This is a genomic window from Arthrobacter sp. P2b, assembly GCF_900168295.1.
Lineage (GTDB): Bacteria > Actinomycetota > Actinomycetes > Actinomycetales > Micrococcaceae > Arthrobacter.
Genome location: NZ_FVZL01000004.1, coordinates 57,672 through 283,643, shown reverse-complemented (window position 1 = coordinate 283,643; position 225,972 = coordinate 57,672). Strand labels below are relative to the sequence as shown.

Annotated in this window: 215 protein-coding genes, 1 tRNA gene and 2 pseudogenes (2 of these 218 running past the window's edge); 138 read left to right on the top strand and 80 right to left on the bottom strand. The window is 66.7% G+C overall.

Annotation, left to right across the window (positions count from 1 at the left end; translation table 11 throughout):
* The 6 genes in view from B5520_RS10310 to B5520_RS10285 are tightly spaced (at most 20 nt apart) and all read left to right on the top strand, a layout consistent with a single transcriptional unit that may run on beyond the window.
* On the top strand, window positions 1–198 hold the 3' end of the coding sequence (locus tag B5520_RS10310) for a C-glycoside deglycosidase beta subunit domain-containing protein (RefSeq protein WP_079596967.1). Its footprint begins 198 nt before the window's first position; only the last 198 of its 396 coding nucleotides appear in the window; its start codon lies off the left edge, out of view; the stop codon is at window positions 196–198.
* Window positions 195–1,298, top strand: coding sequence for a sugar phosphate isomerase/epimerase family protein (locus B5520_RS10305; RefSeq protein ID WP_079596966.1), 1,104 nt, complete (start codon window positions 195–197; stop codon window positions 1,296–1,298). Before B5520_RS10310 ends, B5520_RS10305 begins: the two co-directional genes overlap by 4 nt.
* Before the next feature lie 20 nt (window positions 1,299–1,318).
* Window positions 1,319–2,377 carry a sugar phosphate isomerase/epimerase family protein gene (locus B5520_RS10300; protein ID WP_079596965.1) on the top strand — a complete coding sequence of 353 codons (1,059 nt, stop codon included), beginning with the start codon at window positions 1,319–1,321 and terminating at the stop codon, window positions 2,375–2,377.
* Window positions 2,378–2,385: 8 nt separating this feature from the next.
* On the top strand, window positions 2,386–2,784 hold the full coding sequence (locus B5520_RS10295) for a C-glycoside deglycosidase beta subunit domain-containing protein (RefSeq protein ID WP_079596964.1): 399 nt from the start codon (window positions 2,386–2,388) through the stop codon (window positions 2,782–2,784).
* Between the two features lie 17 nt (window positions 2,785–2,801).
* Window positions 2,802–3,968: a Gfo/Idh/MocA family protein gene (locus tag B5520_RS10290; protein WP_079597019.1), complete on the top strand. Its 1,167-nt coding sequence runs from the start codon at window positions 2,802–2,804 to the stop codon at window positions 3,966–3,968.
* A 12-nt stretch (window positions 3,969–3,980) separates the two neighbouring features.
* A complete protein-coding gene (locus B5520_RS10285; protein ID WP_079596963.1) occupies window positions 3,981–4,985 on the top strand; it encodes a sugar phosphate isomerase/epimerase family protein in 1,005 nt (334 codons plus the stop codon).
* Between the two features lie 296 nt (window positions 4,986–5,281).
* Here B5520_RS10285 and B5520_RS10280 read toward each other — a convergent pair whose 3' ends face one another.
* Window positions 5,282–6,313, bottom strand: a complete 1,032-nt coding sequence (locus B5520_RS10280) for a restriction endonuclease subunit R (RefSeq protein ID WP_079596962.1) — start codon at window positions 6,311–6,313, stop codon at window positions 5,282–5,284.
* Between the two features lie 68 nt (window positions 6,314–6,381).
* Between B5520_RS10280 and B5520_RS10275 the strand changes: the two genes are divergently transcribed.
* A complete protein-coding gene (locus B5520_RS10275) occupies window positions 6,382–6,798 on the top strand; it encodes a C-glycoside deglycosidase beta subunit domain-containing protein (protein WP_079597018.1) in 417 nt (138 codons plus the stop codon).
* 41 nt (window positions 6,799–6,839) lie between these two features.
* Here the strand turns inward: B5520_RS10275 and B5520_RS10270 are convergent, their stop codons facing one another.
* Window positions 6,840–8,102 (bottom strand): ROK family protein, encoded by a 1,263-nt coding sequence (locus tag B5520_RS10270; protein ID WP_079596961.1) that lies wholly within the window; start codon window positions 8,100–8,102, stop codon window positions 6,840–6,842.
* A 106-nt stretch (window positions 8,103–8,208) separates the two neighbouring features.
* On the opposite strand from B5520_RS10270, the gene B5520_RS10265 reads away from it, so the two are divergent.
* From B5520_RS10265 to B5520_RS10230, 8 genes are all read left to right on the top strand, one after another.
* Entirely contained in the window at window positions 8,209–9,249 is a 1,041-nt protein-coding gene (locus B5520_RS10265; protein ID WP_079596960.1) for a Gfo/Idh/MocA family protein, read from the top strand.
* On the top strand, window positions 9,246–10,034 hold the full coding sequence (locus B5520_RS10260) for a hypothetical protein (RefSeq protein WP_079596959.1): 789 nt from the start codon (window positions 9,246–9,248) through the stop codon (window positions 10,032–10,034). Before B5520_RS10265 ends, B5520_RS10260 begins: the two co-directional genes overlap by 4 nt.
* 187 nt (window positions 10,035–10,221) lie before the next feature.
* Window positions 10,222–11,703, top strand: a complete 1,482-nt coding sequence (locus B5520_RS10255; RefSeq protein WP_254865539.1) for an MFS transporter — start codon at window positions 10,222–10,224, stop codon at window positions 11,701–11,703.
* A 16-nt stretch (window positions 11,704–11,719) separates the two neighbouring features.
* Window positions 11,720–13,288 carry a GMC oxidoreductase gene (locus tag B5520_RS10250; RefSeq protein ID WP_079596957.1) on the top strand — a complete coding sequence of 523 codons (1,569 nt, stop codon included), beginning with the start codon at window positions 11,720–11,722 and terminating at the stop codon, window positions 13,286–13,288.
* Between the two features lie 193 nt (window positions 13,289–13,481).
* Window positions 13,482–14,702 carry an MFS transporter gene (locus B5520_RS10245; protein ID WP_079596956.1) on the top strand — a complete coding sequence of 407 codons (1,221 nt, stop codon included), beginning with the start codon at window positions 13,482–13,484 and terminating at the stop codon, window positions 14,700–14,702.
* Window positions 14,703–14,751: 49 nt separating this feature from the next.
* On the top strand, window positions 14,752–15,720 hold the full coding sequence (locus B5520_RS10240; RefSeq protein ID WP_079596955.1) for a LysR family transcriptional regulator: 969 nt from the start codon (window positions 14,752–14,754) through the stop codon (window positions 15,718–15,720).
* Window positions 15,721–15,773: 53 nt separating this feature from the next.
* The gene (locus tag B5520_RS10235) at window positions 15,774–16,337 is read left to right on the top strand and encodes a DoxX family protein (protein ID WP_079596954.1); all 564 of its coding nucleotides are present in this window, start codon (window positions 15,774–15,776) and stop codon (window positions 16,335–16,337) included.
* A 112-nt stretch (window positions 16,338–16,449) separates the two neighbouring features.
* Window positions 16,450–17,232 carry an SDR family NAD(P)-dependent oxidoreductase gene (locus B5520_RS10230; protein ID WP_079596953.1) on the top strand — a complete coding sequence of 261 codons (783 nt, stop codon included), beginning with the start codon at window positions 16,450–16,452 and terminating at the stop codon, window positions 17,230–17,232.
* Window positions 17,233–17,321: 89 nt separating this feature from the next.
* Here the strand turns inward: B5520_RS10230 and B5520_RS10225 are convergent, their stop codons facing one another.
* The 8 genes from B5520_RS10225 to B5520_RS10190 form a co-directional block, all read right to left on the bottom strand.
* Complete coding sequence (locus B5520_RS10225) at window positions 17,322–18,098, bottom strand: SDR family NAD(P)-dependent oxidoreductase (protein ID WP_079596952.1); 777 nt, start codon at window positions 18,096–18,098, stop codon at window positions 17,322–17,324.
* 1 nt (window position 18,099) lies between these two features.
* Complete coding sequence (locus B5520_RS10220) at window positions 18,100–19,098, bottom strand: fumarylacetoacetate hydrolase family protein (RefSeq protein WP_079596951.1); 999 nt, start codon at window positions 19,096–19,098, stop codon at window positions 18,100–18,102.
* A gap of 11 nt (window positions 19,099–19,109) precedes the next feature.
* A complete protein-coding gene (locus B5520_RS10215; protein ID WP_079596950.1) occupies window positions 19,110–20,189 on the bottom strand; it encodes an amidohydrolase family protein in 1,080 nt (359 codons plus the stop codon).
* Window positions 20,186–21,310 carry an FAD-dependent oxidoreductase gene (locus B5520_RS10210; RefSeq protein ID WP_079596949.1) on the bottom strand — a complete coding sequence of 375 codons (1,125 nt, stop codon included), beginning with the start codon at window positions 21,308–21,310 and terminating at the stop codon, window positions 20,186–20,188. Before B5520_RS10210 ends, B5520_RS10215 begins: the two co-directional genes overlap by 4 nt.
* A 63-nt stretch (window positions 21,311–21,373) precedes the next feature.
* Entirely contained in the window at window positions 21,374–22,411 is a 1,038-nt protein-coding gene (locus B5520_RS10205; RefSeq protein WP_079596948.1) for a cyclase family protein, read from the bottom strand.
* Window positions 22,408–23,367, bottom strand: coding sequence for a fumarylacetoacetate hydrolase family protein (locus B5520_RS10200; RefSeq protein WP_079596947.1), 960 nt, complete (start codon window positions 23,365–23,367; stop codon window positions 22,408–22,410). Before B5520_RS10200 ends, B5520_RS10205 begins: the two co-directional genes overlap by 4 nt.
* Before the next feature lie 6 nt (window positions 23,368–23,373).
* Entirely contained in the window at window positions 23,374–24,393 is a 1,020-nt protein-coding gene (locus B5520_RS10195; RefSeq protein WP_079596946.1) for a VOC family protein, read from the bottom strand.
* 237 nt (window positions 24,394–24,630) lie between these two features.
* Window positions 24,631–25,809 (bottom strand): ABC transporter substrate-binding protein, encoded by a 1,179-nt coding sequence (locus B5520_RS10190; RefSeq protein ID WP_079596945.1) that lies wholly within the window; start codon window positions 25,807–25,809, stop codon window positions 24,631–24,633.
* A gap of 260 nt (window positions 25,810–26,069) precedes the next feature.
* Between B5520_RS10190 and B5520_RS10185 the strand changes: the two genes are divergently transcribed.
* The 6 genes from B5520_RS10185 to B5520_RS10160 all read left to right on the top strand — a co-directional run bounded on the left by B5520_RS10185 (window position 26,070) and on the right by B5520_RS10160 (window position 34,156).
* Entirely contained in the window at window positions 26,070–26,654 is a 585-nt protein-coding gene (locus B5520_RS10185) for a TetR/AcrR family transcriptional regulator (protein WP_079596944.1), read from the top strand.
* 414 nt (window positions 26,655–27,068) lie between these two features.
* Window positions 27,069–28,781: a choline dehydrogenase gene (gene betA / locus B5520_RS10180; protein ID WP_079596943.1), complete on the top strand. Its 1,713-nt coding sequence runs from the start codon at window positions 27,069–27,071 to the stop codon at window positions 28,779–28,781.
* Between the two features lie 31 nt (window positions 28,782–28,812).
* Window positions 28,813–30,366, top strand: coding sequence for an aldehyde dehydrogenase family protein (locus B5520_RS10175; protein ID WP_079596942.1), 1,554 nt, complete (start codon window positions 28,813–28,815; stop codon window positions 30,364–30,366).
* A 119-nt stretch (window positions 30,367–30,485) separates the two neighbouring features.
* Window positions 30,486–32,087: an APC family permease gene (locus B5520_RS10170; protein WP_079596941.1), complete on the top strand. Its 1,602-nt coding sequence runs from the start codon at window positions 30,486–30,488 to the stop codon at window positions 32,085–32,087.
* Between the two features lie 196 nt (window positions 32,088–32,283).
* A complete protein-coding gene (locus tag B5520_RS10165) occupies window positions 32,284–33,243 on the top strand; it encodes a lipid kinase (RefSeq protein WP_079596940.1) in 960 nt (319 codons plus the stop codon).
* Between the two features lie 76 nt (window positions 33,244–33,319).
* Complete coding sequence (locus B5520_RS10160) at window positions 33,320–34,156, top strand: alpha/beta fold hydrolase (RefSeq protein ID WP_079596939.1); 837 nt, start codon at window positions 33,320–33,322, stop codon at window positions 34,154–34,156.
* Between the two features lie 40 nt (window positions 34,157–34,196).
* Here B5520_RS10160 and B5520_RS10155 read toward each other — a convergent pair whose 3' ends face one another.
* Together B5520_RS10155 and B5520_RS10150 are read right to left on the bottom strand one after the other, a co-directional pair.
* On the bottom strand, window positions 34,197–35,495 hold the full coding sequence (locus tag B5520_RS10155) for a Y-family DNA polymerase (RefSeq protein ID WP_176156833.1): 1,299 nt from the start codon (window positions 35,493–35,495) through the stop codon (window positions 34,197–34,199).
* Window positions 35,496–35,533: 38 nt separating this feature from the next.
* Complete coding sequence (locus tag B5520_RS10150) at window positions 35,534–35,965, bottom strand: LexA family protein (RefSeq protein ID WP_079596938.1); 432 nt, start codon at window positions 35,963–35,965, stop codon at window positions 35,534–35,536.
* 116 nt (window positions 35,966–36,081) lie between these two features.
* Between B5520_RS10150 and B5520_RS10145 the strand changes: the two genes are divergently transcribed.
* From B5520_RS10145 to B5520_RS10135, 3 genes are all read left to right on the top strand, one after another.
* Window positions 36,082–36,900: a Cof-type HAD-IIB family hydrolase gene (locus B5520_RS10145; protein ID WP_079596937.1), complete on the top strand. Its 819-nt coding sequence runs from the start codon at window positions 36,082–36,084 to the stop codon at window positions 36,898–36,900.
* 105 nt (window positions 36,901–37,005) lie between these two features.
* The gene (locus tag B5520_RS10140) at window positions 37,006–37,254 is read left to right on the top strand and encodes a hypothetical protein (RefSeq protein WP_079596936.1); all 249 of its coding nucleotides are present in this window, start codon (window positions 37,006–37,008) and stop codon (window positions 37,252–37,254) included.
* A 69-nt stretch (window positions 37,255–37,323) separates the two neighbouring features.
* The gene (locus B5520_RS10135; protein ID WP_254865538.1) at window positions 37,324–38,136 is read left to right on the top strand and encodes a glycerophosphodiester phosphodiesterase; all 813 of its coding nucleotides are present in this window, start codon (window positions 37,324–37,326) and stop codon (window positions 38,134–38,136) included.
* A 20-nt stretch (window positions 38,137–38,156) separates the two neighbouring features.
* Here the strand turns inward: B5520_RS10135 and B5520_RS10130 are convergent, their stop codons facing one another.
* Window positions 38,157–38,615: a hypothetical protein gene (locus tag B5520_RS10130; RefSeq protein WP_079596935.1), complete on the bottom strand. Its 459-nt coding sequence runs from the start codon at window positions 38,613–38,615 to the stop codon at window positions 38,157–38,159.
* Window positions 38,616–38,750: 135 nt separating this feature from the next.
* Between B5520_RS10130 and B5520_RS10125 the strand changes: the two genes are divergently transcribed.
* On the top strand, window positions 38,751–38,984 hold the full coding sequence (locus B5520_RS10125; RefSeq protein WP_079597015.1) for a DUF6480 family protein: 234 nt from the start codon (window positions 38,751–38,753) through the stop codon (window positions 38,982–38,984).
* Window positions 38,985–39,076: 92 nt separating this feature from the next.
* On the opposite strand, the gene B5520_RS10120 is transcribed toward B5520_RS10125, so the two are convergent.
* From B5520_RS10120 to B5520_RS10110, 3 genes are all read right to left on the bottom strand, one after another.
* Window positions 39,077–40,141 (bottom strand): EAL domain-containing protein, encoded by a 1,065-nt coding sequence (locus B5520_RS10120; RefSeq protein WP_079596934.1) that lies wholly within the window; start codon window positions 40,139–40,141, stop codon window positions 39,077–39,079.
* A gap of 173 nt (window positions 40,142–40,314) precedes the next feature.
* Complete coding sequence (locus tag B5520_RS10115) at window positions 40,315–41,853, bottom strand: putative bifunctional diguanylate cyclase/phosphodiesterase (protein ID WP_079596933.1); 1,539 nt, start codon at window positions 41,851–41,853, stop codon at window positions 40,315–40,317.
* 17 nt (window positions 41,854–41,870) lie between these two features.
* Window positions 41,871–43,544, bottom strand: coding sequence for an ATP-binding protein (locus B5520_RS10110; protein ID WP_254865537.1), 1,674 nt, complete (start codon window positions 43,542–43,544; stop codon window positions 41,871–41,873).
* Between the two features lie 112 nt (window positions 43,545–43,656).
* On the opposite strand from B5520_RS10110, the gene B5520_RS10105 reads away from it, so the two are divergent.
* The 6 genes from B5520_RS10105 to B5520_RS10080 all read left to right on the top strand — a co-directional run bounded on the left by B5520_RS10105 (window position 43,657) and on the right by B5520_RS10080 (window position 48,119).
* Complete coding sequence (locus tag B5520_RS10105; RefSeq protein WP_079596931.1) at window positions 43,657–44,037, top strand: STAS/SEC14 domain-containing protein; 381 nt, start codon at window positions 43,657–43,659, stop codon at window positions 44,035–44,037.
* Window positions 44,038–44,192: 155 nt separating this feature from the next.
* Window positions 44,193–44,948 (top strand): class I SAM-dependent methyltransferase, encoded by a 756-nt coding sequence (locus B5520_RS10100; RefSeq protein WP_176156834.1) that lies wholly within the window; start codon window positions 44,193–44,195, stop codon window positions 44,946–44,948.
* A gap of 133 nt (window positions 44,949–45,081) precedes the next feature.
* The gene (locus B5520_RS10095) at window positions 45,082–45,531 is read left to right on the top strand and encodes a hypothetical protein (protein WP_217700324.1); all 450 of its coding nucleotides are present in this window, start codon (window positions 45,082–45,084) and stop codon (window positions 45,529–45,531) included.
* Between the two features lie 91 nt (window positions 45,532–45,622).
* A complete protein-coding gene (locus tag B5520_RS10090; protein WP_079596929.1) occupies window positions 45,623–46,039 on the top strand; it encodes a hypothetical protein in 417 nt (138 codons plus the stop codon).
* A gap of 63 nt (window positions 46,040–46,102) precedes the next feature.
* Complete coding sequence (locus tag B5520_RS10085; RefSeq protein ID WP_079596928.1) at window positions 46,103–46,912, top strand: SDR family oxidoreductase; 810 nt, start codon at window positions 46,103–46,105, stop codon at window positions 46,910–46,912.
* A gap of 82 nt (window positions 46,913–46,994) precedes the next feature.
* Window positions 46,995–48,119 carry a glycerate kinase gene (locus tag B5520_RS10080; RefSeq protein WP_079597014.1) on the top strand — a complete coding sequence of 375 codons (1,125 nt, stop codon included), beginning with the start codon at window positions 46,995–46,997 and terminating at the stop codon, window positions 48,117–48,119.
* 64 nt (window positions 48,120–48,183) lie between these two features.
* Here B5520_RS10080 and B5520_RS10075 read toward each other — a convergent pair whose 3' ends face one another.
* From B5520_RS10075 to B5520_RS10060, 4 genes are read right to left on the bottom strand one after another with little or no spacing between them, the layout of a single operon-like run.
* Window positions 48,184–48,927: an MBL fold metallo-hydrolase gene (locus B5520_RS10075; protein ID WP_079596927.1), complete on the bottom strand. Its 744-nt coding sequence runs from the start codon at window positions 48,925–48,927 to the stop codon at window positions 48,184–48,186.
* Between the two features lie 6 nt (window positions 48,928–48,933).
* Entirely contained in the window at window positions 48,934–49,287 is a 354-nt protein-coding gene (locus tag B5520_RS10070; RefSeq protein WP_079596926.1) for a LuxR family transcriptional regulator, read from the bottom strand.
* 24 nt (window positions 49,288–49,311) lie between these two features.
* Entirely contained in the window at window positions 49,312–49,974 is a 663-nt protein-coding gene (locus B5520_RS10065; RefSeq protein ID WP_079596925.1) for a DUF6766 family protein, read from the bottom strand.
* A gap of 2 nt (window positions 49,975–49,976) precedes the next feature.
* Window positions 49,977–50,495, bottom strand: a complete 519-nt coding sequence (locus tag B5520_RS10060) for a DUF6328 family protein (RefSeq protein ID WP_079596924.1) — start codon at window positions 50,493–50,495, stop codon at window positions 49,977–49,979.
* A gap of 208 nt (window positions 50,496–50,703) precedes the next feature.
* Between B5520_RS10060 and B5520_RS10055 the strand changes: the two genes are divergently transcribed.
* The 3 genes from B5520_RS10055 to B5520_RS10045 all read left to right on the top strand — a co-directional run bounded on the left by B5520_RS10055 (window position 50,704) and on the right by B5520_RS10045 (window position 53,038).
* Entirely contained in the window at window positions 50,704–51,603 is a 900-nt protein-coding gene (locus tag B5520_RS10055) for an SDR family oxidoreductase (protein WP_079596923.1), read from the top strand.
* 50 nt (window positions 51,604–51,653) lie between these two features.
* Window positions 51,654–52,016, top strand: a complete 363-nt coding sequence (locus tag B5520_RS10050) for a hypothetical protein (protein ID WP_079596922.1) — start codon at window positions 51,654–51,656, stop codon at window positions 52,014–52,016.
* 152 nt (window positions 52,017–52,168) lie between these two features.
* Window positions 52,169–53,038, top strand: a complete 870-nt coding sequence (locus B5520_RS10045) for a glycosyltransferase (protein WP_079596921.1) — start codon at window positions 52,169–52,171, stop codon at window positions 53,036–53,038.
* A gap of 13 nt (window positions 53,039–53,051) precedes the next feature.
* Here the strand turns inward: B5520_RS10045 and B5520_RS10040 are convergent.
* The 5 genes and pseudogenes from B5520_RS10040 to B5520_RS10020 all read right to left on the bottom strand — a co-directional run bounded on the left by B5520_RS10040 (window position 53,052) and on the right by B5520_RS10020 (window position 58,013).
* Window positions 53,052–53,941: pseudogene (locus tag B5520_RS10040) on the bottom strand (Gfo/Idh/MocA family protein).
* Window position 53,942: 1 nt separating this feature from the next.
* A complete protein-coding gene (locus tag B5520_RS10035; RefSeq protein WP_079596920.1) occupies window positions 53,943–54,944 on the bottom strand; it encodes a sugar phosphate isomerase/epimerase family protein in 1,002 nt (333 codons plus the stop codon).
* 1 nt (window position 54,945) lies between these two features.
* A complete protein-coding gene (locus B5520_RS10030) occupies window positions 54,946–56,124 on the bottom strand; it encodes a Gfo/Idh/MocA family protein (RefSeq protein ID WP_079596919.1) in 1,179 nt (392 codons plus the stop codon).
* Window positions 56,125–56,136: 12 nt separating this feature from the next.
* Entirely contained in the window at window positions 56,137–57,255 is a 1,119-nt protein-coding gene (locus tag B5520_RS10025) for a Gfo/Idh/MocA family protein (protein ID WP_079596918.1), read from the bottom strand.
* Window positions 57,252–58,013, bottom strand: coding sequence for a sugar phosphate isomerase/epimerase family protein (locus B5520_RS10020; RefSeq protein ID WP_079596917.1), 762 nt, complete (start codon window positions 58,011–58,013; stop codon window positions 57,252–57,254). The genes B5520_RS10025 and B5520_RS10020 overlap by 4 nt, the downstream gene beginning before the upstream one ends.
* A gap of 137 nt (window positions 58,014–58,150) precedes the next feature.
* Here B5520_RS10020 and B5520_RS10015 point away from each other — a divergent pair, with 137 nt between their 5' ends.
* On the top strand, window positions 58,151–59,368 hold the full coding sequence (locus tag B5520_RS10015) for an ROK family transcriptional regulator (protein ID WP_079596916.1): 1,218 nt from the start codon (window positions 58,151–58,153) through the stop codon (window positions 59,366–59,368).
* A gap of 57 nt (window positions 59,369–59,425) precedes the next feature.
* On the opposite strand, the gene B5520_RS10010 is transcribed toward B5520_RS10015, so the two are convergent.
* The 7 genes from B5520_RS10010 to purU form a co-directional block, all read right to left on the bottom strand.
* Window positions 59,426–61,444: a BCCT family transporter gene (locus B5520_RS10010; protein ID WP_079596915.1), complete on the bottom strand. Its 2,019-nt coding sequence runs from the start codon at window positions 61,442–61,444 to the stop codon at window positions 59,426–59,428.
* 307 nt (window positions 61,445–61,751) lie between these two features.
* Entirely contained in the window at window positions 61,752–62,633 is an 882-nt protein-coding gene (gene fdhD, locus B5520_RS10005) for a formate dehydrogenase accessory sulfurtransferase FdhD (protein WP_079596914.1), read from the bottom strand.
* A complete protein-coding gene (locus tag B5520_RS10000; protein WP_079596913.1) occupies window positions 62,621–63,955 on the bottom strand; it encodes a molybdopterin molybdotransferase MoeA in 1,335 nt (444 codons plus the stop codon). The genes fdhD and B5520_RS10000 overlap by 13 nt, the downstream gene beginning before the upstream one ends.
* Before the next feature lie 145 nt (window positions 63,956–64,100).
* Window positions 64,101–64,997 (bottom strand): bifunctional 5,10-methylenetetrahydrofolate dehydrogenase/5,10-methenyltetrahydrofolate cyclohydrolase, encoded by an 897-nt coding sequence (locus B5520_RS09995; RefSeq protein ID WP_079596912.1) that lies wholly within the window; start codon window positions 64,995–64,997, stop codon window positions 64,101–64,103.
* Window positions 64,994–65,620, bottom strand: coding sequence for a cyclodeaminase/cyclohydrolase family protein (locus tag B5520_RS09990; RefSeq protein ID WP_079596911.1), 627 nt, complete (start codon window positions 65,618–65,620; stop codon window positions 64,994–64,996). The genes B5520_RS09995 and B5520_RS09990 overlap by 4 nt, the downstream gene beginning before the upstream one ends.
* A gap of 3 nt (window positions 65,621–65,623) precedes the next feature.
* Entirely contained in the window at window positions 65,624–68,116 is a 2,493-nt protein-coding gene (locus tag B5520_RS09985; RefSeq protein WP_079596910.1) for a GcvT family protein, read from the bottom strand.
* Between the two features lie 53 nt (window positions 68,117–68,169).
* A complete protein-coding gene (gene purU / locus B5520_RS09980; RefSeq protein WP_079596909.1) occupies window positions 68,170–69,075 on the bottom strand; it encodes a formyltetrahydrofolate deformylase in 906 nt (301 codons plus the stop codon).
* A 123-nt stretch (window positions 69,076–69,198) separates the two neighbouring features.
* Here purU and B5520_RS09975 point away from each other — a divergent pair, with 123 nt between their 5' ends.
* The 4 genes from B5520_RS09975 to B5520_RS09960 all read left to right on the top strand — a co-directional run bounded on the left by B5520_RS09975 (window position 69,199) and on the right by B5520_RS09960 (window position 72,253).
* Window positions 69,199–69,879, top strand: a complete 681-nt coding sequence (locus B5520_RS09975) for a GntR family transcriptional regulator (protein WP_079596908.1) — start codon at window positions 69,199–69,201, stop codon at window positions 69,877–69,879.
* Between the two features lie 152 nt (window positions 69,880–70,031).
* Window positions 70,032–70,307 carry a hypothetical protein gene (locus tag B5520_RS09970; protein WP_254865536.1) on the top strand — a complete coding sequence of 92 codons (276 nt, stop codon included), beginning with the start codon at window positions 70,032–70,034 and terminating at the stop codon, window positions 70,305–70,307.
* Between the two features lie 102 nt (window positions 70,308–70,409).
* Entirely contained in the window at window positions 70,410–71,333 is a 924-nt protein-coding gene (locus tag B5520_RS09965) for a GAF domain-containing protein (protein ID WP_079596907.1), read from the top strand.
* Window positions 71,330–72,253 carry an SGNH/GDSL hydrolase family protein gene (locus tag B5520_RS09960; RefSeq protein ID WP_079596906.1) on the top strand — a complete coding sequence of 308 codons (924 nt, stop codon included), beginning with the start codon at window positions 71,330–71,332 and terminating at the stop codon, window positions 72,251–72,253. Before B5520_RS09965 ends, B5520_RS09960 begins: the two co-directional genes overlap by 4 nt.
* A 34-nt stretch (window positions 72,254–72,287) precedes the next feature.
* On the opposite strand, the gene B5520_RS09955 is transcribed toward B5520_RS09960, so the two are convergent.
* Window positions 72,288–73,640: a uracil-xanthine permease family protein gene (locus tag B5520_RS09955; RefSeq protein ID WP_079596905.1), complete on the bottom strand. Its 1,353-nt coding sequence runs from the start codon at window positions 73,638–73,640 to the stop codon at window positions 72,288–72,290.
* A 187-nt stretch (window positions 73,641–73,827) separates the two neighbouring features.
* On the opposite strand from B5520_RS09955, the pseudogene B5520_RS09950 reads away from it, so the two are divergent.
* Both B5520_RS09950 and B5520_RS09945 read left to right on the top strand, forming a co-directional pair.
* Window positions 73,828–74,434 (top strand): annotated as a pseudogene (locus B5520_RS09950) (malonic semialdehyde reductase).
* Window positions 74,435–74,567: 133 nt separating this feature from the next.
* Window positions 74,568–75,092 carry a 2'-5' RNA ligase family protein gene (locus B5520_RS09945; RefSeq protein ID WP_079596904.1) on the top strand — a complete coding sequence of 175 codons (525 nt, stop codon included), beginning with the start codon at window positions 74,568–74,570 and terminating at the stop codon, window positions 75,090–75,092.
* Here B5520_RS09945 and pgm read toward each other — a convergent pair.
* Window positions 75,082–76,734 (bottom strand): phosphoglucomutase (alpha-D-glucose-1,6-bisphosphate-dependent), encoded by a 1,653-nt coding sequence (gene pgm / locus B5520_RS09940; protein WP_079596903.1) that lies wholly within the window; start codon window positions 76,732–76,734, stop codon window positions 75,082–75,084. The genes B5520_RS09945 and pgm overlap by 11 nt on opposite strands.
* Before the next feature lie 251 nt (window positions 76,735–76,985).
* Between pgm and B5520_RS09935 the strand changes: the two genes are divergently transcribed.
* Window positions 76,986–77,909, top strand: coding sequence for an NERD domain-containing protein (locus tag B5520_RS09935; RefSeq protein WP_079596902.1), 924 nt, complete (start codon window positions 76,986–76,988; stop codon window positions 77,907–77,909).
* On the opposite strand, the gene B5520_RS09930 is transcribed toward B5520_RS09935, so the two are convergent.
* Complete coding sequence (locus B5520_RS09930; protein ID WP_079596901.1) at window positions 77,869–78,828, bottom strand: LysR family transcriptional regulator ArgP; 960 nt, start codon at window positions 78,826–78,828, stop codon at window positions 77,869–77,871. The two genes, B5520_RS09935 and B5520_RS09930, sit on opposite strands and share 41 nt — an antisense overlap.
* A 69-nt stretch (window positions 78,829–78,897) precedes the next feature.
* Here B5520_RS09930 and B5520_RS09925 point away from each other — a divergent pair, with 69 nt between their 5' ends.
* Entirely contained in the window at window positions 78,898–79,494 is a 597-nt protein-coding gene (locus B5520_RS09925; protein WP_079596900.1) for a LysE/ArgO family amino acid transporter, read from the top strand.
* Window positions 79,495–79,551: 57 nt separating this feature from the next.
* Window positions 79,552–80,100 carry a DUF4190 domain-containing protein gene (locus B5520_RS23045; RefSeq protein ID WP_079596899.1) on the top strand — a complete coding sequence of 183 codons (549 nt, stop codon included), beginning with the start codon at window positions 79,552–79,554 and terminating at the stop codon, window positions 80,098–80,100.
* A 73-nt stretch (window positions 80,101–80,173) separates the two neighbouring features.
* On the opposite strand, the gene B5520_RS09915 is transcribed toward B5520_RS23045, so the two are convergent.
* A complete protein-coding gene (locus B5520_RS09915; protein WP_079596898.1) occupies window positions 80,174–81,625 on the bottom strand; it encodes a purine-cytosine permease family protein in 1,452 nt (483 codons plus the stop codon).
* 210 nt (window positions 81,626–81,835) lie between these two features.
* Window positions 81,836–82,534, bottom strand: coding sequence for a FadR/GntR family transcriptional regulator (locus B5520_RS09910; protein ID WP_079596897.1), 699 nt, complete (start codon window positions 82,532–82,534; stop codon window positions 81,836–81,838).
* 134 nt (window positions 82,535–82,668) lie between these two features.
* Between B5520_RS09910 and B5520_RS09905 the strand changes: the two genes are divergently transcribed.
* The 3 genes from B5520_RS09905 to B5520_RS09895 all read left to right on the top strand — a co-directional run bounded on the left by B5520_RS09905 (window position 82,669) and on the right by B5520_RS09895 (window position 86,854).
* On the top strand, window positions 82,669–84,033 hold the full coding sequence (locus B5520_RS09905) for an SLC13 family permease (RefSeq protein WP_079596896.1): 1,365 nt from the start codon (window positions 82,669–82,671) through the stop codon (window positions 84,031–84,033).
* Window positions 84,034–84,099: 66 nt separating this feature from the next.
* Window positions 84,100–85,326 carry a CaiB/BaiF CoA transferase family protein gene (locus tag B5520_RS09900; protein WP_079596895.1) on the top strand — a complete coding sequence of 409 codons (1,227 nt, stop codon included), beginning with the start codon at window positions 84,100–84,102 and terminating at the stop codon, window positions 85,324–85,326.
* A gap of 1 nt (window position 85,327) precedes the next feature.
* Window positions 85,328–86,854 (top strand): carboxyl transferase domain-containing protein, encoded by a 1,527-nt coding sequence (locus tag B5520_RS09895; protein ID WP_079596894.1) that lies wholly within the window; start codon window positions 85,328–85,330, stop codon window positions 86,852–86,854.
* Between the two features lie 41 nt (window positions 86,855–86,895).
* On the opposite strand, the gene B5520_RS22740 is transcribed toward B5520_RS09895, so the two are convergent.
* From B5520_RS22740 to B5520_RS09865, 6 genes are all read right to left on the bottom strand, one after another.
* On the bottom strand, window positions 86,896–87,318 hold the full coding sequence (locus B5520_RS22740; RefSeq protein WP_176156832.1) for a lipopolysaccharide assembly protein LapA domain-containing protein: 423 nt from the start codon (window positions 87,316–87,318) through the stop codon (window positions 86,896–86,898).
* Window positions 87,319–87,399: 81 nt separating this feature from the next.
* Window positions 87,400–87,759, bottom strand: a complete 360-nt coding sequence (locus B5520_RS09885; RefSeq protein ID WP_079596893.1) for a hypothetical protein — start codon at window positions 87,757–87,759, stop codon at window positions 87,400–87,402.
* 190 nt (window positions 87,760–87,949) lie between these two features.
* The gene (locus tag B5520_RS09880) at window positions 87,950–88,165 is read right to left on the bottom strand and encodes a hypothetical protein (RefSeq protein ID WP_079596892.1); all 216 of its coding nucleotides are present in this window, start codon (window positions 88,163–88,165) and stop codon (window positions 87,950–87,952) included.
* 148 nt (window positions 88,166–88,313) lie between these two features.
* Window positions 88,314–88,541 carry a hypothetical protein gene (locus tag B5520_RS09875; protein ID WP_079596891.1) on the bottom strand — a complete coding sequence of 76 codons (228 nt, stop codon included), beginning with the start codon at window positions 88,539–88,541 and terminating at the stop codon, window positions 88,314–88,316.
* A gap of 124 nt (window positions 88,542–88,665) precedes the next feature.
* Entirely contained in the window at window positions 88,666–90,072 is a 1,407-nt protein-coding gene (locus tag B5520_RS09870) for an amidase (RefSeq protein WP_079596890.1), read from the bottom strand.
* Window positions 90,065–90,796: a Type 1 glutamine amidotransferase-like domain-containing protein gene (locus B5520_RS09865; RefSeq protein ID WP_079596889.1), complete on the bottom strand. Its 732-nt coding sequence runs from the start codon at window positions 90,794–90,796 to the stop codon at window positions 90,065–90,067. Before B5520_RS09865 ends, B5520_RS09870 begins: the two co-directional genes overlap by 8 nt.
* Before the next feature lie 110 nt (window positions 90,797–90,906).
* Here B5520_RS09865 and B5520_RS09860 point away from each other — a divergent pair, with 110 nt between their 5' ends.
* The 3 genes from B5520_RS09860 to B5520_RS09850 all read left to right on the top strand — a co-directional run bounded on the left by B5520_RS09860 (window position 90,907) and on the right by B5520_RS09850 (window position 92,514).
* Window positions 90,907–91,233, top strand: a complete 327-nt coding sequence (locus B5520_RS09860) for a rhodanese-like domain-containing protein (protein ID WP_079596888.1) — start codon at window positions 90,907–90,909, stop codon at window positions 91,231–91,233.
* Window positions 91,233–92,213: a prephenate dehydratase gene (gene pheA, locus B5520_RS09855; RefSeq protein WP_079596887.1), complete on the top strand. Its 981-nt coding sequence runs from the start codon at window positions 91,233–91,235 to the stop codon at window positions 92,211–92,213. The genes B5520_RS09860 and pheA overlap by 1 nt, the downstream gene beginning before the upstream one ends.
* Window positions 92,214–92,307: 94 nt before the next feature.
* On the top strand, window positions 92,308–92,514 hold the full coding sequence (locus B5520_RS09850; protein WP_079596886.1) for a hypothetical protein: 207 nt from the start codon (window positions 92,308–92,310) through the stop codon (window positions 92,512–92,514).
* A gap of 50 nt (window positions 92,515–92,564) precedes the next feature.
* Here the strand turns inward: B5520_RS09850 and B5520_RS09845 are convergent, their stop codons facing one another.
* The gene (locus B5520_RS09845; protein ID WP_079596885.1) at window positions 92,565–93,620 is read right to left on the bottom strand and encodes a diacylglycerol/lipid kinase family protein; all 1,056 of its coding nucleotides are present in this window, start codon (window positions 93,618–93,620) and stop codon (window positions 92,565–92,567) included.
* A gap of 90 nt (window positions 93,621–93,710) precedes the next feature.
* On the opposite strand from B5520_RS09845, the gene serS reads away from it, so the two are divergent.
* The 5 genes from serS to B5520_RS09820 all read left to right on the top strand — a co-directional run bounded on the left by serS (window position 93,711) and on the right by B5520_RS09820 (window position 98,283).
* Window positions 93,711–94,991, top strand: coding sequence for a serine--tRNA ligase (gene serS, locus B5520_RS09840; protein WP_079596884.1), 1,281 nt, complete (start codon window positions 93,711–93,713; stop codon window positions 94,989–94,991).
* Window positions 94,992–95,966: 975 nt separating this feature from the next.
* Window positions 95,967–96,182 carry a hypothetical protein gene (locus B5520_RS23040; protein WP_254865535.1) on the top strand — a complete coding sequence of 72 codons (216 nt, stop codon included), beginning with the start codon at window positions 95,967–95,969 and terminating at the stop codon, window positions 96,180–96,182.
* A 176-nt stretch (window positions 96,183–96,358) separates the two neighbouring features.
* Window positions 96,359–97,219 (top strand): Cof-type HAD-IIB family hydrolase, encoded by an 861-nt coding sequence (locus tag B5520_RS09830; protein ID WP_079596883.1) that lies wholly within the window; start codon window positions 96,359–96,361, stop codon window positions 97,217–97,219.
* Between the two features lie 18 nt (window positions 97,220–97,237).
* Complete coding sequence (locus tag B5520_RS09825; RefSeq protein WP_254865534.1) at window positions 97,238–97,693, top strand: hypothetical protein; 456 nt, start codon at window positions 97,238–97,240, stop codon at window positions 97,691–97,693.
* A gap of 5 nt (window positions 97,694–97,698) precedes the next feature.
* A complete protein-coding gene (locus tag B5520_RS09820) occupies window positions 97,699–98,283 on the top strand; it encodes a histidine phosphatase family protein (RefSeq protein WP_079596882.1) in 585 nt (194 codons plus the stop codon).
* 43 nt (window positions 98,284–98,326) lie between these two features.
* On the opposite strand, the gene B5520_RS09815 is transcribed toward B5520_RS09820, so the two are convergent.
* On the bottom strand, window positions 98,327–98,995 hold the full coding sequence (locus B5520_RS09815; protein WP_079596881.1) for a GntR family transcriptional regulator: 669 nt from the start codon (window positions 98,993–98,995) through the stop codon (window positions 98,327–98,329).
* Between the two features lie 45 nt (window positions 98,996–99,040).
* Here B5520_RS09815 and acnA point away from each other — a divergent pair, with 45 nt between their 5' ends.
* Window positions 99,041–101,674: an aconitate hydratase AcnA gene (gene acnA, locus B5520_RS09810; protein ID WP_254865533.1), complete on the top strand. Its 2,634-nt coding sequence runs from the start codon at window positions 99,041–99,043 to the stop codon at window positions 101,672–101,674.
* Here acnA and B5520_RS09805 read toward each other — a convergent pair.
* Window positions 101,671–102,270: a hypothetical protein gene (locus tag B5520_RS09805; protein ID WP_079596880.1), complete on the bottom strand. Its 600-nt coding sequence runs from the start codon at window positions 102,268–102,270 to the stop codon at window positions 101,671–101,673. The two genes, acnA and B5520_RS09805, sit on opposite strands and share 4 nt — an antisense overlap.
* A gap of 167 nt (window positions 102,271–102,437) precedes the next feature.
* Between B5520_RS09805 and B5520_RS09800 the strand changes: the two genes are divergently transcribed.
* On the top strand, window positions 102,438–104,819 hold the full coding sequence (locus B5520_RS09800; RefSeq protein WP_079596879.1) for a phosphoketolase family protein: 2,382 nt from the start codon (window positions 102,438–102,440) through the stop codon (window positions 104,817–104,819).
* A 15-nt stretch (window positions 104,820–104,834) separates the two neighbouring features.
* Here B5520_RS09800 and B5520_RS09795 read toward each other — a convergent pair whose 3' ends face one another.
* A complete protein-coding gene (locus B5520_RS09795; protein WP_079596878.1) occupies window positions 104,835–105,581 on the bottom strand; it encodes a DUF429 domain-containing protein in 747 nt (248 codons plus the stop codon).
* A 125-nt stretch (window positions 105,582–105,706) separates the two neighbouring features.
* Between B5520_RS09795 and B5520_RS09790 the strand changes: the two genes are divergently transcribed.
* On the top strand, window positions 105,707–106,546 hold the full coding sequence (locus B5520_RS09790) for an alpha/beta fold hydrolase (protein WP_079596877.1): 840 nt from the start codon (window positions 105,707–105,709) through the stop codon (window positions 106,544–106,546).
* On the opposite strand, the gene B5520_RS09785 is transcribed toward B5520_RS09790, so the two are convergent.
* Window positions 106,477–107,889: a carboxylesterase family protein gene (locus B5520_RS09785; RefSeq protein ID WP_079596876.1), complete on the bottom strand. Its 1,413-nt coding sequence runs from the start codon at window positions 107,887–107,889 to the stop codon at window positions 106,477–106,479. The two genes, B5520_RS09790 and B5520_RS09785, sit on opposite strands and share 70 nt — an antisense overlap.
* A gap of 160 nt (window positions 107,890–108,049) precedes the next feature.
* Window positions 108,050–108,538, bottom strand: a complete 489-nt coding sequence (locus tag B5520_RS09780) for an inorganic diphosphatase (protein ID WP_079596875.1) — start codon at window positions 108,536–108,538, stop codon at window positions 108,050–108,052.
* A gap of 155 nt (window positions 108,539–108,693) precedes the next feature.
* Here B5520_RS09780 and dacB point away from each other — a divergent pair, with 155 nt between their 5' ends.
* The 15 genes from dacB (at window position 108,694) to B5520_RS09705 (ending at window position 123,480) form a co-directional block, all read left to right on the top strand.
* Window positions 108,694–110,196, top strand: coding sequence for a D-alanyl-D-alanine carboxypeptidase/D-alanyl-D-alanine endopeptidase (gene dacB, locus B5520_RS09775; RefSeq protein WP_079597010.1), 1,503 nt, complete (start codon window positions 108,694–108,696; stop codon window positions 110,194–110,196).
* Between the two features lie 80 nt (window positions 110,197–110,276).
* Window positions 110,277–111,410 carry a zinc-dependent metalloprotease gene (locus tag B5520_RS09770; RefSeq protein ID WP_079596874.1) on the top strand — a complete coding sequence of 378 codons (1,134 nt, stop codon included), beginning with the start codon at window positions 110,277–110,279 and terminating at the stop codon, window positions 111,408–111,410.
* Window positions 111,411–111,506: 96 nt separating this feature from the next.
* Complete coding sequence (gene tilS, locus B5520_RS09765) at window positions 111,507–112,565, top strand: tRNA lysidine(34) synthetase TilS (RefSeq protein WP_079597009.1); 1,059 nt, start codon at window positions 111,507–111,509, stop codon at window positions 112,563–112,565.
* A 30-nt stretch (window positions 112,566–112,595) separates the two neighbouring features.
* Window positions 112,596–113,147 (top strand): hypoxanthine phosphoribosyltransferase, encoded by a 552-nt coding sequence (hpt, locus tag B5520_RS09760; protein ID WP_041651844.1) that lies wholly within the window; start codon window positions 112,596–112,598, stop codon window positions 113,145–113,147.
* A 20-nt stretch (window positions 113,148–113,167) separates the two neighbouring features.
* A complete protein-coding gene (locus B5520_RS09755) occupies window positions 113,168–114,235 on the top strand; it encodes a LacI family DNA-binding transcriptional regulator (protein ID WP_079596873.1) in 1,068 nt (355 codons plus the stop codon).
* Between the two features lie 176 nt (window positions 114,236–114,411).
* Window positions 114,412–116,475, top strand: a complete 2,064-nt coding sequence (gene ftsH, locus B5520_RS09750) for an ATP-dependent zinc metalloprotease FtsH (RefSeq protein WP_079596872.1) — start codon at window positions 114,412–114,414, stop codon at window positions 116,473–116,475.
* Between the two features lie 9 nt (window positions 116,476–116,484).
* Window positions 116,485–117,129: a GTP cyclohydrolase I FolE gene (gene folE / locus B5520_RS09745; RefSeq protein ID WP_079596871.1), complete on the top strand. Its 645-nt coding sequence runs from the start codon at window positions 116,485–116,487 to the stop codon at window positions 117,127–117,129.
* A gap of 10 nt (window positions 117,130–117,139) precedes the next feature.
* Window positions 117,140–118,060, top strand: a complete 921-nt coding sequence (gene folP, locus B5520_RS09740; RefSeq protein WP_079596870.1) for a dihydropteroate synthase — start codon at window positions 117,140–117,142, stop codon at window positions 118,058–118,060.
* 13 nt (window positions 118,061–118,073) lie between these two features.
* Complete coding sequence (folB, locus tag B5520_RS09735; RefSeq protein ID WP_079596869.1) at window positions 118,074–118,484, top strand: dihydroneopterin aldolase; 411 nt, start codon at window positions 118,074–118,076, stop codon at window positions 118,482–118,484.
* Window positions 118,481–119,026 (top strand): 2-amino-4-hydroxy-6-hydroxymethyldihydropteridine diphosphokinase, encoded by a 546-nt coding sequence (folK, locus tag B5520_RS09730; RefSeq protein WP_079596868.1) that lies wholly within the window; start codon window positions 118,481–118,483, stop codon window positions 119,024–119,026. The genes folB and folK overlap by 4 nt, the downstream gene beginning before the upstream one ends.
* A complete protein-coding gene (locus B5520_RS09725; RefSeq protein ID WP_079596867.1) occupies window positions 119,023–119,571 on the top strand; it encodes a DUF3180 domain-containing protein in 549 nt (182 codons plus the stop codon). The genes folK and B5520_RS09725 overlap by 4 nt, the downstream gene beginning before the upstream one ends.
* Entirely contained in the window at window positions 119,552–120,064 is a 513-nt protein-coding gene (locus B5520_RS09720; RefSeq protein WP_079596866.1) for a PH domain-containing protein, read from the top strand. The genes B5520_RS09725 and B5520_RS09720 overlap by 20 nt, the downstream gene beginning before the upstream one ends.
* Before the next feature lie 47 nt (window positions 120,065–120,111).
* The gene (locus tag B5520_RS09715; RefSeq protein WP_104443471.1) at window positions 120,112–121,674 is read left to right on the top strand and encodes a PH domain-containing protein; all 1,563 of its coding nucleotides are present in this window, start codon (window positions 120,112–120,114) and stop codon (window positions 121,672–121,674) included.
* On the top strand, window positions 121,667–122,560 hold the full coding sequence (locus tag B5520_RS09710; RefSeq protein ID WP_079596864.1) for a Rossmann-like and DUF2520 domain-containing protein: 894 nt from the start codon (window positions 121,667–121,669) through the stop codon (window positions 122,558–122,560). The genes B5520_RS09715 and B5520_RS09710 overlap by 8 nt, the downstream gene beginning before the upstream one ends.
* 2 nt (window positions 122,561–122,562) lie before the next feature.
* Window positions 122,563–123,480 (top strand): 4-phosphopantoate--beta-alanine ligase, encoded by a 918-nt coding sequence (locus B5520_RS09705; protein ID WP_079596863.1) that lies wholly within the window; start codon window positions 122,563–122,565, stop codon window positions 123,478–123,480.
* A gap of 10 nt (window positions 123,481–123,490) precedes the next feature.
* Here B5520_RS09705 and B5520_RS09700 read toward each other — a convergent pair whose 3' ends face one another.
* Window positions 123,491–123,757 (bottom strand): hypothetical protein, encoded by a 267-nt coding sequence (locus B5520_RS09700; RefSeq protein WP_079596862.1) that lies wholly within the window; start codon window positions 123,755–123,757, stop codon window positions 123,491–123,493.
* A gap of 185 nt (window positions 123,758–123,942) precedes the next feature.
* On the opposite strand from B5520_RS09700, the gene B5520_RS09695 reads away from it, so the two are divergent.
* A complete protein-coding gene (locus tag B5520_RS09695; RefSeq protein WP_254865542.1) occupies window positions 123,943–124,506 on the top strand; it encodes a TetR/AcrR family transcriptional regulator in 564 nt (187 codons plus the stop codon).
* Window positions 124,507–124,575: 69 nt separating this feature from the next.
* Here B5520_RS09695 and B5520_RS09690 read toward each other — a convergent pair whose 3' ends face one another.
* Entirely contained in the window at window positions 124,576–126,453 is a 1,878-nt protein-coding gene (locus B5520_RS09690) for an HNH endonuclease signature motif containing protein (RefSeq protein WP_079596860.1), read from the bottom strand.
* A gap of 236 nt (window positions 126,454–126,689) precedes the next feature.
* Here B5520_RS09690 and B5520_RS09685 point away from each other — a divergent pair, with 236 nt between their 5' ends.
* A complete protein-coding gene (locus B5520_RS09685; RefSeq protein WP_079596859.1) occupies window positions 126,690–127,256 on the top strand; it encodes a type 1 glutamine amidotransferase domain-containing protein in 567 nt (188 codons plus the stop codon).
* Window positions 127,257–127,384: 128 nt separating this feature from the next.
* A complete protein-coding gene (locus tag B5520_RS09680; RefSeq protein ID WP_104443468.1) occupies window positions 127,385–128,860 on the top strand; it encodes a DHA2 family efflux MFS transporter permease subunit in 1,476 nt (491 codons plus the stop codon).
* A 69-nt stretch (window positions 128,861–128,929) separates the two neighbouring features.
* Here B5520_RS09680 and B5520_RS09675 read toward each other — a convergent pair whose 3' ends face one another.
* The gene (locus B5520_RS09675; protein WP_079596857.1) at window positions 128,930–129,766 is read right to left on the bottom strand and encodes an alpha/beta fold hydrolase; all 837 of its coding nucleotides are present in this window, start codon (window positions 129,764–129,766) and stop codon (window positions 128,930–128,932) included.
* A 71-nt stretch (window positions 129,767–129,837) separates the two neighbouring features.
* Window positions 129,838–130,509, bottom strand: coding sequence for a TetR/AcrR family transcriptional regulator (locus tag B5520_RS09670; protein ID WP_079596856.1), 672 nt, complete (start codon window positions 130,507–130,509; stop codon window positions 129,838–129,840).
* A 226-nt stretch (window positions 130,510–130,735) separates the two neighbouring features.
* Here B5520_RS09670 and B5520_RS09665 point away from each other — a divergent pair, with 226 nt between their 5' ends.
* From B5520_RS09665 to atzF, 5 genes are read left to right on the top strand one after another with little or no spacing between them, the layout of a single operon-like run.
* Complete coding sequence (locus B5520_RS09665) at window positions 130,736–132,238, top strand: amino acid permease (RefSeq protein WP_079596855.1); 1,503 nt, start codon at window positions 130,736–130,738, stop codon at window positions 132,236–132,238.
* A gap of 54 nt (window positions 132,239–132,292) precedes the next feature.
* On the top strand, window positions 132,293–133,168 hold the full coding sequence (locus tag B5520_RS09660) for an urea amidolyase associated protein UAAP1 (protein ID WP_079596854.1): 876 nt from the start codon (window positions 132,293–132,295) through the stop codon (window positions 133,166–133,168).
* Window positions 133,165–133,842 (top strand): urea amidolyase associated protein UAAP2, encoded by a 678-nt coding sequence (locus B5520_RS09655; protein ID WP_079596853.1) that lies wholly within the window; start codon window positions 133,165–133,167, stop codon window positions 133,840–133,842. Before B5520_RS09660 ends, B5520_RS09655 begins: the two co-directional genes overlap by 4 nt.
* The gene (gene uca / locus B5520_RS09650; RefSeq protein ID WP_079596852.1) at window positions 133,839–137,594 is read left to right on the top strand and encodes an urea carboxylase; all 3,756 of its coding nucleotides are present in this window, start codon (window positions 133,839–133,841) and stop codon (window positions 137,592–137,594) included. The genes B5520_RS09655 and uca overlap by 4 nt, the downstream gene beginning before the upstream one ends.
* Window positions 137,591–139,375: an allophanate hydrolase gene (gene atzF / locus B5520_RS09645; protein ID WP_079596851.1), complete on the top strand. Its 1,785-nt coding sequence runs from the start codon at window positions 137,591–137,593 to the stop codon at window positions 139,373–139,375. The genes uca and atzF overlap by 4 nt, the downstream gene beginning before the upstream one ends.
* Here the strand turns inward: atzF and B5520_RS09640 are convergent.
* Complete coding sequence (locus B5520_RS09640) at window positions 139,323–140,219, bottom strand: alpha/beta fold hydrolase (RefSeq protein WP_079597008.1); 897 nt, start codon at window positions 140,217–140,219, stop codon at window positions 139,323–139,325. The two genes, atzF and B5520_RS09640, sit on opposite strands and share 53 nt — an antisense overlap.
* A gap of 69 nt (window positions 140,220–140,288) precedes the next feature.
* On the opposite strand from B5520_RS09640, the gene lysS reads away from it, so the two are divergent.
* The 5 genes from lysS to B5520_RS09615 all read left to right on the top strand — a co-directional run bounded on the left by lysS (window position 140,289) and on the right by B5520_RS09615 (window position 147,894).
* Complete coding sequence (gene lysS / locus B5520_RS09635; RefSeq protein ID WP_079596850.1) at window positions 140,289–141,827, top strand: lysine--tRNA ligase; 1,539 nt, start codon at window positions 140,289–140,291, stop codon at window positions 141,825–141,827.
* 2 nt (window positions 141,828–141,829) lie between these two features.
* Window positions 141,830–142,021, top strand: a complete 192-nt coding sequence (locus B5520_RS09630) for a hypothetical protein (protein ID WP_079596849.1) — start codon at window positions 141,830–141,832, stop codon at window positions 142,019–142,021.
* A gap of 139 nt (window positions 142,022–142,160) precedes the next feature.
* On the top strand, window positions 142,161–142,496 hold the full coding sequence (locus tag B5520_RS09625; RefSeq protein WP_079596848.1) for a histone-like nucleoid-structuring protein Lsr2: 336 nt from the start codon (window positions 142,161–142,163) through the stop codon (window positions 142,494–142,496).
* Window positions 142,497–142,853: 357 nt separating this feature from the next.
* Complete coding sequence (locus B5520_RS09620) at window positions 142,854–145,346, top strand: ATP-dependent Clp protease ATP-binding subunit (RefSeq protein ID WP_079596847.1); 2,493 nt, start codon at window positions 142,854–142,856, stop codon at window positions 145,344–145,346.
* A gap of 430 nt (window positions 145,347–145,776) precedes the next feature.
* Window positions 145,777–147,894 (top strand): S9 family peptidase, encoded by a 2,118-nt coding sequence (locus B5520_RS09615; RefSeq protein ID WP_079596846.1) that lies wholly within the window; start codon window positions 145,777–145,779, stop codon window positions 147,892–147,894.
* A 236-nt stretch (window positions 147,895–148,130) separates the two neighbouring features.
* On the opposite strand, the gene B5520_RS09610 is transcribed toward B5520_RS09615, so the two are convergent.
* Window positions 148,131–149,606, bottom strand: coding sequence for an amino acid permease (locus tag B5520_RS09610; protein WP_079596845.1), 1,476 nt, complete (start codon window positions 149,604–149,606; stop codon window positions 148,131–148,133).
* Between the two features lie 258 nt (window positions 149,607–149,864).
* Between B5520_RS09610 and B5520_RS09605 the strand changes: the two genes are divergently transcribed.
* From B5520_RS09605 to B5520_RS22735, 6 genes are all read left to right on the top strand, one after another.
* On the top strand, window positions 149,865–150,374 hold the full coding sequence (locus tag B5520_RS09605) for an amino-acid N-acetyltransferase (RefSeq protein ID WP_079596844.1): 510 nt from the start codon (window positions 149,865–149,867) through the stop codon (window positions 150,372–150,374).
* A gap of 161 nt (window positions 150,375–150,535) precedes the next feature.
* Window positions 150,536–151,951 carry an FAD-binding oxidoreductase gene (locus B5520_RS09600; RefSeq protein WP_079596843.1) on the top strand — a complete coding sequence of 472 codons (1,416 nt, stop codon included), beginning with the start codon at window positions 150,536–150,538 and terminating at the stop codon, window positions 151,949–151,951.
* A gap of 207 nt (window positions 151,952–152,158) precedes the next feature.
* Complete coding sequence (gene dhaK / locus B5520_RS09595) at window positions 152,159–153,160, top strand: dihydroxyacetone kinase subunit DhaK (RefSeq protein ID WP_079596842.1); 1,002 nt, start codon at window positions 152,159–152,161, stop codon at window positions 153,158–153,160.
* A gap of 2 nt (window positions 153,161–153,162) precedes the next feature.
* Window positions 153,163–153,795, top strand: coding sequence for a dihydroxyacetone kinase subunit DhaL (gene dhaL / locus B5520_RS09590; protein ID WP_079596841.1), 633 nt, complete (start codon window positions 153,163–153,165; stop codon window positions 153,793–153,795).
* Window positions 153,792–154,487, top strand: coding sequence for a dihydroxyacetone kinase phosphoryl donor subunit DhaM (dhaM, locus tag B5520_RS09585; RefSeq protein ID WP_079596840.1), 696 nt, complete (start codon window positions 153,792–153,794; stop codon window positions 154,485–154,487). Before dhaL ends, dhaM begins: the two co-directional genes overlap by 4 nt.
* 80 nt (window positions 154,488–154,567) lie before the next feature.
* Window positions 154,568–154,738 carry a hypothetical protein gene (locus tag B5520_RS22735; RefSeq protein ID WP_176156831.1) on the top strand — a complete coding sequence of 57 codons (171 nt, stop codon included), beginning with the start codon at window positions 154,568–154,570 and terminating at the stop codon, window positions 154,736–154,738.
* A gap of 16 nt (window positions 154,739–154,754) precedes the next feature.
* Here the strand turns inward: B5520_RS22735 and B5520_RS09580 are convergent, their stop codons facing one another.
* The 3 genes from B5520_RS09580 to B5520_RS09570 form a co-directional block, all read right to left on the bottom strand.
* Window positions 154,755–155,246 carry a hypothetical protein gene (locus B5520_RS09580; protein WP_079596839.1) on the bottom strand — a complete coding sequence of 164 codons (492 nt, stop codon included), beginning with the start codon at window positions 155,244–155,246 and terminating at the stop codon, window positions 154,755–154,757.
* Window positions 155,247–155,355: 109 nt separating this feature from the next.
* Entirely contained in the window at window positions 155,356–155,787 is a 432-nt protein-coding gene (locus tag B5520_RS09575) for a DUF3592 domain-containing protein (RefSeq protein WP_079596838.1), read from the bottom strand.
* 72 nt (window positions 155,788–155,859) lie between these two features.
* Window positions 155,860–156,678, bottom strand: coding sequence for an A/G-specific adenine glycosylase (locus B5520_RS09570; protein ID WP_254865541.1), 819 nt, complete (start codon window positions 156,676–156,678; stop codon window positions 155,860–155,862).
* Window positions 156,679–156,961: 283 nt separating this feature from the next.
* On the opposite strand from B5520_RS09570, the gene B5520_RS09565 reads away from it, so the two are divergent.
* Window positions 156,962–157,648 (top strand): hypothetical protein, encoded by a 687-nt coding sequence (locus B5520_RS09565; protein ID WP_079596837.1) that lies wholly within the window; start codon window positions 156,962–156,964, stop codon window positions 157,646–157,648.
* A gap of 25 nt (window positions 157,649–157,673) precedes the next feature.
* Here B5520_RS09565 and disA read toward each other — a convergent pair whose 3' ends face one another.
* Window positions 157,674–158,750 carry a DNA integrity scanning diadenylate cyclase DisA gene (gene disA / locus B5520_RS09560; RefSeq protein ID WP_079596836.1) on the bottom strand — a complete coding sequence of 359 codons (1,077 nt, stop codon included), beginning with the start codon at window positions 158,748–158,750 and terminating at the stop codon, window positions 157,674–157,676.
* A 400-nt stretch (window positions 158,751–159,150) separates the two neighbouring features.
* On the opposite strand from disA, the gene B5520_RS09555 reads away from it, so the two are divergent.
* Window positions 159,151–160,173 (top strand): DUF808 domain-containing protein, encoded by a 1,023-nt coding sequence (locus B5520_RS09555; protein WP_079596835.1) that lies wholly within the window; start codon window positions 159,151–159,153, stop codon window positions 160,171–160,173.
* Between the two features lie 27 nt (window positions 160,174–160,200).
* On the opposite strand, the gene B5520_RS09550 is transcribed toward B5520_RS09555, so the two are convergent.
* On the bottom strand, window positions 160,201–160,707 hold the full coding sequence (locus B5520_RS09550; protein WP_079596834.1) for a 2'-5' RNA ligase family protein: 507 nt from the start codon (window positions 160,705–160,707) through the stop codon (window positions 160,201–160,203).
* Window positions 160,708–160,748: 41 nt separating this feature from the next.
* Complete coding sequence (locus B5520_RS09545) at window positions 160,749–160,985, bottom strand: hypothetical protein (protein WP_079596833.1); 237 nt, start codon at window positions 160,983–160,985, stop codon at window positions 160,749–160,751.
* A gap of 302 nt (window positions 160,986–161,287) precedes the next feature.
* On the opposite strand from B5520_RS09545, the gene B5520_RS09540 reads away from it, so the two are divergent.
* The 6 genes from B5520_RS09540 to B5520_RS09515 all read left to right on the top strand — a co-directional run bounded on the left by B5520_RS09540 (window position 161,288) and on the right by B5520_RS09515 (window position 169,220).
* Window positions 161,288–162,901 carry a peptide chain release factor 3 gene (locus tag B5520_RS09540; RefSeq protein WP_079596832.1) on the top strand — a complete coding sequence of 538 codons (1,614 nt, stop codon included), beginning with the start codon at window positions 161,288–161,290 and terminating at the stop codon, window positions 162,899–162,901.
* 6 nt (window positions 162,902–162,907) lie between these two features.
* Window positions 162,908–164,137: a beta-ketoacyl-[acyl-carrier-protein] synthase family protein gene (locus B5520_RS09535; protein WP_079596831.1), complete on the top strand. Its 1,230-nt coding sequence runs from the start codon at window positions 162,908–162,910 to the stop codon at window positions 164,135–164,137.
* A 158-nt stretch (window positions 164,138–164,295) separates the two neighbouring features.
* Entirely contained in the window at window positions 164,296–165,054 is a 759-nt protein-coding gene (locus tag B5520_RS09530) for a LamB/YcsF family protein (RefSeq protein WP_079596830.1), read from the top strand.
* Complete coding sequence (locus B5520_RS09525; protein ID WP_079596829.1) at window positions 165,051–166,730, top strand: 5-oxoprolinase subunit B/C family protein; 1,680 nt, start codon at window positions 165,051–165,053, stop codon at window positions 166,728–166,730. Before B5520_RS09530 ends, B5520_RS09525 begins: the two co-directional genes overlap by 4 nt.
* On the top strand, window positions 166,727–168,460 hold the full coding sequence (locus B5520_RS09520) for an acetyl/propionyl/methylcrotonyl-CoA carboxylase subunit alpha (protein ID WP_079596828.1): 1,734 nt from the start codon (window positions 166,727–166,729) through the stop codon (window positions 168,458–168,460). Before B5520_RS09525 ends, B5520_RS09520 begins: the two co-directional genes overlap by 4 nt.
* A gap of 46 nt (window positions 168,461–168,506) precedes the next feature.
* On the top strand, window positions 168,507–169,220 hold the full coding sequence (locus B5520_RS09515) for a GntR family transcriptional regulator (protein ID WP_079596827.1): 714 nt from the start codon (window positions 168,507–168,509) through the stop codon (window positions 169,218–169,220).
* A gap of 24 nt (window positions 169,221–169,244) precedes the next feature.
* Here the strand turns inward: B5520_RS09515 and B5520_RS09510 are convergent, their stop codons facing one another.
* The 6 genes from B5520_RS09510 to B5520_RS09485 all read right to left on the bottom strand — a co-directional run bounded on the left by B5520_RS09510 (window position 169,245) and on the right by B5520_RS09485 (window position 176,665).
* Window positions 169,245–170,069, bottom strand: coding sequence for a putative hydro-lyase (locus B5520_RS09510; RefSeq protein ID WP_079596826.1), 825 nt, complete (start codon window positions 170,067–170,069; stop codon window positions 169,245–169,247).
* A gap of 215 nt (window positions 170,070–170,284) precedes the next feature.
* Window positions 170,285–171,634 (bottom strand): MFS transporter, encoded by a 1,350-nt coding sequence (locus B5520_RS09505; protein WP_079596825.1) that lies wholly within the window; start codon window positions 171,632–171,634, stop codon window positions 170,285–170,287.
* Between the two features lie 124 nt (window positions 171,635–171,758).
* Complete coding sequence (locus B5520_RS09500; RefSeq protein WP_079596824.1) at window positions 171,759–173,087, bottom strand: enolase C-terminal domain-like protein; 1,329 nt, start codon at window positions 173,085–173,087, stop codon at window positions 171,759–171,761.
* Window positions 173,084–174,700: an aldehyde dehydrogenase (NADP(+)) gene (locus B5520_RS09495; RefSeq protein ID WP_079596823.1), complete on the bottom strand. Its 1,617-nt coding sequence runs from the start codon at window positions 174,698–174,700 to the stop codon at window positions 173,084–173,086. The genes B5520_RS09500 and B5520_RS09495 overlap by 4 nt, the downstream gene beginning before the upstream one ends.
* A 32-nt stretch (window positions 174,701–174,732) precedes the next feature.
* A complete protein-coding gene (gene kdgD / locus B5520_RS09490) occupies window positions 174,733–175,647 on the bottom strand; it encodes a 5-dehydro-4-deoxyglucarate dehydratase (protein WP_079596822.1) in 915 nt (304 codons plus the stop codon).
* A gap of 133 nt (window positions 175,648–175,780) precedes the next feature.
* Window positions 175,781–176,665, bottom strand: a complete 885-nt coding sequence (locus B5520_RS09485) for a LysR family transcriptional regulator (RefSeq protein WP_079596821.1) — start codon at window positions 176,663–176,665, stop codon at window positions 175,781–175,783.
* Window positions 176,666–176,806: 141 nt separating this feature from the next.
* Between B5520_RS09485 and B5520_RS09480 the strand changes: the two genes are divergently transcribed.
* Genes B5520_RS09480 through B5520_RS09460 form a run of 5 tightly spaced genes read left to right on the top strand, consistent with a single transcriptional unit; the run spans window position 176,807 to window position 180,650 of the window.
* A complete protein-coding gene (locus tag B5520_RS09480; RefSeq protein WP_079596820.1) occupies window positions 176,807–177,808 on the top strand; it encodes a Bug family tripartite tricarboxylate transporter substrate binding protein in 1,002 nt (333 codons plus the stop codon).
* Window positions 177,809–177,852: 44 nt separating this feature from the next.
* Window positions 177,853–178,407, top strand: a complete 555-nt coding sequence (locus B5520_RS09475; protein WP_079596819.1) for a tripartite tricarboxylate transporter TctB family protein — start codon at window positions 177,853–177,855, stop codon at window positions 178,405–178,407.
* Window positions 178,408–178,416: 9 nt separating this feature from the next.
* Window positions 178,417–179,949, top strand: coding sequence for a tripartite tricarboxylate transporter permease (locus B5520_RS09470; RefSeq protein WP_079596818.1), 1,533 nt, complete (start codon window positions 178,417–178,419; stop codon window positions 179,947–179,949).
* Window positions 179,946–180,350: a universal stress protein gene (locus tag B5520_RS09465; RefSeq protein ID WP_079596817.1), complete on the top strand. Its 405-nt coding sequence runs from the start codon at window positions 179,946–179,948 to the stop codon at window positions 180,348–180,350. The genes B5520_RS09470 and B5520_RS09465 overlap by 4 nt, the downstream gene beginning before the upstream one ends.
* Before the next feature lie 24 nt (window positions 180,351–180,374).
* Window positions 180,375–180,650: a hypothetical protein gene (locus tag B5520_RS09460; protein WP_079596816.1), complete on the top strand. Its 276-nt coding sequence runs from the start codon at window positions 180,375–180,377 to the stop codon at window positions 180,648–180,650.
* 137 nt (window positions 180,651–180,787) lie between these two features.
* Here B5520_RS09460 and B5520_RS09455 read toward each other — a convergent pair whose 3' ends face one another.
* Window positions 180,788–181,309: an NUDIX domain-containing protein gene (locus B5520_RS09455; protein WP_079596815.1), complete on the bottom strand. Its 522-nt coding sequence runs from the start codon at window positions 181,307–181,309 to the stop codon at window positions 180,788–180,790.
* Window positions 181,310–181,427: 118 nt separating this feature from the next.
* Here B5520_RS09455 and B5520_RS09450 point away from each other — a divergent pair, with 118 nt between their 5' ends.
* The gene (locus B5520_RS09450; RefSeq protein ID WP_079596814.1) at window positions 181,428–181,697 is read left to right on the top strand and encodes a hypothetical protein; all 270 of its coding nucleotides are present in this window, start codon (window positions 181,428–181,430) and stop codon (window positions 181,695–181,697) included.
* A 30-nt stretch (window positions 181,698–181,727) separates the two neighbouring features.
* Here B5520_RS09450 and radA read toward each other — a convergent pair whose 3' ends face one another.
* Window positions 181,728–183,101 (bottom strand): DNA repair protein RadA, encoded by a 1,374-nt coding sequence (gene radA, locus B5520_RS09445; protein WP_079596813.1) that lies wholly within the window; start codon window positions 183,099–183,101, stop codon window positions 181,728–181,730.
* 215 nt (window positions 183,102–183,316) lie between these two features.
* On the opposite strand from radA, the gene B5520_RS09440 reads away from it, so the two are divergent.
* The 6 genes from B5520_RS09440 (at window position 183,317) to B5520_RS09415 (ending at window position 190,210) form a co-directional block, all read left to right on the top strand.
* Window positions 183,317–184,633: an ABC transporter substrate-binding protein gene (locus B5520_RS09440; RefSeq protein WP_079596812.1), complete on the top strand. Its 1,317-nt coding sequence runs from the start codon at window positions 183,317–183,319 to the stop codon at window positions 184,631–184,633.
* A gap of 57 nt (window positions 184,634–184,690) precedes the next feature.
* On the top strand, window positions 184,691–185,695 hold the full coding sequence (locus tag B5520_RS09435; protein ID WP_079596811.1) for a carbohydrate ABC transporter permease: 1,005 nt from the start codon (window positions 184,691–184,693) through the stop codon (window positions 185,693–185,695).
* Complete coding sequence (locus B5520_RS09430) at window positions 185,692–186,609, top strand: carbohydrate ABC transporter permease (RefSeq protein WP_079596810.1); 918 nt, start codon at window positions 185,692–185,694, stop codon at window positions 186,607–186,609. Before B5520_RS09435 ends, B5520_RS09430 begins: the two co-directional genes overlap by 4 nt.
* Window positions 186,609–188,051 (top strand): GH1 family beta-glucosidase, encoded by a 1,443-nt coding sequence (locus tag B5520_RS09425; protein ID WP_079596809.1) that lies wholly within the window; start codon window positions 186,609–186,611, stop codon window positions 188,049–188,051. The genes B5520_RS09430 and B5520_RS09425 overlap by 1 nt, the downstream gene beginning before the upstream one ends.
* A 63-nt stretch (window positions 188,052–188,114) precedes the next feature.
* On the top strand, window positions 188,115–189,131 hold the full coding sequence (locus B5520_RS09420) for a LacI family DNA-binding transcriptional regulator (RefSeq protein ID WP_104443466.1): 1,017 nt from the start codon (window positions 188,115–188,117) through the stop codon (window positions 189,129–189,131).
* Window positions 189,131–190,210, top strand: coding sequence for a Gfo/Idh/MocA family protein (locus tag B5520_RS09415; RefSeq protein WP_079596807.1), 1,080 nt, complete (start codon window positions 189,131–189,133; stop codon window positions 190,208–190,210). The genes B5520_RS09420 and B5520_RS09415 overlap by 1 nt, the downstream gene beginning before the upstream one ends.
* Here B5520_RS09415 and B5520_RS09410 read toward each other — a convergent pair.
* The gene (locus B5520_RS09410; RefSeq protein ID WP_079596806.1) at window positions 190,207–191,334 is read right to left on the bottom strand and encodes an FUSC family protein; all 1,128 of its coding nucleotides are present in this window, start codon (window positions 191,332–191,334) and stop codon (window positions 190,207–190,209) included. The genes B5520_RS09415 and B5520_RS09410 overlap by 4 nt on opposite strands.
* Window positions 191,335–191,588: 254 nt before the next feature.
* On the opposite strand from B5520_RS09410, the gene pstS reads away from it, so the two are divergent.
* The 4 genes from pstS (at window position 191,589) to pstB (ending at window position 195,715) form a co-directional block, all read left to right on the top strand.
* A complete protein-coding gene (gene pstS / locus B5520_RS09405; RefSeq protein WP_079596805.1) occupies window positions 191,589–192,710 on the top strand; it encodes a phosphate ABC transporter substrate-binding protein PstS in 1,122 nt (373 codons plus the stop codon).
* A 105-nt stretch (window positions 192,711–192,815) separates the two neighbouring features.
* Window positions 192,816–193,748 (top strand): phosphate ABC transporter permease subunit PstC, encoded by a 933-nt coding sequence (gene pstC, locus B5520_RS09400; protein ID WP_079596804.1) that lies wholly within the window; start codon window positions 192,816–192,818, stop codon window positions 193,746–193,748.
* Window positions 193,749–194,861, top strand: coding sequence for a phosphate ABC transporter permease PstA (pstA, locus tag B5520_RS09395; RefSeq protein ID WP_079596803.1), 1,113 nt, complete (start codon window positions 193,749–193,751; stop codon window positions 194,859–194,861). It abuts the gene before it with no gap.
* A gap of 74 nt (window positions 194,862–194,935) precedes the next feature.
* Window positions 194,936–195,715, top strand: a complete 780-nt coding sequence (pstB, locus tag B5520_RS09390) for a phosphate ABC transporter ATP-binding protein PstB (protein WP_079596802.1) — start codon at window positions 194,936–194,938, stop codon at window positions 195,713–195,715.
* A gap of 85 nt (window positions 195,716–195,800) precedes the next feature.
* Here the strand turns inward: pstB and B5520_RS09385 are convergent, their stop codons facing one another.
* The 4 genes from B5520_RS09385 to B5520_RS09370 form a co-directional block, all read right to left on the bottom strand.
* The gene (locus B5520_RS09385) at window positions 195,801–196,202 is read right to left on the bottom strand and encodes a hypothetical protein (protein ID WP_079596801.1); all 402 of its coding nucleotides are present in this window, start codon (window positions 196,200–196,202) and stop codon (window positions 195,801–195,803) included.
* Between the two features lie 165 nt (window positions 196,203–196,367).
* Entirely contained in the window at window positions 196,368–197,381 is a 1,014-nt protein-coding gene (locus B5520_RS09380) for an inorganic phosphate transporter (RefSeq protein ID WP_079596800.1), read from the bottom strand.
* A 1-nt stretch (window position 197,382) separates the two neighbouring features.
* Window positions 197,383–198,000 carry a DUF47 domain-containing protein gene (locus tag B5520_RS09375; RefSeq protein ID WP_079596799.1) on the bottom strand — a complete coding sequence of 206 codons (618 nt, stop codon included), beginning with the start codon at window positions 197,998–198,000 and terminating at the stop codon, window positions 197,383–197,385.
* A gap of 303 nt (window positions 198,001–198,303) precedes the next feature.
* Window positions 198,304–198,963 (bottom strand): hypothetical protein, encoded by a 660-nt coding sequence (locus B5520_RS09370; protein WP_079596798.1) that lies wholly within the window; start codon window positions 198,961–198,963, stop codon window positions 198,304–198,306.
* Window positions 198,964–199,140: 177 nt separating this feature from the next.
* Here B5520_RS09370 and B5520_RS09365 point away from each other — a divergent pair.
* A tRNA-Lys gene (locus B5520_RS09365) sits at window positions 199,141–199,213 on the top strand.
* A gap of 413 nt (window positions 199,214–199,626) precedes the next feature.
* Here the strand turns inward: B5520_RS09365 and B5520_RS09360 are convergent.
* Window positions 199,627–200,337 (bottom strand): DUF4397 domain-containing protein, encoded by a 711-nt coding sequence (locus tag B5520_RS09360; RefSeq protein WP_079596797.1) that lies wholly within the window; start codon window positions 200,335–200,337, stop codon window positions 199,627–199,629.
* 135 nt (window positions 200,338–200,472) lie between these two features.
* Window positions 200,473–201,078, bottom strand: coding sequence for a M23 family metallopeptidase (locus B5520_RS09355; protein ID WP_079596796.1), 606 nt, complete (start codon window positions 201,076–201,078; stop codon window positions 200,473–200,475).
* A gap of 131 nt (window positions 201,079–201,209) precedes the next feature.
* On the opposite strand from B5520_RS09355, the gene B5520_RS09350 reads away from it, so the two are divergent.
* The 5 genes from B5520_RS09350 to B5520_RS09330 all read left to right on the top strand — a co-directional run bounded on the left by B5520_RS09350 (window position 201,210) and on the right by B5520_RS09330 (window position 205,579).
* On the top strand, window positions 201,210–202,232 hold the full coding sequence (locus B5520_RS09350; RefSeq protein WP_079596795.1) for a LacI family DNA-binding transcriptional regulator: 1,023 nt from the start codon (window positions 201,210–201,212) through the stop codon (window positions 202,230–202,232).
* A gap of 133 nt (window positions 202,233–202,365) precedes the next feature.
* On the top strand, window positions 202,366–203,202 hold the full coding sequence (locus B5520_RS09345) for a DUF4397 domain-containing protein (RefSeq protein WP_079596794.1): 837 nt from the start codon (window positions 202,366–202,368) through the stop codon (window positions 203,200–203,202).
* 127 nt (window positions 203,203–203,329) lie between these two features.
* Window positions 203,330–204,073 carry a class F sortase gene (locus tag B5520_RS09340; protein ID WP_079596793.1) on the top strand — a complete coding sequence of 248 codons (744 nt, stop codon included), beginning with the start codon at window positions 203,330–203,332 and terminating at the stop codon, window positions 204,071–204,073.
* A gap of 50 nt (window positions 204,074–204,123) precedes the next feature.
* Window positions 204,124–204,702, top strand: a complete 579-nt coding sequence (locus B5520_RS09335) for an RNA polymerase sigma factor (RefSeq protein ID WP_079597006.1) — start codon at window positions 204,124–204,126, stop codon at window positions 204,700–204,702.
* Window positions 204,689–205,579, top strand: coding sequence for an anti-sigma factor (locus B5520_RS09330; RefSeq protein ID WP_079596792.1), 891 nt, complete (start codon window positions 204,689–204,691; stop codon window positions 205,577–205,579). The genes B5520_RS09335 and B5520_RS09330 overlap by 14 nt, the downstream gene beginning before the upstream one ends.
* A 58-nt stretch (window positions 205,580–205,637) precedes the next feature.
* Here B5520_RS09330 and B5520_RS22395 read toward each other — a convergent pair whose 3' ends face one another.
* Window positions 205,638–206,123 (bottom strand): hypothetical protein, encoded by a 486-nt coding sequence (locus B5520_RS22395; RefSeq protein ID WP_104443465.1) that lies wholly within the window; start codon window positions 206,121–206,123, stop codon window positions 205,638–205,640.
* A 183-nt stretch (window positions 206,124–206,306) separates the two neighbouring features.
* Between B5520_RS22395 and araB the strand changes: the two genes are divergently transcribed.
* The 3 genes from araB to araA all read left to right on the top strand — a co-directional run bounded on the left by araB (window position 206,307) and on the right by araA (window position 210,328).
* Window positions 206,307–208,049 carry a ribulokinase gene (araB, locus tag B5520_RS09320; protein ID WP_079596790.1) on the top strand — a complete coding sequence of 581 codons (1,743 nt, stop codon included), beginning with the start codon at window positions 206,307–206,309 and terminating at the stop codon, window positions 208,047–208,049.
* Entirely contained in the window at window positions 208,046–208,741 is a 696-nt protein-coding gene (locus B5520_RS09315; RefSeq protein ID WP_079596789.1) for an L-ribulose-5-phosphate 4-epimerase, read from the top strand. Before araB ends, B5520_RS09315 begins: the two co-directional genes overlap by 4 nt.
* Window positions 208,742–208,807: 66 nt before the next feature.
* Complete coding sequence (gene araA / locus B5520_RS09310) at window positions 208,808–210,328, top strand: L-arabinose isomerase (protein ID WP_079596788.1); 1,521 nt, start codon at window positions 208,808–208,810, stop codon at window positions 210,326–210,328.
* Window positions 210,329–210,417: 89 nt separating this feature from the next.
* Here araA and B5520_RS09305 read toward each other — a convergent pair whose 3' ends face one another.
* Window positions 210,418–211,326, bottom strand: a complete 909-nt coding sequence (locus tag B5520_RS09305; RefSeq protein ID WP_079596787.1) for a GAF and ANTAR domain-containing protein — start codon at window positions 211,324–211,326, stop codon at window positions 210,418–210,420.
* 393 nt (window positions 211,327–211,719) lie between these two features.
* On the opposite strand from B5520_RS09305, the gene B5520_RS09300 reads away from it, so the two are divergent.
* The 13 genes from B5520_RS09300 (at window position 211,720) to B5520_RS09240 (ending at window position 223,971) form a co-directional block, all read left to right on the top strand.
* The gene (locus B5520_RS09300) at window positions 211,720–213,210 is read left to right on the top strand and encodes an arabinosylfuranosidase ArfA (protein WP_104443469.1); all 1,491 of its coding nucleotides are present in this window, start codon (window positions 211,720–211,722) and stop codon (window positions 213,208–213,210) included.
* Window positions 213,211–213,292: 82 nt separating this feature from the next.
* Window positions 213,293–213,883 (top strand): HhH-GPD-type base excision DNA repair protein, encoded by a 591-nt coding sequence (locus B5520_RS09295; protein ID WP_079596785.1) that lies wholly within the window; start codon window positions 213,293–213,295, stop codon window positions 213,881–213,883.
* Between the two features lie 134 nt (window positions 213,884–214,017).
* A complete protein-coding gene (locus B5520_RS09290) occupies window positions 214,018–215,022 on the top strand; it encodes a LacI family DNA-binding transcriptional regulator (RefSeq protein WP_079596784.1) in 1,005 nt (334 codons plus the stop codon).
* Window positions 215,023–215,100: 78 nt separating this feature from the next.
* On the top strand, window positions 215,101–215,658 hold the full coding sequence (locus tag B5520_RS09285) for a cysteine hydrolase family protein (RefSeq protein ID WP_079596783.1): 558 nt from the start codon (window positions 215,101–215,103) through the stop codon (window positions 215,656–215,658).
* Window positions 215,659–215,775: 117 nt separating this feature from the next.
* Entirely contained in the window at window positions 215,776–216,078 is a 303-nt protein-coding gene (locus B5520_RS09280; RefSeq protein ID WP_079596782.1) for an urease subunit gamma, read from the top strand.
* An 11-nt stretch (window positions 216,079–216,089) separates the two neighbouring features.
* Entirely contained in the window at window positions 216,090–216,419 is a 330-nt protein-coding gene (locus B5520_RS09275; protein WP_079596781.1) for an urease subunit beta, read from the top strand.
* A complete protein-coding gene (gene ureC, locus B5520_RS09270) occupies window positions 216,416–218,173 on the top strand; it encodes an urease subunit alpha (RefSeq protein WP_079596780.1) in 1,758 nt (585 codons plus the stop codon). Before B5520_RS09275 ends, ureC begins: the two co-directional genes overlap by 4 nt.
* A 15-nt stretch (window positions 218,174–218,188) precedes the next feature.
* The gene (gene ureE, locus B5520_RS09265) at window positions 218,189–218,674 is read left to right on the top strand and encodes an urease accessory protein UreE (protein WP_079596779.1); all 486 of its coding nucleotides are present in this window, start codon (window positions 218,189–218,191) and stop codon (window positions 218,672–218,674) included.
* 129 nt (window positions 218,675–218,803) lie between these two features.
* Window positions 218,804–219,472: an urease accessory protein UreF gene (locus B5520_RS09260; RefSeq protein WP_079596778.1), complete on the top strand. Its 669-nt coding sequence runs from the start codon at window positions 218,804–218,806 to the stop codon at window positions 219,470–219,472.
* 27 nt (window positions 219,473–219,499) lie between these two features.
* Entirely contained in the window at window positions 219,500–220,117 is a 618-nt protein-coding gene (ureG, locus tag B5520_RS09255; RefSeq protein WP_079596777.1) for an urease accessory protein UreG, read from the top strand.
* A 134-nt stretch (window positions 220,118–220,251) separates the two neighbouring features.
* A complete protein-coding gene (locus B5520_RS09250; protein WP_079596776.1) occupies window positions 220,252–221,091 on the top strand; it encodes an urease accessory protein UreD in 840 nt (279 codons plus the stop codon).
* Window positions 221,091–222,185: a HoxN/HupN/NixA family nickel/cobalt transporter gene (locus tag B5520_RS09245; RefSeq protein ID WP_079596775.1), complete on the top strand. Its 1,095-nt coding sequence runs from the start codon at window positions 221,091–221,093 to the stop codon at window positions 222,183–222,185. The genes B5520_RS09250 and B5520_RS09245 overlap by 1 nt, the downstream gene beginning before the upstream one ends.
* Window positions 222,186–222,486: 301 nt before the next feature.
* A complete protein-coding gene (locus B5520_RS09240) occupies window positions 222,487–223,971 on the top strand; it encodes an MFS transporter (RefSeq protein ID WP_254865532.1) in 1,485 nt (494 codons plus the stop codon).
* Between the two features lie 5 nt (window positions 223,972–223,976).
* Here the strand turns inward: B5520_RS09240 and B5520_RS09235 are convergent, their stop codons facing one another.
* Together B5520_RS09235 and treS are read right to left on the bottom strand one after the other, a co-directional pair.
* Window positions 223,977–224,429 (bottom strand): DapH/DapD/GlmU-related protein, encoded by a 453-nt coding sequence (locus B5520_RS09235; protein WP_079596773.1) that lies wholly within the window; start codon window positions 224,427–224,429, stop codon window positions 223,977–223,979.
* A gap of 89 nt (window positions 224,430–224,518) precedes the next feature.
* Window positions 224,519–225,972, bottom strand: the 3' portion of a protein-coding gene (gene treS / locus B5520_RS09230) for a maltose alpha-D-glucosyltransferase (protein WP_079596772.1). 841 nt of this gene lie beyond the right edge of the window; only the last 1,454 of its 2,295 coding nucleotides appear in the window; the start codon falls outside the window, past its right edge; its stop codon occupies window positions 224,519–224,521.

The window sequence follows — 225,972 nt, the reverse complement described above, 5'->3', positions numbered from 1 at the left end:
CTCGTGGATGAGACCGGCGAATGGTGGTACCCGCTGGATTCGGCCATCCTCTCCGGCGACCTTCCCGTCCAGGATGCCGATGGAGAGCACGAGGTCCGGGTGGACCTGAAGCTCTACATCCCGTACATCATCACCGACCACGGCGTGCTGCACATCGAAGAGCACGACACCAAGACCATGAAGGTGGCATCGCGATGACCAGCCTCGGAACGCCGATCCAGGGCGTCACCCTTTACAGCTTCACCCGCGCCTTCCACGCGCGGCAGTACGACCTCGATGGCCTGATCCGCAAGGTAGCGGCCGAGGGTTTTGGTCCGGGGCTTGAGGTCATTGGATTCTCCAGCCTCCGGGGCTTCCCGGACCGCATCGACGACGCTTTCGTGGGCCAGTTCCGCGACCTGGTGGCTGAGGTGGACCTGGTCCCCACGTCCCTCGCGGTCAACGTTGACACCGGCATCCGCCGGGACCGGCTGATGAACCACGACGAACTGGTCGAATACATGCGCAAGCAGATCGAGGTGGCGGCCAGGCTCGGCTTCCCGATTGCCCGCGTGCAGATCTCGCTGACACCCGACGCCATGGAAAGCCTGCTGCCGGTCGCCGAAAAGTACGGCGTTACCCTGGCACTCGAAGTCCACGCTGACCAGCACGGCGCCCACGAGCGGGTCCTTGCCCTCCGCGACCGCTACGAAAAGCTCGATTCCCCGCTGCTGGGCTTCACCGCCGACTGGGGTGCCACCGTCACCGGCTTTGCCCCCTCCCTGCTGGAGGCCTACCGCCGCCGTGGTGCATCCGAGGACCTGCTCCGGCAGGTTGTTGAGCTGTGGAACGGCTTCTACGCAGAAGGTCCGCCCAACACCCAGAAGGTCCATGGTGAGCGCTTCGGTGCCTTCATCGCCCTGGCCGCCCGCAACGGCCGGCCGGATCTGGGGATCGACTTCGGCATCAACGGAACGGGGCTGTTCGGTCCCGCACCGCTGGACACCTGGCTGGAAATCATGCCGTGGGTCCGCCACGTGCACGGCAAGTTCTTCGGCATCGACGAAAACGGCGAGGAGCCGTCGGTTCCGGTGCGCGGCCTGGTCCGCCAGCTCGTGGAAAACGGCTACACCGGTGCCATTTCCAGCGAATACGAAGGCTGGCACTGGAACAACTGGCAGGACCCGTTCGACATCATCCGCGCCGAGCAGGCCGTCCAGCGCTCTGCCGCGGCTGACGCCGGCTCGGCCATGATCACCGACGCCGCAGAAGCGCGCCGCATCCTCAGCAGCCACCTCGCCCAGCCCGTCCGCGGCTGACAACGAAGGAAACAACACACATGTCAGAAGGCATCGCAGGCTCGGGCATCGAGCTTGGCATCACCCTCTATTCACTCACCTCCGAGTTCGCCGCCGGGCTCTACACGCCGGAGACGCTCATCAAGGCCGTCGCCGATGAAGGTCTCGGCCCCGGCGTCGAGTTCAACATCGCCCAGATGCTGCGCACCTACCCCGATGTGGACGAGGACTTTGTCCGCTTGTGGCGGGACAGCATGGACCGCTACGGCCTGACCCCCAGCGCCGTGGGCACCAACCTGGACATGGGCCGCCGCAAGGACCGGGACATGACGCCGGACGAGGAGTACGACTTCTTCGCCAGGCAGCTCAAGACCGCCAACACGCTGGGCTTCAACAAGATCGTCATCCGGTCCGCCGGCAAGGAACTGCTCCGCCGGCTGCTTCCGCTGGCCGAGAAGTACGACCAGAAGCTCGGCTACGAGATCCACGCGCCCCAGGGCCCGAACGATCCCAAGATCCTGCAGATCCGCGAGATGTATGAGGAGCTCGGCAGCGACCGGTTGGGCTTCACGGCAGACTTCAGTTCCACCATGCACAGCCTGTCGCCCACGCTGTTCCGCACCCTGACCCAGATGGGCCTGCCCGAGGAGCACTTTGCGGTCATGCAGGACATCTGGCGCAAGCCGCTGCCGATGCAGGAGCGGAACCAGGAGTTCGAGGACTACCTGCGCGACAACAACTTCGATCCCGCCCGGCTGGGCCCCTTCACCCGGTTGGCGTTCAACATGCACGGACTGGTTCCGCCGGAGGAATGGCTGGACATCATGCCGCAGATGTTCCACGTGCACGCGAAGTTCTACGACATCGACGAGAACGGCAACGAGCCAGCCATGGACATCCCGCGCATCGTGCGCCAGTTCGTCAAGGGCGGCTACAAAGGATTCCTCTCCAGCGAATGGGAAGGCCACGCCTTCGCCGACCTGGGCGAATCGGACCCCATTGACCTGGTGAAGAAGCAGCACGCGCTGATGCGCCGCGCCATCGAAGAATCCGTTGATGCAACTGTTTCCAACCCGGCCCTCGTCGAGACTGCGAAGTAAGGAAAGCCATGGCAACCCACAACTCCCTGTTCCAGGACGCCGACGTCCGCAGGCACCCCGAGGGCATTACGGTGTCCGTGCAACTGCCCTGGTACCGCAGCCTCTGGCTGTCCGCCGTGGACGATGTTGCGGCCACCGTCAACGGCGTGGCGATCCCCAAGGAAGCCCTCCGCTTCGAACTCCAGGGAAAGTCCTACTCCATCGCGGAACTTCCCGAACAGTGGGAAACCCTGTGGTTCGTCGCCGATAAGCCCGATGTGATCATCCCGCTGGACCGCATCCCCGACGCCGGCGAGGAAATCGACGTCGAAGTCATCCTTACCCTCCGCCTGCTCTACATGCAGATCGCACCCATGCGCTACGTCGGAAACCGGGTGGCGGTTGAGCGCAAGGTAGTGCTGGCGTGAACACCCTGCGCGTGGCCATGATCGGCTACGGCTTTATGGGTGCCGCCCACTCCCAGGGCTGGCGCACGGCCCCACGCGTGTTTGATCTGCCGGCGGAGCCGGAAATGACCGTTATTGTAGGCCGGAAAGCCGACGCGGTGGCTGCGGCGGCCCACAAGTGGGGCTGGGCTGAGTCAGCCACAGACTGGCGCGAGGTGGTCGCGCGGGACGATATCGACGTCGTCGACATTGTCACCCCGGGTGATTCCCACGCAGAGATTGCGATCGCCGCGCTAGAAGCGGGCAAGCACGTGCTCTGCGAGAAGCCGCTGGCCAACACGGTGGCCGAAGCCGAGGCGATGGCCGAAGCGGCGGAGCGGGCGGCCGCAAAGGGCATCCGGGCGATGGTGGGTTTCACCTACCGCCGCGTCCCGGCCGTCACCTTCCTGCGCAACCTGATCGCTGAGGGTGCTGTGGGGACGGTCAACCAGGTGCGTGCCTCGTACCGGCAGGACTGGCTCGTTGATCCTGACATGCCGCTGGCCTGGCGCCTGCAGAAGGAGCACGCCGGTTCCGGCGCGCTGGGGGACATCGGGGCACACGCCATCGACCTGGCCCAGTTCGTCACCGGGCTGAACCTGGAGAAGGTGTCCGGCACCATCGACACCATCGTCAAGGAGCGCCCCCTGCTCGATTCCGGCAGCGGGCTTTCCGGCACTGCCGGCGTGGGCATGGGCAAGGTGACCGTGGACGATATCGCCATCTTCACCGGCCGCTTCGAATCCGGGGCCCTGGCGTCGTTCGAGGCTTCGCGCTTCGCCACAGGACGGAAGAACGCGCTGCAGATCGAGGTCTCGGGGGACAAGGGCGCCCTTGCCTTCGACCTGGAGGATCTCAACAGTGTCCAGTTCTACAACCGCACGGCGCCCAGTGACCGCCAGGGCTTCCGAAAGATCCTGGTCACCGAAGCGGAGCATCCCTACGTCTCCGGGTGGTGGCCTGCCGGTCACATGCTCGGCTACGAGCACGGATTCTCGCACCAGGTCATGGACCTCGTGGAGGGCATTGTGGCCGGCACGGACCCGCACCCGACATTCGCTGACGGGCTGAGGGTGCAGCGGGTGCTCGACGCCGTCGAACGAAGTTCCGACAATGATTCAGCCTGGACCCGTGTTGCCGCTGACGTTCCGGCGCAGGTCCGGTAGGAGGGGAAATACATGGCACGACCTATCACTCTGTTCACCGGCCAATGGGCCGACCTGCCATTCGAGGAGGTGGCACGGCTCGCAGGCGAGTGGGGCTACTACGGGCTTGAAATCGCTTGCTGGGGTGACCACCTGGACCCTTGGCGCTGGGACGACGACGCCTACGTGCAGGGCAAGCTGGACATCCTCGAACGCCACGGCCTGAAGGTATGGACCATTGCCAACCACCTTAAGGGCCAGGCTGTCTGCGACGACCCCATCGACGAACGGCACCGCGGCATCCTGCCGGACGCCGTATGGGGCGACGGCGATCCTGAAGGAGTGCGCCGCCGCGCCGCCGAGGAACTGAAGAACACCGCGCGGCTCGCCGCGAAACTGGGCGTGAAGACGGTAACCGGGTTTACGGGCTCGTCCATCTGGAAGTACGTGGCCATGTTCCCGCCCGCCTCCGAAAAGATGGTCGACGCCGGCTACCAGGACTTCGCCGACCGGTGGAACCCCATCCTCGATGTCTTCGACGAAGTCGGTGTCCGCTTTGCCCATGAGGTGCACCCGTCCGAGATCGCGTACGACTACTGGACCACGCAGCGGGCGCTGGAGGCGATCGGGCACCGCGAGGCCTTCGGGCTGAACTGGGACCCGAGCCACATGGTGTGGCAGGACATCGACCCCGTCGGGTTCCTCTGGGACTTCAAGGACCGGATCTACCACGTGCACTGCAAGGACACGAAGAAGCGGCTCAGCAACGGGCGCAACGGGCGGCTGTCATCCCACCTGGCATGGGCTGATCCGCGCCGCGGCTGGGACTTCATCTCCACTGGCCACGGCGACGTGCCCTGGGAGGACGCGTTCCGGATGCTGAACTCCATCGGCTACCGCGGCCCGCTGTCCGTGGAGTGGGAGGACGCCGGCATGGACCGCCTGGACGGCGCCCCCGAGGCACTGGCTTTTGTGCTGAGGCTCTCCAGCTACGAGCCCTCCGCGGCAGCTTTCGACGCCGCCTTCAGCACGAAATAGGTAAAAGCAAATGGACCGGTCCTGGACATCCAGGACCGGTTCTTTGTGTGCCAGCCACCGACCCGCCATCAGCTCCTGCAACAAATCCGGAAACCCTCTATCAGCTCCTGCAACAAATCCGGGAACCCTCTATCAGCTCCTGCAAGGAATCGGGGAACCCTCTATCAGCTCCTGCAAGGAAAGCGGCGGGAGGTGATGGAGCGTTGCCGGGAAAGCCGCGGGAGGTGATGGAGCGTTGCCAAAAAAGCGGCAGGAAGTGATGGAGCGTTTTCCTTCAACCCGGGAATCCGGATTCTTCAGCTACCGAGCAGGGTTTCGACGGGCTCAACCGCCGATGGGAAAGGTTCGACCAGTGCTGCTTCCGCCAGCGCCAGGTGCCGCCGGGTGATCTCCGTGGGGTCATCCTGCAGCCACTCGTGGCCGCCCCACTCGCTGGTCAGCGTGCCGCTGAAGCCGTTACGGCGCAGGAGGGCGCCCAGGTCCCGCAGCGGCTGCGAAACCCGCCCGCCGTCGTCGTCCAGGTCCCAGAACTTCAGGTGGAAGGCGCCCACCAGGGGCAGGATGCCCTGCAGGTCGGCAGCGTCACTGCGGCCAAATCGGATGATCAGGTTCATAAAGAGGGTGTGCATCCGCGGCGGCACGTTCCCTGAACGGAGCAGGGCGGTGACGGCGTCGTGGGTGGCGGGATCCCGCCAGTCATTCTGCAGGCGCGCCAGCAGATCCAGGGAAACACCGCCCTGCCGCAGCTCCTCGAGGTAGGTGACCGGAAGGGCCGGCATCAGCATGCTGATGTCCACGAGCACCCGGACGTGGTCATCACCGAGCGCGGCGATCGCCTCCAGGGCAGGTTCGACGGCGGGGCTTCCGGGAGCCTGCTGCCCCTGTATTTCCTCGTACAGCACCAGGTCGAGCTCGTGCAGGAGAGGCTGGAACCGCGTGAGGAGTTCCGTCCCTGCCTGCCCGATCGGGAGCCGGACTCCGCGGGCTCCAACACGGTGCGCGGCATGGATCTGGGGGACCAGGAAATCCAGGCGCTGCTGCAGGGAGCGGCGGTCCGTGGGCGACGTGAAGTCGTCCAGGCTGGCCCCAACGATGCTGATAGATGCGCCCTTTGCCGCCAGGGCTTCCCGCAGGCCGTCCACCTCGTCGTTCTGCGGAGCGGGGAAGGACCTCCACACCAGCCCGGGCTCGAGCTCTACTGTCTTCACCACCGAGTCCGCTATGCCGGTGACGATGTCCTGGGCCGTCCGCCGGGCAGCGATGATGCCCGGCGTCCAGTTGAAGGAGCTGGCGCAGAACGTCCAGCCGCTTGGAATTTCAGAAGCCATAGGGCGTCTTCCCCTTTATGCTTGTTAATGACAAACTTATGTCAGATTCAGGATAAAGGATGGAAGCCATGTTGGAAACCGCTTTGCGCGAAGATGCGCTGACCGCCACTCCGGGAGGCTTTGAGCTCCGCCTTGGCCTGCCGTGGATCCGTTCAATGCCACTGTCCAGCGTTGCCGGCCTGTCCGTGGACGTCGACGGCGGTCCGCTGGCGCCGGGGGAGTTGGCGGTGATGCTCGGGTCCCGCGCCGTACACCCTGATGCGCTGCAGGCAGAGTCCGGCTGGTGGTTCGTCCAGGACAGGCTCGTCCTGGCAGGCCGGCGTAAACTTCCGCGCGGGCCGCACACCGTTGCCGTCGACTTCCGGCTGATGGTGCCCTACCTGCAGGCACGTCCCGGCTCGCCGCTGGTCCTGCCATTCCATTTGGACGCCCGCCTGGAACTTGACGGGGCGCCGGTCCCCAGCGTGTCCCGCGACGTGGCCTGAGGAGGGGTCCTTCCGGGGCGGAACCTCAAGGCGGCGGAACGTTAAGCGGAGAGGGCAACCCGTTCCGGCGACGGCCGTCCGTCCGCGAACCAGCGCGGGAAGGTGATATCGAACAGTTGCTCCCGGGCCAGTTCGGCTCCTCCCCGGAGCGGTTCGCGCTCATCGTTGACGGAGAGGGTGATGGTGAGGTCCCGGGTGGCCAGCGGCAGTGACAGTTCGTAGACGCGTTGGCGCACTTCGGCAAGGAAAACCTCGCCGGCCGAACCCATGGCACCGCCGATGACAATAACCCCGGGGTTGAACATGTTCACCAGCGCCGAGATAGTCTCGCCCGCCACGCGCGCCGACTTCTGGACGAGGGTGATGGCCAGGGAGTCGCCCGCCTGGGCTGCAAGGGTGATCTCCTCGAGGGAAAGCCTTCCCTTCTTCGCCAGCGCGGCAAGGGAAGTGCTCACGCCTTCCTTGATGGCCTCTTCTGCGTCCCGGACCAGTGCCCAGCCGCCGGCAACGGCTTCCAGACAGCCGGTCTTGCCGCAGCGGCATTGGACATCGGAGTCGGAAACCCGGACATGGCCGATGTCGCCTGCCGCGCCGTTGGCACCGCGGTGGATCCTGCCCTTGGACAGCAGGCCGGCTCCGATGCCCGAGCCGATCTTGCAGTAGATGAGGTCCGCGAGTGAGTCGCGCCGGCGGGCGCGTTCGCCGAGGGCAAGCAGGTTGGAGTCGTTATCCACCCACACGGGCGCGGTGAACCGTTCCTCAAAGGGCGTGCGGACGTCGAAGCCGTTCCAGCCGGGCATGATGGGAGGTGCCACAGGCTGGCCCGAGGCGAAATCCACTGGTCCGGGGAGGCCCACCACGACACCCCAGACCGGCACGGCGGGGTGCTGCCCGAGCACTTTTTCCACGAGGGCCATGACGGCCTCGATGGTTTTCTCCGGACCCTGCGCGATGTCCCAGGTGCGGTGCGTGTGTTCCAGGATGTCGCCGTCGAGCGCGGCTACGCCAACCCTGATATGAGCCGCCCCAAGGGCGCAGATCACGATGTGTCCCTGCTCTGCGCGAAAGCGGAGGGTCCGGGGTGCGCGGCCGCCGGACGAGGCTCCGAAGTCGCCCTCGCCGAGGAAGCCCATCGAGATGGCCTGATCGACGCGTTGACTGACAACGCCCCTGCCGAGCCCGGTAACCTTGCCGATTTCGGGCCGCGTGGTGGCCTCGCCCGTTCGCACCAGGTTGACGATCCGCAGGAGGCTCGTCACTTCATCCGTCTGTGCTCCAAAGCGGAGGGTGGAGTCTGTGGTCATGCCAACAATTCTCACATAGATCGGCCGACTAAGGTGCGGTTAAGCACGACTATAGCCAGAAGCGTCCTTACTTATGAATAATAGAGACAAAAGTGAGGAGGCAACGATGCCTTGGAACGTGGGGATACTGGGAGCCGGGCCCGGCGTTGCCGCCCTGCATCTGCCGGTGCTGGGACGCCTGGGGGACCTGTACAAGGTGGTCCATATTGCCGACGCGGGGAGCGGCCGCGCGCAGGTACTTGCGGAAAGGCTCGGCGCACGCTGGTCGGAGGGGGAGGCGGACCTCCTCGCCGATCCGGCGGTGGATGTGGTGGCCGTCTGCAGCCCGCCCGCTGAACATGCCCGCCAGATCCTCGGCGCGGTGGCCGCCGGCAAGCGAGCCATCTTCTGCGAGAAGCCGTTGGCCACCAGCAGGCAGGAAGCCGATGACGTCATTGCTGCATGCCGGGCCGCGGGCACACTCCTGCTGGTGGGAACGAACCACTTGTTTGATGCTGCCTGGGGGCGCGCAAAACACCATCTTGTCGCCTTGGAGGGCCGGGTGCAGGCCATCTCCGTGACCCTGGCGCTGCCTCCGAACGACAGGTACCACCGGCTCGTGGCCGAGGGCGGTTCCCTGCAGGCTGCCCGGCGGGGGCGCCCCGACCTTGGCAACCCCACGGTGGCGGCAGATGTCCTGCGGCAGCTTCTGACCGGGCTCGCGATCCATGATCTTCCTGCCGTGCGGGACATCGCGCCCGGCATCGATGACATTCTCTACGCCAGGATCGTTGCGCCCATCGGCTACCAGGTGGGCTACCGGGCCGGCGGAGTCCTGGTCCAACTGGCACTCACCATGCTGCCTGAAGGGCCGGATGCCCTCTGGCGGATGAACATCGCCACCACCCATGACCGCATCGAGGTGGACTTTCCGCCCGCCTTCGTCCATGCCGGAAGCGCTGCCGTCCGGGTGCGCAGCGTGGACGGGCAGTGGACGGAGTACCCGCGCGATGAGGAAGACGGCTATGTGGCCGAGTGGCGCCTGCTTGCCTCGCTCCTGGAAGGTGATGCCCCCGTGGAGTACGACGAACTGCTGGCGGACTCGCTGTTTGCCTTCGGGCTGGCCGACGCTGCGGCAGCCAAAGTCCTGGCAGGGGTGACGCAATGAGCCGGGATGGCGCATTCGGCGTCGTCACCGCCTTGCCGGCCTACACCGCCGCTGTTGCCGAGCTTCCCGTCAGTGCTGCACTCGCGGAGGACATGCGGGGTGCGGTGGTGGTGGTGCCTGGAGTGGGGGATTGGTGGCAGGGCATGCTGGCCGCCCGGGCCGCGGGAGCGTCGGCGGTGGTGCTTGCCGACCCGGCAATGCTCCAGCAGGATGCTCTTGCCTCCCAAGCGTGGCCGCGTGACATTCCGGTGATCATTGAGCGGCCCCGCCTGCGTCCCGATGCTGCAGCCGATGCGGTCCGGGCACGCCGGGGCAGTCCGGCCCGCCTGGTCACCGTTGAATGTGCCGCTCCGGTTGCCGGCCTGGACGGCGCCATCCTCGATGGCTTCGGCTGGGCCCGGTGCCTTGCCGGGACACCCCTGGCGCTGAGCGCGGGAATGTCCACACCGCAGGGCAGGATGGCGTTGCTGGATTCGGAGGGTGCCGGTTCTGCCCCCGCCACCGTTCTGGGGACTCCTGTCGGTGGACCTCATGAAGGAGGCCTGCTCCACGTGCTGGCCCTTGGCGAGGTGCGCACTGAAGTGACCGTGGACCAGCCTGCCGGGCTGACCCGGGTGGAGACCTTCACGGGGGAAGGGGCGCTGCGGGCACCTGAGCGTTACGAATCATCAGCACGCCTGGCGCTTCGCCGGGCTCTCGACGCCTGCCTGTCGGGTAATGAGGAAGCTGACCTGGATGAGCTGCTCCAGGACATGGCCCTGGCATGGGCACTGCGCCATGCTTAGGAGCACCGCCATTCGTCCATGCTTTATTCCTGCACTCTTATGTTGTTTTACGACTAAAGTCGGGTATCATGGAAGTGGCGCCGGGGTTCCTGCCGGACCCGTTCTCCGGCGTGATGGTGCGCCGGAGGCACACCACGTCGCGTCGACGGCCCGATCGTTCGGGTAGATCACTATGCCACTTTCGCCTTTGAGACTCCGTCTCCTTGTAATCTCCCTGCTCACGGTCTCCTTCCTCGGGGCCCTGGACCACACAGTGGTATCCACCTCGCTGGCCACCATCGCCGGTGAGCTGGGCGCGCTGAAGCTGATGAGCTGGGTTGTGGTGGGATACACCCTCGCCAGCACCGTGCTGCTGCCGGTTCTCGGCAAGCTCGGTGATGTCCTGGGCGCCCGGCGGATCTTTATCGGCTCGCTGGTGATGTTCCTCGCCGCCTCCCTGGCCTGCGGTTTCGCGACAGACATGGCGTGGCTCATCGCCGCGCGTGTCCTGCAGGGGATGAGCTCCGCCGGCCTGCAGCTGATGTCCCAGACCATCATTGCCAGGGTCACCACACAGCGTGAACGCCCCCACTACATGGCCATCATCGGCGCGGCCTTCCCCATCGCCATCCTGGTGGGGCCGGTGCTTGGCGGCGCCATCACTGACTACTGGGGCTGGCAGTGGGTTTTCTGGATCAATATCCCCGTTGGTGCGGCGGCCCTGGCCCTTGCGCTGATTGCTGTGCCGCACCTGGAACCAGGCCCTGCGCCCCGGCACTTTGACGTTGCCGGGGCGACAGTTTTCACTGCCTCGCTGGTGGCCCTTGTACTCGCAGTCACCTGGGCTGCGGAACGCAGCGCAGGCCTTGCCACAGCTGCTGCACTCACGGTCAGCATCCTGGGCTTTGTGGCGTTCTTCTTTATCGAGCGCCGCGCCCCCGAGCCCATCTTGCCGCTTCACTTCTTTGCCAACCGGACCATTGCGGCGGGCACCGCGCTCTCGGCGATTATCGGCGTCGGGCTCTTCTCCATCACTGCCTACCTCCCCACGTACGTCCAGATGGCCTACCGGACCACGGCCACCGTGTCCGGCCTCGTTCCCATCGCCACCGTGTTCGGCATGCTGATCAGCAACCTGCTCACCGGATGGCTGGCCAGCCGGACCGGCCGGTACCGGATCTTCCCGATCCTGGGAACCTCGCTGGGAGCCGCCGGGCTGTTCGCGATGGCCCTGCTGCCTGCGGGGCTTCCGCTGTGGGTTCCCATGGTGGTGATGGGTGTGGTGGGCATTGGCACCGGTGCCTTCATGAGCCTGATCGTCGCCGTGGTCCAGGGAGCCGTGCCGGCAAGCCAGACCGGCACCATCACCGCAACCGTCAACCTGGTGCGCCAGGTGGGATCAACAGTGGCGACGGCGATCATCGGCGGCGTCATCGGCTTCGGCGTGGCCGCCCTCCTGCCGGCAGGCCTCGACGCTTCAACCCTGACCCCGCAGCTGGTCCACGGGGCCGCGCCGGACGTCCAGGCCAATGTGGCGCAGATCTACAGCTCGGTCTTCACCCCGGTCTTCATCGCCCTGGCGGCCGCCTATGTGGTGGGAATCGCCGCGGCTGTCCTGCTTCCGCAGGGCCGCCTCTCCGACGAACCCGTTCCCGCCGCCCCCTCACCTTCCGAATCCCTTTCGGCCTGATTTCAAAGGAGACATCATGTCCAACCCCACCATTGCCATCGTCGGCAGCGGGCCCATCGGCTCCACCTACGCCCGGCTGCTCGTGGAGCAGGTCCCGAACGCCCGGGTCATCATGTTCGAAGCCGGGCCGCAACTCACCAAAGTCCCGGGCGAGAGCGTCCGCAACGTCCCGGATGCCGCCGAAAAGGCCCGTGCCCGGGAAATGTCCCAGGGGCCGCAGGCCGGCGCGTACCGGGAATCGCTCGGCATCCCGGCCGGAACCGTCACCGAGGGCATGTTCACCGCCCGCCAGGGCACCCACCTGCTGGACTTCGGGGGCGCCGGCTCCGCCCATGCCCCATCCTTCCCGGCAGCGGCTGCGGCCACCAACGTCGGCGGCCAGGGTGCGCACTGGACCTGCGCGACGCCGTCGCCCGCCTTCAGCGAAAAGATCCCCTTCATCGCGGACGACGAATGGGACGGGCTGATTGAGGACGCCAAGCAGTTGCTGCACGTCCACAGCGCCGCCTTCGCCGATTCCAAAGTCGGCGAGGCCATCCGGTCCCTCCTCGATGAAGAGTTCGGTGCGGAGTTGCCGGAAGGCTATGGGGTGGGCACCCTTCCCGTGGCCGGGGATCCGCAGCCTGACGGGTCCATGCGCTGGGCGGGTGCTGACGTCGTCCTCGGCCCGCTCGTAGACAGGGACAGTCCGCTCTCGAAACAGTTCGAACTCCGCGACCTCACCCTGGTCCGCCGGGTGGAACTGGACGGGCAACGGGTCACCGGGGTCACCGTCCAGGACCTGCGGACGGGGGACACGTCATTCGTGGCAGCGGACATGGTTGTGGTTGCCGCCGATGCCTTCCGCTCCCCGCAGCTCCTGTGGGCCTCCGGGATCCGGCCGAAAGCCTTGGGCCACTACCTCACCGAACATCCGGTGGTCATCTCCACAGTTGCCCTGGATGCCGACAAGATGGGGCGGTTCGCCACCGAGGCGGACCTCGACGCCGAACTCGCCCGGCGTGCGCTGAACCCGGTTGATCCCGTTGCCGCGGTCAACCGCATCCCGTTCTCCGAGCCGGAGCACCCCTTCTCCGTCCAGGTCATGTACTCGGAGACCACGCCCTTCCCGATGGAGCCGGGAACACCTAATTCACAGAACCCGTGGGGCTACGTCAACATGGGCTACGGCATGCGCAAGCACCCCCGGTATGAAGATGCGGTCACCTTCGACGACAACGAGCCGGACTACCGGGGATTCCCCAACATGACCATCGAATACGAGCTCACCGAGCGGGAAAATGTGGAGATTGCCCAGGCCACAGAGCGGCTGCGCCGTGCCGGGAAGGCCCTTGGCGTCTTTGTTGCCGAGCCGCGCCTGATGCCCAACGGTTCGAGCCTCCACTACCAGGGCACCATGCGGATGGGCGCCATCGACGACGGCACTTCAGTGGCAGATCCGTGGTCCCGGGTGTGGGGCTACAGGAACCTGGTGGTGGGCGGCAATGCGCTGATTCCAACGGCTACGGCGATGAACCCCACCCTGATGAGCGTGGCGATCGCGGTCCGGGGCGCACGGAAGGTGGCAGAAGAACTGGGGGCCTGATCTGTCTGGAGGCTCCCGCGGGGAAGCAGTCGCACGGGCGCAGCTTCGTCCTGCCATCCGTTCCGTGGATATCAGCTATCCCAAATCCATGATTCCCCGATAGTCCAACGGTTGCCACAGTGAGGGAAGTCACTCTTCAGCGCCTGAACCGCGCTGATCCCTCCGTGACCATCAAGAGGCTAAGGAAAATTCAATGGAGAATATTCAGCTCACGGACACCGGGACCAGGAATGAGGCCTCGGACACCTCAGCGCCGCGCACGGCAGGGCGGCTGCAGGCAACCCTCCTGGTTGCCGGCAGCTGCATGCCGGTGCTCGGCGCCGTCCTTTTGGCGCCCATCCTCCCCACCCTGAACCAGGCGTTCGCGGACACCCCCGGCGTTGCCATCCTGGTACCGCTGACCCTCACGCTGCCCGCACTGTTCGTGGCACTCTTCTCACCGCTTGCCGGCTACCTTGCCGACAGGGTGGGCCGCAAGCAGCTGCTGGTCTTCGCCATGCTGGCCTACGCCGCGTTCGGGACCGCGCCGCTGTGGCTGGACACGCTCGAGTCCATCGCACTGTCCAGGGTGGGCGTCGGAATTGCGGAAGCGGCCATCATGACCTGCTGCACCACGCTCATCACCGACTACTACGCGGGCGAACAGCGGAACAAATACCTCGGCCTGCAGACCATGGTCAGCGCGCTCGCGGCCACCGCGTTCTTTGCCCTCGGCGGCGCCCTGGGCAGCATCAGCTGGCGGACGCCGTTCTGGCTCTACGCGGTCAGCGCCGTGATCGTCATCCCCATGGTCTTCAAGCTGTGGGAGCCGGCAAAGAGCCAGCGCACGACGGCGGAAAGGACGCCGGTGCCATGGCGGCAGATCGGTGCCCCGGCCGCAGTGACGCTGTTCGGCGGCATCGTGTTCTACGCACTCATCGTCCACCTGCCGTACGTCATCACGGGACTGGGCGTGGGCGACGCAGCCCTCATTGGACTCGCAGCGGCCATCGCGTCCCTGGCCACCGCGGCAGGCGCCATCTCCTTCCGCTTCCTCGCGAAGCTCGGCACGCGGAACCTGCTGGCGCTCGCCTTCGGGCTGGCCGCCGTCGGACTTTCCCTGGTCTCCGTCGCGGGGACCGTGCCGCTGGCCATCGCGGGGGCGGTGGTTGCCAGCGCGGGAACCGGAGTGCTGCTGCCCACCCTTCTGACCTGGGCCGTCAACGGCCTTGAATTCCAGCAGCGCGGGCGTGGCACCGGCATCTGGACCGGAACACTGTTCATCGGCCAGTTCCTGACGCCCATCGTCCTTGGCGCCGCCGCGGCGGCAACCGGCAGCCTCAGCCTTGCCCTGGGCGGATTGGGAATCGCGTGCGCGGTGGCACTCCTGGCTGTCCTGGTCCGGGGACCCCGGATGGCGCCCGCCACCCATTAGAAGCCCGGTATCGCAAAGGCCGCACTGCGGGCATGGATAACCTGTGGGTATGAAGAACCTGGACCTGAACCTGCTGCCCCACCTGCAGGTCCTGCTTGAACTGCGGAACATCTCCCGGGCAGCGGAGCGGCTCCAGCTCAGCCAGCCCGCCACCAGTGCTGCGATGGCCCGGCTCCGGCGCCACTTCGACGACGAACTCCTGGTGCGGAACGGCCGCACCTACGACCTCACGCCCTTTGCGCAGTCCCTGGTCCCGCTGGTTGATGAAGCCATGCTTCACATCCAGCGGGCCACACGCGTGCGGTCCGGTTTCGACGCCGCCTCCAGTGAGCGGGAGTTCGTCATCGCCGCCTCGGATTATGCGGCGGCGCTGATCGTGGGTCCGCTGCGTGGCATCCTGCGCCAGGAAGCCCCGGGCGTGTCAGTGGACTTCGTGCCCACCGCCGGTTCCGGGATCCAGGGCCAGATGGCCGACTATTCGAAGATCGACCTGCTCGTGGGGCCCACCGGGTACCACATGCAGGGTGCCAGCAAGCAGGTGTTCCGTGACAGCTTCGTGGCCATTGCCGACGCCGGCAATCTCCTGCTCCAGCAGTCCCGCGTGACCCTCGAAGACCTGACCGCGGTGCCGCACGCCGTCGGCTATTTCGGCGAAGGAATCAGCACCCCGGCAGACAAGCTGTTCGAGTCGCGGGGCATCCAGCGCCGCGTGGCCGCCGTGGTGGCCGGGTTCCTGTCCCTGCCGCTCCTGGTCGAAGGGACGGACCTGGTGGCCATGGTCCCGCGGATGCTGGCGGCCCGGGCCCAGCGCGGCGCGGACATCGTTGTGCTGGAGTTCTCGGAAGGCACCGAAGCTTCCCTGGTGGAGGCCATGTATTGGCACCCGTCCCAGGCGGAGGATCCGGCGAGCGTGTGGCTGCGGTCCGTGGTCCAGCGCTCCTGCGCCCGGCTTCACGAGCTCTTCCCCGTTAGCGCCCACCCCGTGACTGTCCAGGCGCGGGAGGCAGCGCAGACGTAGAATCGTGCTCACACCGAGCCGGGCAGCGACTCAGCAACCCTAGGAGGACTGTTATGCGCAATGTAACCACCAGCCCTGAGGCGGCCGCCGCCGCCCAGACCCTGTTCCGCGTTGGTCTCGGAGGGGTGCTCATCGCGCACGGATCCCAAAAACTTTTCGGCTGGTTCGGTGGGGGAGGCGTTGAAGGCACCAGCAAGGGCATGCATGCCATGGGGTTCCGCCCGGCAAAACCCAGCGCCGTCCTCGCGGGCGTCGGTGAAGCAGGAGCGGGACTCGCCTTGGCCCTGGGCCTGGCCACCCCTGCCGCCGGCGCCGCTGCTGCCACCACCATGGGCGTAGCAGCCAGCGTCCACGCCCCGAACGGTTTCTTCGCCCAAGAGGGCGGCCTCGAATATCCCGCGGTGCTGGGCCTGGCAGCAGCGGCGTTCACCATTGGCGGCTCAGGTCCCTTCTCCCTGGATGCACTCACCGGCCATGTCCTGGACCGGCCCTGGATGCGGATCACCGCTTTGGCCGCCATCCCCACCGCCATCGCCGTCCAGGTTTCCCGGCGGCGCAAAGCCCTCGCCGCAGACGCTGCAGCCCCTGGCGCAGGCACCGCCGCCGAAGCAGGATGAACCTGTCCCTGTGACTATCCACGCGGCAGATACCACCTAGACCCAAAGGACCGTTCCCCGGCCAGCCCATCCCTGCGAAAGTCGAAGAAACACGCTTTCGGAAGGACCCTTTATGCCTGTCTCCAGCCAGCGCCTGGCCGGCAAGACCGCCGTCATCACCGGAACGGCCAGCGGCCAGGGCAGGGCGGCGGCGCTCGCCTTCGCCCGGGCAGGAGCGGTGGTGGTGGGCTGCGACATGGACGACGACGGCGCCGCGGCCACGGTTGCGTCGGTCACCGCCGCCGGGGGCCGGATGAGCAGCAGCCGGGTGGATCTCACGGATGAGGCCGCAGTGGCCGGGTGGGCCTCGGATGTCGCCGCGGAACACGGCCCGGTCCATATTCTCTATGCCAACGCCGCCGTCACGCGGTTTGCCCCGGTGGAGCAGCTCACTTTTGCCGACTGGAAATGGAACGTGGAGCACGAGATGGACGTGGTGTTCCTGCCGGTCAAGTACTTCTGGCCGCAGCTTATCCAGGCCGTAAACAGTGCAATTGTCCTGGTGGGCTCCACGGCGGGGGTGACCGGCTCCATGACCAACGGCCGGCTGGCCCACACCGCCACAAAGGGCGCCGTGGTGGCCATGACCAAACAGCTCGCGGCCGAGGGCGCTCCGCATGGACTGCGCGTCAACGCCGTCAGCCCGGGCATGATCCGCACGGGGGCCACCGAGGGCAACCTGCTGGCACCGGACCATCCCATGCGGACCATTGCGGGCAGCATCCCGATGGGGCGGATCGGGTCGCCGGAAGAAGTCGCCAACTGCGCGCTGTTCCTGGCATCGGATGAGGCCTCGTATGTGACCGGCGCAAACCTGATGGTCGACGGCGGCTGGTCGGCCGTGCTGCCCGGCTAAGTTTCTGCGGTGGCCCCCAACTAGGTAGCGCGATGTGTCGTTTTGGGCCCGCAGAACGACACTTAGCGCTACCTAGTTGGGATACGGGGCTAGCGCAGGGCGTCGGAGATGGATTTGGCGCCGCCGTGGCCTGACTGGCCGCCGTCCACCGGGATCTCGGCGCCCGTCACGAAGGATGAGAGCGGGCTGACGAGGAAGAGCACGACGCCGGCCACCTCCTCCACGCTTCCGGAACGTCCCAGCGGGGTTTCCGCCAAGGTGGCCTGCCGGAACTCCGGCTTGGCGCCCGCCGTCATGGGAGTCTCTATAAAACCGGGGTGGACGGTGTTGACGCGGATCCCGCGAGGCCCGAGTTCCATGGCCGCCACCTGGGAGAGCCCGCGCAGCGCCCACTTGCTCGCGGTGTACGCCACCGGATAATGGGCGGTCAGCCCGGCGACCGAGCCCACATTGACGATCGATGCGCCGCTGCCCATCAGCGGGGACAGGGCCTGGATTCCCAACAGGATGCCGGCCACGTTCACTTCGTAAACCTTCTGCAGATCCGCCACAAAGGCATCCAGGAGCCTGCTGCGCTGGGTGATCCCGGCATTGTTGACCAGCCCGTCCACCTGCCAGCCCTGCGACCGGATCCATGATGCGAGGCCGGACCAACCGGCCTCGTCACTGACGTCCAGCCGCCGGTATATCAGCTCACCGCCCGAAGCGGGAGACACGTCCGCCAGCCCGGCCGGGGCGTCGGCTGCGAGGTCCGTGGCGATGACCCGGGCCCCCGCCTCCGCCAGCAGCCGTGCTTCCGCCGCGCCCTGCCCCTGGCCTGCGCCGGTGACCACCACGGTCCGCCCTTCAAGCTGGAGCGAAACCACCCTAGACGCCGGAAGGAGCCGCAGCGGCAACCCGGTTGCGGGGCCTCGGGCGGGCTGCCACACGGGTCACGGCCTCGCGCCTGGCGCCCACCGTGTTCTCGATGGTGCCGATCCCTTCCACCGTCATCCTCACCACGTCGCCGGTTGCCAGGGGCGGGGGCGTCTTGGAACCGTTGCGTCCCCACAGCTCGGCGAGGCAGCCGCTGCCGCAGGTGCCGGAGCCCAGGACGTCGCCGGGCCGCACCACCGAGTCCTGTGAGGCGTAGGCCACGAGCTCGGCGAAGGGCCAGCCCATGTTGGAGAGCAGGTCCTGGCCGATGGGCTCGCCATTGACTTCGACGGCCATGGAGATGGGCAGGAAGCCCTCGGCGTCGTGCCGGTCCTCGAACTCGTCCGCCGTGACAATCCACGGGCCCAGCGTGTTGGCGAAGTCCTTGCCCTTGCAGGGGCCGAGGCTGACCTTCATCTCCCGCCGCTGCAGGTCCCGCGCGGACCAGTCGTTGAGGATGGTGTAGCCGAAGATGTGCCGGTGCGCCTCCGCGGCGGTCAGGTTCCTGCCATCGCTCCCGGGGACGCGTCCGACGACGGCGGCGACTTCCGTTTCAAAGTCCAGGTCCGTGCAGCCCGCCGGAATACCGATCACCTCGCCCGTGCCGGTCACCGTGTGCGGGTTGGTGAAATAGAACGTGGGCGCCTCATACCATTCGGGCACCACACCGGCCACGCCGTCGATGCTCTTCCGCACGCCTTCGACATGCTCCTCGAACGCCACGAAGTCCCGGATGGTGGCGGGCACCAGCGGGGCGAGCAGCTGCACCGCCGTAAGCGGAACGGCAGGGGCCGATCCGATAACCTCCCCGGCAACGCGCAGGGTTTCATCCAGTCCGGCGTCCAACAGCGTCTGGACGCCCTGGCCGGCGGGCAGCGCGTAGCAGTGTCCGCCGTCCACAAAGCCGGACTGCGTGCCGCCGTCGTAATTCCAGCGTGCGATCTTGACCATGAGGGTGTTCCTTAAGCAGTGGGTCGGGCGGACAGGGCGGCCGCTGCCATGATCCCGAGGTTGCGTGCGTTGCCGCCCAAAACCTGGGCCTCGCCTTCCGACGGCAGGCCGGCAGCCTGGACCTCGTCCACGGGAAGGTCAGAGCCCATGTCGAACGGGTAGTCCGAGCCCAGCAGCACCTGCTCCGGGCCCGTGGCGGCGACGAGCGCCCGGAGTTCCGCGGCGCTGTGGACCAGGGAATCGAAGTACAGCTTTTTCAGATAGGACGACGGCGGCTGGGCGCAGCCGTGTGCCTCGGGCCGGACCTTCCACGCGTGGTCGGAGCGGCCAAGTTTCGTGGGCAGGTAACCGCCGCCGTGCGCCGCCAGCACTTTCAAATCCGGGTGCCGGTCCAGGACGCCGCTGAAGATCAGGTGGGACAGTGCCACCGCGTTTTCTGCGGGTTGGGACACCGTGTTGGCGAGGTAGAAGCGGTCCAGCCGTTCATCCAGCGAGCAGCCGAACGGGTGCAGGAACACCAGGGCGCCCAGCTCCTCGGCCCGGCTCCAGAACGGTTCCAGGCGGGGATCGGAGAGTTCGACGGTGCTGCGTTCCGGATCGTCCGGCGTGGCGGCGAACGATCCGATTTCGACGCCGAGCAGTCCGCACTCCAGCACCGCATGTTCCAGGGCTTCCACCATCAGGGCGGGGTGCTGGAGCGGGACCAGGCCCAGCCCATTGAGCCGCGCCGGGGCACGGTCAACGAACTCCCGCACGGCCTGGTTGGCTGTCTTTGCCACTTTCAGGGCAAGTTCTTCGCCGGCGAAGTAGTAGAAGTGCGACGGCGACGGCGAGACCAGCTGCACGTCCACGCCCTGGGCATCCATGTCCGCGAGCCGGCGGTCCAGGTCCGTCAGCTGCGGCCAGCGCTCCTTGATCATCCGGCCCGAAGCGGCCATCGATTCCGGTCCGTTGCGCTGCACCTCCAAAGCCTGCTGGGCGCCGAAGCCCACTGGGTCCGCCTCGGCCACCAGCTGCTGCAGGGCCGGAAGCAGGATATGCGCGTGGACGTCAACAGTGGGGGTTCCCGACTCGGGCGTGCGCGTGCTCATGCGGGTTCCTTCACCAGGCTGGAGATTGAATGCATGAGGCCGGGCACATTGGCATCCCGGACGCCGTCGAGCATCCACTGGCCCAACTGGACGGACGCGTCGACAACTGCCTTTGCCCGGTCCAGGCGGCGGTCAGTGAACTCTTTCCAGAGCGTCTCCGTAACGTCGTCGGCACTGATAAGCAGCTCGGCCAGCACAGCCGCATCCTCCATCGCCATCGCAGCACCCTGCGCAATCGTGGGCGGGCAGCTGTGCGCGGCGTCGCCGATGACGACGCTGCGGCCGCGGTTCCAGGGCCCGTCCACCAGATGCGTGGTGAACCAGGTGTAGTTGATGCGGGCACTGTGGTCCAGGTTGGCGCGGATCTCGTTCCAGGGGCCGCCGTAGGCCGCGGCGAGTTCGGCCATGACGCGGGGGCCGTCCTCGTGTTTGCGCTCCTGTGCCTTCTCCACGAGGTAGGCGTAGATGGTGTCAGGGCCGGTGGGGCAGTAGCCGGCGATGAAGCAGGGTCCGCCGTAGGTCAGGTCCGTCCGGACCACCTCTTCGGGGCGCTCCACGAAGGCGCGCCAGATGCCCATGCCCGTGGGCTGGGGTTCAACCTCGATGCCGATGGCCTTGCGGACGGCAGAGTGCAGTCCATCGGCGCCGATGAGGAGGTCGTAGGTGGCGCTGCGGCCGTCGTCGGTGCTCACGGTGACGGACCCGCCGTCGTCCGTTATGCCGGTGACCGTCTTGCCGTAGCTAATCCGGGCGCCCGCCCGCTCTGCCCGTTCGCGGAGGATGGCGGTGAGGTCGGGGCGGTACATGCCCATCGTGGCGGGGAGGTCTTCGCCGCCGGTGCGGATGTCGTCAAGGACTGCGATGACGGTGCCGGCCGGGTCCGGGGCGCGCAGGCCCAGGGTGCTGAAGCCGTAGCCCTTCGCCTCGACCTGCTCCCAGACGCCGAGTTGGCGGAGGATCCGCAGGGCGTTGCCCTGCAGGGTGATGCCGGATCCAAGGGTCTGCGGTGCTTCCGCCTTCTCGAGGATTTCCACCTGGATTCCGGCGTCGGCCAGGAGGATGGCTGCGGTCAGTCCCGCGGCTCCGGCCCCGACGATTCCGACGTTCTGTACTGCTGCCATCGCTGACTCCTTTGTATTGACGGCGTTACTGCTGGTGGTTTTGTTGCTGTTTTAACTGAAAAGCTACCGGACGGCGATCGGGTTGACGGGCGATCCCACAGCTCCGGTGATGGGCAGCGGGGCTGCGGTCAGCAGGAAGTCGTACCTGCCGTCTGCTGCGCACGCTTCCGCCAGTCCGTCCGGGTCCCACATCTCGCCCAGGAACAGCCCCAGGTTGGGAATGGCGATCTGGTGCAGGGGCTGGAAGGCGGCGTCGAACTCGTTGGGACGGACCTCGAAGCCCCACGTGTCGGTGGCGATTCCGGCGATTTCGGAGCGGTGCAGCCAGGGCGCCGTGGTGAAGGACAGCCCCGGGGCCGACCCGCCCGCGTAGTCACCCCAGCCGTCGCGGCGGACCCGGGTGTACTGCCCGGTGCGGATCACCACGATGTCGCCCCGGCCCACCTTTGAGCTGGGGCCCTGCAGTGCGATGGTGCGCTCCAGATGCTCCGGGGTGATCGCGAAACCGTCGGGCAGTTCGCCGTCGTTCCTGCCCAGGTCCGGTCCGAGCGCACGGCCAACGTCCAGCAGCACGCCGCGGGTGACGATCTTGGCCGCGGCGGTTTCGATTCCCGTTACCAGGTCGCCTTCGGACGTCACCACGTCGCCGGCGGCGCGGCCGTTCCAGGCCTTGCCCTGGTCAAAGATGTGGCCCAGGCCGTCCCACTGGGTGGAGCACTGCAGCGGCATGGCGATCACGTCGTCCGCTCCGCCGAAGCCGTGCGGGAAGCCCTGGTTGCCGCGTTCGGCGTCCACCCCGGTGTCCGTCATGGTGTGGACGGGGTTGGTGCGGCGGCGCCAGCCCTTCTGCGGGCCGTTGGTGTCGAACGGCTGGGACAGCGAGAACGCCTCACCGGACTTCACCAGTGCCGCGGCCTCGACGCGCTTGCCGGCGTCGATGAAGTTCAGCGTCCCCAGGACGTCATCTTCACCCCAGCGGCCCCAGTTGTTGTGGGCCGCGGCCATGGCGCGGATGCTGCCGAGCGGGTCTTCACGCCGGATCACCGGGGAATCGGTGGATTCCCCGGTGGCGGCGGTTGGTGCTGTGTCCTGGGTGGTCACTGGACACCTTCATTTGTGGTTTCGTCCTTGCAGTGGATGAGCTGGGTGCCCAGTCCGGTGATGGTGCCTTCCATAACGTCGCCGTCCTGCAGCAGCCGGCCCCAGTGCTGGCCGTTGCCGGCGGGGCTTCCGGTGAGCACCAGGTCGCCGGGGCGCAGCGGCATGATCTGGGAGGCTTCGCTGACGAGCTTGGCAACGCCGAAGATCATGTCCTGGGTGGACTCGTCCTGCATGGCCTTGCCGTTGAGTTTCAGGGTCACCTGGACGTCCTGCGGGTCGCCAAAGAACTTGGCGGGCACCAGCAGCGGTCCGGTGGGCAGGAAGCCGGGGGCGTTCTTGGCGCGGTACCAGTCCGAGCCGATGGCCGGCATGTCCTTGCGGAAGACGTATTCACGGGTGGTGATGTCGTTGACCATGGTGTAGCCGAACACGTAGTCCAGGGCTTCCTCGGGGGTGACGCGGAACGCAGTCCTGCCGATGACTGCCGCCAGCTCCAGCTCCCAGTCGTGGGACTTGGAGTAGGCAGGCAGGGTGAGGTCGTCCGTGGCGGACGCGATCGCCGTCGGGAGGCCGATGAAGAAGTACGGCGTGCCCTGGCCTGCCCGCTTGTCCATCATGGCGGCGGTCTTGGCGCGGACTTCCTCTTCGTCTTCGCCCGGTTCGCGGTGCGCGGCGGCGAGGTCGATCACGTGCTTGCGGTAGTTCGCTCCGGTCTGCAGGACCTGGGCCGGCTCGACCGGGGCGAGGACCTCGACGTCGGCCAGCGCCAGGCCGGTGTCCTCGCCGGCGGAGGCGGCGAGGCTGTCCAGCTGGGCTTCGGTGGTGTCCCAGTGCTCGATCAGGGAGTTGATGTCCCCGTCCAGTGGCAGGACCCGGTCTTTAACCAGGAGGCCGGCGCGGGCCTTGCTGTCGCCGGCTTCCTGGAAGCGGATCAGGGCATATGTTGCTTCAGGCATATCTTTCTAGCCCCGGCCCTGCTTGGCGTAGGGGTTGAGCAGGGCTTCCTTCATCTCGGGGGAGGCGCCTTCTTCGGTGGCGGTGAAGCCTTCGGCCGGGGGGAAGGATTCGGTCATGGAGTGCGGCATGGCGCCGTTCTTGTAGAAGTTGTTGGAGCCCAGCGACGGCTTCCAGGTGTTGGCGTCCCAGTCCGGGACGTAGTTGCGGTAGCCGCCGGAGTTCAGTTCGACGCGGAGGCCGGACGGGTCGCGGAAGTAGAGGAAGTTCTGCTCGCCCACGCCGTGGATGGAGGGGCCGTATTCCATGGGGGTGCCGTTTTCCATCATGACGTCCGCGGTGCGGAGCAGGTCCTCGGTGGCGTCCACCCAGAAGGCGATGTGGTTGACGCGTCCGGCGCGGCTGGAGGTGTCCAGGACGACGCCCAGGTCGTGGGACTTTTCGTTGGTGGTGAGGACGGAGAAGACGGTGATGGGTGCTTCGTCCAGGTCAACGAAGGCCATGACGCGGAAGCCGAGGGCCTCGTTGTACCACTTGGCGAAGCCGCGGACATCGGAGGATGCCACCGTGACGTGGTCCAGGAAGCGGGGTGCGGCGGCGTGGCTGCTGCGGCGTTCCGGCCGGTCCGGGTAGGTGGACTCGAAACCCGGCTCGGCGACGAACTTCTCCACTTCATAGAAGAGGCGCATGTGGTGGCCGTAGGGCCCGGTGAACTCGTAAGCCTTGCCGAAGCCGTGGCCGCCGGGCGTCCAGGTTCCCTGCACGCCGGTCGCTTCGATGCGCTCGGCTGCGGCTTCCAGGGCCGCCTGGGAGTTGGTGCGCCAGGCCATCCGGCCCAGGGACGCTTCCGGTCCTTCCGTGATGACCAGGCTGTAGCGGTAGTAGTCGCCCCAGCAGCGCAAGTAGACGTTGCCGTCCACGCGGTCGATGATGCGCATGCCGAACTTTTCCTCGTAGAACCGTGCCGAGGCTTCGACGTCCGGGGTGGTGATCTCGAGGTGGGCAAGATGGGAGAGCGGAGTTTCCACGTTGAAGTCCTTCTGGTTACTGGCTGCGGTCGGTTTGGTGCAGGTCCTGTAACTACTGTGAGGGACTTCATATATTTGGAGAAGCGGGAGTTTTCAATAGCAACTATCCGTTGCGCTGATACCTCAAAGCCAACGCTCTCTCACTTGATGCGCGTTAACGGCCGGCGCTCTCTCACTTTCCTCAGGAAAGTGAGAGAGCGCCGGCCAAAATAATGCGAAAGGTGAGAGAGCGTTGGGTTATTCCTTGCCGAGCCCCGCCGCGGAGGTCTTCTCAGCCGTTACGCCGTTGAGTGCGGTGAGGTCGAAGATGCCGTTGATGTCGGCCTGCTTGGTGGTTCCTGCGGCGACGCCGTCGGCCAGGAGCTTTTCGTAGGTTCCGGCCAGCGGGTCCACGGTGAACACGATGTTCTTCAGGGAGCGGTCGATCACGTCCGCCTTCAGCTCGGCGCCGGCCGCTTCCTTCAGCGCCGCGTTGATGACGCTGGCCTTTTCAGCGTCGGCAGCCTTGTTCAGCCACTCGACCGACTTCACATGGCCTTTGAGGAGGGCCTTGACGGTGTCCGGGTGTTCGGCGGCGAACTTCTGGTTCACGATCAGGATGGTGGTGGGGAACTCGCCGGGCTTGCCGGACAGCGATCCGTCCCACAGGTCCTTTTCGTCCACCAGGACCTTGGCGCCGGCGGTCAGCACAAGACGCGAGGCCCAGGGCTCAGGCAGCCACGCGCCGTCGAGCTTTCCGTCCTGGAACAGTTTCAGGGTCTGGGCGTTTTCGGTGGGGTTGATGGCTACGTCACCGCTGCCGTCCACATTGGTCTTGTAGCCCTGGGATGCCAGCCACGCGCGGAGCGCAACGTCCTGCGTGCCGCCCAGCTGGGGGGAGGCGAGGGTCCTGCCCGCCAGGTCTGCGGGCGAGTTGATCTCGGGCTTGACCACAAGCTGGGCGCCACCAGCCGCGGCGCCGGCAATGATGTGCACCGATTCGCCGGCGCTCTTGACGTAGGAGTTGATGGCCGGGTTCGGGCCGATGTAGGTGGCGTCGATGGCACCGGCATTCAGTGCCTCGATGGCGGCCGGGCCGGCGTTGAACACCTGCGTGCTGAGCTTCGTGTCGCCAAGTTCCCTTGCAATGTAGCCCTGGCTGACGCCCACCAGGGCCGGGGCGTGGGTGACGTTGCCGAAGTAGCCCAGCTTCAGCTCGGCGGCGGGGTTGCCGGCCGATGCGCTCTGCTCCGCTGCCGCGGTGCTGTTGTTGCTGTTCACCGCGGAGGCGACGGCGGCACCGCCGCCGATGAGGGCCAGGATGCCGGCGGCGATGCCGATCTTCAGGCCGAGGGGACGCTTGGGTGCCGACTGGCCGGCAACAATGCGGGTGGAGCTTTCCTGGTTCTGCGGACTCTTGTCCTGGGGAGTAGTCATCGGGAAATTCCTTTGCTGGGGCGGATGCTGAGTTGAGATTACGGAGCGGCCGGCAGCGCCACAATCATTCGTGTAGCAGGGGTTCACGGGGCGACGCGAACGCTCAACGCGGCGTAGCGGCGCGTCAAGAAACGTCGCGGAACGTCTTTTTCGGTCTGTTGGCTGATGGGTGGGCGTCGCCTCGAGGTTGAGATGTCACTGACGCCGTTCCGACCCTGCTGCGGGATGCGCCGCCACGGTATTGCCCATAGTCTGGCCAGGTGGATACCAGCACCGTGAACTCCGGCGAACAGGTTGACAGGCAGTCCCGCATTCTCGAAGCGGCACTGGCCCTGCTGTCGCGCCACGGCATCTCAGGCGTCAATATGCGCGCGGTGGCCCGGGAAGCGGGGGTCGCCCTCGGGCTGGTGAACTACTACTACGAAGACAAGTCGAGCCTGATCCGCGCGGCCCTGCACCGGATCGACCAGCATGACCTGATGTTGGTCACGCCCGACCCGGACTCGCCGCCGGACGAGCAGCTGAAGAAGGCCCTCCAGCGCGTCGCGGGCCCGGAGTTGCTGACCACACAATATCTGTCCCTGCGGCTCCATTTATGGGCGCTGGCACAGGCCCATGAAGACTTCGCAGCCATCAACGCGGCAGCGTTTGAGCGCTACCTCCAGGGGCTCGCGACGTTGATCGGCAATGCCAGGCCCGGGCTTTCCAATGACGAATGCAGGGAGCGGGCCGCAGACATCGTCGTGGTGCAAAACGGGATGTGGCTCACCGCGCTCCTTGGCGTTGACAAGGATTCCATCCGCCGGAGCATCGCGCGGACCGAAGAAATCGCCTTCGCCGCTTAGCGGCCCGCTTTACCCTCTTTCGCGGATCGAAGCCGTCTGCACTTCCATCGCTGCGCCCTGCCGCTGCGGTTCCGCGTTCATGACAGCCGCCCGTCATATTCGATGCCCAGGGACGGCGTTTCGCCTTCATTTCACCCCGCGATGTTTCGTCGGCGTTAAATCTTGAACGTTTGTCCAGTCGGACTATTGAACACTTGTTCAATGTGGATTACTGTGCATGAGTATGACGTACACCACAGCTCATGGATTTCCGGCACCGCGTTGATTCAGCGCTGATTCATCAGCGGTCCGCATCCACCACTTCAGGGATTTCCAACGCTTATCCGGGGCATCGCCGTGTATCGCCGGCTCCCGGAAGAAGGACCACCAGCCCTCAGCGGCTGGCCTGCACCAGGTAGAAAGAGAGTTTCCAGCATGACAAAAACCCACTACGACTATGTCATCGTCGGCGGAGGAAGCGCGGGTTCCGTGCTCGCCAACCGCTTGAGCGAAGGGGGCAACAGCAGCGTCCTGGTTCTTGAGGCCGGACGCAGCGACTACCCCTGGGACCTGTTCATCCAGATGCCTGCCGCGCTGACCTTTCCCAGCGGCAACCCGCTGTATGACTGGCGCTACGAATCCGACCCGGAACCCTTCATGGGCGGCCGCCGCGTAGCACACGCCCGCGGCAAGGTCCTGGGCGGCTCCAGCTCCATCAACGGCATGATCTTCCAGCGCGGCAACCCCCTCGATTACGAGCGCTGGGGCGCCGACGCCGGCATGGATACCTGGGATTTCGCGCACTGCCTGCCCTACTTCAACAAAATGGAAAACGCCCTGGCAGCGGACCCGGATGACGAACTGCGCGGCCACGACGGCCCGCTGGTCCTGGAACGCGGTCCGGCCACCAACCCGCTCTTCCAAGCGTTCTTCAAAGCCGCCCAGGAAGCCGGCTACCCCCTGACCGACGACGTCAACGGCTACCGCCAGGAAGGCTTCGCGGCCTTCGACCGCAACGTCCACAAGGGCCAGCGCCTCTCCGCCTCCCGGGCCCACATCCGCCCCAATACACGCCGCCCGAACCTCACCGTCCTGACCCGGGCGATGGTCACCAAAGTCAACTTCAAGGGCACAGTGGCCACCGGCGTCACCTACCGCCGCAACGGCCAGACCCACGTGGTCAACGCCGGCGAGGTCATCCTGTCCGGCGGCGCCATCAACACCCCGCAGCTGCTGCAGCTCTCCGGCGTGGGCGAAGCTGGGCACCTGAACTCCCTGGGCATCAACCCCGTGGTCAACCTTCCCGGCGTCGGCGAGAACCTGCAGGACCACCTGGAGGTCTACATCCAGCACGCCTGCACCCAGCCGGTGTCCATGCAGCCGGCCCTGGACGTCTGGCGCATGCCGTGGATCGGCATGCAGTGGCTCTTCGGCCGCAAGGGCCCGGCCGCTACCAACCACTTCGAAGGCGGCGGCTTCGTCCGCTCCAACGAGGACGTCGCGTACCCGAACCTGATGTTCCACTTCCTCCCTGTTGCCGTCCGCTACGACGGCCAGAAGGCGGACGCCAAGCACGGCTACCAGGTGCACATCGGCCCCATGTACTCCGACGCCCGCGGCACCCTCAAGATCAAGTCCACCGACCCCACGGTGCATCCATCCATGGTGTTCAACTACCTCTCCACGGACCAGGACCGCCGTGAATGGGTCGAGGCCGTCCACGTGGCCCGCGACATCCTGGGCCAGTCCGCCATGGGGCCCTTCAACGGCGGCGAGCTCTCACCCGGCCGGGCCGTGCAGACCGACGCCGAGATCCTGGACTGGGTGGCCCGCGACGCGGAAACCGCCCTGCACCCCTCCTGCACCGCCAAGATGGGGCCGGAGTCCGATCCGATGGCAGTGGTGAACCCGCTCGACATGTCCGTCCACGGAACACAGGGCCTCCGGGTTGTGGACGCCTCGGCCATGCCGTACGTGACCAACGGCAACATCTACGCCCCCGTCATGATGCTCGCCGAGAAGGCAGCCGACCTGATCGCCGGGAAGGCCCCGCTGGCGCCGCAGCATGCCGAGTTCTACCGGCACGGCATCAGCCCGCTGGAGCGTAACGGCACCGCCGCTGCAGCTGCCCCTGCGGCAAAGGCATAGGCATGATTGATGGACTGGAAAAGGAGAAACGATGACCGCCACCGCTGAGCAGGTCCGCGACGCCGGACAAGCGCCGGACGCCATCAAGGGCTTGTACATTGACGGTGCCTGGCACCAGGCGTCCGACGGCGGGACAACCGTTGTGCGCTGCCCGGCGGACGGGCGCGAAGTGGCGGTAGTCGCCTCATCCACCGTAGAGGACGCGGAGCGGGCAATCGCCAGTGCCCGGGCCGCGTTCGACGGCGGTGCGTGGCGCCGGCTGACCGACATTGAACGCGGCGAGGTCCTGCTTCGCGTCGCCGCGCTGCTCGAGCGGGACAAGGCGGCGTACGCCCGGGCCGAAGCACTGGACACAGGCAAGCGCCTCGTCGAGGCCGAATACGACATTGACGACATTGCCTCCTGCTTCCGTTACTACGGCAAGATAGCGGGCCTCGACGCCGGGCGGGTCATCGATACGGGCCGGCCGAACGCCATCAGCCGCGTGGTCTACGAACCGCTCGGCGTCTGCGCCCTCATCGCACCCTGGAACTACCCGCTCCTGCAGGCGGCCTGGAAAGTGGCGCCGGCACTCGTTGCGGGAAATTCCTTCGTGCTCAAGCCCAGCGAGCTCACACCGTCCACGTCCATCCTGCTCATGGAGACCCTGGCAGAGGCCGGTGTTCCGGCCGGTGTCGCGAACCTGGTCACGGGATCCGGGTCGCGGGTGGGCCCGCTCCTCAGCTCCGACCCGCGCGTGGACCTCGTCTCCCTGACGGGGAGCCTGGCCACGGGCCAGACCATCATGGCGGCGGCCGCGGAGACCGTGAAGCGGGTCGCCTTCGAGCTCGGCGGGAAGAACCCCAATGTCGTCTTCGCTGACGCCGACTGGGACGCCGCCGTCGACAATGCCCTGACCGCCGTGTTCCTGCACTCCGGGCAGGTCTGCTCGGCAGGGGCGCGCCTCGTGGTCGAGGAGACCATTGCGGAGCGCTTCGTGGCCGAGGTGGTGGAACGCGCCCAAAAGATCCGGATGGGCGGGCCTTTTGACCCCAGCGCGGAAACGGGTCCGCTGATTTCGGCCAGGCACCGCGACCAGGTCCACGCTTACGTCCAGGCCGGCATCGCGGAAGGCGCGGAGCTTTTGTGCGGCGGCTACATTCCCGACGACGGGCCCCTTGCGGACGGGTTCTTCTACCCGCCCACGGTGCTTGGCAACTGCCGCTCCGGCATGAGTGTGCTGCGGGAAGAGTCATTCGGCCCGGTGCTGACCATCGAGACGTTCCGGACCGAGGAGGAGGCCGTTGCCATCGCCAACGACACCGAGTACGGCCTGGCCGGTGCGGTGTGGACGTCCGACGCGTCGAAAGCACAGCGCGTTGCGGGCGCCCTGCGGCACGGAACAGTATGGATCAATGATTACCACCCGTACGTCCCGCAGGCGGAGTGGGGCGGTTTTGGGAAGTCCGGCATCGGCCGTGAACTTGGCAGCGCCGGCCTCAACGAATACCGCGAGGCAAAACATATCTGGCAGAACATCCAGCCCGCGCCCAGCGGCTGGTTTGGCTCACCTGCCGATGACGCCGGGGTGGGGGCCGCCGGCTAGCACCAGCATTTGGGGGACATGGCCGGGCGCCGCAGGCGCGGCGCCCGGCCGCCGATATAACCCGTGTCCAATGGCGGCCATGGGTCATCACCATCGTGCTTTTCCACTTAGGAGTTCAGATGTTCGAACCCAGCAAGAGTACTGATTCAAGCGGCATGGACGAGTTCGGCTATGCCCAGACCCTGGACCGCAGCATCGGCAAATTCGCCAGTTTTGCGGCGGGAGTCAGCTACATTTCCATCCTCACCGGCGTGTTCCAGCTGTTCTACTTTGGTTTTTCCATGGCCGGCCCCGCCTACGCGTGGTCCTGGCCCATCGTTTTCGCCGGCCAGCTCATGGTGGCGCTCTGCTTCGCCGAGCTCGCCGGACGGTATCCGGTGGCCGGTTCGGTCTACAACTGGGCCAAGCGGCTCTCGTCAGGGACGTTCGCCTGGCTGGCGGGCTGGCTGCTGCTCATCTCCTCGATCGTGGCGCTCGGAGCCGTGGCCCTTGCACTGCAGCTCACCCTGCCCCAGATCTGGTCCGGTTTCCAGATCATCGGCGACGGCACCGGCACCTACGATTTCGCCCTCAACGGGGTGCTGCTCGCCAGCATCATGATCTCCATCTCAACGCTCATCAACGCCTTCGGCGTGAAGCTGATGACCAAGATCAACAGCATCGGCGTCTTCGTGGAGCTCGCCGCCGCCGTGCTCCTCATCCTGGCCCTTGGCTGGCATGTGGTGCGGGGGCCGGAAGTCCTTTTCAGCACCGAAGGCTACGGCATGGACCACGACCTTGGCTTCTTCGGGGTGTTCCTCATCGGGGCCATGGCCTCCGGTTACGTGATGTATGGCTTTGACACGGCCAGTTCCCTCGGCGAGGAGACGAAGGACCCGAAAAAGACCGCACCCAAGGCCATCCTCCGTGCCATCACGGCGTCCTTCATCCTCGGCGGCCTGATTCTCCTTGGCGGACTCCTGGCCGCGCCCGACCTCAGCGACCCGAAGCTGGGCGCTGCCGACGGCGGCCTGCAGTACATCGTGCTCTCCGTCCTGGGAGGCCCCTTCGGCAAGGCGTTCCTGGTGTGCATCGTGGTGGCCGTGATCGTCTGCACCCTCGCCGTTCACGCCGCCGCCATCCGCATGATGTTCGCCATGGCCAGGGACAACAACCTGCCCTTCAGCCGCCAGCTCAGCAAGGTGCACCCTGAGCGGAAGACGCCCACGGTGGCGGCGATCGTCATCGGACTCATCGCCATCATTCCGCTGATCGTCAACGTCTCCCAGCCCGCCATCTTCACCATCCTTTCCAGCATCAGCATCGTCCTGATCTACCTGTCCTACCTGCTGGTCACCGTTCCGCTGCTCCGCAAGCGGTTCCAGAAAAAGTGGCCGCTCGCGGATGACGGCACCGAGCCGGGCTTCAGCCTGGGCAAGTGGGGGCTGCCCGTGAACATCCTCGCGGTCCTGTGGGGCGGCGCCATGACGCTGAACCTCATCTGGCCCCGCCCGGAGATCTACAACTCGGTGCCCCCGTTTGAGTGGTACCTGCAGTGGGGCGGAGTGATCTTCGTTGCCACCGTTGCCGGCGGCGGAGCCCTGCTGTACCGCCTGAAAATCAGGCACCAGACGGGTGTCCTGGCTGAACACGCCGCAACCGCCCACCCGGCTGCGGATGCCAGCGGGCCGGATGCTCCAGCTGCGCCCCAGCTGGTGTCAGCACCCGTTTCCAACCCGTAGCCCTTATCAACCCGTAGCCTTACCCACCCTTGGCATCGTCCAACCCCGGACGCGCTGCCAGTCCTGACGGGCGTCCCTTTGCTAAACCTGCGAAGGGATGCCCGTCAGTGTTGGTTTTGGCCGGTTCCGGGGAAACCGCCCCGCTGCTGGCCGTCCCGCGGGGACTTCCCAAGGTAATCCACCTACCATTGCCCACATGAAGGTTGCCCGAGAGGCCCGCTCTGCTGCCGTGGTGATCAACGCCGGATCACGCCGGGGGGCGGCTGCCAGGGAGCTGGCGGTGCATGCCCTGCAAAAAGCGGGCGTGCCGGTCTCCGCCGTGCACCACGTCCACTCGGGGGCCGAACTGGCCGGGACACTCGACCGGGTGGTTGCGGACGGTCATGACCTGGTTGTGGTGGGCGGCGGTGACGGGACGGTTTCCTACGCCGCCGGCAGGGTTGCCGGCACGGGTGTCGTGCTGGGTGTTCTTCCGCTGGGCACCGCCAACGACCTCGCACGCACGCTGGAGATCCCGAACAATCTGGCGGAGGCATGTGCTGCGGTGGCAGGCGGGAAGGTGGTGGACATCGACCTCGGCAGGGCAAATGGGCAGCCCTTCCTCAACGTCGCTTCCGCCGGCCTGTCCGTGCGGGTTACCGAGGCTCTCACCCCCGGACTGAAGCGGCGTCTCGGGCCGCTGGCGTACGGCATTGCCACCCTGCGTTCGTATACCCGGCACGAACCGTTCTCCGCCCGTCTTGAGTTCCCGGAGGGGGACCACGAGCCGATGCAGCTCGAGGGCCTGCTCCAGGTGGCCGGGGGCAACGGCAGGCACTACGGCGGCGGCAACACGGTCTCGCCGACGGCGGGAATCGACGACCACATCCTTGACATCTATGCAATCCTGGCAGCGCCGTTCCGTGAGCACGTCAAGATTGCACGGCTGCTCAGGAACGGAAGCTTTATCGAACATGACCGGGTGTACCACCTGACCACGCGGCGGGTCCGCCTGGTCACCGAGCCGCCCATGCCCGTGAACCTCGACGGCGAAATCGCGGCCGTCACGCCCACGGACTTCACCATCCAGCGGAACGCCGTCCACGTCATCGTGCCGCAGGCCAGCAACAGCGCAATGTTCGACGGGCCGCACACGCCGGGGGCCCCGTCCGCCTGAGGAATGAGCACTGGTGGGCGCGTGCACACGGTGCAAGGATGGCACGACCAGGCGCAGGGCCCGAGGAGGTTCGAAGATGACCGATACAACGCCGGCCCAGCCCGCAACCGGTTATGCGCCGGTCAACGGGCTCCGGATGTATTACGAGCTGCATGGCGACGGCGGCACCCCGCTGCTGCTCCTGCACGGCGGGCTGTTCGACATTGAGCAGCAGTTCGGTGCACTGATCCCGGGCCTGTCGGCCGGGCGCCTGGTGATCGCCGCCGACTTCCAGGGGCACGGGCACACCAACGACATCGACCGGCCACTGGCCACGCACCACCTGGCCTCCGATGTCATCGGGCTTCTCGAGCACCTCGCCGTCGGCAAGGTCGATGTCTTCGGATTCAGCGTCGGAGGTGCGGTGGCGCTGCACCTCGCGATCAAGCACCCGGAACTTGTGCGCAAGCTCATCGTGTCGTCGGTATCGTTCCGGCCGGAGGGCGACCGCGGCGGCAACTCCGAAGCTGTGGCGGAGATGACGGTGGACATGATCGCGGGAACTCCAATGGAGGAACACTACCTTGCCGTGTCTCCGCATCCGGACCGCGAGCACCTGCAGGGCCTGCTGGACAAGCTGGCACACTACGGCGAGGGCGAGCCTGGCTGGAGCGACGACGACATCCGCGGAATCCAGGCGCCGACGCTCTTCACGGTGGGCGACTGCGACATGGTCAAGCTCGACCACGCAGTGAAATTCCTCCAACTGCGCGGAGGAGACGTGAACGGCGACTTCGAGGGTGTGCCCGCGTCGCAGCTCGCGGTCTTCCCCGGCACCACGCACTTCTTCGGGCTCGCACGGACCGACCTGGTGCGCGAGGTTGTGACCACGTTCCTCGATGCGCCGCCGCCATCCGGCTGGGCGGACCGGTGAAGGAGCCACTGTAGTTCCTCCACTGCTGCGGCACCGCGGATCAGGCGGCTTTGACCAGGGGGAGCTCGTCCCAGTGGGTGGTGTACCGCGGTGACTGCATGTCGCGCTTCATGGTCCAGTCCAACCCGGTCTTGATGCCGGCCTGCCCCAGCCCGATGGAGCCGCGGCCAAAGCGCCGGCTCACGTCTTCGAGGAGCGGGCCGATGGCCCGTTCTTCATGCCGGTTCTCAAACGGTTCCAGCGGCGACTGGTTGCCGGTGGGCCGCAGGTCGGTGAGCATGATCCCCGCTTTGGCGTACTGCAGGCCGTCGCGGATGCTGGGCAGCAGCGCATGCGCGGCCCGGGTCAGCAGGAGCGGATCCGCCGTCGGCATCGGGAGGGAAACGCAGACGGACGGATAGGCCTGCTCCTGCTGGCGGAAAGGAGATGTGGCGGCGAACGCTGTGAGGACCTTTGCCTGCAGCCCGTGTTTCGAGAGCCTGGCACTGGCCTGCTGGCCGTAGATGCCCAGCACCTGCCGCAGTCCCGCTGCGGTGGTGACCGGCTTGGCGAAGGAGCGGGAGAAGATCAGCTGGTCCCGGCCGATGCGCTCTTCCTCCATGGGAATGCAGGGAGTGCCCCGCAGCTCCAGGACGGTGCGCATCAGGACCACGGAGAACTTGTCCCGGATCACCACGGGATCGGCGCGGACCAGGTCCAGGACCGTGAAGATGCCCATCACGTTCAGGCGCCGGGTGAGCCTGCCGGCGATGCCCCAGATCTCGTCCACGGACAGCCGCCCCATCAGGGACTCCCGCTGCGGCCAGGGGACACTGTCCCAGTGGCATACCCCGCCGAACGCCGCGTTGTTCTTGGCCCACTTGTTGCACAGCTTGGCCAGCGTCTTGGTGGGGGCAATCCCCACACAGACGGGTACGCCGACGTGGCGGCGGACGGCGTCCTTGATGTTCCGGCCAAGGGCCAGCAGCTGCTCCGGGTCGCCTTTGACGCCCAGGAAGGCCTCGTCAATGCTGTAGACCTCCATCCACGCGGAGTGCCTGCCGAGCAGCTCCATGACCCGGGCGCTGATGTCCCCGTAGAGTTCGTAATTGCTCGATTTGGCCACCAGGCCCCACTCCTTGGCCCGCGGCGCGAGCTTGAACCAGGGCTCACCGGTCGCGATGCCGAGCGCCTTCGCCTCGGGGGACCGCGTCACCGCGCATCCGTCGTTGTTGGACAGCACCACCAGCGGCCGGCCCTCCAGGGAGGGATCGAACGCCCGCTCGGCCGAGGCGTAGAAGCAGTTCACGTCGACATGGGCGATCTGCGGCATCCGGCGCATCAGGACGGGCTTAGTCATGGCCCTGCTCCGGCATGCCGAACCCGGGCACATACCCTTCACACATGATGGAGGCACCTCGTGGCCACGCCCCAGATGGTGAGCTCGGACAGGGCAGGGACCTTGATGTCCGGGTACTTCGGATTCTCCGCCTGGAGCACCACGCCGGTTGGGGTGATGCGCAGGCGCTTGACGGTCAACTCGCCGTCCAGCACCGCAATCACCACGGAACCGTCCCTGGGCTCAAGGGCCCGGTTGACGATCAGCTCGTCTCCGTGGCTGATCCCGGCGCCTTCCATGGAGTCCCCGGTCACCCGCACCACGAACGTGCTGGTGATGTCCTTGATCAGGTGCGCGTTCAGGTCGATCCGGCCGTCGAAGTAGTCCTGCGCGGGCGACGGAAAGCCCGCCGCCACTGCGACCGGAGAGATCAGCACCGAGAACAACGAGACGCCCGCATCTATCACGCGGGGACCGACAATAACGCCCACAACACACCCTTATTCGAAAATATGTTCGATTCATTCAGTGTAGCGCCGGCCGCCGACAATCGACCCCCCTCCCGGCGAAAGGGAACCCCTCCCCGCATCCCACGTAGACTGGCAGGATGCGGTTGGTAGCGAGCGACATTGACGGAACGATCCTCGGACACGACGGAAAAATCAGTGACCGCACCGTCCGCGCCTTCCACGCCTGCCGGGACGCCGGCGTCGAACTCGTTTTTGTGACCGGCCGCCCGCCGCGCTGGCTGCACCCGCTGCAGGACCAGCTCGGGCACACCGGTCGCGTGATCTGCTCCAACGGCGCCGTGGTCTGGGACCTCGAAGCCGACCGGCTGGTCTCCGCCCGCACCCTCGCCCTCGACGCCGTCCTGGAACTGCGCCGCATCATCAAGCAGCTGCGCCCTGCCGCCCTGTTCGCGGCGGAAACGCTCACGGGCTTCCACCTCGAGCCCGGCTTCATCGAGAACGAATCCAGTGAGCTGCTGTCCGAGTTCACCCCCGCGCCGCTCGCCGACACGCTTGCTGCCGATGATTCCGTAGTGAAGTTCCTCGCCATCGTGCGCGAAGGCACGCCGGACGATTTCCTCGCGGAGGTGCGCCCCGCCGTCGCGCATCTTGCCGCCGCCACCCACTCCTCCCCGGGCGTCCCGATGCTCGAACTGTCCTTGCCAGGCGTCAACAAGGCGGTCACGCTGGCCGAGTACGCCCGGGCGCTGGGCATCGACGCCTCCGAGGTGGTGGCGTTCGGCGACATGCCGAACGACATCGAGATGCTCCGCTGGGCCGGCCACGGCTATGCCATGGCCAGCGGACACCCGGAGGCCATCGAGGCCGCCGGCCAGCGCGCGCCGCATTTTGACGACGACGGCGTGGCCCAGGTCCTGGAGGCACGGCTCGCTTCGCTCGGCGCACGCCAGGCCTGATTCCCGCCGTCGTATTCTCAGCTGCCGCTCACCTCGCGTTCATCTTTGCTCCGTAGCGTGGAGCCCGGAGAGCAGACTCCTCTCCTGCTGGACTAAGGGGTAAAGATGGCAAAGAACGTCAAGCACGAAACCGCCGAAGCACCGCTGCGCAGGGCAACGCCCGCTCCGCACTGGAAAAAGCTCCGGCAGGGTGACCGCGTCCGCGTCCTGCTCTCGCCGGGCTTCGAGACCGGCGGCCTGGTGGACGCCATCACCCCTGACAACACGGTGGTGTGGATCAATCTCGACGGCGGCCGCGGGCGCACGCTGCTGCACTGCGGCGACGGCATCGAAATCCTTCCCCACGAGGACTAGCGGGAACAGGCGCCGCCGCCGCGCTTGGGGCAAGCTGCTGCCGGCAGGGCACTCGGGTACGCTCGCACTGTGAGCCTGCCGTTCTTCGCCAACCCGGACGCCGCCGGGAACCAGCTGCCCATTGCGATGGCACACCGCGGGTTTTCCATGGACGGCCTGGAGAATTCCATGCCCGCCTTCCGTGCCGCCGCAAGCCTTGGCTACCGGTACGTGGAAACTGACGTGCACACCACCTCCGACGGCGTGCTGCTCCTCTTCCATGACGACACGCTGGACCGGGTCACCGACGGCAGGGGCAAGGTTTCGGATCTTCCCGCCGCTGAGATTGCGAAGTTCCGGATCGGCGGCCGCGAGCCCATCCCTACTTTCGACGGGCTGGTGGCCGGGCTGCCCGGTGTCCGGCTCAACCTGGACGTCAAGGACTGGAACTCGGTGCAGAGTACCGCGGCCGCCATCGAACGCCACCACGTGCATGACCGGGTGCTGGTGACAAGCTTCTCGGACCGGCGACGGCGGGCGGTGCTGAAGCTGCTCAGCCGTCCGGTGGCCGCCTCCGCCGGCGTTGTGTCCAGCGGCCTCTTCACCCTGCTGGGCCCGGTGCTTCCCGGCCGGGTGTTCCGCTGGCTGATGCGCCGGATCCTGCGCGACGTGCAGGCGCTGCAGGTTCCGGTACGCCGGGGGATCATCAGGGTGGTGACGCCGGGCTCCGTCCGGCGCGCGCATGCCCTGGGGCTGGTGGTCCACGTCTGGACCATCAACAACCCCACCGAGATGCGCCGCCTCCTGCAGATGGGCGTCGACGGGATCGTCACCGACCGCGCCGATCTGCTCAAGGAGGTCCTCACGGAAAAAGGCGGGTGGCCGCCGGGGCCAGCCGCCTGATCCGCCGTGCGTGCCTGGTTCTAACCCCGGCCGGTGCTGGTGGACGGGTCCTGGTCGCCTTCGGTCGGGTCGGCCCGCAACTCGTCCGGGTTGCTGTCCGGCAGTCCGCCCTTTACGCCGCTGGGACCTCCGCTGCCTGCCGCCCCGGCCCCGCCAGTAGGCGCAGACGCATCTCCTGCCAGGCCGTCGTCGCCCGTTCCACGCCCTGCTTCCGCCCTGTCATTGTTGGTTTCGTCTATATCCCCGCCGAAGGGACTTTCGGAAACCGGCCCGGGTGCGGCGCCGGTCTTGAGCCCCGGGGCCTTCTGTTTTTCGGCCTCCATGGCGTTGGAGCCTTCGCTGATGGAGGAGTGGACCTCCATGTCGTCATTGGGGTCCGTGGGGTCGGGAACATTCAGCTTTTCCGTGGGCTTGGATGTTCCCGCCAGATCCTCCATGGCGTTCTCTGCTGCCTTGCCGATGCTGTCGCCGATTCCCATGACTGCTCCTCCTGACATCGTGTGCCGGGCGCCCCAGCGGCCGCCCTGCTCTTCCCTTCCAGAATTATCAGCATGCTTACAATTAGTCCAGAGCTGGGGCAAAGAACCGCGGCCGGGCAGGAAAGGACACGCATGATGAGCAGCTACCATCCGGAAAATGATCCCGCGAACCCTGATCAGCCGGGCAAGGAACGGACCGCAGGCCACGCGGGCACCGGTACCGGCGGAGGCGAGAATTCGGCCCGCACCCCGAACCCCGATCCCGCCGAAGGCAACATCACGGGCCTGGAGCCCGGCGGGGGAGTGCCTCCCGGGGAGACGCCGCCGGCCGAGGACCAGATGAGCGGGGACCAGGGCCACGACGAGTAAGGCGCGCGAACACAAACCAACGGCTGAGGGGCGGGCACAAGTGCCCGCCCCTCAGCCGTTGGTTGTAAACGTCCCGCTGGCGCCGGTCCGCGCTAGGGGGAATCGGTGGGCTGTGAATCCCGGCCGGACTGCTCGGTGCCGACCAGCTGCCGGTTGAGGCCGTCCACGTCAAGGCGGGTGTTCCAGGACGCCCAGTCCTGCGGCCGGACCGAGGGCCGGCCCAGGAGGTAGCCCTGGCCGGCGTCAATCCCGAGTTCGGTGAGGACCTTCAGTTCGCCGACCGTTTCGATGCCTTCCGCAACCAGGGTGGTGCCGATCTGCCGCGTGAAGTCCACCAGGCAGGCAGCCAGGGCACGCTGGATGCCGTCGCTGTCCACCTCGCCGATCACGTCACGGCCCACTTTGAGGAAATCGGGCCGCAGGTGCACCATGCGGCTCAGGGCGCCGGCACCCGAATGGGTGTCGTCAACCGCAATCCGCAGGCCCTTGTCGCGCAGGGGAGTGACCGCGGCAATAAACTGCGCGTACTGCTCATCCGCGATGGTTTCGGTTAATTCGAGCACCACGCGGCTGACGGGAAGGTCGATGTGCTCGAACAACTCGGGCAGCCGCGGATCGAGGCATGACGTGGGCGAAATGTTCAGGGACACAAAAAGATGCGGCGGAAGGTCCTTGGCGGCCGCTGCGGCGGATCCCAGTGCCGAGAATTCGAGGTTGGCGCCCAGGCCGACTGCCCTTGCCTCTGCGAACCACAGTTCCGCGGCAGCGCCGTCGTCACTGACAAAGCGTGAGAGTGCTTCCACGCCCACCACGTTTTTCCCCGCCAGCCCGTAAATGGGCTGGAAAGCCGTCATCAGCATCTGGCTTTCGAGCAGGGCGCTGATGCGCGACATGCTGCGGATGGCGTCGATGTGTTCGGCAAGCTTTGGCGGAATGGCCCGGGGCGTCAGGCGCATCTCCCGGGCGCTTTCCAGGGTTTCCACCGTATTGGCTTCGCTGCGCCGCGTTTCCAGCAGGTATTCCAGCAGCGCCCGTTCCGGCACGCCCGGGTTCTCGTCGAGGCTGTTGCTAAGGCGCTGACGGACGGCGGCTCCGGACGGATCGGTATCCGCCAACACCGCGGCAATAATTCCCCATGCCTGTACACGAACCGACATTAGCTACGCCCCCCAGTTGACGAAGTAATGACCCAGTGGCCCATTAATGTTCAATTTCTAAACGCCTTTTAAGGTCAGGTGTTTCTGTTATTCCCTGTTTTCGCGGCGACGAAAACCAGACACCGCACGATGATCGTATATCGGCGTGAACAAAAGCGCAGTACTTTTCGCCCCTAAGGGTTAGCGCTTTCCGCCCGGTCTGCCAGCAGCAAGGGGATCTGTTCAGGCGGGACCGGCCTGCTGAAGTAGTACCCCTGGGCGCTGAGGCAGCCGAGCCCGCGCAAAATCTCTGCCTGCTCCGCTGTTTCCACGCCCTCCCACACGGCCTCCAGCCCGCATGCCCGGACCAGTTGCAGGACGGCGGCCACCAGCTCAGGCTGCCCCGGGTCGGTGCCCAGCCCGCTGATCAGCGATCGGTCCACCTTGACCCGGTCCACGGGAAGCCGGCGGAGGTAACTGATGGAGGAGTACCCGGTCCCGAAGTCATCGATTTCGATGCCCACCCCCAGGCCGCGGAGGCCTCCCAGCGAATAGCGGTCCAGCTCGTTGCCTTTGACGATGGCCACTTCCGTCAGTTCCAGGACCACCTGCTCCGGCCGTACGCCGGTTTCCTTCAGGACGTTCCGGACGTCTTCGATGAACTGCAGGCTCTGCAGGTCCGTCGCGGAGATGTTGATGCGCACGGAGAACCGGCTGTCCACCAGGGAGTCGTCGATCCAGTCGCGGAGCTGGTGCACTGCCGCCCGGAGCACCCAGAGCCCCAGTTCGGAGATCAGCCCGGCTTCCTCGGCAAGGGGAATGAACTCATCGGGCATGATGAACCCGCGGGTGGGGTGGTTCCACCGGACCAGCGCCTCCACGCCTTCGATCCTGCCGGTGGCGAGCTCCACCACGGGCTGGTAGTGGAGCATCAGGCCGTCGGTTTTGATCGCGGCGCGCAGGTCGTCCACCAGCTGGCTGCGGAGCCTGCGCATCAGCAGGAGCGCCGGCTCGAAACGGTGCAGCCGGTTCTGCCCTTCCGCCTTGGAGGCGTACATGGCAACGTCGGCCTCCATCAGCATGTCCTCCGGGGCCTGGCCGGCGCTGCCAACGCTCAGCCCCATGCTGGCGCCGCAGCGCACGCTGCGGCCCGGGATCTCGATGGGCCGCTTGAGGGCCGCCAGGATGCGGTGTCCCACGATGACTGCCTGGTCCGGTGACGCCTCCGGCATAACGATGGCGAATTCGTCCCCGCCCAGGCGGGCGACGACGTCGGTGGTGGAGCGTACCGCGCTGCGGATCCGTTCCCCCACAGTGATGAGGACCTGGTCGCCGGCCGTGTGGCCCATGCTGTCGTTGATGGATTTGAAGGCATCCAAATCCATCAGCAGGATGGCGGGGCCCTCGCCCGTTGCGCTGCCGGCGTCGAGCGCTGTCCGCAAAGCCTCGATCAGGGCCGAGCGGTTGGCAAGGCCGGTGAGCGGGTCCTGCATGGCCATCTTCTGCATTTCGAGGTGGGCCTCGTGCAGGAGCTGGGTCCGCACCTGGACGCGCTGCTCAAGCTCTTCGTAGATAATCTGCAGGTCTTCGGCCAGCAGGTTGGTGCCCATGATGATGGCATCCAGCTCGTCGCGGGCATCAGAGACCTCGATCCGGGAACTGAGGTCTCCCGATGCCAGCCGCACAATGCCTTCCAGCAGGTGGGAGAGGCGGGGATCGTCATCCGCAAACATCGAAAGTCCTCCTCCCGCTAGTTGGACCGGGACCGGTCGGCATCCAGGGGGAGGCTGACCGTAACGGTGGTGCCCGCGCCAAGCGTGGAGGCCACATCGATGTGTCCCCCATGGCGGGCCACGATGTCCTTGGTGATGGCCAGTCCCAGGCCCGTGCCCGGGATAGCTCCGGACATGGCATTGGAAGCACGGTAGAACCGGGTGAAGACATGGTCGATTTCCTCGCTGGAAATGCCGATGCCCGTGTCCGCGACGCTCACGGTGGCCCACCGGGTGCCGTCCTCCGCCGCATGCGATTCGCTGCCCACCTCGATCCGTCCGCCGCTGGGGGTGAACTTGATGGCGTTGGACACCAGGTTGGTGAACACCTGCTGCAGCTGCACCTCATCGGCGAGGATTTCCGGGTCTTCCGGGACCGGGTCCACGGCGATGGTCACGTTCTGCAGCTTCGCCAGCGGCCGGAGCGCTGCCGCCACCAGGTCCAGGGTCTGGCCCAGGCGCACCGGAGTGAGGTGCATCAGGCTGTCATCAAGGCCGTTGCGCGACACACTCAGCATGTCCTCGATGAGGGTCCGGAGCCGCTCGGTGTTCCGGACCACGATGTCCAGCATCTGGTGGACTTCGGCGGAGACGGGCTGCTCCGTGCTCTCCTGGATCATGTCCAGGTAGGCCATGATGGACGTCAGCGGCGTGCGCAGTTCATGGTTGACCGTGGCCAGGAAGTCCGTCTTGGCCTTGTCCAGCTGCTGGAGCTGCTTGACCACCTGCTGCTGGCTGCTGATCAGGTGGCTTTGGATCAGTCCGTGCGCGGCGTTGCCGGCAACGTGCTGGATGAGTCCCAGTTCAGCACGCGACCATGTCCGGGGCCGGTCAACACTGGCGATCCAGATGATGCCCAGCGACGAGCTTCCTTCGCCCATGGGGATGGCCAGCGTCGAGGCAGCGTTGGCAATGCCCGACGCCGGCGCCTCGCCTGCCGCCGCGTGCCCGCCTTTGCCATGCATGGCCCCGTCAGTCCCGGCGGTTCCCGGTTCGGCGTCGTCCGTCTCGGCGCCGTCCGAGGACAGGGTCTCTGCCCCGGCCCACAGGAGGTCGGCCGTCCGGCGTGCTTCCTCCTCGTCCGGAAGCGCATCGGCCGGGAGCGGCTCCAGTCCCGGCCTGCTCCAGGCGGCCGTGATCGGGGGGACCCGATGGTCCTCAAAGGTGGCCAGGCAGACATGGTCGGCCTTGAACGTCCGGCCGAATCCTGCAACCACGTGGTCCGCGATTTCCTGCGGATCGTTCGTTGCCCGCACAGCGGCGGACACCTGCCGGAGCTGCCCGCGCAGCGCCTCGGCCTCCTGCCGCGAGGCATTGCGGCGGGACACCAGATCGATGAGCGCCGTAGCGCGGTGGACCAGTTCCCGGGGCGACGGCGGTTTGGCGATGCAGTCGTGGATGCCCGGAGGGCGGACAGTGCATTCGGCGATGTTATCGAGGTCCACCATGACCAGGACCGGCACTTCCGACTCGGCGGCGGGCAGCAGCGGGGCGTCCACCACGATGACAGCGGGTGGGCAGCCGTCCAGCAGGGCAGCCAGCCCGGCGGCGTCCGTGGTGGAGTGGACGGTATATCCGGCATCCCGGAGAGCGGCGGCGTTCAGCGCCAGCCGCCCGGCGTTGGCGTCCGCCACCACCGCGCTGCGGGGCATGCGCAAGTCACACGGCAAATCAGCTGCCACAATGCTCACTTTCCTCCCAGTTGAGTACATTGTAGGGGGATGCGGGGCGGGCGGCTCCATAGATATTCACTGGGAGGACAAAGTGACGCACCAGCCGGAAGAACGCGAAAAGGCCCACCTCACCCTTGAGGGCGGCGTCCTGCACCTGCGCTGGCCGCGCGGTGCGGCCATCAGCGAGGCTGATGCAGAGAATGCCATGAGCAGGGTGAACGAACTCTGCGGAGAGAGCCGGCATCCGATGCTGGTGGACATGGCCACAACCGAAAAGGTCAGCAGGGGCGCCCGCGCCGTCTTTGGCCGCCCCTGCCAGGCTTCACGCATTGCACTGCTGGGTGCCTCGCCGGTGGACAAAGTGATGGCCAACTTCATCCTGGGCATCAACAAACTGCCGTGTCCCACCCGCTTCTTCACATCCCGGGAGGAAGCCATGGCCTGGCTGAAGCTGGAGGGTGCGGCGGCCTGACCCGGCGTTCTGCGGACCGGCGGGGGAGAGGCCCATCCGCGAAACCCCGTGCCGCGCCCGCGGGCAACAGCTCCGGGACATATATTGGAGCGGTGTCCTCCCCCTCAAAGTCCTCCCCAGCGAAATCGGTGGCATCCGCCCTGCAGAAGTACCTGATGATCCCCAAGCTTGTCCGGCTGTCGCGCTCTGCGCCGAAGGACCGGCCGCTGGCCTGGGACACCTACTGGGCCGGCATCAGGGCCACCGGGGCGGCCGGTGAGGTCCTATGGGATTCCGGAACCGACCAGGAATTCCTCAGCTACAAGGAAGTCCTCCTCCGCCACCTGGACCCGGAGCTTCCCGTCGTTGACATCGGCTGCGGGCACGGCAGCTTCAGCAGGGCCCTGGCCGGACTTTTCCCCGAGGTCATCGGCGTGGACGTGTCCGCGCACGCGGTGAACCGGGCCGAGGACGAATCCGCTGAATTCCGCAACGTCCGGTTCCAGGTCAGGGACATGACGGCGCCGGGCGCAGAGAAAGACCTCCCGCGGGAGGCCAACGTGTTCATCCGGGGCGTTCTCCATGTCCTGGGCGCGGCAGACCAGGCGGCCCTCGCGGAAAACCTGCGACTGCTGGTTGGGCAGCGCGGGAGCGTATTCCTTGCGGAGACCAACTTCCAGGGAAATCCGGTGGAGTACGTGTCCCATTTGGGCGCCACATCCCGCAGCATTCCTGCTCCACTCGAACGGGCCATCCGCGGCCTGCCGATGCCCGGCCGTTTCGGCCCGGAGGAGCGCTCCCGGGCACTGCCCCCCACCGCCTGGCAACTCGTGGAGGACGGACCCGTGGCCATCGAAACGAATCCCGCAACCGGCATCAGCGGGCAGGGTCGCGTTCCCGGATATTACGCGGTGCTGCGCCCCCGGACCTAGCGGCCCGCGCCCGGCAGTGGCGCCATTGCGGGAAGCCGCAGAAAGCCGCCAAACCCCTTGACACAAGGGCCAATCCGGAGGCTACATAGTAAGTAGCCTTACTAGTTAGGACCTTGGGGAAAGGATGGCCGCCATGGCACAGGACAAGGGAAACAACGCCCGCGATTCCGGCGCGGGCACGGATGAAGAGGACCTGGGCCCCGGCCCGGACGGCGGAAAGATCCGGCGTGGGCCGGACTCCTCCAAATCCCTCAAGTACTCACAGGAAGTCACCTCGCCGGAGGACGAGCCGGAGCGTGAGGGACGCAGCCTCGCCACCACCCACCACGAAGTCATCAGGCAGTGGGCGGAGGAGCGCGACGGCGTTCCCGCCACGGTGGAAGGCACCGAACACGGAGACCACCTCGGAGTGCTGAGAATCGATTTTGGCGGCGAAAACGACAAGCTTCGCCACATCAGCTGGGAGGAATGGTTTGAAACCTTCGACTCCCGGGGACTGAACTTCATCTATCAGGAACAGCGCAGCGACGGGCAGCAATCCAACTTCTTCCGGCTGGAAAATCCCAACCGCGAAGACGCCTAAGCCGCACCCGCGCCCCCATCGTTTCGGCAGCACCGGAGTTGCATCCGGCGCCACTTCGGCGACCGCGGACGCAAGACCCACAGGAACAACAATGCGCAAACTCATACCGTCAGGCTCCCTTCGCAGGATGCTGCTGCCGCCCACGTATGGACGCCACGTCACGGACTCGAATGAATTCACCGTCTTGTCGGTGGAAATCTGGGCCACCGGGCTGGTGGTCAATATCCAGATGGCGTCCGAGGGCGGGCCGCAACCCCGGATTATCCTCCAGGACCACTTTGGAACCGAGTACTCACTGCGGGACTCCGCGGTCCTGGGCTCCCGGAACCTTCAGGTCTTCACCCCCTCGGTGCCGCCCGGCACCCGGAGCCTGACCGTGAGGTCGGCGGACGACCCGGAAGCGCGGCCGGTGGTCACCTTCGCCGTCCCGCTGATGGCCGTTCCCGAGGAACCGGCCACAGCACACGGCGGCTACCCGCCGGAGGCGGAACTTCGCCGTCCCGCCTGACCGCCGCGACCAGTTCGACCCAAGATGATCCACGCACCCTGACCCACCCGAAAGGCTGCCTCGATGCAGGACACCAGCAACTTCACGCCCGCCACCGCCATCGTCACCGCATCCGATTCCGGCATCGGCAAGGCCACCGCAGTGGCCCTGGCCCGCGCCGGACTGGATGTTGGTGTCACCTGGCATTCCGACAAAGCCGGGGCCGAAGGCACTGCGGAGGAGATCCGTGCTCTGGGCCGCAAGGCGGTGATCCGGCAACTGGACACCACGGAGCTCCGGACGGCAGGCGCCGTGATCGACGAACTCGCTGACGAGCTCGGCGGCGTGGACGTCTTCGTCAATAACGCAGGCACCGGCGAGAGCACCAAATTCCTGGACATGGACATCGACCGCTGGATGCAGACACTCGACACCAACCTCAACGGCGCGTTTGTCTGCCTGCAGGCAGCAGCCCGCCGCATGGTCCACGCCGGCCGGGGCGGAAGGCTGATCGCCGTCACCAGCGTCCACGAGTTCCAGCCCCGGGTGGGATCCTCCGCCTATGACGCGTCCAAACATGGGCTTGCCGGCCTTATGAAGACGCTGGCCCTGGAACTGGCTGAGCACGGAATCACTGCAAACACCGTGGCCCCCGGCGAGATTGCCACTCCCATGACCGGCCAGGAGGACGAGGACCCCACCAAGAAGGACCGCCCGGGCGTGCCCCTGGGCCGGCCAGGTGACGCCCGGGAGATTGCCGCCGTGATCGCCTTCCTGGCGTCACCTGCCTCCAGCTACGTGAACGGAGCGTCCTGGCCCGTGGACGGCGGCATGCTCCAGATGGGCCCGCAGGCAGGCTCGCACATCACCAGCCACGAGTGGCGCGAAGGCTGAGGTTTCCACTCAACAGCAGGGGTTTGTCCGCATGCCGGATCTGGCAAGCGCTTTCCCGCGCGGTGCTGGCATGATGGAGCGCATGCGCATCCTCATTGCTCCGGATAAGTTCAAGGGCTCCCTAACGGCAGCCGAAGCCGCCGCCGCGATCGCTGAAGGCGCCCTGCGCGTTTACCCCGACGCCGTGGCCACCCAGTTCCCCATCGCCGACGGCGGCGAGGGCACCCTTGAAGCGGCCGTCGCCGCCGGCTACGAGGAACGGCTCAACGCCGTGGTGGGCCCGATTCTGGCACCCCTCGGCGCCGCCTGGGCCATCCGCAAGGGCAGCGATGGCAAGGTCACCGCCGTCATCGAAACTGCCCAGGCATCGGGCCTCGCCAGCATGGAACCCACGCCGGAGAACGCCCTGCGGGCCCACAGCTACGGTTGCGGACAGCTCATCGCGGCCGCCCTGGAAGCAGGTGCTACGGAAATCGTGCTGGGCCTGGGCGGATCAGCAATGACCGACGGCGGCAGCGGAGCCCTGCGCGCCCTCGGCCTGAAGCCACTGGACTCCGCCGGCAACGTGGTGCCCTTGGGCGGCGGATCCCTCGCCGACGTCGTCACGCTGGACACCACCGGCCTGGACCCCCGGCTCGCGGCAACCACCTTCCGGATCGCTGTTGACGTCCGCAACCCGCTCTACGGACCGTCCGGCGCCGCGCACGTCTTTTCCCCGCAAAAGGGCGCGGACCAGGACGCCGTGGAACAGCTCGACGCCGGCCTCCGCAACTGGGCATCCGTCCTGCGGGAAGCCACGGGCCGGGACGTGAACGTCCCCGGCGCCGGCGCCGCTGGCGGCTTCCCGGCGTCGTTCCTTGCCTTTACGGGCGCCACGCTGGAAGGCGGCTTCGCGCTGGTAGCCGGACTCACCGGCCTGGCACAGCAACTGGGCGGCGCGGATTTGGTGATTACCGGCGAAGGGTCCATGGATTCCCAGTCGCTCACCGGCAAGGCGCCCATTGCGCTCGCCGACGCCGCCCGCGAGCGGGGCATACCGGTCATCGTTGTGGCCGGCCGGATCCTGGTGACACCCGAAGACCTCGCCCGGCACGGTGTGGTGGCTGCGGCACAGTTGCTGGACGTGGCGTCGAGCCCGCAGGATGCTGTTGCCAATGCCGGAAAGTACCTGGCCTGGGCAACGAGCCAGGTACTCGAAGGGGCCTAAAGCCCCTGGGCATTACCGGAAAAGACGGCCTCAATACGCCCCGACTGTCAGTGGGCCCCGACCGTCAGTGCGCCCCGACCGTGAGTGCATGGCTCACTGCCGCGCCGGCGCCCTGCGTCCAGGGCTCCCCGTGGCCTGAAAGCACGGTTGCGGCACCCGTGGCGGCTATCGCCTCCAGGGACGCCAGGGCCTGCTTCGTGTCCTTGGTCGCCGCGGAGGCAACGATCTGCGGCCCCGCCTTGCCCGTGTAGGGGTCCAGGGTCACCAGGGCGTCGCCGCTCAGGACGGCGTCGCGGTCCGCGAGATGCAGGATGCAGTGCCCGTCGGTGTGGCCAGGAGTGTGGACAACCGTGGGCCGTCCCGGCACCGGCAAGGCGGCGCCGGTAGGCAGTGGCCGGGTGCTTGACACTCCCTTGACGGCCAGCGCTCCGGCTGCCGCCATCCTCCCCAGCAGCGGCACTGACCGCGGGTGGCTCAGAGGATAGAGGAACCGGTTGCGCTGGGGCTTGTAGCTGTATGGATGGGCAGCCAGGTGCGCGTCCCGGGGATGGACCAGCACCGGCACGTTCCACTCCCGCCGTGCCCGCAACGCAAATCCCACATGGTCGAAGTGCCCGTGGGTGAGGACCAGGGCCTTGATATCCTCCGGCCGCCGGCCGCGGGCCTCCAGGAGTTCCAGCAGCATGGACCACATGCTCGGCAGCCCGGCGTCCACCAGGGTCAGCCCGTCCTGGTCCTCCACCAGATAGCAGTTGACGTGGGCATGCGTGATGAGGTGGATGCCGTCGGCCACGTTTGGAGTAATCATGCGCCCTCAGCCCACGATGGTGGTGTTCCGGCGGCGCCGCCAGATCAGTACCACAATGATTGTTACCAGGGCGATTGCGCCGATCACCCAGGGAGCGAAGTCCAGCCGGGTGGACTCATTTTGCGCGGACTCGCCCGTCCCGGGGTTCGCAGGTCCGCTGGAGGCGGTATCTCCGGGAGACGGCGTGGGAGTGTTGCCTGCCGGCGCCCACACCCCTCCGGAAGTCCCCGCCGCCGCCTGGACAGCTGCGTCGCCGGCGGCGACCGCCGGATGTTGTGCGGCTGAGGCCGGTGCCACCGAAAGTGCCGGCGCAGCCAGGAGCAGGAGGGCCAGAAGGACGGATTTCACAACAGTTCGCATGGATTCCTTTCGACAGGAACCGGCTCAGGCGCCGGTTTCGTAATGGGGTTCGGCCACAGGCTTGGACTCCGGGGAGCCCTTTTCCCGGAGGTAGACGGACGCGCCCACCAGGACGGCGATGGCCAGGAACTCGCTCTGCCAGTTCTGGAAAGACTCGAACCAGAAGCGGCTGGTCCCCACGTACTGCAGGAACGTGACTGTGGGCTGGCCGTGGCTTTGCTGCTCCTCGTTGTACGCCGCAGTGCCGCCCAGGGCGTGCGCCGTGAAGGAGGCCAAAAACAGCACAAACAGCAGGATGGACAGCGAGTGCTCGTAGAACTTCAATGCGGCACCGCCGCGCTTGACCGGCCACGGCGTTGCCTTCTTGATGGCGGCCTCGCGGGGATCCTCGTCCTGCGGGGCTTCCTTGCCCATCGGTTTGGATTCCGACGATCCCTTCTGGAACAGGAAAACCGTCAGCACCACGTACAGGGCCATCTGCAGGAACTCCGATTCCCAGTTCTCAAAGGTGGCCTCGACAAACTCCCCGGTGCCCATGAACTGCAGGACTGAAACCCCGGGTTCGCCGTGTGCCTGCTGCTCTTCGCTGTACGACGCTGCTCCGGAGAGGATCATCCCTCCGAAAAAGATCAGGAACAGGGCTGCGTTCGCCAGCAGCAGCCCGTGTTCCTTGGCCCATTTGCGCATTGTCACTCCTTGTTTGCCCTGGCCGTCATTCCTGCGGCGGCGCGCTTGTTAAGGTGCAGTGGGACATAGACCAGCAGGACCACCATCACGGCCAGCAGTGCCGCGCCGGCCGTCAGCCCGGCCGAGCGGCCCGCGGTGACGTCGAAAACCAGGGCTGCAGTGCCGGCGCTGAGCAGCGCGATGCCGGCCAGGGTGATCTTGGCGATCGTGTCGCCGCTGGACACCAGGGTTTCCTTGAGGCGCTTCCGGAAAAGCCTCCGGTGCACACTGACCGGCAGGAGGATCAACGCCGTGGTCAGTGCGGCGATCACCACGTTGGTCAGGTACAGGTTCACCTGGAAGTCATCCAGGTCTTCAAACCGTTCCTGGAAGGGCAGGGTCAGGAGGAAGCCTGCCAGGATCTGGACGCCCATCTGCAGCACGCGCATCTCCTGGAGCAGTTCCGCCCAGTTGCGGTCCAGTTGCTCCTCGCGGGTTTCGTTCCGCCCGGTTCTGCCGGTGTAATCCTCCACCTCGGACATCGCTGCTCCTTCCTTGGCCTGGCCGGCCCTGTTTCCCTTTCTACTCTTCACATACCCAGAAACAAGGCCGATCTTGCGCCGGTATCAACATTTGATAAGTTTACTGATTATCGGCACCGAACGGGTGGACTTTGTTCCGCCGGCCGGGATAGCGTCGAAGGGCCGGCGGCAGGGCTCTTCGAAAACCGACACAGCGAGTAGGTGGACTATGAGCGGCACAGACAAGCAGACGGACCAGCCAAAGGACCCCCGGGGCGGCTACCACGCAGGCCCCTTCCCCGAGCAGGAACAGAAGCAGCCGGGCCTCACCGCGCCCATGGATCCCAAACCTGACCACGGAGAACTCAGCTACGAGGGACACGGGAAGCTGGAGGGCAAGGCGGCACTCATCACCGGCGGCGATTCCGGCATCGGCAAGGCGGCGGCCATCGCATTTGCCCGTGAGGGAGCCGACGTAGCCATCTCCTACCTTCCCGAGGAGGAAGACGACGCCCAGGACACTGCGGACTGGATCCGGAAGGCGGGGCGCCGCGTCCTCCTGTTCGCCGGGGACGGGCGTGAAGAGGACTTCAGCACCCGGATCGTCGAGGAAACCGTGGCCGGATTCGGCCGCCTGGACGTGGTGGTGCTGAACGCTGCCTACCAGAAGAACCGCGAAAGCCTGGAGACCCTTCCCACGGAGGAGTTCGACCGGGTTTTCAAGACCAACCTGTACTCCCTGCTCTGGACCGCACGGGCGGCGGTCCCGCACCTCAAACCGGGCGCCTCGATCATCACCACGGCATCCATCCAGGCCTTCAATCCCTCGCCGGGCCTCATCGATTACGCCATGACCAAGGCCGCGCAGGTGGCGTTCACCAAGGCACTCGCGCAGGAACTGGGGTCCAAGGGGATCCGCGTCAACGCGGTGGCCCCCGGCCCCATCTGGACGCCGCTGATCCCCGCCACCGAATGGCCGGACAAGCTCCCGAAGTTTGGCCAGGATACGCCGCTGGAACGTGCCGGCCAGCCTGCTGAGCTCGCCGCGGCGTACGTTCTGCTGGCCTCCGAAGACGGGTCCTACATTTCCGGCGCGGTGCTGCCCGTGACGGGCGGCAAGGGGCTCTAAGCAGCCGGATTCTACACACCAGTTTCATCCCATCGCACACAGGAGGAACCATGACGCAGGAAAACCAGCACGCCGAGCCGGAAAAGGACCCGGGCGGCTACGGCACTCCGACGGCTGAGCAGGAGCTTGGCGGCAACCAGGGCGCAAGCCAGGGCGGCACCACATCGGGTGCCGGCGGGGCTGACACCAACGAACCGCAGTCCGGCGTCGGGGAGGAACAGGTTCCGCGTGACATGGACCTTCCCTCCGGCGAGGCTGAGATCAACGAGTTCAACGACGATTCCCAGGGCTCCGCGCCGGTCTCCTCCGAGCCCGGGCAGGAAGCCACCGGCATTCCGGACGGCAGCGGCAACGACCTCCCGCAGGAAAAGTCGCCCAAAGACAGCGGCGGCGAGAGCTTCGACGCCGGATAAGCGGTCCTGATCCGCTGAAGGCCCCCGCCACGGCTCCATACCGGGACGGGGGCCTTCGCCGTGTCCGGCATACATGGCTCCCAGCGGGGTACGGACCATGCGAAACCAATTCGCCAGTTGCCGGCCCTTTCCCGCCGGTGCCAGGAGGAACTGTGAGCAGGAGACCATCAGGACAGTGGGCGCGGCCGGCTGAGAGGCCGGAACGGGTTGCAGTGGACGTTCTTGTACCCACCTGCGACCGGCCGGCGGAACTCGCCGTCACCCTCGCGGGACTTGCCGGACAAACCGACCCGGCCTTCGCCGTCGTCGTCAGCGACCAGTCCACGGACGGGCCCGGCTGGGAGCACCCCGCCGCTGCCGCCATGGTGCGGGTCCTGGAAGCCCAGGGGCGGCCGGTCAGGCTCCTTCGCCACCTGCCGCGGCGCGGGCTGGCGGAACACCGCCAGTTCCTGCTGGAGCAGTCCACGGCGGACCAGTGCCTCTTCCTTGACGACGACATCTGGCTGGAGCCGGGTGCTGTGGAATTGCTCAGCCGCGCGCTCCACGAGCTTGGGTGCGGCTTTGTAGGGATGGCCCCGCAGGGTCTGTCCTACCTGGACGACCGGCGGCCCGGGCAGACCGCGAACTTCGAAGCGTGGGAGGGCGGGGTGATGCCGGAGCGCATCCGCCCGGGGGACCCCGCGTTCGAGCGCTGGCCGCTCCACAGCGCCGCCAACCTTAGCCACCTCAGCGCCGACCTGTCCCTTGAGCCGGGACAATGGGTGCCCTACCGGGTGGCGTGGCTGGGCGGGTGCGTGATGTACCGGCGCGAAGCCCTGAACGACGCCGGTGGGTTTACCTTCTGGCCGGACCTGCCGCCGGATCACGCGGGGGAGGACGTCATGGCCCAGTGGCAGGTCATGGAACGCTTCGGCGGGGCCGGCATCCTGCCCTCCGGGGCAGTCCACCTGGAATCGCCCACCACCGTGACGGACCGGCGCGTGGAAGCCTACGAGGTGGTCCTGAACCGCGGTCCCGCCTAAGGCGGGCCGGCCGCTAAAGCCGTTCGTCGGCGTCGTACGCCAGGCCGATCTGGCGGCGGATTCCGTCCAAGGCAGCCATCACGGCCACGCTCTCAGCCGGCGGCAGCACGGTCCCTCCGGTGAGCCCTTCGCTGACGAGCCGCTCCAGCCGCCCGTGCCGATCACCACTGCCCGGTTGGGTCCGGCGGCATCAAGTTCACAGTCGAGGATGGCCTGCTGTCCCTGCGCATACTCGAAAACCGCTGCCGTCTGGCGGTCCACGCCCGTCGCCGTCATGGCAGCGCTGGCCAGGATGATTTCCGGTGCGCCAAACACATCAAACGCGAACGAGACGGGGTAGATGCCAAGGTCCAGCAACGCGCCGCCACCCAGGGCAGGATCGTTAAGCCGGTGGGCCGGGTCCTTGGGGAGGTCCTGGTTATGGCTGGCGATGACCTTCCTGACCTCGCCGATGGTGCCCTCCCTGATGATCTCGCGGAGGCGGACCATGTGCGGGAGGAACCTGGTCCACATGGCCTCCAGGGCCACCAGTCCCTTAGCCTCCGCGAGCTCCACGATGTCCTGCGCTTCGCGGGCATTGATGGTGAAGGCCTTCTCCACCAGCACGTGCTTGCCCGCGTTCAGGGCAAGCAGTGCGTTGGCGTGGTGGAACACGTGGGGCGTGGCAACGTACACCACATCCACCTCGGGATCGGCGGCGAGCTCCTCGTAGCTGCCGTGCGCGTTGGCAATGCCGAACCGGGCGCTGAACGCCTGGCTGGATTCCAGGCTCCGGGAGCCGACGGCCTGGACGGTGAACCCGTTGTCCAGCAGGTCCTGGGCCTGCAGCGCGGCGATAAAGCCTGTGCCGAGGATGCCCCAACGGAGTTGTCCGTCGGAGGTGCCGTTGCTGTGGCGGGGCATGTCAGTCCTTGCTGCTGAAGGCGGCGTCGAACGAAGCGGTGGAAACAGGGAAATCGTACTTCTTCAGCGCAGCAAGGGCTTCGGGCGCGCCGTGGAGGCGGTCCATGCCGGCGTCTTCCCATTCGACGCTGATGGGTCCGTTGTAGCCGATGGCCGCGAGGGCGCGGAAGGAGGCTTCCCAGGGGACGTCACCGCGTCCGGCGGAGACGAAGTCCCAGCCGCGGCGGGGGTCGCCCCAGGGCAGGTGGGAGCCCATGACGGTATTGCGGCCGGTCTGGCGGATCTTGGTGTCCTTGCAGTCCACGTGGTAGATCCGGTCTTTGAAGTCCCAGATGAAGGAGACGGGGTCGATGCCCTGCCACATCATGTGGGACGGGTCCCAGTTCAGGCCGAACGCTTCGCGGTGGCCGATGGCTTCGAGGGTGCGGACGGTGGTCCAGTAGTCGTAGGCGATTTCGGAGGGGTGGACTTCGTGGGCGAAGCGGACGCCGCATTCGTCGAAGACGTCCAGGATGGGGTTCCAGCGGTCGGCGAAGTCCTGGTAGCCGGCGTCGATGACCTTTTCGGGCACGGGCGGGAACATGGCGACGTACTGCCAGATGGAGGAGCCGGTGAAGCCGACGACGGTGTCCACGCCCAGTGCCTTGGCGAGCCGGGCGGTGTGTTTCATTTCCTCGGCGGCGCGCTGGCGGACGCCTTCGGGGTCGCCGTCGCCCCAGACCTTGGACCGGACGATGCCCTGGTGCCGGAAGTCGATGGGGTCATCGCAGACGGCCTGGCCGGTGAGGTGGTTGGAGATGGCCCAGACCTTGAGGTTGTACTTCTCCAGGATCGCCAGCTTGGACTCGACGTAGCCGGGTTCGTCCCAGCGCCAGGCGTCCAGGTGGTCGCCGGAGACGGCGATCTCCAGTCCGTCGTAGCCCCAGCCGGAGGCCAGCTTGGCGACTTCCTCGAAGGGCAGGTCGGCCCACTGGCCGGTGAAAAGGGTGAACGGGCGGGGCATGTCAGGCTCCTTCGGTGGAAAGCGGTGCGTGGACGGGTGTGGCGGCGCTTTTGTTGCCGGCGGATTCCTCGACGGCGTTCAGGATGTACTGCACGTTCAGTCCTTCTTCGAACGACGGCGACGGCTGGGTTCCGTCCTGCACGGCCAGCAGGAAGTCGCGGATTTGGTGGGTGAAGGTGTGTTCCCAGCCGATGATGTGGCCCTGCGGCCACCACGCATCAAGGTACGGGTGGTCCGGTTCGCTGACGAGGATACGCCGGACGCCCTGCTCCCGGGCGGGCGCGGTGGCGTCCAGGAAGCCGAGTTCGTTGAGATTTTCCAGGTCGAAGAGGATGCTGCCCTTATCGCCGTAGACCTCAATCTGGAGGGAGTTCTTCCGCCCGGTGGCCACCCGGGAGGCCTCCACCGAGGCGATGGCTCCGGAGGCGAGGGACAGTGTTGCCCAGGCGGCGTCGTCGACCGTTACGTCCTCCGGTCCGTTGGTGCCCGGGCGGCGGTCCACGAAGGTGTGGAGCCGGCCGCTGACCTCGGTGACCTGGTCGCCCAGGAGGTAGAGGACCTGGTCGATGGCGTGTGAGGCGATGTCGCCGAGGGCGCCCGAGCCTGCTGTTTCTTTTCGCAGCCGCCAGGTCATGGGGGCCTGGTCATCGGCAAGCCAGTCCTGCAGGTAGGCGGCGCGGACGTGCCGCACCGTGCCCACTCGGCCCTCGGAAATCAGTTCCTTTGCGAGGGCAAGTGCGGGGACCCGGCGGTAGTTGAAGCCAATCATCGACTGGACGCCGCGGGCCCGGGCCTTTGCCGCCGCGGCAGTCATGAGTTCAGCTTCGGCCAGGGTGTTGGCCAGGGGTTTTTCGACGAGGACGTGCTTGCCGGCCTCGAGGGCGGCGACGGCGATCTCGGCGTGCATCCAGCCCGGTGCGCAGATATCCACGATGTGGATGTCGTCGCGGGTGATGACGGAGCGCCAGTCGGTGGCGGACTCAGCCCAGCCGTACTTGGCTGCCGCCTGTGCCACCTGCCCGGCATCACGCCCCACGAGTACTTTCTGCTCGAAGGCCGGAACGTCGAAGAAGCTGGCCACGTTCCGCCACGCGTTGGAGTGGGCCTTGCCCATAAAGGCGTAGCCGATGGCGGCAACGCCGAGGGAACGGGCGCCGCTGCTTTGTGTCTGCTGTGTCATGGTCGGGGTTTCCTAGAGGGTAGCGGTTTCGGGTGCCCAGTCCTCGGGGAGGGCTGCGGAGGCCGGAGCGGAACTTTCCACGTTGATGAAGGTGCCGGCATCGATGGATTCGGAAATGGAAACCATGCTGTCCAGGACGTGGTACGCAAGGTCCCCGGTGGCGCGGTGCGGGACACCTGCCCGGATGGACCGGGCCATGTCCAGCACGCCCATGCCCCGGCCGTTCGCGGGGCCGGTGGCCGGGATGGTGGTCCAGTCCTCGTCTCCGGCCCGCCACAGCTTGATGTCGCCGTCGAAGTAATTGGGGTCCGGCAGGGAAATGGTGGCCTCGGTGCCGGTGATCTCCACAAAGCCCACCCGTGCGCGGGGGGATTCGAAGGAGAACACGCTGTGGGAGGAAGCCCCGCTGTCGAACTGCGCCATCGCTGAGACGTGGGTGGGTACGTCAACCGTGAATTCCTCGCCGGCTTTGGGTCCGGAACCGATGACGCGAATTTCCTTGGCTTTGGACCCGACGGCGGCCACCTTGCGGATGGAGCCGAATGCCTGGATCAGGGTGGTGAGGTAGTAGGGCCCCATGTCGAACAGCGGGCCGGCGCCATGCTGGAACAGGAACGCCGGGTTGGGGTGCCAGGACTCCGGGCCGGGGGTCTGGAACGTGGTCATCGCGGTCAGCGGCGTCCCGATGTCGCCGCGATGGATCAGGCGCAGGGCCGTCTGCAGCCCGGCGCCAAGGAAGGTGTCCGGGGCGCAGCCGAGGCGGATGCCCGCGGCGTCGGCGGTCTTGAGCAGGCCGAGCCCGGATTCCCGGTCCAGGCTGAACGGCTTCTCCGTCCAGACGTGCTTGCCGGCGTTTACGGCGGCCGTGGCCACCTCAACGTGCGCGGCCGGGACGGTCAGGTTGACGATGATCTCCACGTCCGGGTGGTGCAGTGCCTTGTCCACGCCGCCCCATTCCGGGATGCCGTACTCCTTGGCGCGGGCCTCGGCCGCCTCTTCGAACATGTCGGCGATGACGTGGACTTTGAGGTCGGGGAACACTGTGAGGTTGTCCAGGTACTGCTTGCTGATGTTGCCGGCGCCGATGACGCCGACGCCTACCGGGCCTTTGCGTGTGGAAAGGGGACTCATGCGGTTGCTCCTTCCGCAGGGTTGCCGGCGGTGTTGCTGTTCAGGAAGGCCAGGCTTTGGGCGATGCCGTCGAAGATGTCGCCGGCATAGTCGTCGAATTCCACCACGCCTGTCTCCAGGGACTTCGCCGCTGCGATGACGTCCAGGACCGGGACCTTGCCTTGCCCTGCGGGCTGCTGCGCCTTGGTGTCCGTGGTCAGGGGGCCGTCCTTGATATGGATGAGCTTCACCCGGTCACCCAGCCTGGCAAGGATGTCCACGGCGTCATGGCCGCCGACAGCCACCCAGTACGTGTCCACCTCCAGGACCACCTCCGGATCCAGCAGGCCTGCGAAGTATTCCAGGGCGGTGCGGCCTTCAATGGTGGACTCCAGCTCCCACTGATGGTTGTGGTAGCCCACACGGATCCCGTATTCGGCGCCCTTTTTGGCTGCTGCGTTGAGCCTGGCCGCCGTGGCCTGGATGTCCTCCGCATTCTGCCAGTGATCGGCAGGGATGAAGGGCTCGATGACGGTGGCAATGCCGAGTCCTTTGGCCGCGGCGAAAATTTCGTCCTGGTCCTGGCTGAGCAGCGGAGCGTGGCCGGAAGGTGCGGCCAGGCCGTTTTCCCTCAGCGCGGCGCCCAGCTCCCTGGCGGTGGCCACAAAGTTGTAGGGCTCCACCTGCGTGAAGCCGATCTCCGCTACCTTCCTGATGGTTCCGGGCAGGTCGTCCTCGATGGCGTTGCGCAGGGTGTAGAGCTGGACTGAATACGGCATGGTTCTCCTGGCTTCTTCGGCATGTGGCAGTGTCCCGCCGGCAGTTTGTCTTAGTGCAAAGCTAGAAGGACTTTTGCCGAAGGTCAAGCAAAAGTTGTGCGCGTGACAGAAGTAAGTGGGCGTGCTATCAATTTCGTATGACCAAAACCGCCGGACGATTTGCTCCGCCTGACATCCAGGGGCTGCAGGGGCGTGCCGGGGATCTCTTCCAACTCCTGCGTGACGGCCGGGCACGGACGCGCGCCGAACTTGCCATCACTACCGGGCTGGCCCGTTCCACCGTTGCCTCACGCATCGATGCCCTCATCAGCTCCGGCCTGGTTGGGCCCGCGGGGGAGGCAAGCTCCAGTGGCGGCAGGCCGCCGTCGCGTTTTGCCTTCAACCCGGCCGCGCGCGTTGTGCTGGCCGTCGACGTCGGGGCCACCCACGCGGTGGTGGCCGTCACGGACCTTGCCGGCAGCATTGTGGCGGAGTGCCGGCTGGAGCAGGAAGTGGCTGACGGGCCGGAAGCCGTGTTGGGCCGGATCCTTGCCCTTGCACAAGAGCTGCTCGCCGAGGCCGGCCGCCCGCTCAAGGACCTTGCCGGAGTGGGCATCGGCCTGCCCGGCCCGGTTGAACACGACACGGGGCGGCCCGTTAAGCCGCCCATCATGCCGGGGTGGGACGGATTCGACGTGGTCCCGTATGTCCAGCGCTCGCTGCCGGTCCCTGTCCTGGTGGACAACGACGTCAACATCATGGCCCTCGGGGAGCGGACCGCCTACTGGCCCGAGCACAGCAACTTCCTGTTCATCAAGGTCGCCACGGGCGTTGGCGCGGGCATCATCAGCAGCGGACAGCTGCAACGCGGGGCAAACGGGACGGCCGGTGACCTGGGCCATGTCCGCGTGCCGCGGGGCGATGACGTCCTGTGCCGCTGCGGCAACTACGGCTGCCTCGAAGCGCTCGCGTCCGGGCCCGCCGTCGCCCGGCAGCTCCAGGCGCAGGGCCTGGATGCGGCAACGGGCGCCGACGTGCTTCGGCTTGTCCGGGAGGGGCGCCCGCAGGCCGTCCAGGCGCTGCGCCAGGCGGGGCGCGATGTGGGCGACGTCCTAGCCGCCGCCGTCAACCTGCTCAATCCGTCCATGGTCATCATCGGCGGCAGCATCGGGGAGGCGGGGGAGCACCTTGTGGCCGGGATCCGCGAGGTGGTGTACCGCCGCTCGCTGCCGCTGGCCACGGCACACCTGCGGATCGGCATCTCGATGGCGGGGCCCCGCGCGGCAATCCTCGGGGCCAGCCAGATGGTCACCCAGCACGTCTTGTCACCCGATGTCGTCGAGGCAACACTCGCCGGAAGCGCTATTGCCGGCTAAGCTCCCGGCACAAAAAACTGGCCCTGGTGATGGGATCACCAGGGCCAGTACGTAAAGCTATTTCCTGTCGGTCTCCGGACCGGAGCTGACTGCAGAGCTGCCGCCGGAGCTTCCCCCGGAGCAGGACTCGGGGTCAGGGCAGGTCTCCGCGCATTCGTGCTTGGTGACCAGGTCGAACTGGACCCCGCGGTGCTGCTCGACGCCGGTGCGGATGGCCCGCTCCACCACCGACGTGGCCAGGCGGCGGCGCAGCGAGAGCGGATCCCGGCGCAGGTCCTTGGCCAGGGCGAAGCAAAGCAGCAGCATCACGACGACGAACGGCAGCGCCGCAACGATGGTGATCCGCTGCAGGCCCGACAACGCTTCGGAAGGTTCGTCACCGCCGGCCAGGAGCATAACTGCCGCCACTGCACCCGTCAGCGTTCCCCAGAAGATGACCAGGCCGCGCTTCGGCTCCGAGGAGCCGTTGGAGCTCAACGAGGACATAACCAACGATGCCGAGTCCGCGCCGGTGATGAAGAAGATGGCAACCAGTACCATGGCCAGGACCACGACGGCGGCGATCAGCCAGGCCGGCAGGGGCAGGTTCTTGACCAGGTTGAACAGGGCGCCGTCGAAATCAATGCTGGCAGTTCCGTCGGTGACCGTCATCAGGCCCGGCAGGTTTGCCTTGTCGGCGTCCTGCTGGATCTTGAAGGCAGTACCGCCGAAGATGCCGAACCAGATGACGCTCACGATGCTCGGGACCAGCAGGACGCCGGTCACGAACTGCCGGATGGTCCGGCCGCGGCTGATGCGGGCAATGAACATCCCTACGAAGGGCGTCCAGGAAATCCACCATGCCCAGTAGAAGATGGTCCAGCCTGACATCCAGGTACGGAGCGCTTCGTCACCCACAGCCTCGGTGCGGGAGGACATCTCTGCCAGGTCACGGGCGTAGTCTCCCACCGCCGACGGGATGAGGTTGAGGATGAACAGGGTGGGCCCGGCAATGAAGACGATCAAAGCAAGGATGACGGCCAGGACCATGTTGGTGTTGGACAGCCACTGGATGCCGCGGCTGATGCCGGATACGGCCGAGGCGACGAAGCACGCCGTCAGGATGGCGACGATGGCCACCAGGACGGGAGTCCCAATTTCACCCACGTAGCCGTTGGAGGTAAGGCCGCTTCCGATCTGCAGTGCACCGAGGCCCAGTGATGCGGCCGTGCCGAAAAGCGTGGCGAAGATGGCGAGGATGTTGATGAACTTCCCCACCGGGCCTTCCACCGTCCTGATGCCGAACAGCGAGGTGAAGGCAGCCGAGATCAGCTGCTTGCGGCCCAGCCGGTAGGTGCCGTACGCCATGGCAATACCCACCACTGCGTACATGGCCCAGGGGTGGAGGGTCCAGTGGAAGATGGACGTGGCCATCGCTGTCTGGATGGCGTCCGGCGTGCGGCCGTCCACGGTGCCGGGCGGGGGAGTGATGAAGTGGTACAGGGGCTCTGCGACACCGTAGAACATCAGGCCGATGCCCATGCCGGCGGCGAACATCATCGACACCCAGGACACGGTCCGGAACTCGGGCTTTTCGCCGTCCTTGCCCAGCGGGATGTTTCCGAACTTGCCCAGGGCCAGCCACAGGACAAAAACTACGAAGAGGGAGGCCAGCACCATAAAGAGCCAGCCCGTGTACTCCATTACCCAGTCGAGGGCTGCGGTGGAGGTTGTGGAAAGGCTTTCCTTGCCAACGAACCCCCAGACCACGAAGGCCAGGGCGAGGACGCCCGTGATGCCGAACGTGGTCTTGTCGAGGATGAGCTTGCGGTTGCGGCGTTCGGAGACTGCCTGCTCGGTCTTGCTCTGGCGCAGCTCCTCGAGGATCTGCTCGTATTCTTCTGTCTCCGGAAGGATGGCGGTCTCGCTTTCGGCCGGGGCAGTTTCTGCCGGCGGCGTGCCGGCTGCGGCAGCTCCGGCTGCCGGGACGGTGCTGTCCTTCACGTCCGGGTTCGGCCTGACAGGGGCTTCCAGTGGATCGCTGTCCACGGGAAGGCCGTTCGGTTTGGGGGATGATATTTCGCTGTTGATAGCCATGAGCGGGTTCCTTTGCTCGGCGAGTCACGGGCAGGCATTGATGCATGCCCTTGGGGCGATAGTCCGGGCGGAAGGTTGGGGTCCACGCCCGATTCGCTGACTGTGGTGTCGCACCTCTTTAGGTTCAGGGTTCTTATTCACATAGGAAGGGCCGGGAAGCCCTGGGGGAGGTGTTCCGCAAGAATCAACAGAATTCGCGCTAAGCAACAGAGTGCGCTAGACCACATTCAAAGTCAAGGTTTTTCTGAAGGCGCTCCGTAACTCTTGACACGTTAAATGTCCGAAACACGCTGTTGCACCACGTGATTCATGTTGCGCATGACGCCGCCTCCGCCGCCACCCTGCCGGGACGTCCGATCCGTTCCCGGCCGGCATAAACATTGAGGCTGTGCCCCCTGCTGAATCCCACCAGGGTCACCCCGGTCTCGGCAGCAAGGTCCGCGGCAAGGCTGGAAGGCGCGCTGACGGCAGCCAGGACCGGGATTCCCGCCAGGGCGGCCTTCTGGACCAGCTCAAACGAGGCGCGGCCCGAGACCTGCAGGACGGTGCCCCGCAGCGGGAGCAGCCCCTCCCGCAGCGCCCAGCCCACTACTTTGTCCACCGCATTGTGGCGGCCCACGTCCTCGCGCAGGCACAGCAGCTCAGGGTCATCCCCGTCCATCCTGAACAGGCCCGCTGCATGGACGCCGCCGGTCTTGTCGAAGACGGCCTGGGCCTCCCGCAACCTTTCCGGCAACCCGGCCAGGAGGTCCACGGGAACCCGCAGCCCGTCCCCGGAGGGGTCGAAGTGCAGGGTCTTGCGGACGGCGTCGATGGATTCGGTCCCGCAGATGCCACAGGAGCTTGATGTGTAGACGTGCCGCATGGTGTCCGGAATGGCCGCGCCAGGTCCCAGCTGGGCATCCACCACGTTGAAGGTCTGTACATCCCCGTTCCTGCCGGCGCAGAAGCGCAGCGACACCAGGTCTGACTGGTGGCGGATGACGCCTTCCGAGACGAGGAAACCGGCCACGAGGTCAAAGTCGTCGCCGGGAGTCCTCATGGTGACGGCAAAGGACCGTCCGGCCAGCCGGATTTCCAGGGGCTCCTCGGCGGCGAGGACATCCTCCTTGAACCGGACGGGGAACTCGGTGGCTGATCCATCCAGGTGGAAACGGTGGATCTTCCGGCGCTGGGTCATACGGGCCATGGCGTGTATCCCTGACTGTTCGTGGAATCTATGGTCTCACCTGGCTGTGTCCAGGGAAGAGGGAGGACGGGGACAGGTTCGCCTGACTGAACACCGCATGGGGGAACGGCCATAACGCCGTCCGCCCATGCCAGGCCGCGCATCATGCCCGGCCCCGTGTGTTGGAGCGGAAACGCCAGCCCGGAAAGGAATCTGCAGGGGATGAGCCGGGTGCGTCCCGCGTCCGGTTCGATGTCACTGCCGGACAGCACCTGGTCCAGCGGCCGCAGCTGCCGGTTTCCGAGGGCAGCCAGCAGCGGTGCACCGATGGTCAGGAGCGCCATCATGGCCGCCAGGGGATTTCCGGGCAGTCCGACGACGAAGCGGCCGTCCGGGAGTCCGGCCAGCACGGCGGGGTGGCCGGGGCGCATGGCGATCCCGTCAAGCAGCAGTTCGCCGCCCAGCGCGGCTATGGCCGCGCGGAAGTGGTCCGTCCCGGACTTGCCGGTCCCGCCTGTTGTGATGATGACGTCGGGCCGTTCACCGGCCGGCGCGGCACAGTCCGCCAGGGCGGCGAGCCACTCGCTGAACGAGTCGCCGATCCTCACGGGAGGGCCGGCAGTACCTCCGAGCTGCCCGACGACCGTGCCCAGCTGCGGGCCAAAGGTGTCCCTGACCTGTCCCGGTGCAGGAACGCCGTGCGTCACCACTTCCGCCCCCGTCAGTACGACGGCGACTGCGGGCCGGGCGCGGACCGGGACTTCGTCGTGGCCTGCTACGGCCGCCAGGGCGAGCTGCGCAGGGTTGAGGACAGTACCGGCTGGCAGCAGCACGTTCCCTGCCCTTGCCTCCTCACCGGCCGGACGTATGTGCTGGCCGGGATGCGGCTCGCCCTGGCGCGCATCGGGACGCAGCGTGAGAACGTGCCTGCCTGCGGCGTCCGTGGATACCTGGCCGCTTTCCTTGCGCAGGACGGCGCCGGCGCCGTCCGGTACCAGTCCCCCGGTGGCAATGGCGCGTGCCCGGTTCGGTAAGAGCACCTGGTCCGCCGGCAGCGTTGCGTGCTGCGGTGAAGGGTTGTCCTCCGGAAGAAGCCACGGGCCCGGGCCGTTCACGGCCCAGCCGTCCATGGCTGATGATGCATAGTGCGGAAGGTCCTGCAGTGCAGTGACATCCCGGGTGAGGACACGGCCGGCTGCGTCAGCCAGGGGCAGGCTCGCCGGCGGGAGCGGCCTGGCGCAGTCGAAGGCCAACTGCCGGGCTTCAACCCAGGTGGGAGACCCGTTACGGACAACCGCTGCGCGGGAATCAGAAGCTTGGAATACGAGTTCCTCGGTGAGCATCGTTGCTCCCTCTCATTGCGCTGAATATCGGCGGGGACGGAAATGGCCCCGTTTCCGAAAGTGGTGCTTCGATGAGGAATACCTCCCCAGGTTTTAGGCCCACCGAAGCACCATTTACGGAAACGGGACCATCAGGTCCATGTGTTCAGCCGGCCGCCTGGAGGACGCCGGATTCGGCAATCAGCGACCCTGACTGGTTCCGGGCTGCTTCCACCGTGTGCAGGAGCAGCAGGGCCGTGGTCACCGATCCGACACCGCCGGGGACGGGGGTCAGCGCAGCCGCGACGCCGCGGACGCTGTTCCCGTCCACATCGCCCACCAGCGAACCGTCGGCAAGGACGTTCGTGCCGACGTCGACCACTACCGTCTTCGCGGAAACGTCACCGCCCGTCAGCAGGCCTGTCCGTCCGGCGGCCACCACCACGATGTCCGCCTCCCTGGTGTAGGTCCCGAGCGGACCCGACCTGGAATGGCAGACCGTGACCGCCGCGTCGCGTTCCAGCAGCAACAGGGACAGCGGCTTTCCCACCACCGCGGACCGGCCAACAACCACGGCGTTCCGGCCCGCCACCGGGACGGCGTAGTGGTCAAGGATTTCCACGACCGCCCGGGCGGTGGCCGGTGCGAACGCGGGCTGGCCCACGGCCAGCCTGCCGAGGCTCAGCGGATTGGCTCCGTCAATGTCCTTCTCCGGCGCGATGAGCCCCACCAGGGCGTCCGCGCGCACCCCCGCGGGAAGCGGCGTTTGCAGGATGATGCCGTTCACGGATGGCTCGGCGGCCAGGTCCCGCAGGACACTGGCCAGCACCTGCTCGGTGGCGTCATGGCCCAGGTCGAGGACCCGGCAACCAATGCCGGCGCGTTCTGCTGCGCGCTCAATGGAGCGCACGTACCAGCGCGTCGATTCGTCATCGGTGGCCATCACCACCGCGAGGACGGGACGCACGCCGTGCTGTTCCAGGGTCCGGGCCTCGTCCTGCGTCCTTTCACGGATGATCCCGGCGAGGGACGTTCCCGACAACGTTGCGGTTTCAGTGCTCAACGAAGGATCCTTTCACGTACGCGTGCCGCAAGGGCGTCGGCTGCCATGACCACTTTGTCCTCCAGGCCGTCCGTCCGCTGGGCCAGCCCGGCGCGTGCCCCGGGGTCCTTGATGGCCACCACGTTGATGTCGATATTCACCCGTGCGGTGGTTGCGGCTGCGCGGGCGGCGTCGGCGGCGGCCGCGACGTCGCTGATGACGTTCGCGTTCGCGACGTCAAACAGTTCCGTTGCAAGCTCCACGACGGCACCGGCAACAGTGACGAGGTGCGCCGGTGTCTGTGCCGCCTGGACGAGCGCGGCGTCAATGGTGGCGGCGCGCGCGGCCTTGAGTTCGTCCGTCGTCGCGGGGAGCTTGTAGGCGTCGATCACAGCCTGGAAGGCCTGCTCATCGGCGTCGGCCAGGCCCACTGCCTCATTGACCAGATCGTCCGCGGCCTGGGTGATCCGCTGCACCAGGGCGGCGTGCTGCTCGTACTTGCCGCCTGTGGTGTAGCGGGCCACCATAGCCACCAGGGCTGCACCCTGGGCGGCGTGCAGCGCGGCTGCCGCGCCGCCGCCCGGGGTGGGCTGCCGTGAGGCCAGCCGGGTGAGGTAGCTGCCGATCGTCTCTTCGCTGATCATGGCTTAGCCGCGGAGCCGGGTCATGGTGGGGTCGTACAGCGGATCCTGGGTGACGGTGGCAACAATGCGCCGTCCGAAGTACTCAATTTCCACCGAGTCGCCCACTGACACAGCGCTTGGGAGGTAGGCGTAGGCGATCGGTTTGCGCACGGTGTAGCCGTACGCGGCGCTCGTCACGTAGCCGACGGCCTGGTCCTTGTAGAACACAGGTTCCTTGCCCAGCACGATGGACCGGCCGTCGTCGACCGTGAGGCACCGCAGGCGCCGGGCGGAGTTCTCCTCCGTGCGGCCTTCCAGGGCTGCCTTTCCGACGAAGTTGTCCTTGGCCATCTTGACGGCGAATCCCAGGCCTGCTTCGAGGGGGTCGTGTTCGGTGGTCATGTCGGTGCCCCAGGAACGGTAGCCCTTTTCCAGGCGGAGGGAGCTGAAGGCTGCCCGGCCGGCTGCAATTATGCCGAAGGGCTGGCCTGCTTTCCACAGCGCGTCCCAGAGGCGCTGGCCGTTGTCCGCGCTGGTGTAGAGCTCCCAGCCCAGTTCGCCAACGTAGGACAGGCGCATGGCCGTGACCGGCACACCGCCGATGACCACATTCTTGGACCGGAAGTATTTCAGCCCGTCGTTGGAGAAGTCGTCGCTGCTGACCGCACCCACCACCTCGCGTGCGAGCGGGCCCCAGAGGCCGATGCAGCAGGTGCCGCCGGTGGTGTCGCGGACCTGGACCCAGTCGCTGGCCGTGCCGTTTTCGGTCTGGTGCCGGGCTGCCCGCTCGAAGTAGGCGGTGTCGATGTTGCCGTTGGCGCCGAGCTGGAAGGTGTCTTCACTCAGGCGGGCCACGGTGATGTCACTGCGGATGCCGCCTGCGTGGTCCAGCAGAAGGGTGTAGGTGACGGCGCCGGGCTTCTTGGACATGTCCGCGGTGGTCAGTTCCTGCAGCAGCTTCTGGGCTCCGGGGCCGGAAACCTCAAGGCGCTTGAGGGGGGTCATGTCGTACATGGCGACGGCGGTACGGGTCTTCCACGCTTCGGCTGCGGCGATGGGGGAGCTGAACATTCCGGACCAGGCATCCCTGGCGGGCGGCTGCCAGTCGGCGGGCATCTCCTTGAGGAGGTCTGCGTTGGCTTCGAACCAGTAGGGACGCTCCCATCCGGCGCCCTCCAGGAAGAACCCGCCCAGCTGCTTGTGCCGGGCATGGAAGGGGCTGACCCGCAGGTTGCGGGGGGAGAGCTTGGGCTGCAGCGGGTGGAGGACGTCGTAGATTTCCACGAAGTTCTGCTGCGAGGTCTCGCTGACGTATTCGGGGGTGAGCTGCACGTCTTCGAACCGGTGGATGTCGCAGTCGCCCAGGTCGATGCGGGACTTGCCCTCCACGAGGAGTTCGGCCACGGCGCGGGCGATGCCTGCGGAGTGCGTAACCCACACGGCCTCGGCAACGAAGAAGCCGTCCAGTTCCTTGGATTCGCCCACCAACGAACCGCCGTCGGGGGTGAAGGAGAAGATGCCGTTGAAGCCATCCTCGATTTCGCTTTCCCGCAGTGCCGGCAGGATCTGCTTGCTTGCTTCCCACGCGGGCAGGAAGTCCTCCAGCGTGAAGTCCAGGCGTGAGGGCATGTTGTGCTCGCTGATCTCATTCGGCTTGAGGCTTCCAAGCTCGTCGAGGTCCACGGGCATGGGGCGGTGGGCGTAGGAGCCGATGCCGTACCGGTCACCGTGTTCGCGGTAGTAGAGGTCCTGGTCCTGGTGGCGCAGGATGGGCAGCTGGGCGCCGTTCGGCAGTTCGTTCTTGCCCTTCTGGGCGGGTACGGGGGTGGTCTTGACGTACTGGTGTGCCAGCGGGAGGAGCGGAACGGACATCCCGATCAACTCGCCCACCTTGGCGCCCCAGAAGCCGGCGCAGGAAACCACGATGTCCGCAGGGATCACGCCGTCGGAGGTCTCGACGCCGGTCACGCGGCGGTTTGCCTGCTCGATACCGGTCACCTCGGTGTTGCCGATGTACTTCACGCCGGCGGCTTCGGTGCGCTTGATCAGCAACTGCACGGCACGGGCTGCAAGTGCCAGGCCATCGGTGGGGACGTGGAGGCCACCCAGGATGTCTTCCTCATTGATCAGCGGGTAGAGCTCCTTGCACTCCTCACGGGAGAGGATCCTGCCGTCGATGCCCCACGATTGTGCATACCCGAGCTTGCGCTTAAGGTCGGCAAGGCGCGTCTCCGTGGTGGCGACTTCCAGGCCGCCCACCTGGTTGAAGCAGCTGACGCCGTCCTCGGTCAGGGACAGCAGCTTTTCCACCGTGTACTTGGCGAACAGTGCCATGGACTTGGACGGGTTGGTCTGGAAGACCAGGCCGGGGGCGTGGGAGGTTGACCCGCCCGGCATGTTGAGCGGGCCCTGGTCCAGGACCGTGATGTTGTTCCAGCCCCTGGTGACGAGCTCATCGGCGAGGTTGGTGCCGACGATGCCGGCTCCGATGATGACAATGCGTGGCGACGATTCCATGTGGTTGCTCCTGCTGCTGTTCGTGTCTAAGTCTGTTGATGGGGCGCGGCCCGTTACCGGAACACGACCGTGCTGGACTCATCCAGCAGCACGCGGTGTTGGCAGTGCCATCGCACAGCCCGGGACAGCGCGAGTGCTTCCGCATCCTGCCCCACCGTGGACAATGCCGACGGACCATAGCTGTGGTCCACGCGGATCACTTCCTGCTCGATGATGGGTCCCTCATCCAGGTCTGCGGTGACGTAGTGGGCGGTGGCGCCCACCAGCTTGACGCCGCGGTCATAGGCCTGGTGGTAGGGGCGGGCGCCCTTGAAGCCAGGGAGGAAGGAGTGGTGGATGTTGATGGCACGGCCTTCCAGTGACCGGCACAGGTCGTTGGAAAGCACCTGCATGTACCGGGCCAGGACCACCAGGTCCACGTTGTACTCCTCCACCAGGTCCAGGAGCCGGCGCTCGGCGTCGGCCTTGGTGTCTGCCGTCACGGGGATGTGAATGAACGGCAGGCCGGCTGCTTCCGCCATGGCGCGGTGGGTCTCGTGGTTGGAAACCACCAGGACCAGGTCACCGCCCAGGGTGCCGCCGCGCCAGCGGAAGATGAGGTCGTTCAGGCAGTGGCCGAACTTGGACACCATCACCAGGACGCGCTGCTGGGTCTGGTCATGGAAGCTGAATTTCATGTCGAAACGGTCGGCGATGGAACGGAACTCTTCTTCGAGCATGTCCGGGGTGTAATCGGGGGAACCTGAGAACGCGGTGCGCAGGTGCAGGGTCTCACGCAGGCTGTCGTCGAACTGCTGGTGTTCGTCGATGTTGAAGCCCCGCTCGAACAGGAAGGTAGTCACGGCCTGGACGATCCCGGCGCGCTCGCGGCACGACAGTGTGAGTACGAATTTCTGCGCCTGCTCCTGGACCGGTTGCGCAAGTACAGCAGCTGATGACTCTGTTTGCATGAGGGTCATGTCCCCTCCTCCTTCAAAGATATATCCCTGTGTATCGGACTGATATATTAGGTTGGAGATCAGCGTATACTGGTCCATGAGTGAGGTCAATAGTCATTTCTGGCCCGAGGAAGGGGTCCTAGCGTGGCGTTTGAAACTTTGGCGGTAGCTGACGATGTCAGCAGGAAGTCCCTTGCGGATGTGGCCTATGAGAGCATCCGCGACCGGCTCCTGATGCTGGACATCAAGCCCGGTGAACTCCTCAATGACGACTCTCTTGCCAAAGCCCTTGGCGTGGGCCGCACGCCCATCCGGGAAGCCCTGAAGCGGCTGGAGCTGGACCGCCTGGTGGTCACCTACCCGCGGCGCGGCACATTCGCCACTCGCGTGGACGTCACGGATCTTTCGTTCATCTCGGAAATACGCGCCCAGCTTGAGCCCCTTGCGGCCTCGCGTGCTGCGCGGGTGGCAACTGAAGCCGTCCGGGCACAGCTGCGGGCCATCCTCAAAGATGTTGAGGCCTTTGATGCCGGCGCCGCCTCGGTGACTGAAACGCTGAGGCTGGACGCCCGCGTGCACCAGGGCATCTACGCGGCAGCAGCGAATCCCCACCTTGAGGACATCCTCATCCGCTATGACAACCTGGCCACCAGGATCTGGTGCATGGTCATCGACCGTCTTCCGGATCTTTCCCTCCATGTGCACGAACACCTCGACCTGCTCCGCGCCGTCATCGAGGGTGACGAGGCCAGGGCTGCCGACCTGGCGCGGGTGCACGTGAGCGGATTCGAACACGCGGTCCGGGAGGCGCTTTTCAGCGCCTAAGTTTTGACCCGGTGCGCTATGGGTGCCGGGGCCTCATTGACAGGAAATGTGACCTGCAACATACTTGAGCTGACTTTTGATATATCAATGAAATATCAGCTCGTATGGTGCCCAGGATGACGAAGCCTGGCGCCCGGACGGTGGAGGAACATATGAAACCAGGCGCATCCGCAGACACGGTTTCCGCAGGCGGCAGCCTCACCAGGACGAAGAAGGGCACGTCCGGCAGCCAGAACGGACGTGGAATGCGCGGTGACTGGGCGCGCTTGACCGGCCACACCGTTGAAGTGTGGCTGCTGGGCGAGCACGTCATGACCGGGGTGGTTGACCAGGCCTCGGAAGACGATTCGGTCCTGTGGATAGCCGGTGCGGGCATCAGTACGCGCCGGCTCTTCGACAAGTCCACCGGCTACCAAGTGTGGGCCTGAGGCAGCCAAAGTCCCGCCGGGCTCCCGCCAACGTGGCTGGGGGACGTATTCTTAGAACAAGGTTTTGCAGTAGGCCGAAGCGCTTCAAGCAAGGCATGGAGTATGGCCGCTGAACCCTCGGGGCAGGTTGGCTGGGGACCTCTTCCAATGCCACCGGAGCCGGTATTCGACAGCAAGGACGTCGAGACCTACCTCTGGGAAGTCACCCGTGACTTCATGACGGACATCAAGGGTGAAAGCCGCGGCATCAGCTGGGCGGCCACCCTCTTCCGCCTGGGTAAGGCGCACACGCTTGCCGCCAGTACCGACCAGGCGCGCGAGGCGGACCGGGAGCAGTGCTCCTTTGCGGACGGCCCGGTCATGGAGGCGCTGCGGACGGGCGAATTCGTCCTGCTCTCCGACCTCAGCCGGGACAGGCGCTGGCCGGGGTACTCCAGTGCGGCCGCGGGCCACGGCGTCCAGTCGCTCCTGTCCGCGCCCATCGTCTCCGAAGGCGGGGCGAGCGCGGCCATCAACCTTTACGGCTCCGAGCCCCACACGTTCACCAGCGACGACCTCCTGCGGAGCCGCAACTACGTGCAGCAGGTGGCCCGCGCCCTGCGCGTGGTGGTCAGGGTGGCCGAGCGGGCGGAAGCGACGGCGGGAATCGCCGTGGTGCAGAGCTCGCTGGTGCTGGTGGACCTGGCCGTGCGCAGCCTGATGAACGAGTACGGCCTCAGCCGGGAGGGTGCCCTCCGGTTCCTGCAGACGCAGGCGCTGCACCATGAACTGGACCTGCGGGACGCCGCCTTGAACGTGGTGGTGCCTGGAGCGGCAGCGGGAATGGGCGGGCCGGCAATGGACCTGCCCTTGGCAGACCGGCCTGCCGCAGAGCCTCCACAGCCGCAGCAGGACATACCCGACGGCGCGGCGGACTGGCGCCTGCCTGCGCCGGCCGAGCTGGATCAACAGCCACAGATGCCACCTGGGGCGGGGGCCGCAAAGAAGCAGCGCCCGCCGTCGCGTCCACGAAGGAGGACGGCATGACGACCGAAGAGCAGGACCTGCGGGCCGGCACCGGGGCGGGGGAACGGCACCCCTGGCGCCGCTTCGTGGTGATCGGCGATTCCTATACCGAGGGCGTGGGAGACCCTGAACCGCGCAGCCAGGGCGGCCTCCGGGGCTGGGCGGACCGGGTGGCGGAGGAGTTGAGCGACGGGCAGCCGGACTTTGCGTACGCCAACCTTGCCGTGCGGGGCATGCTGCTGGGGCAGATCCTGGACCGCCAGCTGGCTCCTGCGCTGGCCCTGAAGCCGGACCTGATTGGCATGTCCGGGGGTGGAAACGACGTGATCTTCCGGCTCGGCGATCCGGACAAGCTCGCGGAAAAGATGGATGAGGCGGTGGGCCTGGTGACCGGAACCGGCGCCACAGTCCTCCTTTTCGCGGGGCCGGACTGGGGTGATATTCCCGTGTTCAGCCAGATCCGCGGAAGGGTGGCTATTTACAACGAGCACCTTCACAGGATTGGCCTGCGGCACCACGCCATCATGGTGGACCTGTGGTGCCTGCCGGAGCTGCAGGACGGCAGGATGTGGGACCGGGACCGGCTGCACCTTTCGCCGCTGGGCCACCATGCCGTAGCGGTGGCCACACTCAACGCGCTGGGTGTTCCGCACACCCTCAAGCCCCTCCAGCCCCGGCCGCTGCCGGTCCAGGGCTGGACCCAGGCCCGGGCGGAGGACCTGATCTGGGCGCGGCAGTATTTCCTTCCCTGGGTGCTGCGGCGCCTGCACCCCCGTCCCGACGATGATTCCCTGGTGGCGAAGCGCCCACAGCCGGGACCCATCTTCGGCCTGGGACGCCCGGGACCGTTCCCCCCGGGGCACCCGGCCGGGCGCAGCGCCGCGAAGGGCGCCGCCGTCGAACGCGACGTGGAAGGGGAGGAATCGGACGAGGTGGCCTGAGCGGGGTCGCCCCGCAGCCTGCAGGTGTAAGCGCCTAGCGCTTCTTCGGCGCCCGCTTGGTGGCGTCGTTGGCCGCGGCCTTGGCTGCCGGCGGCAGGCCTGCCTGTTCGGACTCCGGCTCGGCCACGGTGCCCCGGGCCTTCGCGATGGCCTTCATTCCGTGGTAGATCACCAATGCCGCGGCCGAGCCCAAAGCGATGCCGGTAAAGGTCAGCTCGCCGATGGTCCAGGTGTAGTCAGCGATGCCGATAATCAGGGCCACGGCTGCCGTGGTCAGGTTCACGGGGTTCGAAAAGTTCACCTTGTTCTGGACCCAGATCTTCACGCCCAGGATGCCGATCATGCCGTACAGCATGGTGGCGGCGCCGCCCAGGACGCCCGGCGGGACGGTGGCGATGAGTTCGCCGAACTTGGGGGAGAAGCTCAGCAGGATGGCGAAGATGCCCGCCACCCAGTAGGCCGCCGTCGAGTAGACCTTGGTGGCGGCCATAACGCCGATGTTTTCAGCGTAGGTGGTTGTTCCCGAGCCGCCGCCGAAGCCGGCGAGGACGGTTGCGGCGCCGTCGGCCATCAGCGCACGTCCGGAGACGCCGTCGAGGTTCTGCCCTGTCATGGCGGCCACTGACTTCACGTGGCCAATGTTCTCGGCCACCAGCACCAGGACCACCGGCACGAACAGGCCAAGGACGCCGATGTGGAACTCGGGGGTCTGGAACTGCGGAAGGCCCACCCAGGCGGCGGCCTCCATCTTGTCGTAGCTGACCTCGCCGCGGAGCATGGCCACGAGGTATCCGACCACCACGCCCACCAGGATGCTGAGCCGGCCCAGGATCCCGCGGAAGAGGACGCTGACCAGGATGATGGTGGCGAGGGTGACGACGGCGGTGACGGGCGCGGCGTCGAAGTTCTGCTTGGCGGCGGGGGCAAGGTTAAGGCCGATGAGCGCCACGATGGCGCCGGTGACGATGGGCGGCATGAGGCGGTTGATCCAGCCTGCGCCGAACTTCTGCACGATGGCGCCCACGAGGGCCAGCGCCGCGCCGGCGAGCACCACTCCGCCCAGGGCGCCGGGCACGCCGAACTGCTGCTGGGACGCCATGATGGGGGCGATGAACGCGAAGCTGGAGCCGAGGTAGCTGGGCACGCGGCCCTTGGTGATCACCAGGAACAGCAGCGTGCCGATGCCGGAGAAGAACAGGGTGGTGGCCGGCGGCATTCCGGTGATGATGGGGACCAGGAATGTTGCGCCGAACATGGCCACCACGTGCTGCATGCCCACGCCGATGGTCAGCGGCCAGGCCAGCCGCTCGTCAGGCGCCACCACGTGGCCGGGCTTGATGGATTTGCCGGTGCCGTGCAGCTTCCACTTGATTCCGAGCATGCTCATGGGCTGGGCCTTTCACAGGGGGTTGCCGCCGATGGCGAAGATGAACTGCCACCAGAATACCGCCCGGCAAGGCTGTGCCGAAGGTCACGTACCGTCACGGGAAGAGGGCGGGAGAACTTGAAGTTGCAACTATGGACAGCAGAGAGGCCACTCCGGCAGGCGGGGCGGCGCAGCGAAAGGTATGCCAATGACCATTGCACATGAAGAAGCGGTTATCGATCCGGCCGCCGTCGACGCCATTTTCGCCCAGGCCCGCACCGCCAACTCCTTCCAGGGGGAAGTGACCCGAAGAGCAGGCCCAGGCCATCTACGAACTCACCAAGTTCGGCCCCACCGCCTTCAACTCCCAGCCGCTGCGCGTCACCTACGTCCGCTCCGATGAGGCCCGCGCCAAGCTCGTGGACGCCCTGATGCCCGGCAACCGCGCCAAGACCGCGTCCGCCCCGCTGGTGGCCATCCTCAGCTACGACACCGACTGGGCCGGCCAGTGGGACAACTTCCTCCCCGGCTACAACGCCCCCAAGGCCATGTACGACGCCAACCCTGAGCTCGCCGCGGCCACGGGCAACAACAACGCCCACCTGCAGGCCGGCTACTTCATCCTGGCGGTCCGCTCGCTCGGCTTCGCGGCCGGCCCCATGACCGGCGCGGACTTCGGTGCCATCGACGAGGCCTTCTTCCCGGCCGGCGACCAGAAGAGCTTCCTGGTGGTCAACATCGGCCAGCCTGCCGAGGACGCCTGGGGCGAAGCCAAGCCCAAGTTCGCTTACGAGGACGTCGTCCGCACCGTCTAACCCCCCCCCAGGCGGTGGTTGAGCCTGTCGAAACCCCGAATGCTCTATCACTTATGGTCCTTCCGGCCGCCCGGAAAGGACCATAAGTGATAGAGCATCGGTGGTTAAGGAGTGGGAAACTGTGCCTATGCCGATGCGGAACCTCATCTTCGTGGCGTTCGTCGAGCCGGTGGCTGAAGGCCAGGTGTTCCTGCGGTCCGCGTGGCCGCTGCACATTACTTTGGTGAGGTTCGACGTCGGCTCTCCGGACAGTGCCGACGCCATCGTCCGCCTGGCAGAACAGGCCGGCCCGCACGCATCCGAGGCCCTCGGTGCCGGCCTGACAGTGGGGGAGGACGCGGCCTTCGGCAGGAACGGAACCGTGCCCGTCAGCCTGGTGGACCCGCACCCCGCCCTCCAGGCACTGCACGAGCAGCTCGTCCATGCGGTCACGGACCTGGGCGCCACCATCCTGACCCCGCGCCACACGCTCTCCGGCTACCGCCCGCACGTCTCCCACCACGGCGCTGCAGGAGCGGGAGTAAAGCGCCTTCACCCCGGAGACGCCGTCGTGCTTGACCGGATCGCCTTGGTGGACATGGCGCCGGATGGTGACCACACCATCCGGCGCGTGCTCCGGCTGTGGAGCCGGGAACCGGACGCCGGCTCTAGGCGATGACGCCGTCCACCAGCGCCTTGGCCTCGGCCTGGACCTGCTTGAGGTGCTCCTCGCCCTTGAAGGACTCTGCGTAGATCTTGTACACGTCCTCGGTGCCGGACGGGCGCGCCGCGAACCAGGCGTTCTCGGTGACCACCTTGAGCCCGCCGATGGACGCGCCGTTGCCGGGTGCCTCGGTGAGCTTGGCGGTGATGGCCTCGCCGGCCAGTTGAGTGGCGGTAACGTCCGACGGCGACAGCTTGCCGAGTGCCGCCTTCTGCTCACGGGTGGCTGCTGCATCAATGCGTGCGTAAACGGGGGCGCCGAACTGGTCGGTCAGGCCCTTGTACAGCTGTGAAGGGGACTTGCCCGTCACAGCCGTGATCTCCGAGGCGAGCAGGGCCAGCAGGATGCCGTCCTTGTCCGTGGTCCACACGCTGCCGTCCTTCTTGTTGAAGGAGGCGCCGGCAGATTCCTCGCCGCCAAAGGCACCCTCGCCGGAGAGCAGCCCGGGCACGAACCACTTGAAGCCGACCGGCACCTCCACGAGCTTGCGCCCCAGGCTTTCGGCCACGCGGTCGATGATCGAGGAGGACACCAGGGTCTTGCCCACCACCGAGGCGGGGTTCCAGCCGCTGCGGTTCCGGTAGAGGTAGTCAATGGCGACGGCGAGGTAGTGGTTCGGGTTCATCAGCCCGCCGTCGGGGGTGACGATGCCGTGGCGGTCCGCATCCGCATCGTTGCCGGTGGCCACATCGAAGGCAGAACCGCCGTCGGACATCCGCTTGATCAGGGACGCCATGGCCGCGGGCGATGAGCAGTCCATCCGGATCTTTTCGTCCCAGTCCAGGGTCATGAACGCCCACTGCGGGTCCACCGTGGGGTTCACCACGGTGAGGTTCAGGTGGTGGCGTTCGCCGATCTCGCCCCAGTAGTCCACCGCTGCGCCGCCCATGGGGTCGGCCCCGATCCGTACGCCGGCGTCGCGGATGGCGTCCAGGTTCAGGACGGAGGGAAGGTCGTCCACGTAGCTGCTGAGGAAATCGAACTTGCCGGTGGTGTCCGCGGCCAGCGCATCGGCCAGTTGGACGCGCTTCACGCCGCGCAGGTCGTTTTCGAGCAATTCGTTGGCGCGGTTGGCGATCCAGCCGGTGGCGTCGGAATCGGCGGGTCCGCCGTGCGGGGGGTTGTACTTGAAGCCGCCGTCAGCCGGCGGGTTGTGGCTGGGAGTGACCACGATGCCGTCCGCCTGCGGAGCTCCGGGTCCGGCGTTGCGGTTATAGGTGAGGATCGCGTGGCTCAGGGCCGGGGTGGGGGTGTAGCCGTGGCGGGCATCGATGAGGACCTGGACGCCGTTGGCGGCAAGCACCTCCAGTGCGGAGTTCTGTGCCGGCTCGCTCAGCGCGTGCGTGTCCTTGGCCAGGAACAGCGGCCCGGTAACGCCCTGCGCCGCCCGGTATTCAACGATGGCCTGGGTGATGGCGACGATGTGTTTCTCGTTGAAGGATGCCTTGAGGCTGGAGCCGCGGTGGCCCGAGGTACCGAACACCACCCGCTGGCCTGGATCACCCAGGTCCGGGGTGAGGTCGTAATACGCGTCAAGGAGCGCAGTGATGTCAACAAGGTCCTGGGGTTGGGCAACTGTACCCGCGCGGCTAGCCATGGCACCAGCATGCCAGAACCTCGCGGCAGTCAAAACGAACCCGCCGGAATCCGGGCACCTGTGACGGCGCCGCGTCATGAACCGGTGGGACGTTAACCAAGTAGCCAACCTGAGTACAGGCCCCGCAAAGTACTTATATACCGGGGCCTGCCGGCACTGTTACGTTCGAAAAAACCGGGAAAAACATCCGTAAGCAATGGACGACGGCGGCCTGCCGCCCTCGTCCCTCCGGCAGGGAAGCAGGGACGGCCATGGGGGCAGGAGACGGAGCAGCCGAGCAGTCCAGGCTGGCCGCTGAGAGGGTTGCCAGGCTCAAGCGCCGGCTCGACCAGGCCGAGCATGCCACAAAGGCGTGGGATGCAGGGGCCGCGGGCGGACAGGTGGTGGCGGACAAGCTGAGCGAGCTGGTTCCGCGCGGCTGGTATGTGCTGCACGACGTGCACTGGCCCGGGCGCCCCAAAGCAAATCTTGACCACGTCCTGGTTGGGCCTGGCGGGGTTGTGGTGGTGGACGCAAAAAACTGGACCGGCGAAGTGCGCGTTGCCTCCGGGGTGCTGTGGCAGGGGCGCTACGCCCGCACCCAGGCGGTGGAAGGCGCGCTGGCCCAGTGCGCCGCGGTGGCCTCGGTGGTTGACCCGCCGCATCGCAGGCTGGTCCGCCCCCTCATCTGCATGGCCGCGCAGCCGGACCTCTTCGGCATCACCAGCTCCGACGTCGCGGTCGCGGGATCCCAGCGTTTGGTGGGGGCCATCGAGTCGTTGCCGCCCGTTCTGGACCAGCAGGCCGTGGTGGGACTGTACGAGCATCTGGGCCAGGAGCTCACGCATGAGCAGGAGCCGGGGATCACGGCCTTCCGGAACGTCCGGCCAGGAACCGTGGTCCACCCAACAGGGGCCCTGCCGCCACGTGGGCCGGCGGGCAAGGGCGCTGATACTGAACAGGCATCGGCTCAGGACTCCGTTTCCCAAGGTGGCCCCGCGGCGGGCAAGCACACCACGAACAGGAGCGGGAGCTCTGCCCGGCATCCGGCGGGCCGCCACCTTAAGGCAGCCGGGGTGCGGCAGGGCCGGAACGTTAAGGCCCACCAGCATGCGGGAGCCGGTGCGGGACGCCTCGCGCTGCTCGCCGCGTTCGTCATTTTCGCCGTTTATATCCTGCCGTACTGGGGGTACTAGCCCCGCGGCCGGCACGTGACCGCGGCTGTTCCGTGCCAAGCCGGGAGCGGGCCGGAACCAGCAGTTTGCTGCTGGCCTGCCGGACGGTGGCCGTGAGGCGGTTGAGTCCTTCGGAGTCCAGGGTCCAGGACTGCCAGTAGAGGGCTACGTCCTCGTGGCTGTCCTCCAGGCGGACCAGGGACCCATCGGCGATCTCTCCGGTGAGCTGCAGCTCCGGGATCATTCCCCACCCCAGTCCGGCCCGGGCGGCGGCGAGGAATCCTTCCGAGGACGGAACGGTGTGCGTGGGCGGAGGCTGCTGGATACCTTTGGCATCGAGCAGCTGGCGCTGGAGGGTGTCCTTGGCGTTGAACTTCAGCACGGGCATCGCCGCCCAGTCCGGGCCCTCCGGAGTGGTGAACCGGCCATGCAGTCCGGCGGCGGCCACCGGGATGTAGCGCATATGCCCCAGCAGCTCTACCCGGCAGCCGCTCACCGGAACGGGATCCGAGGTTACTGCGCCCATCACTTCCCCTTCCCGCAGGAGCTGGCTGCTGTATCCCTGGTCCTCGACATGGAGGTCGATGGTGGTGTCATCCCATTCGGCGGCCTCTGCCAAAACCGGAACGAACCAGGTGGCCAGCGAATCCGCATTGACGGCCAATGGCAGGTGGGTCCGGGACGACCCGCCGCTGCCCAGGGCGTTCGATGCCTCCGCCTCGAGCACCTGCACCTGGCGGGCCATGCGGAGCAAAAGCATGCCGGCGTCAGTGGCCGTGCACGGCACCCGGCGGTGCACCAGGACCTGGCCCGCCGAGGCTTCCAGGGCCTTGATCCGCTGGCTCACGGCGGACGGGGTGATCCGCAGCGCGTCCGCTGCAGCCTCGAAAGTCCCCTCGTCAACCACTGCGGTCAGTGCCTTCAGGCGCTCGAAGTTCATGAAGAAATTCTAATGGAACAGAAGAATCTGTTTTTTGTCTTCATCATACGGTCCCTTTAGCGTCGAAGCATGTGGACTATAGGGATAACGGGACTTCTGACCGGCCTCGCGCTGATCGTGGCGATCGGGGCGCAGAACGCCTTTGTGCTCCGCCAGGGAATCCGGCGGGAACATGTGGGTGCGGTCGTGGCCGTGTGCATGGCGGGCGATGCATTGCTGATTCTTGGCGGCACTGCCGGCATCGGTGCCCTGGTCACCCGTTTTCCGGAGGCCCTGGAGGTGCTGCGCTGGGGCGGGGCTGCCTACCTGCTGTGGTTTGCGGTCCGGTCCTTCATGGCGGCGTTGAAGCCCTCGTCGCTGACCGAGCAGCCTCCGCGATCGAAGCACTCGGTGGTTGCCACTGCGGTCGCCTTGACCTTCCTGAACCCCCACGTCTACCTGGATACGGTGGTGCTGCTGGGCAGCCTGGCCAACCAGCAGGGCTCCGGTACGCGGTGGATCTTCGCAGGCGGCGCCGTCACCGGCAGTGTGCTCTGGTTCTCCGCCCTGGGGTATGGGGCGCGGAGGCTGGCGGGGGTCCTCGGCAGCCCGCGGACCTGGCGCTGGGTGGACCTGGCCATCGGGGTGTTGATGCTGGTGCTCGCCATCAGGCTTGTAGTGCACTGACGGGTTCCGGAGGACGGTTCGGCGGTAGGCTGGGAATCAAAATCCTAGGGGGAAACCTTGACTGACCAGCCTGCCCGGCGCCCTGAATATCCGGGGCCTGACTACCCGGGCGCAGACCCGCAACCCAACGTGCCGCCGTCGGGCTATGAACCGCCCCGCTTCGTGCCGCCTTACGGCTCGGATCATCAGAACCAGGGTGCGAGCCAGTACCCGGGCAGCCAGTACCCCGGCAATCAATACCCTGAAAATCACTACGGTGGCGACCAGCACGGCGGGAATCCGTACGGACGGCCGGCCGGCGCTTATCCGCAACCGGCTCCGTACGGACAGCCCGCCTATTACGGGATGCCGGCCGAGCCAAAAACATTGAGCATCGCCAGCATGGTGTGCGGCATCGCCTCCGTGATCATGGGCTGGCTGCTCCTGCCGCAGATCGCGGCGATCGTCACGGGCCACATGGCGCTCAAGCGGGAGCCGTCCGGCAAGGGCATGTCCATCACCGGCCTGGTCCTGGGCTATCTGTGCCTGCTTGGCTACGGCGCCTTTTGGCTGCTGCTCATTATCGGTCTGGCATACGCCGGCACCACGTCGACGGGCACCTTCTAACCCCCGGATGCGCTATCACGTCTGGTCCCTAAGACACGGTTTTAGGGACCAGAGGTGATAGGGCATCCGGCTTTTAGGCTTTGCCCGCGGCTGCCAGCGGAACCCTGTCCTCCGCCGGAGCGGGCGGGTAGATGGACTCCGCGGGCGCCCGGTTGGTGGCCTTGGCCCAGGGGTAGTAGATGGCGAGGGTGACCACGATCCCCACCAGCCAGGAGATGTCCGCGCCGCCCAGCAACTTGGTGACGGGACCGGTGTACAGCGCCTGCGCCAGGAACGGGATCTGGATTACGACGCCGACTCCATACGAGACCAGCGCAGCCGCGTTCCAGCGGCCGTACCGTCCGTCCGGGTTGTACAGCGCCGGGATGTCCAGGCGGTCGCGGGAGATCTTGTAGTAGTCCACGAGGTTGATCACCGACCAGGGCGTGAACACCATCAGCAGCAGCAGGACGAAGTTCTTGAAGAGGTTCAGGAAATCCTTGCTGGCGAAGAGCGCGATGAGGACGCTGGCGCTGATCACCGCAACAATGAACACAATCCGCAGTGTTTTGGACACCGAGTCGCGGCGGTTGACGGCGGTGCTGATGGTGACGCCGCACATGAAGGCCCCGTACGCGTTGAGGCAGTTGACCGTGAGTTTGCCGGTGACGATCATCAGGTAGATGAAGACGGCGATCAGCCCGCCGCCGGCAAGGTCGCCCATGTAGCCCACCTGGTTTTTCAGGAAGTCACCGCCCAGCTTGGCTGCGGAGAGGCCGCCGGCGATCGCGCCCAGGGTCATGGCCCACTGCGCGCCGCCCACCGATCCGGCGAAAGTGTACCAAAAGGTCTTCCGCTCCGACGTGCTGGCCGGCAGGTAGCGGGAGTAGTCGGCGACGTAGGGGCCGAAGGTCAGCTGCCAGCCGGCGCCGAGGGCGATCGCGGTCAGGAACGTGGGCCACTCGAAGCCCTTGACCATCATCACCTGCGTCACGTCGAACTTCGTGAAGACCGCCACCGTCAGGTACAGGAACCCGGCCAGCCCCACTACGGTGGCGATCCGGCCCAGGGCATGGATGTACTTGTAGCCGAGGATGGCCAGCAGGGCGGTGGCGGCGCCGAAGATCAGGATTCCGACGGCGGGCGCCTCCACCCCGAGCATCAGGTTGATCGCCTGGCCTGAAAGGACGGTGCCCGTCGACGCGAATCCGATGTACATCAGGATGACCAGCACCAGCGGGATCACCGCCCCGTAGACGCCGAACTGCGCACGGCTGGAAATCATCTGCGGAAGGCCCAGCCTGGGGCCCTGCGCCGAGTGCAGGGCCATCACCGCACCGCCCACCACGTTGCCCACCAGCAGGCCGACTATTGCCCAGAACGCGTCCGCGCCAAACACTACTGCCAGCGCGCCGTCCACGATGGCAGTGATCTGCGCATTGGCGCCAAACCAGAGCGTGAACTGCCCACGCGGGCTGCCGTGGCGCTCGCCGGGCGGAATCATTTCGATTGAACGTGCCTCTACGGCTGTACTTCCTGCGGCCATGGCCAAAACTCCTTGGGTGATAAAACGTGGGTTCCATCACACTGGGTTTGCGGCCCGATAAGAACAGGACATTGCCCCCGGCTGTCCGGTGCTCCAGACAGCCCGGCGTGTCGGCGCAAAATTCCCCTCCGGATGGGCTATTCCCCCGTGCGTTCCAGGGGGACATGACCTTTTGGCGGGGAGTTGTGCTCTCGCCTCGAGGGACGCCGTCTAGCGGAGCAGCTCCACATCCGAAACGAGGTCGATGTGGGCCAGCATGGCCTCTGCTGCCCCTTCCGCATCCTGCGCCCGGATGGCATCGGCGATCTTGCGGTGCGAGGCAAGGGACTGCTCGGGCCGGCCCGGCTGGCCCAGCGATTCCATGCGTGTTTCGAGGATCATCTCCGCGATAAACGCCATGAGCTGGGCCAGCACCGAGGAATGGGCCGCAGCCGTGATGGCCTGATGGAAGAGTTCGTCGCCATGGGTGCCGCGGTCGCCGTCGCTGATCTCCCTGGCCATGACGTCCAGGGCCTCGTCGATCGCCTTCAAGTCGTCGTCGGTGCGGCGGGCCGCTGCGAGCGCAGCCAGTTTGACCTCCAGGGTGCTGCGCGCCTCCACGATCTCCGGCAGCCGGCTCCGGTGCTCACGCAATCCTTTGATGACGGATGCAACGCTCGGACGGCGCGCAAGGACCGCGCCCGTGCCGTGCTGCACATCGATAACGCCCAGGACCTCAAGGGCCACCAGGGCCTGGGCCAGGGTGGCGCGGGACACCCCAAGCCGCTCGGCGAGGTCCCGCTCGGCAGGCAGGAGGTCGCCCGGCCCCAGCTGGGCTGACTCGATATAGGCAAGGATCTGCTCCACCAGCTGTTCGTACAGCCGCGGACGCGTCACCCGCTCCAGTCCAAGCCGTGATGTCTTCTCCACAAAGCCCTCGCTCCGTCGTCGTTCCTTCAAGAGTACAGGGGGCAGCTATTGACAGATAGACTCACTGTCTAGGAGGCTAGTCCAGTGAGCCAGTTACTCACGTCACATTTTTCTTCCCCAATGGAGGACCAACGATGTCCGCTCCTGTCTTGTCGATCATCATCCTGGCGGCGATGTTCCTGCTTGCCACCGTCCTGCCCCTGAACATGGGCGCACTCGCCTTCGTTGGCGCCTTCCTGCTCGGCACCGTGGTGCTGGGCATGTCCACCAACGACATCCTGGCCAACTTCCCCGGCGGCCTCTTCCTGACCATCGTGGGCGTCACGTACCTGTTCGCCATTGCCCAGAACAACGGAACCATCGACCTCCTGGTGCGCGGTGCCGTCAAGCTCGTGGGAAGCCGGGTGGCCCTGATTCCCTGGGTGATGTTCGCCATCACCGCAGTCATCACCGCCGTTGGCGCGCTGTCTCCCGCCGCCGTCGCAATCATTGCCCCCATCGCCCTCAGCTTCGCCGGGAAGTACAAGATCAGCCCATTGCTGATGGGCATGATGGTCATCCACGGCGCCCAGGCCGGCGGCTTCTCGCCCATCGCCGTGTACGGCGTCACCGTAAACGGCATCCTGGCCAAAACCGACCTGGCCTTCAGCCCCACCGCGCTGTTCCTGTCCAGCCTGGTCTTCAACATCATCATCGCCCTGGTGCTCTTTGTGGTCCTGGGCGGGCGGGCACTCCTGTCCTCCAAGATGAGCCACTTCGTGGAACAGGCCGCCGAAGCGCGGATGGCCGTCAGCGTCGGAGCCAAGGCCGGCGACGTTGCCTTCAAGGGCTTCGGCTCCGGCATGTACGGCCCCCGCGACCCGGCAGGCGACGGCGTGGCCGCCACCAAGGAACGGTCCCAGCGGATCCCGCAGCTGGTGACCATCGGCGGCCTGATCGCCCTGGCCGTCGTCGCCCTCGGGTTCAAGGTTGACGTCGGGTTTGTCTCCATCACCATCGCCATCGTGCTGGCCCTGGTCTCTCCCGCCGCCCAGAAGGGTGCAATCAACAAGATCAGCTGGTCCACGGTGCTGCTGATCTGCGGCATGCTGACATTCGTCGGGGTGCTGGAGGAAGCCGGAACCATCGAGTTCGTCTCCAACGGCGTGGCCGGCATGGGCATGCCCCTCCTCGCGGCCCTCCTCATCTGCTACATCGGTGCCGTGGTCTCCGCCTTCGCCTCCTCCACCGCAATCCTGGCCGCACTTATCCCGCTCGCGGTGCCGTTCCTGTCCACCGGTGAAATTGGTGCCGTCGGCGTGATCTGCGCCCTGGCAGTTGCCGCCACCATCGTGGACGTCTCGCCCTTCTCCACCAACGGCGCCCTGGTCCTGGCCAACGCGCCCGAGGGCGTGGACAAGGACCGGTTCTACAAGCAGATCCTCGGCTACAGCGGCATCGTGATCGTGGCCGGCCCCGCCCTGGCCTGGCTGGCGCTCGTGGTCCCCGGTTGGTTGTAGCCGCCCCAAGCCCCCTCACCGGCCGGCTTCACGGCCCCATCGCATCTTCAGAAAAGGAACCAGCACATGAGCAGAGCTGACAACCCCCAAGGCCCCCTGGCCGGGCACACGGTCGTTGACCTGAGCCGGGCGCTGGCCGGACCGCATGCCGGCATGATGCTGGCTGATTTGGGCGCCCGCGTCATCAAGGTGGAGAACCCCGGAACCGGTGACGACACCCGCGGCTGGGGTCCGCCCTTCGTAGGACCCGAGGACGACCTGCAGTCCACCTATTTCATGTCCTGCAACCGGAACAAGGAATCCATCAGCCTGGACCTCAAGAGCGGGGACGGCCAGGCCGTGCTGCGCGGGCTCCTGAAGCGGGCTGATGTGGTGATCGAGAACTTCCGCCCCGGCGTCATGGACCGGCTGGGCTTCTCGACCGCGGCCATGCACGAACTCAACCCGCGGCTGGTGATCCTGTCCATCACGGGGTTCGGCCACGACGGTCCCGAGTCGCAGCGCAGCGGGTACGACCAGATCCTCCAGGGGGAGGCGGGCCTGATGTCCCTCACCGGGTCCGGTCCGGACGATCCGCAGCGCGTGGGCGTCCCCATTGCCGACCTGCTGGCCGGGATGAACGGGGCGTTCGGGGTACTGGCGGCGCTGGTTGAACGCGACCGGACCGGCCACGGCCAGGTGGTGCGCACCTCGTTGTTGGCATCCCTGATCGGGGTCCACGCCTTCCAGGGCACCCGCACCACCGTGGCCGGGGAAGTGCCGCAGGCGCAGGGCAACCACCACCCGTCCATCGCCCCCTATGGCCTGTTCGCCTGCAAGGACGGCAGCGTCCAGATCAGCGTCGGCAGCGAAAAGCTGTGGGCCTCCTTCGCGGCCGCCTTCGGCCTGGACCCCGCCGCCCCCGGCTTTGCCAGCAACGCCGAAAGGGTGCGGAACCGCGCCGGGGTGATTGCCGCCGTCGAACGCGTCTTTGCCGGCTACGGCGCCGCGGAACTGCTGCAAAAGCTTAACGACGCCGGGATCCCGGCCGGCAAGGTCCGCTCGCTGGACGAGGTGTACGCCTGGGAGCAGGTGGCGTCCCAGGGCCTGGTGGTGGACGTCGACCACCCGCTGCTCGGCAAAGTCAGCCTGCCCGGCCCCCCGCTGCGGTTCTTCGCCCCCGGCGACACCGCGGAAACCACCGTCACCGAGCATGCGGCCCCGCCGCTGCTGGACGCCGACGGCGAATCCATCCGGCAGTGGCTGGGCCTTGTCCCTGCCGATGCAACTGCCGCCACCGCCGGGGTGAAATAGCATGCCCACGACCGAAAAGGTGCGGCACCTCAGCGCCGCGGAACTGCTGGACATTGTGGTGGACGAGGGCTCCTTCATCTCCTGGGACACACCGGCGCAGGAGCCGGCGCTGTCCGACGACTACGCCCGGGACCTGGCCAAGGCGAGGGAACGCAGCGGCACCGACGAATCCGTCATCACCGGCGCCGGCCTCATCCGCGGCCGTCGTGTGGCGGTCATCGTCAGTGAATTCTCCTTCCTCGCGGGATCCATCGGCCACGCGGCAGCGGAACGGATCGTGGCTGCCGTGGAGCGTGCCACCGCCGAAGGGCTGCCGTTGCTGGCCGGGCCCGCGTCCGGCGGCACGCGCATGCAGGAGGGGACCCTCGCGTTCCTGTCCATGGTCAAGATCACCGGCGCGGTCCGGGCGCACCGGCAGGCAGGCCTTCCCTACCTGGTCTACCTCCGCCACCCCACCACCGGCGGGGTGATGGCCTCCTGGGGATCTTTGGGGCACATCAACGTGGCCGAGCCCGGCGCACTGCTGGGCTTTCTGGGCCCTAGGGTCTATGAGGCACTGCACGGGGAAACGTTCCCGGACAACGTGCAGGTGGCCGAGAACCTGTTCAACAAGGGGCTGATCGACGGCGTGGTGGAACCCGGCCACCTGGCCGACCTGGTGGGCAGGGCGCTGGATATCCTGACGCCCCGCCAGGACCAGTCCTCCCAGCCGGCTGACCAGCCTGCCGCACCTGCCACCCTGGCCGTCCGGCCCGCCCCCGTGGACGCCTGGACGTCGATCGAAATCTCCCGCCGGCCCCGGCGGCCCGACCTGCGCCAGCTCCTCAAATACGGTGCCACCGACGCCCTGCCGCTGAACGGAACCGGGCAAGGGGAGAAGGACCCCGGGCTACTGCTGGCCCTGGCCCGCTTCGGCAGCCAGTCCTGCATCGTCCTGGGGCACGCCCGCCCGCTGCGGAAGGACGCTGCCGGGATGGGGCCAGGCTCCCTGCGGGAGGCGCGGCGCGGCATGAAACTCGCGGAGGAACTTCGGCTGCCGCTGCTCACGGTCATCGACACGGCAGGCGCGGCCCTCTCACAGGAAGCAGAAGAAGGCGGGCTTGCAGGCGAAATCGCACGCTCGCTGCACGAGCTGATCGGCCTGGAATCGCCGTCGGTCTCGGTGCTGCTCGGCCAGGGGGCCGGGGGAGGGGCGCTGGCGCTGCTGCCCGCCGACAGGACCATCGCCGCCCAGCACAGCTGGCTGTCCCCGCTGCCTCCCGAGGGCGCCAGCGCGATTGTCCACCGGACCACGGCCTTTGCCCCTGCCATGGCCCAGGCACAGGGCGTGAACGTTGCGTCGCTGTACGCCCACGGCCTGGTGGACCACATCGTGGATGAACGCGACGACGCCTCCCTGGAGCCGCGAGAATTCTGTGAGCGGATGGCGCGCGCGATTGAATACGAGCTGGGGTCGGTTGCGGGAATCGCAGTGCCCGAGCTGGTGGCATCGCGGGCTGGGAAGTACCGCAACCTCGGGAGCTTCTGAGCCTGCGGTGGCTTTCCGCTCTTGTGATGCTTCGGGGCGCTCTACCTTCGCTGCGTTGCCCGCGCCCGGCGGGCATTGGCGCGGAGCTGGAGGATGCGCGCGCCGCCTGCCGCCGCCACCAGGACCCCGCCGGTCACGCTGGCGATAAACAGTGCCATGCCCAGTGGCAAGCTTCCTTCGAAGCCCAGGAACCTGACCAGCACGAGGTCCTGGTTCTGCAGGATGAAGATAATCAGCAGGATCAGGAGCGCAAGGGCCGCTACCACCGCGGCCCACACCACGCCGGCGCGGGTCACCTTGGGTTCGCCGGCACCTGCCGGGGCGGGCGGGGTTGTGGCAGGTGATGAGTCTGCGGGGCGCGCGGCGGGTACCCCCGGCGTTCCGGTCCGGTCGGCCGGCGGCGTTCCATTGTCGCGCGGCTCCATCGGTCCGTCAGTCCCCGGCGTGTACTGTCCAGCACTCATTCACGTCCCCTTCCAGGATGATAAGCATGCTTATAATGCCACCTTAGCGGGGAGGTTTCGGCTGGCACAACGCCGCGCCTGCTAACTGCCGGCGATTCGTTGCGCGTGCTCGAGCTCTGCCGTGGTCAGTTCGGCAGCTTTGGTCCCCACCAGCGTCCAGCGGGACAGGATGCCGTCCGGGCTGGGCTGCGATCCTTTGGCAAGCGCAGCGTCAATACGACGCCGGACCTCGGCTTCCTGCCGTGGATCGGCCGCGAAGACGGTCCGCAGCCTCACGGACTGTCCGTCCTGTTGGACGGCAATGTAGTGGGCGGCGAGCGGGCACGGCGGGGGGTGCTCCCAGCTGCCGCACAGGGCTACGGTGATCGCAGCTCCGGGCGCCGCTGAGTCGGCGGCGGGGTCCAGCCGGAGGGTGGCTTCGTGTACGTAGAAACCGGGCATGCGTCCATTCTCCGGCAAGAGGCGGCCCGGCGGCGGAAGGCTCCGTCTGGCCAAGCCCTGCCTGGCCAAGTCCGGACGCAACGGAAGGGCCCCTTGGGGAGGCCCTCCCGAGACTTCGGCACTGTATCAAACCGGCACTGTGCCGGACCGGCATTTCGTCAGACCGGCACTGTGTTCAACCGGCACTGTGTCAGACCCTTTCCTTGCTCCGTTCACCGGAGGGGGTGCTGGGCCGTGGCGTCCTGCGCCAGTTAGGGAAGGCCCAGAACGTGTAGTCCTGTGCCTTGACTTCCTGCTCCGGAGTTTCCGCCGGAGTTTCCGCCGGGGTTTCCTGCTTGGCTTCAGGCTGGCGGTGGGTTTCCTTCTTAACGCCCCACCCGAAGTCCTTGCTGGATGAATAGCACATCGCAGACCTCCTTATCGTGACTGCCCCTTAATCGTCCTCCCGATGTGCCCAAGAGTCGACACCCTGCAGGCAATCCGGCACTACCCGGTGCCGCACCCTTGCTGTCCAGGCTGCGAGGCTGCTGCGCTGCCGGGCCCCCGGGCCACGGTTATTGGGCCGTGGCGGCGACCGTCTCGGCCTCTTCGGGCCCGTGGAAATCGCAGGGGCCAAGGTGGCGGAGGGGGCGGAGGCAGGTCCTGCCGGTGGGAAGGTGCACCATTGCGCAGCGGCCGGTTTTTGCCAGGTCTTCCCGGACCGTGGCATTGCTCAGGTCCGGCCGGAATTCTTCACCCACGCCGGCTTGTCCAGTGGCAGCACTCGGGAATTCAGCGTTCATGATGGGCAACTCCTCGTTGAGCTTTGGCCAGGTGGAGGATGCGGAAAGGCGCTGATAAGAGTCTGCTCCCGCCAGGTTACGGGAGGGTTAAAGGGGCGTTAGGCGCAGGTCAACTACCGTCCCGCTAGAATCCCAGCTGGTGGGCCACCCGCAGCAGGAGGGCCTCCGAGCCCATCGGTCCCACCAGCTGGATCCCCATGGGGAGCCCGCTGCCCGCCGCATTGCCCGTCCAGTGCACCGGAACGGTGATCGCGGGAAGGCCGCAGACGTTGACCATGGATGACCACGGCGCGTATTCGCACTGTTTCCGGTAGTCGCCGTCGGCATCCCCCGGCCACTGCGTTGCAGGCCAGCGTTCATCGCCGTGTGCCGTCCCGGTGAACCAGCCCACCGGGCGTGGGGTCTGTGCCAGTGCAGGCATCAGGAGCAGGTCCCACTGTGCATATTGCGTCACGGTGTCCTGCTGGAACTGCCGCAGGAACGCGAGCGCTTCCGCCAGTTTGGCCGGGCTGCGCTGCTGGGCGCGCCGGCGGAAGGTGCGGGTCAGCGGGGCCAGCAGCGCTTCCCGCTGGGGGCTGATCCTGGCGGCGCCCACGCCGGCGGTCCAGGCCGTGGTGAAGGCGTCCGGGTACCGGTTGTCGTAGCGGATGCTTGCCTCGGTGACGCTGTGCCCTGCGTGCTCCAGCAGCTTCTCCCCGGCCTCAAGCGCCTCCAGCGCTTCCGGCTCCGCGGTGAACGGGAACGTTCCGGACCACGGGCTGTCCAGCGTAACGCCGATCCGCAGCCGCGGGGGCTCCTGCGCCAGCGCATCCAAAAACGCGGCGCCCGGGACCAGGGCATCCATCATGAGCGCGGCGTCGGCGGCGCTCCGGGCCAGCGGGCCCGCCACCACCAGCCTGGCGGGGTCGCCCTGGCTTTCCCCGGCAGGCACCAGGCCCCGGCCCGGCTTCAACCCGACCAGTCCGCAGGCGGCCGCCGGAATCCGGACTGAACCGCCGCCGTCGGTGCCCGGGGCGAAGGGAAGCAGGTTGGCCGCCACCGCTGCCGCACTCCCGCCCGAGGAGCCGCCGGAGCTCCTGCTCAAAGCATGGGGATTGCGCGACGGCGGTGCGATGCGGTTTTCGCTGTAGGCCGTCAGGCCGAATTCGGGAACCTGGGTCTTTCCCAGGGAGATCGCACCAGCCTCCTTCAGGTGCGCCACCAGCGGGGCGTCCGCGGGCGCCGGCTTGTGGTCCAGGGCAGCGCTGCCGTGGGTGGTCACCACCCCGGCCACATCCGTGAGGTCCTTGAAGGCCAGCGGCATGCCGTGCAGGACGGGCAGTGCGCTGGCGGGTGTCTGGGAACGCCGGGCATCTGCCGCCAGAGCCTGCCGCAGGGCGTGTTCCGCTGTGACGGTGACGAATGCGCCCAGCAGCGGATTATGCTGCTCCACCCTTGCCAGGAAGTGGGCGGTGGCGTCCTTTGCAGAGACTTCCCCTGAATGCAGGGCGTCCCTCAGCGCGACGGCCGACAGCTCGTGAAGCTCAGCCAAGGTACCGCGGCTCCACCATCTCCTCGAGCACGTCCCCGCCTTCTCCGCGGGTGACCCTGTACGCGCCCTTGCCCCGGACCTCGGACACAGCCTCCACAAGTGACGTGCCGCGGTAAACCAGCCCCACGCCGTCGTCCGTGCAATGCGTTTCCCCAAGGGTTCCGTCCGCAACGAGCCGGTGGACCAGGGGCCGCCGGCGCGCTTCCGAATCGTAGTGCACGCCGTTGGAGTACGGCAGCAGCGCCAGGCCATTGCCCACGGCGCGCAGTTCCGGACCGAAAGAATCAGTGGTGCCGCCCTGGAACCAGCAGATGGAGCCTGCGGACACTCCAGCCAGGACCACTCCCTCCTGCCAAGCGGTGCGCAGGATGCTATCCAGCCCGTGGGCGCGCCACACCGCCAGGAGGTTCACCACCGAACCGCCGCTGACCCAGACCACGTCCTGCTCCAGGAGATGCGCTGCCGGGTCCGGGTGGTTGGGCATGGTGAACAGGTTCAGGTGGCTGAACTGGATCCCAGCGAGGCGCGCTGCCTCATCCAGCTCCGCGTTGAACGCGCGCTGGTCGCCGCCGGCTGTGCCGAGGTGGGTCACTCTTGGGGCGCGCCCGCTGACGCCGGATAGTTCCACGGCGTGATGCAGGAGCAGGTCAAACTCCAGCCGCGTCCGGGCGCCTGGCTTGAGGCCGCCCGAGGTGGCCAGGATGGTGGGCTGCTCTGCGGGCACGCGTCCTCCTCAGGGTTTCCTAGAAGCCTAACTTGCCTGGCTGCCGGACCCGCCCGCGGTGGAAGCACTAGGCTTAACGGTGCATCCGATCCGCCACGACAGGACTTCCCATGAGTGATTTCGATACCGTTCCCGTCCAGGACATCCCTTCCCACGCCGTAATTGTGGACGTGCGGGAGGACTACGAATGGGTGGCCGGGCACGCCGAAGATGCCGTCCACATTCCGATGGACCAGGTCCCGGCGCGCCTGGACGAACTTGATCCGGACGAGGACCTCTACATCATCTGCCGCACCGGGGGCCGCTCCTTCCGCGTCGCGCAGTGGCTCAACGGCCAGGGATATACCGCGATCAACGTGGCCGGCGGCATGGACCAGTGGCTGGAGCTGGGCAAGCCGCTGGTCTCGGACAACGGTCTCAAGCCGATCGTCCTCTGATGCCCGGCTCCGCCGTCACCTACGCCTTCCTGGGCCCCGAGGGAACCTTTACCGAAGCCGCCCTGATGCAGGTGCCGGACGCTGCCCAGGCCACCCGCATCCCGGCGTCGAACGTCAACGCGGCCCTGGACCTGGTCCGGGACGGTGCGGCTGACGCGGCAATGGTCCCCATCGAGAACTCCGTGGAGGGCGGCGTCACCGCCACTCTCGACGCGATCGCCAACGGGCAGGAACTGCGGATCATCCGGGAGGTCCTGGTTCCCATCAGCTTCGTCCTGGCGGCCCGGCCCGGTGTGGAGTTGGCAGACGTGCGGAGGGTGTCCACCCACGGGCATGCCTGGGCACAATGCCGGCTGTGGATGGACAGAAATATTCCCGTTGCGGAATACGTTCCAGGATCCTCCACCGCCGCGTCGGCCATGGGCCTGCTGGATGAAGACTGCCACTACGACGCCGCCATCTGCGCGCCGCTCGTGGCCCGGGAGCAGCCCGGTCTCTCCGTTATCGCGGAGAACATCGGCGACAACCCAGGCGCGGTGACGCGCTTCATCCTGGTAAGCCGCCCGGGCAGGCTGCCGGAACGGACAGGCGCGGACAAGACCACCGTGGTGGTTCCACTCCCGGAGGACCGGCCGGGCGCCCTCATGGAAATCCTCGACCAGTTCGCCAGCCGCGGCGTGAACCTGAGCCGCATCGAATCACGCCCCACCGGACAGTACCTCGGCCACTACTTTTTCAGCATCGACGCCGACGGCCATGCGGGCGATGCGCGCGTGGCGGATGCATTAGCCGGCCTTCACCGGATCAGCCCCAATACCCGCTTCCTGGGCTCATATCCCCGGGCGGACATGCAGGAAACAGCGGTGGAAGCCTACACGTCCGATGAGGCCTTTGCGGCGGCAAAGTCCTGGGTGGCATCCATCCTGCAGCCCGGGTCTTCACCGGCAGAAAACGTTTCCGCCGCTTCGCCCACAGCGTAGGTAAATGCCGTCGCGGGTACTTCCGGGGCTGTGGACAAGTGCGTATGCTTACTTGATCCACATGGGGGATGGCCCCTAACGAAGGGAGCGGGTCATGACTACCAGCAGCACAGACAACGATGGCCAGGGGATGATCGTCAACCCCCGGCCCACTGCCGACAACCAGGACTGGGACGGCGACGACGCAGACCGTGCTGACCGCCTGCGCTTCGAAGAGGAACAGGCAATGATCCGTGAGCAGTCCGAAGCCCGCGCTGCCGCCAAGGCCGCAGCCCAGGCTGCGAAGGAAGCCCACGCCTGACAGGCTCCGTGCTCTGCCAGCCGCCCCTTATCGAACAACGCCAGCCCGTCCTAAACCTGACTTCTCACCCGAACCAGCAGCGACCGGGGATCCACTTGGACTGTCAGCCGGGTGGCCTCGCCTGACGTGTCGCCATCGAGCTGTGTGGGCATCGGTTCAGGGCATTTGATGACGATCCTGCCGGACCGGTACACAGTCATGATGGGCAGCTTGCCGCTGTGCTTGAACAGGATCTTGACGTACATCAGCAGCCAGCCCAGGGCGCTGCGCGGGCTCATCACCACCACGTCCAGCATGCCGTCGTCGATCATGGCCTGCGGGATGAAGTCGATGCCGCCGGGCACCAGGCCGCAGTTGGCGAAAAGGACGCTGCGGATGTTCCGGGCCTGTTCGGGGCTGCCGTCCAGCGAGATGGAGATCTTCTTCCGCCGGCCGGGAAGGTGCCGCATTCCGGCCTCGGTGTAGGCGAGCCAGCCCACGGCTTTTTTCAGGCCGGCGTTTGTATCTGCCAGCACCTCGGCGTCCATGCCGATGCCGGCGATGACCAGGAAAACATGCTCGGAGGAGTGCCCGGTACGGGAGTTCTCGATCGCCATCCGGGCGGTATCAATAAAACGCTGCCGGCCGAAGAGCGCCGTCTGGACGTTGGCGTGCAGGTCGTTGACGTCCAGGTCCACGTTCCGCGCCAGCAGGTTGCCGGTCCCCAACGGAATCAGGCCCATGGCCACGCCCGTGTGGGCAAGGGACTCGGCCACCACCCGCACGGTACCGTCGCCGCCGCCCACCAGGACGACGTCGGGCTTGTGCGCCAGCGCGGCCTGCACCTGGCCGAAGCCGGGGTCCTCGGCAGTGGTTTCAAAAAAGACGGGCTCATCCCAGCCCGCCGTGACGCAGGCCCGCTGGATGTCTGCCCTCGCCTCACCGGAGCGCGTCTTGATGGGGTTCAGGATCACGGCGACGCGCTGCTGGCTGAGTCCCGACTCGTGCGCGTCCCCGCCCACCGCGCTGCGGATATGCAGGGCCTTGAGCTTGCGCACGCCCCACCAGCTGGAGATGGCGAAGGCAAGCGCCACCGCAATCAGCAGGTAGAGAATCAGGTCGCTCATGGTGCTTCAACAGTAGCCCGGCGGCGGATGCCGATCCGGCACGCCCGGGGCCCGCCCGTCGTCGTGCGAGGTATTGGATACCCTTATGGGGTGATCGACGTAAAAGACCTCAGCGAAAACCCGGACAAGTTCCGTGCCAGCCAGCGCGCCCGCGGCGCGGACGAATCAGTGGTGGACGCGATCATTTCCGCGGATTCCGCCCGCCGGGCAGCGCTGATCCGCTTCGAAAACCTCCGGGCCGAGCAGAACGCTTTCGGCAAAAAGGTGGCGCAGGCCAAGGGCGAGGAGAAGCAGGCACTGCTCGCCGAGGTCAAGGAGCTGGCCAACTCGGTCAAGGCGGCGTCCGCCGAAGCCGACGCAGCGCAGACCAAGCAGGAAGAGCTGCTGCGCACCATCCCGAACCTCATCGAGGACGGTGTTCCCGAGGGCGGCGAGGACGACTATGTAGTGGTCAAGACCGTGGGCACTCCGCGTGAGTTCCCCGACTTTGAGCCGAAGGACCACCTGGAAATCGGCGAGCTGATCGGCGCCATCGACATGGAGCGCGGCGCCAAGGTGTCCGGCGCCCGCTTCTACTTCCTCCGCGGCGTGGGGGCCCGGCTGGAGATGGCCCTGCTGCAGATGGCGATGGACCAGGCCATCGAGGCCGGCTTTATCCCGATGATCACCCCCACCCTGGTGCGTCCGGAAACCATGCAGGGTACCGGCTTCGATGTAAAGCACGACGCCGAAATCTACCGTCTCGCCGAAGACGACCTTTACCTGGTGGGCACCTCCGAGGTGGCACTTGCCGGGTACCACGCCGACGAAATCCTCGACTTCTCCAAGGGTCCCATCCGGTACGCCGGCCAGAGCTCCTGCTACCGGCGTGAAGCCGGCTCGCACGGCAAGGACACCCGCGGCATCATCCGTGTGCACCAGTTCAACAAGGTGGAGATGTTCATCTACACCACCGTTGAAGAGGCCGCCGCCGAGCACCAGCGCCTGCTGGCCTGGGAAGAGGAAATGCTGGCCAAGTGCGAGCTGCCGTACCGCGTGATCGACACCGCCGCCGGCGACCTCGGCACCTCCGCCGCCCGGAAGTACGACTGCGAGGCATGGGTTCCCACCCAGGGCGCCTACCGCGAGCTGACGTCCACCTCGAACTGCACCACGTTCCAGGCCCGCCGGCTGAACATCCGTGAGCGTGCGGTGAACTCGGAGGGCGTGGCCAAGGGCACCCGCGCCGTGGCCACCCTGAACGGCACCCTTGCCACCACCCGCTGGATCGTGGCGCTCCTTGAGCACCACCAGAACGCCGACGGCTCCGTGAACGTGCCCAAGGCCCTGCAGAAGTACCTGGGCGGCCTCGAGGTCCTCCCGGTCCTGTAGTTTTCCCTGGCCGGCTCTCCTAAGCTTGTTCGCGAATCCGGACCTTGAAGGCTCGGATTCGCGAACTGGCTTGGGACCGGACGGGGGAGGGGTCCGGGCAGCCCTCCCGCGCCACGCTTTGTCCACATAGGCGCCGGCCCATGCTGACTCCGCAGTCCCTTCCAGCCAGCCTTGTGGCATGGAGATTCTGCCCGGGCTCATCGATTCCGCCGCCATCGTGAGGACCCACGGGTCCACCGACGCTATTCACCGCGAATTCCGGGCGGGAAGGCTGGTCCGGATTCGCCGCGGTTTCTACGTCCGCACCGTGGACTGGCTACGTGCCCGGCCGTCTGAGCGTTTTGCCTGGTCGACGGCGGCAGTGGCCAGGTCGGTCAAGGACGCTGTTTTGTGCGGGGAAACCGCAGCCGTGGCCATCGGATTGCCCACGTTGAGGACACCTCCATGCGTGGAGCTGGCAACCACGCTATCCGGCCGGAGCGGAGTAAGGCGGTCTCCCCTCATGGTTCTGGGCGAGGACGACGCAGCGCGGCAGGTCCGGGCAAAACGCTCGTATCCCTTGCGATACTGCCTGAAGCCCGGCATAAAACCCGAGGCCCATGGTGAGTTCCGGTGCACCAGCCCCGTCCAGACGATCCTCGACCTCATGGTCACCGGGAAACTCAGCGAGGCTTTGGTCGTAGCAGACGGACTGGCTGCACGACTGCACCGGCAAGGCATGCTATCCGCCGGCTCCGACTTGTTGGCAGTAAGCGAGATCGTGGACGGCATTTCAGCCCACCCCCATGCCTCCGCACAGCGCAGGGCGGCTCGGGTGGCTGCCCTGGCCAGTCCCTTGGCGGAATCAGTCGGGGAGTCCTACAGCCGTGCCGCCTTTGAGCTCCTGGGGTTTGATCAACCTGTGCTCCAGCACGTTTCCATGACCGGGACGGCTTTATCGGCAGGGTGGACTGCTGGTGGCCGCAACAGCGCGTTGTGGGTGAATTCGATGGGAAGGCGAAGTACCTTGAGGCGGCCGTCCGTGGTGACACGTCGGCGGAGGAGGCTGTGTACCGTGAAAAGCTTCGTGAGGACCGGATCCGGGGGCTCGGCCTCGGCTTCGTGCGGTGGGGTTGGGCGGATGTGGAAAACCCGGAACGGCTGAGGCGCAAGCTTCTGGCGGTTGGCTTGCGCCCACATGTCAGAAGCTAGTCCGCGGATCCGGACCGTGAATGCTCGGTTTCGCGAACAAGCTTAGGACCAGACGCGCGGCGCGCTCAGCGTGGGCCGGGAAAACGGAACCGCCGGCACGGGATGTTCACTTTCGGTTCAATAACTCTGTGGCGCGCGTCCTAGCGTCCTTCAGGGACGTCTGGTTCACTATGTGAATGACAACGCTGACTGAAACCTCAGTCGCCGGCAACGATGACCGGCGAGAGAACGAAAACGACAACAATGGCCTGAAGCTGATGGTCGCCCTGGACGTCGACGGCACGCTCGTAGACCACGACGGCCACATGTCACCGGGCGTGCGGGAAGCCGCACAGGCTGTGGTGGCCGCCGGGCATGAGGTCATGATCGCCACCGGCCGGTCGCTCAACGCCACGCTTCCCGTCATCGAGAACATCGGGATTGAGCGCGGGTACGCGGTGTGCTGCAACGGCGGCGTGACACTGCGGCTGCACCCCGAATTGGACAACGGCTACGAGGTCCTCCACAAGGCCACCTTTGATCCTGCCCCCGCGCTCCGGGCCCTTCGAGAGAGGCTGCCCGCCGCAAAGTACGCGCTGGAGGATGAGGATGGCAACTTCCTCTCCACCGAGCGCTTCCAGGACCCGAGCTTCGGGGTCGAGGCCGTGGGCGTCGACTTCCACACCATGCTTGAGGCCACGGCCGTCCGCGTGGTGGTGTTCAGCACCGAAAACACCCCCGAGGAGTTCAACGAGGCGATTGAGCATGTGGGCCTCGCCGGCGTCACGTACTCGGTGGGCTGGACCGCGTGGCTGGACATCGCTGCAGCCGGCGTCACCAAGGCCAGTGCGCTGGAAAACCTCCGCCTCCAGCTGGGCATCGACCCCGACCGGACGGTGGCCATCGGCGACGGCCGCAACGACATCGAGATGCTCGGATGGGCGGGGCGGGGAGTGGCCATGGGCCAGGCTCCGGAGGAAGTGATCGCCGCCGCGGACGAAGTTACCCACTCAGTGTTCGACGACGGCGCCGCCCACGTGCTCCGCAGTCTGCTGTAGCGCGGGACCAGGGTCCGCATGGCGTGGGTCCAGCTGGCAGCGATTGCTGCCTGCGTGGTTTTGGCCGGCTTGGCTGTCTTCCAGGCCGCCCTTATTGCCGGTGCCCCGCTTGGCAGGCTCGCCTGGGGAGGGCAACATGACGTGCTGCCGGCCAGATTGCGGATCGGCAGCGCCGTTTCCATCGTCCTCTATGCGCTTTTCGGGTATGCGGCGCTGGGCAGGGCCGGTACGGTACCGCCCTTGGGCGGCGAGTCCGCCGCAGCCGTCATCATCTGGGTGCTGACCGGGTACTTCGCGCTCGGCGTCGTCATGAACGCCATCTCCAGTAGCAAGCCGGAGCGCCTGGTCATGACGGACGCCCGTCGCGCTTGTCCTGGCCGTGCTTTACCTGGTCCTGGCCCTCAGCTGATGCGCCGGCGCGGACAGCGCAACAGACTCCGGTTCCAGAGCCCCGCTGCAGTCAAGGCAGAATAGAAGGCATGACCCTTACGACGTTCGCCCTCGTCCGCCACGGCCAGACCGACTGGAATGCCGAGCGCCGGCTGCAGGGATCAACTGATATCCCGCTGAACGACGTCGGCCGCGGCCAGGCGCGTGACGCCGTCGCCGTCCTTGCCCCGTACGAATGGGACGCGATCGTCTCCTCGCCGTTGAGCCGGGCGGCCGAAACCGCAGACCTGATTGCCGAAGGGCTCGGGCTGGAGGTGGTGCGCCGGGTTCCGGAACTCACCGAGCGCAGCTTCGGGCCGGCGGAAGGGATGCAGGCGGGACCCGAACTGGACGCGCTGCGCGTCCCCGGCGGTTTCCAGGGCGCCGAGAGCGAGGACGAGGCAGCCGAGCGGGGACTCGCTGCGTTGGAGGCGCTGGCCGAGGAGTTCCGTGGCCAACGGCTCCTGGTGGTTACGCACGGCACCCTGCTCCGCGTGAGCCTGAGCCGCGCCATCGGCCGCACGCTGACGAGTGTGGACAACGCCGTCCTTAACCTGGCGCACCACCACGCCATCGAAGGCTGGCAGCTCGAATACTTCAACGGCGAACCTGTTCTGGCTGCCACCCAGGGCTGAGTCGGACGCAGGGTTGATCCGACCCCCCGCTGATCCGGCGGGATCAGTCCGTGCTCAACACGGTGATTGCCCGGCGGCCCAGGCTGCCCACAATGTGCCGGTGCATGATGTCCCGGGCGCGGGCGGCGTCGCCGGAAATGACGGCTTCGGCAATCTGGTGATGTTCTTCCTGGACCCGGAGCCGGTCCTTTTCTGACTCCTCCTGACCCCTCAGGCCCACCTGCCGGTAGCGGTCTGCCTTGTCCCACAGACCCTCCAGGATGCCTGTCAGCAGCGGATTGTGGGATGCGGTGTAGATGGCGCGGTGAAAATCGCGGTGGGCTGTCATCGCCGCAAGATCGGATGCATCCCGAAGCGGGACCAGTTGCGCCAGTGCGGCTTGGATATCGTCAATGTCCGACGGCGTCCGGCTCTCCGCGGCGAGGCCCGCCGCCAGGGGGTCGAGGTTCTCACGGATGAGGTAGAGGTCCCTGGCTTCATCCGCGGTCAGGGCGGCCACCCGCGCGTCTGAGTGTGACTTCAGTTCCACCAGTCCCTCGGCCGCGAGGCGGCGGAGGGCTTCCCGCAAAGGGGTGGTGCTCACGCCTATTTCCTGGGCCAGCTTCGACTGGCTCAACACGGAGCCCTCCTTAATTTCCCCCGTGAGGATGCGGCGCCGCAGTTCCTCGTAGGCGTAGGCGTTCTTGGTGAGTATCGGTGGCGGGACAGGCAAGGGTGAACTCCTCAGACGGGCTAGGTTATAAGCTATAGTCTACCCGTGACGTCAGCCCAGAACTCCGGCCCCTTCACCCAAGTGCGCGTGAACGGCGAGGTGCTCCGGATGACCGACACTGAAGGCGCTTTCGGCCCGGACTACGGCAGGTTGCCCGTCGTCCTGCGGCTGCTTGCTGAGAACGTCCAGCGGAACATGCGCGGTGACGAGCGTGCGGAAGCAGTGGGCGCCCTCCGCCGCTGGCTGGACGCCGGAAGCAGTACCGCCGAAATCGACTTCCTGCCCATCCGCGTGCTGATGCATGACACCACCAGTACGCCGGCGCTGGTGGACATCGCGGCCATGCGGGATACCTTGGCCGAGCACGGGCAGGACCCGATGGCCCTGAATCCGCTGCTGCGGGTGGACGTCTCGATCGACCATTCGCTGGCCGTGGAAGAGTACGGGCGCCCCGATGCGGCAGCCCGGAACCTCAGGCACGAGATCCGCCGGAACCGGGAACGCTACCAGTTCCTCAAATGGGCATCGAAGGCGATGAATGATGTGCACATCAACCCGCCGGGCACCGGGATCATGCACACCATCAACCTCGAGCAGCTGGCCACTGTGGTGACCACGATTGAGAAAGATGGCGTCGGGTGGGCGGTTCCGGACATGATGGTGGGCACCGACAGCCACACCCCCATGATCAACGGCCTGGGCGTCCTGGGCTGGGGCGTCGGCGGGCTGGAAGCGCAGACCGTAATGTTCGGCATGCCCGCCACCCTGCGCATCCCGGACGTTGTCGGGGTCCGGCTCACCGGGGAGCTGAGGACCGGCACCCTGGCCACCGATCTCGCCTTGACCATCACCCACCGTCTCCGGGAAGTGGGCGTCACGGGCGAGTTCGTCGAATTCTTCGGGCCCGGCGTCTCCACCCTGACGGTGGGGGAGCGGGCCGTCGTCGCGAACATGGCGCCCGAGTATGGTGCCACCACAGGCTACTTCCCCATCGACGACATGACCCTGGACTACCTCAGAGGCACCGGCCGTCCGGCAGAGCACATCCGGCTGGTTGAGGCGTACGCCCGGCAGGCAGGTATTTGGTTCGATCCGCAGGCTACCCCGGTGTACACGCGGGTCGTCGATATCGATCTCTCCACCATTGACATGCACGCTGCCGGGCCGCGGCGGCCCCAGGACCTCCTGCCCGTGGGCGGTATACGCGAAGCCCTGCAGCAGGAGAGCGGGCCCGCCGGCCCGGGCGCCGGGCCGCTTCCGGACTTCCCGGTAGCCCTTGCCGCGATCACCAGCTGCACCAATACCTCGGATCCGCGCCTGCTGATCGCCGCCGGGCTGCTGGCCCGCAATGCCCGCCGAAGGGGCCTGGCAGTCCCGGACTGGGTCAAGACATCCCTGGCTCCTGGGTCTCCGGCGGCCGCCACTTACTTAAGGCGCGCCGGTCTCGTCGATGACCTTGCGTCCGTGGGCTTCGACATCGTGGGCTTTGGCTGCACCACCTGCATCGGCAATCCAGGACCGCTCACCCCTGCCGTCACCACAGCCCAGAAAGAGGGCACCAGTGAGCCGGTGGCCATCCTGTCCGGAAACCGCAATTTTCCCGGCCGAGTACACCCCGACGTGGAACTCGGCTTCATCATGTCCCCGCCGCTGGTGGTGGCGTTCGCCCTGGCCGGCGATGCGAAGCGCGACCTCAGCACCGAACCCGTGCAGCATGCGCCAGACGGAACACCCGTCTACTTGGGCGACCTGTGGCCCACCCGCGAACAGATCGATGCGCTGGTGGTGGCGGCCAACCATCCCGGCGATTTCCGCCGGGACTTCCTGGCCGCAAGCCAGGATCCGCAGTGGCAGCGGGTCGAGGCTCCCGACGGCGCCCGCTACCCTTGGGAGGAAACGTCCACCATCCTGCGCCGGCCGCCCTTCGCGGCGCTTTCCGAGGGAAGCCTCCTGGGGCAGTACACGGCCCACCCGCTGCTGGTCCTGGGCGATGACATCACCACGGACCACATCTCGCCGGCAAGTGCCATCCCGCCCGCCAGCGGCGTGGCGGACTTCCTCGTGGACCGGGGCGAGGACAGGGCCGACCTGAACGTTTTCGCCTCCCGCCGCGGCAACTGGGAAGTCATGGTCCGCGGCGCCTTCCACAACAAGTCCGTCAGGAACTTCCTGCACCCGGAAGCTCCGGTAGGCCAGACCATCCACGCGCCCTCCGGGGACAGCATGCCCATCTGGGACGCGGCGCAGCGCTACCGGGCCGGGGGCGAATCCTTGGTCCTGGTGGCCGGCGAGCGGTACGGCATGGGGTCCTCGCGGGACTGGGCCGCCAAGGCCCAGCGGCTGCTCGGCGTCCGCGCAGTCATCGCCGCCGGCTTTGAACGGATCCACCGCTCCAACCTCATCGGCATGGGCATCCTTCCGATCGTGATGCCGGCCGGCATGAGGGGCAGCCTTCTCAGCCTCAAACCCGGTGACCGGATCACGCTGGACGCCGCCGAAGAACGGATCAGCCCCCGCGCGGGCATCCCGGCCACAATTGTCCGCGCGGACGGGACTGAAGAAGCCTTCACAGCCGCCGCGGCCGTGGAAACCCGGCTCGAATGTGAACTGCTGGCCGTGGGCGGCGTCATCCCCATGATCCTCCGCAGGACACTGCAAAGCACCGGGGTTACGCCTTAGCGCACCTCGAGGATCAAGCCGAGCAGCCTGGCTGCCGCGGGACGGGCGGCGTGTTCCTCGTTCCACTGCGCCCGCGCCACCGCTTTGCTGACGGCCTGGGTGGTGATGCCCAGCTCCTGCGCCACGGCTTTCTGCTGCCCGCGCACGCCGGGCGTCAGCAGGTCCAGGACGCGCCACTCCGCCTCGGACCGGTCGCGGACAATATGCCCCAGGAGCCGCAGCACGGCCTCGGCGTCATGGGCAATATCCGCCAGCGGCCCTTCGACGGCCACCGGAACCCGCTCTTTGCTGCTGCGCAGCCGGTCCACTGCACGCCGGGCATAGACCAGGCCGTGCCCGGAGGCATCCTTGATCTGGTTGGGAAGCGGCTCGCTGACAGGGCCAACGCCGATCCCCACGTACCAGGAACCGCTGCGCAGCGCGATCAACGCGGCATCCACCGCCTGGTTCGGAGAGTCAACAATGCCCTGGACTTCATCCTCCACCGAGCGGTCGAAGTCCAGGCGCGCGGGGATGTGCCGCAGGTCCTTGAGTAACTGCGGTACCCGGTCCCCATCGCGCCGGACGGCCGTTTGATTGATTGTCAGCGTGAACATTCTGGGTACACACTACCCGGAAGCAGGAATCAGGGAATCTCGTATTACGGCTGGTCAAACGGGAGATGGTGGCAGCAAAGCATGGGCAGAGGTTGCCTCAGCCCGGCCCATCTGTTGCGATGGAGGGACGGCCGCTGACGGGCGGCGCACCCGACGTGAGGATGGTTATGGCCGGCAGCATGGGGCAGGAAGAACTCGAACTCGTCGACCGCTGGTGGCGGGCAGCCAACTACCTTTCGGTGGGCCAGATCTACCTCCGAGCCAACCCCCTGCTGCGCGAACCGCTCAAGGCAGAGCACACCAAGTCCCGCCTGCTGGGCCACTGGGGGACCACCCCGGGGCTGAACTTCGTCTACGCCCACCTGAACCGCGTCATCCGCCGCGACTCCACCGAGATGCTCTTCGTGGCCGGTCCCGGCCATGGCGGCCCCGCCGTCGTCGCCAATGCCTGGCTGGAAGGCACCTACTCGGAGATCTATGCCCACGTGGGCAACGACGAAGCGGGCCTGGCCGAGCTCTTCCGCCAGTTCTCCTACCCCGGCGGAATCCCCAGCCATGCCGCCCCGGAAAGCCCCGGCTCCATCAGCGAGGGCGGCGAACTCGGGTACTCCCTGGCGCACGCCTACGGATCAGTGTTCGACAACCCCCAGCTGGTCACCGCCGTCGTCATTGGCGACGGCGAGGCGGAGACCGGACCGCTGGCCGCCAGCTGGCACTCCCACAACTTCCTGGACCCCGCGGCCGACGGCGCCGTGCTGCCCATCCTGCACCTCAACGGCTACAAGATTGCCAACCCCACGGTCCTTGCGCGGATGCCCGAACAGCAGCTGGAACACCTGCTGCGCGGCTACGGCCACGAGCCGTACTTCGTCACGGTGGACGATCCGGCTGCCACGGAAAAGGCGCACCGGGACTTCGCGGAGGCGCTGGACCGGTGCCTCGCGGACATCCGTGCCATCCAGGACGTGCACCGGTCACCCTCGGCCGATCCGGACGCAGGGGAAGACGGCGCGCCGCGCTGGCCCATGATCGTCCTGCGCTCGCCGAAGGGCTGGACCGGGCCGCGCTACGTGGACGGGCTGCAGGTGGAGGGCACGTGGCGCAGCCACCAGGTCCCGCTCTCCGAGGTCCGCACCAACAGTGGGCACCTGGGCCAGCTTGAGGAGTGGCTGCAGTCCTACCGGCCGGAAGAACTGTTCGACGGCGACGGCCGGCTCCGGCCCGACGTCGCCGAGGGTGCCCCCACGGGGGCCTTCCGGATGAGCGCCACGCCGCACGCGAACGGCGGCCTGCTCCGGCGCGCCCTGAAGCTGCCCGCCTACCGGGACCACGCCGTCGAGGTTGCCCAGCCGGGAACCGAACGGGTCAGCCCCATGATCACGCTGGGCTCCTGGATGCGGGACGTCATCTCGCTGAACAAGGAAACCTTCCGGCTTTTCGGCCCCGACGAGACGGCGTCCAACCGGCTGCAGAACGTCTACGAGGTCACCGACAAGGTGTGGCAGTACCGGATTGACGACGTCGACGAGCACCTTGGGCGGTCCGGCAGGGTCATGGAGGTGCTGAGCGAGCACCTGTGCCAGGGCTGGCTGGAAGGCTACCTCCTCACCGGCCGGCACGGCGTCTTCAGCTGCTACGAGGCCTTCATCCACATTGTCGATTCCATGTTCAACCAGCACGCCAAGTGGCTGAAGGTGCACCGCACCCTGCCGTGGCGCCAGCCCGTGGCTTCGCTGAACTACCTGCTGTCCTCGCACGTGTGGCAGCAGGACCACAACGGGTTCTCACACCAGGATCCCGGGTTCATCGACCATGCCGTGAACAAGAAGGCGGAGGTCATCCGGGTGTACCTGCCGCCGGACGCCAACACGCTGCTGTCCGTGATGGAGCACTGCCTGGAGTCCACGGACTACGTCAACATCGTGGTCAGCGGGAAGCAGCCTTCACCCACCTGGCTGGGGCCGGCGGACGCCGCGAACCACTGCCGGCGCGGGCTGGGGATCTGGACCTTCGCCGGGTCCGAGGTGCCCGGCGAGGAGCCCGACGTCGTGCTGGCCTGCGCCGGCGACGTACCCACCGTGGAGACCGTGGCCGCCGCGGAACTCCTGCGGGAAGGTGCGCCGGGGCTGAAAGTCCGGGTGGTCAACGTGGTGGACCTGATGAGGCTGCAGGACGAAAGCGAGCACCCGCACGGACTCCCGGCCCGCGACTTTGACGGGATCTTCACAAGGGACAAGCCGATCATCTTCGCCTACCACGGCTATCCCGCCCTGATCCACCGGCTGGCCTACCGGCGCAGCAACCAGGAAGGCCTGCACGTGCGCGGCTACAAGGAAGAGGGCACCACCACCACGCCCTTCGACATGGCCATGCTGAACGGCATCGACCGCTTCCAGCTGGCCATCGACGCCATCGACCGCGTGCCGGGGCTGGCTGAGAAGCACTCGCTCCTGCGGCAGGACCTCCAGGACCGCCGCATGCGGGCCTTTGACCACACCCGGACGGACGGCGAGGACCCGGAGGGGATCCGGAACTGGCAGCTTTCCTAGCGGAGCAGCGCCGTCCTATTCGACCAGCGCGTCGAGTCCCGCGGAGGGCAGGTGGATCCAGCCCTCCGTGCGGGCGGCGGCCGCGTGGGCCCGGTCCGGCACCAGGGTCAGCCGGCGGGCCACCGCGCGGGCGGTAAGGGAAGCGACGACGGCGTCAAACAGGTCGTCCGATCCGGCCAGTTTGTTCCCGTACCCGGCCAGGTCCAGCCACGGCGCCTGCGCCGTGAGGCTGTCAAGCAGGAGGCCAAGGCGTTCTGTCTCGGCGCGGCCCTTGTAGCCGCGCCCGTTGAGCCCCCAGACTTTCAGCGACGCGGCCGGGTAGACCTCAGCCAGTTGGCCTGAGCCGTCGCGGGCCTGGGGCCCGTGCAGCGCGGCGATTTTTGCTTGGATGACCGCGCACCGCATGGCCGGATGCGCAAGCCGGTCTGCCGAGACGCTGAGCGGGATCAGGCCTGTCTGTCCCGTCACGAACCGGTCCGTGTCGCGGTATGCCAACAGCCGCCGGCCCGCTATCCCGTCATGCTCCAGAACAGGCGCCGGGTCGAGGGCGAGGTGTCCGGTGAGGAAGGGAATGAGTGCGTCTGGCCACCCCACAGGACAATCTACGCCGGTCATGTCCGTGGCGCCGAACAGCTCCACGATCTCCTGGTCGTCCACGTCCAGGGACAGGTGCACCAGCCGTGCAGAACCCGGGAGCCATTCGATGACCGCCGCCGCGGTCTTCTTCGTGGCGGCTGCCAGATCCACTCCGAGCGTTTTCACGTGACCAGACTCTACCTCCGGGAACCCCGCTGCCGCAGTGGACGCCGGATGACGCCCCGTCCCGGTTCTGAAAGGCTGGTGCCTGGTGGGCCATCCGGCTGACCGGGCCCGAAAGGATCATCTTCATGCCATGGCTTGATGTACTCGGCAACGACATCCACTACACGGACTCAGGCAAGGGCCAGCCGGTGGTGCTCCTGCACGGCCACGCCTCGGCGGCCGCCTGCTGGGAGCCGATCATCCGCGAACTCGAGCAGGACTTCCGGGTCCTGTCCTACGACACCTACGACCATGGCTGGTCCTCGAACTCCCCGCGGCAGGGCCCGCTGGTTGACCGGGCCGCAGAGCTTGAACACTTTCTGGGCTCCCTCGGCCTGGAAAACCCTGTCATCGTGGGGCAATCCATGGGCGGCATGACCACGCTCCGCTGGGCCGTGCGAAACCCTGGCGGTGCCGCTGCCCTGGTGGTCTGCGGCATGGGCTGGCCGCTGGTGGTGCCGCCTCCGGGACACCCCGGCCAGCCGGAGAAGTTCGAGGTCTTCAGCTCGCTTGATGCAGACGAACGGATCTGGCTGGGCGTGGGAAACTCCTTCACCGAGCAGTGGATCGCGGAAAACCCGCTCGACTACGCCCGCTACATCCGGGTCCGGTCCACCGCTGCCGCCATAGAAGCGGCACGCCACCCGCGGAGCCTGGAACAGAGCCAGGGCGAGTTCCTCAGCGCCGACCCGCAGGACGTGGACTCGTTCCAGCGGGGACTGGAATCCATCTCCAGCCCGCTGGCGCTGCTGATCGGGGATGAGGAAAGGCCGCGCATCCGCCGCGGGGCAGAGCATGTTGCCGCTACGGTGCCCGGTGCGCGCCTCGTGGTCGTCCAGGACGCCGGACACAACGCCTACTTCCAGCGCCAGGACATCCTGGTGGAAACCATCCGCAGCACGGCTGCCAGCACACGGGGCCGCTGACGCGGGTGGGGTGGCCTGCGCTCCGACCTGTAGGTGAGTACGCCCGGAATCCCGCCCTCCGAACCAAGGTCTTCACCCAGGGCAAAGCCCGCCCAGAGCGCCCGCAGCTGCCGGCCCACAGCGTTTACGTCCTCCCAGCCGGCGCCGGCGATCAGCCCCACCCCGTCCCACGTGCTCCGGTTGCCAAAAAGCAGCGGGAGGTCAATGGTGTGGGCGGCGCCGAAGATGTTGCCGGGGGCGTGCCAGTGCAGGATGTAGCGGTGCGCATTCCCGCCCGCCCGGGTGTGCCGGCGGGCGAACTTCCGCGCAGCCCAGCCGTAGACGGTCTCGGTGACCACCCAGTTGATGGCCCGCAGCGCCGCATCACCCACCACCGGCACCGTGCCGAGCCTGCTGAGGTGCGGGCTGCGGGGCAGGAACAGCCGGGCTTCCTCGGACGTGTGCCCGATCAGCACCTCGATCCCGGGAGCTGAGCGGTTCCAGGCCTCCTCGATTCCGGCTTCCTCCGGCAGCGGTTCATGCCCGTACTGGGTCCCGAACGGCATGGCAGCCAGCATCCCGAACCTGCGGGCCACCTGGGCCACGTGGTTCTCCCGTTCCACCACGTCCATGGCCGGAGTTTCCCCGGTGACGGCCTCCGCGGCGATCCCCATGGCATGGTTCATTTTGGCCCGGCCGCGTGCAATGCCCAGCGGTGCGCTCTGGATGATGGCACGCTGGAAGAGCTGCGGCGCTTCCGGGGTGGCCATCAGGTGGGCGATGGCGTCACCGCCGGCGGACTGCCCAAATGCGGTGACCCGGCCGGGGTCACCGCCAAACGCTGCGATGTTGCGTCGGACCCACCGGAACGCCTCGAGCTGGTCCAGCAGTCCCAGGTTCCCGGGCCGGCCCGTGCGCGTGGCCAGGAACCCGAACAGTCCCAGCCGGTAGGTCACCGAAACCACCACCACCCGGTTCTCGGCCACCAGGACTGCGGGATCGAAGATGGCGAGGTCGCCGGACCCGGTGGTGTAGGACCCGCCATGGATCCACACCATGACGGGCAGCCGTTCATCCGGGGACACGTCGGCAGGCATGGTGATGGACAGGTTCTGGCAGTCTTCGCTGCCGGGGAGCTCGCCGTACCGGGTGCCCAGGACGTCGTCGAGGAACGGGACTGGCCCCTGCGGGCAGGCCGGTGCGGGCGAGGTGGCAGCAAAAGGCTGGCTCCAGTCCGGCACCGGGACGGGCGGCTGGAACCGGGCGGCCGTGGCATAGGGAATGCCGGTGGCGCGGAGGACATCCCCGTCCCGCCACCCGGTGACGGGTCCGCAGGGCGGGCTGAAAACAGGTGCGGAGTTCACCGAACCCACCTTAAACCACAACCCTTAAGCAACAACGCGGAGTCACTTCCGGCCCAAATCCGGCGGCGGATTGGGCGCGGAGTGACCCCGCGTCGATGGCTGGGCCCACGCCGTCAGGGTTCCCTGACCGAGCGAAGCGAGGTGAGGGAGACGGTGGGGACTAGTGGCCGGTGGGTACGTAACGCTTGATGGAGGCTTCCAGTTCGGCTTCGGCGGCGGCGCGGTCGCCCCAGCCCTCGGCCTTGACCCACTTGCCCGGCTCCAGGTCCTTGTAGCGGGTGAAGAAGTGCTCGATTTCCTTGATCAGGAAGTCGTTGACGTCGCTGACTTCCTGGATGTGGTCGAAGCGGGCGTCAACCGGGACGCAGAGGATCTTGGCGTCTCCGCCGCCGTCGTCCGTCATGTTGAAGACGCCGATGGGACGGGACTCCACGATGACGCCCGGGTGCAGGTCGAAGTCCTGCAGGAGCACCAGTGCATCCAAGGGGTCGCCGTCTTCGCCGAGGGTGTTTTCGAAGTACCCGTAGTGCGTGGGGTACTGCATGGAGGTGAAGAGGACGCGGTCCAGGCGGACGCGGCCGGTCTCGTGGTCAACTTCGTACTTGACGCGTGATCCCTTGGGGATCTCGATGGTCACGTCATGCTTCATGGAATGCTCCTCGGCAATTGCAGGGGGTGCGCGGCACATCTGACGGGCCCACAAAAAGGAGTGTCCGTGCCGCCGACTACTATTGAGGATATAGCGAGAGGCCCTGGAATCAGGAACTTGTGGGGATATTTCAGGACTTGAGGACCGGCACCAGCATGACCAAAACAACCGTCACGGACGCGTGGACTGACCGCGTCCGGCGGGCTGCGGACAGCGGGCTGGCAGCCGTGAAGAGCTCTTGGCCTGCCGTCCTGCTCACTGCGCTCCTGGTTGCCCTCGCCGTCCCGGCGGCCCTGCTGGTGGCCCCCGGGTTCCTCGGACCCGAGCCCCCTGCCCCCGCACCGCCGGCTCCCGAATGGCAGCAGGTTCCGGCCACACTGTCAGCCCCGGAGGGGCTTGCCCAGCTGGACGCCTCCGCGGACATGCCGTCGCCGGAGGCGGTCACCGCTCGGCTGGACCCGGTGTTGAAGACCGACGGCGGCGGTACTTTCACGGGGCTGGTCCAGGATGCGGTGACCGGCCAGGTTCTCTTTGACCGGGGCGGCTCCGAAAGCCGCGTGCCGGCGTCGAACCTGAAACTGTTGACCGCGGTCGCCGCGTTGCGCTCATTGGGCCCGGACCGCCGGTTCAGCACCACCGTGACCGCCGGCCCCACAGCCGATCAGGTGGTCCTGAAGGGCGGCGGCGACGTCCTGCTCGGCTCCGGTGAATCGGCCGCTGAAAAGGTGATGGGCCACGGCGGCCTGGCCACGCTGGCGGCCCTGACGGTAGAAGCGCTGCAGGCTGCCGGAACATTGGGGGAGATCAAGGTCCTGGTGGACGATTCCCTCTTCACTGGCCCCGCCCTTAATCCGGCATGGCAGGCCGGGGATGTGGCTGCCGGTGAGGTGGCCCCGCTCTACCCGCTGGCGCTGCATTCGGCACGCTTCGATCCTGCCGTCACTGCCGGGCCGCGCCCGCAGGATTCCGCCATCACGGCAGCGGAGGAATTCGCCGCCCGGCTGCGTCAGGCAGGTGCCGCGGCGGGGCTGACCGTGGCCGCCGCCGTCGAACGTGCACCCGCGCCCGCCGGTCAAACTGCCGCCCCGCCGGTCCTGGCGGAAGTGCAGTCGGCCACCGTCGCGGAGCAGGTTGACCTGATGCTGCAGGTCTCCGACAACTACCTGGCCGAGGCTTTGGGCCGGATGGCTGCCGTGGCAGCCGGCCTGCCGGGCAGTAACGACGGCGCCACGGCGGCTGTCCGCGCGCAGCTTGCAGAGGCCGGAATCCCCTCGGACTCCATGCAACTTGTGGATGTCTGCGGGCTGGCCATGGGCAACCAGGTCTCGGCCCGCCAGTTCGCCGAGGTGGTCCGCGCCATCACGTCCGGCACGGACAGCAGGCTCCGCGAGGCGCTGGACGGTTTTCCCGTTGCCGGCCTGACAGGCACCCTGGACGCGAGATACGGGGAGGAATCGACGGCGGGCGGCGCCGGGCTGGTGCGCGCCAAGACCGGAACCTTGAACACGGTGCTGGCGCTGAGCGGTTACGTGGTGGATGCGGACGGGCGGCTCCTGGTGTTTTCCTTCATCGGAAACGGTCTCACCCCGGGTGCCGCGGGCAACAGGGTGGCCCTGGACCAGGCCGCAACAGCCCTCGCCGCCTGCGGCTGCCGCTAGCTGCGTGGTTGCCGCCGCCGTGGTTCGCCGGTGAGCGAACTTAAGGACGATCCCCGGCCTGCTGTGTTCTGATGGGACTTATGGAGTCCACTGCAGGTGAGTCGTCAGCACAAACGTTGTCCAATCCGGCCCAGGCCCTGATCAACTGGGACCTTGCCGCGTCCACCGCGGCACGGCTGGCTCCTGCCGGGCCTGATTTGGGCCATGCCGCAATCGGCGAGGCAGTGGACAGCCTGCGCCGGCTCGCGGACGCCTCGGTGGAGCACGTCCACGAAATCAGCGGGCTGGAAGCTGCCAGGGATCTCCGCGACTCCAACGTGCTGGTGGTGGACCGTGCCTCGTGGGCCAAGGCCAACACCCAGAGCTTCGCCGTGATGCTGAAGCCCGCGATGGAAAAGATGCTGGAAAACCGCCGCGGCTCCCTCAGCCCGGCAGCTGCCAGCGTCAGCGGCGCCATCACCGGCAGCCAGCTGGGCGCCGTCCTGGCGTTCCTGTCCAGCAAGGTCCTTGGCCAGTACGATCCCTTCGCCGCGCTGGCCGAGGGCTCCAACGCGCCCGCCGGGGGCAGGCTCCTGCTCGTGGCCCCGAACATCATCTCCGTGGAACGCGAACTGAACGTCGCGCCCGAGGACTTCCGCCTGTGGGTGTGCCTGCACGAACAGACCCACCGGGTGCAGTTCGCCGCCGCGCCCTGGTTGCGCCACCACATGCTGCAGCAGATCGACGACCTGAGCGGACACCTGCTGGGCAATGTCGATTCGCTGATGGAGCGGGCAACCGCCGCAGCCCGCTCGCTCAAGGACCGCTCCGCCACCGGAAACACTCCCGGCCGCGGCGCCATCCTGGACCTGCTGCAGGACCCGGAGGAAAAGGCTGCCATCTCGCACCTCACCGCCGTCATGAGCCTGCTGGAGGGCCACGCCAACGTGGTGATGGACGGTGTGGATGCCAGCATCGTCCCGTCCGTCAAGACCATCCGGCAGCGGTTCAACGACCGCGGCAAGGACCGCGGCGTGATCGAGAAGTTCATCCGCAGCCTCCTTGGACTGGACGCCAAGATGCGCCAGTACTCTGACGGCGCCCGGTTCGTCCGCGCCGTGGTGGACGTTGCGGGAATGGACGGCTTCAACAGGGTCTGGGAGTCCGCTGATCACCTGCCCACCGAACCGGAGATCCACGACGCCAAGCTGTGGCTGAACCGGATGGGCCTGTAATTGCCTGACGTTCCCCGCGTTTCCCTTCCTTCCCCGGCCGGCAGCGGCCGGCGGCGGCCCGGGAGGCTGGCGCCCGTCGTCGGCACCGCGCGGAAAATGGTCCAGAATGCACTCGCCGAGGCCGGCTATCCGCATCACGTCCTGGTGGCCTGCAGCGGTGGGCCGGACTCCCTGGCGCTCGCCGCCGTCGCGGCCTACTTCGCACGGCGCGGCCATGTTGATGGCCACCCGGTAACGGTCGGCGCCGTGGTGGTGGACCACCAGCTGCAGGAAGGCTCCGGCCAGGTGGCCGCGCACACCGCGGAGGTGCTGCAGAACTTCGGGCTGGCCCCCGTGGAGATCCGGACCGTGACCGTGGCAGGCACCGGCATGGGCCCTGAAGCCGCGGCCCGGGACGCCCGGCATGAAGCGCTGGAAGCGGCTGCGGCCGGCCAGGGCGCGGAGGCGATTTTGCTCGGACACACCCTGGACGACCAGGCTGAACAGGTGCTGCTGGGCCTGGCCCGGGGCTCCGGTACCCGTTCGCTGGCCGGAATGCGGCCCGCCCGGGGTATCCTGCTGCGGCCGTTCCTGGGGCTTCGCCGGGCGGACACGGAAGAGATCTGCGAGGTGGAGGAGCTGGACCCCTGGCACGATCCCACCAACACGGACCCGTCCTTCGCCCGGTCGCGCACCCGCACCGAAGTCCTCCCGCACCTGGAGGAAAAACTGGGGCCCGGCGTCGCCGAATCCCTTGCCCGGACGGCGTCCATTCTCCAGCTGGACGCCGACTACCTCGAGGATGTGGCGGAAGCCACCTTCGCCTCCCTGGCCGAACGGAACGGGCCGGAAGTCAGCCTTCCGGAGGAGGCGTTGCGCGCCCTGGCCCCCGCCATCAGGTTCCGCGTGATCGCCAAGGCCGCGGCCGACGTCGGCGGGCAGCAGCCCAGCTACAAGCGCCTTTTGGCGGCGGAGGCGCTGCTGAGGAGGCAGGGCTCCGCGGGCCCCGTTGAACTTCCGGGCGGGGTGAGCGCCTACCGGCTGTCCCTCGCGCAGCTCGACGCGTCGCCCGCCGCCGGCCGGCCTGCCGGCTCGGATAACCCCGGCTCCGTTCCCCGTGAAGGGCCGCGCTGTGGGAAGCTAGTGTTCCGGCCTCAAAAACCGCCCACAAAATAGTCGCACCCCGCATCTACACAGGAGCCATTGGTGGATTCAAACGACGTCCAGGCAGACCTCAAGCACGTTCTCTACACCAAGGAACAGATCCAGCAGCGGATCACCGAACTCGCTGCCCAGATCGACAAGGACTATGAAGGCCGCGAGATCCTCATTGTCGGTGTGCTCAAGGGTGCCGTAATGGTCATGGCGGACCTGGCCCGTGCGCTGCACAGCCACATTTCCATGGACTGGATGGCTGTTTCCTCCTACGGCTCCGGCACCCAGTCCTCCGGGGTGGTCCGCATCCTGAAGGACCTGGACACGGACCTGATGGGCAAGGACGTGCTGATCGTCGAGGACATCATCGACTCCGGCCTCACGCTCTCCTGGCTGAAGACCAACCTGGAATCCCGCGGCACCGCGTCGGTGGAAATCTGCACCGCCTTCCGCAAGCCCACGGCCGCCAAGGTGGAGATCGACGTCAAGTACGTCGGTTACGACATTCCCAACGAGTTCGTTGTTGGCTACGGCCTGGACTACGCCGAGAAGTACCGCAACCTGGACTTTGTGGGCACCCTCGCGCCGCACGTCTACGAGTAAGCCACCTTCCGCGCCCTCTGATGCGCGCCGTTGAAAGGGAAGGCCGGCTGAACAGGAACATCGGCATCAAGGATGTGGCATTGGCGGCAGGGGTGTCCGCCACCACCGTGTCGCACGTCCTGAACGACGTTTCCTACGCGCGGATCAGCCCGGAAACCCGCGGCAAGGTGAAGGCCGCGGCCCTGGAGCTGGGCTACGGTCCCAACCGCGTGGCGCAGGCCCTGCGCAGCCGTCGCACGGGGGTGCTCGGGCTGGTCAGCGAGGACGTCGCCACCACCCCGCACGCCGGCCGGATCATCCTCGGCGCGGATGAGGCCGCCCGTGCCCGCGGCTACACCCTGATGGTCATCAACACCGCGGGATCGGCGAGCCGGGCGTCCCGGGAACGCGACGTCGAGGCCGTACTGGAACGCCAGGTGGACGGGATCCTCTACGCCACCATGTACCACCGGTACCTTGAGGCACCCGCCAACCTCGCCAGGGTGCCAGCGGTCCTTGTGGATGCCGTGACCGCGGACGGCGGTTTTCCGGCTGTTGTGCCGGACGAGCACGGCGGCGCCACGGCTGCAGTCGATGCCCTTCTCGCCGCCGGCCACACGCGCATCGGGTTCATTAACAACACGGAGGACGTGCCCTCCACCTCGCAGCGGCTCCGCGGTTTCCGGGAGGCCCTGACCCGGGCAGGCCTCGACGGCGAAGCCGCCCCTGTTGTGGCGGCTTCGTCCGCTGCCGCCGGGGGATATACGGCAGCCGGCCGGATCCTCAGCGGTGGCAACCCGCCGTCGGGCCTTTTTTGCTACAACGACCGCATGGCCATGGGGGCGTACCGCGCGGCAGCCGAGCTGGGGCTGTCCGTCCCGGGTGATCTCTCGATCATCGGATTCGACGACCAGGCACTGATTGCCGGCAGCCTCCACCCCGGGCTGACCACCGTGGGGCTGCCCCACTACGAAATGGGCGCCTGGGCCGTGAACCACCTGATCGACACCCTCGAAGGCAGAACCGGCGGTGATGACCCCGACGCCGGAACCACCACCCTGGAGTGTCCGCTGGTCATCCGGGAGTCCGTTGCGCCGCCGCGGCAGTAGGACCACCGCACAGGCCCCACCCCTCCGTGTAGCTACGCCCACAGGGAACTTTTGCTTTCCATCATGCGTGATCTACTCCGGACGGTGTATAGCTAGAAGCTGACGCAGCACCATCACGCGCGCAAACTACTCGCCGTGCAGCACTACCAGAAGGGACGGGGCCAGCCCCCGAACAGATGAAAGCTAAGAACTTTTTCAAGGGCCCGGGCATCTGGATCGTCGTTGTGGTCGGTCTGCTCCTTGTGGCTTTTGCAACGCTGGCTCCCGGCGGTGCGGCACGGATTGACACCGATAAGGGCCTCGAACTACTCTCCGGCAACCAGGTGGAGCAGGCGAAGATCTTCGATGGTGAAAACCGTGTTGACCTGACGCTGAAGGAAAACCTGAACCTGGAAGGGCAGGACAAGGGCAAGAGCGTCCAGTTCTACTTTGTGGACGCCCGCGCCGAGGACATCGTCAGGGCTGTCACCGCCTCTGACCTCAGCGGCGGCTACACGGACCAGCCCATCGAGAGCAACTGGTTCTCCGGCCTCCTCTCCCTCCTGATTCCCGTCATCCTGCTCGGCGCGCTGTTCTGGTTCCTGATGACCCGGATGCAGGGCGGCGGCTCCAAGATCATGCAGTTCGGCAAGTCCAAGGCCAAGATGGTCAGCAAGGACATGCCGCAGGTGACCTTCGCCGACGTCGCCGGTTCTGACGAAGCAGTGGAGGAACTCCAGGAAATCAAGGAATTCCTGCAGGAACCGGCCAAGTTCCAGGCCGTTGGCGCCAAGATCCCCAAGGGCGTGCTGCTCTACGGCCCGCCAGGCACCGGTAAGACCCTCCTGGCCCGCGCTGTCGCGGGTGAGGCCGGCGTTCCCTTCTTCTCCATCTCCGGTTCCGACTTCGTGGAAATGTTCGTCGGTGTGGGTGCCTCCCGTGTCCGCGACCTCTTCGAACAGGCCAAGGCGAACTCCCCGGCCATCATCTTCGTGGACGAAATCGACGCCGTCGGCCGCCACCGCGGCGCCGGCATCGGCGGCGGCAACGACGAACGCGAACAGACCCTCAACCAGCTGCTGGTTGAAATGGACGGCTTCGACGTCAAGACCAACGTCATCCTCATCGCCGCCACCAACCGCCCCGACGTGCTGGACCCCGCACTGCTGCGCCCGGGCCGCTTCGACCGCCAGATCGGCGTGGAAGCGCCGGACCTGATCGGCCGCGACCAGATCCTGCAGGTGCACTCCAAGGGCAAGCCGATGGCGCCCGGCGTGGACCTGAAGGCCGTGGCCAAGAAGACTCCCGGCTACACCGGCGCCGACCTTGCCAACGTCCTCAACGAGGCCGCACTGCTCACGGCCCGCTCCAACGCCAACCTCATTGACGACCGCGCCCTGGACGAGGCCATCGACCGCGTCATGGCCGGCCCGCAGAAGCGCAGCCGCGTCATGAAGGAACACGAGCGCAAGATCACCGCCTACCACGAAGGCGGCCACGCGCTCGTGGCGGCAGCCCTGCGCAACTCCGCGCCCGTCACCAAGATCACCATCCTTCCCCGCGGCCGTGCCCTGGGCTACACCATGGTGGTTCCGGACAACGACAAGTACTCCGTGACCCGCAACGAACTCCTGGACCAGATGGCCTACGCCATGGGCGGCCGCGTGGCCGAAGAAATCGTGTTCCACGATCCGTCCACCGGCGCTTCGAACGACATCGAAAAGGCCACCGGAACCGCCCGCAAGATGGTCACCGAGTACGGCATGAGCGAGCGGGTGGGCGCTGTCCGGCTCGGCCAGGGCGGCGGCGAGCCGTTCCTTGGCCGCGATGCCGGCCACGAGCGCAACTACTCCGACCAGATCGCCTACGTGGTGGACGAGGAAGTGCGCCGCCTCATCGACCAGGCCCATGACGAGGCCTACGCCATCCTCACCGAGAACCGCGAGGTCCTGGACCGGCTGGCGCTCGAACTCCTGGAACGCGAAACCTTGAACCAGGCCGAGATCGCCGACATCTTCCGCGACATCCGCAAGCGCGACTTCCGCGAGGTATGGCTGTCCAAGGAGACCCGCCCCGTCCAGATGGCCGGCCCCGTGGAAAGCCGCCAGGAGAGGGCCGAGCGCGAGGCGCAGGAAGAAGCCAAGCAGGCCCGTTTGGACGAGCCGCTGGACGCCAACCCTCCGCATCCGCAGGGCGTTACGGAAGACGCACCGTTTCAGGGCGGCGTCCCCGAATCGGGGCCGGACACCCTTCGCGGCTAAGCTTTCTCTGTGACTCACTTCGACGACGACGACGTTCCCGCCTCCGCCGGATACCCGGCGGAGGACGGATCCTCCCACTCCAAGCACCAGAAAGTGGACCGGCCCCGGATCGAGGCGGCCGTCCGGGAGATCCTTCTCGCCATCGGTGAAGACCCGGACCGCGGCGGCCTGGTGGACACCCCCAAACGGGTGGCCAAAGCCTACGCCGAGGTTTTTGCCGGGCTGCACCATGACCCCGCGGATGTCCTGTCCACCACGTTCGACCTTGACCATGAGGAACTGGTCCTGGTCAAGGACATCCCCTTCTACTCCACGTGCGAGCACCACCTGGTGCCGTTCCACGGCATGGCCCACGTCGGCTACATCCCCTCGCATGAGGGCAAGGTCACCGGGCTGAGCAAGCTGGCCCGGCTTGTGGACATCTATGCCCGCCGCCCGCAGGTGCAGGAGCGGCTCACCACTGAGATCGTTGAGGCGCTGGTCCGCTACCTCAAGCCGCGGGGCGCCATCGTCGTTGTTGAATGCGAACACATGTGCATGTCAATGCGCGGTATCCGCAAGCCCGGAGCGAAGACCGTCACCAGTGCGGTCCGCGGGCAGCTTCATGACCCGGCCACCCGCGCCGAAGCCATGAGCCTCATCCTCGGAAGGTAACAAACAGACCATGGACTCACTCGCTGCAGCCCCGGGAACCGGGCCCGCAACTTCGCCGCTGCCCATCCTGCGCAAACCGCGGCCGGCCGCCCGTTTCGAAGACCTGCCCACCGACCGCACCCTGGTCATGGGAATCCTGAACGTCACCCCTGATTCCTTCAGCGACGGCGGCAAGCACGCCACGTCCGACACCGCCATCGCCGCCGGCCTGCGCATGTTCTACGCCGGTGCGGACATCATCGACGTCGGGGGAGAGTCCACCCGGCCCGGCGCCGAAGACGTCAGCCCCGAAGAAGAACAGCGCCGCGTCATCCCCGTTATTGAGGCGCTAGTCAAGGCCGGTGCGCTGGTCAGCATCGACACTACCCATGCCGCCACCGCCGCGGCCGCTGTGGAAGCCGGGGCCGCCATCATCAACGACATCTCCGGCCTCAGCATCGAACCGGAAATGGCAGAGCTTGTGGCTGCGTCCAAGGTTCCGTACATCCTGACCCACCGCCGCGGCGACGCCCGCACCATGAATTCCCTTGCCGAGTACACGGACGTGGCAGGGGACGTAGTGGCTGAACTGGCCGGCGTGCGGGACAAGCTCTATGCCGCCGGCGTCAGCCAGGACCAGATCATCATCGATCCGGGCCTGGGCTTCGCGAAGAACGATGCCCAGAACTGGGAACTCCTGCAGAACCTGGACCAGCTGCACAGCCTGGGACATAAGGTCCTGGTGGGTGCGTCCCGCAAGCGGTTCCTTGGAACCCTGCTCACCGTGGCCGGCAAGTCCGCGTCCCCGGAGGAGCGCGACGGCGCTACCGCCGCAATCACCGCCGTCAGTGCCTACCGCGGCGCTTGGGCCGTCCGCGTGCACGACGTCGGCTCCAGCCTGGACGCCGTCAAGGTTGCCGCCCGCATGGCCGCAGTACCCAAAACTCAGTAGGGCCGGGGGACCCATGGACAAAATTACGCTGACCGGTGTGACTGCCGTCGGCCATCACGGAGTGTTTGATTTTGAACGCCGCGAGGGCCAGCCTTTTGTTGTGGACGCAGTGCTTTACCTGGATTTCGCCGCGGCGGCGGAGTCCGATGACGTCCGCGACACCGCGCACTACGGCGAGGTGGCCCAGCGTATTACCGAATGGGTCTCGGGCGAGCCGCTGAACCTGATCGAAGCCCTGGCCGTCCGGATCGCGGACAGCCTGCTGGCCGAATTCCGGCTCCACGCCGTGGAGATCACCGTGCACAAACCGCAGGCGCCCATCGAGGTTCCCTTCGGCGACGTGGCCGTCACCGTCCACCGCGGGAATCCGGTCCCCGGGAATCCCGTCCGCCAGGAGTCAACCTTCAATGGGGGGACACCGTGAATGCCGGTTATGCCAGAGTAGTGCTGGCTCTTGGCAGCAACCTGGGGGAACGGAACGACACCCTCTCCGAGGCGGTCGCAGATCTTGTCGACCCGCCGGAGGTGCGCCTCCTGGCGGTGTCCCCGGTGGTCCAGACCAAGGCGCTGGGCGGCCCGGCAGGCCAGCCCGACTTCCTGAACATGGTCATCACCGCGGAAACCAGCCTGGCTCCGCTGGAACTGCTGGCACATTGCCAGGCGGTGGAGAACAAGCACCACCGTGTCCGCGAGGTGCACTGGGGGCCGCGGACGCTCGACGTCGACGTCATCACCTACGGCGACCTACGCAGCGACGACCCCGTGCTGACCCTGCCTCATCCGCGCGCCGCCGAACGCGCCTTTGTGCTGTACCCGTGGTCGCTGATCGAACCCGCGGCAACCCTGAACGGTGAACGCATCAGCGCGCTGGCCGCCAGGGCGGCGGACTACGGCGATCTTGCCCCGTTCGACGGCTTCGGCGACTTCGATGGCATGCCCACTGCCGGGGCGGTGGAAGAACGATGAAGCCCATCAACCCGCTGCGCCTCATGCTGATCGGCATCATTTTGGCAGTCGCGGGCTGGGCGGCCACCGTGGTGACCAGCCGGTACAGCATGGCCACTCCCGTGCTGCCCGCTACGGCGCTGGCCACGATGGGCGTCATCGTCGCCATCACCCTGATCCTGGGCATCCGGGTCCTGAGGTGGCGCAACAGCATTACGAACGCCAACGCCAAAAAGAAGACGGTGCTCGATCCCCTGCTGGCAGCCCGGACCCTGGTCCTGGCCCAGGCGTGCGCCTACGCCGGAACCGTGCTGCTGGGCTGGCACGTGGGCATCTTCCTGGACCAGCTGCGGATCTGGAGCCTGCGCAGCGACCAGGGCATCACCTGGCTGGCCCTGGCCATGGCCGGCGGGGGACTAGTGATGATCGTGGTTGGCCTCCTGGTGGAGCGCTTCTGCAAGATTCCCCCGGAGGACGGCGACACCAAGGGTGTTGACGGCAAGCCCGGGCGCCAGGTCCGTGGCGAAGCCGCGGGGGAAGGCGAATATGCATACCGAGGCGATTGATCCGCCGGGCATCGCCTGGCAGCGCGTCTCGCCCAAGTACATCACCGTCCGGCTGGTGGAGTGGGCCGTGGGCAACCTCGTCGCGGTACTGCTGCTCTCCCTGCCATTGCTCTTTGTCCTCCTTGGCGTATGGCGCTGGCCGCCGCTGTGGCTGGCCGTCGCCCTTCCCGCGGCGATGCTGGTGCTGGCCCTCTGGCGCCTCGTGCTGATCCCGCGCCAGGTCCGGGCCATCGGCTATGCCGAGCGCGACGACGACCTCCTGGTCAGGACCGGGATCTTCTTCCAGCGCACCATGGCCGTTCCCTACGGCAGGATGCAGTACGTGGACATCGGCGTGGGCCCGGTGGAACGCGGGCTGGGTTTGTGCACGCTCAAGCTGCACACTGCCGCGCCGGGCACCAATGCCAAGATCCCGGGCCTGCCCGCCGCCGAAGGCGCGCGGCTCCGCGAACAGCTGGCGGCGCGCGGCGAAGCCAGGCTGGCAGGACTGTGACCGCTGACAGGCAGGTCCCCGGTACGGGGGCGCCGGGCAGTTCGCCGCTGCCCGCCGGACCGGCTGCCGCAGACAGTGCCGCGCCCGACGACGGGTGGCTGCGTGTGCACCCGGCGTCGCCTTTTGTCCGCGGCTGGGTAGCGCTGGCCGCCATCGGCTTCTTCTTTGGCCGCGATATTTTTGAGCGGATGCTGCAGGGCCGGCCCGTGTTCACGGACGAGCTGGCAGGCCGGGCGCCGTGGCTGCTGGCGGGCGGTGCGGCCATGCTGCTGATCGCCGTCCTGGGCTTCGTCCTGACCTGGTACTTCACCAAGTACCAGGTGTCCGGCGGCTACGTCCGGGTCAACACCGGCTTCCTCTTCCGGCAGCAACGGCAGGCGCGGCTGGACCGGGTCCAGGCTATCGACATCGTCCAGCCCCTGCTGGCGCGCATCTTCGGCCTGGCCGAACTCAAGTTCGAGGTTGCTGACGCCGGGGAGTCGGCCGTGCGGCTGGCCTACCTGAAGATGGATGACGCCCGGCAGCTCCGCGCCACCATCCTGGCCCGGGCCGCCGGGGTGAGCACCGGCGTCGAGGGCCCTGGCGAGGCCGCGCCCGAGGCGCCGGAATACCCGGTCCTGTCGGTGCCGCCGTCGCGCCTTGTCGGTTCGTTGCTGCTGAGCGAACAAAGCTTTTTCGTGGCGGTGGGCGGTGTGGCCTCCGTGGTTCTTTCCGCCGTCACCGACAACCAGAGCTTCTACTTTTATCTGATTCCAGCCGCGCTGGGCCTCGCCGCCAGCTACTGGACCCTTTTCAACAAGGGCTACAACTTCACGGCCGCCATTTCGCCGGACGGCATCAGGCTGCGGTACGGGCTGCTGGACACGCAGGCGCAGACGTTGCCGCCCGGCCGGATCCAGGCACTCAAGATTGCCCAGCCGCCCCTGTGGCGTCCGTTCGGCTGGTACCGGATGCAGGTCAACGTGGCCGGCTACGGCCTGGTGGAGAACGCCGGAGAGGGCACCTCCCGCACCACCCTGCTGCCCGTCGGCAAGCTCGAGGACGCCATGAACATGCTCGCCCTGGTGCTGCCGGATCCAGGCACTGCCCAGCCTGCCGCCGTTTTTGGTGCCGGGCTCACCGGCTTGGATTCGGACGGCGGATTCGTCACCACGCCGCGCCGGGCGCGGATACTTGCCCCGCTGGGATGGCGCCGGAACGGGTTTGCCGCGACGGACACCGCCCTCCTAATCCGCTCCGGCCGCTGGTGGCGGGAGCTCGTGGTGGTTCCGCACCAGCGAACGCAATCCATGGCACTGCACCAGGGGCCGCTGGCACGGCGGTTCAGGGTTGCCGACCTGGTGCTTCACACCACCGCCGGCCCTGTCGCGCCGCGGCTGACCCAGGCCGGCGTGGACGAGGCGCGGGCCCTCTTCAACGAACAGTCGGCACGCGCCCGGCTGGCCAGGAAACGGCAAACAACGGAACAGTGGCTGCGGCAGGTAGCGGTCCCGGTGGTTGAGCCCGCCGAAACCAGGCCCGCGCCGGTGGTTGAGCCGTCCTCGGTGGTTGAGCCTGTCGAAACCCGGGCGCCGCATGCCCCAACCCAGGAAGGCCCGCAGCATGGCTAAACCCGGACGCCTCGGCGTCGGAATCATTGGCGCCGGGAAAGTGGGCGCGGTCCTCGGCGCCGCCCTGCGCGCGGCGGAACACGCCGTCGTAGGTGTCTCAGCGGTGTCCGACGCGAGCCGTGAACGGGCCGAAACGCTGCTCCCCGGCGTCCCCATCCTTGAGGTGCAGGACATCGTGGAGCGGGCGGAACTTGTGCTGCTCGCGGTGCCGGACGACGCCCTGCCGGACCTGGTGGAGGGTCTGGCCAAGCTCGGCGCCTGGCAGCCAGGCCAACTGGTGGCCCACACCTCGGGCAGGTTCGGGGTGGGTGTCCTGCATCCGGTGCGGGCTGCAGGCGCTGTCCCGTTGGCGCTGCACCCGGCCATGACGTTCACCGGGATGAGCCTTGACCTGACGCGCCTGCTGGATTGCACCTTCGGTGTCACGGCCGACGCCGCCATGCTTCCCATCGCGCAGGCGCTGGTGGTGGAGATGGGCGCGGAGCCCGTAGCCATCGCCGAAGCGGACAGGACGCTGTACCACGCGGCCCTGGCGCACGGGTCCAACCACCTGGTCACCCTGGTGGCGCAGGCCTCGCAACTGTTGGCTGAGGTGGGCGTTGACCTGCCCGGGCGCATGCTGGGTCCGCTGCTGCGCGCAACCTTGGAGAACGCTCTGGCCTCCGGGGAATCCGCCCTCACCGGCCCTGTGGCGCGCGGTGATGTGGGAACAGTGCAGGCGCATGCGGAGGCGCTGCGGGAGTTCGACGGCGGCGGGCAAGGTGACGTGTTGGCGGCTTACCTCGCGATGGCTCGCGCCACAGCCCTGCGCGCCGAGGGGCGCGGCCTGCTGAAAGCTGACCAGCTGGAGGGGCTGCGCAAGGCCCTCGAACCGAGGGAGGACTGATCATGCCCATCAAACTCGTCACGACGGTTGGCGATCTGCACGCCGAAAGCGCACGTCTGCTGACTTCCAGGCAGGGTGCTTCCCAGGGCCTGGTGCCCACCATGGGTGCACTCCACGAAGGCCATGCCGCATTGGCGCGCACCGCCGTCGAACAGAACGACGTGGTGGTGGCCAGCATCTTCGTCAACCCCCTGCAGTTCGGCGACGCCGTGGACCTCGACCGGTACCCGCGCACGCTGGAGGCAGACCTGGCGCTGCTGGAAGCCGAGGGCGTGGACCTTGCGTTCGCGCCGTCGGTGGAGGAGGTGTACCCGGGGGGTGAGCCGCTGGTGCGCGTAACGTCCGGCCGGCTGGGGGAGAAGTGGGAGGGCGCTTCCCGTCCCGGGCACTTTGACGGTGCCCTGACGGTGGTGGCCAAACTGCTGCATTACGGCATGCCCGCCGCGGGGCTGGCCGGGGGTGGTTCGGATGGTTCAGGCCTTCCCGCCTACCGTGCGTACTTTGGCCAGAAGGATGCCCAGCAGCTGGCGCTGGTGCGGCGCATGGTGGCGGACCTGAATTTTCCGGTGGAGATCGTGGGGGTTGCCACGGTCCGTTCCGCGGAGGGCCTGGCCCTGTCCAGCCGCAACCGCTTCCTGTCGGACGAAGAGCGGGAGGCCGCGCTGGTGCTGTCCAGGGCCCTCCGGCTGCTTGAGGAGCGGGCTGCCGCACGGGAGCCGCTGGATCTTGAGTCAGCCGTCCGCTTGGTGGAGTCCCAGCCCCTGGTGGCGCTGGACTACTTCGACGTGGTGGATCCGGCCACGCTCGAGCCGCTGGCCGAAAACTGCCGCGAAACGCCGTTCCGGGGCGAGGGGCTGGCGCTTATCGCCGCCAAGGTGGGGCCGGTGCGGCTGATCGACAACGCGCCGCTGAATTCATGACCGGCCTTTGTTATAGTCCCGGGACGTCCCGGTTGGTCATCAGCTGTTCCAGGAGCGCCCGTTCGGGCCGGCCCGGGTTTTTGGCCACGCAGCGGCGGAGCCTTGCACGGGAGAGCTCTTCGGCGGGTTCATTGCTGCGGAGGATTTCGTCGATGATTTCCTGGGCTTGCCAGCGGAGGGACTGGATGGCGAACTCGCGGATTTCGGCAGGCGTGTCACCGGCCATCCAAGGGTCGGGGTCCGAAGGTACGCTTTGGAACAACCGCTCTGCTGACATCGGGGCCTCCTTGCACCAATCCGAAGCGGCCGGTTTATGGCCTCCACGGTGTCCTAAGCACTGCGCATAGGAAAAACATTACAGCGGGAAAGACCGGTCTGTCTTCCCCGCGATAGACTGAAAGTGCGATGAATCCTGAGTCAGAGTTTTCAGCGTCCCCCGTGTCTCCTCCGGCGGTGGCGGCAATGACTCCTGCCGGTTCTGCGGAACGCATCATGGCAGTCGCATACGAGCTTTTTTCGCGGCGCGGTGTCCGCGACGTCGGCGTCAACGAACTGATCGAACGGTCCGGAGTGGCCAAGGCAACCTTTTACCGGCACTTCCCCTCGAAGGACTCATTGGTTCTGGCATTCCTTGAGCAGCGTGACAAGCAGTGGACCGTCAACGCGATTGTTTCGGAGGCCCGGCGCCGCGGAAACACCCCTGCCGAGCAGTTGCTGGCCATCTTCGACGTCTTTGGTGATTGGTTCCTCCGGGAGGACTTCGAAGCCTGTTCCTTCATCAACATCCTGCTGGAGATGGGGCCCGCCCACCCGCTGGGGCAGGCGAGCATTGATTACCTGGCCAAAATCAGGGGGCATGTGCAGGTCCTGGCGGAAGAGGCCGGACTGGTGCGCCCCGAGGAGTTCGCCCGTTCATGGCACATCCTCATGAAGGGGTCCATCATCTCCGCTACTGAAGGCGACATGCAGGCCAACAGGCGTGCGCAGCAGATGGCTGGCTGGCTGATCGAGCACCACCAGCCGTAGTTCCTGACTCACTGTCCACGTCCCGCGCTGGACATGTCCTCAGCCGTCGTTGAGTGTCCTCGGGCGTGGTCAGGTCTGGAGCAGGGCCCACCCGCTCAGGGCCCAGTCCTTGTCCGGGTCCTGCGGGAGGACGAACGGCATGGCATAAAAGTCGTTCCACACGGGCTCATCCCATATGGGGGAGTCGGGCGGGATGTCGTCAGGGTCGATGAGGTTTTCGCCTGCTGGTTCTTCGCAGGGTGGCTCGAAGTAGGACGGGGCCGAATCCAGCCATTCCTGTGGTGGCCACCCGTCGGCGGTTGAGGGGTCCGGCTCGCCTGCTTCTTGGGGATGCCGCAGGGCACTCCGCGACTGATCCTGCAGCTTGTCGGGCCCGATGGGTGGTTCCCAGTCAGGTTGTTCGCTTTGATATTTGCGGCCGGTGGGTGAGGTCCAGCCGGGCGGCTCGTTTTTGGTGGCCGGTGTGGGGGTCCAGGCGCTGTTGTGCTTGAGCCGGTGGTGCTTGGGGCAGAGCTGTGCCAGGTTGCTGATTCCGGTGGTTCCGCCGTGCTGCCATGCTGCGAGGTGGTCAGTGTCGTTGTCCAGGGTGTGGTTGTTGCAGCCGGGGAAGGTGCATCTGCCATCTCTGAGGCGGAGTGCCTGTTTCATGGCTTTCGTGAGCCGGTAGCTGGTGCGGCCGATCTCCAGAGGCGTTCCGTCCCGCGGGTCCACCAGGACCCGGTAGAAGGAGGTTGCCCCGTCCGCGACCAGTTCCCGTGCCATCGAGGCCGGGATGGGCCCGTGGCCATCGAGCATGGCCGGTTCATCGGTGAGGCCGAGTAGGGCGAACACCGGGACGGTGATCAGCACGTCCGTCCGAGGGGCCGGTACTTTTCCGGCGAGGGGGCCAGCGGGTGCTGTGGTGTCTGGATTGCCGCTCGCGAAGATGCGCCCGTTGGTTGGGTAATGGCCGGTGTCTGGGATGCCCAGGTCCGCGGTTGTTTCCTCCGAACCGACGAGCGTGGCGAGCCCGATGAAGGCCTCGGGGAGCTGTTCATCAATGCCAGCCTGGTCCTGGCTGCGGGTGTGGGGTTGGCCGCTGCCTGCTGTGTCCGCGCCAGCCAAGGCGGTGCGCGTGAGGAGGCGGTGGGCCAGGACGTCGGCGCGTCGTTGGGGCAGGGTGCGGGTTTCGTGGGGTCCCTGGAGGCCACGTGCCATGGCGGTGGTGCTGTTCCAGATCGCTGACGCGGAGTCGGCGGGCAGGTACGCGGAGATCCATGCCATCCCGTTGCGGTCCGGGCAGTGCTCCACCCGCCGGTCGGCGACGCTCTTGGCGTGCCGCTTCTCGAGGGATTCGGGGTGATGCCGCTCCCGCCAGGTGCGCACCTTGTGCCGGAACCGTGACGGCACCAGTTCCCCGGGCGCGGCCCCGCGCGCCCGATGAGGCGTATCCGAATCGAAGAAATGTGCCACCAGCGCGGCGGCAGCGGCCCGGTCCAGGTCCGCGGTCTCGTCGGCGATGATCCGCGCGTGCAGCCAGGACACGTTCCCGGCAGCCAGCGCATTCATGGCCGGCGGCAGCGCGCACAACTGCCGGGACTGGCGGACGAACGCCCCGGCGGCCCCCGAACCGATGGTCAGGACAGCGGCGATCTCCTCCACGACGGACATCTCAGCAAAAACCCGGTCCTGCAGGGAAGCAGTGGGCGGGATCACCGCCTCCTGCAGTTCAAGGGCCGCGGCGGCGTCCCGCGCCTTAATCGCCGCGACCTGCGCCTCCAGCCGGGAAACGAGGCCCATCCGTTTCAGCCGGACCTCATACTGCCGTTCCAGCACATCAACCCCGGCGCTCCCGTCAACGACGGTGGCCGCCTTCATACCTTCTTCTTCAAGGAACAGCGCGTTGACGGCAGCCATAGTGGAAAAAACACCCTCCAATGGTGCTGCTATCACTTTGCTGTTTCCCATATCTAAATCATCGTGGGAGGGTACGACATTCTTTGGTACGTTGCCCAGTCAGGGCGAGATGGCGCGTCAAGCCAGCCTGCCGCCGTCGTAAATCCTCAAAGCGCGCCACCCAATAGTCAGCTTGCTTATTACTTTCACCTTTCCTAGGCTGGAAACCGTCAGGCAAACAACTCTCGAAGCGGTAGTCCGCGCCCTGAAGCAGACGCGCTGCACACCGCTTCACACGAGGAGGAAAAATGTCAGAACACAGCATCACAGGCAAGAAGGTCGCATTCCTGCTGACAGACGGTGTGGAGCAGGTTGAGCTGACCAGCCCCTGGCAGGCGGTAAAGGAAGCCGGCGGCGTGCCCACCCTCGTGGCCCCCAAAGCCGGCAAGCTGCAGGGCTACAACGGCACGGAAAAGGGCGACACCTTCGACGTCGACCTCACCGTCGCAGAAGCCAACGCCTCCGACTACGACGCGCTGGTCCTGCCCGGCGGCGTCGTCAACGCGGACCACCTCCGCGTGGACAAAGACGCGCAGGGCTTCACGCGAAGCTTCTTCGAACAGCACAAACCGGTCGCCTCGATCTGCCACGGACCGTGGCTGCTCATCGAGGCCGGCGTGGTGCGGGGCCGCAATGTCACGTCCTACCACACGCTCGAAACGGACCTCAGGAACGCCGGCGCCAACTGGACGGATCAGGAAGTAGTGGTTGACCAGGGCCTGGTGACCAGCCGGAACCCGGACGATCTTCCCGCGTTCAACAGCAAGCTGGTAGAGGAAATCGCCGAAGGCGAGCACGCAGGCCAGATCGCCTGACACCTGTTGTTCCCTCAGGGTTTGAAAAAAGATCCCGCGCGGAGGAATTACTCCAGCCGGTAGAGTGTTGCCATCTGCAGCGGCCATGTTCGCGCACCACACTCATTACTCTCCCTGAGGGAACACTCATGTCTACCGAAGTCTCTCCGCCCGCCAACGGCCAGTCCGTCAACACCGAAGGAATCAAGCCCGCCGCGCCGGAGAAGATGTCCCGCGAGTCCGTCACCATCATCACCACCCTGTTGGTGGCGACTTTTGTGGTGATCCTCAACGAGACCATCATGAACGTCGCCCTCCAGCGGCTCATGGTGGACCTCCAGGTGGACGCACCCACGGTCCAGTGGCTTTCCACCGGCTTCATGCTGACCATGGCAGTGGTCATTCCCACCACCGGCTTCATCCTCCAGAGCCTGTCCACCCGTGCCGTCTTCATGTTGGCCATGGGGCTCTTCGCCGGCGGCACCGCACTGGCCGCCGTGGCTCCCGGATTCGAGATCCTGCTGCTGGCCCGCATCATCCAGGCGGGCGGCACGGCCATCATGCTACCGCTGTTGATGACCACCATCCTCACGCTGGTCCCGATCGCCAAGCGCGGGGCCGTGATGGGCAACGTCAGCATCGCCATCTCGGTGGCCCCGGCCATGGGACCCACCGTTTCAGGCCTGATCCTGGAGCACTTCACCTGGCGGTTCATGTTCGTGTTCGTCCTGCCCGTCGCCCTCGCGGCGCTGGCCATCGGTGCGAAGTACCTCACCAACGTGGGCGAAGCGGAGAAGACCAAACTCGACTTCGCGTCCGTACTCCTCACCGTCCCCGCGTTCGGTGGCCTGGTCTACGGCCTGAGCCAGATCGGCGGCGGCCACGGCGGCCAAGCGGGTCCGGGCACCACCGCGATTGCTGCCCTGGTTATCGGCGTGGCCAGCCTCGCCGTGTTCGTCCTCCGCCAGCTCAGGCTGCAGAAGGCCAGCGCCCCGCTGCTGGACCTCCGCGCGTTCAACTTCCGCATGTTTACCGTCTCGGTCCTGCTGATGGTGGTGGCCATGATGGCCCTGTTCGGCGGCGTGATCCTGCTGCCGCTCTACCTCCAGGAAGTCCGCGGCCTGGGCTCCCTCGAAACCGGGCTGGCACTGCTCCCCGGCGGACTGGCCATGGGCCTCCTGGGCCCGGTCATCGGCCGGCTGTTCGACAAGGTGGGCCCGCTGCCCCTCACCGTCACCGGGTCCATCCTGATGGTCGTGACTCTTTGGCAGTTTTCAATGCTCGACGCCGGCACGGAAGTCTGGTGGATCGTCACCTTGCACGTGGGGCTGAGTTTCGGCCTGGCGCTGCTCTTCACTCCGGCGTTCACCACCGGCCTGAACCCGCTCCCGCCGCACCTGTACTCGCACGGTTCAGCGATCATGAGCACCACGCAGCAGGTTGCCGGCGCCGCCGGCACGGCGCTGCTCGTGTCCATCTTCGCCGTGGTGTCCGCGGCGTCGGGACTCGTCGCCGGGATGAGCGCCGCCTTCATGACGGCAACAGTCATCGCCTTCGCCGCCGTCGTCCTTTCCGCGATGATGCGCAAAACCGAAGGTGCCGGCGCGGGCCACGGCGGGCACTGATCCCAACTGGGTAGCACTAACTGTCGTTTTGAGCCCTCAAAACGACAGTTAGTGCTACTTACATGGGGGTCAGCCGGCGTAGAAGTCGCTGAGTTCCTTGATCAGCACGTCCGGGGCCTTGATGGCGCCGTCGTGCCCGAAGCCGGGGAGGATGGTGTAGCTGGAGCCGGAGAGGACGTCATGGATCTGCCCGCAGGCCACACCGAAGTAGGCCGGGCTCTTTTCGCCCACCACGATCAGCGTTTCGAGCGGAAGCGCCAGGAACGGCTCGGCCGGCATGTCCGCGGCGATGATCGCCTTGATCTCCCGGACGCCGGTCCGCATCAGCTCCCTCTGCTGCTTGCCCTCTGACGTGCCGGCGGTCAGCTTGTTGGCGAGGGTCAGCATGGACAGCGGCATCCGGGACGAGAACGGTCCACCTTCCTCGAGCCCGCGCTGGATCACGGCGAGGGCCCGGTCGTCATCGCCAGCGGCAGCCGCGGCCTCATATTCGGCGATCCACTCCGCCTTTACGCTGTGGTTCACGGATACCGCGGGGTCGTACACGGCCAGCCGCTCAACCGGCAGCGTCCGAGCCGCGTGCAGTGCCACCGCGCCGCCGAAGCTATGGCCGAACACGTCCGTGCTGGACGTGTGTTTCATGACCGTGTCCAAATCGCGGATATCCACATCCAGCGTGTAGTCCTCCGGCTGGGGGGACGACGATCCGCGGCCGCGGCGGTTGAACGTGTGGACGGGCCGGCCCAGGGCGGCGCTCAGCTTTTGCGCGAACTTGGTGTAATCCGCTGCCGTCACCATGGATGGCGGGACGATCACCACGCCGGAGCCGGCGGAAGCCATATCCGTGCCGGTGGAGAAGAGCTCCAGAGTGCCGCCGTCGGGGGTCCTGATGTTCTCACGCGTCATGTTCCGAGCCTAGCTGAGCAACCTGAGCGCGGGCACCATGGACACTGCCGGCTGAAGGATCCGGAGGGGATCTAGGCGAGGCGCGAGATGAGCGCGGCGCTTTCCGCCCGGATGGCGGGCAGTTCTCCGGCCAGCCCGCAGAGGATCAGTCCCGCATCCGCGGCCTCCAGTGGAGATTCCGGGGTGGCCATGCCGTCCACGCGGAGGCTGATCAGGGATTCGACCAGGCGGAACGTGAAATCGCCGCCGCTGGCTTCCGGGTGCCCGTCGCCGCGGGAAGGGGACAGGCCGGCGCCGAGTCGCCCGTACAGGCCGCGCAGCTCCTGCCGGTCCGCGAGGAACCGGGCAAAGCGTGCGGTGCGGACTTCGGGCAGGTGGTAGAGGATTCCGAGGTTCCAGCGGGCGCTGCAGAGCTGGGTGCCGTCGTAAAGCGCGACGGCGTGAAGCCGGCTTCCGGCGGCAGCTTCACCTGTGGTGTCGGCTGCGACGGCCCGCGCGAACTTCAAGCCGCCGCTCACTGTTCCCTCCAGCAGGTCCTCGAGGATGTCGTCCTTCGTCTTGAAGTGGTGGTAGAGCGAGGACTGCCGGATTCCCACGGCGTCCGCGATGGACCGGGTGGAGGTGCTGGCGAAGCCGTGGGTGGTGAAAAGTTCGGCGGCCGCATCGAGGATTTCGTCGCGGGCGGTGGCCCCCGGGCGGGAGGGCTGTTGGTGGCGAGGGCGTCCCGGTCCGGCTGAAGTCACCGCATCATTCTTGCATTCCCGTCCGGCCCGAAAACCGCGGAACGGCAATGTGAGGGGACGGAAATGAACCCGAAACAAGATGTCTATGTGCCTTTTACAGAGGTGAAACTGTTTGGGGACATGGCGCTGGAAAACTATCAATTGACCGGTAATCAGCAGCCTTCGGCCGAGCGCTGCGCTGCCGGGAGGTTTTATCCCCCCTGCCATTCCAGCCCCGGAGATTCCGATGACATCAACCGTTCTCCCCACCGTCCACCAGGACGATGCGGACCTGACGTCCCTTGGCTATGAGCCCACCCTTCACCGAAAGCTCGGCCGCTACGCTTCCTTTGCCGCCGGCTTCTCCTTCGTTTCGATCCTGACCACCATCTTCCAGCTTTTCGCGTTCGGCTACTCGTTCGCTGGGCCTGCGTTCTTTTGGACCTGGCCGGTTGTCCTGGTGGGCCAGCTCCTGGTGGCCCTGAACTTCGCCGAACTGGCCGCCCGCTACCCCTTGTCCGGCGCCGTGTACCAGTGGGCCCGGCGCGTGGGCGGTGAAAGTGTCGGCTGGTTCGCGGGCTGGTTCATGGCCATCGCCCAGGTGGTCACTGCCGCGGCCGCCGCCATCGCCCTGCAGGTGGTGCTGCCCCAGCTCTGGGACGGCTTCCAGATTGTGGGCGGCGATCCCGCCCTCAACACGGTCAGCGGTGCCGCCAACGCGGTGGTCCTCGGGGCCGTGCTCCTGGTGGCCACCACCATCATCAACTCGCTGGGCGTCAAGCTCATGGCGCACGTGAACTCCGTCGGTGTCACGTGCGAGATCGTCGGCGTCGTGGCCGTGATCCTCGCGCTGATCAGCGCTGCCCAGCGCGGTCCGGACGTCGTCGCGGACACCACGGTGCTGCAAAACTCAGAGCTCGGCGCAGTGGGAGCCTTCCTGGTTTCCGGTCTGATGGCCGCCTACGTCATGGTGGGCTTCAACTCCGCCGGCGAACTGTCCGAAGAGACCAAGGACCCGCGGCGCACCGCACCCCGCACCATCCTCTCCGCGCTGCTGATCTCCGGCATCGGCGGCGCACTGATGATCATCACCGCCCTGATGGCTGCACCCAGCCTCGACGACGGCCGGCTCGCCACCGAAGGTCTTCCCTACGTCCTCACCGCCGTGCTGGGCACGTTCTGGGGCAAGGTCCTGCTGGTGGACGTGGCCATCGCCATCTTCGTCTGCACCCTGGCGATCCAGACCGCCGGTTCCCGCCTCGTGTTCTCGATGGCTAGGGACGGGAAACTCCCCGCCTCCGCGCTGCTCTCCTCCGTCCACCCCACCCGGGGCACGCCCATGTGGCCATCCATCGTCATCGGCGCACTGGCCGTGGGTGTGCTGGCCATCAACGTTGGCAACGCCGCCCTGTTCACCACCTTGTGCAGCGTGTGCATCGTGATGGTCTACCTTGCCTACCTCCTGGTCACCGTGCCGCAGCTGGTGAACCGCCTCCGCGGCGACTGGAACCGGGTGGGGCAGACCATGCCCGCGGGCCTCTTCTCGCTCGGCCGCTGGGGGCTGCCCGTCAACATCCTCGCCGTCCTCTACGGCGCCGTGATGGTGGTCAACCTTGCCTGGCCCCGGCCCGAGGTCTACGACCCCTCCGGCGAGAACGGGAACCTCCTCTACTCGGCGCCGCTGATGGTGACGGCGGTCCTGCTCCTGGGCCTCTGGGTCCGCCGCCGGAACCTGGCAGCCAGCGCATAACAACCGCCAAGCAACCAAGCCTTAGAACCCAAGCCTTAGAACAACAGGACTGACATGACACAGACCATCGAAACACCAGCAACCGGCACAGCCACCACCGCCGGCGCCCGTGCCCACGCCCGGGAACAGCACGACCGGACCGCGGACACCATGCGCTTCGTACCGGCCGCTTCCGCCCCCGCGCGCTTCACTGAGGAACTGCCCGACGGCGTTTTCCCCACTTGGGTCGAGTCCCTGGCCTTCGGCCGGTACACCACCATGACGCTTGCCCGCGGCACCCGCGTCCGGCTCACGGACACCGCCGGTGATGCCTGCGTGCACACCCTCCTGTACCGGGCCGGGGCCCTTCACGAACGCCTCAACACCGCGGACACCGTCAAGGTCCCGTGGCAGGCCTACCCCGGGACGGGCCACCCGCTGCTGTCCGACGCCGGCCGCCTGATGGCAACCATCGTGGCTGACACCTCATCCCGCCACGATGCCCTGACCGGCGCCACCACACTCAGCGGAAACACCGAGCGATACGGTGCCGGAACGGCCCACAGCGCGTCCCCGGCAGCCCGCGAACTCCTCACTCTCGGAGCCCTCAAAACCGGGCTCGGCCCCCGCGACGTGGCACCGTCGCTGACACTCTTCAAGGGCATCAACGTGGACCCCGCCGGCACCATCACGTTCACCGGAAGTGCCGGTCCGGGCGCCGCCGTCGAATTCCTGCTCCAGATGGACGCGGTGCTGGTGCTCGCCAACACCGCCCACCCCCTGGATCCCCGCGAAGGCTTCACCGGAACCGCCGTCGACGTCGTCGCCTGGCATGCGCCGCAGGACCTCGCCGCGCTCGAGGCGGGCACTCTCGCCGGCCCCCTGGCGCCCGAACACCTGCAGGCACTCCGCAACACCGAACACGACCTCACCGCAAGGAACGCCCGATGAACACCGCCATTGACACCAAACCCATCCCGGCCGCGGGCGAAACCGCCCTGGTGCCCGGCGCCGTGGTCCTCGACGAATTCGTGGAAGCCAGAGGCCCCTGGTCAGCGGTAGTGGCAGCCGGCGACGTGCTGACCATCGTGGACCTGGAAGGCAACCAGGCCGTGGACTGCCTGCTGTACGCCGCTGAAGACACGTCCGTCCGCTACTCGGCGCCCGTCACCATCGCCCGGCAGCAGTCGATCGTCCTGACCACGGCTTCGGTGCTTCGCGCAGACACCGGAGCTCCGCTGATGACCGTGGTGGCAGACGAAGTGGGCGTGCACGACACCATAGGCGGGGCCTGCTCGCAGGAATCCAATACCCTCCGCTACGGCCAGCACACCCGCGAACAGCACGCCTGCGTTGAAAACTTCCTCATCGAAGGCTCCCGCTGGGGCCTGGGAAAGCGGGACCTGGTGTCCAACATCAACTGGTTCATGAACGTTCCCGTGGACCCGGACGGTGCCCTGGGCATCGTTGATGGACTGTCGGCCCCCGGCAAGCGTGTGGCGCTGCGGGCCGAGGTGGACACCCTGGTCCTCGTCTCCAACTGCCCGCAGGTCAACAACCCCTGCAACGGCTTCAACCCCACCCCAGTCCGCATGATCGTCACCCGGCCGGAGGCAGCGCTGTGAATACTTTCGACACCCTGCTGATCGCCAACCGCGGCGAAATCGCCTGCCGCATCATCGAATCAGCCAAGAAACTCGGCTTGCGGACCGTCGCCGTATTCTCCGAAGCGGACCGCGGCGCCCGCCACGTCCGCCTGGCAGACGAAGCGGTGCTCCTCGGCCCGGCGCCTGCCAAGGAGTCCTACCTCCGGGTGGATGCGCTCCTGGCAGCGGCGAAGTCCACCGGGGCAGGAGCGATCCACCCCGGATACGGGTTCCTGTCCGAGGACGCCGCTTTCGCCGAAGCCGTGGAAGCAGCAGGACTGGTCTTTGTTGGCCCCACCTCGGAACAGCTGCGCATCTTCGGCACCAAGCACACGGCACGCGACGCCGCCCGCGCCGCCGGCGTCCCCATGATCGCCGGATCCGGACTGCTGGCGGACGTGGCTGAGGCTGTAGAGGCAAGTGCCGCCATCGGCTTCCCCCTGATGCTCAAGGCCACCGGCGGCGGTGGCGGCATCGGCATGACGGTCTGCCGCACCGAGGCCGAACTGGTGGAGAGCTTCCCCCGGGTTGCCCGCCTGGCCGGGGCCAGCTTCGGCACCGCGGGCGTCTTCGCGGAACGCTACGTCGAAAACGCCCGGCACATCGAAGTCCAGGTTTTCGGCGATGGTGAGGGCCGGGTGGTCAGCCTCGGCGACCGCGACTGCTCCCTGCAGCGCCGCCACCAGAAGGTTCTTGAGGAAGCGCCGGCCCCCGACCTGCCCGAGGAGCTGCGCGAAGAACTGCACCGCAGCTCCCGCGCACTGTGCGCCTCGCTCAACTACCGCTCCGCAGGAACGGTCGAGTTCGTCTACGACTCCTCCCGCCGCGAAGCGTCCTTCCTGGAGGTCAATGCCCGGCTCCAGGTGGAGCACCCCGTCACCGAGGCCGTCACCGGGGTGGACCTCGTGGAGTGGATGCTCCGGCTGGCGCAGGGCGGCGCGGAAGCCCAGGGCGTACTCGCCGGCATCCCGGACAGCCTGCCCGTTTCCGGCAATGCGGTGGAGGCACGCGTGTACGCCGAGGATCCGGCCCGCGGCTTCCAGCCCAGCGCCGGAACCGTCACCAACGCCGTATACCCCGCTGCGGAGGATGTCCGCGTGGACGCCTGGGTGGAAACCGGCACCGAGGTGTCCACCAACTACGATCCCCTCCTGGGAAAAATCATCACCTCGGCAGCAACGCGGGCTGAGGCCTTCGACCGGCTGGCCGCAGCACTCGCCGGAATCCGGATCGACGGCATCGAAACCAACCTTGGAATGCTCCGCGCCGTGGCGGGACTGGACGTGGTCCGCAGCGTCGAGCACTCCACCAGCACCCTGGACTCCGTGGGCGATCCGGAACCCCGGATCACCGTGGACCGCCCCGGCCTGCAGACCAGCGTGCAGGACTGGCCCGGCAGGACCGGCCTGTGGCAGATCGGCGTCCCGCCGAGCGGCCCCATGGATGACCTGTCCTTCCGGATCGGCAACACCGCGCTCGGCAACCCCGAAGGCGCCCCCGGCCTGGAATTCACCATGACCGGGCCCAGCCTGACCTTCACCCACGCCACCACCCTCTGCGTCACCGGCGCCGAGGTAACAGTGACGGTTGACGGGACGGAGGTTCCAGCATGGGCGCCGGTGACAGTGCCCGCAGGCGGCACGCTCGACGTCGGCACCGCAGCAGGGCACGGGCTGCGGGGGTACATCCTGTTCCAGGGCGGCCTGGACATTCCGGAGTACCTTGGCAGCGCCTCCACCTTCACGCTCGGGCAGTTCGGCGGACACGCCGGACGCGTCCTCCGCGCCGGCGACGTCCTCCGCACCGTGAAGCCGGCCGCCGCCGGAGAACCCGAGACGCTCGCCGTCCCGCTCGACAGCCGGCCCGCCCTGACCTCAACCTGGGAACTCGCCGTGGCCGAAGGCCCGCACGGCGCCCCGGAATTCTTCCAGCGCGAAGACATCGAGGAACTGTACGCCGCCGAGTACGAGGTGCACTTCAACTCCGCCCGCACCGGCGTCCGGCTGACCGGTCCCAAACCCCGCTGGGCAAGGACCGACGGCGGCGAGGCCGGCCTGCACCCGTCCAACATCCACGACACCGCCTACTCCGTGGGCGCCCTCGACTTCACCGGCGACACCCCCATCCTGCTCGGCCCGGACGGCCCCAGTCTGGGCGGTTTCGTCTGCCCCGTCACCGTGGTGACGGCCGACCGCTGGAAGCTCGGCCAGCTCCGCCCGGGGGACAAGGTCCGATTCGTTCCCATCGAAGTCAGCCAGGCACCGTCCGCCGGGGACCTCGGGCCCGGCCGGCAATTGGTTTTGCCGGGTGACGCCGGCTGGTCGGCAGAGCTGTCAGGCAACCTGTCAGCGCACCTGCCAACAAAGACTGCAGCAGCGCCGGCAGGCAGGCGCGCCGGGCGGGGAGACGGCGACGACGGCGTGCTTGGCCGGGTGCCTGAAGGCGCCGGACGGCCGGCAGTCACCTACCGCCGCTCCGGCGATGACAACCTGCTCGTGGAATACGGCGAGATGGTCCTGGACCTGGGGCTGCGTGCCAGGGTGCACGCCCTGCACCAGCACCTCGAACAGCTCCGCGTGCCCGGAATTGTGGACCTCACCCCCGGCATCCGCTCCCTCCAGATCAAGGTGGACCCGTCGGTCCTGGCCACCAAGCGGCTGCTGGGCCTCGTCCAGGAGGTTGAGGCGGCACTGCCCCCGAGCTCCGAACTGGTAGTTCCCAGCCGCACCGTCCGGCTGCCGCTGTCCTGGGACGATCCGGCAACGAGGGAAGCCATTCAGCGCTACATGGCAGGCGTCCGTGATGACGCCCCCTGGTGCCCCTGGAATATCGAGTTCATCCGCCGGATCAACGGACTGGACTCCGTCAACGACGTCTTCGACACCGTCTTCAATGCCGAATACCTGGTCCTGGGCCTCGGGGATGTCTACCTCGGCGCCCCGGTGGCCACGCCGCTGGATCCGCGGCACCGGCTGGTAACCACCAAGTACAACCCGGCCCGCACCTGGACGCCGGAGAACGCGGTGGGGATCGGCGGGGCCTACATGTGCATTTACGGCATGGAAGGGCCGGGCGGCTACCAGTTCGTCGGCCGCACCACCCAGGTGTGGTCGCGCTACGCGGATTCGGCTCCCTTTGAGGCGGGCTCACCCTGGCTGCTGCGGTTCTTCGACCGGATCTCGTGGTACCCGGTCAGCCCAGAGGAACTCCTTGACCTGCGTGCCGACATGGCCGCCGGCAGGGGCCGCGGCGTCGAAATCGAGGAGGGCACCTTCTCCCTGGCCGAGCATGAGCTGTTCCTTGAGGAAAACCGTGAGTCCATCGCGGCATTCCGCGAGACGCAGGGCGCGGCTTTTGCGGTGGAACGGCAGGCATGGGCCGACGCCGGCGAGTTCGACCGCGCGGAGGCGCTGGCCGCCGTCGTGGCCCCCGCGGCAGACGACATAGTGGTTCCCGACGGCGGTTCCCTTGTGTCCGCGCCGTTTGCTGCGAGCGTCTGGAAGGTTGATGTTGCAGTGGGGGACCGGGTTACCAAGGGCCAGCCGCTGGTTTCCCTCGAGGCCATGAAGATGGAAACGGTGCTGGAAGCGCCCTGCGACGGCGTGGTGCTGCGCGTCCTGCCGGCCGCCGGTTCACAGGTGGTGGCGGGCGAGGCCGTGGTGGTCCTCGGCAGCGATGACGTGGAGCCTGCGGACGTGGATGCCCCGGAACTGGAAGAGGCAGCAGTATGAGCAACCCCGCCACCGGTACGGCCACAGCGCGGGTCAAGGCGGCGCTCGCCGCCGTCGAAGCAGTGGACCGCCCCGAAATCTGGATCACCCTCCGCGGTGAGGCTGATTTGCTGGCCGAGGCAGCTGGCATCGACGCGGCTGTAGCGGGCGGCGCCGACCTGCCGCTCGCCGGGCTCCTGCTGGCCGTCAAGAACAACGTGGACGTGGCGGGCATCCCCACGACGGCGGCGTGCCCCGGCTTCGCCTACCTGCCGGAGAAGGACGCCGACGCGGTGGCCCGGCTCCGGGCCGCCGGCGCACTGGTCCTCGGTGCCACCAACCTGGACCAGTTCGCCACCGGGCTCGTCGGCGCACGCAGCCCGTATGGTGCTGTCCGGGACTCCCGCCGCCCGGAGTTCATCTCCGGCGGCTCCAGCTCCGGCTCCGCCGTGGCAGTGGCGCTGGGCCTGGTGGACATCGCCATCGGAACGGACACTGCAGGATCAGGCCGGGTGCCGGCGGGGCTGCAAGGGATCGTGGGAATCAAGCCGACGCTGCACGTTGTGTCCACCACCGGCGTAGTGCCTGCCTGCCGGTCGTGGGACGCCGTCACCATCTTTGCCCGCCAGCTGTCCACGGCGGAGCTTGCGATGGGGGTGATGGCCGGCAGCGCGCGGACCTGGCCCAGCGATATCCGGCTGGCAGCACCGGCGAGGCCGAGCGTGGCCTACCCCGCCAGCCTGCCCGCCCTTCCAGACTCCTGGGCAGCAGAGTTCGGACGCCAGGTGGACCGGCTCCGCGACTCGGGCGTGGACGTCCGGCCCATCGAATTCGACGCCTTCCTGGACGCGGCGCGGCTGCTGTACGACGGAGCCCTGGTGGCCGAGCGCCATGCCGCCGTGGGCAGCTACATCGAAACGGCCGACGCCGGCACGGACGGGCAGGCGGGCATCGACCCCACGGTGGGTGGAATCGTCCGGGCGGCCGGCACGTTGCCTGCCCACCGCTACGTTGCGGACACCGCCAAACTGGAAGAACTGAAACGCAAGGCGATGGCAGGGCTGGAAGGCTTCGACGCCCTGCTGGTGCCCACGGCGCCGTTCCACCCCACGCTGGACGAGGTGGCCGCCAACCCTGTGGGCGTCAACTCCCTTATGGGCACCTACACGAACTTCTGCAACCTGTTCGACCTCTGCGCGGTGGCCGTCCCGGCAGGCGTGGTGGACAATTCCCAGTTCGGTCTGACAGTGGTGGGCCGGACCTTTGACGACGCAGTCGCCGCTGACATCGCCCGCAGGATCGAAACAACCCCCGCCGCGCCGGAACTCTTTGCTGCCGGCGCAGTACCGGCAGTGACGGCGGCAGCCGGCCAGCCGTCGTCGTCCGTTCCGTGGCCGGTGGCCGCCGGTGCTGTGGCGGTCCCGCTGGTTGTGGTCGGTGCACACCGGAAGGGCCAGCCGCTGGCTCCGCAGCTGGAGGAACTCGGGGCGGTCTGGGACGGTCCCGTCCGGACGGCCGCCCGCTACCGCATGGTGTCCCTGGACACCGTGCCGCCGAAGCCGGGCGTCTACCGGTCCGACGACGGCGCGGAGCTCGTGGGTGAACGGTGGCTTCTGTCGCCTGCGGGGCTGGGCTCGTTCCTGGCGTCCCTTCCCGAGCCCATGCTGCTCGGATCCGTGCAGCTCTCCGACGGGTCAACCGCTGTCGGGTTCGCCTGCGACGCCGTGGCCGCCGCCGGCGGCGAGGACATCACGCGCTTTGGTGACTGGCTGGCGGACCGGAAGGAGCTCGTGAGCCCTTGAAATACTCCGAGATATCGGTGACGAGTTCATTGACGGCCGCGGGGATGGAGCCGTGGAAGCCCTTGGGGGAGAGCTCATAGGTGCTGCCGGGGACGGCGGCGTGCAGCCGCTCTGCCGTGACCTTGTAGTAGCTGGGGCTCTTGCCGCCGGCCATGAAATGGGTCGAGGCGGGCAGCACGCTGAAGTCCCTGGCATGGTCGGCCTCGTTGTAGGCGGCGCGCAGCTCGCCCACTCCGCTGGGCATGACGTCCCGGAACATCCTGTTGATTTTGGTGTTCGAGACCAGCGCCATCAGCCCGGCCAGGACAGGCTCGGGAATCCTTGCCAGGGCGGTGCCGGGGCTGGTGGCCTTCTTCATGTGCGCCAGTGCGTGGCCCACCTTGCCGTTGTTGACGGCGTCCTCGAACCCGTCCAGCCAGGCGGTGTCGATGCTGCCGTCGATGTTCACCGCGGCGTCGTACACCGCGAGCTTGTCCGGCACGTAGGAGGTTCCGGTGAACTCCTGGACGGCGTTCAGGGCAACCGCCCCGCCCAGGCTGTGGCCCAGGATGTTCCGGGCACCCGTGGCATCCAGGACAGCCCGCACGTCGGCGATCTCGGTGGCCATCGAGTAGTCGGCGGGCTGCTCCGACGAGCTGCCGCGGCCCCGGCGGTCATACACGTCCACCGCCCAGCCGTCGCCCAGGCCCTTCGCCAGCGCCACCGAAAACGGCCGGTAGATCAGTGCGGTCAGGAACGCTCCGCCGATCAGCACCACGCGGCGTTCGCCCGGGGCATCAACGGTGCCGTAACTGTATAAGGCCAGCCGGCCGCCGTCGTGCGTTGCAATGACCTGTTCTTTCACCACCCCATCGTAGGCGGGAGCCGGGGGAGCAGTTGCGAAGCCGGGCCAGCCCAACTCCCGGTAAACTTGATGACTGTGACTTCCCAAAACACCCCCGCCCCCAAGAACGCCCCAGAGCCCCTCGACGCCAGCGAGCAGATGCGGATCCGCATGGAGAAGCGCGCCAAGCTGATTGAGCGCGGCTCGGAGGCGTACCCGGTGGGCGTGGAACGGACCCACTCCCTCGCCGAAATCCGTGAAAAGTACGCCCACCTCGAGGCGGACGACACCACGGGCGACATTGTGGGCGTCACCGGCCGCGTGGTCTTCGTCCGCAACACCGGCAAGCTGTGCTTCGCCACGCTCCAGGAGGGCGGCACGGACGGCAAGGGGACCCGGCTGCAGGCCATGCTCAGCCTCGCCAACATCGGCGAGGAAGCGCTCGCCGACTGGAAAGCCCTGGTGGACCTCGGCGACCATGTGTTCATCAAGGGCGAGGTGATTTCCTCCCGCCGCGGCGAACTGTCCATCATGGCCGAATCCTGGACCATGGCCTCCAAGGCCCTCCGTCCGCTGCCGGTGCTGCATGCCGAGCTGAACGAGGAAACCCGCGTCCGCCAGCGCTACGTGGACCTGATGGTCCGCGACGAAGCCCGCGAAATGGTCTACACGCGTGCCGCCATCACCCGGTCCATCCGCGAAACGCTATTCCGCCACAACTATGTCGAGGTGGAAACGCCCATCCTGAACCTAGTCCACGGCGGTGCCCTGGCACGGCCGTTCGAGACCCACATGAACGCCTTCGACCAGAAGATGACCCTGCGCATCGCCACCGAGCTGTACCTCAAGCGTGCCGTGGTGGGCGGCATCGACCGCGTCTACGACATGGGCCGTGTGTTCCGCAACGAGGGCGTGGACTCCACCCACAGCCCCGAATTCACCACCCTGGAGTGCTACGAGGCGTGGGCGGACCAGTTCGTTATGGCTAAACGCATCAAGGAGATGATCCTCGACGCCGCAGACGCCGTGGGTGCGGGCCGCACTATCCAGACGGACGCCGGGGAGATCAACCTCGACGGCGAGTGGGCCTGGCTGGCGGTCTACCCCGGGCTGTCCGACGCCGTTGGGCAGGAAGTCACGCCGGACACTCCGCTTGAGGTGCTTCGCGGAATCGCGGAGAAGCACGACGTCAAGGTCGATCCCAAGTGGGACGCTGAAAAGCTGGTGGTGGAACTCTTCGGCGAAATCGTGGAGCCCACCCTGCTGAACCCCACCTTCGTCTACGACTACCCGCCCTCCGCGCAGCCGCTGGCCCGCCCGCACCGCGAGGACGGCCGGCTCATCGAGGCCTGGGACCTGATCATCGGCGGCATGGAGCGCGGCACCGCCTTCTCGGAGCTGATCGACCCCGTCATCCAGCGCGAACGGCTCACCGAGCAGTCACGCCATGCCGCGGCCGGCGACGACGAGGCCATGCAGCTGGACGAGGACTTCCTGCGCGCGCTTGAGTACGGCGCCCCGCCCATGGGCGGCATCGGCCTCGGAATCGACCGCCTGGTGATGCTCTTCACCGGTGCGGGTATCCGGGAAACCATCCTCTTCCCCCTGCTGAAGCCCGAAGGGCACTGATCATGGAATACGTGGCAGTCCTCCTGCCCTCGCTGGTGGTGGGCCTCATCTTCTGGTTCGCCATGAGGGCAATCTTCAATGCGGACAAGTCCGAGCGCCAGGCGGAGGCCCGGGCCCAGGCTGAAGCGGATGCCCGCGCCGCGCAGGTCTCCGACGCGCAGCCGGCGGACCGTCCGGACCCCGAATCAAAATAGATAAAAAACCCCTAATCTCCTGCCTTTATCCCCAAGGAACCATTAGGCGCTTTGACGCGTTGCCATAAAAAGAGTCATACTTTTAAAGGAAACATCCTGCTTTTCTGAAAACCGACCCTTTCCAAGAGGAAGACCTTTAATGGCACAGAAAGTAAACATCATCCTCGTTGATGATCTGGATGGGGGATCCGCAGACGAGAATGTAAAGTTTGGCCTCGACGGGGCCAACTACGAGATTGACCTCTCGGCGGCCAATGCCGCTGAACTCCGGTCTTCGCTTGAGCGGTTTATTGCCGCAGCGCGAAAGGCTTCCGGTGGCCGCGCCGCCACCCGCACCAAGGCTGCTCCTTCCGGGGGCCGCAGCCACGATTCAGCACAGATTCGCCAATGGGCGCGGGATAACGGCTACACCGTTAACAGCCGCGGCCGAATTCAGGCCGAAATCCAGGAAGCCTACCAAAAGGCAAATTCCTAGCCGCAGGCCCGGTGCCCGTATTAAGCCCTGCTTCCCCTAACCGGGAAGCAGGGCTTTTTCGGTTCCGGAAACGCTAAAAACCAAGGCGGCCCGCCGTCGTCGTAATTAATCCAAACTTTTGGGGTGGCGGGGTTAGCTGCTCCTCTTTCCTTCATGCAGGGATCAACCCACCAGTTCCGTCGTCAAAGGGGCCCTGGCACGCACAGCAGCCAGTCCGTGAGGCCAGCCTGTACGCGGCAGGGAAGGGTCCTGCCGATATTCCCGCAACCCCTCCGGTTTCCCCTGTGGCGAACACGCTCCACAAGTCCGGGCCCGCCACGTAGCATCAAAGTACGTCGTAGCTAGGAGTGTGGCGAAATGTTTGAGCGATTTACGGACCGTGCCCGTCGCGTAGTTGTGCTTGCCCAAGAAGAGGCACGCATGCTGAACCACAATTACATCGGTACCGAACACATCCTCTTGGGTCTGATCCATGAGGGTGAGGGCGTTGCCGCCAAAGCTCTTGAGTCCTTGAGCATTTCGCTCGACGGCGTTCGCGAGCAGGTGCAGGAGATCATCGGACAGGGCCAGCAGGCGCCGTCCGGCCACATCCCCTTCACCCCCCGTGCCAAGAAGGTACTGGAGCTCTCGCTGCGCGAGGCACTCCAGCTGGGCCACAACTACATCGGCACGGAGCACATCCTGCTCGGCCTCATCCGTGAGGGTGAAGGTGTTGCCGCGCAGGTGCTGGTCAAGCTTGGCGCCGACCTGAACAGGGTCCGCCAGCAGGTCATCCAGCTGCTTTCGGGCTACCAGGGCAAGGAGACCACCGGTGCAGGCGTTGGTTCGGGCCAGCCCGAAGGCGCCCCTGCCGGTTCCGTTGTCCTGGACCAGTTCGGCCGCAACCTGACCCAGGCTGCCCGCGAGAACAAGCTGGACCCGGTCATCGGACGCGAGCAGGAGATGGAACGCGTCATGCAGGTCCTCTCCCGCCGCACCAAGAACAACCCGGTCCTCATTGGCGAGCCCGGCGTCGGCAAGACCGCCGTGGTCGAAGGCCTGGCCCAGGCCATTGTTCGCGGCGACGTACCGGAAACCATCAAGGACAAGCAGCTCTACACGCTGGACCTTGGCTCCCTGGTGGCCGGCTCCCGTTACCGTGGTGACTTCGAAGAGCGCCTGAAGAAGGTCCTCAAGGAGATCCGCACCCGCGGCGACATCATCCTCTTCATTGACGAGATCCACACGCTCGTCGGTGCCGGTGCCGCCGAAGGCGCCATCGATGCTGCATCCATCCTGAAGCCCATGCTGGCCCGCGGTGAGCTGCAGACCATCGGTGCCACCACGCTGGACGAGTACCGCAAGCACATCGAGAAGGACGCCGCCCTGGAGCGCCGCTTCCAGCCGATCCAGGTCAAGGAACCCTCCGTGGCACACGCCATCGAGATCCTGAAGGGCCTGCGTGACCGCTACGAGGCGCACCACCGCGTCACCATCACCGACGGCGCCCTGGCCTCCGCTGCCAGCCTCGCCGAGCGCTACATCTCGGACCGGTTCCTGCCGGACAAGGCGATCGACCTGATCGACGAGGCAGGCGCACGGCTGCGCATCCGCCGCATGACCGCTCCGCCGGAGCTGAAGGCCATGGACGAGCGCATCGCCAAGCTGAAGATGGAGAAGGAGTCCGCGATTGACGCGCAGGACTTCGAAGGTGCCGCTGCGCTCCGCGACAAAGAGCAGAAGATGATCTCCGAGCGCTCGGAGAAGGAGCGCCACTGGAAGTCCGGTGGCATGGACGACATCTCCGAGGTGGATGAGGATCTCATCGCCGAGGTGCTGGCCAACTCCACCGGCATCCCCGTGTTCAAGCTGACCGAGGAAGAGTCCTCGCGCCTGCTGAAGATGGAAGACGAACTGCACAAGCGCGTGGTCGGCCAGAACGAGGCCATCAAGGCCCTGTCCCAGGCCATCCGCCGCACCCGTGCAGGGCTCAAGGACCCCAAGCGTCCCGGCGGCTCGTTCATCTTTGCCGGCCCCACCGGCGTCGGCAAGACCGAGCTGGCCAAGGCACTCGCGGAGTTCCTGTTCGGTGAAGAGGACGCCCTCATCACGCTGGACATGTCCGAATACTCGGAGAAGCACACCGTCTCGCGGCTCTTCGGTGCCCCTCCGGGCTACGTGGGCTACGAGGAAGGCGGCCAGCTGACCGAGAAGGTCCGCCGCCGTCCGTTCTCCGTGGTGCTGTTCGACGAAGTTGAGAAGGCCCACGCGGACCTCTTCAACTCGCTGCTGCAGATCCTGGAAGACGGCCGCCTGACCGACTCCCAGGGCCGCGTGGTGGACTTCAAGAACACCGTGATCATCATGACCACCAACCTGGGTACCCGGGACATCTCCAAGAGCGTCGCCACCGGCTTCCAGTCGGGCACCGACACGCAGACCGGCTACAACCGCATGCGTGCCCGTGTGACGGAGGAGCTCAAGCAGCACTTCCGCCCCGAGTTCCTGAACCGTGTTGATGACGTTGTGGTGTTCCCGCAGCTGACCCAGGACGAGATCATCGAGATCGTGGACCTGTTCGTCACCCGCCTGGAGAAGCGCCTCAAGGACAAGGACATGGGCATCGAGCTCACGCCCGCGGCCAAGGTGCTCCTCGCAACCCGGGGCTACGATCCCGCCATGGGTGCCCGGCCGCTGCGCCGCACCATCCAGCGCGAGATCGAGGACCAGCTCTCCGAGAAGATCCTGTTCGGCGAGATCCACGCCGGCGACATCGTCGTAGTGGACGTGGAAGGCGACGGCGACGACGCCAAGTTCACGTTCGCCGGCAACGCCAAGCCGCGCATCCCGGAAATCGCCCCGAGCGTCTAAAGCATCACCGTAAGGCCCCGCCAGCTCCCAGAGCAGGCGGGGCCTTCCGCTTTTAACCCGCACCACCCAAAGGTTGAGTCCGGTGCGTGGCTGGGGCGTGTTCCCTCGGTTGGCTTCGGTGCCGGCCATCAGAGATTTCCCGGCGCCTGCTCGTTCCTCGCTTTGACGGCGCCTACATAAATCCCTGATGCCCGGCACCTCGTGCGCGGCGGCACCTAGCGCAGGTGCCGGGGCCACTTGTGTAGCTTGCGTCAAAGCGAGGAACGAGCAGCAAGCGGCAAGTGGCGCCGGTGGCGGCGCGACCCTGCCACGGACCGACGGCGCCAAGCCAGCTGCGCACCTCGCTTGTGCAGCGTTCGAGGGTGCCGGCGTCGTTCCGCCTGGAGTGAAGTGGTTGTGACGGAAAGCACAAGTCGGGTTGAATCGGGGGATGGCTATCGAGAATCCGGTGATCCCGGACGAGCAACCTTTGACCCCTTTCCATGACCTTGACCATTACCTGTCCATCCCGCGGGTGAGTGGGCTGAGCCTTAGCCCGGACGGCACCCGGCTGGTTACCACCGTGGCCACCCTGAACGGCAAGGGCACCGAGTACGCGACGGCGCTGTGGGAGTTGGATCCCGCCGGGCAGAAGCATGCGCGGCGCATCACCCGGAGCGCCAAGGGCGAGGCCGGTGCCGCCTACGCCGCCAACGGCGACGTCTACTTCACGTCCGCGCGGCCGGACCCCGAGAACCCGGACGAGGATCCCGTCAGTGCCCTCTGGCTGCTCCCTGCCGACGGCGGCGAGGCCCGGGTGGTTCTCAGCCGGCCCGGCGGTGTGGGGAGCGTGCTGACGGCGAGGAACGCCGGCTCGGTATTCGTCACGGCGGAGATCCTGGCCGGTTCCGCCGACGAGGAAGATGACGCCCGCCGCCGCAAAGCACGCAAGGACAACAAAGTCTCGGCCATCCTGCACAGCGAATACCCGGTGCGGTACTGGGACGCCGACCTTGGCCCCGGCCAGCCCCGGATCTTCGCCGTTGAACCGGGCGAGGATAAGGCGGCCGGCAAGCCCGCAACAGTGGATGCCACCGCGCCCCTGGTCCTGCGCAACCTGACGCCCGGCGCCGGTCCCCGGCTGCGGGAGGCGGAAACCGTCACCAGCCCCGACGGCCGGACCATCTTCACCAGCTACACCAAACCCCTCGCCCGGGCGGACAGCCGGTCCATCCTGGTGGCGGTGGACGTCGCTTCCGGCAACCACGAGGTGCTGCTGGACAGAGAAGGCATAAGTTATTTCCCGGGTCCCGTCAGCCCGGACGGCAGGACCCTGCTGGTGGTGAGCGAGAGCGACTCCACCCCGGGACGGGCCCCTGAGGTCAAGCTGCACCTGCTCGACATGTCCGGGAGTGCGGACGGGGCGTGCCTGCAACCCTTGGCCCACGACTGGGACCGCTGGCCCAAACCGGCAGCCTGGTTGCCGGACGGTTCAGCCGTCCTGGTCACCGCGGACGACGACGGCGCGTCGCCGCTTTTCCGGATCAGCGTTCCGGCGGCTGCCGCGGAAGTGAGCGTCACCCGGGTGACGCAGGACGCGGCGGCATACACCGACGTCGTGGTTTCGCCGGAGGGCCGCAGCGCCTACGCCCTCCGCAGCTCGTACGAGTTCCCGCCGGAGGCGGTACGCATCAACCTGCAGACCGGGGAAACCACGAGGCTGCCGGCACCTGCGGAGCGGCCCGCCTGTGCGGGCAGGCTTGAGCGCATTGCCGCGACGGCTGCGGACGGTTCCCGCGTCCCCGCCTACCTTGCATTGCCGGAGGGTGCTTCAGCTGAAAGTCCGGCGCCGATGCTGCTCTGGATCCACGGCGGGCCGCTGGGCTCGTGGAACGCCTGGACCTGGCGCTGGAACCCGTGGCTGCTGACGGCCCGGGGCTATGCGGTGCTGCTGCCTGACCCGGCGCTGTCCACAGGCTACGGCCAGGCGTACATCCAGCGCGGCTGGGGCTCCTGGGGCAAGGCGCCTTTCACGGACCTCATGGCGGTGACGGATGCCGCCGTCGGCCGCCCTGACATTGACGCGGAGAGGATTGCGGCCATGGGCGGCTCATTCGGCGGTTACATGGCCAACTGGGTGGCCGGGCAAACGGACCGGTTCAGGGCCATCGTCACCCACGCCAGCCTCTGGGCCCTCGACCAGTTCGGTCCCACCACGGACGCCTCCCAATACTGGCTGAAGGAGATGACCGGGGAGATGGCCCTGGACAACTCCCCGCACCTGCACGTCGAAAAGATCAGCACCCCCATGCTGGTCATCCACGGGGACAAGGACTACCGGGTGCCCATCGGGGAAGGCCTCCGGCTTTGGTACGAGCTGCTGTCCAAATCCCAGCTGGCAGCAGACCAGGACGGCCAGACGCCCCACCGCTTCCTGTACTTCCCGGACGAGAACCACTGGGTTCTCCAGCCTCAGCACGCCAAGGTCTGGTACGGCGTCGTAGAGCACTTCCTGGCCCGGCACGTCCTGGACCAGGATCTGCCTCTGCCTTCTGATCTGGGGCTCTAGTTCTTTTCGGCTGAGTCCGGCAAACGGAGGCTGGGACATTTACCGCGTGCTGCTCCTCCATCCCCACTGGCCCCCTAGCCTCGCAAGCTCGGCCAGGGAACCCTGCCAGCGTGGGCCCTCAAGCACGCTACATAAATGTCCCAGCCTCCTTCGCCACGTGCGGAGCATCGCCGCACTCGCGACGCACGCTACATATTTGTCCAGACCTTCTTTTCCTTGCCTCGCGGTTTGTTAAGTTAGGGCGCGTCTACCGTTTCCTGTTCCTCGTCCTGCTCCTTTTGCCGACCTTTTTGCGTGCGGCCGTACTTGAAGTGGAAGTAGGCGTAGCAGGCTGCCACGAAGGGGATGCCGAAGTAGAGGGCGGTGGCCTGGGTGGGGTCGAAGCCGATGCCTATCAGGGAGATCAGGCACAGGATGAATGCCACGATGGGCAGCAGCGGAAACAGTGGTGCTTTGTAGGCGAGGTCTGCGGTGCGGCCCCCAGATCGGACAAAAGCACGGCGGTGGAAGAAGTGTGATGCCGTGATGGACATCCACACCCCCACGGTGGCGAACCCGGCGATCGACACCAGTACCAGGTACACGGTGGTGGGGGCCACCACGCTGCTCACCAGGGATGCCAGGCCGCCCAGCATGCTGACGCACAGGGCAAGCATAGGAATTCCACGTTTTGTCAGTTTCCCCAGCGCCTTGGGTGCATGTCCTTCATCCGCAAGGGAGAAAAGCATCCGCGCGCAGGAAAACAGGCCGCAGTTTCCCGCGGACAAAAGGGCGGTGATGATGACGAAATTCATGACGTCGGCGGCGTAGGGAATGCCGAGCTGTGAGAAGACGGTGACAAAGGGGCTTGCCTCCAACGAGGCGTCCTCGTATGGAACAGTGCAGGCAATCACGGTAATGGCACCAACGAAGAAAATCAGCAGGCGAATAACGGTGGTCCGCATCGCTTTGGGGATGTTGACGGCGGGATTGGCGGTTTCTCCGGCGGCAACGCCAATTAGCTCCGAACCCGAAAACGCGTAAAACACGGCAAGCGTGGTGATGAGGACACCGGTAATTCCATTGGGAAACAGTCCTTGGGGGGTATTGAGGTTCTCGCCGAGGAAGGGGTAAGCATTTTCTGCCAGCGGGTGGAAACCAAACAACGCCGCCCCGCCCAGGACGATCAGCCCGATGACTGCGCTTACCTTGATCAGTGCAAACCAGAATTCGGATTCACCGAAGACCCGCGACGAAATCGCATTCAGCGTGAACAGGACCGCGGCAAAATTAAAGCACCAGATCCAGACATCCACCTCCGGAAACCAGCGCTGCATCAAAAGTCCCGCAGCGGTGAATTCAGAGCCAAGGGCAACTGCCCAGCAGAGCCAGTAAAGCCACGCGGTGGCAAACCCGGTAGCGGGACCAATGGACCTCGCCGCGTAGATGTGGAAAGCTCCGGACACAGGATAGGCAACGGCGAGTTCGCCCAGGCAGGCCATCACCATGTAGACCACGGCCGCCCCGATCAGGTAGGCGATGATGGCGCCGAGCGGGCCGGCCTGGGCGATCGTGTAGCCGGAGCTGAGGAAGAGGCCGGAACCAATGACACCTCCCATCGCGATCATCACCAGGTGGCGGGCCTCCATGGAGCGCCGTAGGCCGCGTTTCTCGCTGTGCTCCTGGTCGCGCTTCGGTGAGGTGTCGGACAGGGTGGGGGAGCCTAAAGCCATTTTTCCTCCGGGGTGGGCATCATTGCCCATCGGCGTGACGGGGGTAACACCCGAAACACTGCTTGCTGACCATTGACCTGCGCAAACGTAAACGAGCGACAGCTCGGAACTCTATGGAGTCACGGCTATATCCAGCCGTCGAGCGTAAGCGCTGCTTCAACTCGACCCCTCCATGAAGTACGACTGCTGGGTATCTCCACTCCGGCGCCGATGCCGAGGAGAACGCAACCAGCGGCACCGTCGAACTAGGATTGGCCTGTGACTGACTCCTTCCATATCCGGCCTGCCCGCACGAGTGATGTGTCCGCCATCAAGAAGCTGGTGGCGCCTTTGGCGGACCAGCGGATCCTGATGGCGAAGGAGACGGTGGCCTACTACGAAAGCCTGCAGGAGTTCCGGATTGCGGAGTCCAGTGACGGCGACGTCATTGGCTGCGGGGCGCTGCACGTCATGTGGGAGGACCTGGCGGAGGTGCGCACCCTGGCGGCCTCCGAGGACTGGCGCGGCAGGGGAGTGGGGCACGTGCTGGTGGAGAGCCTGCTGGACGAAGCCCGCGCCCTGGGTGTGGCACGCGTCTTCTGCCTGACCTTTGAGGTGGACTTCTTCAAGCGCCACGGCTTCGAGGTTATGGCGGACCAGTCTGCGGTGGACCCGGTGGTGTATTCAGAGCTCCTCCGCTCACACGACGAAGGCGTTGCCGAATTCCTGGACCTTGCCCGGGTCAAGCCGAACACGTTGGGCAACACCCGCATGATCAGGTTCCTTTAGGACCGCGCGGAACCGGGTCAGGGGCGCGCGCGCGGGGTCGTCCCATCGTGCCTAGTACTGTGCCGAATTATGGATGATTTTTCGGCCCTTCCTATCCATCCATTCGATGGATAAACTGGTTGAGGCTTGCTGGGGAGCAGCCCAACTAGTGAAAGCCAGAAATGCAGAATCTCCCTACCCATACGGCAAAAACCGAACTGCAGCTCCTTGTCCGCGGGCTGGTTTATGCCCCCGGCGACGCTTCCTATGAATCAGAAGCCGCAGCTTTCAATCTCGCCACCCGGCACACGCCGGACCTGGTCCTGGCCGCAGTCAACGCCGATGACGTCGTGGCTGCGGTCAAGTGGGCTTCTGCCCGCAACATGTCCATTTCCGTCCAGTCCACGGGCCACGGCGCCGCGAACGCCATCACTGACGGCCTCCTTATCAGCACCCGCTACATGCTGGAGCTATCCATCGATCCGGAGGAGCAGTCTGCCCGCGTTGGGGCCGGCATCCGCTGGCGCGACGTCCTCCGCGCGGCTGCACCGCACGGCCTGACCGGCCTGCACGGTTCCACCACCGACGTCGGCGTGGTCGGTTACACCCTTGGCGGCGGGCTGCCGCTCCTGGGCCGCAAATACGGCTTCGCCTCGGACCATGTCCTGGCTTTTGACCTGGTCACGCCCGACGGCGAACTGCGGCGTGTGGACCTCGTCAGCGAGCCGCGGCTGTTCTCCCTGCTTCGCGACGGCAAGGGCAACTTCGGCATCGTCACCGCAATGGAGTTCTCTCTCTTCCCGGCCGGCCAACTGTATGCCGGCGGCATTTTTTACGACGGTGTGCATGCCAAAGACGTCCTTGCCGGCTTTAGGAGCTGGACGCGGGACCTTCCGCTGGGGGCCTCTGCATCACTGGCCTTCCTGCGGCTGCCGGACATGGAAGAGGTGCCAGCTTTCCTGCGGGGCACGTTTGTGATGCACCTGCGGTTCGCCTGGCAGGGCAGCGAAGCGGAGGGTGCCGCCCTTGTTGCTCCCATGCGGGCCGCCGCGCCGGTTCTGGTGAACGCAGTGGGACCGCTCCCTTATGACAGGGTGGACGAAATCCACGCAGATCCGCAGCATCCCGTCCCCGTGCGCGAAGGCGGCATGCTCCTCAAGGGCTTTGGTCCCGGGCTCGAGGGCGTCCTGCTTGACCTTGCCGGCCCGGACAGCCGCGCGCCGCTCCTGCTGACCGAAATCCGCCTGATGGGCGGCGCCCTGGCCGAACCCCTTGCCGGGGCCGCTGCCGGGGCGGATTGCCTGGGCGGCCGCGACGCCGGGCTCTCGTTCTTCACTGTCGGCATCATGGCGCCGCCCATCGCACACCTGGTTCCTGAAGCAATCGAGGCCGCCCGGGCGGCGCTGAAACCCTACGGCACCGGCGGCACCCTCGTGAACCTGCACGGCCATCTCGCCTCCCCGGACCTTGCCGCCAGTGCCTGGCCCGAAGAATTGCGGGGAAAAATGGCCGCGGCCAAGGCGGAGTTCGATCCAAAGAACCTCTTCCGCCACGGCCATGCCGTCCTCCCGTTGGTCCAGGAAGCCGCGGCGGCCTAGCAGCGTCACATATGGCGGCCATTGGCTTTATTCGAGTTGATGGATAAACTACTTGATGCCGGGAATGGGGGGCTCAGGAAAGGGACAGTCATTGGGGGCTGTCCCTTTGCTGCGTCTGCCTCCCACCAGCGGAAATCTACCGTCGCGCGGTATGCCGGTAGTAGGGTCAAAGGGATACCCTCCAGGAACACGGCCAGGAGCACCGCCATGAAAAAGCTCATCAACGATCCCCGGTCTGTCGTCGAAGAATCTGTCCAGGGCTTCGGCCTGGCGCACGCAGGCCTGGTCACCGTCAGCACCGACCCCACGTTCATCACACGCAAGGAAGCGCCGGTGAACCGGAAGGTAGGGCTGGTCTCCGGAGGGGGCAGTGGCCATGAGCCGCTGCACGCAGGCTTCGTCGGGCAGGGAATGCTCGACGCCGCCGTGCCGGGGGCGGTGTTCACCTCACCGACGCCGGACCAGATCCTTCCCGCAACCCTCGCTGTGAACTCAGGCGCCGGCGTCGTGCATATCGTCAAGAACTACACCGGCGACGTGCTGAACTTCGAGACGGCGGCCGAACTGGCCGAAGCGGAAGGCGTCAGTGTCCGTACCGTCCTTGTCAACGACGACGTCGCCGTCGAGGATTCCCTGTACACGGCAGGGCGCCGCGGCGTGGGCGGAACACTGCTGGTGGAGAAGATTGCCGGCGCCGCCGCCGAACGGGGCGACGACCTGGAATCCGTGGCCGGCATCGGTGAGCGCGTCAATGCGAACGTTGGCACGATGGGCGTGGCCCTTTCTGCCTGCACCGTTCCCCACGCCGGGTCACCCAGCTTTGACCTTGGCGAGGATGAGATAGAGATCGGGATCGGAATCCACGGGGAACCGGGCCGGCACCGCATCCCCATGGAAAATGCGGACGGAATCACCGAACGCCTGCTGGAGCCGGTTTTGGGTGACCTGAAAGTCCAGCCGGGCGACAAGGTGCTGCTCTTCGTCAACGGGATGGGCGGCACTCCGCTCAGCGAGCTGTATATCGTCTACCGGCGGGCCGCGCAGATCCTGGCAGACAGGGGAGCCGTGGTGGAACGCTCACTCGTGGGGAACTACATCACAGCCCTGGAGATGCAGGGCTGCTCCATCTCCGTTCTCCGGCTGGACGATGAACTGACCGAACTGTGGGACGCGCCCGTGCACACTGCAGCGCTCCGCTGGGGCGTGTAGCCGTGGTGCTGGATGTTGTGTGGGCAGTCAAATGGCTGACGCTGTGCGCCCAGGCCATGGCCGAACACCGCGTTGAACTGATTGAGCTTGACCGCGCAATCGGCGACTCCGACCATGGCGAGAACATGGACCGCGGCTTCCAGGCCGTGCTGGACAAGCTGGCCGAAGCCGCGCCGGAAACACCCGGTGCGGCCCTGAAGCTGACGGCGATGACCCTGATGTCCAAGGTGGGCGGCGCGGCCGGGCCCCTCTACGGCACGGCGTTCCTCCGCGCGGCCGCGGCACTGGGTGACTCAGCGGAGATCGAACCGGCCGCCTGGGCCGGCGCCCTGGCCGCTGCCCGGGACGGGATCGTGGCCAGGGGCAAGGCGGAGCCCGGGGACAAGACGATGGTGGATGCCTGGACGCCCGCAGCCGAGGCTGCCCGGGCCGCTGCCGAGAACGGCGGCCCCGACGTCCTGACCGTTCTGGTGGCGGCTGCGGAGGCTGCTGAAGCCGGGGCTGTGGCCACCGATCCTCTGATGGCGCGGAAGGGCCGGGCCAGTTACCTGGGCGAGCGGAGCATCGGGCACCGGGACCCCGGGGCGGCGTCCACTGCGCTGATTCTTCGGGCTGCGGTGGGGGCGGCTGCGTGACCGTAAGCATTGTGGTGGTCTCCCATAGTGAAAAGATTGCCGACGGCGCCGTGGAACTCGCCGCCCAAATGGCGCCCGACGTCGTGATCGTCGCAGCCGGCGGCACCAGCGACGGCAGGATCGGCACCAGCCTTGAGAAGGTGCTGGCCGCCCTGGACCAGGCCGCCGGCAGCGACGGCGCCGTGATCCTCACGGACCTGGGGTCGGCGGTCATGACGGCGGAGTCCGCCCTGGAGTTCGCGGACAGCCCGGCCGGTGTGGTCCTGGCCGACGCGCCGCTGGTGGAGGGGCTGGTGGCAGCCGCCGTCGCGGCACAGGGCGGAGCGGACCTCCAGGCCGTCAAGCGCGCTGCCGAGGCAGCGGGCGGCCCGCCGCGGCGTACCGACGTTCCGCCGCAGCAGGTGGTGGAGGAGGGCTCGGTCACCGGCCAGGGTCCGGCCTGCACCGGCGAGTTCGAACTCATCAACCAGGCCGGAATGCACGCGCGGCCGGCGGCGAAGATCGCCGGCGGGCTGTCCTCGCTGGACGCCGAGGTCACCATCAACGGGGTGGACGGCACTTCCATGACATCGCTCATGACGCTGGCTGCCGGCAAGGGGTCCTTGCTGCATGTTGAAGCGTGGGGCGTGGACGCCGAACGGGCCGTGAACTACGTGGGCGGGCTGGTGCAGGCGGGCTTCGGCGAGCCGTAGGTTATTCCGCGAGTGCCGAATCGCGGCATCGCGGTGTGTTCAGGGCATCTTTGGGGAAAGCTGCGAATAAGCTCGATGCCATGGAACGGCTCCACCTTGACGACAACTCCCCCGAAATTGAAGTGCTGGACGGGCAGATGTCTGTGGAGGAGCTGCTCGCCGAACTGGGCCTGGACTGGGATGCCGAAGCTGCGGCTGCCGGTGCCGCGGGGGAAGCGGGACATCCCTTCAGCCAACCTGCGCTGTTCTGAATCAAGCCTTCCCGGGTCAGATCCGCTCGCTAAGGCCGGAGGCGTCCAGGGTCACTGATGCAGTGACGAACCTGCCGCACTGCTCCCCGAAGGGGTACTCACCGCGGGGCCGGAAATCAAGGGTGCGGACAGGCAGGGCGGTCCCGTCGGCGGCGGTCCCGGACGCAGTTACCGTCATGGGCGATTCCGTCAGCGTCTCCAGCATCAGCACCCCCACTTTGGTGCCGTCCGGCGAAGCCGTTGCGGAACAGACGCCGTCCGGGGTGCAGCCCTGGTCAATTGAGGCGCTCCCGGGATGCAGCTCGACGCCGGATTCCTTGCAGGTGCCGTCCTGGCATGCCTTGAGGTGGAGAGCGCCAACCTGCGGCGCGTATTCTGCCGCGACCGTCACGGAAACTGCCGTCGCCTGCGCGATGGCAGGGCAGGGGACGGCGCCAGGGCCGGGCCCGCATCCGGAGGCGAGTCCCGCCGTCGTCATCAATGCCAAAAGCAGCCCCGGCTTGCGCATACTTCAGCGTAGGACCGGCCGGCGCAGGTGTTCCCCGGAGCGGCCAAACTGGTACCGGCATTGTTATGGCTGCAGGCCTGTCGACAGCCAAAAGGAGACCGGGCGCCTGTCAACCCACCGGGAAGATGCCGATGAACCAGAACAGGGCGATGGCAAAGACGGCAAAGAACGGGATGAGGCAGCCGAGCGTGGTCCGCGGGGCCGACGAAACCTGCAGCGATTCATTCGGGTTTGCGGGGTTGTAGGCCACCTCAATGAGCGAACCGGGAACGGGCTGGACGGCACGGGAGATTTCGGACTTGCCCATGAACAAGGTGCCGCGGGTGTCGGTGAACTGGTAGGTGGGGAAGAAGCGACGGTTCCGGCTGGAGCCGCCGCCGCCGCTTGTCCAACCAGGCACGCTGCCGGTCACTGTAGCCTGCGCCTTCGGCCAGCCCGTCATGAGCTGTTCCTGGCGCCTGGTCTTCCGCGCCGCGTGGATCAGTGCAAAGACGGCGGCGGCGACGAACAGCGCCCACACGATGTACAGGATGATTTTCATGGCTTCCCCCCGGCTCCGGTCACCAAGAAGTATGCCAGCTCAGGCATAATTGCACGTCAGATCCTGGTGGGCTCAGGCAGGAAGCCGGTATCCGCCGTCGTGCATTTCGGCGAGTCCGTCCGCGAGCAGCCCCGACAGGGAACGTTCCAGCTGCTCGGGCGGCGGGTTCAGCCGGTGCAGGGCTGCCAGCGGCACGCCGATTCCTTCGGGAGCAAAGCCCAGGTCGGCGGGCTCATGGGTGAACATCTCGGCCGGCACAGGGATTTCAGCCAGGCGCAGCACGGCTATCACGGCGCCGCGGACCTGGCGGTCAGTGCCGTGCCAGGCCTGGCCTTTGGGGACGTACGACGGCGGCGGCTCACCTGCCGCGAGCCACGCACAGGAGTCCCTCACAGGGCAGGTGGAACATTTGGGCGCACGCGCGGTGCATACCAAGGCGCCCAGCTCCATGACCGCGGCGTTCCAGCGCACGGACGTGCCGTCGTCGTCCGGCAAAAGGGAGGCGGCCAGGCGCATCTCCGCTGCGGTCAGCGCCGGGGCGGGAAGCGCGACGCCGGAGACCAGCCGTGCGTGGACGCGGCGGATGTTGGTGTCCACCACCGTCTCCCGGCGGCCGTAGGCGAACGCCGCCACGGCTGCGGCCGTGTAACTTCCCACGCCGGGAAGAGCCAGCAGTTCCGCGTAGGTGTCAGGGACCTTCCCTCCATGGTCCTGGACGATGGCAACTGCCGCCGCGTGCAGGCGAAGGGCGCGGCGGGGATATCCCAGCCTGCCCCATGAACGCACCGCCTCACCGGCAGGTTCACCTGCCAGCCCTGCGGGGGTGGGCCAGCGTTTGAGCCACTCCTGCCAGACCGGAAGCACCCGGACCACGGGCGTCTGCTGCAGCATGATCTCGCTGACCAGCACGCCCCACGCGGAGCATGCGGGTTCGCGCCAGGGCAGGTCGCGGGCGGTTTCGGCGAACCAGCCGGTGATCCGGCTGTGCAGCTGCTGAAGCTCCACGCCGCTTCCCTGCAGTGTTGCGGGCGCGGCCGGAGAGGGAGTCTTAGTGTCGATCCCAACACTGTAATGGATGTATTCCGGGAGCCTGAAAAGCGGATGTGACCAGAGCAATGGCGGCCCGGCGGCGTGGTGGCCAGGCAGAACCGGCGCGCTTCTCTAGCCTAGGAGGATGGGCAGGCAAGGGGATTCATCAACGCGCGGCAAAGCATCGGCATCCGGTTCCAGCAGCGTCCGGAAGGCCAGCCCCGCCGTTTACCGCCGCCGCCGGCTGTTTGCGGGCGGCGCGCTGCTGATGGTCATCGCCCTGGTGGTCAGCGGGTTCGCCCTGGCCGGAGTGTTTTCCGGGTCCGAACAGGCCTCGTCCACGGATCCCGCGGGCAGCCCTGCCGCTTCAGAGTCGCCAACCGCCACGCCTGAACCGTCCGCGTCCGCTCCGTCCGCCACACCCACTCCTTCCCCCACGCCCACCTGCAACCAGAACCTGGTCACGGTCTCCGCCTCCACCGACAAGGCCGCGTACGGTCCGGAGGAAAACCCCCTGCTGACACTGAAGGTGACCAACGGCGGCACCATGCCCTGCCAGGTCAACATCGGCACCTCCCAGATGGAATTCCTGGTGACCAGCGGGCCGGACCGGATCTTCTCGTCGCGGGATTGCCAGGCCACCAGCGAGGACCTCGTGAAGACCATCGCACCCGGCGCGAGCGAGACGGCCAACTTCCCGTGGTCCCGGAACAGGACCGTGGAGGGCTGCCAGGCGGTAGAGTCCAAGCCCGGCACCGGCGGGGCGTACTACATCTTCACCGCCAAGCTCGGTTCGAAGGCCAGCCCCAAGGCTGTTTTCCAGCTGAACTAGTCTCCGGCTGGCTCCGGAGGGCTGCCTAGAGGAAGCGGTCCAGCAGGCTTGCTTCAGCCATGCGGCTCAGGCCTTCGCGGACTGTCCGGGCGCGCTGGTCGCCGATCCCGTCCACGGTCATGAGGTCGTCGATGGTGGCGGCCATCAGGAACTGCAGCCCCCCGAAGTGGTCCACCAGGCGGTCGGCGACGGCCTTGGGTACTGCCTTCAGGCCGGACAGGAGGCGGTAGCCGCGGGGCTGGACCACGGCATCGAGGTTGGCTTCACCGCCGGCGAAGCCAACAATCCCGGAAATTTTTCCGAGGTCGATCAGCTCGGTGGGGCCGAGGTTCACCAGCTCGCTGACGGCCTTTTCGATGTCCTCGGCGGAGGCGTCCGGGCTCGCATAGTCGCGGATAATGACGTCGCTGCCCGGCCCGCGGCCTACCGTCAGTTCGTCAAGCTGCAGCGAGAGCAGGCGGCCATCCTCGCCGAGTTCCAGGACGTACTGGGAGATCTCCTCCGAGATGCGCCGGACCATTTCCTGCCGCTGCAGTGTGACGGCGACGTCCCGTACGGTGACCATTGCTTCGATCTCGAGGGCCGAGAGTGAGCTGGTGACCTGGTCCAGGCGGGAGCGGTAGCGTTCCAGGGTTGCCAGTGCCTGGTTGGCGCGGGCCAGGACCTTTTCCGAGCCTTCCAGCACGTGGCGCAGGCCGTTGACGTAGAGGGCGATGATCTGCATGGACTGGCTGACCGAGATCACGGGAACGCCGGTCTGGATGGCCACGCGTTCCGCGGTGCGGTGCCGGGTGCCGGATTCCTGCGTTTCGATGCTTGAGTCGGGGACAAGCTGTACGGCGGCGCGGAGGATGTTTCCGGCGTCCTTGTCGCAGATGATGGCGCCGTCCATCTTGGCGAGTTCGCGGAGGCGGGTGGGGGAGAAGTCGATGCCGATATCGAACCCGCCGGAACAGATGGAGTCGATGGTCCGGTCCGAGCCCAGGACAATCAGCGCGCCGGTCCGCCCCCGCAGGATCCGCTCAAGGCCGTCACGGAGGGGGGTTCCGGGTGCCACCCTGCCCAGAGTTGCCCTGAGTGACTCTTCGGGGCTCCGCGCCATAGGTGTTCCCTTCAAAGGTGCGGACCGCCGCCCGCAAGAATGCCGGCTTTATTGGATGGCCGGCAGGATCTGAAAATGCTCAGTTTCCCGCAAGCTCAATGATAGGGGTAAGAAACCCCAACTTCCGCACGGGCAAGCCCCAAAGTGCCCCATTAGGGGCTGCTGCGGAAGCCGCTGGAAGCGCGTTCCGCGGCGGGTGCCCGAAAGGCACTTTGGCTTGGACCTGCTTCCGGACGGAGAAGCAGGTTGGGTGCACCCGGGCGCTGGCACCCTCCCTGTTAACCTTCCTGCTCTCACCGACGCGAGTCCCGCCGTCATATACTCCAAACATGCCAAACACGCGCCTGAACCGACGCATATCCGCCCAGCCGTCCGCCGTCGCGCAGCACGGGGACCTCCTGTGAGCGGCGGTCTCGTCGCCCTGCTGGACGATGTCGCAGCCCTGGCCCGCATCGCGGCAGCCTCGGTGGACGACGTCGCGGCCGGCGCCGCCAAGGCAGGCGCCAAGGCCGCCGGCGTGGTGATTGACGACGCCGCCGTCACACCGCAGTACGTGTCCGGGAGGGACCCGTCCCGCGAACTTCCCATGATCAAGAAGATCTTCTGGGGCTCACTGCGGAACAAGCTGCTCATCATCCTGCCGGCGCTGCTGCTGGTGAGCGCCTTCGTCCCCTGGGCCATCCCGTTCATCCTGATGCTGGGCGGCACCTACCTCTGCTACGAGGGTGCCGAAAAGGTCTGGCACAAGCTCCGCGGCCACCACACCGCCGAGGAGGACGCACCGGCGGTGGACCGCGGACCGGGCGCGGAAGCCAAGGTGGTCAAGGGCGCCATCACCACCGACTTCATCCTGTCCTGCGAAATCATGGTCATCTCGATGAACGAGGTGGCCGATGAATCCCTGTGGGTCCGCGCGCTCATCCTGGTAGTGGTGGCACTCGTCATCACGGTGCTGGTTTACGGTGCCGTTGCCCTCATCGTCAAGATGGACGACATCGGCCTCCACCTGACCACCAAGGACTCTGCCGGCTCCAAGCGCTTCGGTGAGCTGCTCGTCAAGGGGATGCCCGCCGTTCTGGCCGGGATCACGTTTGTGGGGACGATCGCCATGCTGTGGGTGGGCGGCCACATCATGCTCCAGGGTGCACACGACCTTGGCTGGCACGCCCCTTACGACCTGGTCCATGTCCTGGAGAAGCCCTTCGCCGGCATCGCCGTAGTTGGCGGCTTCCTGGGCTGGCTTGTGAACACCCTGTGCTCGGCCGTCGTCGGCCTGGCCTGGGGCCTCGTCGTCATGGCTGTTGTGCACCCCCTGCTGAAAGCGCTGCCCATTGGCAAGAAAAAGGGCGGGCACGAGGAGGGCGACATCCGCGCCGAACTCGCCGGCTACAAGCCGGCAAAACCTCACGATCCCGCCCCTTAGGTTCCGGCCGGTACGCCCAAGCCAGACCTAGGGGTGGCTTCCGAGTGACGTGACCGTTTTGGTGCCGCTGTCCCACAGCCTGGCGTTGGTGCATTCGCCCTCCAGCCGCAGGTCCAGAAGTTCCGCTGCCCTGCCGAGCAGGTGGTGCGGGACGCGGCGGGCGAGGGTGACGTGCGGTGTCCAGGCATCGGGACGGGTGAGGGGTACGGCTCCAGCTGCCGCCTTATGCACGAGGCGATGCAGTTCCAGAAGCTGCCGGGTCAGCACGATGGAGCGGGAGAGAACGTACTTTCCCGGACCGCCGGGGAAAACGAGGACACCGGAAAACTCAACGGGAACCGGCAGCATCTGCAGAAACTCCTGATTATCGCCGGAAAGCTGCAGGCCGGCACCCGCCGCGAGGGTGATGTGCGGGCGGTTGCTGGGGGCCGTGTGGGCAGCAAGGCTGGGCACGTCCGCCCCGGCGAGCCTGGCCCAGTCGGACCTGATGCGGGCGTCCGTATCGTCGTCGAACGTCAACTCGATACTGCGCATGCACCCATCATGCCGCTACAGGCCATAAACACCGGGAAGCGTCACCGGGAGCGTGTGCGCTCCCGCACCATCCGTTCCAGGTCCCTGCTGACTTTCACAAGGGACGCGGCGCGGAGCGCCTTCTGTTCGGCCAGCGTCTGCGTCCCGCGGCGCGGGGGCCTGCCGCCTGCACTGTCCACGGGCTCGCCTCCGCGCACACCGGCGCCACCGCCGGGTGCTGACAGCCCGCCCGCAAGGGGATCAAAAAAGAGGTTGCCCGAAAAATAGATACCGTGCACGGCTGATCAGTTCCTTTCCCCGCAGGATGTGCAACTGCCGCGGAAGGCATTGCCACGCGTCATCATGCGGCCACGGTAGCGGGGACTCATTTCGCGGCTTTGAACTGCTGGTTTCGGCGGCGTTAAGCGGGACCGCTGGGATTTGCCGCCCTGCGATAAACGGGACCGCTGGGATTTGCCGCCCTGCGATAAACTGGAACTTGGCTTTCCGCCAGCCCGTTTCCCGGCCTCGGGCCGCAGCGCCCCGGCGCGCAGTGCCCGAAAGGCGCCCGGGCAGTCCCACCCGCAGCGAAAGTAGCACCGTGTCCCAAGATGTCCTGACCCCCGCCCGGATCTCGGCGATTCACAAAGAGGCAGGCCGCCGTCGGACCTTTGCTGTCATTTCGCACCCCGATGCCGGCAAGTCCACGCTGACCGAGGCGCTCGCACTGCATGCCAAGGTGATCGGCACTGCCGGCGCCTCCAGCGGCAAGGCGAACCGCAAGGAGACCGTCTCGGACTGGATGCAGATGGAGAAGGACCGCGGCATCTCCATCAGCTCGGCGGCCCTGCAGTTCTCCTACCGGGACACCGTCATCAACCTGCTGGACACCCCCGGCCACGCCGACTTCTCCGAAGACACCTACCGAGTGCTCGCCGCCGTCGACTGCGCCGTGATGCTGGTGGACGCCGCCAAGGGCCTGGAAACCCAGACCATGAAGCTGTTCGAGGTCTGCAAGCAGCGCAACCTTCCCATCATCACCGTCATCAACAAGTGGGACCGCCCCGGACTCGACGCCCTGGCCCTGATGGACGAAATCACCGAGCGCACCGGCCTGCAGCCCATGCCCCTGACCTGGGCGGTGGGCATCTCCGGCGATTTCCGCGGCGTGTGGGACCTGCGCAATGACCGCTTCGCCCGGTTCCAGCGCAACAACGCCGGCGCGCAGATCGCCATCACCGAATACTTCACCCCCGAGGAAGCGGCGGAAAGCCAGGGCAGCAACTGGTCGGACGCCGTGGACGAGGCCGGCCTGGTGATCGAATCGAACCTGGAGTTCGACGTCGAGAGCTTCCACGCCGGCAAGGCGACCCCCATCCTGTTCAGCTCCGCCGCGCTCAACTTCGGCGTCAAGGAGTTGCTGGACGCGCTGGTGGACTTTGCCCCGCCCGCAGCGCCCCGCCCCGACGTGGACGGCACGCCGAGGCCCGTCGAGTCGCCGTTCTCCGGCTTTGTCTTCAAGGTCCAGGCCGGCATGAACAAGGCCCACCGCGACCATGTGGCCTTCATCCGCGTCTGCTCCGGCGTCTTCGAGCGCGGCATGGTGGTCACCCAGACCCGCACCGGCAAGTCCTTCGCCACCAAGTACGCCCAGCAGGTGTTCGGCCGGGAACGCGAAGTCATTGACGAGGCCTATCCCGGCGACGTGGTGGGCCTGGTCAACGCCTCCTCCCTGCGCGTCGGTGACAGCCTGTTCCTGGAGGAACCGGTGGAGTATCCCGCCATCCCGTTGTTCGCTCCCGAGCATTTCCAGGTTGCGCGCTCCAAGGACCCCAGCAAGTTCAAGCAATTCCGCCGCGGCATCGAACAACTCGAGCACGAGGGCGTCATCCAGGTGCTCCGCTCCGACGTCCGCGGAGACCAGGCGCCGGTGCTCGCCGCCGTCGGCCCCATGCAGTTCGAAGTGGTGGAGGACCGCATGGCCCACGACTTCAGCGCCCCCATGCGCCTGGAGCGCCTGCCGTACTCACTGGCCAGGATTTCGACGGCGGATGCCATGCCGGCGCTGGCAAACGTGCCGGGCGCCGAGGTGCTTTTGCGGTCAGACGGCGAATACCTCGCACTGTTCAACGACGTCTGGGCACTGCGGCGGATCGAAAAGAACCACCCGGACCTCACCCTGGTGCCCATCGGCACCCACAACCCCGCGAAGTAGGGCGATATGACAGCATCACAACCACGCGCGCTGGTCACCGGTGCCGGGACCATCAACCCGCTCGGATCGTCGGTGGCCGAAACCTGGACGGCCCTCCTGGCCGGGCAGTCCGGCATCGCCGCCCTGGAGGAGGAGTGGGCTGAGCAGCTGCCCGTCAAGATCGCCGGCCAGGCGCCCGCCGACCTTTCCGAGCACCTGAGCACCCGCGAGATCAAGCGGATGGACCGCTGCGGCCAGCTCGCGCTCATTGCCGCGCGGGAAGCGTGGAAGCAGGCCGGCGCCCCTGAGGTGGACCCGGAACGCTTCGCCGTGGTGATCGGCTCCGCGTACGGCGGCCTTGGCTCCACTCTGGAACAGGATCGCACCCTCGCGGAATCCGGGCCCCGCAAGGTGTCTCCCCATACCCTGACCCGGCTCATGGTCAACGGCCCCGCGGCCTGGGTGTCCATCGACCTCGGCGCCCGCGGCGGCGCCCGAACGCCCGTCAGCGCCTGCGCATCCGGCGCCGAGGCGATTGTCCAGGCAGCCGAGATGATCCGCTCCGGCGCTGCCGACGTCGTCATTGCAGGCGGTGTTGACGCCTCCGTCAACGACCTGGTGATCACCGGCTTCTCCCAGATCCGTGCACTGTCCACCCGCTCCGACGATCCACAGCGGGCCTCGCGCCCGTTCGACGGCGGCCGGGACGGCTTTGTTCTCGCGGAAGGCGCCGGCGTCGTGGTGCTGGAAAGCGAAGAGCACGCCCGCGCCCGCGGCGCTTTGGTGCTGGGAGCCGTAGCCGGCGGCGCGGTCACCTCCGACGCGAACGACATCGTGGCGGCAGACCCCGCGATGCAGCGGCGCGTGATGCAGAAGGCCCTGGAGTCGGCGGGCATGGAGCCCGCGGACATCGGCTTCGTCCACGCCCACGCCACCTCCACCCCGGTGGGGGACCGGCTCGAAGGCCAGGCCATCAACGCGATCTTCGGCGCGGACCTACCCGTCACCTCCACCAAGGGGCACACCGGCCACCTGCTGGGCGGGGCCGGCGCGCTGGCCGCCGTCGTTGTGCTTGAAGCCCTGCGGACCGGCCAGCTTCCGGGCACCCTGAACGTTGAGGCGCAGGACCCCGAAGTGGACCTGAACGTCATCACCGAGGAAGCGTACGCCCTGCCGGCGGGAAATCCCCGGGCCGGCCTGGTGAACGCCTTCGGCTTCGGCGGGCACAGTGTCGCCTTGGTGATCACCGGGGAGTAAGCACAGCAACGCGGGGTCACTACGGGCCCAATCCGAGGTGCGGATTGGGCCGAAAGTGACCCCGCGTTGCTCTAACCAGACTGCGGTAAAAAGATTGTTGAACAATCCTGGTTCTTGAGGCATGATGGATGAAGAATCCAACCTGAGACGAGGGTCACATGCCTTTCATCGATCTGAACAGCGACGTCGGGGAATCCTTCGGCAACTGGACCATGGGCGACGATGCCGCCGTCTTCCGCCACGTGACCAGCGCCAACGTGGCCTGCGGCTTCCACGCGGGCGATCCTTCCACCATTGCCCGCACCTGCCGGGATGCTGTCGCCGCCGGCGTTACCATCGGCGCGCACGTGGGCTACCGTGACCTTGCCGGCTTCGGCCGCCGGTTCCTCGACTGCTCCGCCACCGAGCTTGCCGATGATGTCCTGTACCAGCTCGGCGCGCTGCAGGCCCTTGCCCGCGCAGCCGGCGCCGAGGTCAAGTACGTCAAACCCCACGGTGCCCTCTACAACACCATCGTGCACCACGAGGTCCACGCCCAGGCGGTGGTGGACGCCGTGCATGCGTTCAACCCGGACCTCCCGCTGCTGCTCCTCCCGGGCGCCGTTGCAGGGAAAAAGGCCGCTGCGCGGGGCCTTACGCCGCTCTCCGAAGCCTTCGCGGACCGCGCCTACAACCCCGACGGAACCCTCGTCTCCCGCCGGGAGGAAGGTGCCGTACTGCACGACCACAGCGCCATCACCGAGAACATGGTCCGGCTCGCCACCGACAGGACGATCATTGCCCGTGACGGGTCCGTGCTGCAGGTCCAGGCGGACAGCATCTGCGTCCACGGTGACACCCCGGGTGCCGTTGCCATGGCCGGAGCGGTACGCGCGGGACTCGAACAAGCCGGCGTCACCGTCCGGAGCTTTGCATGAGCATCACCGGTATCCGTTGGGCCGGTCCCCGTGCGGTCCTCGTAGAGCTGACCGACCTCGCGTCGGTGCTCGCCCTGCACCACCGGCTGGAGGCCGACCCCCTGCCGGGCCAGCTGGATGCCATCGCCGGCGCTGCCACCGTGCTGGTCAAGTTTGCTTCCCGGTTCCACACCGGCGCCGCCCGCGAACTGCTTCCGCACCTTGACCTCACGGCCCGCCACCATGGCACCGGCAACGAGGTCACCATCGAAGTGGTGTACGACGGCGAAGACCTCGCCGAAGTGGGCCGGCTTACCGGACTGGGTGCCGACGGCGTGATTGCCGCCCACACCGGGCAGGCATGGACCGGGGCGTTCGGCGGCTTTGCCCCCGGCTTCACCTACCTGGTGGGCGAGAACGGCTCGCTGAACGTGCCCCGCCGCAGCTCGCCCCGCACCGCCGTGCCCGCCGGCTCCGTGGCGCTTGGCGGCGCATTCTCCGCCGTCTACCCGCGTCAGTCCCCGGGCGGCTGGCAGCTCCTCGGCCACACCAGCGCGGTGATGTGGGACCTGGGCCGGGAGTCCCCGGCACTGGTCCGCCCGGGCGATACCGTCCGCTACGTCGCGGTGCGGGAAGCAGTGGCAGCCCCCTCAGCTGAAGAGGTAAAGCCGGCTTCTCCCGAAAACACGGAATCCCGCTCCGGGCTCACCGTCCAGGCCCCGGGGCTGCAGTCCCTGGTCCAGGACCTGGGCCGGCCCGGTTTCGGGGACCTCGGTGTCTCCGTGTCCGGTGCTGCCGACCAGCGCTCCGTCCGTCAGGCGAACCGGTTGGCAGGCAACGGGCCCGATGCTGCCGTCGTCGAAAACCTCCTCGGCGGCCTCGCCGTGCGGGCCGATGGCGACCAGGTGCTGGCTGTTGCCGGTGCTCCGGCTGTCCTTGAAATCCGCGACGAATCCCGGACGCTCCTGCGGCACCCGGCCATGCATACACCCTTTGCCCTGCTCGACGGCGAGACGCTCACCATCAGTCCGCCCAGCGCCGGCGTGCGGAGCTACCTGGCCGTGCGCGGCGGGTTCGATGTTCCCCCGGTCCTGGGCAGCCGTTCCAGCGATTCGATGTCCGGCATCGGACCGGCCCCGCTGGCGGCGGGGACTTTCGTGCCCGTTGCCCCCATAACAGGAGTCTGGCCGGTGGGAATACCGGAGGACGGCATGCTGGAAGCCGGGTCATCGACCACCACCCTGCGCGTGACACTCGGCCCCCGTGATGACTGGTTCGACGCCGAAGCCATCGGTCTCTTCACCGGCCAGCAGTGGCTGGTCACCGAGCAGTCCAACCGGATCGGTGTCCGGCTCGCCCCGCCGGAGGAGGGCCGCGCCCTTGAACGCGCCCGGGACGGTGAACTGCCCAGTGAAGGAACGGTGGCCGGGGCACTGCAGATGCCGCCCAACGGACACCCGGTCCTGTTCCTGGCCGACCACCCGGTGACCGGCGGATACCCGGTGATCGCCGTCGTCGTGCCCGAAGACCTGCCCCTGGCTGCCCAGTTGCCGCCCGGGCGCCACGTGGAGTTCACCATCGTGGACCCCCGCACCCTGGAGCCTGTTGACCAGGAAGTTGTTGACCAGGCAGCCCGCCAGGAAACCCCCCGTGAATCAGCCGTAGGCGCCACCGCGTTTGAAGGAAGCCAGCCATGAAAAAAGTCCTGATTGCCAACCGCGGCGAAATTGCAGTGCGGATTGCCCGGGCGTGCTCGGACTCCGGGCTCGGGTCCGTCGCCGTCTACTCCGACCCGGACGCCGACAGCCTGCACGTGCGGCTCGCTGACGAGGCGTACGCTCTGGGCGGCACCGCCAGCGCCGAAACGTACCTGGACATCGCCAAGCTCCTGGACGCCGCCAAGCGCTCAGGTGCGGACGCCATCCACCCCGGCTACGGGTTCCTCTCCGAGAATGCGGACTTTGCCGAAGCCGTCATCAATGCTGGCCTGGCGTGGGTGGGTCCGTCGCCCGATTCGATCCGTGCCCTGGGCAACAAGGTGACCGCCCGGGAGATCGCCGTCCGGGCCGGCGCGCCGCTTGTGCCCGGCAGCGACGGACCCCTAGCCAATGCCGAGGAAGTGCTGGCCTTCGCCCGGGAATACGGCCTGCCGGTGGCCATCAAGGCCGCGTTCGGCGGCGGCGGCCGGGGACTGAAGGTGGCCCGGCGGATGGAGGACGTGGAAGACGCGTTCGAATCCGCGGTCCGCGAATCCACTGTGGCGTTCGGCCGCGGCGAGTGCTTTGTGGAGCGGTTCCTGGACCAGCCCCGGCACGTCGAAGCGCAGGTCCTGGCCGATACCCACGGCAACGTGGTGGTCCTGGGAACCCGCGACTGCTCGCTGCAGCGCCGCAACCAGAAGCTCGTGGAGGAAGCCCCGGCACCGTTCCTCACAGTGGAGCAGCGCTCGCTGATCCACGAATCCGCCAAGGCGATCTGCCGGGAAGCGGACTACCACGGCGCCGGGACCGTCGAGTTCCTGGTGGGCAAGGACGGGATCATCTCCTTCCTTGAGGTGAACACCCGCCTGCAGGTGGAGCATCCCGTCACCGAAGAAACGTCCGGCGTGGACCTGGTCCGCGAGCAGTTCCGCATCGCCGCCGGCGGCGTCCTTGGCATCACGTCCGACCCCGAGCCCCGCGGCCATGCCATCGAATTCCGGCTCAATGCCGAGGACCCGGCCCGCGGCTTCCTCCCCGGCCCGGGCACCATTGAGGCCTTTGAACCGCCCACCGGCGCCGGCATCCGCGTCGACTCCGGCGTCCGGTCCGGCTCCGTGGTCCCGGGTGAATACGATTCCCTGCTCGCCAAGCTCATCGTCCACGGCGAGGACCGGCCGCAGGCGCTCCGCCGCGCCGCCGCCGCGCTCGAGGAGATGCGCATCGTGGGGCTGCCCACCGTCCTGCCGTTCCACCGTGCCGTGGTCCGCCATCCCGCCTTCACGGCCGAGGAAGGACTGGGCGTGCACACCACCTGGATCGAGAATGAATTCGCGGAGCAGCTGGCGGCCTCTCCGGAGATAGCCCGCACCCAGCCCGGTGCCGCCCGCAGGACCTTCACGGTGGAGCTGGACGGCAAGGCCGTGCAGCTCGGGTTGCCGGCGAAGCTGTACGAAGCCCTGCTCAGCGGAGGCGGCGGCGCAGGCCACTCCTCTGCGGCGGCCGAGGAAGAGGACGACGCCGAACTCGCCTCACCGATGTCAGGTTCCCTGGTGAAATGGGTGGCCGAGGATGGCGAACACGTTGAGGCCGGCCAGCCGGTGGCCGTGCTGGAGGCGATGAAGATGGAAACCGTGGTGCCCGCCCACCGCAGCGGCACCCTGGCGCGGGGCCCGCAGGAGCCCGGCAACGTCGTCGGCCGCGGTGACGTCCTTTGCCGGATCGCATAGCGGCCGCCTGAACTGGGGAAGGCCAATCTTTCGATAGATTGGAACGATGCCCATGAACGCAGCACTCCAGGGGATCGCCGACGGCGCCCAGGCAGCCCACGCCCACACGGGGGCGTGGGTGGCCAGCGTGCTCCGCTCGCGCATTTCGGCCGGTGAGCTTCCGCCGGGGACCAAACTCTCGGAGCAGAAGCTCTCTGAAGCCCTCGGCGTTTCCCGGAATACTCTGCGCGAGGCCTTTACGGTCCTGGCCGGGGAGTCGATGGTGCAGCGGATTCCCAACCGGGGCGTCTATGTTGCCGCTCCCGGAGCTGAGGATGTGCGGGAGATCTACCGGGTTCGCCGGCTGATCGAGCCGGCCGCCGTCCAATGGGGCGAGATGCCGCCCGGGGCGCTGGAACACCTGGAGGCCATTGTTGCCAGGGCGCAGGCGGCCAAGGCTGCCAACTCGGTGCCCGAGATGGCCGACGCCAACCAGGAGCTGCACAAGGCCCTGGTGGCCCTGTCCGGCAGCGCATCACTGTCCGAGCTGATGGAAAAGGTGCTCGCGGAAATGCGCCTGGTCTTCCATGCGATGGCCACCACGCCTGACTTCCACAGCCACTACGTGGACCGGAACGTCGCCCTCGTGCAGCAAATCCGTGCCGGCCAGCGCGAAGAGGCAGCCGCCGAGCTCCGGCGCTACCTGGACACCGCTGAGCATGAGCTGCTGGTCCATATCGGCGCTGTCCCGGCCGGGCCGGCCGCCGTGGACCCTGCCTAAGCTGCCTGACTTCTGCAGCAGTGCCTAGGGCACCAGGTAGGAGCTGTCCCGGGCGTCCGTAATCAGCATGTGCCCCGGCGCGTGCCCGATGGCCAGTGCCGGCCGGGATTCCATCACCATTGCCTGCGGGGTCACCCCGCATGCCCAGAACACCGGAATGTGCCCCTCCGGAATCCGGACGGGATCGCCGAAGTCGGGACGGGACAGGTCCGCAATGCCAATCTCGGACGGATTGCCCACGTGGACCGGGGCGCCATGGACGGCGGGGTAGCGCGACGTGATGCGGACGGCGTCGGCCACCTGCGAGGCCGGAACAGGCCGCATGGACACTACCAGCGGCCCGGCCAGGGCGCCGGCCGGTTCGCAGCGGACGGAGGTCCGGTACATCGGGACGTTGACGCCCTGGTCGATGTGGGCGATGCGGATGCCGCCCTCCTGCAGCGCGGCCTCGAACGTGAAGCTGCAGCCCACGATGAAGGTGACCAGGTCATCCCGCCAGTACTCCGTGATGTCCGTTGGCTCGTCCACCTTCACGCCGTTTTCGTAGACGGCGTACTTCGGCACGTCAGTCCGGATGTCACCGCCGGCGAGCAGCGCACTGCTCGTCTCGCCGGCGTCGAGCACCCCCAGGACGGGGCACGGCTTGGGGTTCCGCTGCGCGAACAGCAGCACGTCGAAGGCCTGCGCCTTCGGAACGATCATCAGGTTGGCCTGCGTGTAGCCTGCACTCCACCCTGACGTGGGCGTCACCAGGCCAGCCCGGAAGAGGGCCCGCGCCTGGGCGGGGGACAACGCGGCCGGGTTCTCCGGACGCACGACGGCGGCGGGCGGGTTTGCGGGGATGGTCATGGCGGGCTCCTGCCGGGCACAAAGGGGGTTCAGTGACTGCAATCACAGGGTCTTTTGCCAGCTTAACGACCGAAGGGCGGGCCGCGCAAGAGATTGTTGAACAATTCTTGCGCGGCCCGCCCTGAGGTCCTTGTTGGGAGGTTCGTCAGCCGTGGCGATCAATACCCCAGTGGCGCCTGGCGCCGCCGTCGTACGAGCCGCCGTCGTACTCCCGTTTAGGCGCGGCTGGCGACCGGTTCCTGCACGGCGGCTTCCTCAACCTGCACTGGAGCGCCATCGGTTCGGCGCTCTTTCAGGAAGTACACCAGCCCGGCAGCGATGGTGGAGGCGGCGGCCAGCGCGAACAGGCCGGGGATAACGCTGCCGGTCTGCTCCTTGATGATGCCGAAGCCGAAGGGGGCCACAAAGCCGCCCAGGTTTCCCAGCGAATTGATGATGGCGATGGCCGGGGCGAGGATCATCGGGTGCAGGCCGGACTGCGGGATGGTCCAGAACAGTGGCGAGGCGCTCTTGAAACCCATGGCCGCGATGGCCAGGAAGACCAGGGCCATGACCGGAGATGCGATGGCGGCGGCGAACGTGCCGACGGCTGCCACCAGCAGGGCAACCACCAGCAGCGGGCGCTTGGACTTGGCCTTGTCCTGCAATTTAGCGGCGAAGTACATGGCGAAGACGGCGCAGACCCACGGGATGGAGGACAGGAACCCCACGGTCAGGTCCGTGGTGCCGGGGATCTGCTTGATGATGCTGGGGAGCCAGAACGTGTTGGCGTAGATGGACAGCTGCACCGAGAAGTAGATGCCGCACAGCAGCAGGATCTGCGGGTTGAGCAGCATCTTCCAGCGGTTGATCTTGGCGCCGCCGGCCGTGGTGTGCTGTGCGTCCTCGTCGCTGATGGCCTGGGACAGGGCGTCCTTTTCGGCGGGGGAGAGCCACTTGGCGTCCTTGATGCGGGCGTCCAGGACAAAGAACACGGCCATGCCCACCACCACGGAGAGGGCGCCTTCGAAGCCGAAGAGCCACTGCCAGCCGCGCAGCCCCAGGGTGCCGTGGAGGCTGAGCAGCATGCCGGCGATGGGGCCGGAAATTGCCGCGGCGATGGAGGAGCCCGCGATGAAGATCGCGGTGGCCTTGCCGCGCTGGCCCGCCGGAACCCAGCGGGCAAAGTAGAAGATGACGGCGGGGAAGAAGCCGGCCTCCGCGGCACCCAGCAGGAAGCGCAGGACGTAGAACATGGTTTCGTTCTGCACGAACGCCATCAGGAAGGAAACGATGCCCCAGCTGACCATGATGCGGGTCAGCCAGACCTTGGCGCCGTACTTTTCCATCATCACGTTGCTGGGGAGTTCAAAGATGGCATAGGCGATGAAGAACAGGCCCGCACCGAACCCGTAGGCGGCGGCGCCGATGCCCACATCCGCCTGGAGGTGGTCCTGGGCGTAGCCGATGTTGGACCGGTTCAGCTGGTTGCAGACCAGCATGACCAGCATGATGGGCAGAACGCGTTTGAAGAACTTCTTCGTGGCTGTCGCCACGTCCGAGACAGCATTGTCTGCAGACTTCATTGAATGTATTTCCTTTGGATAGATAACGCAGGCCGGCTGCGGGGCCCAATGCGGGGGCACAGGAAAGTAGTGGGGCACGCCACAGCGGACCCCACTACTTTACCGAAAGTGCTGCCGGAGGCTGCTACCGAACGAGGCAGGGCCGCTTCGGGTCGAAGGACCAGCCCTCGATGTAGTACTGCATGCCGATGCTGTCGTCGCGGGCATTCAGGCCCTGTTCCAGATACAGCTTGTGGGCCTTGTCCAGGGCGTCGCGGTCCAGCTCGATGCCGAGGCCCGGGGCGGCCGGAACCTCGATGGCGCCGTCCTTGATCTGCAGCGGTTCCTTGGTGAGGCCCTGGCCGTCCTGCCAGATCCAGTGCGTGTCCAGGGCGGTGATTTCACCCGGAGCCGCGGCACCGGTGTGGGTAAACATGGCCAGCGAGATGTCAAAGTGGTTGTTCGAGTGCGAGCCCCAGGTGAGGCCGAACTCGTGGCACATCTGCGCCACCCGCACCGAGCCGTGCATGGTCCAGAAGTGCGGGTCAGCCAGGGGGATGTCCACGGCGTTGCTGCGGATCGCGTGCGACATCTCCCGCCAGTCCGTGGCAATCATGTTGGTGGCCGTCTTCAGGCCCGTGGCCCTGCGGAACTCCGCCATGACTTCCCGGCCGGAGAAGCGGCCTTCTGCGCCGCAGGGGTCTTCCGCGTAGGCCACAACGCCCTGCATCCGCTTGCCCAGCCGGATTGCCTCGTCCAGGAGCCAGCCGCCGTTGGGGTCGAGGGTCACCCGGGCCTCGGGGAAGCGCTTGGCGAGGGCCGTGACCACGTCCACTTCGTCGTCGCCGGACAGCACGCCGCCCTTGAGCTTGAAGTCGCTGAACCCGTACCGTTCCTGGGCGGCCTCAGCCAGCGCCACCACGGCCTCGGGCGTCATGGCTTCCTGCCGGCGGAGTTCCTCCCAGCGGTCCGCGGGTGCGTCCTCCACGAGGTAGGGCAGGTCAGTCCGCTTGTGGTCCCCCACGAAGAAGAGGTAGCCGAGCATCGGGACGGAGGTGCGCTGTTGGCCGTCGCCGAGCAGTTCAGCCACGGGAACGCCGAGGTACTGCCCGTGCAGGTCCAGCAGCGCGGATTCGACGGCGGTGACGGCATGGACCGTGGTGCGCAGGTCGAAGGTCTGGAGGCCGCGGCCGCCGGCGTCGCGGTCAGCGAACTCGGCAGCGATTTCACGCAAAAGCGAGCGGTAGCGGGCCACCGGCTTTCCGGTAATCAGGGCGCCGGCTTCCTCGATGGTGTTGCGGATCTTTTCGCCGCCGGGAACTTCACCCAGGCCGGTCCTGCCGTCCGAATCGGTGATGATCACAACATTGCGGGTGAAGAACGGGCCGTGCGCGCCGCTGAGGTTCATCAGCATGCTGTCGTGCCCGGCAACCGGGACAACCTCGACCCGGGCAATGCTTGGCTGGGAGGTCATGCGTTAATTCCTGCTTTCTGTGCTTCGGCGGCTTCCACAACGCCATCGATCCTGCGGTTCAGGTGCCAGGGGTTGGTGTCCTGCAGGGGTGTGGGGAGGAGTTCCTGGGGGATGTTCTGGTAGGCGACGGGGCGCAGGAAGCGGTTGATGGCGAGGGTTCCGACGGAGGTGGTGCGGGAGTCGGAGGTGGCGGGGAAGGGGCCGCCGTGGACCATGGCGTGGCCGACTTCGACGCCGGTGGGCCAGCCGTTGACGATGATGCGGCCCACTTTCTGCTCGAGCGCGGGGATCAGGGGTGCCGCGGTGGGGTAGTCCTCTTCGGTGAGCTGCAGTGATGCGGTGAGTTGGCCTTCGAGGCGTTTGATGGCGTCGAGGAGTTCGTCGGTGCTTCCGTAGCGGATGACCAGGGACGCGGCGCCGAAGATTTCCTCGTGCAGGACGTGGTTGGTGACGAAGTCGCGGACCTGGGTGCCGAAGATGGTGGGTGCCGGGGCGTTTTCGGTGGCACCGGCGGCGCCCTTTCCGATCAGGTTCACGCCGTCAGCGCTGCCCAAAGCTTCTGCCCCGGCGTTCCACGAACCGGCGATGCCCGCTGTGAGCATGGTCTGTCCGGAGCAGGCGGAGACGGCGCGGCCGACGGCGGCGGCGAGTTTGTCGCCCAGTTCGCCTTCGGGGGCGAAGAGCAGGCCGGGGGAGGTGCAAAGTTGGCCGGAGCTGCCGGTGACGGCGGTAACGTACTGGGCCGCGAGGGCGTCGATGTCTTCGGCGGAGCCTTTGAGGGCGCCTTCGAAGACGAAGACGGGGTTCAGGGAGGACATTTCGGCGTAGACGGGGATGGGTACGCGGCGGGCCGCGGCGGTGCGCATCAGGGAGATGCCGGCGGCCTGGGAGCCGGTGAAGCCGACGGCTTTGATGTTGGGGTCGGCGACGAGGGCCTGGCCGATGCTGGCGCCGGGGCCGTAGATGAGGGAGAACACGCCGGGGTGCAGGCCGAAGTCTTTGACGGCTTTGGCCACGGCCTGGCCGACGAGTTCGCCGGTGCCGGGGTGGGCGTTGTGTGCCTTGAAGACGACGGGGCAGCCTGCGGCCAGGGCCGAGGCGGTGTCGCCGCCTGCGGTGGAGAAGGCGAGCGGGAAGTTGCTGGCGCCGAATACCGCAACGGGGCCGAGCGGGATCTGGCGCTGGCGGATGTCCGCCCGGGGCAGCGGGGTGCGGTCCGGGATGGCGGGGTCCACGCGGACTCCGCGGAAGTCGCCCTGGCGGACCACGTTGGCGAAGAGCCGCAGCTGGCCGGTGGTGCGGGCACGCTCACCCTGCAGGCGGGCGGCGGGCAGCCCAGTTTCCTGCCCGGCGCGGACGATCAGTTCCTCGCCGATGGCTTCGATGTTGTCCGCGATCGCTTCAAGGAACCCGGCGTGGGTTTCCGGGTCCAGTGTGGAGAAGGACGGGTACGCGTCAGCTGCCGCGGCGGTGGCCAGCTTCAGTTGGTCCTCGGTGATCAGGGAGTACGCGGGATCGAGCTGTTCATTGGTGGCCGGGTTGAAGCCGAAGGCTGTCTTGCCGTCGCCGACGACGGTCTGTCCGGCGATCAGGGAGTGTCCGGTGAGGGTCACGATGGTTCCTCCTGGGAAGCGGTGGATCAGGGTCAGGATACGCGGGCGATAAGGGCCTTGAGGTCCGCCAGGTCCTGCTCCGCCATGTTCTGCAGAGGGGGGCGGACCGGGCCGGCGGAGCGGCCGATGGCGTCCAGGCCGCCCTTGACGATGGAGACAGCGTAGCCCTTCACGCGGTCGCGGATGTCCAGGTAGGGGATCACGAAGTCGTTCAGCTTCTTGTTGACGGCCACGCGGTCGTTGTTGCGGACATCCTGGTAGAAGTCCAGCGCGAACTGCGGGACGAAGTTGTACATCGCGCTGGAGTAGGTGCTCATGCCCAGCTGCAGCAGGGGGAGGGCGAAGGTTTCCGCGGTGGGAAGGCCGCCCAGGTAGAAGAGGCGGTCGCCAAGCTTGGCGTAAACGCGGGCGTCGTGTTCGAGGTCGCCAACACCGTCCTTGAACCCGATGAGGTTTTCGTGCCGGTCCGCGAGGGCGGCAACAGTGGTGTCCTTGTAGATGGCGTTGGCGCGGTTGTAGATGATGACACCCAGTGAGGTGGCGCTGCAGATGGCGCTGACGTGGTCGATCAGGCCGGCCTGGTCGGCTTCGGTCAGGTAAGGCGGGAGGAGCAGGAGGCCGTCGGCGCCTGCTGCTTCTGCAGCCTTGGCATTCTCGATTGCCTGTGCTGTTGATCCGCCGGCTGATGCAAGTACCGGCACCTGGTTGCCGACTTCTTCGACGGCGGTGCGCACCACGTGGGCGGATTCGGCGGGGGTGAGGGAGAAGCCTTCGCCGGTGCCGCCCGCTGCGAACAGGCCTGCCACCGGGAAGCTCGCCTGCCAGGCAAGGTGCTTCCGGTAATTTTCCTCGTCGAACTGCAGCTGGCTGTCAAAGGACGTCACCGGGAACGACAGCAGGCCGTCTTTCAGGGTGTTTGCCAGTTCCTGCGGGGTGTACTTTGCCACGATGTTGTCCTCTGTGTGAGCGCCGGGAGGGCGGCTGGTGGTGGATTCCTGTTCAGGTTAGGCAGAGGACGTAATGCCTGTCTAAGTGCATTTTTGTATGTATTGATACCTTCGGTGCATGAACCGTGTGCGTCTACTCCATGGCAAACTCAAGGTCGCGCAGGAGGCGGGCCAGTGCCGGGTTGGTGATCCTGCGGTTCCAGAGCGCGTGCAGCTCCACCTGTTCCTCCCTCCCTGCTTCCAACGGCAGGAATTCCACGCCTTTGATGCCCAGGAGGGTAGCCGAATGGGGCACGAAGGCCAGCCCGCGTTTTGCCGCAACGAGCGAGACCATCGTGAGGATCTGGCTGACCGTGTGCACCACGTTGGCATGCTGGATGGGGAGCATGCGGACCACCAGGTCGTAGAAATAGCGCGCCTGGGTGGGGGAGTGCATGATCAGGGGCTCGTCCTTGAAATCCTCGGCGGTGAGGTCCCGTCCCAGCAGCGTCAGGGGATGGCTTGAGGGAACCGCGAGCACCATGGACTCGCGGTAGAGCAAGTGCGAATCAAAGGTTTCGCTGTCAAAGGGAGGGCGCGCGAAGCCAAGGTCGAGTTCGCCGGTCAGCAGGCCGTTGAGCTGCTCGCGCGTCACCAACTCCTGCAGGTCGATGTCCACGTCCGGCATGATGCCCGAGATCTCTTCCAGCAGAGGGCCCAGGATGCTGAAACCACTTGCTGCCGTGAAACCGATCCGCAGGACGCCCGAGCGTCCGGACGCGATGCGGCGGGCTGTGACCGGGGCACGCTCCGCCAGCGCCATCAGCCGGCGCGCTTCCTCAAGGAACGTCTCCCCTGCCGAGGTGAGCTCCACCCGCCTGTTGTCCCGCTCAAGGAGTTCAGCGCCGATGATTTTCTCCAGTTTCTGGATCTGCCGGCTGAGAGGCGGCTGGGTCATGTTGAGCCGCTCCGCGGCGCGCCCAAAGTGGAGTTCCTCTGCGACGGCAATAAATCCCGCCAGCTGGTCAAACGTAAACATGATGCCTTCCGGGTATCACTTGATACTGATTTGGGCTTAGACAGGCATCATAGCGCGTCCCTAAACTCGATCCAGCAACCCGAAGTGATTCGGTTCACAGCACCGTCCGGGAGCATCCCGGAGCTTTTATGAGGAGTCCCAATGAAGCACTTCCCCACCCGCCGCTCGGTCCTCGGCGCGGCATCGGCCATCACGCTGCTGGCCATGACTGCCTGCGGCAACGTCGCCGGCGGCCAGTCCACCACGGCCGAGTACCCCTCCGGACCGGTCAACCTCACGGTCGGCCAGGCAGCCGGCGGCAGCACAGACCTGATCGCCCGTGCCCTTGCCGAGGGAACCTCGAAGACGCTCGGCAAGCCGATGCCCGTGGTCAACAAGCCCGGCGCCAACGGAGCCCTCGCTACCAAGGAAGTTGCCGGCAAGCCGGCCGACGGACAGGAACTGGTCCTGCTGACCGCGTCCCTGATCACCATCACGCCGCTGGCAGTCTCCGCCGACGAAGCGGTCAACATCGACGATCTGGACATCATCGCTGGCCTGTCCCAGGACGACTATGTCCTGGTGGCCAGCCCGGAGTCCGGCTTCAAGTCCTTCAAGGACGTGACCGACGCCGGCCGCAACGTCACCTTCGGCACCACCGGCGTTGGCACCGGAAGCCAGCTGGCGCAGACCGTGCTCTTCAAGCAGGCCAGCGTTACCGGCACGGACATCCCGTTCGACAGCGGCAAGCCGGCGTTGACGGCCGTCCTGGGCAACCAGGTGGAACTCGCCACCATCCAGCTGGGCGAGGCCATGCCCCAGATCGAGGCCGGCAAGGTATCCCCGCTGCTGGTCTTCTCGGAGGAGCGCAACAGCTTCCTGCCCGACACCCCCACCGCCAAGGAAGCCGGATACGACGTTCCGGTGGCGCAGTACCGGGCGGTCGCCGCCCCCAAGGGCACTCCCCAGGACGTCAAGGACAAGCTGTACTCCGCATTCCAGGAGACCTTCAAGTCCGAGGCCTACAAGGAGTTCAACAAGAAGAACATGCTGACGCCCAAGGAGATCTCCGGCGAGGAAGTAGTCACCGAATGGAAGGGCTACGCAGCGAAGTACAAGGAGCTGGTGGAGAAGTACGACATCAGCCTGAGCGGAAATAAGTGATTCCTGTGAAAGGAACCCCCGCAGTACCCGCCGGAGGAAGCAGCATGGCTGCTCCCTCCGGCGGGGGCGCCCCCCACGCTCATAACGACGTCCCGGGCGACGTCCTTGATGAACTGACACCGGAGCAACTGGCAGCCCAATGGGAAGAGGAAAAGCCGCCGGCGGCCGGTGCGCTGGCCAGCATGGCATCCTCGCTGGTGGTCCTCGGCGTCGGGATCGGTGCCATCATCCTGTCCGTCGCCATGGGACTGGGCACCCCGGCCAGCCCGCAGCCGGGCCTTTGGCCCTTCATCATCAGCTGCGTCATGGTGGCGTTGGGCCTGTTCCAGCTGGTCCTGGGCCGGCACAACCGGGATGCCGAAAAGTTCACGCGCATGTCCCTTGCCCCTCTCACAGGCCTGGTGACGCTGGCAGCCATGGTTGCCCTCATGCCGCTCATCGGTTTCGAGATCCCGGCGCTGATCCTCTGCATCATCTGGATGCGCTTCCTGGGCGGCGAGACCTGGCGTTCCACCCTGCTGGTCAGCGTCATCGTTGTAGCGGCGTTCTACGGCATCTTTGTCCTGGCGCTCGGCACTTCCATCCCCCACCTCTTCTAGGAGACCCCCGTGGATTTTCTGAATCCCGTTATCAACGGATTTGCGGTTGTCCTGGAGCCGACCAACCTCCTCTACTGCCTGGTCGGCGTCGTCATCGGCATGCTGATCGGCGTACTGCCCGGACTGGGGCCCGCGGCAACCATCGCCATCCTGCTGCCCCTGACCTACAACGTGGAACCCGTCACCGCCATCATCATGCTGGCCGGCATTTTTTACGGCGCCCAGTACGGCGGCACCATCACCTCCGTACTCCTCCGGCTTCCCGGCGAAGCGTCCTCCGTCGTCACGGTTTTTGACGGCTACCAGATGGCCCGGCAGGGGAAGGCCGGCACCGCGTTGGGCCTGGCATCCATCGGTTCCTTTGTCGGCGGCACGGCAGCCATCATCGGCCTGACGTTCCTGGCGCCCATCGTTGCCAGCTTCGCGCTGGACTTCGGCCCGCCGGAGTACACCGCCCTTGCGCTGCTGGGCATCCTCCTGGTGGCAACCATCAGCAGCGGCGCGAAAGCCAAGGCGCTGATTGCCGCCGCCCTCGGCCTCCTGCTCGCGACTGTGGGCCGGGACGTCTTCACCGGGGAAAGCCGGTTCACCTTCGGCAGCCTGGAGCTTGCCGACGGCATCGACTTCGTGCCGATTGCCATGGGCATCTTCGGGCTGGGTGAGATCCTCTACAACCTGGAGGAACGGCACCGGGCCGCGAAGGCGCCCTCGAAAGTGGCCAACGTCTGGCCTTCCCGGAAGGACCTCAAGCAGGCGTCCGGCTCCATCGGCCGCGGATCCGTCCTCGGCTTCTTCCTGGGCATCCTCCCGGGCGGTGGCGCCACCATCGCCTCCATGGCCTCCTACGCCATGGAGAAGAAGCGGGCCAAGCAGCCCGAACGGTTCGGGAAGGGGGCGCCGGAAGGCGTCGCCGGCCCGGAGGCGGCCAACAACGCTGCCGCCACGTCGTCGTTCATTCCGCTGCTGACTCTTGGCATTCCGGCCAACGCCACCATGGCACTGATGTTCGGTGCGCTGCTCATCCAGGGTGTGACCCCCGGCCCGCAGCTGGTGGAGCAGAACCCGGATCTGTTCTGGGGCGTTGTGAACTCGATGTACATCGGCAACATCCTCCTGCTGATCATGAGCCTGCCGCTTGTGGGAATCTTCGTCAGGATCCTGCGCGTCCGCGCAGCTATCCTGGCCCCCGTCACTGCTCTGATCACGCTGCTCGGCGCCTACACCATCAACAACAGCATGTTCGATGTCACGCTCGTGGTGGTCTTCGGCATCATCGGCTACCTCATGAAGAAGTTCGGCTTCGAACCGGGCCCCCTGGTGCTCGCCTTCGTGCTGGGCGGACTCCTCGAAAGTTCCATGCGGCGTTCCCTGCTGGTCTTTGGCGGCGACCCGCTGGGCTTCTTCGGCCGTCCCATTTCGGCCACACTGCTGGTCGTTTTCGTCCTGGTGGCAGTGCTGCCGTTTATCCGCACCTCCATCGCCAAGCGCAAGCTACCCGCTACTGCATCCGCAGCACGGCCGGACATCAAGGAGAAAGTATGAGCATCGTCGTCGGATTCGTTCCAACACCCGCGGGAGAAGCCGCCCTCAAGGCCGGCATCGCCGAAGCCCGCCTGCGGAATGAGGATCTCCTGATCGTCAACTCCGCCCGGGAAGGCGCACTGGTGGACAAGTCGGTGGTACCCGAAGAGCTGCTGGAGCAGGCCGCCCGCCGGGCCACCGAGGCCGGTGTCCAGGCGAGCGTCATCCAGCCGCCGTACCAGCATGACCTCGCCGACGAGTTCCTGGATGTGGCCCGGGACGCCAATGCATCCCTGATCGTGATAGGCCTCCGGCACCGCACCCAGGTGGGGAAGTTCATCCTGGGCAGCCACGCCCAGCGCATCCTGATGCAGGCGGACCGGCCGGTACTTGCGGTCAAGGCCGACGGCGGAAACTTCTAGCAGAAAGCCCTTTGGAGAGGCACCATGTACATCCACAAACCAGCCCGCGGAACGGTCAACGCCGCACCGCCCATTCCTGACTGGTCCAGGCTCTGCCGCAAGGACCACGTCGAGGTCCACAGCGACGGCGGCGGCCCAATGTCCGGAATCATCGACATGATCGCCGCGGACCGCACTGTCTTTTGGATGATCCGGGACGACGGCGCAGGCAGGACCATGGTGTGCTGCGGAGACGACGTGACCGTGGTCAAGGTTGCGTCAGCCAATACGATGGCAGGGAGAATCCACGCAGCTGCCTGACAACATGCAACGTCTGGCGCGGACACGAAGGCCGGGAATCCCAGCGGATTCCCGGTCTTCCTGTGTCTTGGGCTGTGGGCGGGCAGCTTCCGGTGCAAGGCCCCTTGACTGTGACTCGGCGTACGGAAGTTCGCTTGCTAGGACTTCGCGCGGACGTGCTCGGCGAGGGCGTCGAGGACCGGAATCTGGCCCTTGACCAGCTTGAGCCTTGCCTCCGGCAGTGGGAACCAGCGGGCGTCGTCGATCTCCGGGTACTCCTGGATCCTGCCTGACCCCTTTGGCCACTCGAGGGGGAAGGTGTTGCTGGCAATCCGTTCCGGCTGGAAGTCCTGATCGGCCGCATAAACGGTGATGATCTTGCCGGAGGGCTGGCGGAATTCGCCGAGGTGTTCGTAGTCAGCAGCAGGTGCGGGAGTTCCCATTTCCTCGGCGAATTCCCGCAGGGCGGCCGCGAGCGGATCCTCGTCCTCGCTGTACTCGCCTTTCGGAATGGACCAGGCGTGCGCGTCCTTGCGGGCCCAGAATGGCCCGCCCATGTGGGCGATCCACACCTGCAGTGCCCCGGGAACATAAGGTGCGCTGCTTGGCTGTTGGCCGGCGGCGGCCCCGGGCGTTGTGCCCAGCCTGTACAGGAGGATCCCTGCGCTTCGGACCGGCATGTGTCCTCCATTTCCAGCCGCATTCAACAAGTAGCAAATTCGCCGTCCAGCGTTAACCGGCAGTTCACGGCCCTGCTTTAGGTTATTCCTTCAGGCACTTTCCTCGAAGGGACCCGTCATGGCCAACATTGCTGAGGTTTTGGGCCGGCTCACGCCGGAAGAACTTGATGAGCTTCGCAGCCTTGGCCCGCAGGGCCACCTGCCGCGGCACCTGCTCGATGCCCTGGACCGTGCTGCGGGCGGCCCCGGAAACGGGCGCGGGTACTACGTGCCCACCGGAAACGTCAGCGCCACCGGCGGCCCGCTGCTGGTGCTCCGCAGTGACGTGTCCGGCTGGCTCTTCAGCGCACACCGGGACGATCCGGACCAGCTTCCGCGGCACCCTTAGGCGTTACGTGCCCGCCATCATCGGCGGGTGCTACCCGATCAGCAAACTCAGCGCCTCCGTCAGGTGCTCCACTTCCCGCACGGAGAATCCGGCGGGTATGGGTCCCGGCCCGGCATGGCTGGCCGGGACCACTGCGTGGGTGAACCCCAGCCGGTGGGCTTCCTGGATGCGCTGGTTGATGCCGGGCACCGGCCGGACCTCACCGGCGAGCCCCACCTCGCCGAAGGCAATCAGCCGGATGGGCAGGGGTTTGCGCGCCTTGGCCGAAGCGACGGCAAGGGCAACCGCCAGGTCCGTGGCAGGCTCACTGAGCTTCACGCCGCCCACGGTGGCCACATAGGAATCGTCCTTGTGCAGCAGGGTGCCGGCACGCTGCTGCAGCACCGCCAGGAGCATCGAGACGCGGGAACTGTCCAGGCCGCTGGTGGCACGGCGCGGCTGCGAGTTGGGGCTCTCGGCCAGCAGCGACTGCACCTCCGCGAGCAACGGCCTGCGGCCTTCCATGGTCACGGTGATGCACGTGCCGGAGACCGGATCCTTGGTGCGGCTGACGAACAGTCCGCTGGGATCCGCGAGCCCTTCAATGCCGTTTTCGTTCAGGTCGAAGCAGCCGACGTCGTCGGTGGGTCCATAACGGTTCTTGACCGCACGGAGCAACCGCAGCCGCGAGTGCCGTTCGCCTTCGAACTGGCACACCACATCCACCAGGTGCTCCAGCAGCCGGGGCCCGGCGATGGACCCGTCCTTGGTCACGTGGCCCACCAGCAGGGTGGTCATGTTCCGGCGCTTTGCCGCGGCGATGATGGAGGCCGCCACTTCGCGGACCTGGGAGACGCCGCCGGCGCTGCCGTCCACGTCCGCGCTGCTCAGGGTCTGGACCGAGTCCACGATCAGGAGCCGCGGCTCGATCTTCTCCACCTGCCCCAGCGCCTGGCCCAGGTCCGTCTCGGCGGAGAGGTACAGGGATTCCGCGACGGCGTCGATCCGCTCCGCCCGCAGCTTCACCTGTGCCGCGGATTCCTCGCCCGTCACGTACAGAACGTCCTGCGCCGTCCGGGCGAACTTCGCCGCGACATCCAGCAGGAGGGTGGACTTACCGACACCCGGCTCACCCGCCAGCAGGATGACCGCGCCCGGCACCAGGCCGCCGCCGAGCACACGGTCCAGTTCATCCACGCCCGTGGGCAGGAAAGCCGCCGTGGTGGCGTCAACCTCGGCAATCCGGCGGGCCGGCTCAAGGACCGTTGTGGCCGCCGTCGTACGCGCAACAGCCGTGCCCGTTTCCTCCACGGTCCCCCACGCCTGGCACTCGCCGCAGCGCCCCACCCATTTGACGGTGGTCCAGCCGCATTCGGCGCATTTGTAGGCGGGCGCTTTGGAAGCCCGGGAAGTCTTTGTTGCCATGCGTTCAACCCTAGCGGCGGCCACCGACAATCCAGCGCCCTGCGTTTCGACAGGCTCAATTACCCGGCTGCAGGCTCAACCACTAACCGAACCGGAGGCGCCGAAAAATGTTCAGAGAGCGCTCTCTTGACAGTGATCTGCGCCACGCTTACAGTTGAGGAACTTGCCAGAGAGCGCTCTCTCAGCGCCGGTAGTTCCCCCACAAAGGAGTGACCTTGAAATTTGCACGTCGACATACCGCGGCCGCAATAGCGGGCGCAGCAGCCCTGGCCCTGATGGCCACCGGCTGCAGCGGCAACTCAGAACAGGCAGCAAGCGCAGACAACCCCGTGGAACTCACGGTCACCACCTTCGGAACGTTCGGCTACGACGATCTCTACGGTGAATACGAGCAGGCCAACCCCGGAATCAAGATCAAGGCCACCAACATCGACCGCGGATCCAACGCCCGCACCGACGCCTTCACCAAGCTCGCGGCCGGCTCCGGCCTGAGCGACGTCGTAGCCATCGAGGAGGGCTGGCTGGGATCCATCATGGAAGTCTCGGACCAGTTCGTGGACCTGAACGAGCACGGAGCAGCGGACATCAAGGACAACTGGGTGGACTGGAAGTTCAAGCAGGGCACCGATCCGGACGGCCGCGTCATCGGGTACGGAACAGACATCGGACCGCAGGGCCTCTGCTACAACGGGAAACTGTTCGAGGCTGCCGGCCTGCCCAAGGACCGCGAATCCGTCGCCAAGCTCTTCGGCGGCGAGGACGCCACCTGGGAGACCTACTTCAAGCTCGGCGAACAGTACAAGGCGGCCACCGGCAAGGCCTGGTACGACCAGTCCGGATTCGTCTGGAACTCGATGGTGAACCAGATGGAAGAGGGCTACTACACCAAGGACGGCGACCTTAACGTCGACGGCAACGCGGAGATGAAGGACAAGTTCGAGCTGCTGGCCGCCGGTACCGCCGCAGGGCTGTCCGCCAACCAGACCCAATGGGACTGGGGCAACGGCAAGGCGTTCACTGACGGCTCCTTTGCCACCTTCGTCTGCCCCGGCTGGATGCTCGGCACCATCAAGGGCCAGCTGGAATCAGCGGGCGGCGGCACGGACAGCGGCTGGGACTTCGCCGACGTCTTCCCCGGCGGGGCCTCCAACTGGGGCGGCGCTTTCCTCTCCGTGCCCAAGACCTCCGAACATCCGGCAGAAGCTGCAAAGCTCGCCGCCTGGCTGACCGCACCTGAGCAGCAGGTCAAGCAGTCGGCCGCCGCCAACAACTTCCCCAGCACCCTCAAGGCGCAGGAGAAGCTCGTAGCGGACGCCACCCCCAACGTGCTCTTCAACAACGCGCCCACCGGCGTCATCCTTGCCAACCGCGCCAAAGGTGTGGTGGCACAGTTCAAGGGACCCGACGATTCCGTCATCCAGGAGAACGTGTTCGGCCCCGCGCTGAAAATGCTCGACGCCGGAACCGCCGACGCTGACAAGGCCTGGTCAGAAGCATTGACCCTCCTCAACGACCTGGTCGTAAAGAACTAGCACCACCCGCTGTGGGGCCTCCCCGACGGGAGGCCCCCCGATGGAGGGCAAAAGCCCATGACAACTACCCTGAACCGCCCCGCGAAACCCGCGGCCATCAAACCGAAACCCACCTTCAGGCAGCGCCTTAACGTCTTCGATGTCAAAGCATCGCCCTACCTCTACATCGCCCCGTTCTTCATCCTCTTCGCCCTGGTGGGACTCTTCCCCCTGATCTATACCTTCGTGGTGAGCCTCTTCGACTGGCACCTGCTCAAGGGCCAGGGCGAATTCGTGGGCCTGCAAAACTTCACGGAGGTCCTGCAGGACCGCTTCTTCTGGAACTCCCTGTTCAACACCCTGAGCATCTTCCTGCTCTCCGCCATCCCGCAGCTCGCCGTCGCGCTCTTCCTGGCCGCCATGCTCGACCAGAACATCCGGGCCAGGACGTTCTGGCGGATGAGCGTCCTCCTGCCATACATCGTGACGCCCGTGGCCGTGGCCATGATCTTCACCAACATGTTCGGCGAGCAGTACGGCCTGATCAACAACGTGCTGGGCAACTTCGGCCTGGACCCCGTGATGTGGAAGAGCGAAACGCTGCCCAGCCACATCGCCATTGCCACCATGGTGAACTGGCGCTGGACCGGCTACAACGCCCTGATCCTGCTGGCCGCAATGCAGGCCGTTCCCCGCGACCTCTACGAGTCCGCCGCCCTGGACGGCGCCGGAGCCGTCCGCCGGTTTTTCAGCATCACCCTGCCCAGCATCCGTCCCACCATGGTCTTTGTGGTCATCACGTCCACCATCGGCGGCCTGCAGATCTTCACCGAACCGCGCCTGTTCGATCCCGCCACGGCCGGCGGCTCCCAGCGGCAGTTCCAGACCACGGTCCTGTACCTCTGGGAAATGGCCTTCCAGCGCCAGAACTTCGGCAAGGCATCCACCATCGCCTGGCTGCTTTTCCTGATCATCGTGCTGTTCGGCGTCATCAACTACCTCATCTCCCGGCGGATCGCCACCGCCGATGCCGCCAAGCCCTCCAGGGCTGCCCGGAAACGTGCAGAAAGGACCAAACGATGAGCACCATCGAGGGGGCAGCGCCCGCCGGATCCAGCACCGCCGGCAGACCCGCGCCCGCGCCTGCCCGTTCCACCCTCCGCAAGCGCATTTTCGGCTCCGGGGAAAAGCCCGGATTCCTGACCTACGGCCTGCTCCTGGCGTTCCTGCTGTCCTCGGCCTACCCCCTCTGGTGGTCCGCGGTGATCGGCAGCCGTTCCAACGAAGCCCTCGGTGAAACCTGGCCGCCCCTGCTGCCGGGCGGAAACTTCTGGACCAATGTGGGCGAGGTCTTCGACACCATCCCGTTCTGGCTCGCGCTGGGCAACAGTGTCCTGATTTCCTGCATCATCACCGTCTCGGTGGTCGGGTTCTCCACCCTGGCCGGGTACGCCTTTGCCAAACTGCGCTTCAAGGGCCGGAACGGGCTCATGCTGATGGTCGTGGCCACCATGGCCATCCCCACCCAGCTGGGCATCATCCCGCTCTTCATGGTGATGCGCACCCTGGGATGGACCGGCGAGATCGGCGCCGTGGTGGTGCCCACGCTGGTCACGGCGTTCGGCGTCTTCTTCATGCGGCAGTACCTGGTGGATGTGATCCCGGACGAACTCATCGAGTCCGCCAGGATGGACGGCGCCAGCATGATTTCCACTTTCCGGCATGTGGCCATCCCGGCCGCACGGCCCGCCATGGCCATTCTGGGGCTCTTTACTTTCATGACGGCCTGGACGGATTTCCTCTGGCCGCTGCTGGTACTCGACGCCGGCAACCCCACTTTGCAGACGGCGCTCAGCCAACTGCAGTCTGCCCGCTACGTGGACTACTCCGTGGTCCTCGCCGGAGCGGTGCTGGCAACCCTCCCGCTGCTGGTGCTCTTCGTACTGGCCGGCAAACAACTCATCTCAGGAATCATGCAAGGAGCAGTGAAGGGCTAATGCAGCACCCAACGTACGCAAGGCAATGGCCCGAGGGCTTCCTGTGGGGATCGGCGACGGCGGCCGCACAGATCGAGGGCGCCGGCCACGAAGGCGGCAAGGAAGATTCCGTGTGGGACCGCTTTGCCAGGATTCCGGGCGCCATTGCCCAGGGCGACAACCTTGAGCAGGCAGTGGACCACTACCACCGGATGCCCCAGGATGTCCGGCTGATGAAGGAGCTGGGACTGGACTCCTACCGGTTTTCCACCAGCTGGGCCCGGGTGCGGCCGGGGGACAGGGCCGTCAACCACGAGGGACTGGATTTCTACTCCCGGCTGGTGGATGAGCTCCTCGAAGCGGACATCCTGCCGTGGCTTACCCTTTACCACTGGGACCTGCCCCAGGCGCTTGAAGAAAAGGGCGGCTGGGCCAACAGGGACACCGCCTACCGGTTCGTGGAGTACGCAAACGACGTCTACTCGGCACTGGGGGACAGGGTCCGCCACTGGACCACGTTCAACGAGCCGTTCTGCTCTTCACTCCTGGGCTACGGGTCCGGCGTCCACGCTCCCGGCCGGCAGGACCCGGCGGCGGCGATCGCCGCCGTGCACCACCAGCACCTGGCCCACGGGCTGGCGGTAAATGCGCTGCGCAGCCGGGGAGCCCAGCAGCTGGGGATCACCCTCAACCTGAGCAATTCCATCCCGCGGGACAGCACGGATCCGGTGGACCTCGACGCCGCACGCCGGTTCGATTCGCTGCAGAACAGGATCTTCCTTGACCCCCTCCTGCGGGGAAGCTACCCGGAAGACACCCTCCGTGACCTGGCACCATTCGGCTTGCAGGACGTCATTCTTCCGGGGGACCTGGAAACCATCAGTGCGCCGCTGGATTTCCTGGGAGTGAACCACTACCACGACGACCTCATCAGCGGCCACGCCGACGACGCCGGAAGCGACGGCCACTCCGGCGGCGCCGAACGGCCCTCCGCCTCACCCTGGATCGGTTCCGAGGACATCGCGTTTCCCAGCCGCGGGCTGCCGCGGACAGCAATGGGCTGGGAAGTGAACCCGGGCGGGCTGCGCACCCTGCTGGTCCGGCTGGGGGAGGAGTACCCGTCCTTGCCGCCGTTGTACATCACCGAAAACGGCGCCGCGTACGAGGACACTGTCAGCCCCGACGGCGCCGTGCACGATGAAGAGCGGACCGGGTTCATCCTGGAGCACGTGGCCGCCGTCGGCGAAGCAATAGACCAGGGCGCGGATGTGCGCGGCTACTTCGTCTGGTCCCTGCTGGACAACTTCGAATGGTCGTGGGGCTACGGGAAGCGCTTCGGTATTGTCCGCGTCGATTACGGCACATTCGAAAGAACGGTCAAGGACAGCGGCAAGGCCTACGCGGAACTGATTGCCGCCGCGAAGCGGAACGCCTCCCGGCTCGCTGCATCCCTGCCCGCCTAAACTGAAATCCCCGGCCCAGTGCCAGCTAGATCACTGTGCCAGCTAGATCACGGAGCGAAGATTGTGAAGCCAGACCCGAGCGGAAGCCGGCCAACGCCCACCCTTGAAATGGTGGCAGCGCTGGCCGGCGTCTCCCGCGCCACTGTCTCGCGGGTGGTTAATGACGTGCCGAGCGTCGATGAAGAGATAGCTGCCAAGGTGCGGCAGGCCATTCTCGCAGTGAACTACACGCCCAACCGGGCGGCGCGTTCCCTGGCCAGCAGGCGGCCCAACTCGGTGACGCTCATTGTGCCGGAGTCCACGTCCAAGGTGTTCGCGGACCCATTCTTCGCGTCAGTGGTGCAGGGTGTGGCCCTGTACCTGGCGGACACGGACTACACGCTGAACATGGTGATCGCCTCCGAAGCCAAGCCGGAAAAGACCAGGGCATTCCTGCTGGGCGGCAATGTGGCCGGTGCCCTGGTGGTGTCACACCATGCGGGGGACAGGTCCTGGACGCACCTGAGTGACTACATCCCCATGGTGTTCGCCGGCAGGCCGCTGGGCGAGAGTGCCAGCTACTACGTGGACGTGGACAACGAGGCCGCAGCCGCAGGAGCAACCCGGTTGCTGATCAAGCGTGGGCGGACCAACATTGCCACCATCGCCGGGCCCCAGGACATGCCGCCGGGCATCGACCGCGTCAGCGGCTGGAGAAAGGCCATGGCGGAGGCCGGACTGGATGACTCCCTGGTGGAGTACGGGGATTTCACCCTTGCATCAGGAGCGAAAGCGATGCGCCGGCTGCTGGGCAGCGGGCGGCCGGTGGACGGGCTCTTTGTCGCCAATGACCAGATGGCCGCAGGTGCCTACACGGTACTGCAGGAACGCGGGCTGCGGATTCCCGATGACGTTGCGGTGGTGGGGTTCGATGACGATTCGTTCGCCACATCCGTCAATCCCCAGCTGACCACGGTCCATCACCCGATTATCGAGATGGGAAAGAAAATGGCCGAGATCCTGGTGAACCTGATTGAGGGGAAGGACGCCGACCGTGTAACGCAGATTCCCACGTCCCTCGTGGTCCGGGACTCCGCCTGATGGGGGCGCCAGGAGAAAACATCGCCGGCAACGCCAAGCGCGTCCTGCGGTGGGGTGTTGTTGCCACGGGAAGGATCGCCCACCGGGTCACCCGCGACCTTGCTTGCCTTGAGGACGCGGAACTGCATGCCGTGAGTTCCCGGAGCGAGGATTCCGCCCGCGCCTTCGCCGAGCAGCACGGCTTTGCCCTGAGCTACCACGACACACCGGCCGCAACCGGCCACCGGCAGTTGTTTGCCGACCCCATGGTGGACGTGGTGTACATCGCCACGCCGCACGCCCAGCACTTCGAGGTTGCCCGTGCAGCCCTCGACGCCGGCAAGCATGTGCTGTGCGAAAAGCCGCTCACCATCAACGCCCGCGAGGCCCGGGAGCTGGTCCGGCTGGCCGGCGAACGGGGACTGTTCCTGATGGAGGCAGTCTGGACCCGCTTCCTGCCGGCAACCCGCCGCGTCCTGCAGCTTATCCGCGAGGGTGAGATCGGCGCCGTCCGCTGGGTGCAGGCGGATCTGGGGTTCCCCGCTGTGTACGATCCGACCGACAGGCTGTGGGATCCGGCTGCCGGCGGCGGCGCGCTGCTGGATCTCGCGGTGTATCCGCTGACCTGGGCGGTGGCGGCCCTCGGATTTCCCGCCGCGCTCAAGGCCAAAGGGCACCTGAACCAGGACGGCGTGGACGTCCAGACCACCCTCTCCCTGGAATACCCGGAGGGTGCCGCAGCCCAGCTGATCTCATCGATCCAGTCCGCCGGCCCGGGCATGGTCACCCTCAGTGGAACGGCGGGCTGGATCAGGACAGGCGCTCCGCTCTACAACCCAAGGACCGTGGAAATCTGCGGGCGCGACGGCCGCACCAGGATTGAGGAATTCCCCGAGGACACCGAGGGCTTCATCCACGAGCTGCGCGAAACCGCCCGGTGCATCCGCACCGGTCTGCAGGAGAGCCCCCTGATGCCGTGGAACGACACGGTGCAGGTTATGCAGCTGCTGGACGAAGCACGGCAGCAGCTGGGGCTTCGCTACCCGAACGACGAAGTTTCGTCCCCAACCGCCGGGACGGGCCCAACCGCCGGAAACTAAAGCGCCGGCAGCACGTCCCGGGCTTCGCGGGCGTCCATGCCCGTGGCCTCCAGCAGGTCCACCATCAGCGGCCGGTACAGCATCACCACTGTTTCGCCTTCGAGCCGCTGCACCTCCAGCAACCTCGGGTGCAGCCGCAGCGCAATCTCGCTCAGGTCCCGCCGGGCCGTGCGCAGGTGGGCGCGGCGGACGCCGTCGTGCGTTTCCGCGAGGCCCAGCGACAATTCGTCAATCGCGGCAGCGGTCTCCTGCAGCACCTCCGCAATGTTCGCGGTGGCTTCGTCGGAGAGGGCGGCGTGATTGATGGCGCTGGTGAGGCGGCGCGCAAAAACCCGGCTGTTCCTCAGCGCCAGGTCGATGAAATCGAGCGACTGCTTCAGCTGGTCCAGTTCCTCACGGTGCCGCCGGTACGCGGGCGCGAGCCTGGCCACCTCGCCCGACGCCCGCAGCGAATGCCGCATCGCGTCCACCAGGGGCTGGCAGTTCCTGCCCCGGACCAGCGCATGCCAGGCCCGCGTCGAATCGCTGTCAGCCAAGGCCTCCGCGCACTCACGCAGCACCTCCGCCAGCTCATGGAGGAGCTTCTGCACGTCCTTCCGGGGCTCCCTGCGGGGATCCTTGGGGACCAGGATTGTCACCAGCAGGGCGAACAGCCCGCCGATGACGGCGTCGATGCTTCGGGTGAAGGGCCCGCCGGCGGGGGCCGGGAGCAGCACTACCAAGAGAGACTGCAGGCCCAGCTGCGTGGTGAAGATGTTGCCGCTGTCCAGGAAGCGGGCCAGCAGGATGGAGAACAGAAGGACGACGGCGGCCTGCCAGATTCCGCTGCCCAGCCAGTGCAGGAGCAGGTCACCCACCGCGATGCCGATGGTGCAGCCCAGGCCCACCTCCACCACGCGCCGCAGCCGCGGTTCCCGGGAAAACCCCAGCGCAATCAGCGACGAGGTGGCCGCGAAGAGCGGCCCCGAGTGGCCCAAGACGTATTCGGCGAAGGCGTAGGCACCCACCGCACACACGGTCATCTGGATGGCCGGAACAAGCGAGTTCCGGCTCCGGATCAGTCCGGTGCGGATACGGCCGCGCAGGAAACGCCTGCCTGCTGAAAGTCCTGCTGCGGGAGCCATGCCGTCCAGTCTATTTGCTGCCTGTGACGTTTATTTTGCGGCTGGCCCACTACGGCCGCAGATGTGATCCGCGCAATGGTGACCCGGCATTTGTAAGCCAATATCCCGCGGTCGTTAATGTTCCGTTCACCTTGGGCAGGGCATCCCTTTACCTGCGGCCCCTAACTTCGATGAAGGTACAAAACGTACGCATCGCGCTGCAGGGTTCTCCGTCCCTGTCCCGCACCTGAATAACCCTGGAAGGGGTACATCTAGTGAAGGCACTCCGCTTCGGCCGCCACGCGGCTATCGCTGTTATCGCAGCCGGCGCACTCGCGCTCACCTCCTGCGGTTCAGACAACGCCACCAACACCGCGCCCGGCGGCACCCAGACTGCTGGCGGCCCCAAGGTCACCGGCACGCTCACCGGCATCGGCTCCTCCGCGCAGGGCGCGGCAATGGACGCCTGGAAGACCGAGTTCGCCGCCGCCAACCCCGGCGCCACTGTGCAGTACTCCCCGGACGGTTCCGGTGCAGGCCGCAAGGCCCTCCTGGACGGATCCGCCCAGTTCGGCGGCTCCGACGCTTACCTGAAGGACGACGAGTACGCCACGTCCCAGACCGTCTGCGGTCCTGACGGCGCACTGAACATCCCGGTCTACATCTCCCCGATCGCCGTCGCCTTCAACCTGCCCGGCATCACCGAACTGAAGCTTGACGCCGCCACCGTTGCCAAGATCTTCCGCGGCGAGATCGCCAACTGGAACGATCCCGCCATCGCCGCCCTCAACGAAGGCGTGAACCTGCCGGACCTCAAGGTCACCCCGGTGAACCGCTCCGATGACTCGGGCACCACCACCAACTTCACCGACTACCTGGCTGCCGCTGCACCCGAGGTCTGGACGGACAAGGCCTCCGGTGTTTGGCCTGCATCCCTGCAGGGCGAGAACGCCAAGGGCACCTCCGGCGTGGTCAAGACCGTCACCGACACCCCCGGCGCCATCACCTACGCGGACGACTCCGCAGTGGGCGGAACCCTCGGTGTTGCGCAGATCAAGGTCGGCGAATCCTTCACCGAAATCTCCGCCGAAGCCGCAGCGAAGGCTGTTGACGCAGGCACCCCGGTTGAAGGCCGCTCCGCCAACGACCTGTCCATCAAGCTGGACCGCAAGACCACCAACGAGGGCGCTTACCCCATCGTGCTGGTGTCCTTCCACGTCGTCTGCTCCACCTACGACAGCCAGGAAACCGTTGACCTGGTCAAGGCCTTCGAGAACTACGTAGTCTCCGAGGAAGGCCAGCAGGCCGCCGCGGATTCCGCCAAGTCCGCTCCGCTCTCCTCCGAGCTGGCTGAGAAGGCCGCCAAGGCCATCGATTCCATCAAGGTCAAGTCCTAATCACCGCACCAAATTCGGGTTCCCCGCCTGCCACAAGGCAGTGCGGGGAACTTCGGTTTGACCCCAACATCTTCCAGTGTCAGTAAACGATCGAAGGGCCGTCGAATGACCGCCACCCCCTTGACCAGTAACCAGGGCGCCGCCCGCGCCGGGGACAAGATATTTTCCGGCGCAGCACTGGCCGCCGGTTGCCTCATCCTCGCCGTCCTCTTCGGCGTCGCGCTCTTCCTGGTGGTCCAGGCAATCCCTGCGCTCACAGCCCCGGCCGCCGAGATCCAGGGCGGGGAAGGCTTCTTCGCCTACATCTGGCCCATCGTGATCGGCACGCTCATTGCGGCTGCCATCGCACTGGTGATCGCCACTCCGATCTCCATCGGTGTTGCCCTGTTTATCTCGCACTTCGCCCCCCGCCGCCTGGCGGCAGGACTGGGCTACGTGGTGGACCTGCTCGCCGCCATCCCGTCCGTGATCTACGGCGCCTGGGGTGCCGCTTTCCTGGCCAAGGAAATCTCCCCGGCCTACAACTGGCTCGCCGCGAACATGGCCTGGCTGCCCATTTTCCAGGGACCTGCCTCCGCCACCGGCAAGACCATCCTGACGGCCGGCATCGTCCTGTCCGTTATGGTGCTGCCCATCATCACCTCCCTGTCCCGCGAGATCTTCCTGCAGACCCCCAAACTGCACGAGGAAGCCGCGCTTGCCCTCGGTGCCACGCGCTGGGAAATGATCAAAATGTCCGTCCTGCCCTTCGCCCGGCCCGGCATCATCAGCGCCGTCATGCTGGGCCTGGGCCGTGCGCTCGGCGAGACCATGGCCGTGGCCCTGGTGCTCTCCTCCGGCGCACTGACCGCCAGCCTGATCCAGTCCGGCAACCAGACCATCGCCGCGGAAATCGCCCTGAACTTCCCGGAGGCAAGCGGTCTCAAGGTCAGCACGCTGATCGCCGCCGGCCTGGTCCTGTTCGTCATCACCCTGGCCGTGAACATGATCGCGCGCTGGATCATCACCCGGCACAAAGAATTCTCGGGAGCCAACTAAATGACCTCCACGCTTACCCCGGTGCGCAGCAAGCGCTCGGCACTCACCAAGGGCCAGCTGCCCAAGTACGCCCCCTACGTGGTCCTGGCCGCCGCGCTCATTGTGGGCGCGGCCATCCTGGCGCTCGTGGGCTTCAATGCCTTCGGCTGGGGTATCGTCTCGGCACTGCTGTTCGCCATCGGCCTGGTGTCCTGGAGCGCCGTGGTTGAGGGTTCCCGCAAGGCGAAGGACAAACTGGCCACCTGCCTGGTGGTGGGATCCTTCCTGGTGGCACTGCTTCCGCTGATTTCGGTGATCTGGACCGTCCTCGTGAACGGCGTGCCCGGCCTCCTGAACCCCGGGTTCCTCACCACCTCCATGAACGGCGTCACCGGCGTGTTCGACAACCGGGCAGTGGAGAACGGTACCCCTGTGCTGGGCGGCATTTATCACGCCCTCCTGGGCACCGTGCAGATCACCCTGCTGGCCACCCTCATCTCCGTCCCGGTGGGCCTGCTCACGGCCATCTACCTGGTGGAGTACGGCAACGACGGCCGCCTTGCCCGGGCCATCACCTTCTTCGTGGACGTGATGACCGGCATCCCCTCCATCGTTGCCGGCCTGTTCGCCGCGGCCTTCTTCTTCGCCGTGGTGGGCCCGGGCACCAAGACCGGTGCCGTGGCCGCCGTCGCCCTCTCAGTGCTGATGATCCCCGTGGTGGTGAGGTCCAGCGAGGAGATGCTGAAGATTGTCCCCAACGAGCTGCGCGAGGCGGCGTACGCCCTGGGCGTGCGCAAGTGGCGCACCATCGTCAAGGTGGTCATCCCGACGGCGATCTCCGGCATCGCGTCCGGCGTTACCTTGGCCATCGCCCGGGTTATCGGCGAGACGGCGCCCATCCTGGTCACGGCGGGCTTTGCCACCAGCATCAACTCCAACGTCTTTGGCGGCTGGATGGCCTCGCTTCCCACGTTCATCTACACGCAGATCCTGAACCCCACCTCGCCGGCCAACCCGGACCCGTCCTCCCAGCGTGCCTGGGGCGCCGCCCTGGTGCTGATCATCCTGGTGATGATCCTCAACCTGGGGGCCCGGCTGATCGCCAGGGTCTTCGCCCCCAAGACCGGCCGCTGACCGCCGCACTGCCCTTCCGGTACACCCCGCCGGATCCTAGACTTCAATTCATACCCAGTTAGTGAAGGAACACCATGTCTAAGCGCATCGACGTCAAGGACCTGAACGTGTACTACGGCGATTTCCTCGCCGTGGAGGACGTCACCATCAACATCGAGGCCAAGTCCGTCACCGCCTTCATCGGCCCGTCCGGCTGCGGCAAGTCCACGTTCCTGCGGACCCTGAACCGCATGCACGAGGTCCTTCCCGGCGCCCGGGTGGAGGGCGAGGTCCTGCTCGACGGCGACAACCTGTACGGCCCCGGCGTGGACCCGGTCACGGTGCGCTCGCAGATCGGCATGGTGTTCCAGCGTCCCAACCCGTTCCCCACCATGTCCATCCGGGACAACGTGCTGGCGGGCGTCAAGCTGAACAACAAGAAGATATCCAAGGGCGAGGCGGATGTCCTGGTGGAACGCTCGCTGAAGGGCGCCAACCTGTGGAACGAGGTCAAGGACCGCCTGGAGAAGCCCGGTTCGGGGCTGTCCGGCGGCCAGCAGCAGCGCCTCTGCATCGCCCGCGCCATCGCGGTGGAGCCGCAGGTGATCCTCATGGACGAGCCGTGCTCCGCCCTGGACCCCATCTCCACCCTGGCCATTGAGGACCTCATCAACGAGCTCAAGGACCAGTACACCGTGGTGATCGTGACGCACAACATGCAGCAGGCCGCCCGCGTTTCGGACCGGACCGCGTTCTTCAACATCGCCGGCACCGGCAAGCCGGGCAAGCTGATCGAGGTGGGGGATACCCACACCATCTTCAGCAACCCGAGCCAGAAGGCCACTGAGGACTACGTCTCCGGCCGTTTCGGATAAACATCCGCTTCGGATAAACACCGCTGGAAACGCCGCTGCTGCCTGAGGGCGGCAGCGGCGTTTTTGTGTGCTTGTGGCGGCCGTGCTATTCCGGGACTTCCAGCTGGAACCCGCAGCGGCAGCGCAGCACCCTGGTGGGCAGGCACACGGCGCTGAGCCCGCTTCCGCTGGTGCTGCTCCGGTAGCAGAGCCGCTCGATCTCGAACTCGGCTTCCTCCATGGGAAAGCCGCAGTGGATGTAGTCGTCCCCGAAAACAATCACTTTCGCCATCCAGCGCACCTGGTGCAGTGCCGCCGCAACATCGGCGGCGTAGGCAAGGTGCTCCTGGAACATGTTGCAGTCATTGCAGGTGTAGCAGACGGTGACCAGGTCCCCGCCCACGGCTCCCAAGGCCATGATGGCGTGGATGGTGAGCCGGTGTTCGGTTCCGCAGTTCCCGCATTGGAGCGGCCGTGGCTGGGGGTGCCGGGGATTCGAGGTAGACATGATGCCTGCTCATTTCCGCGATGTGCATCCGGGCCGCCGGCATCCTGCAGCGGCTAACGCCCGTGGCCCTGCACGCGGCGGCGGGCGGCAGTCCCCGGCGACAGTGCGGAGGGGGCTTCATCCGAATCTACGTCACCGGCGTACGGCTGTACAGGGTTTTGGGGGTCAGCCGCCGATCGGGGAAAGGGCCAGTGCCAGGACGAAGGCCAGGGCAGCCGTGGCGGCCGGTGTCAGGACCCAGAGGCCCACGATCTGGATCACCAGCTTCCGGTTGGTGACCGAAAAGTGCTGGTTCTCGCCCGCACCCAGGACGGCCGAGGTGACCGTATGCGTGGTGGACAGCGGCCAGTGCAGCCCGATGGCGCCCAGGAACAGTATTACGGCGCTGAAGATTTGCGCCACGGAGCCCCGCAGCGGATCGATGCGGGTGATCTTGTATCCGATGGTGTGGGATATCCGCCAGCCGCCGAACAGCGTCCCCGCCGTAATCATTACCGCGGAAAGCAGGGCCACCCACATGGGGATGGTGCCGCCGTCGGAATAGCCTGCGGCCAGGAGGGAAAGCAGCAGGACCGCGCTGACCCGCTGGCCGTCCTGCAGGCCGTGGCCGAAGGCGACGGCTCCCGCCGCGATGGCCTGGCTGCGGCGGAACCGCTGGTTGACCACGTTGGGCTGGGTGTGGCGTGCCGCCCAGGTGGCGGGGTAGACCAGCATGAATGCTCCGCTGTAGGCCACCAGGGGGGACAGGACCAGCGGGAGGACCACCTGGAACAGCAGCGACTGGTCCACGCCGCCCACGCCGGTGCCGCCCACCGCCAGGCTCGCCAGGCCGGCACCGGCCAGGCCGCCCACCAGCGCATGGGTGGAGGATGCGGGAATGCCGCGCCACCACATCAGCAGCCCCCAGGCGAAGGCGCTCGCCAGTCCGGCCACCACGATGCTGAGGCCGTCCGTCCCCGGCGGCAGGGTGATCCAGTGCTGGCTGACGGCCACGGCCAGGGTGGCACTCAGCAGTGCACCAATGAAGTTGAAGAAGGCGGCCAGCAGTACCGCGACGCTGGGAGTCAGCGCACGGGTACGGGTGGCCACCGCAACCGAGGTGGAGACGTCGCGGAAGCCGTTCAGGAATGCAAACCCGGCGGCCAGCAGGACCACCACGCCGAAGATGACTGGCGTCACCCTAGGATTCCTTGACGATGATGCTGCCCACCTGGGTGGCGATCCGCCGCATGTCCTTGGTGACCTCCACCAGCTGGATGGCGATGTCCCGGTTGCGCGAGTACTGAGCCCACTTCATGTCCTTGATCATGTCCGCCACCCACACCCGGTGCGTCCGCTCGGCGCGTTTGGCCAGGCGCAGGATTTCGATCCAGTAATCCTCAAGGTCATCGAGGTTGTTCAGCCGGCGCATGGCATCCACGGTCAGTTCGGCCTGCCGGCTGATGATCTCCAGCTGGTCCGCCGCCCGCTTGGGCAGCCGCTCCAGCTTGTACAGGGCCACCAGCTCCGCGGCGGCGTCCAACTTCTCCATGGCTTCGTTGAGGTAGCGGGAGAGGGCGTACATGTCCTCCCGGGGGAGCGGGTTCACGAAGCTGGTGCGCATGTGGGTCAGGAGGGCGAAATGCAGTTCCGCGGACTTGGCCTCGTGGTTGTGCATGTCCTCAACGAGTTTGCCGTGTTCCGCCGCGGGGACTCCCAGGATTTCCGCGAGGGTGGCGCCGGCCAGCACAATCTGCTGTGCCATCTCAGAGAGGAGGTTCAGCCCGGCGGGCTCCTGGGGAAAAAGGCGCAGCTTCACAGTAATTACCGGTCTCCGGGGAAAGTACAGGGCGGGGATTGCCGCCGTGTGACTTGACCCCGGCAGGCAACTGACGCTAACTCTACCGGTCCGTAACTGCACGGCTGAAAAGGGCCCGCGGAAAATCGGCTGACAGGAAACGGGCAGAAAAATGGTGCCGAACCGGATACGCCTCTCGGCGGTAGGCCGCTCTAGGCGGCTGAGTGTTGAAGCCCGGGGGTTTCGCGGTTCGGCACCGGTTTCAGTTTTCTACGTTGCCGCCCGCAAGTCAATCTTGACAGGTGGGCCACTGCGGGGGACGGGTCAGTCCAGTTCGCCCAGACGCCATGCGTTGGCGGCGTGCTCCAGGTCTTCGGCTGTTTTGACCAGCTGGTGCGAATTGCGGGTCAGCCTGCTGGCGTGCGCCTCGTTGGCGTGCTCGGCGCCATCGGCGATGGTTGCCTGGCCGAGGGCTACCACGCGGCAGAAAGCGGCGGAACGTTCCAGCGCGACGTCGAACTCGCCGTCGAACGCCCCGGACAGGATGGCATCGGCCATGGCGATCATCTCGTCCGCGCCGGGAGGCTCGGCTGCACCTGCCACCACATTGGAGACCTGCGCGGTGTCCTTGCCCGCACGGAAGTACACGGAAATGCGCTCCGGGTCCTGGACGGTGGCGGCACGCAGGGCATAGAGCCGCCACAGCGCACCGGGAAGTGAACGGGCGGGACTTTCGGCCCACATCTCGGCGATGGCTTCAAGGCCCTGCTCGTCGGCGAGCTTCACCAACCGTTCGGTGACCACGGGATCGTCGCTGTCCCGGCCGTGGCGGACCAGCGCCTGGGCGGCAAGGTGGGCGGCTTCCGAGACGCGGGCGGGATCGGCGCCGCCCGCGAACGGTTCGAAGTCGATGGGAGCGAAGGGTTTGGGCTTGTGGTGCCGGTTCGCGCCGCCGTAAGGACTGGATCCTGCTTGCTCACTCATGCCCCCACGCTACTCCTGTGCCGCAATGGAAATCGAGCATCCGGGGGCCCTCTTCCATGTCCGACGGCGGCGCCCGGGTTGTGTGCGGAGACGCCGGAACCATGGGTTAGAGTATTAACGTCCAGAAATGGATTGGGCCGGACGGGCGGACGCAGCGTGTTTCCAACCAGCCGGCAGGGGCCTTTAGCTCAGTTGGTAGAGCATCGGACTTTTAATCCGTGGGTCGTGGGTTCGAGCCCCACAGGGCCCACCGTTTAAGCAGGTCAGAGGCATTAGCCTCTGGCCTGCTGTGGTTTTCCGGGCACGGCGAGGGGCTGCTGGACGGCGTCGGAAACCTCACGCCTGAACCGACGGAAGTAAGCGACCCGCCTCGTGACGCATGTGCGCTACCGGGTGGTTCCGAGCGCCCAGGCGGAAACAAGGCGCCGGCCCTGGCATCCTTGACTCTGGCTGAACTCAAGGATGCGGTCGTTCGGAATATCGCTCCAGCGGACCGTCTGCGACGACGGCACCCATAAGGGACCCCTCAGCCCATACCGAGCCCGTGAACACGCACTCCCTGTTTGGCCAAGACAAGACAGCGGGGCCACCCGTAAGGTGACCCCGCTGCACATGCGATGTGGTGGCGCCGTCGTTTACTGCGAACGCCGTTACAAGTGGATGTCAGTGGCCACCGCGCCACTTCTTCCCGGAGTCAACAACCTGTACTGCGGCGGCCAAGTTGCCGTCAGCCAGGCTGCCCCAGGCATAAATGATCGTGTTTTTGCCGCCCGCGACGGTGATGTCGACCGGCCCGATCACGGGGGCGGTTGTCCCGGCGGCGGCAACGGAGGCTGAGATGGTGCCGGCCTTCAGCTTCAGGGTCGCCTCGTCAGGATTGCTGAGCCCTTCGATCACTGCGGTTCCACCGGCCAGGACGTCGACGGCGGGGGCTGCGGCTACGTGCCTGACCGTCAGCTTGCCTTTATTGTCGTTGCGGGGAGCCTTGGTGTCGTTGGTGAAGAGTGTGGCTGTTGGGGCACCGCCGGCGTCGAGGTGGGCCACCGCAGTGTAATTTCCGCCGTTGTCGAGTTCAACGGCAACGGGTCCGATCACCGGATTGTCGGCGTTGGGGGCGTCGGAGCCGGTGATGGCAATTTTGTAGTCGCCGGCTGCAAGTTCCAGGGGACCGGCGAGGCTTCCGGGTTCGAAGTCGTCCAGGGTCAGTTTGCCGTTGACCCACACGTCCACGGTTATGTCGGGTACAGCGTGCAGGACCGAGAGCTTGGCTGGGTCCTCACCGTGGTGGTGCCAGCCTCCGGCCTGGGCTGGAGCCGCGAAGGTCAGTGCGGCTGCGAGCGACAGTGCTCCGGCGGCGATGGGTGTTTTGCGCATTTCAAACTCCTCAGAGGGATGCCCGGGGACGGGCTGTGTTTGTGCTGACACCTCTACTACCGGCGGACTGTCCTCTGTGGATGCAAATTCATGGATCTTCTTAAACGCGGGGCTGGTTGCGTCACCCCGCTGCTGCTACGCCAGGATGACTGTGCCGTTCGGCGGCAGCCCGTCCGGGAACATGATGGGAACCGGGGCGGCCACTGCCGGGTCGGGGGAGTCCATCGCCTGCAGGTGAAGGTGCGGCTCGGTGCTGTTGCCGGAGTTGCCACAGGTCCCCACCTGATCGCCGGGTACAACCGCCTGGCCCGGTTGCACGCGGATGCTCCCGCGCTTGAGGTGGCACAGGGCGATGAACACCCCGCTGCTTTCGAGGACCACGTGATTGCCTCCCAGGCCAACCCAGCCCCTGCGCACCCTGCCGGCTTGGGTGGCTGCGTAGCCGATCGACGGAAAGCCACGGAAGCTCCCGTGATCCGGTTCGCCGTCATGGACCGTCCTCACGGTCCCCGCCACCGGAGCGATCACACGCCATCCGAACCCGACGAACTTCTCCGGCCGCTCGGGCCGGAAGGCCGACAGCAGGCTGAACGGCGCAGAGCGTCCGCTGCCGTCGACGGGCGTGAAATCTATTGAATAACCCGTGCCGAACAGGTGCGTGCCGTGGCTGGGCACCCGGTTCGCGGGGGAGTTCTGCACCAGCCACCGGCCCGTGAACGGATAGGAGAGGTTCACCGTCATGCACCGAGCCTAGGCCCGCCCGCTGCTCCCGGGCTTGTTCGCGGTTCAGAACCTTGAAGGCCCCGATCCGCGAACAAGCCCCGGACGGCCCCGGTTGTGCCGTGGGCGTCCTCCCCGCCCACAATAGGCACATGGCAAAAAGCAGCAAGGGCAGGATGCCGCGTCTGGAAGACGTGGCGGACGTTGCCGGTGTTTCCCATCAGACGGTCTCCCGGGTGGTCAACAACCATCCCAACGTCAGCAAGGCCACCCGCGAAAAGGTGGAGGCGGCCATTGCGGAGCTGGGGTACCGGCGGAACACCGCTGCCCGGAGCCTGGTGACCCGGCGCTCGCAGACCATCGGCGTGCTGGCCAGCGAGCTGGCCCAGTACGGCCCGGCCAACACGCTCCTGGGCGTGGAGCAGGCCGCCCGCGACGCCGGCTACTTTGTCAGCATCGCCGCGCTGCGTGAAGTCAGCCGCGACGCAATTTTGGACGCCGTCAGCCACTTCATGGACCAGGCCGTGGACGGGATCGTGGTGCTGGTGCCGCACTCGGACACCCTGCTGGCCCTGGACGAAATGGAGCTTTCAGTTCCCGTGGTTGCGGTGGGGTCCCTCGGCAACAGCAATGTCAGCGGGGCAATGGTGGACCAGCGCCAAGGCGCCAGGCTCGCCGTCGAGCATCTCATCGGCCTGGGGCACCGGCAGATCGGCCACGTCTCCGGACCGCCGGATTGGACGGACGCCGGCGAGCGCGCCGAAGGGTGGCGGGAGGCCCTCGGGGAGGCCGGGCTCCCTGACGGCCTCCTGGCGGAAGGCGACTGGAGCGCCGGCAGCGGCTACGACATCGGCCGCAGGCTCGCGGCTAAACGCAACGCCACGGCGGTTTTCGTGGGCAACGACCAGATGGCACTGGGCCTGCTGCGGGCGTTTGCCGAAGCGGGCGTCCGGGTGCCCGACGACGTCTCCGTCGTGGGCTTCGATGACCAGCCGGAATCGGGGTACTTCACCCCGCCCCTCACCACCGTCCGCCAGGACTTCGAGGAGCTCGGCCGGCGCTGCATGGACATCATGCTGAAGGAGATCGAAGCCGGGGCAGGCGTCAGCTACACCGTTGTCACCCCGGAACTGGTCCTCCGGGCCAGCACCGCGCCGCCGGCCGCCGCCGGATAAGGGACCGCAGCGGCGCACCGCAAAAATCCGCGCAAAGAATTTTCCATGAATCTGCATCCAACTCCGGGCCTGCGCCAGTAGTAGAGGTGTAAGCAAAAAACGCCCGCCAGCCGGGCCGATCAAGGAGAAGGACATGCGCAACACGATCTTCACAGCAGGTGCCGGTGCAGCGGCAATTGCGGCTGCAATCGCTCTCGCCGGCCCAGCCCAGGCAGCCGAAGGAGACGCCCAGCTCTCCGTGCTGCACGGCGTCCCCGGGCTGACCGTGGACGTCTGGGTCAACGGCGAACGCACCCTGGACGACTTCACCCCGGGCACCCTGGCCGGACCGCTCGCCCTGCCGGCCGGAGCCTATGACCTGGCCATCACGGCCTCGGATGCCGCAGACGCTTCCGCCGCCGTCATCGGGCCCGTCAGCGTAACCCTGGCCGCCAACGGAAACTACACCGCCGTCGCCAACCTGGACGCCGCAGGAAAGCCCACCGCCAACCTCTTCACCAATAACGTGTCGCAGATCGAAGCTGGCAAGGGCAAGCTGACCGTCCGCCATACCGCAGCTGCCCCCGCCGTTGATGTCCTGGCCGGCGGCACCGCCGTCATCAGCAACCTGGCCAACCCCAACGAACAGACCCTCACGCTGGATCCCGGAACCATCCCGGCAGCAGTTGCCGCCGCCGGCACCACGGCCCCGGTGATCGGCCCGGCCGATGTCACCGTTGCCGAGGGTACGCACACCATCGTCTACGCGTGGGGCAGCCTGACGGACAAGAACCTGCAGCTGGCGGTCCAGACCATCGAAGGCCTGCACTCCGCTCCGGGTTCAGTACCGGGCGCCCTTGACGGCTCCGCCAAGACAGCAGCGGTAGAACCGGCTGCCATCGCCCTCGGCTTCGGCGCCATCGCGATCGCCCTCCTGTTCGGTGGCATGGGTGCAGCCCGGGCACTGGGCGGACTGCGCAAGCAGCGGTAACAAGAAAAAGCAGTAACAGCAGTTTTCACGAACTGCAGGAGCGGGCCGGCTGCCCGGGGCAACCCGGCGGCCGGCCATCATCCATCGACACCAGCAATCCTCCGGTGATGCGGGAAAGGCCAGCGAGATGAACAGAGGTACGACGACGGCAGGGGAGTCCCGCCGTCGTTCTTTCGATTTTGCGGGTGCTGCCTTCCTCGTGGCGGCCGCGCTGCTTCTTCCCGCCTGTGCCCCTGCCGGTCCCACCCCGCCGCAACCTCCGGCCGCAGCTTCCAGCCCCGCGGCCACCTCCAGTCCGGCTGCCACAGCGGACGGAGCAACCTCCCCGCCTGCGCCTCCCGCCACCACCGCTCCCGCGGCATCGCCGGAAGCGGCGGCGCCGGTCGTCCCGGTCCGGCCCGCCACCCCACCGGCCGCGGCGCCACAAGAGCCGGCCCCAACGTCCCTTACCGTCGCCGGAACGTCGATCGACTTCCCCGTGGTGCCCGGGGGAGTGTCGGACGAAGGTGCGATGGAGATCCCGGACGCGTTCGACCTGGCTGCCTGGTACCGGTTTGGCCCTGCCCCCGGAGCAACGGCCGGCACTGCCGTGATCGCAGGCCACATCGACACAAAGTCGGACAATGCACCGTTTTCGCAGCTGAAATCGCTGGCCGCAGGAACAGCCATCCGCGTGGGGCGTGATGGTGCTCCCGCCCTGAATTACCGGGTGGTCAAGGTCGAATTGATGGCCAAGGACAGCTTTGACGGCGAGGCACTGTTCCGCAGGTCCGGGCCGCACGAACTGAAAGTGGTGACCTGCGGCGGCAGGTGGCTGGACGAGCGGATGGACTACAGCGACAATGTGATTGTCACCGCGGTCCTTGAATGAGCGGTGAGCCAGCCGTGATTCTCGCCACCGATGCCGGGAAGGAGTCCCTCGTGACACTTCCTGGGCAGCCTTCCCGTGGATGGGAAGACGGGCTGACCGATTCCTTCCTCGCGGGGGATGAGCAGGCACTGGCTACCGCCTACCGTGAATTTGCGCCGTTGGTCCACACCCTGGCCCTGCGCTCGCTGGCGGACCGTGCGGCTGCCGACGACGTAACCCAGGAAGTCTTCATCCGGGTCTGGCGCTCCCGGGGCACGTTCAATCCGCAGGTGGCACGGCTCCCGGCCTGGATCGTGGGCATCACCCGGAACGTCATCTCGGACATGCACTCCGCGTCCGCACGGGAAGCGCGCAAGGCCGTGGCGGCAGTGGGTGCCGGGATGGCCGATGAAGCAGGCCCGGGAACCGAGGCAGCCGAGGCGCTGGCGGACCGGCTGTTGCTGGACGGGGAACTGGACAGGTTGGGCGAACCCCAGGGCTCCATCATGAAACTCGCCTTTTACGAAGACCTGACGCACGAGCAGATTTCGCGGAAACTGGACCTGCCCCTTGGTACGGTCAAGAGCCACATCCGCCGCAGCCTGACGCACCTAAGGAAAAGATTGGAGGTTGACCATGCCGCACCTTGATCCGGAAGAGTTGAGCCTCCTTGCCCTGTATGGCGACTGGGAGGACGAGGCCAGCAGGGAGCACCTGAGGGTTTGCCCTTCCTGCGCCTCGGACTATGCGGCGCTGCGCCGCACCGTGGACGCCGTGAAAACTGCGCCGGACACCAGCAGCCTGTCCGTCCCCGGTCCGCAGGTATGGGCCGGCATTCACCGGGAACTTGGCCTGTCACCGTCGGTTCAGGAGGATCCGCTGAGTGCCGCCCGGCGTGGCACCGAACAGCACGCCGCCCTGCCCCATGCGGAACGGCCGGTTGCCGGCGACGTGCAGTCCGCCGCCCCTCGGGATGCCGATCAAGGTGCCGCCCCTCGGGAGGCCGATCCGCGACGTGCAGTCCGGGACGCTGGACAGCAGGGCCGCGTCCCGCCGTCGGACGCTCCCCACGCCAACGTCTACCCGCGAAAGAATCCCGCCTGGTGGCAGCGCACCGGAACCTGGATGGCCGCGGCTGCGGCAGCGGTCCTGGTGGCCGTGGGCGGGATCTGGGCGCTCAACCGCCCGCCGCAGCCACAGCCGCTCGCGGAAGCCCAGCTGACGCCGCTGGCAGAATACTCAGCCACGGGATCGGCGCGGGTGGTTGAAACGGCGGGCGGCTCGCGCACCCTGGAAGTCACCCTCGACAAGGACGAGGCGCAGGGCTACCAGGAAGTGTGGCTGATCGCTCCCGATCTTTCGCGGCTGGTGAGCCTGGGCGTGATGAATGCGGACTCGGGGACGTTCCAGGTGCCCGAGGGACTGGAGCTCGCCGACTATCCCATCGTGGACGTCTCGGACGAACCCGTTGACGGCAACCCCGCGCACTCCAGCGTCAGCATCGTCAGGGGAACGCTCTCTTCCTGACGCGGCTTCCTGACGGGGCCCCTGCCGCCTCCTGACCGGGCCCTGCCGCCCGGGATTTTCAGTCCTTCCCGGCGCGTTCCTTCCGCCGTTCCTGGAAGAGCAGGCCCAACCTCCCCATCTTGCTCCACTGCGTGACAACGGCCATGGTTACCAGCGCGGCGGCCGTGTGCGCGTACAGCATGAGGTGCAGCGAATGCGGGGCCGCAGCTTCCTGGGATCCTGGTTCGGCCGGCGGAGCTCCCGCGTCATGCCCGTGCCCCGGCAGCGGAACGCCGGAAGAGACCGAGAAGGCGGCGAAGGCCAGGTGCAGGAGCTGCTGCACAAGTCCGGCTGCCAGCAGGATTGCCCAGGCCGGGAGCTGCCGGGGCCCGACCATGGACGCGGCCATCCCGAGCAGCGCGGCCAGGGCCAGGACGATCAGGACCGCCGGGGACTGGCCGCCCGACGCCACGTGCGCGGCCCAGCCAAGTCCGGTGGCAAGGGGACCTGCCAGCCAGACCGGGGCCCCGCTCCCCGCGGGAACCGGGTGCCGGGGGTTGTGCATGTGGTTCCCCTGTCCGTTGAGGTCTTTCCCTGCCTCCTGTCCTTACCCATTCTGCAGCCCAAGCACCCATGGGCTGCAGGGAAACTGCGGCAGATGGCTGTCGAGCTGTTGACTTGGTTCTTGTTAGCGCTCACAATTAAGAGCAAGCCGCGATGTTGCGGCAGCTATTGGAGGAACATTCTTATGAACGCAGTGGACGGCTCGGACGTCTTTGTCATCGGCGTGGACTACGGGACCCTTTCCGGCCGTGCCGTCGTAGTGCGGGTGCGGGACGGCAAGGAGCTCGGCAGCGGCGTGTTCGACTACCCGCATGCAGTGGTTACCGATGCCCTGCCCCGGGACGCGGCAGGGGGCGGGGCAAGCGTCCGGCTTCCCGGCGAATGGGCGCTGCAGGTGCCGAACGACTACCGGGATGTCCTGCGGAATGCCGTTCCCGCCGCCGTCGCGGACGCGGGGATCGACCCGGCCGCCGTCGTCGGAATTGCCACGGACTTTACCGCCTGCACCATGGTGCCGGTGAAGGCCGACGGTACCCCGCTGAACGAACTGCCCGGCTTTGCGGACCGGCCGCACGCCTATGTCAAGCTCTGGCGCCACCATGCGGCGCAGCCGCAGGCAGACCGGATCAACCAGCTGGCCGCCGAGCGCGGGGAGGAGTGGCTGCCCCGGTACGGTGGGCTGATTTCCTCTGAATGGGAGTTCGCCAAGGGCCTGCAGCTGCTGGAGGAGGATCCCGAAGCGTACGCCGAGATGGACCACTGGGTGGAGGCCGCGGACTGGATCGTGTGGCAGCTCTGCGGCCGGTATGTCCGCAACGCCTGCACGGCCGGCTACAAGGGGATCTACCAGGACGGGCGCTACCCGTCGGAGGACTTCCTGGCCGCCCTGAACCCGCAGTTCAAGGACTTCGTCAGCAGCAAGCTCGAGCACACCATCGGCCGGCTGGGCGACGCCGCCGGGTACCTCACGGCCGAAGCGGCCGCGTGGACGGGGTTGCCGGAAGGCATCGCCGTTGCAGTGGGCAACGTGGATGCACATGTCACTGCCCCCGCAGCAAGGGCGGTGGATCCCGGCCAGCTGGTGGCGATCATGGGCACCTCCACCTGCCACGTCATGAACGGCACCGAGCTCCACGAAGTTCCGGGCATGTGCGGCGTGGTGGACGGCGGCATCGTGGAGGGCCTCTGGGGCTACGAGGCCGGCCAGTCCGGCGTCGGCGATATCTTCGGCTGGCTCACCAAGTACGGCGTGCCGCCCGCGTACCACGAGGCCGCCGAGGCCGCGGGCCTGGGGATCCACGAATACCTCACCGAACTCGCCTCATCCCAGGCCATCGGGGAGCACGGCCTGATCGCCCTGGACTGGCACTCCGGCAACCGCTCCGTCCTGGTGGACCACGAGCTCTCCGGCATTGTGGTGGGCCAGACCCTAGCCACCAAGCCTGAGGATACCTACCGCGCCCTGCTCGAAGCCACCGCCTTCGGTACCCGCACCATCGTGGACGCTTTCCGTAACTCCGGCGTTCCGGTGAAGGAGTTCATCGTTGCCGGCGGGCTGCTCAAGAACAAGCTCCTGATGCAGATCTACGCGGACGCCACCGGGCTGCAGCTGTCCACCATTGGCTCGGAGCAGGGCCCGGCGCTCGGGTCCGCCATCCACGCTGCCGTCGCCGCCGGGAAGTACGCTGACATCCGGGCGGCCGCCGCCGCCATGGGAGCGGAGCCGGGCGAGGTGTACACCCCCATCCCGGAAAACGTGGCAGCGTACGACGAACTCTTCCAGGAGTACAAGAGCCTGCATGACTACTTCGGCCGGGGAAGCAACGATGTGATGCACCGGCTCAAGGCCATCCAGCGCAGGGCGGCCGGACCGCTCCCGGGTTCCCCGGCAGTCACAACCCAGGTCGCCGAGGAGGTGTCCGCATGAGCCCGGAAATCCTTGGGACCATTGCACGGATCCGGGAAGAGGTCTGCGCCCTGCACGCCGAGCTGACCCGCTACGAACTGGTGGTGTGGACGGCGGGCAACGTCTCCGCCCGGGTACCGGGCCATGACCTGATGGTCATCAAGCCGTCAGGCGTGTCCTATGACGCCCTGACGGCGGAGCAGATGGTGGTCACCGACCTGTACGGCGTTCCAGTGGCGGGCAACGACGACGGCGAGTGGGGCAATCCGGCGCTGTCGCCGTCGTCGGACACGGCCGCGCATGCCTACGTGTACCGGCACATGCCCGACGTGGGCGGGGTGGTGCATACGCACTCCACCTACGCCACGGCCTGGGCCGCCCGCGGGGAGGCCATCCCGTGCGTGCTCACCATGATGAGCGACGAATTCGGCGGATCCATCCCCGTGGGGCCGTTCGCACTGATCGGCGACGATTCGATCGGCCACGGCATCGTGGAGACGCTAAAGAACTCGAACTCACCCGCGGTGCTGATGCAGAACCACGGTCCGTTCACCATCGGCAAGGACGCCGCATCGGCGGTGAAGGCGGCGGTGATGTGCGAGGAAGTGGCCCGCACCGTCCACATCTCGCGGCAACTGGGTGAGCCCGTGCCCATCGACCAGGGCCACATCGACTCGCTCTACGCCCGCTACCAAAACATCTACGGCCAATAACAGCCGGTTAGCAACACCCCGGGCAACAGCGCCCGCCGTTGTCACGAAACTTTTCCAGGAGAACCCATGAGCACCGCAGCAAACACCTCCCTCGACGGTTACGAGGTCTGGTTCCTCACCGGCAGCCAGCACCTCTACGGTGAGGACGTCCTCAAGCAGGTGGCAGCCCAGTCGCAGGAAATCGCCAACCAGCTCAACGCCAGCTCCGCCGTCCCGGTGCGCATTGTCTGGAAGCCGGTCCTGACCGACTCGGACGCCATCCGCCGGACCGCCCTGGAGGCCAACTCGGATGATTCCGTCATCGGCGTGACCGCCTGGATGCACACCTTCAGCCCCGCCAAGATGTGGATCCAGGGCCTGGACCTGCTCCGCAAGCCGCTCCTGCACCTGCACACCCAGGCCAACCGCGACCTGCCGTGGGCGGACATCGACTTCGACTTCATGAACCTCAACCAGGCGGCGCACGGTGACCGCGAGTTCGGGTACATCCAGTCCCGCCTGGGCATCGCCCGGAAGACCGTCGTCGGGCATGTGTCCAACCCCGAGGTGGCACGCCAGGTGGGCTCCTGGCAGCGCGCGGCCGCCGGCTGGGCCGCCGTGCGGACCATGAAGCTGACCCGCTTCGGTGACAACATGCGCAACGTGGCCGTCACCGAAGGCGACAAGACCGAGGCTGAGCTGCGCTTCGGCGTCGCGGTCAACACGTGGTCCGTCAATGAGCTCGCCGACGCCGTGCACGGCGCTGCCGAGTCCGACGTCGACGCGCTGGTGGCAGAGTACGAGGACCTTTACGACGTGGTTCCGGAGCTCCGCGCAGGCGCAGCCCGCCACGAGTCCCTCCGGTATGGCGCCCGGATCGAATTGGGACTGCGGAGCTTCCTGGAAGCGAATGGCTCCGCAGCTTTCACTACCTCGTTCGAGGACCTCGGAGCTCTCCGCCAGCTTCCCGGCCTGGCTGTCCAGCGGCTGATGGCTGCCGGTTACGGGTTCGGCGCGGAGGGTGACTGGAAGACCGCCATCCTGGTCCGGGCCGCGAAGGTGATGGGCGGGGACCTGCCCGGCGGGGCCTCCCTGATGGAGGACTACACCTACCACCTGGAACCCGGCGCGGAAAAGATCCTGGGGGCGCACATGCTGGAGGTCTGCCCGTCGCTGACCGCAGGGAAGCCCCGGCTTGAAATCCATCCGCTGGGCATCGGCGGCAAGGAGGATCCGGTCCGCCTGGTGTTCGACGCCGATGCTTCCCCGGGCGTCGTCGTCGCCCTGTCCGACATGCGGGACCGCTTCCGCCTGGTAGCCAACGCCGTCGACGTGGTGCCGCTGGACCAGCCGCTGCCCAACCTGCCGGTGGCACGCGCCCTGTGGCAGCCCAAGCCGGACTTCGCCACCTCCGCCGCCGCCTGGCTCACCGCCGGCGCCGCGCACCACACCGTCCTGTCCACGCAGGTGGGCATGGACGTCTTCGAGGACTTCGCGGAGATCGCCAGGACCGAACTGCTCACCATCGACGAAGGCACCACCATCCGCCAGTTCAAGAAGGACCTGAACTGGAACGCCGCGTACTACAAGCTGGCCGGCGGCATCTAGGCTGCACGCCTGAGCCGGACAGACAAAGGCTCCGGGGGCCAAAAGCCTCCGGAGCCTGCTGTGTCTGTCCGCGGTTCGGCGGTCAGCCGTCAGTGACCGAAATGTGCGCGCGGCGGACCTTCCGGAAGCCGTTCCAGGATGTCCTCGGCGATCCTGCGCACCTTGATGTTCCGGTGGCTGGACGCTTTGGCAAGGATCGAAAAGGCCTCATGGTACGAGCACCTGTTCTGCGCCATGATCACACCGCACGCAACATTGATCGACGTGCGGCTGTCCAGCGCGGAGCGCAGGTCTGAGGCCATGGAGCGGGCCGTGTGCAGGTCGATGGCCATCTGCAGGCTCTTGGCTGCCAGGCCGGCGAAAGCGCGGGCTTCGGCGATGACCTGGAGCGGGAACGCCTTCGCGTCCTGGGCAAAAAACGCCAGTGCTGCGGGAGTTTCCTGTGCCCCGGCGTCATCGTTGCCGGCACTGCTGTTCACCAGCAGCCGCACGCCCAGCACGCTGCCGAATCCGGTCAGCTGGAGTTGGTTGCAGTAGTGCGGCCAGCGGAAGTCCCCGTTGCGCTGGAGCACGGCCACGGGCTGGCCGCCGGTCAGCACCTCGCACACCGGTCCTTCCGCCGCCTGGTGCTCCCATTCCAGCAGTTTCACCACGTCGTCGGAGGTGCCTGTGATGGCAGGTGCCCTTTTGGGCTGGTGCACCACCACGCCGCACTCGATGCGGAGCCCTGCCGTCCGGACCACCGACTGTGCGGAGGCGGTCACCAGCCGGTTGAGGGACTCTGCCAACGAGTCCGTGCCCGTGACCAGGTCCAGCAGGAGGCCCGGGTTTCCGTTGTCCTGGGGCTTGGCGTCCCGGGATGCTTTGTCCGGGTGGGCGGCCGTTCCGACGGCAGGAGCCGGGCGGGCGGTGTGGGTCCTCGGAGGAACAAGAGGGCCGGCGACGGCTGGGGGAGAGGCCTTGGTCTCAAAGGCCTCCTCGTCGCCGGCCCCGCTCATTACCCGTGTCCGTCGGACCGGGAAGCCTGAGCTTATGTGTCGTGCATGCATTGCCAGTCTCACACCCCCTCGTGAGCAAGTACCGCGAGCCAGAACACGTCTTGTCTCTGAGATGAACTTAGTTGGGCGGCCGCGGGCGGTGAACGCGTAGGAGGTACTCGTTTTTGAGATTAGGTACTACTTGGTTTTGGGTGCCGATTACTTGCTTTCGGTGTTGCCGCAGGTGGGCGGCCCGGACCTCTCAGTCGGGAAATTAATGCCGCCCTTCCGATTCGCGTCACCCGACCGCTTGACTCGCGAAGCACGAGCACCAACAATTATTTCTATAACGTTGTAAATCAGAAGTGAGGATGTTTCGTGACCCCAGCAGAACCAGCCGCGGCGAAAATCACCATGGACCCTGCTTTCGCGGTGGGACCGGTCCGGCGGCGCACTTTCGGCGCCTTTGTGGAGCACCTCGGACGCTGTGTGTACACCGGCATTTTTGAGCCGGAGCATCCGACGGCGGACAGCGACGGGTTCCGGAAGGACGTCCTGGAACTGACCCGGGAACTGGGAATTTCCACCGTGCGTTATCCCGGCGGAAACTTCGTGTCCGGCTACCGCTGGGAGGACGGAGTGGGCCCGGCGGAGAAGCGCCCCGTGCGCCTGGACCTGGCCTGGCACTCGACCGACCCCAACCTGGTGGGCGTCGACGAGTTCGCCAAGTGGTCAGCCAAGGCCGGCATCGAAACCATGATGGCCGTGAACCTCGGCACGCGCGGCACCCAGGAGGCGCTGGACCTGCTGGAGTACTGCAACATCGACGGCGGGACGGCCCTGTCCGACCAGCGCAGGGCCAACGGTGCGGAGAACGGCTATGGCATCAGAATGTGGTGCCTGGGCAACGAGATGGACGGGCCCTGGCAGATCGGGCACAAGAGCGCGCAGGAATACGGCCGGCTGGCGGCAGACACCGCGCGTGGCATGCGGATGCTCGACCCCGACCTCGAACTCGTGGCCTGCGGCAGCTCCGGTCCCACCATGAACACGTTCGGGGAATGGGAACGGGTGGTGCTCACGGAGACCTACGAGCTGGTGGACTTCATCTCAGCGCACCAGTACTTCGAGGACTTCGGCGACCTGCAGGAATTCCTCTCCGCCGGCCATCGGATGCAGGCGTTCATCCATGACATTGTGAGCCACATCGACCATGTAAAGTCGGTGAAGAAGTCCACCAGGCAGGTGAACATCTCCTTCGACGAGTGGAACGTCTGGCACATGAGCCGCGACGCATCGAAGCCTCCCACCGGCAAGGACTGGCCCGTGGCCCCCGTCCTGCTCGAGGACACATATACGGTGGCGGACGCGGTCGTCGTGGGTGACCTGCTGATCACGCTGCTCCGCAACACGGACCGTGTCCATTCCGCCAGCCTGGCGCAGTTGGTGAACGTCATTGCCCCGATCATGACCGAGCCGGGCGGGCGCGCCTGGAAGCAGACCACGTTCCATCCCTTCGCACTGACTTCCCGGCATGCCTCCGGCACCGTGCTGCAGCTCGCCGTCGAGTCCCCGCTGCTGAGCGGCGGCAAGACCGCAGACTTCGCCGCGGTCTCCGCCGTCGCCACCTACGACGCGGAGAAGGGCGAGGCCGTGGTGTTCGCCGTCAACCGCTCGGTGACGGACGCGCTGCGCCTGGACGCCGTGGTGTCCGGACTGGGCACGGTGCGCGTTGTGGAGGCCGTCACCTACACGAACAAGGACCCGTACTGGCAGGCCACCGCTGATGATTCCACCTCCGTGCTTCCCACGGAGAACGTCACGGCAAAGGCCGACGGCGGCCTCCTCACCGCCGAGTTGCCCGCTGTGTCCTGGTCCATGATCAGGCTGGCCGTGGGCGGATAACCCGCCTGGCGGGACCAAGCCCGGCGGGGTGCCCGATGCAACAATCCGGCACCCGCTGACGCCCCTGCCCACCTCTGGGAGGATGGACCGCATGGAACTGCACATCACGGGCGACCCCGCCGCGGACAAACTCTTGAGCGAGGACGACTTCGCCCTGCTGACCGGCATGCTGCTGGACCAGCAGGTGACCATGGAATCCGCGTTTGCCGGGCCCGAAAAGATCAAGACCCGGATCGGGTCCATGCAACCCGAAGCCATCGCCGCCCACGATCCGCAGGCCTTCGTGGAAATGTTCAAGGAACGGCCGGCCGTCCACCGTTTCCCCGGTTCCATGGCCGCGCGGGTGCAGGCGCTCGCCGAGGCAGTGCAGAGTGAGTGGGACGGCGACGCCGCCGCGATCTGGACCAAGGGCGGCCCGGATGGTGCGGAAGTGCTCCGACGGCTGAAGGCCCTGCCGGGGTTCGGTGAGCAGAAGGCAAAGATCTTCCTTGCCCTGCTGGGTAAGCAGCGCGGACTTCAGGCGCCGGGCTGGCGTGAGGCCGCCGGGCACTACGGCGAGGAGGGTGCCTACCTGTCCGTCGCGGACATCGTGGATCCCGAATCCCTGGTCAAGGTGCGCGCCAGCAAGCAGGCCGCCAAGGCGGCAGCGAAAGCGGCGAAGGCCAAGGACTGACCCGCCCGCGGACCGCCGTCGGGGGAAGGGACCGGAAGCCGGGGACTCCCTTGTGACGGGCGGTTCCCGTGCGGAGGCCTTTCTCTGCAACGATGTATCCCGGAAACCGGCGGAACCACACGAAGGAGCCAGACATGGCGGTCACCATGAACGACGTAGCGAGGGCGGCGGGTGTGTCGCTCAAGACGGTCTCCAACGTCCTGAATGACTACGAGTTCATCCGCCCTGCCACCAAGCAGCGGGTCCAGGACGCCATCGCCGAGCTGGGCTACGAAGCGAACCTCACCGCACGGAGCCTGCGGTCCGGAAAAACCTCCATGCTCGGCCTGGTCCTGTCCGATCTCTCCGCGCCCTACTACGCCGAGCTTGCGTCCAAACTGATGAAGGCGGCCGCGCAGCGCGGGTACCGCGTCCTGGTGGAACAGTCCGACGCCGAAGGCAGCGTGGAATTGAATGCCCTGCAGGGGCCGTTCCGGCAGCTCACCGACGGCCTGCTGTTCACCCCGCTGGCCATCGACGCCGATGCCGTCGCCGCCCGGGTGGGAAAGAAGCCCCTGGTGATGCTCGGTGAACACATCGTTGATCCGCGCTTTGACCTGGTCACCATGAAGAACCGGGAAGCTGCGGCTGCCATCACCACCCACCTGCTAAGCAGCGGCCGCCGCCGCATTGCCGTGATCGGCGCCCATCCCGGGGAGTCAACAGGCAGTGCCGGGCTGCGGCTCAACGGTTACCGCACGGCGCTGGAGGAGGCGGGGGTCCCGTTTGATCCGGCCCTGGTGGCACCGGCAGTGTGGCGCCGCGACAACGGGGCAACCGCCCTGGCAGGGCTGCTGGACGCCGGCGTCCGCTTCGACGCCGTGTTCGGCCTCAACGACGTGCTGGCGCTCGGCGCCCTGCACGAGCTGCAGATCCGTGGAGTCAGGGTTCCGCAGGACGTTGCCGTGGCAGGCTTCGACGACATCGATGAAGCCCGGTTTGCCTCGCCCTCCCTCACCACCGTTTCCCCGGGCATGGATGAGATTGCCGAACGCTCCATCGGCCTGCTCCTGGACAGGATCGCAGGGAACGAGACCGCCGCCACGGGCGTTCACGTGGAGGCCGGATTCGAGCTGAAAATCCGGGAATCCGCGCCCTAGGATCCGTCTCCACAGGTTTCGCCGGCCCCACAGGCGGGTACGGATTGGGCACCGGTTCAACAAGGGAAAGGTGCCTCCATGATTGCTCTTCTTGTCATCGACATGCAGAACGCGTACTTCGAAGCACCGGAGCTGGCGGCCCGGCAGGAGCAGCTGGTCGCCTCCTGCAACAGGCTGGTGGAGGGGTTCACGTCCAGCGGCCACAAGGCATTGCTGGTGGGCACGGAGCACGAGCGGGACAAGTCCACCTGGACGCTGAACATGCTCGACGACGACCAGGGCTTCATCTTCCGCGGCAGCAAGCAGGCCGAGGCTGTTCCCGGCCTGGCGAAGGATGGCCTGCCCCAGTTGAACAAGACCCGTGACAGCGCCTTTGTGGGGACCAACCTGCTGTCCCGGCTGCGGAACTGGGGCGCGGACGAGGTGGTGCTGGCCGGCGTCTCCACCCACAACTGCATCGCCCAGACCGGGGCAGACGCCTTCGCCCACAACATCCGGGTCACCTACGCCGAGGATGCCATGGCCTCGGAAGACAACCAGGACGCAAAGGACATGCTGCGCATCCTCTCCACCAGCTACCGCCAGCCGGTCCAGTCCACCGACGAGATCCTCGCCCGCCTCAGTGAGGCAAAGTAGGCCGCTAATGGGGGGAAGGGCACGTAGAGCCCCGGATTACACCCCCGAAACGTGGCCGAAACGTTCGGCACCTACTGTGGGTCCCACGCCGTCCACAGGCCGTTGAAGGGGACCCTCATGCATCTGATGCCACGTGAGCAGGAAAAGCTCATGATCGTGGTGGCCGCCGACCTCGCCCGCCGGCGCCAGGCCCGCGGCCTCAAGCTCAACTACCCCGAGGCTGTGGCCATCATCAGCTACGAGCTGATCGAAGGCGCCCGCGACGGCCGCACCGTGGCTGACCTGATGAGCTACGGCACCACGCTGCTCGCCCGTGACGACGTGATGGAGGGCGTGCCCGAGATGATCCACGACGTCCAGATCGAGGCAACCTTTCCGGACGGCACCAAGCTCGTCACCGTCCACGATCCCATCCGCTAAAGGGGCAGGCCATGATTCCAGGGGAGTACATTCTTCGGCCCGAGCCCGTGACGGCCAACGCCGGACGCGATGCGGTCGAAGTTGCGGTCACCAACACCGGCGACCGGCCCGTGCAGGTGGGGTCCCATTTCCATTTCGCCGAGGCGAACGCCGCCCTCACCTTCGACCGGGACGCCGCCTACGGCCGCCGGCTGGACATTCCCGCCGGAACTGCCGCCCGGTTTGAACCGGGGGACTCCCGGACTGTCCGGCTCATCGAACTGGCCGGCACCCGGGAAGTGTACGGACTCAGCAACGCCGTCAACGGCCCGCTGACAGACGCGAAGGCGGGCGACAAATGAGCTTCGACATTCCCCGGCGGCAGTACGCCGACCTGTACGGCCCAACGACGGGCGACAAAGTCCGCCTGGCCGACACCGAACTGTTCCTCGAGATCGAGAAAGACCTCACCGTGTACGGCGAGGAAGTGGTGTTCGGCGGCGGCAAGGTAATCCGGGACGGCATGGGCCAGAACGGCCAGGTCACCAGGGATGGCGCCGGCTCCGGCGAAGACGTCCCGGACACCGTCATCACCAATGCCGTGATCCTCGACTACACCGGCATCTACAAGGCCGACGTGGCTATCAGGGACGGCCACATCTTCAGGATCGGCAAAGCCGGCAACCCGCAGATCACCGACGGCGTGGACATCGTGATCGGCGCCAGCACCGAAATCATCGCGGGGGAGCGGAAGATCCTCACCGCCGGCGGCGTGGATACGCACATCCACTTCATCTCCCCGGACCAGGTGCCCACCGCACTGACCAGCGGAATCACCACCATGATCGGCGGCGGCACCGGCCCTGCCGAAGGCACCAAGGCCACCACCGTCACGCCCGGAAAGTGGCACATCCAGCGGATGCTGCAGGCGGCGGAGGGGCTCCCCGTCAATATCGGCCTGTTCGGCAAGGGCCACGCGTCCGCCGTCGAACCCCTCGCCGAGCAGATCCGTGCGGGTGCCATCGGGCTCAAGGTCCACGAGGACTGGGGCTCAACGACCTCCTCCATGGACACCTCCCTGAAAGTGGCCGACGAATACGACGTCCAGGTGGCCATCCACACCGACACCCTCAATGAGTGCGGCTTCGTGGAGGACACCATCCGCGCCATCGACGGCCGGGTCATCCACACCTTCCACACCGAGGGCGCCGGCGGCGGGCACGCCCCGGACATCATCAAAATCGCCGGGATGCCCAATGTCCTGCCGGCCTCCACCAACCCCACGCTGCCTTACACCCGCAACACCATCGAAGAGCACCTGGACATGCTGATGGTCTGCCACCACCTCAACCCGGACATCCCGGAGGACGTGGCCTTCGCCGACTCCCGGATCCGGGCCGAGACCATCGCCGCCGAGGACGTCCTGCAGGACCTGGGCATCTTCTCCATCACCTCCTCCGACTCGCAGGCCATGGGCCGCGTGGGCGAGGTGATCACCCGCACCTGGCAGGTGGCGGACAAGATGAAGAAGCAGCGGGGTGTGCTGGAAGACCCCCGGGGGGACAGCGCTGCCGGGCTCCACGGTTCGGCGGGCAGCGATAACTTCCGCCTCAAGCGCTACGTGGCCAAGTACACGATCAACCCGGCCATCGCGCAGGGCATCGCGGACTCCATCGGCTCCGTGGAGGAAGGGAAATTCGCCGACCTTGTCCTCTGGGATCCCGCGTTCTTCGGCGTCAAACCGGAGCTCGTGATCAAGGGCGGGCAGATCGCCTACGCGCTCATGGGCGACGCAAATGCCTCCATCCCCACACCGCAGCCCCGGACCATGCGGCCGATGTTCGGCGCGTACGGGAAGGCCGTGCAGCAATCGTCCATCACGTTCCTGTCCCAGGCGGCCATCGACGCCGGCGTCCCCCAAGAGCTGGGGCTCGGGAAGATCATCCGGCCCGTTTCAGGGATCCGCACCCTCACCAAAGCGGACCTGAAATACAACGACGCCACCCCGGACATCCAGGTGGACCCGGAAACCTACCAGGTAACGGTCGACGGCGAGGACGTCACCTGCGAGCCGTCCGACGTCCTCCCCATGGCCCAGCGCTACTTCCTCTTCTAGATTTCCGGAGCCCACATGATCATCGACAAAGTCCTCGGCAACCTCCATGAACTGCCCGCGACCGACCTCGCCGCCTACGCAGGCCTGCACCAGGAAAAAGTGGTGCTGCCCAGCGCCCAGCTGGTCAAACGGATCCAACGCGCAACGACGGACCACGGCAAGGAAATCGGCATCCGGCTGCCGTCCGGCTCCGGCGACCTCCGCGACGGCGACATCCTGCACGTCGAGGACTCCAACATGATCGTGGTGTCCGTGCTGCCCACCGACGTCCTGGTCATCGCACCCCGGTCCATCCACGAAATGGGCGTCGTGGCCCACTCCCTCGGCAACCGGCACCTCCAGGCCCAGTTCTTCGACTCGTCGTCGGAGTACGAAGCCGACGTCATGGTGTGCGCCTACGACCACACCGTCGAGGACTACCTTCGCCACGTCGCCGTGCCCTACTCCCGGCAGGAACGCGTCATGCCTGTTCCTTTCCGCCATGCTGAGCACAGTCACTAAAGTTTCCACCGCGGGTGCGGTTGGGGACGCCGCGAGGGATATGGGGCCGTGCCCGCTCCGCGGTGCCCGCCACGCCGCGGCCCCATATCCCTCGCGTCGCTTGCGTTCCTCACCTCTGGCGGTGGTTCAGTGAGCGGTTATCAGCTGGCGCTGCAGCAGCTCGTTGACTCTGCGCTTCCTACCGGGGCCTTTGCGCACTCTCTTGGCTTTGAGACCTATGTCGACGCCGGTGTGGTTCGTGATGAGGCGTCTTTTGGGGTGTGGCTCGGTGCCTTTATCTCGCAGTCGCTTTCTTACTCTGATGGGCTTGCCATTCGGTTCTTGTATGAGGGCGTGGACCTGGAGGAGTTGGATGCTCTTTTGTCTGCTTCGCTGTTGCCTCGGCAGGTTCGGGAGGCTTCCGTGAAGATGGGGCTCCGGTTGCTGGAGATTGGGGGTGAGGTGTTTCCCTCGGATGAGCTCGCATCCTACCGGGAGCTGGTGACCGGTGGCCGGGCTGCGGGGCATCAGCCGTTGGCGTTCGCCGTCGTCGCCCGTTCACTTGGCGTGCCGCTTCCGGAGGCGCTCGCTGCCTATCTTTTTGCCACCGTCACGTCGCTCACCCAGAACGCCGTCCGGGCCATCCCGCTCGGCCAGAACGCAGGCCAGCGGCTCCTGCGGCAAGCGGCCGACGACGTTGCTGCCGCCGTCGAACGGATTGCCCACCTCACGCCGGACGACTTCGGGGCCGTGACGCCCGGACTGGAAATTTCGCAAATGCGGCACGAACGCCAACGTGCCCGGATGTTCATGAGCTGACTGTGCTTGTGATTCAAAGGAGGACACATGTCTGAACCCATCAAGATCGGCATCGGCGGACCCGTCGGCGCAGGCAAGACCCAGCTCGTGGAGCGCCTCACCCGGCACATGAGCGGCGAAATCTCCATGGCCGCCATCACCAACGACATCTACACCATCGAGGACGCCAAAATCCTCGCCGCCAATGGCATCCTCCCCGTGGACCGGATCATCGGCGTCGAAACCGGCGGCTGCCCGCACACCGCCATCCGCGAAGACACCTCCATGAACACCGCCGCCATCGAGGAACTCAAAGCCCGCCATCCCGACCTGCAGGTGATCTTCGTCGAATCCGGCGGCGACAACCTGTCCGCCACCTTCAGCCCTGAACTCGTCGACTTCTCCATCTACATCATCGATGTGGCCCAAGGCGAGAAGATCCCCCGCAAAGCCGGCCAGGGCATGATCAAGTCCGACCTCTTCATCATCAACAAAACCGACCTCGCACCCCACGTCGGCGCGGACCTCGCAGTCATGGAACGGGACTCCAAGGAATTCCGCGGGGAAAAGCTGTTCTGCTTCACCAACCTGAAAACCGACGAAGGACTCGACGCCGTCATCGAATGGGTTCGGCGTGACGTCCTGATGCTCGACCTCGCCCAGTGAGCACGACGGCGGCCCCCGCGCCTAAGGCGTTCATCGCACCTGGGCCTGCGCCCGCGGGTGATAGGGGCCGTGCCCGCTTCGCGGTGCCCGCCACGCCGCGGCCCCTATCACCCGCGTCCGCTGATCGGCCCGCGATGGGCCGGTTGGAGCTTCGGGTCGCCGTGCGTGGCCAGCGCTCGGTTGCCGTGCACCAGTATCATCAGGGCGCCTTGAGAGTTCTTCGGCCGCATTATCTCGATGACTCGGGGCAGGTTTGCTACGTCGTGGTGAATCCTGGCGGGGCTTATCTTGGGGCTGATCTTTTTGTGCTGGATGTTGAAGTTGGGGATGGGGCTGACCTCCTGTTGACTACCCAGTCCGCCACGAAGGTTTACCGGACTCCGGGGTCTTTTGCTGAGCAGCGGATGACTGTCCGGCTGGGGGAGGGGGCGCGGTTGGAGCTCATGCCCGACCAGCTCATCGCCTACCGGGAGGCCAGCTACCGGCAGCGGACCTCCATTGCCCTGCGGCCGTCGTCGTCGCTGGTCATGGCTGAGGTGGTGACCCCAGGCTGGTCGCCGGACGGGACCGCCTTCCGGTACGAGCAAGTCCGGCTGCGCAACGAGATCCGGGTGGAACCCGACGGCGCCGGCGGGACGTCTGAACTCCTGGCGCTGGACAACCTGCTGATCCGGCCGCCGTCGGGCGATGTCACCGGGGTCGGGTTTATGGAGGGCTTCAGCCACGTGGGGTCCCTCGTGGTGGTGGACGCCCGCGTGGACCAGGCGCTCGCCGACGAACTGCACCTGCTCGCCGCCGGATTCGATGCGTTGCCCGGCATCTCCCTGACCCGGGCCGTCGCGGGTACTTCCGGCCTGGTGCTCCGCGCCCTGTCCAACAGCACCGGGGAACTGAACCTCCTTCTTTCGGCCTGCGCCAACCTCCTGCGGGAACGCTGGCACGGGCAGGGACCGCTGAACCTGAGGAAGCACTGATGACGGCCATCACGGACATCGCCGCCTACTACCGGCAGCGGGAAGCACTGCCGGTTCGGACGCGCCTGATGTTCACCTTTGGTGCGGTGGCCGCGCTGCATGCGGCCGCCGTCGTACTCCTGCTCGCAGGGAACGCCGGTGCGGCCGGTGCCCACGCGCTCACGTGGGGCCTGGTCCTGACCGCCTACCTGGCCGGCGTGAAGCACAGCTACGACTGGGACCACCTGGCTGCGATCGATAATTCGACGCGGAAGTTCGTGGCGCAGCGGCAGGACCCTGTCAGTGTCGGCTTTGCCTTCAGCCTGGGGCACAGTTCGGTGGTGACCCTCGCCGGGGTGCTGGTGGTCGCCGGCGCCGGCATCGTGGGCGGGTTCATGCAGGACGGGTCCGCCGGGAACCTGGTGCTAGGGCTGATCGGGAGCGGCGTTTCCGGCGTGTTCCTGCTGGCGATGGGCCTGTTCAACGGGTCGGCGTTCGCCAGGTCGGTGCAGGCCTACCGCCGGGCCCGCAGCGGCACGGCAATCAGTCCGGCGGACCTCGAACAGCAGGGGCTCATGGCCCGGCTGCTGGCCAGGCCCCTGTCCAGGGTGCTGCGGCCACGGAACATCTACGTGATCGGCTTCCTGTTCGGGCTGGGATTCGACACCGCCACCACCATCGGGCTGCTGATGATGACGACGGCGGCGTCCCTGGCCGGGGTGCCGCCCTTCGCCCTTCTTGCGCTGCCGCTGGCGTTCGCCGCCGCGATGACGCTGTGCGATTCGGTCAACGGCGTGGCCATGATGCGGATGTACCGCTCCGCCCTGGACCACCCGCAGCGCACGCTCGGTTTCAATGCCTTGGTGACGGGCCTTTCCGCGGTGTCGGCGCTCTTCATCGCAGCCATCACCCTCGGCGGGTTCGCCCATGCCGCCTTTGGGCTGGATGACCCGGTCACCGCCTGGCTGGGCGATATCGACCTGGGCGAGGCAGGGCTCTTGTTGGTTGCGGCCTTCCTTGCCGTTTGGGGCGTGGCGGCCCTGCGGGCCGGCCGTGGCATCAGAAGGCGGGCTGCCGGTCCGGAGGCCGGCAGCCCGGGCTCCAGTTGCCCGTGAAAACCCCGGGGCGCAAAGGGTCAATTTTCGGCAGGGCGAGGATGGGAACGTCCTCATTTGATGATTGTGACGCGACCAGTTGCTTCTATTGCAACAGCCCCGAGACGGGCTGATCACGCGGAAAATGGAGGCTCAGATCACATTCGGGGCGGGAAGGCGGCCGATCCTCCGTTGTCTTTCTGGCACAATACTTACCAGCCTCCCCTAGGGGATTCCGGTTGACCGCCGGTACTCCTGCCCACCCGTCATCCGGTACAGAGACAGGACAAAGATGTTCGAACACTCAAAAGAAGAGCACCCCGTGCGCCACAAAACTGCCCGCCGACTGACGGCGGGCGACTGCATCATCGTGGATAAGAACGAACTGCGGAAGGCGCAGGTAGGTGCTGGGGTAGGCAACTTCATTGAGTGGTACGACATCGGAGTCTACGGCTACCTGGCCGTCGTCATGACCTCCGTGTTCACCGAGGGCATGGACGAACGCATGGGCCTGCTGGTCACCCTGCTCGGTTTCGCTGTGTCCTTCATCGTTCGCCCCCTGGGTGGAATGATCCTCGGGCCGCTGGGTGACAGGATCGGCCGGCGCAAAGTGCTCTTCTTCACGATGGCACTGATGGCCGTGGCCACAACCGGGATCGGCCTGCTCCCCACAGCAGGCGAGGTGGGCCTGTGGGTCATCATCCCCCTGTACCTGCTCAAGATGCTGCAGGGTTTCTCCACCGGCGGCGAATATTCCGGTGCCGCGACCTACATCTCCGAGTTCTCGCCCGACCGCAACCGCGGGTATATGGCCTCCCTGCTGAACTCCGGCTCAATGCTCGGCTTCGCTGCCGGTGCCAGCATGGTGGCCGCAACCACCGCCATCACCACCTCAGCGTGGGGTGACAGCGCAATGCTGGACGGCGGCTGGCGCATCCCGTTCCTGATCGCCCTTCCCCTGGGCATCGTGGCGATTCTGATGCGGCTCCGGCTCCCGGAATCACCCAGCTTCGAGGCCGCCCACGCGAAGGCCGGAACCGAAGACATTGACCCCATCTTCGTCCGGCACAACCTGCCGAACATCTTCAAGCACTACTGGCCGCAAATCCTGATCGGCTGCTCCCTCGTTGCCGCCGACGGCACGACGGGGTACCTGCTCACCAGCTACATACCCACGTACTTGGAAACCCAGGTCGGATCCGACCCTATGCACACGGCGGTTGCCGCCGTCGTCGTCCTGGTTCTGCTGGCGCTCATGATCCCTCTCGTGGCCCGCTGGTCCGACCGCATCGGCCGGCGCCCCATCTACGCGATGGCCACGATCGGAAACCTGGTCCTGCTGCTGCCGGCCTTTACCCTGATGCAGTTGGGAACGTTGTGGTCCCTGTACCTGGCACTGTTCCTGGTGTCGCTGCCCTCGGCGTTTTTCCTCGCACTGACCGCGGCCGTGATGTCGGAGCTCTTTCCCACGGCCTCCCGGTTCGGATCGGTAGGCGTCACGCACAACCTCGCCATTTCGGTTTTCGGCGGCACCACGCCCCTGGTCAGCCAGATCCTCGTTGAGGCGACCGGGAACCTGTACGCTCCCGCGTTCTACGTGATGTTCTTCTCGCTGGTGGCGCTGTTTGCCTTGCTGAAGATGCGGGAGTCGGCGTCCCGGCCCCTGCTCGGGTCAGTGCCTGTGGTTGCCAGCCGCGAGGAGGCGGACGAGCTGGTCGCCCGGCAGGACACTGATGAGCGCATCGATACCGCAACCATGCTGCTCGCGCCTGCCCCTGAGGTTCGCGAGGCTGCCGGGGCGCGCTAGCAGCCTCAGGCGGCGATCCTGCCCCTGCCGCTGCGGTGCGGCCGCTTCCGTGCCGCAGCGCGTTCCGGGGTCCGCGAACCCAGCAGGACCTGGCCGCCGTCGGGCACGGTGCTGTCCGCGTGCACGTGGACCCCGTGCTCAATGAGGACCCCGGAACCAATGCGCGAGTGGCTGCCGATGTGTACCCGGCTTCCAATCACCGTCGCACGGCCGATGCGCACGCCGTCACCCACCACCGTCCGGTCGCCGATCCTGGCTTCACGGTCAATCCAGCTCCCGTGGCCGATCCGGCAGCCGGGACCGATCTGTGCGCCCTGCTCCACGTACGTCATGGCGCCGATGCGGGCGCTTTCGGCCACGACTGCCCCGGGCGCCACCAGGCCCCCGCCGTTGCCGTGACGGACGTAGCGGGTGACCTTCCCGGCGTCGTCCTCAACAGATACAAACTTCCCGTTCATTCAATCCCTCGTTTACGCGCGGGTAACTTACCGAACATTCAGTTAACGGTTGAGAACCCACAGGGATTCCCGCGCGGCCGCAAGGAAAATCAGCCCACGGGTGGTGCAGTAACGCCGTCCTCCTGCCCGGTCTCCTCTTCCTCTGTCAGCTGCAGGACCGTGCCCTGGTAAGCGGGCAGTTCGAGGAAGAAGCTGTGCAGGTCATCCACCTGGCCAACGGCATCGCCGGTGAACAGGTCGTGGACGGCAGCCCCGGGCGCCAGGTGGCTGGACTGGATGCTGCCCGCAATGTCCTGGTCGGAGAAATTCAGCACCGTAACGCCCAGTGCGCCGCTGTTCAGCCGGACCACCATCACCAGCAGTCCACGGTTGGAGACGTCCGGTACATCCAGCAGGGCACCTGTGGCGATGCCGCTTTCCTCGCGGACCGCCAGGATCCGCTGCAGGCGCCTCGCGAAGGAGGACGGGTTCTGCAGCTGCTCGGGGAGCGGGCCGTACAGGCTCCGGGCCCGGGGCATACCAGCGGAGGAGGTTACCGCGTCCGGGCTGGTGCCCATGATGTCGTGAGCACCGCGGTTGATCCAGCGGGTGTCACCCTGGGCGGTGAGTTCGGCGACGCTCTTGCGGTCCAGTGCCATGATGCCGGCCAGGTCCCAGCCGGAGAGTGCGAAGACGCCCGGCTGGAGCGCGTTGTACATGGCGAGGAGGATGTGGACATCCAGGATCCGCGCCTCCTCTTCCGGGGTCACCGCTTGGGGGTCCTTGATGCCCAGCGCGGCCATGATGAAGCTGACCGACGTGCAGGCGATGCCGTTGGTGGTGAACAAGGCGTTGTAGGGGGCGTTCTCCCCGGTCAGGCGCTCCCGCATGGTCTGCTGCACCTGTTCGGCAACCTGGGCGCCCGTCAGTTCCTGCCCGTTGAGCTCGAAGACCTCATCCCGGTGCCCCGCGGCAAAGTGCATCAGCTCGTACGTCAGTTCGTCATGGTTCTGCAGGGCGTGGACCAGCGATGCCTGGTCGACGCCGATTTCCATGGACAGCTTGAGCGTCAGCCGCAGGAACTCGGTATCGGCGGTGACCAGCGCGTAGTGGTAGGCCGGCCGGGTGATGAAGTCGTAGGAAAGGTCCGGGCCCGCCTCGGACGTCGCCTTGATGTCGTCGATGGTCAGGTTCAGCTCCTGGAAGGAGAACCCGCCCACCTTGCGGATCATTGAGCCGATGAGCTGGTTGGCTGCCTCGGACAGCGGATGCCCCTCGGACCAGCCCGGCTGCTCCTCGGCGCTCTTTTCCACCCCGAGGAAGCCGTTGGCATCCAGCCGCAGTGCGCCGGTGCCCAGGTCCACCAGGGAATGCAGTGCGTCCCCCACCACAAGGCGCATCCCGGCGAACGTCGGGTCCAGCCAGTTGATGGACGGCTGGCCTGCCTTGAAGTAGTGGAGGTAGACCCAGCGGCGGGTCTTTCCGGTGGTGTCCACGATGGGCCGGGTGGCGCTCCAGTTGGTTTCCTTGACGCCCGGTTCGTAGAAGATCACCCGCTGCAGCC

Excerpts from the sequence above, each read along its gene's own strand:
- B5520_RS09465 (WP_079596817.1), top strand. The coding sequence starts at position 179,946 with ATGAGCATCGTCGTCGGATTCGTTCCAACACCCGCGGGAGAAGCCGCC.
- B5520_RS09695 (WP_254865542.1), top strand. The coding sequence starts at position 123,943 with ATGACTCCTGCCGGTTCTGCGGAACGCATCATGGCAGTCGCATACGAG.
- B5520_RS09825 (WP_254865534.1), top strand. The coding sequence starts at position 97,238 with ATGGCGTGGGTCCAGCTGGCAGCGATTGCTGCCTGCGTGGTTTTGGCC.
- B5520_RS09600 (WP_079596843.1), top strand. The coding sequence starts at position 150,536 with ATGCAGAATCTCCCTACCCATACGGCAAAAACCGAACTGCAGCTCCTT.
- B5520_RS10170 (WP_079596941.1), top strand. The coding sequence starts at position 30,486 with ATGTTCGAACCCAGCAAGAGTACTGATTCAAGCGGCATGGACGAGTTC.
- B5520_RS10125 (WP_079597015.1), top strand. The coding sequence starts at position 38,751 with ATGAGCAGCTACCATCCGGAAAATGATCCCGCGAACCCTGATCAGCCG.
- B5520_RS09515 (WP_079596827.1), top strand. The coding sequence starts at position 168,507 with ATGCCCATGAACGCAGCACTCCAGGGGATCGCCGACGGCGCCCAGGCA.
- B5520_RS09565 (WP_079596837.1), top strand. The coding sequence starts at position 156,962 with ATGGGCAGGCAAGGGGATTCATCAACGCGCGGCAAAGCATCGGCATCC.
- B5520_RS10160 (WP_079596939.1), top strand. The coding sequence starts at position 33,320 with ATGACCGATACAACGCCGGCCCAGCCCGCAACCGGTTATGCGCCGGTC.
- B5520_RS10245 (WP_079596956.1), top strand. The coding sequence starts at position 13,482 with ATGGAGAATATTCAGCTCACGGACACCGGGACCAGGAATGAGGCCTCG.
- B5520_RS10215 (WP_079596950.1), bottom strand. The coding sequence starts at position 20,189 with ATGAGCACGCGCACGCCCGAGTCGGGAACCCCCACTGTTGACGTCCAC.
- B5520_RS09880 (WP_079596892.1), bottom strand. The coding sequence starts at position 88,165 with ATGTGCTATTCATCCAGCAAGGACTTCGGGTGGGGCGTTAAGAAGGAA.
- B5520_RS09885 (WP_079596893.1), bottom strand. The coding sequence starts at position 87,759 with ATGCCCGGTTTCTACGTACACGAAGCCACCCTCCGGCTGGACCCCGCC.
- B5520_RS10130 (WP_079596935.1), bottom strand. The coding sequence starts at position 38,615 with ATGGGAATCGGCGACAGCATCGGCAAGGCAGCAGAGAACGCCATGGAG.
- B5520_RS10155 (WP_176156833.1), bottom strand. The coding sequence starts at position 35,495 with ATGACTAAGCCCGTCCTGATGCGCCGGATGCCGCAGATCGCCCATGTC.
- B5520_RS09930 (WP_079596901.1), bottom strand. The coding sequence starts at position 78,828 with ATGAACTTCGAGCGCCTGAAGGCACTGACCGCAGTGGTTGACGAGGGG.
- B5520_RS10115 (WP_079596933.1), bottom strand. The coding sequence starts at position 41,853 with ATGTTTGCGGATGACGATCCCCGCCTCTCCCACCTGCTGGAAGGCATT.
- B5520_RS09275 (WP_079596781.1), top strand. The coding sequence starts at position 216,090 with ATGATTCCAGGGGAGTACATTCTTCGGCCCGAGCCCGTGACGGCCAAC.
- B5520_RS09850 (WP_079596886.1), top strand. The coding sequence starts at position 92,308 with ATGACTACCAGCAGCACAGACAACGATGGCCAGGGGATGATCGTCAAC.
- B5520_RS09800 (WP_079596879.1), top strand. The coding sequence starts at position 102,438 with ATGGCCGGCAGCATGGGGCAGGAAGAACTCGAACTCGTCGACCGCTGG.
- betA (WP_079596943.1), top strand. The coding sequence starts at position 27,069 with ATGACAAAAACCCACTACGACTATGTCATCGTCGGCGGAGGAAGCGCG.
- B5520_RS09665 (WP_079596855.1), top strand. The coding sequence starts at position 130,736 with ATGACATCAACCGTTCTCCCCACCGTCCACCAGGACGATGCGGACCTG.
- radA (WP_079596813.1), bottom strand. The coding sequence starts at position 183,101 with ATGGCAACAAAGACTTCCCGGGCTTCCAAAGCGCCCGCCTACAAATGC.
- B5520_RS09505 (WP_079596825.1), bottom strand. The coding sequence starts at position 171,634 with ATGAAGTCTGCAGACAATGCTGTCTCGGACGTGGCGACAGCCACGAAG.
- B5520_RS09520 (WP_079596828.1), top strand. The coding sequence starts at position 166,727 with ATGAAAAAAGTCCTGATTGCCAACCGCGGCGAAATTGCAGTGCGGATT.
- B5520_RS22735 (WP_176156831.1), top strand. The coding sequence starts at position 154,568 with ATGGAACGGCTCCACCTTGACGACAACTCCCCCGAAATTGAAGTGCTG.
- B5520_RS10165 (WP_079596940.1), top strand. The coding sequence starts at position 32,284 with ATGAAGGTTGCCCGAGAGGCCCGCTCTGCTGCCGTGGTGATCAACGCC.
- B5520_RS09285 (WP_079596783.1), top strand. The coding sequence starts at position 215,101 with ATGATTGCTCTTCTTGTCATCGACATGCAGAACGCGTACTTCGAAGCA.
- B5520_RS09450 (WP_079596814.1), top strand. The coding sequence starts at position 181,428 with ATGGCCAACATTGCTGAGGTTTTGGGCCGGCTCACGCCGGAAGAACTT.
- B5520_RS09385 (WP_079596801.1), bottom strand. The coding sequence starts at position 196,202 with ATGTCTACCTCGAATCCCCGGCACCCCCAGCCACGGCCGCTCCAATGC.
- B5520_RS09480 (WP_079596820.1), top strand. The coding sequence starts at position 176,807 with ATGAAGCACTTCCCCACCCGCCGCTCGGTCCTCGGCGCGGCATCGGCC.
- B5520_RS10300 (WP_079596965.1), top strand. The coding sequence starts at position 1,319 with ATGTCAGAAGGCATCGCAGGCTCGGGCATCGAGCTTGGCATCACCCTC.
- B5520_RS09680 (WP_104443468.1), top strand. The coding sequence starts at position 127,385 with ATGTCTACCGAAGTCTCTCCGCCCGCCAACGGCCAGTCCGTCAACACC.
- B5520_RS10295 (WP_079596964.1), top strand. The coding sequence starts at position 2,386 with ATGGCAACCCACAACTCCCTGTTCCAGGACGCCGACGTCCGCAGGCAC.
- ftsH (WP_079596872.1), top strand. The coding sequence starts at position 114,412 with ATGAAAGCTAAGAACTTTTTCAAGGGCCCGGGCATCTGGATCGTCGTT.
- folB (WP_079596869.1), top strand. The coding sequence starts at position 118,074 with ATGGACAAAATTACGCTGACCGGTGTGACTGCCGTCGGCCATCACGGA.
- ureE (WP_079596779.1), top strand. The coding sequence starts at position 218,189 with ATGATCATCGACAAAGTCCTCGGCAACCTCCATGAACTGCCCGCGACC.
- B5520_RS09790 (WP_079596877.1), top strand. The coding sequence starts at position 105,707 with ATGCCATGGCTTGATGTACTCGGCAACGACATCCACTACACGGACTCA.
- B5520_RS09955 (WP_079596905.1), bottom strand. The coding sequence starts at position 73,640 with ATGAGCATGCTCGGAATCAAGTGGAAGCTGCACGGCACCGGCAAATCC.
- B5520_RS09510 (WP_079596826.1), bottom strand. The coding sequence starts at position 170,069 with ATGACCATCCCCGCAAACCCGCCCGCCGCCGTCGTGCGTCCGGAGAAC.
- B5520_RS10020 (WP_079596917.1), bottom strand. The coding sequence starts at position 58,013 with ATGCCGTATTCAGTCCAGCTCTACACCCTGCGCAACGCCATCGAGGAC.
- disA (WP_079596836.1), bottom strand. The coding sequence starts at position 158,750 with ATGGCGCGGAGCCCCGAAGAGTCACTCAGGGCAACTCTGGGCAGGGTG.
- B5520_RS10265 (WP_079596960.1), top strand. The coding sequence starts at position 8,209 with ATGCCTTGGAACGTGGGGATACTGGGAGCCGGGCCCGGCGTTGCCGCC.
- B5520_RS09535 (WP_079596831.1), top strand. The coding sequence starts at position 162,908 with ATGACAGCATCACAACCACGCGCGCTGGTCACCGGTGCCGGGACCATC.
- araB (WP_079596790.1), top strand. The coding sequence starts at position 206,307 with ATGAACGCAGTGGACGGCTCGGACGTCTTTGTCATCGGCGTGGACTAC.
- ureG (WP_079596777.1), top strand. The coding sequence starts at position 219,500 with ATGTCTGAACCCATCAAGATCGGCATCGGCGGACCCGTCGGCGCAGGC.
- B5520_RS10015 (WP_079596916.1), top strand. The coding sequence starts at position 58,151 with ATGACCAAAACCGCCGGACGATTTGCTCCGCCTGACATCCAGGGGCTG.
- B5520_RS10000 (WP_079596913.1), bottom strand. The coding sequence starts at position 63,955 with ATGCTCACCGAGGAACTCGTATTCCAAGCTTCTGATTCCCGCGCAGCG.
- B5520_RS09615 (WP_079596846.1), top strand. The coding sequence starts at position 145,777 with ATGGCTATCGAGAATCCGGTGATCCCGGACGAGCAACCTTTGACCCCT.
- B5520_RS09300 (WP_104443469.1), top strand. The coding sequence starts at position 211,720 with ATGGACCCTGCTTTCGCGGTGGGACCGGTCCGGCGGCGCACTTTCGGC.
- B5520_RS09410 (WP_079596806.1), bottom strand. The coding sequence starts at position 191,334 with ATGGCTCCCGCAGCAGGACTTTCAGCAGGCAGGCGTTTCCTGCGCGGC.
- pstA (WP_079596803.1), top strand. The coding sequence starts at position 193,749 with ATGACCTCCACGCTTACCCCGGTGCGCAGCAAGCGCTCGGCACTCACC.
- B5520_RS09770 (WP_079596874.1), top strand. The coding sequence starts at position 110,277 with ATGGAGTCCACTGCAGGTGAGTCGTCAGCACAAACGTTGTCCAATCCG.
- B5520_RS09710 (WP_079596864.1), top strand. The coding sequence starts at position 121,667 with ATGGCTAAACCCGGACGCCTCGGCGTCGGAATCATTGGCGCCGGGAAA.
- B5520_RS10055 (WP_079596923.1), top strand. The coding sequence starts at position 50,704 with ATGAGCGGCACAGACAAGCAGACGGACCAGCCAAAGGACCCCCGGGGC.
- B5520_RS10305 (WP_079596966.1), top strand. The coding sequence starts at position 195 with ATGACCAGCCTCGGAACGCCGATCCAGGGCGTCACCCTTTACAGCTTC.
- atzF (WP_079596851.1), top strand. The coding sequence starts at position 137,591 with ATGAGCAACCCCGCCACCGGTACGGCCACAGCGCGGGTCAAGGCGGCG.
- B5520_RS09345 (WP_079596794.1), top strand. The coding sequence starts at position 202,366 with ATGCGCAACACGATCTTCACAGCAGGTGCCGGTGCAGCGGCAATTGCG.
- B5520_RS09895 (WP_079596894.1), top strand. The coding sequence starts at position 85,328 with ATGCCCACGACCGAAAAGGTGCGGCACCTCAGCGCCGCGGAACTGCTG.
- B5520_RS10065 (WP_079596925.1), bottom strand. The coding sequence starts at position 49,974 with ATGCGCAAATGGGCCAAGGAACACGGGCTGCTGCTGGCGAACGCAGCC.
- pgm (WP_079596903.1), bottom strand. The coding sequence starts at position 76,734 with ATGGCTAGCCGCGCGGGTACAGTTGCCCAACCCCAGGACCTTGTTGAC.
- B5520_RS09350 (WP_079596795.1), top strand. The coding sequence starts at position 201,210 with ATGGCAAAAAGCAGCAAGGGCAGGATGCCGCGTCTGGAAGACGTGGCG.
- B5520_RS10035 (WP_079596920.1), bottom strand. The coding sequence starts at position 54,944 with ATGCCCCGCCCGTTCACCCTTTTCACCGGCCAGTGGGCCGACCTGCCC.
- B5520_RS09525 (WP_079596829.1), top strand. The coding sequence starts at position 165,051 with ATGAGCATCACCGGTATCCGTTGGGCCGGTCCCCGTGCGGTCCTCGTA.
- lysS (WP_079596850.1), top strand. The coding sequence starts at position 140,289 with ATGACTGTGACTTCCCAAAACACCCCCGCCCCCAAGAACGCCCCAGAG.
- B5520_RS09580 (WP_079596839.1), bottom strand. The coding sequence starts at position 155,246 with ATGCGCAAGCCGGGGCTGCTTTTGGCATTGATGACGACGGCGGGACTC.
- dhaK (WP_079596842.1), top strand. The coding sequence starts at position 152,159 with ATGAAAAAGCTCATCAACGATCCCCGGTCTGTCGTCGAAGAATCTGTC.
- B5520_RS09330 (WP_079596792.1), top strand. The coding sequence starts at position 204,689 with ATGCCGCACCTTGATCCGGAAGAGTTGAGCCTCCTTGCCCTGTATGGC.
- B5520_RS10240 (WP_079596955.1), top strand. The coding sequence starts at position 14,752 with ATGAAGAACCTGGACCTGAACCTGCTGCCCCACCTGCAGGTCCTGCTT.
- B5520_RS10010 (WP_079596915.1), bottom strand. The coding sequence starts at position 61,444 with ATGGCTATCAACAGCGAAATATCATCCCCCAAACCGAACGGCCTTCCC.
- B5520_RS09290 (WP_079596784.1), top strand. The coding sequence starts at position 214,018 with ATGGCGGTCACCATGAACGACGTAGCGAGGGCGGCGGGTGTGTCGCTC.
- B5520_RS09340 (WP_079596793.1), top strand. The coding sequence starts at position 203,330 with ATGAACAGAGGTACGACGACGGCAGGGGAGTCCCGCCGTCGTTCTTTC.
- B5520_RS10075 (WP_079596927.1), bottom strand. The coding sequence starts at position 48,927 with ATGATTACTCCAAACGTGGCCGACGGCATCCACCTCATCACGCATGCC.
- B5520_RS09280 (WP_079596782.1), top strand. The coding sequence starts at position 215,776 with ATGCATCTGATGCCACGTGAGCAGGAAAAGCTCATGATCGTGGTGGCC.
- B5520_RS09530 (WP_079596830.1), top strand. The coding sequence starts at position 164,296 with ATGCCTTTCATCGATCTGAACAGCGACGTCGGGGAATCCTTCGGCAAC.
- B5520_RS09900 (WP_079596895.1), top strand. The coding sequence starts at position 84,100 with ATGAGCAGAGCTGACAACCCCCAAGGCCCCCTGGCCGGGCACACGGTC.
- B5520_RS09875 (WP_079596891.1), bottom strand. The coding sequence starts at position 88,541 with ATGAACGCTGAATTCCCGAGTGCTGCCACTGGACAAGCCGGCGTGGGT.
- pheA (WP_079596887.1), top strand. The coding sequence starts at position 91,233 with ATGCCCGGCTCCGCCGTCACCTACGCCTTCCTGGGCCCCGAGGGAACC.
- B5520_RS09945 (WP_079596904.1), top strand. The coding sequence starts at position 74,568 with ATGCGGAACCTCATCTTCGTGGCGTTCGTCGAGCCGGTGGCTGAAGGC.
- dacB (WP_079597010.1), top strand. The coding sequence starts at position 108,694 with ATGACCAAAACAACCGTCACGGACGCGTGGACTGACCGCGTCCGGCGG.
- B5520_RS09700 (WP_079596862.1), bottom strand. The coding sequence starts at position 123,757 with ATGTCAGCAGAGCGGTTGTTCCAAAGCGTACCTTCGGACCCCGACCCT.
- B5520_RS09455 (WP_079596815.1), bottom strand. The coding sequence starts at position 181,309 with ATGCCGGTCCGAAGCGCAGGGATCCTCCTGTACAGGCTGGGCACAACG.
- B5520_RS10025 (WP_079596918.1), bottom strand. The coding sequence starts at position 57,255 with ATGAGTCCCCTTTCCACACGCAAAGGCCCGGTAGGCGTCGGCGTCATC.
- B5520_RS09805 (WP_079596880.1), bottom strand. The coding sequence starts at position 102,270 with ATGTTCACGCTGACAATCAATCAAACGGCCGTCCGGCGCGATGGGGAC.
- B5520_RS10235 (WP_079596954.1), top strand. The coding sequence starts at position 15,774 with ATGCGCAATGTAACCACCAGCCCTGAGGCGGCCGCCGCCGCCCAGACC.
- folP (WP_079596870.1), top strand. The coding sequence starts at position 117,140 with ATGGACTCACTCGCTGCAGCCCCGGGAACCGGGCCCGCAACTTCGCCG.
- B5520_RS09725 (WP_079596867.1), top strand. The coding sequence starts at position 119,023 with ATGAAGCCCATCAACCCGCTGCGCCTCATGCTGATCGGCATCATTTTG.
- B5520_RS09355 (WP_079596796.1), bottom strand. The coding sequence starts at position 201,078 with ATGACGGTGAACCTCTCCTATCCGTTCACGGGCCGGTGGCTGGTGCAG.
- B5520_RS10050 (WP_079596922.1), top strand. The coding sequence starts at position 51,654 with ATGACGCAGGAAAACCAGCACGCCGAGCCGGAAAAGGACCCGGGCGGC.
- B5520_RS09705 (WP_079596863.1), top strand. The coding sequence starts at position 122,563 with ATGCCCATCAAACTCGTCACGACGGTTGGCGATCTGCACGCCGAAAGC.
- purU (WP_079596909.1), bottom strand. The coding sequence starts at position 69,075 with ATGACCCTCATGCAAACAGAGTCATCAGCTGCTGTACTTGCGCAACCG.
- B5520_RS09970 (WP_254865536.1), top strand. The coding sequence starts at position 70,032 with ATGAAACCAGGCGCATCCGCAGACACGGTTTCCGCAGGCGGCAGCCTC.
- B5520_RS09655 (WP_079596853.1), top strand. The coding sequence starts at position 133,165 with ATGAACACCGCCATTGACACCAAACCCATCCCGGCCGCGGGCGAAACC.
- B5520_RS10085 (WP_079596928.1), top strand. The coding sequence starts at position 46,103 with ATGCAGGACACCAGCAACTTCACGCCCGCCACCGCCATCGTCACCGCA.
- B5520_RS09485 (WP_079596821.1), bottom strand. The coding sequence starts at position 176,665 with ATGTTTACGTTTGACCAGCTGGCGGGATTTATTGCCGTCGCAGAGGAA.
- B5520_RS10280 (WP_079596962.1), bottom strand. The coding sequence starts at position 6,313 with ATGGCTTCTGAAATTCCAAGCGGCTGGACGTTCTGCGCCAGCTCCTTC.
- B5520_RS10220 (WP_079596951.1), bottom strand. The coding sequence starts at position 19,098 with ATGGTCAAGATCGCACGCTGGAATTACGACGGCGGCACGCAGTCCGGC.
- B5520_RS09295 (WP_079596785.1), top strand. The coding sequence starts at position 213,293 with ATGGACCGCATGGAACTGCACATCACGGGCGACCCCGCCGCGGACAAA.
- B5520_RS09935 (WP_079596902.1), top strand. The coding sequence starts at position 76,986 with ATGGGGGCAGGAGACGGAGCAGCCGAGCAGTCCAGGCTGGCCGCTGAG.
- B5520_RS10275 (WP_079597018.1), top strand. The coding sequence starts at position 6,382 with ATGTTGGAAACCGCTTTGCGCGAAGATGCGCTGACCGCCACTCCGGGA.
- B5520_RS09620 (WP_079596847.1), top strand. The coding sequence starts at position 142,854 with ATGTTTGAGCGATTTACGGACCGTGCCCGTCGCGTAGTTGTGCTTGCC.
- B5520_RS10285 (WP_079596963.1), top strand. The coding sequence starts at position 3,981 with ATGGCACGACCTATCACTCTGTTCACCGGCCAATGGGCCGACCTGCCA.
- B5520_RS10260 (WP_079596959.1), top strand. The coding sequence starts at position 9,246 with ATGAGCCGGGATGGCGCATTCGGCGTCGTCACCGCCTTGCCGGCCTAC.
- B5520_RS09475 (WP_079596819.1), top strand. The coding sequence starts at position 177,853 with ATGGCTGCTCCCTCCGGCGGGGGCGCCCCCCACGCTCATAACGACGTC.
- B5520_RS10290 (WP_079597019.1), top strand. The coding sequence starts at position 2,802 with ATGATCGGCTACGGCTTTATGGGTGCCGCCCACTCCCAGGGCTGGCGC.
- B5520_RS10145 (WP_079596937.1), top strand. The coding sequence starts at position 36,082 with ATGCGGTTGGTAGCGAGCGACATTGACGGAACGATCCTCGGACACGAC.
- B5520_RS09315 (WP_079596789.1), top strand. The coding sequence starts at position 208,046 with ATGAGCCCGGAAATCCTTGGGACCATTGCACGGATCCGGGAAGAGGTC.
- B5520_RS09960 (WP_079596906.1), top strand. The coding sequence starts at position 71,330 with ATGACGACCGAAGAGCAGGACCTGCGGGCCGGCACCGGGGCGGGGGAA.
- araA (WP_079596788.1), top strand. The coding sequence starts at position 208,808 with ATGAGCACCGCAGCAAACACCTCCCTCGACGGTTACGAGGTCTGGTTC.
- B5520_RS10060 (WP_079596924.1), bottom strand. The coding sequence starts at position 50,495 with ATGTCCGAGGTGGAGGATTACACCGGCAGAACCGGGCGGAACGAAACC.
- B5520_RS10080 (WP_079597014.1), top strand. The coding sequence starts at position 46,995 with ATGCGCATCCTCATTGCTCCGGATAAGTTCAAGGGCTCCCTAACGGCA.
- B5520_RS09245 (WP_079596775.1), top strand. The coding sequence starts at position 221,091 with ATGACGGCCATCACGGACATCGCCGCCTACTACCGGCAGCGGGAAGCA.
- B5520_RS09660 (WP_079596854.1), top strand. The coding sequence starts at position 132,293 with ATGACACAGACCATCGAAACACCAGCAACCGGCACAGCCACCACCGCC.
- B5520_RS09460 (WP_079596816.1), top strand. The coding sequence starts at position 180,375 with ATGTACATCCACAAACCAGCCCGCGGAACGGTCAACGCCGCACCGCCC.
- B5520_RS09755 (WP_079596873.1), top strand. The coding sequence starts at position 113,168 with ATGCGCGCCGTTGAAAGGGAAGGCCGGCTGAACAGGAACATCGGCATC.
- B5520_RS09610 (WP_079596845.1), bottom strand. The coding sequence starts at position 149,606 with ATGGCTTTAGGCTCCCCCACCCTGTCCGACACCTCACCGAAGCGCGAC.
- B5520_RS10190 (WP_079596945.1), bottom strand. The coding sequence starts at position 25,809 with ATGACTACTCCCCAGGACAAGAGTCCGCAGAACCAGGAAAGCTCCACC.
- B5520_RS09965 (WP_079596907.1), top strand. The coding sequence starts at position 70,410 with ATGGCCGCTGAACCCTCGGGGCAGGTTGGCTGGGGACCTCTTCCAATG.
- B5520_RS09435 (WP_079596811.1), top strand. The coding sequence starts at position 184,691 with ATGACAACTACCCTGAACCGCCCCGCGAAACCCGCGGCCATCAAACCG.
- B5520_RS09690 (WP_079596860.1), bottom strand. The coding sequence starts at position 126,453 with ATGGGAAACAGCAAAGTGATAGCAGCACCATTGGAGGGTGTTTTTTCC.
- B5520_RS09780 (WP_079596875.1), bottom strand. The coding sequence starts at position 108,538 with ATGAAGCATGACGTGACCATCGAGATCCCCAAGGGATCACGCGTCAAG.
- fdhD (WP_079596914.1), bottom strand. The coding sequence starts at position 62,633 with ATGGCCCGTATGACCCAGCGCCGGAAGATCCACCGTTTCCACCTGGAT.
- pstB (WP_079596802.1), top strand. The coding sequence starts at position 194,936 with ATGTCTAAGCGCATCGACGTCAAGGACCTGAACGTGTACTACGGCGAT.
- B5520_RS10140 (WP_079596936.1), top strand. The coding sequence starts at position 37,006 with ATGGCAAAGAACGTCAAGCACGAAACCGCCGAAGCACCGCTGCGCAGG.
- B5520_RS09845 (WP_079596885.1), bottom strand. The coding sequence starts at position 93,620 with ATGAGCGACCTGATTCTCTACCTGCTGATTGCGGTGGCGCTTGCCTTC.
- B5520_RS10070 (WP_079596926.1), bottom strand. The coding sequence starts at position 49,287 with ATGCGAACTGTTGTGAAATCCGTCCTTCTGGCCCTCCTGCTCCTGGCT.
- B5520_RS09625 (WP_079596848.1), top strand. The coding sequence starts at position 142,161 with ATGGCACAGAAAGTAAACATCATCCTCGTTGATGATCTGGATGGGGGA.
- B5520_RS09415 (WP_079596807.1), top strand. The coding sequence starts at position 189,131 with ATGGGGGCGCCAGGAGAAAACATCGCCGGCAACGCCAAGCGCGTCCTG.
- B5520_RS10095 (WP_217700324.1), top strand. The coding sequence starts at position 45,082 with ATGGCACAGGACAAGGGAAACAACGCCCGCGATTCCGGCGCGGGCACG.
- B5520_RS09305 (WP_079596787.1), bottom strand. The coding sequence starts at position 211,326 with ATGAGCGGGGCCGGCGACGAGGAGGCCTTTGAGACCAAGGCCTCTCCC.
- B5520_RS09425 (WP_079596809.1), top strand. The coding sequence starts at position 186,609 with ATGCAGCACCCAACGTACGCAAGGCAATGGCCCGAGGGCTTCCTGTGG.
- B5520_RS09430 (WP_079596810.1), top strand. The coding sequence starts at position 185,692 with ATGAGCACCATCGAGGGGGCAGCGCCCGCCGGATCCAGCACCGCCGGC.
- B5520_RS09985 (WP_079596910.1), bottom strand. The coding sequence starts at position 68,116 with ATGGAATCGTCGCCACGCATTGTCATCATCGGAGCCGGCATCGTCGGC.
- B5520_RS09575 (WP_079596838.1), bottom strand. The coding sequence starts at position 155,787 with ATGAAAATCATCCTGTACATCGTGTGGGCGCTGTTCGTCGCCGCCGCC.
- B5520_RS10120 (WP_079596934.1), bottom strand. The coding sequence starts at position 40,141 with ATGTCGGTTCGTGTACAGGCATGGGGAATTATTGCCGCGGTGTTGGCG.
- B5520_RS10030 (WP_079596919.1), bottom strand. The coding sequence starts at position 56,124 with ATGACACAGCAGACACAAAGCAGCGGCGCCCGTTCCCTCGGCGTTGCC.
- B5520_RS09990 (WP_079596911.1), bottom strand. The coding sequence starts at position 65,620 with ATGATCAGCGAAGAGACGATCGGCAGCTACCTCACCCGGCTGGCCTCA.
- B5520_RS09685 (WP_079596859.1), top strand. The coding sequence starts at position 126,690 with ATGTCAGAACACAGCATCACAGGCAAGAAGGTCGCATTCCTGCTGACA.
- B5520_RS09570 (WP_254865541.1), bottom strand. The coding sequence starts at position 156,678 with ATGCTGCAGCAGACGCCCGTGGTCCGGGTGCTTCCGGTCTGGCAGGAG.
- B5520_RS09675 (WP_079596857.1), bottom strand. The coding sequence starts at position 129,766 with ATGACGCGTGAGAACATCAGGACCCCCGACGGCGGCACTCTGGAGCTC.
- B5520_RS09235 (WP_079596773.1), bottom strand. The coding sequence starts at position 224,429 with ATGAACGGGAAGTTTGTATCTGTTGAGGACGACGCCGGGAAGGTCACC.
- tilS (WP_079597009.1), top strand. The coding sequence starts at position 111,507 with ATGGTCCAGAATGCACTCGCCGAGGCCGGCTATCCGCATCACGTCCTG.
- B5520_RS10200 (WP_079596947.1), bottom strand. The coding sequence starts at position 23,367 with ATGCCTGAAGCAACATATGCCCTGATCCGCTTCCAGGAAGCCGGCGAC.
- B5520_RS10210 (WP_079596949.1), bottom strand. The coding sequence starts at position 21,310 with ATGGCAGCAGTACAGAACGTCGGAATCGTCGGGGCCGGAGCCGCGGGA.
- B5520_RS10110 (WP_254865537.1), bottom strand. The coding sequence starts at position 43,544 with ATGCCCCGCAGCGCGGTGGTGGCGGACGCCAACGCCGGGCGGCTGGCG.
- ureC (WP_079596780.1), top strand. The coding sequence starts at position 216,416 with ATGAGCTTCGACATTCCCCGGCGGCAGTACGCCGACCTGTACGGCCCA.
- B5520_RS22740 (WP_176156832.1), bottom strand. The coding sequence starts at position 87,318 with ATGAGTGCTGGACAGTACACGCCGGGGACTGACGGACCGATGGAGCCG.
- B5520_RS10270 (WP_079596961.1), bottom strand. The coding sequence starts at position 8,102 with ATGACCACAGACTCCACCCTCCGCTTTGGAGCACAGACGGATGAAGTG.
- B5520_RS09630 (WP_079596849.1), top strand. The coding sequence starts at position 141,830 with ATGGAATACGTGGCAGTCCTCCTGCCCTCGCTGGTGGTGGGCCTCATC.
- B5520_RS10090 (WP_079596929.1), top strand. The coding sequence starts at position 45,623 with ATGCGCAAACTCATACCGTCAGGCTCCCTTCGCAGGATGCTGCTGCCG.
- B5520_RS09250 (WP_079596776.1), top strand. The coding sequence starts at position 220,252 with ATGGGCCGGTTGGAGCTTCGGGTCGCCGTGCGTGGCCAGCGCTCGGTT.
- B5520_RS10100 (WP_176156834.1), top strand. The coding sequence starts at position 44,193 with ATGATCCCCAAGCTTGTCCGGCTGTCGCGCTCTGCGCCGAAGGACCGG.
- B5520_RS09820 (WP_079596882.1), top strand. The coding sequence starts at position 97,699 with ATGACCCTTACGACGTTCGCCCTCGTCCGCCACGGCCAGACCGACTGG.
- B5520_RS09925 (WP_079596900.1), top strand. The coding sequence starts at position 78,898 with ATGTGGACTATAGGGATAACGGGACTTCTGACCGGCCTCGCGCTGATC.
- B5520_RS09860 (WP_079596888.1), top strand. The coding sequence starts at position 90,907 with ATGAGTGATTTCGATACCGTTCCCGTCCAGGACATCCCTTCCCACGCC.
- B5520_RS09500 (WP_079596824.1), bottom strand. The coding sequence starts at position 173,087 with ATGACCTCCCAGCCAAGCATTGCCCGGGTCGAGGTTGTCCCGGTTGCC.
- B5520_RS10250 (WP_079596957.1), top strand. The coding sequence starts at position 11,720 with ATGTCCAACCCCACCATTGCCATCGTCGGCAGCGGGCCCATCGGCTCC.
- B5520_RS22395 (WP_104443465.1), bottom strand. The coding sequence starts at position 206,123 with ATGCACAACCCCCGGCACCCGGTTCCCGCGGGGAGCGGGGCCCCGGTC.
- B5520_RS09905 (WP_079596896.1), top strand. The coding sequence starts at position 82,669 with ATGTCCGCTCCTGTCTTGTCGATCATCATCCTGGCGGCGATGTTCCTG.
- B5520_RS09720 (WP_079596866.1), top strand. The coding sequence starts at position 119,552 with ATGCATACCGAGGCGATTGATCCGCCGGGCATCGCCTGGCAGCGCGTC.
- B5520_RS09915 (WP_079596898.1), bottom strand. The coding sequence starts at position 81,625 with ATGGCCGCAGGAAGTACAGCCGTAGAGGCACGTTCAATCGAAATGATT.
- B5520_RS09360 (WP_079596797.1), bottom strand. The coding sequence starts at position 200,337 with ATGCGCAAAACACCCATCGCCGCCGGAGCACTGTCGCTCGCAGCCGCA.
- B5520_RS10230 (WP_079596953.1), top strand. The coding sequence starts at position 16,450 with ATGCCTGTCTCCAGCCAGCGCCTGGCCGGCAAGACCGCCGTCATCACC.
- B5520_RS09550 (WP_079596834.1), bottom strand. The coding sequence starts at position 160,707 with ATGCGCAGTATCGAGTTGACGTTCGACGACGATACGGACGCCCGCATC.
- B5520_RS09830 (WP_079596883.1), top strand. The coding sequence starts at position 96,359 with ATGACAACGCTGACTGAAACCTCAGTCGCCGGCAACGATGACCGGCGA.
- pstC (WP_079596804.1), top strand. The coding sequence starts at position 192,816 with ATGACCGCCACCCCCTTGACCAGTAACCAGGGCGCCGCCCGCGCCGGG.
- B5520_RS10175 (WP_079596942.1), top strand. The coding sequence starts at position 28,813 with ATGACCGCCACCGCTGAGCAGGTCCGCGACGCCGGACAAGCGCCGGAC.
- B5520_RS09370 (WP_079596798.1), bottom strand. The coding sequence starts at position 198,963 with ATGAGTGAGCAAGCAGGATCCAGTCCTTACGGCGGCGCGAACCGGCAC.